This is a genomic window from Polaromonas sp. UC242_47, from assembly GCF_044452385.1.
In the GTDB taxonomy this organism is placed as follows: Bacteria; Pseudomonadota; Gammaproteobacteria; order Burkholderiales; family Burkholderiaceae_C; genus Polaromonas.
In genome coordinates this window covers 2,705,579-2,932,242 of the sequence record NZ_JBIOAO010000001.1, presented here as the reverse complement: position 1 = coordinate 2,932,242, position 226,664 = coordinate 2,705,579, and the positions used below count along the sequence as shown (strand labels likewise).

Here is a 226,664-nt window from a genome sequence, read left to right as displayed (position 1 = left end):
CGCGCCCGCGTTGTACCGCAAGCTCAGCTTTGACCCGCTGAAAGACTTTGAATACATCGGCCAGGTGGTCGATGTGCCCATGACCATGCTGGCCCGCAAGGACTTTCCGGCCGCCAACTTTGCCGAGCTGCAGGCCTACCTCAAGACAAACGGCAGCAAGGTGTCGCTGGCCAATGCCGGGCTAGGCGCGGTGTCGCACCTGTGCGGTTTGTTGTTCATGAGCCAGATGGGTGTGGAACTCAACACCATTCCCTACAAAGGCACAGGCCCGGCCATGAACGATCTGCTCGGTGGCCAGGTGGACTTGCTGTGTGACCAGACCACACAAACCGTGCCGCTGATCAAGGACGGTCGCGTCAAGGTCTACGGCGTGACCTCGCTGAACCGCCTGTCCGCCTTGCCCAATGTGCCCACCTTGAATGAACAAGGCCTCAAGGGTTTTGAAGTCAAGGTCTGGCACGGCATGTACGCCCCCAAAGGCACACCCGCCCCCGTGCTCGAAAAACTCAACGCCGCCTTGCGCACCGCCATGCAAGACCCCATGGTCAAGCAGCGCCTGGCCGAGCTGAGCTCTGACGTTCCGCCTATGGACAAAATCTCCGCCGCCGGCTTGAAGACGCACCTGGAAGCCGAGATCAACAAATGGGGCCCGGTCATCAAGAAGGCCGGTATTTACGCGGATTGAGGCTTTTCTTAAGCAAAAAAATCCTGTAGCCCTTTAATGACGGGCGCAAGCAGCTATTGATTTAATAGCGATCCGGGCTGCGAGAAAAACTGTCATGCCGGACTTGAGGAGCCTGCCCCGGACCTGATCCGGGGGCATCCATGTCACATGAACCACTCCCCGGGTAGGTGTGGCATGGATGGCGGGTCAAGCCCGCCATGACAAATGTGCGGGCGAGTCCCTCTAGCCGTGTCATCCCGGACTCGATCCGGGATCCATGCCGCATGAACCATTGACCATGCTGTGCGGGAGGCATCGCCTCAAAGCAGCGTGTCGTACAAATCCCGCCAGCCTGCATTGGATTTTTCAATCAATGCCACCTTCCAGGCTCGCGTCCAGTTCTTGAATTGTTTTTCCTTGTGGATGGCCGCCTCGACGGATGGCGTGGATTCGAACCACACCAGTTGATGCACGGCGTAGCGGCTGGTGAATCCCTCGACCAGTCCGTGTTTGTGCTCGTACACCCGACGTACCAGGTTGTTGGTGACGCCGACGTATAGCGTCCCGTTCTTCTTGCTGGCCAGGAGGTAGACAAAGTAGTCCATGGCGCATTGTTGCCGTTATCGCCGTCCCCGACTACTGAGTCTGTCATCCCGGACTCGATCCGGGATCCATAGCGCATGCATCACCCCCCCGGCATGCGTGACATGGATTGCGGGTCAAGCCCGCAATGACAAGTGTGCGGATAAGTCTCTCAAGCCGTGTCAGGTCGGCTGCGGCGTCTTGGGCGTGAAGTCGCAATACGGCGCCACCGCGCACTGCCAGCACATCGGTTTGCGCGCCACACACACATAACGCCCGTGCAGGATCAGCCAGTGGTGCGCGTCCACCAGGTACTCGGGCGGAATACGTTTGAGCAGTTTTTTCTCCACCTCCAGCGGGGTCTTGCCCGGCGCCAGCCCGGTGCGGTTGCCCATGCGAAAGATATGCGTGTCCACCGCCATGGTGGCTTCGCCAAAGGCCGAGTTCAGCACCACGTTGGCGGTCTTGCGGCCCACGCCGGGCAGGGCCTCCAGCGCCTCGCGGCTGCGCGGCACCTGGCCGCCATGCAGGTCCACCAGCATGCGGCAGGTCTGCAGCAGGTGTTTGGCCTTGCTGTGGTACAGGCCAATGGTCTTGATGTAGTTCTCCAGGCCGTCCAGGCCCAGGTCCAGAATCGCCTGCGGCGTGTTGGCCACCGGAAACAGCTTGCGTGTGGCCTTGTTCACACCCACATCGGTGGCCTGCGCCGACAGCAGCACGGCGGTCAGCAGTTCAAACACGCTGGTGTATTCCAGCTCGGTCACCGGCATCGGGTTGGCGGCTTTCAGGGTGGCAAAAAACGAGGCAATGTCGGCAGTTTTCATGCCGCCACTGTAACCACAATGGCGGGCCGGCTTCAAAGCCGCCAACAGGCGCTCTGGCTGGCTTAGACTTGGGGATCGTTTGTCTTTTGTAGCTAACCAACGTACTCCACCCATGCAAGCTCCATCCCTGCCTTTTGCCGACCGCCTCAACAACGTAGAAACCTCCGCCATCCGCGAGCTGTTCAAGCTGCTGGGCAAGCCCGGCATCATCAGTTTTGCCGGCGGTTTTCCGGACAGCGCCATGTTCGACGTGGACGGCATCCAGGCCGCCGTCAACCAGGCGCTGAAGGACGAGCCGGGCATGGCGCTGCAATACGGCGCCACCGAAGGTTACAACCCGCTGCGCGAACAACTCGCCGCCTTCATGGGCACCAAGGGTGTGGACGTGGCGCCCGAAGGCCTGATCGTCACCACCGGCAGCCAGCAGGCGCTGGACCTGCTGGGCAAAACCATGATTGGCCCCGGCGACAAGGTGATTGTCGAAGGCCCGACCTTCCTGGCCACCATCCAGTGTTTCCGCCTCTACGGCGCCGAAGTCATCAGCGCGCCCATCGACGCCAACGGCGTCAAGACCGACGAGCTGGAACAACTGATGGCCGAGCACAAACCCAAGTTTGTGTATTTGATCCCCACCTTCGGCAACCCCAGCGGCGCGACCTTAAGCCTGGAGCGCCGCAAAAAAGTGCTGGAACTGGCCGTCAAGTACAACACCCTGATCGTTGAAGACGACCCTTACGGCGACCTGTACTTCGACGCGCCACCGCCGCCGTCCATCCTGTCACTGAGCAAAGACGTGCCCGGCAGCCGCGAGCTGATCGCCCACTGCGGCAGCATGAGCAAGGTGCTCAGCCCCGGCCTGCGTGTGGGCTGGATGATTGGCCCCGCCGAACTGCTGGCCAAAGCCACCATGTGCAAACAGTTCAGCGACGCCCACACCAGCACCTTCGCCCAGGCCACCGCCGCGCAATACCTCAAAGCCGGCCGTATGCCCGCCACTCTGGCCCGCGTGCGCAAGGTCTACGGCGAGCGCGCGCTGGCCATGGGCGCCGCGCTCAAACGCGAGCTGGGTGACGCGGTGGAATTCACCCAACCGCAAGGCGGCCTGTTCTTCTGGGCCCGGCTCACGGGTGCGGGCGGCAAGACCCAAGACGCCGGCGAGTTCGCGAAGAAGGCGATTGAGCAGGGTGTGGCCTTTGTGCCCGGCGCGCCGTTTTTATGCGAGCCAGCCGGATGTGGCGACGTTCAGGCTTAGTTTTGCGACGGCGGATGTGACCAAGATTGAAGAGGGCGTGGGGCGGTTGGGGAAAGCCCTGTGACGCGTTTTGCATGGATGGTTTGGACCCTGTCTGCTCTGTCTTTGCAGGTCTTCGCTCAACCTACGGAACCGTCCAATAGCCCCTCGCGCCGCGCTTCGGAAATAGCCGCGGTGATGGCAGTCCTAACAGAAAATGCCTTGGCAATTTTCAGTTACCCGGAGTTATTTGAATCCTGTACCCAGACGTCGTCACCGGCTAAGTTACTAAGTGGTACTAAGGATATTAATAGCGTCCGTCTTGCTGTGCTGGAGCATATAAGTAGTCTGCGCTTGGCCACAGACAGCGATGCCAACACATGGTTTCATCAGTGCATAGGGAGGATGATGAAAACGGCAGGTCCGCGCAGCCGGTACTACACCCTTGAAGAACTTCAACGACCGGGCAAGACCCATGCTTATGGCCTGGGTCTGATTTTGGCAAGACTGGACGAGGCGTGGGTCGTGCGTGAGGCGATTGCCGGCTTGCCTGCTGCTGTGGCAGGTGTTGAGACGGGGGATGTACTGTTGAGTCTAGACGGGGTTCAGTTGACGGGGCTTTCATTTGCTCAGTTGGAAGATGCTGTTGGCGATTCGAAGAACATGGTTGTCCAGCTGATTTGGCGATCTCGGCGTGAAAATCGGATGGAAACTCGCATAGTTCAGAGGACACCATCTTCAATTGATAGCAAGGTTGTGGTTGAGCGAATGCCAGATCATGTCTATATGCGGATAGCGCGTTTTGAAAAGAATACGAAATGGCTGTTTCTTGAAGCTCTGCGAGGTAGCCAGATTGATCCGCGTGTGACGAAGGTTCTGGACTTGCGAGGTAATCCCGGAGGATTACTGCAGACAGCACATTGGTTGGCTGCTGTAATGGGACAGAACGAGAAACGGGGGAGATGGTTGCCGGTAAAGTACCGTACTGGCTCGATGTTCCAAGACGCCTCGCTGGAAGATCACTTGGATCGTTACGAATATGCGATCAGGCGAGTGGCCGAACCAAGTGCGGCCGAAATTCGAGCCTGGTCTGAGGCGCCTCGTTGGTTCGTGCTTATTGACGGCCAGACCACCAGTGGCGCCGCATGGTTAGCGGGCACATTGAAGGAACTAAACGGAGCGTTGCTGGTAGGCAATACCTCCGATAGCGGCAATGCGAGTGTGTACACCATCCGACCGATGGGGCCCGGCAAGGACCTTGCTGCAATACGGTATGAAAGTGGGAAGTTGATGCTGCCCTCTGGTAAATTTTTGACGGTCGATAGCCTGTCGCCTGATGTGCCTGTTGGTCCTGGCCTGGATTTTATAAAGCCCTATCCCCAAAGTGGGGCTGAATGGAGGCGAGACCCCATGTATGGCGAGGTTCAGAAGAAGTTGAAGTGGTGATGCTGGCGAGTTTGAGAAGAAGTCCTCGTGGCACTCACCCCGTCCGAATCACCGAAATAAACTCCGTCCCGCTCTCCGGCAGCCAGACCTCGCCAGGCCGGCCCAGGATCTGGCGGATGCTGGCGGCGGGGCGCGGCAGGGGGATTGCCTCGAACTTCTCGCTGCGCGGGTCGAAGCGCAGCATGGCGTTGTGGCTCCATTCCGAGGCCCAGACCATGTCTTTGTCGTCCACGTAGACGGCGTACACGTGCGGCTCGGTCCCCGGCGCTTTCCAGGTGCGCCAGCTGTTGGCACCCGTGCCCAGCGCCGGGTCATGGACCGAGAGGTTGCCGCTGTTCCATTCGGACACCCAGATGCGGCCGCGACTGTCAGACCAGACGCGACGCGCGCCCTGGCGCGGGGTGGGCGGCTCGACGATGCGCGAGTTGCCGGTTTGGCGGTCGATCTGCGCGATGAAGGAGCCGGCCAGCGAGCACCACCAGATCTCGCCTTTGGGCGTGGCGCAGATGCCGTAGGGCCCGCGTCCGCGCGGTGACTCTTTCACGCTGACCACGCCGCTGCGCACGGCCACCTTGCCGACGTAGCCGTTTTGCCCGGTAAACCACAGGTCGCCGTCGCCATCAAAAGCGCAGGTGTTGAGGTTGGCATTGGGCGTGCCGGCGGGCAGGGGAAAAAGCTTGACCTCGCGCGCCGGCCAGCTCACGCGCACGATGGCGTTTTGCCCGCCGTCGGTCAACCAGGCCGCGCCGTCGGGCCCGGCAATGACGCCGTGCGGTGACGAGCCGCTGCCTAAGGCAATCAGTTCCGACTTGCCCGTGCGCGGGTCAAACCAGCCCAGGTGGCCGCTGCGCTGCGCCGAGAACCACACGCCGCCATCGGGCGCGGGCGCCAGGTCGTGAATGCCCGTGGGGCGCGGCGTGTTGAGTGGCCAGGATTGCAGGCGAGTGCTTGGCGCCTGTGTGCGTCCGGTGCGGGAGAATAAAAGGACGGCGGGCAGCGCCACCAGAGCGCTGCGCCGACTGAGGTGAAACGGATGGGCCTGCATGGCAATACCTCCTGCGCGTTCGATGTTGGCTGGCAGTGTCCAGCCATTCTGGCGGCAAGGCGTGGCGCCATGCAAGCGCGCACGCGCTTGCCGCTTTGCGACAAGGGGAAATGACGCGACACCATCATCAAGGCGGATTCGCGCTGTATCGATACACAGCCCGTGGCGGCAAGAATGAGGCGACAGGCGACCTTGACACGCGTCGGCGTGACGAGCACATTCGGGCATTCGTCCAGCGTATCGGGATGGATGGCCTACGAGGAGATAACGATGGAAATCGTTGACGCTTCTAGCTCACTGCGCGCTAAGCTTGCGGGCGCCTCGGTGACGATCTGCCTGCTGGTCTGCGGGTGCGCGACCCCTGTGCCGGCGGATTTCTGCAAACCGCTTGCGCCCGAATCGGTCATGCCACAGCATGCCATTGAGGTCGAGAAAGGCGCGTCGCTGGTCTACGAGAAGCACAAACTTGCGCAGGAAACAATCGGATACGCCATCTTCAGCAACGACGCTTATGACAAGGACAAAACGTTCATGGCACGCCCGGACGGCTGGCAGGAGTTTTGCGCGAAGGCCAGGGACGACGGCAGATGTCCAGCCATCACCAAAGGTGAAGGCTTTCAAGCCAAGGTCTACGTCAAGCGTTCGTCCGACGGCGATCAGCTGCCATCAGAAGTTGTCCTGGCGTACCGAGGCACCACCAGCTTGAACGACTGGTTTTTCGGCAACCTCTTCAAAGGCCAATACGAGCGCGTCAACAACTTCGTACTCGAAACGCTGACGGCGCTGGACGAGCGCTACCCGGGTCTGGTCGCGAAAATTGAAGCCGGGCAGGTGCCCCTTGTCGCGACCGGTCATTCGCTTGGCGGTGGGCTTGCTGAACACACGGCGTATTGCTTCACCGGTCTCGACGTACACGCGGTTTCGTTCGACACCTCACCTCGAAACTTCAAACGCAGTTGCGAGCCGGAGCCAAAACACGGCGTCGACTACAAGCCCGCGTTCAAAAGGTTTGCCAGCCAACCGGACGAAGCGAATCTGGACGATATCCAGAGAAATAAAATCCACCGCATTCATCAGTCGCGAGAAGTCTTGAGTCCGCTTCGGTTCTTCTTCTCCGACAAAGATTACGCCGATACCCGCTACCACTTTCTCCACGGAAAGCCGACCAGCCGGCATAGCATGACGGCGATTGCCATGGGCCTTACCAAGTTGGCCTCGTGCCCGATGGCGCTTGAGCCCAACAAGACCAGCCCCCCGGACGGGGCGGCGAGAACGAGGTATGAGGCGATTTGCCCGGGGGCGGTGAGTCCGTGTTTTGACACTCAAGCGCTGAGGACCGAGTTCATGAAGGCCATGGATAAGTAGGCCGTCGAGCAGCTCGCACCATTCCCGACGGCCCGGTAGCCTGCGGTGCACCTTTCAGGCCCCCGTCATGGCTTGCCATCCCCTCCAACCTTTACCCTGCAAGGAGAACGCATGAAGTACCCCGGACGCATCATCAAGCTTGGCGAACAGGACGCCGGCATTGTCAAGGCCCTGAAGACACAGCTGAACCGCATGCTGGCGGTGCAGCGGATCGCGGAACTCAAGCTCAATGTCGACGACCCGAACTTTGGGCCCAAGATGAAGCAGGCCGTGCAGCTCTTCCAGGTGCGCCACGTCGACGCCGAAGGCCGGCCGCTGAAGCCCGACGGCGAGGTCGGCTCCATCACCTGGGCCAGCCTGTTCGGGCCCGAGACCGTGACGTCCAGCGACACGGCGGCGGATTCGTTTCTGGCCAGCGTGCTGAAGATCGCGGCCGGCGAAGAGGCCAAGCAGGTGCGCGAGCAGCCGAAAAATTCGAACCGCGGGCCCGACGTCGAAAAATACCTGCGCCGCACCGGCCTCGGCCCTGGCTTCGCCTGGTGCTGCGCCTTCCTTTACTGGTGCTTCGACGAGGCCGCCATCGCCGCACATCGTGCCAACCCGATGTTCAAGACCGCCGGTTGCCTGGACCACTGGAGCAACGCGCAGTCCAAGGGCGCGCGCCGCCTCCTCAAGAGCCAGGCCATCGCCGATCCCTCGCAGGTCCAGCCCGGCATGATCTTCATCATGGACTTCGGCGGCGGCGCCGGCCACACCGGCCTGGTGGAAGCGGTGGCGGGCGGCCTGATGACCACGATCGAAGGCAATACCGACGCCAGCAAGACGCGCGAAGGCGGTGGTGTGTACCGCCTGCACCGCAAGATTGTCGAGGTCAACAAGGGTTTCATTGACTATGCCGGGCTCTGACAGGCCCGACCGCGCCGAGATGGTGTCGATTGCCGTCTTGACGCAGATGAGTACCGGGTAATTCCTATCGGGCGCTCATTTCCAGGCAAACGCCGGCTGCTCGAAATGCGCCACGCGGGTGGGCCGGCCCGCTATGCAGACCTCGCGAAACTGGTAGAGGATGGCCGCCGTCGGCGCCGCAATCCAGTGGTCGCCGACGGGCATGCGCAGCACGGGGTGCGCGCCGTGTCCTTCGTGCGCCAGCATGGGCGCGTCGGCGCGCAGGAACTCGACAATGGGGATGCGGTGAATGCTGGCCACTTCGGCCGGATTGGGTCGGATGTGCTGCGCCGCCCCGGCCCAGACGACAACCGGGGTGATGACAAAACCAGAACGGGTGACGAAATCATCGAGCCGGCCCAGGATGGCGCTGGCATCGAGTTCCAGGTGCACCTCTTCGGCCAGCTCGCGCAGGGCGGCGCGCTCCGCCGTTTCGCCGGCATCGAGGCGCCCGCCGGGCAGCGCCCACTGCCCCGCATGCTTGCGCAGCTGGCCGGAGCGCCGCGTCAGGATCAGGGCCGCCTGCGTGCTCCACGCCGCATGCGGCGGGAAACCCGGCAGCCCGGCGCCATGGCCTTCGTCGGTAATGACCACGGCCACCGCCGCATGTTGCTGCTCGCTGTGTTGTTCAGGTGAGGCCGCCTGCACGGTGAAGGCGTGCAGCTTCTCCTGGATCAGCGTTCTGAGCTGTTGGTCGCGCTGCATGATGCGGGCTGTGCCTGTCACCATTTATTGCGCAGTTCCCGCAGCTTGGTGAACACCGTCCTGGCATCGGGCTGGTCCGGCAGGTCGGGAAAGCTTTCGCGCAGCCTGGCGATGAGGCTGGGGCTGTTCAGGCGCATAAAGGTGTTGATGAGTTTTTCGTCCTTGAGCGTGGTGACGGCCGACTGCGCGGGGTCATGGTCGGCCACGCTGGGCAACAGGGCTTGCGCGGCGGCGTTGTCGGGCTCGCGCGCCAGGGTGAAGCGCAGGTTGTTCTCGATGTAATCGTGGCCGGGGTAGACCCGGGTGTTGTCGGGCAGCCGGGCCAGTTGCTCCGCGAAGGTGGCATACAGCGCGCCCACGTCACCGCCGTTGTGCACATTGCCGGCGCCCGCATTGAACAGCGTGTCGCCCGAAAACAGCGCCGGCTGGTCGGTGTGCGAGCGCAGGCAGATGTGGCACATGGTGTGGCCTGGCGTGTCCAGGCATTCCAGCTCGACGGTCTTGCCGACCTTGATCACATCGCCGGCCTGCACACCCCGGTCCACGCCCGCAATGCGTCCGCCGGCCTTGTGGTGGGCGATCAGCCTGGCGCCGGTGGCCGCAATCACGGCCGCGTTGCCGCCGGTGTGGTCGTGGTGCTCGTGGGTATTGAGGACCTGGGTGATCTGCCAGCCCTTGACCTTGGCGGTGGCCAGTGTCTTTTCGTGGTCCAGCGGGTCAATCGCCAGCGCTTCGCCGGTTTCGGGGCAGGCGATCAGGTAATTGAAGTTGCGGTAGGCGTTAGCGGTCCAGATGCGTTCGACGATCATCGCGTGCTCCAAGGGCTTGCTGAGGGTGAGCGGGTCATTTTAGGCCGCATGCCTGCGATCGATGGCCTGCTGAGGAGGTCGCTCAACGGCCTGAATTCAGATCGTCCGGCGCTGCTTTTGTTCGCGGTACGGCTCGATCAGGTGGATCGTTGCCGCCACCCCGGTCATGTTCGGGTTCAGCTTGAGCGCAGGGTTGCCGCCGCCAGCGTGGCCGGTACCTGCACGGTGGCATCCCAGCCTATGCAGGCATCGATGACGCTCCGGCCATAACGTGTTCTGCTGGCTATAAAAATAATAGCTGCTTGCGCCCATTCCACCTGGGCTGCAGCCAGATTCCATCTAAAAATCAGCCTAAACCCCAGTTCTGCCAGCCTGAGTTCGGTGCGGCTGCTTGCCCGCCGGCTTCGCCTGGAATGGGCAGGCACCTCAGTCCACCGATGTTCAAAGGCGGGCGTGACCCGCCAATCCTTCGCTTCCACACATGACATGGACGTGCAAGCCACAATGGCAGACATGCACAAGATGTTCAGGCTTTTTGCGGGGCTGATGTTGGCGGGCATGCTGGCGGCCTGTGACCGGCCGCCCGATGATTCGCAGGCGGAGGCGATCCAGCTGCAACTGACGGGAACGTGGCTGCGGGACTATGAAGAAAACGGAACCCGGGTGCGCCGTGTGCTGGTGCTGGCGCCGGATGGTTCCTTCAGCGAAATGTCCAAAGCCACAGACCATGACGCGCTCACGGCCGAACACAGCCACGTGGGTGAATGGCACTTTGACGGCACCAACCTCAAGCGGCGCTACACCAGCATCGATGGCCGCAAGCCCTCCGCGCCGGCCTTTCCGTACACGGCCTTCGAGATCAGGTTCGAGTCGCGCAACGAGTTCATAGGCATCGACAACGTTCGAAAACGCGAGGTGCGTTACCAGCGTGTGGCGGATGGCACCTTGCCTTAGGTTGAGCGCCTGTATGCGCGGCTGGGCTGGCAGCGTGTGGGGGTGATTCCGGCTTATGCGCTGCTGCCGAAGGGCGGGCCGTGCGACACCACTTACTTTGACAAGGTGCTGGTGGCTGAGCGTCGGTGGGCGTCACGCGGATGTGTGGTGCAGCGACGCTATCAAAAACAGAGCTGCTAGCGCCGTTGCGGATAAACCGTCTCGCCGCGCGCCAGCATCTGCGCAAACTGGGCAATTCGCCGGGCGCGTGTTTCTGGCTTCTTCGCCGTCTGCACCCGAAACAACACGGCATACCGGTTCTGCGCGCTCACAGTGGCAAAGAATTTTTCCGCGCCGGGCAGGGCATCCAGTGCGGCCTGCAGGTCGGGTGGTATTTCTGCTCGGCTGGCGGGATCGTAGGCGGCGTCCCAACGCCCATCCTTGCGTGCGCGTTCAATTTCCGCCAGGCCGGAGGGCTGCATGTGCCCGCTCTGGATGTAGGCCAGCGCTTTTTCGCGGTTGATCTTTGACCAGATGCTCTTGGCACCGCGCGGGCTCCAGCGCTGAAGGTAGTAATGTTCGCTTTCGCCCTTTCTCTGGCTGTCGATCCAGCCAAAACAAAGTGCCACCTCTAGCGCTTCAGCGTGCGACAGGGTTGATTTCGGCGCGCCTTTTTTTGCATGGCGCAGCCAGATACCCGCAGAGTCGGCATGATGCGCGGCCAGCCACTGCGCCCACTCGGCCTGCAGCGCAAACTGCAGGGTTGTTTTATTTTTGTTGTTGTTTGTGGACGCGGCTGGCGCAGGCATTGAACTCTCTACCTGGCTAGTTGATCGGCAACTGTGCGATCACCTGGAGCCGACTGATGACAGGGGTTCCGTATTTTTCCCAGTTCTCGTTCCAGCTGGTTTCAGGACTTTCGAAGGTAAAGATGTGCATGCTGTCGGTCACGTTGTTCGCGAGAATGAACTTGTGAATGATGACGGGCTTGAGGCCGGGCGGTGCGTCGCGGTAACGCAAGACCGTGCGTTCATAGTCGCCGCTGGGCTTCTGATCGAAGATAGAAAAGTCTTCCCTTTTGTGGGAGTCCAGGATGGGTTTGAGATAAAGAAGAACGGCTTTTTTTGCCTCAATACCCCTCAATCGCTGGGTAGCGCTGATGACCTGTACGGTCAGCCCCATTTCAAACGGCTGGCTTTCGGAAAAGGGTTCCGGGCTTGTGGCGTAAGTGGCGATGGGGAAGGTGCCTGGGGCGGGTTTTCCTTCCCGCTCGTGCCAGCCGGCAGGCTTCAAAAACACGGTGTTCTTGTAGAGTTGCCAGCTGAAGCCGGTTGGAGGTGCCGGCAATTCCGAACTGATGGCTGCTCGCACCTGCTCCGGCGTGGGCGGAGCGCCTGGAACGGTTTGAGCGACGGCTGGCTTGGCTGCCGCCAGAATTGCCACAGCGCACCATGCGTACATCGACTGACGGATCATGCCTGCTCCCCTGTTTTTTGGGGATTATTGCAGAGAGTTTGCAGGCGCGCCATGGCGTACGGCGCTGGAAAAAATCATGTTTGAGGCTTCCGTCTTGAAGCGGCCTCGAACAAACTTGGCTCTGGGGCGACAGATCTGTGATGTGTTCACTCGACGCGATCCGGGAGCCAGGCTGCATGGCCACCGGCGCGGGTGTCGTGCCTTGACTGCTATTAAAAACAGAGCTGTTTGCGCCCGTCCTTCCTGGGCTGGAGGCCGATTTCTTCAATAATTCTGCCGCAGGGCCAGTTTCATGCCGCCGTGAAGTTCAAGGCTAGACCGTTCATGCAATAACGCAGACCCGTGGGTTTGGGGCCGTCGTCAAACACATGGCCCAGGTGGCCGCCGCAGCGGCGGCACAACACTTCGGTGCGTTTCATGAACAGGGTGGTGTCGCTTTCTTCCACCACGGCATTGGCCAGCGGTTGCCAGAAGCTGGGCCAGCCTGTGCCGCTTTCAAACTTGGTGGCCGATGAGAACAAGGGCAGGGCACAACCCCGCGCAGGAAAATACGCCAGCGCGTTTTTCCTTGTTGAGTGGGCTGGTGTACGGGGGCTCCGTGCCGGCCTTGCGCAAGATGCGGTACTGGTCGGGCCGCAGCAGTTTTTGCCATTCGGCCTCGGTGTGGCTCACCTCGTAGCTACGTGCGGCGTGTACCGGGCCACTCGCCAGCAGCACGCGCGCACCGGCCAGCGCGGCCGACACAGCGCCCAGGTTTTGCAGGATGTTTCTTCGATTCAGCATGGTGCCTCCTTGGAGAAAACCATTGTTACGCGGGTGCTGGCCGGTGCGGCCGGGGCATTTTTGACAGTGATGCTGCCAGCAGGGCTAATCGTGTCTGGCCGGTTGGGGTGGCCATCCGCAAGCCGGCCTCACGCCGCGGGTGGGAAGACTGGGGCCGACATGTCACACGCTGCGCCACAAGGGAACGATCAGCGCGGTCCTGCTGCAGAAGCCGTCTGGTCGTCGCCATGCGCCGCAAGCGGTCGCGGCAGCGCGCCGGCTTCAAGTCCTTCCATTCGCCGGGGACTTATCCATGCTATTGGAAGCATGGCTGCTCGATAAGGACTGTCATGGGCTGGAGGCCAATTTGATGCAGCAAGACCCGGCTGGGTGCCGCAGGCTCAGCACGGAGTCCGCCTTGCTGGGAAAATAGCGGTTTTAGCCCGACGCCAAAGCCCCATGCCCCTGCCTGCACCCCAAGCCCGAACCCACTTGCACACACGCGCCGTTGTCTACCGCGGCTACCGGCGCGAAGACGGCCTGTGGGACCTGGAGGCCGAGATGACCGACACCAAGACCTACGCGCTGGAGCGCAGCGAGAAAGGGGCCATGCCACCGGGCACACCCATCCACGGCATGGCGATACGCGCGACGGTGGACGACAACATGACGATCCGCGAAATTGTCAGTTCGAGTGATCACACGCCGTTTTCCGAATGCGCGCAGGGCACGGACCCGATGCAGCAAATGGTGGGCGCCACCATGGGGCCGGGCTGGCGTCAGGCCATCGAGCGGGCGCTGGGCGGCACACGTGGCTGCACCCATCTGCGCGAGTTGCTGTTCAACATGGCGACGGCGGCCTACCAGACCATTCCCGTTTACCGCGACCATTTGCGCCGGCAGGCGGGCATCCCCGAGTCTGAAAACGCCGGGCCACCTTACCACCTGGGCAAATGTATTGCCTGGGATTTTGACGGCCCGCTGGTGGCGCGCAAACACCCCAAGTTTGTGGGTTGGCAACCCTTGAAGCGGCAGAAAGATTTGTCAAAGCCAGCGGTTTCCGACGCTGATGGCGGCACCGGTTCGACTTAGCTGCGTGTGGCGCGGCAGGCTTGTTGCTTGCCGCCGCCGTCCTACAGGCCCCGCATGCGCTGCGTTTTACACTGGCGTTTGATGAAAAATATCCTTATCCGCGCCCAACCTTTTGTTACCGAAGCCCTGCAACGCCTGCGTCACCCGACGCGGCGCGGCGTGGCCTTGTCGCTGGCGGCCATTCCGGTCTTGCTGCTGCTCTACACGCTGATCCTGATTCCCTTCACGCCCAGCATCCGGGACATCCAGAAATCCAAATCGCAGCAGCCGGCCTCGGTCTTGTCGGCCGATGGCAAGGAACTGGCCTTGTTCAAACGCGCCAACCGTGACTGGGTCAAGCTGGCCGACATTTCGCCGAACGTGGTGAACGCCCTGATCTCGACCGAAGACCACCGGTTTTACGACCACCACGGTATTGATTTCACACGCACGGCCTCGGCCGTGCTGCACACTTTTGGCGGCGACACCCAGGGCGGCTCGACCATCACGCAGCAACTGGCGCGCAACCTCTACCCCGAAGAGGTGGGCCGCGCGCGCAGCCTGACGCGCAAGATCAAGGAAGCCATCACGGCGCTGAAGATCGAAGCCGTCTACAGCAAGCCGGAAATCCTGGAGACCTACCTGAACACGGTGCCGTTTTTGTACAACGCCTACGGCATTGAAATGGCAGCGCGTACTTATTTCGACAAGTCGGCCGATACGCTGGACGTGCTGGAAAGCGCCACGCTGATCGGCATGCTCAAGGGCACCAGTTATTACAACCCGGTGCTGAACCCCGAACGAGCCAAACAGCGCCGCAACACCGTGCTGGGCCAGATGGTCAAACACGAAAAGCTGGCCGACCGAAAGCTGGAGGCGCTGAAGAAAAAACCGCTGAAGATTGATTTCGAGCGGCAGACCGAACCCCTGGGCGCCGCGCCGCATTTGACCCAGTATCTGCGCCGCTGGCTGATCGATTGGGCCGACCGCCACGACTACAACATTTACGCCGACGGGCTGGTGGTGCGCACCACCATCGACTCGCGCCTGCAAAAGCTCGCCAACGAGGCCGTGGCGCGCCAGGCCGACCGGCTGCAGGGTGTGGCCAACAGCGAATGGGGTCCGCGTGCCTGGGCGGCAAAAAAAGACCTGGTGCGGACCCTGGTGCGTGAGACCCCCGAGTACAAGGCCGCGCGCGACGCCGGCCTGAACGACGAGCAAGCGGTCAAACAACTGCTGGCCGACAACAGCTTCATGCAGGCGCTGCGCCTGGACAAAATCCGTTTGCAAGCCGGCTTTTTGGCGATGGACCCCAGCACCGGCCAGGTGAAGGCCTGGGTTGGCAGCCGCGACTATGCCAAGGACCCGTTTGACCATGTGCAGCAGGCGCGCCGCCAACCCGGCTCGACCTTCAAGCCTTTTGTCTATGGCGCAGCCTTTGAGCAGGGCGCGCGCCCGACCGACACCTTCATGGACGAGGCGGTGGAAATACCGCTGGGCGGCGGCGCGGTCTGGCGGCCCAGCGATGGCGGCGCCCCCAGTGGCGCGCCCATGACCTTGCGCGAAGGGTTGATGTATTCCAAAAACACCATCACCGCCCAGGTCATGCAAAGTGTGGGCCCGGCCAAGGTGGCCAGCCTGGCCCAGGCCGCCGGTGTGCGGCAAAGCAAGCTGGAGCAGGTGCCGTCACTCGCGCTGGGCACCAGCCCGGTGACCCTGAAAGAAATGGTGGCCGGCTACAGCACCATTGCCAACAACGGCAATTACATCGAACCCATCGTTGTCACGCGTGTGGAAGACCGCCACGGCAAGGTGCTGGAAACCTTTCATGCCAAGGCACCCGAACAGGCCATGTCGCTGGCCACCGCACAAACGCTGGTGGACGTGATGCGCGGCGTGATCGACCAGGGCACAGGTGTGGGCATTCGCAGCCGTTATGGCATCCAGGCCGACGTGGCCGGCAAGACCGGCACGACGCAGGACAACACCGACGGCTGGTTCATCCTGATGCACCCGCAACTGGTGGCCGGTGCCTGGGTGGGTTTCAACGACAACCGTGTGACCTTGAGTGACTACTGGGGCCAGGGCGCGCACAGTGCCTTGCCGATTGTCGGCGACTTTTTTGCACAATCGCTGCGCACGCGGGTGCTGGACCAGCGTGTGCGTTTTGCCGTGCCGCAAGACGCGAGCGCGCCGGATCCTATGAGCCGGGTCAACGACTGGTTCAATGCCTTGTTCCCCTCAGGCACGGTGCCGGCCGGGAAAAACGCCGAGCCCGGTGTGGGCCTGCCCCCCGAGCCGACCACCCAGCCCATGCCCGTGATGCCGGCGGACGGGGGCTTGCCGCCTGTGGTTCCGCCGTCCATGGTTCCACCCGGTGTGGTGCTTCCGCCTGCGCTGCCGCCAGTCGTGCAGGCCCCTGAGCGCAGCGGCGGCGGTATCCCGATCTTGCGGGAGTCCAGCGTGTCCGACAGCGTCAACCGGTAAAAAGCAAGCTGCCGCAGATCGCTTGCGGCGGCCATGCCTACAATCGACCGGCGCGCGCAGCAGGCCGGGTCGTTCTGCCCGGAACGACTGGCTGGCGGCGTCTTCGATTAGCCCCAACCCCCACTTCCCATGACCACCGGCACTGCCACTCTTTCCGCGGCCACACGCCGCTCGATTCTTCTGCTGTCGTTTGCCACCTTCTCCAGCATGGCGGTGCAGCGGGTGTGTGACGCCATGTTGCCCGAGTTGTCCCGCGCTTTTTCCGTGAGCCTGGCGCAGGCCGCGCAAGTGGTGTCTGTGTTTGCCGTGGTTTACGGCCTGGCGCAGTTGGTGTACGGCCCGCTGGGTGACCGGCTGAGCAAGTTCGGCCTCGTGACTTGCGGCACCTTGGTGTGTTGTGTGGGTTGCTTCGTGTCGGTGTTTGCCGGCAGCCTGGAGCTGCTGGTCTGGGCCCGCGTGATGGTCGCGCTGGGGGCGGCGGCCGTGATTCCGCTGGCGATGGCCTGGGTGGGCGACACCGTCGCCTACGAGCTGCGCCAGGAGACCCTGGCCCGCGTCGGCCTGGGCACCACCATGGGCCTGGTGAGCGGCCAACTGGTCGGCGGTTTTGTGACCGACGCTTTTGGCTGGCGCTGGGCTTTTGCCTTCTTGACCTTGCTGTTCGGCGTGGTGGCTTGCCTCTTGTATGCCGACTGGCGCCGCCAGCAGGCCGCGCCCGTGGTGGCGTCTCCCAACGAACCAGAGGTGCGTGTGGGTTTTGTGGCGCAGGCGCTGAGCATTTTGACCGGCCGCTGGTCACGTGTTGTGTTGTTCGTGGCGTTTGTCGAGGGCGCGGCGGGTTTCGGCGCGCTGGCGATCTGGGCCTCGCATCTGCACGGGAAGCTGGGCCTGTCGCTCACGGCGGCCGGCGCGATTGTGGCGCTGTTCGGCCTGGGCGGCATGTTGTACATGACGGTGGCACGCCGTTTGATCCGCCGGCTCGGCGAACGCGGCCTGGCCAGCCTGGGCGGTGGTTTGGCCGGGCTGGCCGCGATGGTGCTGGGCCTCACGCCCTGGTGGGAACTGGCCTTGCCTATGAGCTTGCTGGCGGGTTTTGGATTTTTCATGTTTCACAACACCTTGCAGGCCAACGCCACCCAAATGGCGCCCACCGCACGCGGCACCGGGGTGTCGCTGTTTTCGGCCTGGCTGTTCCTGGGCCAGTCGGTCGGTGTGTTGCTGGCCGCCAGCCTGAGTGCGCTGGTCGGCTCCGGCGCCGTGATTGCGCTGGGCGGCGGCGTGCTGGTGGCCCTGGGGACATTGTTTGCACGTGCCTTGCGCCGGCGCGACGAGTGGATGCAGCCCGCGTGAGTGCTGAGCCGCGCTCCCAGGTGCCGGGCTAAACTGCCGGGGCACCCCACCTTATGACCCAACCCGCCATCCTTTTGAAACATCCTTCGGGGGTGTACGTGTGTGTCAAGCAGGGTTTTTCGTGGCCGGCCTTTGTTTTGGGTTCCTTGTGGGCCATCGTCAGGCACATGTGGCGCCTGGCGGCCGTGCTGATCGTTGTCGATGTGTTGTTGTGGTTTGTCGGGGGTTATGCCTTGCAGAAGGCCAATCCGGCTTTGCTGTTTTTCTTTCTGATCGCCAACATCGTTTACGCGGTGGTTCGCGGCCGCTATGGCAACCGCTGGTTGTTGGCCGCCTTGTACCCGGGCGGGTTTGTGTCCGCAGTCGCGCAGAGCGAGCCGGCTTTCAGCGCCAATCCGTGATTCAATCAAGCGTTCAGCCCTTCAACGCATTGCGTAATTGACACCATGGCCACAGCTCAGGGCATCACCACCGCCGACTACAAACTTTTTCCGTCGCCGCGCAACCGGCACCGGATGCTTTTCCCGCACCAGGTGTTTGTGCCTTATCCCTACATGCTGATCGACATGGAGAGCTACGGCTTCAAGGGCAAATACAGCCTGTTCGCCGCCTGCCGGCTGAGCGACGGCAAGATGGGGCAGGTGGTCTCGCTGGAGCTGCCCGAGGACGAAGTGCGCTTCAAGGCCAGGTTTGTGCCGGACTGAGCGATTGGCCTGCCTGCGTGAGAAATCATGAGCAAAATTGGCCTCCAGCCCAGGTGGGGCGGGCGCAAGCAGCTATAAATTTGGTAGCGATGGACGCGCTGCCGCGTCTTACCTCTTTCTGTCCGACCCATGGCTACCGCGTCACGCAAGACCGCTAAAAAAAGCCCGCCGACAGCGGCCGCGGCCAAAAAAGCCGCCGCCAAGCCACGCGCCCCACGCATACCGCGCAGCCACCATTACCACGTCTATGTGATCGAGCTCTCGGACGAGGTCTGGAACATTGGCCGCTTTCGCCGCGCCAACCCCGACTACCAACTCGGCCAACCCTTTGTGTATGTGGGCATGACGGGGCTGGACCCCGATGTGCGTTTTGACAAACACAAGGCCGGCATCCAGTCCAATGTCTACGTGCTCAAGTACGGCGTCCGCCTGCTGCCCGGGCTGTACACCATGTACAACCCCATGCCATACGAAGGCGCGCGCGACATGGAGGTGGAGCTGGGCATTGCGCTGCGCGAGCTGGGATATGGGGTGTGGCAGGCTTAGACCAGCCGCTGTCACACCGGTTGCACGGGCGCACACCGCCGCCCCGTAAACTTGGTACCACAACCCCCAGGAGACATTCCCATGCTGACCCTTTGCGGCTCCCCGATTTCCAACTATTACAACAAGGTCAAACTCGCGCTGCTGGAGAAAGGCGTGCCTTTCACCGAGGAATACGCGGCCACACACAGCAGCGACGAGGCCGTCCTCGGCGCCTCGCCGCTGGGCAAAATTCCGTTTGTCCGTACGGCGCAGGGCGGGCTGTGTGAAAGCCAGGCCATCCTGGATTACATCGAGGCCACCTGGCCGCAGCCGGCCTTGTTGCCGGCCGATGCCTTTGCCGCGGCCAAGGTGCGCGAGCTGACGACGTTCATCGACTGGCACCTGGAGATCGTGGCGCGCCAGTTGTACGGCGCGACTTTTTTCGGTGCGGCGCCGCTCAGCGAAGGCAATCTGGCCCGTATCCGCCAACAGCTTGAAAACAACATCGCCGGCTTCAAACGCCTGGCGAAGTTTTCGCCTTATGTGGCGGGTGATACCTTTACCCAGGCCGACTGCGCGGCTTTTGCCAGCCTGCCGCTGGTGGGCATGGCCAGCAAGGCCGCGTTTGGCGAGGATCTGCTGCTGGCCGGCGGTGTGGATTACAAGGCCTACATCAAGCTGGTGTCCGAACGGCCGTCCGCGCAAAAAGTGGTGGCCGACCGCAAGGCGGCGCAGGTCAAGGCCTAAGCTTCATGACCTTGGCGCAACTGATGGAGGCGGCCGTGGTGACGGCCTACCGCGTGGGCGGGCACCTGTTGCTGCACTGGGCCGATGACCCGGCGCTGCTGGCCATCGTGTTTTGCTGACTATCAAAACAATAGCTGCTTGCGTCCGTCCCATCAGGGCTAGAGCCGTGTTTGATGCCTAAATGCCGGTAGCGCTGCTCAGCCCCGCAAATTCTGGTTGAAAAAATCCACGGTGCGTTGCCAGGCCAGTTTGGCGGCGGCCGCGTCATAACGGGGCGTGGTGTCGTTGTTGAAGCCGTGTTGGGTGCCCGGGTATTGGTGCGCTGTGAAACGCGCCGAGGCGGCCTTGAGCGCGGCTTCGTAGGTGGGCCAGGCGGCGTTGATACGTTCATCCACCGCCGCAAAATGAATCAGCAGTGGGGCCTTGACCTTGACCGCGTCTTCGGCCTTGGGCAGGTTGCCGTAAAACGGCACGGCAGCGCCCAGGTCGCCCAGTCGGGTGGCGAGCAATTGCGAGATGCCGCCGCCATAACAAAAACCGACCGCGCCGTATTCGCCGCTGCAGTCGGGGCGGTTTTTCAGCAGCCCGGCAGCGGCCACAAAGTCTTCAAAGGTTTTGGACTGGTCCAGTTTGGGAAACAGCTCGCGCGCCTTGTCTTCGTTGCCGGGGTAACCGCCCAGTGGCGTCAGGGCGTCGGGCGCGAAGGCGATGAAGTTGTCCAGTGCCAGCCGCCGCGCGATGTCCTCGATGTGCGGGTTCAGTCCGCGGTTTTCATGAATCACCAGCACGCCGGGCAGCTTGCCGGTGGCGTGGGCCGGTTTGGCCAGGTAGCCTTTCATCGTTCCGTAACCTTTTGGCGAGGCGAATTCCAGCATCTCGGTCTTGAGGCGCGGGTCGTCCTTGGGCACTTGCTGCGCCGCGGCGAAGTTGGGGCTGAGCGCGGTGAGCAACATGCTGGCGGTGACACCGCCCACGGCAAACTTTTGGGCACGCTCCAGAAAGCCGCGCCTGTCGAGACCGCCATGCACATAGGCGTCAAACAGAATCAGCAGTTCCTGGTCAAAGTCCTGGGCCGTTTGACGTGGCATGGGGGCGCTCCTTTGAAAAAATGCAGCATACAGGCGCTGGTCTGCCTTGGCAAAGCTGGGCGACGGACGGGCAAACCCCTGGCGCAAGCGTGTTGCAGGCCACGCGTTATCTGATTTTTTTAGCATCAGACGCTATAAAAACAGGAGCTGCTTGCGCCCGCGTTGATTGGGTGGGAGGCTTTTTCTTTATAAGAAGTATCAAGAGCCGGGTTTACCCGATGCAGTCGTCGTGCCGATTTGACGCTATAAGCTTTGGCACAAAGGCAACAAGCCTTGATTAAAAAATGGGAGGAGTTGTATGAACGATTCAGTGTCGTCTGGTCTGGGGATGCCGCTTGCCGCTGGTGCGCAGGAACTGGAACATGCGCAGCAGCCGTATCACTTGCGTATCAAGTTCACGGGATCCGGCAGCGAATATTTCCGCATCTGGATCGTGAACCTCTTGCTGATGCTGCTGACCCTGGGCATTTATTACCCCTGGGCCAAGGTGCGGCGCCTGCGTTATTTCTACGGCAATACCTTGGTCGATGATGCGCCGCTGGACTTTCATGGCAATCCCCTGAGGATGCTCAAGGGTTATCTGTTGGTTGCGCTGCTGTTGGGGCTTTATTCCGTGGCGGGCCATTTTTCGGCCATGGCCGGGTTGCTGGCTTTTGTGATCGTGATGGCGATCTGGCCCGCCTTGCTGAAATCGTCCATGCAGTTTCGGCTGGCCAACACCAGTTGGCGCGGCTTGCGTTTTGGCTTCAAGGGTTCACTGGCCGATGCTTACCAGGCGATGTTGCCCATGTTTGTTCCCAGCCTGCTGATTCTGGGTGCGTTGGCGGGTGTTGCCGACCCCGAGAAGCCACCCCCTTGGTATGGGCCGACCTTCTTGGCGCTGGTGTTGTTGAGCCTGGCCGTCACGCCCTGGCTGCTCTGGAAGCTCAAGGCCTTCCAGCACAAGCACTACGCGCTGGCTTCCCTGCAAACCAGCTTCCAGGCGACGGTGGGTTCTTTTTACGCGGTGTTTTTCAAAACCCTGGGTGTGCTGCTGCTGGCCGTGCTGCTGAGCTCGGGTCTGGGGATGGCCTTTCTTTTCGCCCTCAAGAGCAACGGCCAGCTGGCGGGACTGGCTGGCAGGGCCGTCACGGCTGTTGTGGCGGTGCTGGCCATGTTGGGCGGCGTGTTGGCCATGCTGGTGGTGGCCAAACCCTATGTGATCTCGCGCATGCAAAACCTGGTGTGGACACGCACCGGCAATGCCTCCTTGCGCTTTTTGAGCGAGTTGCGTTTCAAGCGGCTGCTCTGGCTCACGCTCAAAAACTGGTTGCTGGTGATCCTGACGCTGGGCCTGTACTGGCCTTTTGCGGCCGTGGCCATAGCCCGTCTGCGGCTGGAAGCGGTGACCGTCAAAACCCGGATCAGCCCGGACACCCTGGTCCAGCAGATTCAAGGGGTGGAGGGTGAAGCGGCAGGGGATGCGGCGGGCGACCTGTTCGGGCTGGACATCGGGCTGTAAGCGCATGCTGGATTCCCAGGTGCCCCAACTGTTGGCCGATTATTTTGACGGCAGAAGCGCCCGCGCCCACCCGGTCACCTTGCAGCTGGATGGCGATATGTTGCGCCTGAGCGGCGAAGGTGTTGAGCGCACGGTGGCGCTTTCCGACGTGTCGTGGCCGGAGCGCACCCGCCATGGCATGCGGCTGGCCCACTTCAAGGGCGGTGGTTCCGTGCAGTGTGCCGACACCGCGGCCTGGGACGACTGGAGCCGCAGCCTGGGCCGCCGCGACTCGCTGGTGGTGCGTATGCAGCAAAGCTGGCGCTGGGTAGGGGCCAGTGTGCTGGCGCTGGTCGTGCTGGCGGTGGTGCTGCAGCAATGGGGCTTGCCGCTGGTGGCCCGCGTGGTGGTGGCGTTCACCCCTTTGAGCGTGGAAGTGTCGCTGGGCGAAACCACGCTGGCGGCGCTGGATCAACACCTGATGCGGCCCAGCCAACTGCCCATCGCCGAGCAGGCGCGGCTGCGGGCGGCGCTGGCGAAAGCCGTCAGTACCTTGCCGGCGGACAGTGTGCCGGCCTGGCAACTGCAGTTTCGCAAAAGCCGTATTGGGCCGAATGCGCTGGCGCTGCCGGGAGGCACGCTGATCATGACCGACGAGCTGGTCGAACTGGTGGGGCGCGACGAACAGGTGATCACGGCGGTGCTGGCGCACGAGATGGGCCATGTGCGTCAGCGCCACGGCCTGCGCATGTTGGTGCAAGTCACCCTGTTGGGCGTGTTGAGCAGCGTGGTGCTGGGCGACTTCAGCACGGTGCTGGCCAGCGCGCCGGTGTTTCTGGGGCAGGCCGGTTATTCACGCGACGCCGAACGCGAGGCGGATGCCGAAGCCGTGCGTATTCTGCGGGCGGCGGCGATCTCCCCGGACGTGATGGTGACCTTGTTTGACAAACTGGACGAAAAAAGGCGCCAGACAGAGGCGAAAATAGCCGGTGGCGAAGACAAGGGGTCTGAGCCCGGTTCGTGGCTGGGGATTGCGTTTGCCTCCCATCCGCCGGATGCGGATCGTGTGCGTTATTTCAAGGAAGCAGCCAGACCATGATGAAAAACAGAGCCACAGGCGGCCTGGTTTACTCCACCGATGCCGGCCGGATGTGCCCCACCTGCCGCCGGGCGCTGACGGCCTGTATCTGCCGCCAGGCCAAGGCGGCGCCGGCGTCTGACGGCATCGTGCGGGTTTCGCGTGAAACCAAGGGCCGGGGCGGCAAAAGTGTGACCGTCGTCAAGGGGCTGGCGCTGCAGGAGCCGGCGCTGGTCCAGCTCGGCAAACAGCTCAAAACCGCTTGCGGCTCAGGCGGCACGGTGAAAGACGGTGTGATCGAGGTGCAGGGTGACCATGCCGTGCTGGTGATGGATTTTCTGCAAAAGCAGGGCTGGACCGTCAAACGGGCCGGCGGCTAAGCCGATGAAACCCGAAGACCTGCAACTGCTGGTGACGCGTGAGATGCCTTTTGGCAAACACAAGGGCACGCTGATCGCCGATCTGCCCGGCAATTACCTGGCCTGGTTTGCGCGCGAAGGCTTTCCCAAAGGGGAGACCGGCCGCCTGCTGGCGCTGATGCTGGAAATCGACCACAACGGGTTGGCGCCGCTGCTGGAACCGTTGCGCAAGCGCTGACAGGCCAGGTTTTTTTACAGGCTGTTGCCTGAATTTCGACTTGGGGCGGGGTCCGGCGGGCTAGGATCAGTTGCCGGGGCGCGATGGGCGCGCCAGCCGGCCTTGAACCTAGCCATTGTCCGGAGGCCTTATGCCGCAACTGATTGCATCGGTCGAGGGAGTCGAAGTCAAACATGTCTTCCTGCGCAAGGACCGAACCACCCTGGGCCGGCGGCCGTACAACGACATCGTGCTCAACAACCCGGTGGTCAGCGGCGAACACTGCGTGTTTGAGCTGCGGGGCCTGGCGGACGTGTATGTGGAAGACCTGGTCAGCACCAACGGCACTTACGTCAACGGCAAGATGATCAAGTACCGGCAACAGCTGCATGACCACGACATGCTGACGATAGGCAATTTTCGCATCCAGTACCTCGCCGCCTCGGAAGACAGCAGTTACCACGCCACCGACGGGATGAAGCTGGAAACGCCCCGCGCCGCTGGCGGCGTGCTGCACGCCAGCTTCAAGGTCTTGTCGGGTTCCTCGGCCGGGCTGGAGGTGCCCGTGGTCAAGGCCGTCACCACTTTCGGCAAACCCGCGGTCAGTGTTGTGGCGATTTCGCACCGGCGTGATGGTTATTACGTGGGCCACATGACGGGGGACATCCGGCCTATGCTCAACGGCAAACCTGTCAGTGCCGAGGCCGTGCCTCTGGCCCACAACGACGTGCTGGAACTGGCCGGAACCAGCATGCAGTTTTTGCTGGCTTGACACCAGGCATGTGCCTGCTTTTGGCCGCTCATTGGTGTGTTGGGCGCAGAAGGCTTTTTTGTAAGCGCTGGTTAAACGCGTTTTAAAAAGCGTGGATCACGCTTCACACGAACAACTGTTTGACAAGCCGTATCTCCCGGTATCTTTTGGTAACGCAGTCGCGGGCTGTTTTGGGGCTGCCGTGGCCTTTGTGATTTATGCTGCTGCAGGCCAAACCGTCTGGCCCCGACACAAGGAGGAGTACCGTGAATTCCATGACATGGCTGATGTTGGCGCTTGGCGTCGTGTTGGGCGTCGCCCTGGGCGTGTTGCTGCACTGGGCCTGGATGCGCCGTCATGCGACCCAAAAGCTGCGTTTGCCGGTGCGCTGGCTCATGAGCGCCAGGGGCCTGGTCACCAGCGAAGAGCAGGAGGTGTGGCAATGGCTGCGCCAGGCTTTTCCCGACCATGTGGTGATGGTCAAGGTGCCGGTGACCCGTTTCACCATTCCCAGCACCGACAACCGGTCCGAGAAAAAGGACCAGCATTTGCACGACTTGCTCAATGGTGTTTATTGCACCTTTGCCGTGAGCAGCCTGAACGGCAAGGTGGTGGGCTGTGTGGACCTGCCGGGTAAACGCGGCCTGAGCAAGGCCCAGCGCGAGATGAAGGAAAGCCTGTTGCAGGAATGCGGCATTGGCTACACCACGGTGCGCACCAGCAGCCTGCCGTCCAGGCTGGCGATGCGCGCGGCTTTTCTGGGCGAGGTTCCGCCCCTCGTCGAGCCGGAAGCCGAGGAGACCCGTGGCGGCGACAGCAGTTTTCATGCGGCGCTGGACGAGTTCACCAAGGAAAAAGTCCGCGCCGCCAAGGACGCGGCCCTGCAGGAGATCAAGGACCAGCAGACCGAGTCCGATGCGCGCAAGAAAAACCGCAAGATCGGTTTCAACCCGGACGGCACCGGGGCTTTCGCGCCACCAGGCAAAACCGACCGTTTTGCCCTGCAGTGGGAAGACTCCTTCACCATGCCCGTCGAGAGCCGGCCCGCGCGGCTGTCCTGAACCCGCTGCGCTGAACGCCTGGTCCTACAGGGACTCGGGTGCGCGGCGGCCGGCCGTGGCGATGAAATCCCTCAGGCCGCAGGCCATTGTCTTTCTAGACTGAAGCTTCCTTCAAAGCCTGGGAGCTTGAGCATGATGACCTTGAAAAATTTTCGGCCGCACGGACCGCTGACCGGTCTGGGGCTGTCCCTGTTGCTGGCGGCTACGGCGGCCATGGCACAAGTGCCGATCACGGCGAGCGGTAGCACCGGCATCGACAATTCCGGCGATGCCCGCAAGGAACGCGCCGCCTGTCTGCAGGGCCGGAGCCAGGAGGACCAGGCCACCTGCCTGCGGGAAGTCAACAATGCCGCTGCGGCAAAACGCCAGGGCAAGCTGGACAACAGCGGTTCGCAATTCGAGGTGAATGCCCGCCAGCGCTGCGAGGTGTTGAGCGGCGATGAGCGCGCGGCCTGTGAAGTGCGCGTGATGGGTTACGGCAATAGCAGCGGCAGCGTGGCCGGCGGCGGCGTGATCCGCGAGGTCGAGACCGTGGTGGTGCCGCCAGGCGCGACCTCCGTGCGTATAGCACCCCAGACCAGCGCCCCCGTGCTGATACTGCCGGTCCCTGAAAAATAAGCCTGGCGCTGTCGGACAGCGCCGACAGCATCTTGGCGACTCTGCCTATGGTCGCGCCGTGCGCGGGCAAGCCATGATGGATCACCATTTGCAACTTCCGGCGCCCGCCATGAAACCGCATCCACGGCCAGTATCCTCTCCCGTCCGGAACCGGTCTGTGGCCCAGGGTGCGCGTCGCCTGCTGATGGCGGTGATCGCCTACTGTTCGGTCCTCTCCATCAGTGTGGCCGCCGCGGCCACACTGGCCAGCGCGGACCTGACCCTGGAAGCGCTGCTTTCCATGTTTTAGAAGTTCAAGCCAGATGACCCTCACCACACGTCCCAGCCAGCCGGAAGATTTGCCGCCTCTGCAGCCCGGCGGAAAACCCATGCCCAGCCCGGCAGAACTGCCGGTCGAGCCCGACCTGGGCCCGGTGCCGCCCATGGCGCATCCCGAAGACCCCGGCGTGGCGCGCCCCGCATTGTGATTCGCCATGATCCCGCTTGATTTGTTTGATGCCCAAAAAGCGCTGGCCGACTATGACGCAGCGCGTGCCGACTACATGAAGTTCCTGAGCATGAGTCCGCCCGACGACAAAGCCGTGAACGCCGCCATGGTGGCCATGGACGAAGCCCACATCCGCTTCAAGCGAGCCATGGGCGACCACGATGCGCCCACCCATCTGCGGCCCTTGTGACAACCCTGCCATGAGGTAGGTGCTTTCCCACACAGCGATGTTGTGGCCGCCTATGGCCCGGGCCAGACGGCCTGCCCAGAATGGTTGGAGGACAGGCCATTTGCGGGTCGGACTATGGGACCAACCGGGGGATGAAATGCAGGCACAAGTGATCACGTCTTACATGCCGCCCACGGTGGCCCTGGCTGACTACGATCTTTTGCGAGCCACTTACGACTTGCTGCTGCATTCTCCGGTGCCGAATCCGGCCGCCCTGGACGCGGCCTTCGAGGCGCTGGATGCGGCGCATGCGCGGCTGAAGGTCGCCCACCTGCAGCAGCGGGCGCAGTGGTTGCTGTTGTTGAATTGAGCCCGGGTGCGGCCGGTTTGCTGCCCGGGGTTTAGCGAATGGTTCCCGTCAAAGATTGGACAGCTCGTGGCACTCATCACCTACCTCGTCGAAGGCAACCAGAAAATTCTGGACACCCTGATCGAGACGCTGGAAGAAATCGCGCTGGTGAAAGTGATAGGCCATGCCGCGACCGAGGCGGAGGCAACACGCTGGTTAACCTTGCATGATGGCCATTGGCAACTGGCCGTGGTTGACATGTTTCTCGAGGAGGGCAGCGGCCTGGGTGTGCTGGCCGGTTGCCGGCAGCGCGAGCCTTATCAAAAGGTGGTGGTGCTGACCAATGACGCGACACCCGATATTCGCCGGCGCAGCCTGGCGCTGGGTGCCGATGCGGTGTTCGACAAGTCCCGCGAACTCGATGAGTTTTTTGCCTATTGCCTCACCGAAATCGCCCGGGATCTGCCCCTGCCGGAAGCCTGAGCCGGTTGTTTTTCCTGCAATTCAGAAGAAAACAGGCCCCCAGCCCAGGAAGGACGGGCGCAAGCAGCTATCAAAACAAGAGCGACTGGGACGTGACCCCAGCCGGGGCTCAGTCCAGCTTGACACCGGCCTTCTTCACCAGCGCACCCATGCGCGCCACTTCGCTGCGAAAGTACTGCGCCGCCACGTCGGGGGAGCTGCCTTGCAACAGATAGCCTTGAGCCAGCAAGGCGTCGCGCACCTCGGGTGTGGCCAGCGCGGTTTTGAAGCCGGCATTGAGGCGGTTGACCTCGGACACTGCCAGGCCGGCCGGGCCGATCACGCCAAACCAGCCGTCCAGCGCATAGTGGGGCAGCCCTTGTTCGGCGATGGTGGGCACCTCGGGCAGCAGGGGTGAGCGGACCGGTGTGGACACGCCCAGCGCACGCAAGGCGCCCGACTTGATGTGGGGCGCGGCCACGCTGATGGCGATGAAGCCCATCTGCACCTGGCCACCGATGATGTCCGTCAACATCTGGCCGGTGGCGCGGTAAGGCACGTGTTTGATGTCGACCTGCGCTTCACTGACCAGCATCTCGCCGGCCAGGTGGATGATGGTGCCGTTGCCCGAGGACGCGTAGTTCAGCGTCCCCGGTTTGGCCTTGGCCAGGGCCACCAGTTCCCTGATGTTTTTGGCCGGCAGCGAGGGATGGGCGACCAGCACAAAAGGCAGGGCGCCGACCACCATGATGGGCGTGATGTCGTTGATCGAGTCGAAGGGGATGGTTTTGTAGACGTTGGGGTTGACCACGTGGTTGTTCGACACAATCGCGATGGTCGAACCGTCTTTGGGCGCCTTGACAAGTTGCGCCGTGCCGGTGATGCCGCCGGCGCCCGGCAGGTTTTCGATCACGACCGGCTGGCCCAAGGCTTTGCTCAGGCCGTTGCTCATGGCGCGGGCGGCGGCATCCACGCCGGAGCCGGGGCCTATCGGCAAAATCATCTTGAGCGCCTTGTCCGGTGCCTGGGCGTAAGCGCCGGGCAGGGCCAGCGCGAGGCTGGCGAAGGCGGCGAGCGTGACGAGTTGCCGGCGCTGAAGGGGGATGGGGTTCATGATGGTCTCCTTTTTTGTGTGTCAGTGATCTTGTGTGGCTTCAGGCCTGCACGGCCAGCGCTTCCAGCACCTCGGCTGTATGTTCACCGATACCGGCCAGTGGCTGGCGCACACCCAACCTGCGGCCGGCCATCAGCAGCGGCAACAACACCACGTCGGTGCTGCCGCCGTCTTCGGTTTGCATGGGTGTGATGCCGCCGCTGGCCCGCAGGTGGGTATCGTCCAGCAACTGCTCGGGCCGCATGATGGGCGCATAAGGCAGGCCGGCGGCTTCGAGTTTGGCGCTCAATTCGTCAGCCCGGTGGTGCTTCAGAATGTCGCCCAGGGTGCGTAGCAGGGCCGGGCGCAGGGCGACCCGCTGGGCGTTGGTGCGCAAGGATTCGTCGGCGGCCAGGGCCGGCTGGTCCAGGATGCCGCACAAGTTCAGCCAATGTTTGTCGCTGACAGCGGCGATGAACAACTGCTCACCTTCGGCCAGGGTGAAAACGTCGTACACGCTCCAGGCCGAGACGCGCGACGGCATGGGCGGCGGCGGCTCGCCGGTCATCGAATACTGCTGCATGTGCTGCGCGTTGAGGAACACGCAGTTTTCAAACAGCGCGCTTTGTATTTCCTGGCCTTGGCCGGTGGCACGCCGTTCAATGATGGCCGCCAACACGCCGATGGCGCCGAACATGCCGCCCATGATGTCGTTCACGCTGGTGCCGGCGCGCAAGGGTCGGCCTTCGGGGCCGGTCATGTAGGCCAGGCCGCCCATCATCTGCACCACCTCGTCAAGCGCCGTGCGGTGTTCGTAAGGCCCGGGCAAAAAACCTTTGTGCGAGACATAAATCAGGTGCGGAAACTGTTTTGCAAGGCTCGCATGGTCCAGACCCAGGGTCGCCATGCGGCCGGGGCGAAAGTTTTCGATCATGATGTCGGCACCGGCGATTAACGCCAGCGCGCTGGCATGGCCTTCCGGCGTATCAACATCCAGCACCACGCTTTTTTTGTTGCGGTTGAAACTGCGGAAAAAGCCTATGCCCAAGCCCGGCAGCTTGCGTGTGCGGTCGCCGCCTGGCGGCTCGATCTTGATGACCTCGGCGCCCAGGTCGGCCAGGATCATGCCGCAAGTCGGGCCCATGACCATGTGGGTGAACTCGACCACGCGGATGCCGGCCAAGGGAAGAGGAGGGGTGTGGGTCATGCGGCAGCAGTTAGTTCAGCCGGCGCGTTCGCGGCCAGCAGGGTTGTGGGAAGGCCGGCGCGCCACAAGCTGCCGTGCAGGGTTTCACCGTCCAGCCAGGCGGCGACACGCGCGCGCAAGGCCAGCAGGCGGGGAAGGTTGATGCCGGTGGGCAGGCCCATGCTGGCCAGCATGTAAGCAAGGTCTTCGGTCGCCACGTTGCCGCTGGCACCGGGCGCATGCGGGCAGCCGCCTATGCCGGCCAGCGAGGCGTCAAAACGGGTGATGCCGGCCTGCAGCGCCGCATACACATTGGCCAGGGCCAGTCCGCGTGTGTCGTGGAAATGCCCGCACCACAAGCGCTCGCCCGCGATCTGGCGCGCCTGCGTGAACAAGGCCTGCACCGCGGCCGGGTCGGCATAACCCACGGTGTCGGCCAGGCTGACCCGGTCCGCGCCCGCATCCAGTGCGGCCTGCAGCAGGCGCAAGACCTCGGCCGGCGCAACATGGCCTTGCAAGGTACAACCAAACGCCGTGCCCACGCCGCCTTCGACCAGCGCGCGTGAACCGCTGGCATCACGCGCCGCACAAATACGTGCCAGCTCGTTCACCATGGCGTCGGGTTCCTTGCGCACATTGACCCGGCTGTGCGCGGCACTGGCCGACATCGGTACCAGCAGCAGGTCGGCGCCGCTGGCCAAGGCGGCGCGTGCGCCCTGGAGGTTGGGCACCAGCACCGACACCCGGAGGCCGGGCAGGGTTTTGGCAAAAGCCACGAGTTCGGCCGTGTCCGCGAGTTGCGGCAGCAGCCGGGCCGGCACAAAAGAGCCAACCTCGATTTCGCGCAGGCCGCAGTCGTAAGCCTGCTGTAGCCATTCGATTTTTTGCGCCGTGGGCAAGACGCGCGCGATGCTTTGCAGGCCGTCGCGCAAACCGACCTCGCGGATAACGATAGCGGGGCGTGGGGTGGGAAGGGTCATGGGTTCAGTGCTGGGATCGGTCATGTGAGGTGAAGTTTAGGAGTTCCATAAACATTCACAAAATCAATATCGTCAGCATTAACGTTCCAAAATGGAATGTCATAATCAAGCCGTTTTCCAACTCCAAAGGCAGCTTGTGCGTGACCTGGACCTGACTTCCCTGCGGCTGTTTGTCGCGGTCTGCGAGACCGGCAACATCGCCCGTGCCGGCGAGCAGGAACACATCGTGGCCTCGGCCATCAGCAAGCGCCTGGCCCAGCTCGAAAACACGGTGGGTGCGGCTTTGCTGGTGCGCGGTCGGCGCGGCGTGTTGCCGACGCCGGCGGGGCTGGCGCTGCTGGAACATGCGCGGGCCATGCAAGCCAGCGTGGGCCGCATCGAGCGCGACCTGGCGGCTTATGCCTCGGGCATCAAGGGCCATGTGCGCATCCTGGCCTCGGCCTCGTCGATTGCCGAGTCGCTGCCCGAAGACGTGGCGCTGTTTCTGCAGGACCCGGCGCACCGGGACATCCAGGTGGACATGGAGGAGCGTGTCAGCGCCGAGGTGGTGCGCGGCCTGAAAGATGGCAGCGCCTCGGTCGGTGTGTGTTGGGACGTCGCCGATTTTGAAGACCTGGCGTCACGCCCCTACCGCAGCGACCACCTGGCCGTGGTCACCCATCCGGGCCATGCACTGGCGACGCGCAAGACATTACGCTTCGAGCAAACCTTGGGTGATGACCATGTGGGCCTGCCGCCGTCCAGCGCGGTGCAGATCATGCTGCAGCGCGCGGCGGCCAGGGCCGGCAAGCCGCTGGCTTACCGCGCGGTGGTTTCCACCTTTGATGCCGCCATGCGTGTGGTGCGCGCCAACCTGGCCATCTGCGTGGTGCCGCGCGAGGTCGCCGAACCTTATGCCCAGGTGCTGGGGCTCACGGTGATTCCGCTGACCGATGCCTGGGCCAAACGGCGTTTTGCGATTTGTTTTCGTGACTACGCCAGCCTGTCGCCGGCGGCCCGCCTGCTGACCGATCATCTGGTGGCGCAAGCGCGGTAGTCAGGCTTAAAAACGATGCCTGGCCCAGATAGAGCGGGCGCGGTCAGCTATCAAAAGAAGAGCGAATCAGCTCATGACCGTATAGCTGTTCAGGGATGCAGCAAGATGGTCACCAGCAAGGAGGCATCACTGTGGGCTTCCAGCGCATGTGGTTCATGGGCCGGCAAGGCCATCAATTCGCCAGCCGCCAGCGCCTGTTGACGCCGCGGGGTGTTGACCCGCACCTGGCCCTCCAGGCAATGGATGGTGATCTCTCCGGACACATGGTGCTCGGGCACGGTTTGGCCGGCGGCCAGCACCAGGCGCATCAGTTGCAGCTTGTCGGTCTTGAGCAGGCTGTGGGTTTTGACTTCGTGCAACTGCCCGTCCAGGGGACGCAGATTGATGACATCGAGCGGCTGGGCGTGAACGAGGGCCATGATGTTTCTCCGTGGGGGTGATTTTTCCTACAGTAACCAGCCTGGCCCGGCTTGTCTAGACGTTTGTCGGCAGAGGGTCATCGATTTGTCGCCATGATCAGCGACACTCTTCGTGAGGACAAGCCACACATGACACCATCTTTTGCCAGCCGTCGCCACCTTCTCCAGCTGGCCGCCGCCAGTGCCGCGACCTTGTGGCTGCCACGCAGCGCCTGGTCCCAGTCGCGCCTGGGCAGGAACCCCTTCACGCTGGGCGTGGCCAGCGGTTCGCCGACCCACGACTCGGTGGTCTTGTGGACACGGCTGATGCGCAAGGACGACCCGGCGCCGGTCACGGTGCGCTGGGAAGTGGCGCACGACGAACAGTTTTCCCGCGTGGTGCAGCACGGGCAGGCACAGGCGCTGGCCGGCTTGGCCCATGCCGTGCATGTGGAGGTGCCGGGGCTGGAGGCTGACCGCTGGTATTTTTACCGCTTTCTCGCTGGGGACGCCGTGAGTGCCACCGGGCGCACCCGCACCTTTCCCGCGCCGGATGCGGTGGTGGCAAAACTGCGCCTGGCGTATGCCTCCTGCCAGCGCTGGGAGCACGGTTATTACAGCGCCTACCGGCACATGCGCGAGGAGAACCTGGACCTGGTGATGTTCCTGGGCGACTACATCTATGAATACCCCGGTGCCAGCAACGCCGTGCGTGCGCCCACCGGCGGCTGGGTGCTGACGCTGGACGACTACCGCCAGCGTTATGCGCTGCACAAGGGCGATGCCGATTTGCAGGCCATGCACGCGGCCTGCCCGTGGCTGGTGAGCTGGGATGACCACGAGGTGCAAAACGATTACGCGGGCCTGAGCGAAGGCAACAGCGGCGTGCCGGTGCCGGACTTTGCGGCCAGACGCACCGCCGCCTACCAGGCGTTTTATGAACACATGCCGGTGCGTTTGTCGGTGCTGACACCCGCCTTGGCGGGGCTGGCCAGCGGCGCCGAGATGCGTATCTATCAGCGCCAGCCTTATGGACGCCTGGCTTCGCTGTACATGCTGGATGGCCGGCAGTACAAAGATAGGCAGGTCTGCAGCCGCGACGGCAAAAAAGGCTCCAGCACGCTGAACCCGGCGAGTTGTCCGTCATGGCATGATCCGGCGCGCAGCTTGCTGGGCCACCAGCAGGAACAGTGGCTGGACGCCGAACTCGCCAAGGCTGCGAGCAAGGAAAGCGGCTGGAACGTGTTGGGCCAGCAGTCCTTGTTCGGGCAACGCGATTTTCACAAGGGGCCGGGACAGGTGTTATGGAACGATGGCTGGGATGGTTATGCGGCGGCGCGTACACGCCTGACCGGCGCCTTGCGCCAACACGCGGTCGCCAACCCGGTGCTGCTGGGCGGCGACGTGCATGAAAACTGGGTAGGCCACGTCAAGGCCAACTATGCGGATGCCGCCAGCGCTACGCTTGGTGTGGAGTTTTGCGGCACCAGCATCACCTCGCGCTCGGCCGGCAACGCCAAAATTCCGACACTGCTGGCCGAAAATCCGCACTTCGTGTTTGCCGACTCGGAACGCAAGGGTTACGGCGTGGTGGAGTTCACGCCGCGCCAGTTGAGCACCACTTTGCGTGTGGTGAGCGACGTGACCCAGGCCGACAGCTGCATTGAAACGCTGGCGGCCTTTGTGGTGCAGGCTGGCCGGCCGGTGATCGAGAAGGCTTAGAGCGTCAACAGGCTCTTAGACCAGTTCGGCTTCCTCGATGTTGTCGGCCAGGAAGCCACCGCTCTGGTGTGCCCACAGCCGCGCGTACAAACCGCCGTTGGCCAGCAGGCTGCGGTGGTCGCCTTCTTCCACAATGCGGCCCTGGTCCAGCACGATCAGCCGGTCCATGGCGGCGATGGTCGAGAGGCGGTGGGCGATCGCAATCACGGTTTTGCCCTGCATCAAGGTGTTGAGGCTGCTCTGGATCGCCACTTCCACTTCGGAATCGAGCGCGCTGGTGGCTTCGTCGAGCAGCAGGATAGGTGCGTCCTTGAGCATCACACGCGCAATCGCGATACGCTGACGCTGCCCGCCGGAAAGCTTGACGCCGCGTTCGCCCACATGGGCGTCGTAACCCTTGCGGCCATGCGGATCGCTCAGGTGGGCGATAAATCCGTCGGCCTCGGCGCGACGCGCGGCGATGTGAATGTCTTCTTCGGTGGCGTTAGGCCGGCTGTAGGCGATGTTGTCGCGCACCGAGCGGTGCAGCAGCGAGGTGTCCTGGGTCACCATGCCGATGTGGCTGCGCAGGCTGTCCTGGGTCACCTCCCGGATGTCCTGTCCGTCGATCAGGATGCGGCCGGCATCCAGGTCGTGAAAGCGCAGCAGCAGGTTGACCAGCGTGGATTTTCCGGCGCCGGAGCGGCCGATCAGGCCAATCTTTTCACCGGGCTTGACGGTGAGATTCAGTTTGTTGATGACCGGTGCCGTGTCTTTGGCGTAGCTGAAACTCGCCTGCTCGAAACGGATCTCGCCGCGCGGCACGTCCAGCACGCTGGCATTGGGCTTGTCGACGATGGTGCGCGCACGGGTCAGGGTGTTGATGCCGTCCTGCACCGTGCCCACACTTTCAAACAGGCTGGTGGTTTCCCACATGATCCAGTGCGACATGCCTTGCAGGCGCAGCGCCATGGCGGTGGCTGCCGCCACGGCACCGGCGCCGACGGCGCCGCGCGACCACAGCCACAAGGAAGTGCCGGCCATGCCGATGATGAGCGCCATGCTGAGCGCATGGTTGACGATCTCGAACAGGCTGACCAGGCGCATCTGGCTGTGGCCGGTTTTCATGAAGTCCAGCATGGCGGCGCGTGCAAAACCGGCTTCGCGCTGGGTGTGGGAGAACAGCTTGACGGTGGTGATGTTGGTGTAGGCGTCTGTGATGCGGCCTGTCATCAGCGAACGTGCATCGGCCTGCTGCTTGCCGATGTGGCCCAGCCGCGGCACAAAATAAACCAGCGTCATCATGTACAGCACCAGCCAGATCAAGAAGGGCAGCACCAGCTTGAGGTCGAAGGAGCCGGCCAGCACCGTCATGGTGACCACGTAAGCGCCCATGGTCACCAGCACGTCGGCCATCACAAACAAGGTGTCGCGCACGGCCAGCGCGGTTTGCATGACCTTGGTGGTCAGGCGCCCGGCAAACTCGTCCTGGTAAAAAGACAGGCTCTGGCCCAGCATCAGCCGGTGAAAGTTCCAGCGCAGTCGCATGGGAAAGTTGATCGCCAGGGTCTGGTGTTTGACGATGGTCTGCAGCGCGACCACCAGCACGCTGGCCAGCACAACCACCAGCAGCCAGGTCAGCACGCTGCCGTGTGCCGCCCACAGTTGTGTCGGCGGGGTGGTGGCCAACCAGTCCACGATGCGGCCCAGGATGGCAAACAGCAGCGCGTCGAAAGTCGCCATGGCCGCCGACAGCAGGGCCAGCAACACGATGTAGCCGCGCGCGCCCTGCGACGCCGCCCAGATGAAGGCGACAAAGCCTTTGGGCGGCAACACCGGTTCGGCATCGGGGTAGGGATGCAGCAGCTTTTCGAAACGCTTGAGTAAAAACATGCTCAGCGGATGACTTCCAGCAGACGGTCCAGGCCGCCAGCATTGATGGCCACCATGGCCTGCTCGCGCACCTTGGGTTTGGCGTGGTAGGCCACGGACAGGCCTGCGACGCCCATCATGGGCAGGTCGTTGGCGCCGTCACCCACGGCAATCGTCTGGTCGGGGCGTATGCCCAGCTTCTCGCAGGTCTCCAGCAGCATCTTGCGTTTTTCCGCGCCGTCGCAAATGTCACCCCAGGGCTGGTCCACCAGTCGCCCGGTCAACAAGCCAGCTTCGACGTCCAGCACGTTGGCGCGGGTGTAGTCGATGCCTAATTCGTCACGGATGCGGTCTGCGAAAAAGGTAAAACCACCGCTGACCAGCAACACCTTCATGCCGGCCTTCTTGCAGGCATGCACCAGTCGGCCGCGCCGGGGTTGAGCCGCAGGCGCTGGTGGTAGACCTCGTCCATGCTGGCCACGCTGACACCTTTGAGCAGGGCGACGCGGCGACGCAGGCTTTCCTTGAAGTCGGTGATTTCGCCGCGCATGGTGGCTTCGGTGATGGCCGCCACCTCGGCCTTGCGGCCCGCCGCATCGGCGACTTCATCGATACATTCGATGTTGATGAGGGTCGAGTCCATGTCGAAGGCGATCAGCTTGAAGTTGCTGAGGCTGCGTTGAGGGAGGGCGGCGTTGACAACCAGGCCGGGAGAGATTTCAGCGGGGATCATGCGGGCGTGGTTTCCTTGGTGGTGGGTTTTCCGAGCGAGCGCAGAACGTCGCGCACCATTTGCGCGCGTTCCTTCGGCTCCTTGAGTTCGCGTTCGATACGCAGCTTGTCGTTGCCGGCCAGCTTGATGTGTTTGTTCTTCTGGATCAGATGCATGATGGCCATGGTCTCAATGGGCGGGTCTTTCTTGAAGGTGATGTTGATCACGTTCGGGGCCGCATCCACCTTGACCACGCCATAAGGCTTGGCGATCACCCGCAGGCGATGTACGTCGATCAGGGTTTGCGCCTGGGCCGGCAGCTTGCCGAAACGGTCGACAATTTCTTCGAGCAGGTCGTCGATCTGTTCGGTCTTTTTGGCGGTGGCCAGCTTCTTGTAAAAGGACAGGCGCAGGTGCACATCGCCGCAATAGTCGCTGGGCAACAGGGCCGGCGCGTGCAGGTTGATTTCGGTGCTGACATTGAGCGGCGCCAGCAGGTCGGGCTCGCGGCCGGCTTTCAGCGAGGCCACGGCTTCGTTGAGCATCTCGTTGTAGAGCTGGAAGCCGATCTCCATCATGTTGCCGCTCTGGTTTTCACCCAGCACCTCACCGGTGCCGCGTATCTCCAGGTCGTGCATGGCCAGGTAAAAGCCCGAGCCAAGTTCTTCCATCTGCTGGATCGCTTCCAGGCGCTGGCTGGCCTGTTTGGTCAGGCCCTCGATGTCTGGCACCATCAGGTAGGCATAAGCCTGGTGGTGGCTGCGACCGACCCGGCCGCGCAACTGGTGCAACTGCGCCAGACCGAACTTGTCGGCGCGGCTCATCACGATGGTGTTGGCCGTCGGCACGTCGATACCGGTTTCTATGATGGTGGAGCACAACAGCAGGTTGTAGCGCTGGGCGATGAAGTCTTTCATGACTTTTTCCAGCTCGCGCTCGGGCATCTGGCCGTGGGCCACCGCAATACGCGCTTCGGGCAGCAAGGCTTCGAGTTTTTCACGCCGGTTCTGGATGGTCTCGACCTCGTTGTGCAGGAAATAAACCTGGCCGCCGCGTTTGAGTTCGCGCAACACCGCTTCGCGGATCACGCCATTGTTCTCGCTGCGCACAAAGGTCTTGATCGCCAGGCGCCGCTGCGGCGCGGTGGCAATCACGCTCAGGTCGCGCAGGCCTTCCAGCGCCATGCCCAGGGTGCGCGGAATCGGCGTGGCGGTCAGGGTCAACACATCGACCTCGGCGCGCATGGCTTTCATGGCCTCCTTGTGGCGCACGCCGAAACGATGTTCCTCGTCGATGATCAACAGGCCCAGGCGCTGGAACTTCACGTCCTGGCTCAGCAGCTTGTGCGTGCCGACGACGATGTCCACGCTGCCGTCGGCGATGCCCTTGATGGCGGCGCTGATTTCCTTGCCGGAGCGGAAGCGGCTCATTTCGGCGACCTTGACCGGCCACTTGGCAAAACGGTCCACCAGGGTCTGGTAATGCTGCTCGGCCAGCAAGGTGGTGGGCGCCAGCAGCGCCACCTGTTTGCCGCCTGTGATGGCGATGAAGGCGGCGCGCAGCGCCACCTCGGTCTTGCCGAAGCCCACATCGCCGCAGACCAGCCGGTCCATGGGCCGCGGGCTGATCATGTCCTGGATCACGGCATGGATGGCGGCGCGCTGGTCGGCGGTTTCCTCAAAGCCGAAGTCGTTGGCAAAGGTTTCGTAGTCGTCGGGTGAATAACGGAAGGCATGGCCTTCACGCGCGGCGCGGCGCGCGTAGATGTTGAGCAACTCGGCGGCCGAGTCGCGCACCTGTTCGGCGGCTTTGCGTTTGGCTTTTTCCCATTGGCCGCTGCCCAGGCGGTGCAGCGGCGCCTCGTCGGCGCTGACGCCGGTGTAACGGCTGATTTGCTGCAACTGGCTGACCGGCACGTACAAGGTGGCCTCGTCGGCATACTGCAGGTGCAAAAACTCGGTTGTGCCCTGGCCCAGGTCCATGTTGATCAGGCCCTTGTAGCGGCCTATGCCATGGGCGCTGTGCACCACCGGGTCGCCGACATTGAGCTCGGAAAGGTCCTTGATCAGCGCCTCGACATCGCTGACCTGTTCTTGCTTCTTGTTGCGTCGGCGCGTGACCGCACCGGCTGCAAACAGCTCGGTTTCGGTGACGAAATCAATGTCGCCCGCCAGCCAACTGAAACCGGTGTTGAGTGCCGCCGTGGCAATACCCAGCTTTTCGGGGCTGGTTTGGAAGTCTTCCAGCGAATCAAAGGCCGGGGGGCTCAGGCTGCTGGCGCGCAGAAAATCGAGCAGGCTTTCGCGCCGGCCGTCGCTTTCGGCCAGCAGCAAGACGCGTTGCTGGGTGTTGCGGATATGCGCCTTGAGCCGGGCCAGCGGGTCTTCGGCGCCGCGTACCACGGACATTTCACCGAGTTTCTGGAAATACGCGTTGTCGGCCACATCCTCGACCGCCGCGCGGATGGCCAGCTGCGCGTAGTCGTTGGCGCGTGCATAAAACTGCTCGCTGCTCAGGAACAGGGCCTCGGGCGGCAGCGCTGGCCGGTCCGGCGCATCCTTGACGAGGCGGTAGCGGTCTTTGGTGTCTTGCCAGAAACGCTGGAAGGCCGGCTCCAGGTCGCCGTGCAAGACCACCGTGGCTTGTGGGCCCAGGTAGTCGAACACCGTGGCGGTTTCTTCAAAAAACAGCGGCAGGTAATACTCGATGCCGGCCGTGGCCACGCCGTTGCCTATGTCCTTGTAGATGCGGCTTTTGGTCGGGTCGCCTTCCAGTAATTCACGCCAGCGGTTCCTGAACTTGGCGCGGGCATCGTCGTCCATCGGGAACTCGCGACCCGGCAACAGGCGTACTTCGGGCACCGGGTAGAGGCTGCGCTGGCTGTCCGGGTCGAAGGTGCGGATGCTGTCGATTTCGTCGTCGAACAGGTCCACGCGGTAAGGCACGGGTGAACCCATGGGGAAGAGGTCGATCAGGCCGCCGCGCACCGCGTATTCACCGGGGCTGACGACTTGCGTGACATGGCTGTAACCGGCCAGGGTCAACTGGCTCTTGAGTTTGGCTTCGTCCAGCTTTTGTTTGACCTTGAACTCAAAGGTATAACCGGCCAGAAAGCTGGGCGGCGCCAGGCGGTAAAGCGCGGTCGTGGCAGGCACGATGACCACATCGGCGCCGGTGTCCTTGTCGCGCTGGCTGATGCGCCACAAGGTGGCCAGCCGCTCGCTGATCAAATCCTGGTGCGGTGAAAACGTGTCGTAAGGCAAGGTTTCCCAGTCGGGAAACAAGGCGCAGCGCAGGGCGGGCGCAAAAAACGCAATCTCGTCGATCAGCCGCTGCGCGGTGGTGGCGTCGGAGGTGACGATGGCGGTCAGCCGCCCGCCGGCCTTTTCCTTCAGCCCCAACTGCGCCAGCAAAAGGGCATCGGCCGAACCGGTGGGCTGGGGCAGCGTGTAGCGTTTGCCGGGAAGCAGTTTGGGTAAATCCATGAATGCAGTCGGAAAAAGTAACAGGGAACGGCGAAAAAACGGAAACACCCCAAACCGTGTGGAGTGGGGTGCGCGCAGCTCTGGCTAGCCTTTGTCAGTCTGATTTTAGAATCTATGATGAAGTCATGACGACAAACAGTCCCAAATCCCTGATTCCCCGCTTTTTTGCGCTGATCCCGTGTGCGGGTCAGGGCACGCGGGCCATCGCCGAGAGTGCTGCGCAACAGGCCGGTACCACCTTGCCCAAACAGTACCAGCCGATTGCCGGCATCCCCATGGTGCAGCATACCTTGCAGGCTTTTTCCCAGGTGCCGCGCATCGCCTCCTGCCTGGTGGTGATCGCGCCCGGAGACAATTTTTTCAGCCAGCAGCCCAGCACCGCGTATGAGGTAGCGGCCTGCGGCGGGGCCAGCCGCGCCGCGACCGTGCTCAATGGCCTGAGCCAGCTTGCTAGTACCGGCGCCGAGCCTGACGACTGGGTGCTGGTGCATGATGCGGCGCGTTGCCTGATCACGCCCGCCTTGATCGAACAGCTGATAGACGCTTGCTACTGCGATCCGGTAGGCGGCCTGTTGGCCCAGCCGGTGCCCGACACGCTCAAACAAGGCAAGGACGGCCGAGTGCTGGCCACCGTCGACCGTGTGGACAAATGGCTGGCACAAACGCCGCAGATGTTTCGCCTGGGCGCGCTGCGGCAAGCCCTGCAAATGGCCGTCACCTTGGGCGAAGCCGTCACCGACGAGGCCAGTGCCATGGATGCCGTCGGGCTCGCACCCAAGCTGGTGCGCGGCAGCGCACACAACTTCAAGGTCACTTACCCGGAGGATTTTTTGCTGGCCGAAGCCTTGATCCAATGCAGAAGCGCCCACACCACTGCCAACTCCCCAGTCGCGCCTACGAAAGCCTCACCTGATGAACCCCGCCATGCCCCCGTCTGAACTGCCACCTTTCCGCATCGGCGAGGGCTGGGACACGCACGCGCTGGTGCCGGGACGACCCCTCATCATCGGCGGCGTGACCATTCCACACAGCGTGGGTTTGCTTGGTCACTCGGACGCCGATGTGCTGATCCACGCCATCATCGACGCCTTGCTGGGTGCGGCGGGGCTGGGTGACATAGGCGGACATTTTCCGGACACCGATGCCCGCTTCAAAGGCGCCGATTCGGTGGTCCTGCTGCGCGAAACCGGCCGGCTGCTGGCCGAGCGCCAGCTGCACATAGGCAATATCGACAGCACCGTGGTGGCGCAGGCCCCCAAACTGGCCCCTCATATCCCGGGCATGCGTTTATGCATCGCCGAGGCCCTGGGGCTGGATGCCGGGCGTGTCAATATCAAAGCCAAAACGGCGGAAAAGCTGGGCCCCGTGGGGCAGGGCCTGAGCATTGAAGCGCGCGCCGTGGTGCTATTGTTTTAGGAGCTGCTTGCGTCCATGAAATAAGGGCTAGAAGCCGATTTAATGCGTAACGGGAACGCAGCGAGGGACTTGGAACTGACCCCTCCCCACCAGCCGGGGCCGCGGAACCGGCTTCGCCGGGCCGCAGGCGCAGCGGCCCCCTCGGGGGGCAGGGCGCTACACGCAGTGAGCAACCGTGGGGGCTAACCCCGCCTTAGTTTGATATGCGCCGCCAGCCCACCTGAACTGGTATTGGCCAAGGCAAACACGCCACCCATGCGCTGCATGGTTTTTTCAACAATCGCCAGCCCCAGGCCGGCGCCGGTGGCGGCGGTGCGGGCGGCATCACCGCGGAAAAATGGCTTGGTCAGGTTGTCCAGCGCGTGCGGCGCGACGCCGGTGCCGTGGTCGCGCACCTTGATCAGCACCCACTGGTCGCGTTCCTTGGCGATGATGTCGACCATGGCGATGCCGGTTTCCGGGGTCTTGCCGTAACGCCTGGCGTTTTCCAGCAGGTTGGCGATGACGCGGGACAACTCCACCTCGTCGGCCAGCACCACGATCTGGCCCGGCAGGTTCACGTGGACACGCATGTCGCTGTATTCCCCCACCGCATACACGGCCGCCTCGATGATGTTGTTGAGCGACAGCGGCATCAACTGCGGCGGGTCGGGTCTGGCGTAGTCGAGGAATTTGTCGATGATGGCGTCGAGTTGGGCGATGTCGGCGGCCATGTGGGCCCTGGCCTCGGGGTCGGCCACACTCATCTCGGTTTCCAGGCGCAGGCGCGCCAGCGGGGTACGCAGGTCGTGCGAAATACCGGCCAGCATGATGACCCGGTCTTCCTCGATCTTGGAGAGTTGTTCGGCCATGCGGTTAAAGCCGATGTTGACCTCGCGGATTTCGCTGGTGGCCACCTGTTCGTCCAGCAAACTGGCGTCAAAGTCGCCGTCGCGCATGCGGCTGGCGGCAAACGACAGCTGCTTGAGCGGGCGGTTGATCAGCCGTGCAATCAGCGCCGCGCCGACCAGCGACAAAATCGCCGCGGTGATCAGCCAGATCAGCCAGGTGCCGCCTTGCACCGGGCCCAGGCGCGAGGGGTCGGTCAGCAGCCAATAAGAGTCGCCGTCGATGGAAAATCCGACCCACAGGCCGGGCTTGCCGTTGACCGATTTGGCGACCACCGTGCCATCGCCCATGCGGGCCTCCAGCTCGTCGCCTATACGTTCGCCGAAGGGGTCGTTGACAAACAGCTCGAACTTGTCCCGCGGCTCGCGCGGCGAAATACGCACACCTTCTTCGTCAGCCAGGGTCTTGATCAGCCAGACCCGCGTGATGGAGTCCGAATATTTCAGCGCGGCGCGGCTCAGGTTGACCAGCGAGGCCAGTTGCTGGGCGCTTTGCACGGCGCGCGGCTCGACCTCCAGCGCCCGAAAGGTTTGCAGCCAGGCGATGATGCAACCGATCAGCAACAGGGCCAGAAAGAAAAAAGTGCGCCAGAACAGGTTCAGGCCGACGCGTGGACGCATTTCCAGCGGGGCAGGAGCCGTTTCCAGGGGGGCGGGGCTGGTTGCTTGCATGCAAAACCGGGTTGGGAGTCTGGCGGTGGAAAGGGCGGAGGCGAAGCTGGCGAGCCGGAACCCAGGGTGGGGCCGGCGGCAAGGTGATGGGCTGGATCAGTTGGTGCCGTCCGGCACAAACACATAACCAATACCCCAGACGGTCTGGATGTAGCGCGGCACCGCAGCATCGACCTCGATGAGTTTGCGCAGGCGCGAGACCTGCACGTCCAGGCTGCGGTCAAAGGGCTCGAACTCGCGGCCGCGTGCCAGCTGGGCCAGTTTTTCGCGTGACAGCGGCTGGCGCGGATGGCGCACCAGCGTCTTGAGCATGGCGAACTCGCCGGTGGTCAGCGGCAGTTCCTCGCCGTTTTTCTGCAAGGTGCGCAGCCCCATGTCGAAGGAGAAGGGGCCAAAGGTGACCACTTCCTGCTCGCTGGAGGGGGCGCCCGGCACTTCGGTCGCGGGGCGGCGGCGCAACACGGCATGGATACGTGCCAGCAACTCGCGCGGATTGAAGGGTTTGGACAGGTAGTCGTCGGCACCCACTTCCAGGCCGACGATGCGGTCCACGTCTTCGCCCTTGGCGGTCAGCATGATGATGGGTGTACGGTCGTTGGCGGCGCGCAGGCGGCGGCAGATGGACAAACCGTCTTCGCCGGGCATCATCAGGTCCAGAACGATCAGGTCCACGGCGTCGCGCATCATGATGCGATTCAGCGCCTTGCTGTCTTCCGCCAGGATGACCTCAAACCCTTCTTGCGTCAGGTAGCGGCGCAGCAAGTCGCGAATGCGCACGTCATCGTCAAGAATCAGAATCTTGTCGGCGCGGGGTGTGTTGCTAGCTTGTGTCATTGGTGCCATCGTAATTTGTAACAGAGCAATTTTGAGGGCCAAAAAAAGCAGATCCCCGTTTTTGGGGGCATTTTGACACACTGTTACAGATGTTTCGGCTGCAATCAAGCCAGACAAGCTACAGAGGCGGAGCGCAGCCTAAGCTTGCGTTGGCGGATGACGGCAACTAGCGGCAAATGCTGACAGCCTGGGCGGTCAAAAGCGGCTATCTTCGCGCCTTGTCGCCGGGCTTTAACCAAAAGCCTGTTTATTTATTCCATGGAAAGCCAGACTTGAAAAACACGAAAAATTTGATTGCAACTTGCGTCTTGCTGGCCTGCAGCACCGGCCTGTGGGCCCAGAATATTCAGCCACCGCTGCAAAACGTGGCGCAGTTGTCGGCCAATGGTTCGGTGGAGGTGCAGCAAGACCTGCTGAGCATCGCCATGAGCACCACGCGCGACGGCACGGATGCCGCCACGGTGCAAACCCAGTTGAAGCAGGCGCTGGATGTGGCGCTGAGCGAAGCCAAAAAAGCCGCGCAACCGGGCCAGATGGACGTGCGCACCGGCAACTTCAGCTTGTATCCGCGTTACAGCAAGGACGGCAAGATCAACGGCTGGCAGGGCCGGACCGAACTGGTGCTGGAAGGCAAGGATTTCCCGCGCATCACAGCCACGGCGGGCAAGATTCAGACCCTGACCATGGGCAGTGTCAGTTTTGCCTTGAGCCGCGAGCAGCGCGCCCGTGTCGAGGGCGAGGCGCAAGCCCAGGCGATTGAGCGTTTCAAGGCCAAGGCCTCGGAGATCGCCAAGGGTTTTGGGTTTTCCAGCTACACGCTGCGTGAAGTGTCCATCAACGCCAACGACCAGGGGCCTATGCGTCCGCGCATGATGGCCATGGAAGCCAAGGCCGCGATGTCGGACTCGGCCATTCCGGTGGAAGCCGGCCTGAGCACGGTGCTGGTCAACGTCTCAGGCTCGGTGCAGATGAAGTAGCCTCAGGCGGCCGATACCTGGCGGCTCCTGCGCGCGATGATGACGGCGCGCAGGTGGTCATAGCCCCAGTTGAAGACAAAGGTGTAGGGCAGGAAAAACAGCACGATGCCGATGTCCAGCACAAACGCTTCCCACAGTCCGATGTCCAGCCACCAGGCGGCCAGGGGCACCACGGCCAGGATCAGGCCGATCTCGAACAGCACCGAATGCACGGCGCGTGCGCCCAGCGTGCGTTTGAAGCCCAGGCGGCGCTGCGCCCGGTCAAACACGCTGTTGAACACCATGTTCCAGGTCATCGCGATCAGCGAAATCATCAGCGTCAGCAAACCCATGTGGGCCAGCGAATAATCCAGTAGCCAGGCGCCCAGGGGCGCACAAATGGCGATGGCCAGCACCTCGAAAACAAGGGCGTGGAAAAAACGTTCTTTGACTGATTTCTGGAGACTCATGGCTAACTCTGGATGGGTTGTTGGATGTAATGGCTCTATTTTTATCGATTATTTGGATAGGTTAAAATCAATAACCATCTAAAAAATAGATGGATGAGCCGTCAAATCATCTTATTTACTCCTCCATGCGCCATTCCCCGGAAGCCCTGACCGCCTTTGCCGAAGCCGCCACCCTGGGCTCGTTTTCGGCCGCGGCGCGCAAACTGGGCAAAAGCCAGTCCACCGTCAGCAGCGCCATCGCCAACCTGGAGATTGATCTGGGGCTGAACCTGTTTGACCGCAGCAGCCGCAAGCCGGCGCTGACCGAACATGGCCGGGTGTTGCTGGGCAAGGTGCAGGAGATCCTGGCCGCCAGCGACCGGCTGGACCTGACCGCCAGCCAGCTGGGCGGCGGGCTGGAGGCCAAACTCAGTGTGGTCTGGTCGGACACCTACCAGTCCGACCGTTTTGAAGACATGTTGCTGGCCTTCGAGCAGCGTTTTCCCGACCTCGAATTTGAATGCCTGATCGCCGAACACGGCGACCTGGTCTCGCTGGTGCAAACCGGCCGCGCCCACATCGGCGTGGTGGGGGCGCAAGGCATGTACCCGCCCGACATCGGTTCGGCCACGATTGCCGAGCAGTCGGAGATCACGCTGTTTGTGGCCAGCACCCACGCCCTGGCCGGCATGAAAGACGTCACACCCGACGTGTTGGCGAATTTTCGCGAGCTGCGGCTGGACACCTACCTGGGCCGCGCCGACCAGGTCATGCCCGCCGCACGACGCTCCTGGTCGGCGCCCAGCTACCTGATGTTGCTGGAAATGGCGGTGCTGGGTTTTGGCTGGGCCGCGATCCCGCGCTGGATGGTCACACGTTTTGCGCAGGGCACCCTGCATGAGCTGGATGCACGCGGCTGGCCACAACGTGTGCCGGTGGATGCCGTCTGGTCGCGGCAGCGCCCACTGGGCCGCGCCGGCACCTGGTTGCTGCAGGAGATGCTGGCAGCACCTGTTTAGCCCGGTTCTTAAGAAAAATACGGCCCTGGCCCAGATGGGGCGGGCGCAAGCAGCTATTGGTTTTATAGCGACTCCAGACGAACCATCCCCCGGTGGCGTTTTTTCCTCATCCCTGTTCTGGTTGGATCAATAACCTGGACAGGCCGATTCTTCCCCGACCTGGTCACAATCCAAGCCATGACTTCTTCACTTGTTCGTTCTTTGCCCGGCACCACCCCGCTGGTGCTCGATTCTCCCCACAGCGGCAGCGCTTACCCCGAGGACTTTGCCTTTGATTGCGCGCTGCCAACGTTGCGCCGTGCCGAAGACAGCCACGTCGAAAAACTTTACGACTTTGCCCCCGCGCTGGGTGCCGGCTGGGTCGAGGCGATTTTCCCCAGCAGCTACATCGATGCCAACCGCGACACCGCCGAGATCGATGTCAGCCTGTTTGACGAAGCCTGGCCCGAACCCGTGGCCACCGATGCCAAGGTGATGAGCAAGGTGCGTTTCGGCAAAGGCCTGATCTGGCGTCTGGCCGAGGGTGACGAGCCGATTTACCAGCGCAAGCTCAGCGTGGCCGAAGTGCAGGCGCGTATCGCCAGCTGCTGGGTGCCTTACCACGACGCAGTAGCCAATGCCATCGACACGGCGCACGCGTGCCACGGCTACAGCATTCACCTCAACTGCCACGCCATGCCGGCGACAGCACTCAGCCAGGGCAGCGAGTTTCCGGGCGAGGCCCATGCCGACTTTGTGGTCGGCACGCGCGACGGTTCCACCGCCAGCGAGCCGCTGGCCCAACTGCTGTGTACGCACCTGACCAGCCTGGGTTACCGCGTGGTCTACCACCCCAACAAAGGGGTGGAACTGGTGCGCCGTTACGGCGAGCCGGCCGAGCAGCGCCACAGCATCCAGCTTGAAGTCAACCGCAAGCTTTACATGAACGAAGAGACGCTGGCGATGAACGACGGTTTTGCACCGCTGAAAACCCATCTGCAATCCCTGGTGCAGTTGCTGCTGCAAACCGATCCGCGCACCTTGTAAGCGGCTGGACGGTGGACGGCACGTGTCTGGCGACATGGAAAGTGAAAATCGCGACAACGATATGACCTTGTTTGACGCAGGTCATGAAAAAATCCCGCGTGGCATAGTCTGTCGTGGAGGGGGCTCAAGGTGTCTGTCGCTGATCGGTTGAGAAGATGGGCAAAGAAAATCAAGCGCGATGGCGTGACGCTCTGGTTTGCCGTCCAGGACCCTTTCGTTCCTTGGTACGCCAAGGCCTTGGGCATTTTCGTCGTGGCATACGCCCTCAGTCCCATCGACCTGATACCGGACTTCATTCCCGTGCTGGGCTATCTTGACGATGTGATCCTGCTGCCCGGCTTGATCTGGCTGACGATCAGGATGATCCCGGCGCCTGTTCTCGCAGACTGCCGTGATCGCGCTGACCAATGGATGAAGACCCAAGGCAACAAGCCGAGCAGTCGCGCCGGCGCTGCTTTCATCGTGGCCATCTGGATCGGCGCCACTTTTGCACTTTGGCACTGGGTCATCGGGCCGTGGCTTGGCGCATGAACGTCAACGACCGACAGTTCATGTGGTTGAAAATTTTGAGAAGGAAGCTTGAATGGAGCAAGTCGATTGCGTCGTCATAGGCGCGGGCGTGGTCGGCCTGGCGGTGGCGCGTGCGCTGGCGTTGCAGGGCCGCGAGGTGATCGTGCTCGAAGCCGCCCATGCCATAGGCACGGGCACCAGTTCGCGCAACAGCGAAGTGATTCATGCCGGTATTTATTACCCGCAAGGCTCGCTCAAAGCCCGTCTGTGTGTAGAAGGCAAGCAGCAGCTCTACGCCTACTGCGCCGAACGCGGCATAGGCCATCAGCGCTGCGGCAAACTGCTGGTCGCGACCAGTCCCGCGCAGGCTGCGCAACTGCCCGCCATCCAGGCCCAGGCCGCTGCCAATGGCGTGAACGACCTGGTGCTACTCACACGCGAGGAGGCGCAGGCCATGGAGCCGTCACTGGCCTGTGTGGCGGCACTGCATTCGCCCAGCACAGGCATTGTGGACAGCCACGCGCTGATGCTGGCGCTGCAAGGTGATCTGGAACATGCCGGCGGGTTTGTCGCCTTTAATTCGCCTCTAGCCCGCGCTGAATGTTCGCAAGCAGCGATCACTTTGGTAGCGGATGACGGCACGGTGCTGGTCGCCCGCAGCGTGGTGAATGCCGCCGGCCTGCAGGCGCCGGCGCTGGCGCAGTATTTCCAGGGGCTGGATGCGCAGTTTGTGCCGACGCCTTATTACGCCAAGGGCAATTACTTCACCCTGTCCGGTCGCTCGCCCTTCAGCCGCCTGATCTACCCGGTGCCCGAACCCGACAGCCACCTGGCCGGACTGGGTGTGCACCTGACCCTGGATCTGGGTGGCCAGGCCAAGTTTGGCCCCGACGTGCAGTGGGTGGACTCGCCCGATGACCTGCAGGTGGACCCGGCGCGCGGCGATGCGTTTTACGCCGAAGTCCGCAAATACTGGCCAGCGCTGCCCGACGGCGCGCTGATCGCCGGTTATGCCGGCATTCGCCCCAAAATCCAGCCGCCAGGCGCACCCGCCAAAGATTTTGTGATCCAGGGGCCGGACCAGCACGGCGTGCCTGGGCTGGTCAATCTGTTCGGCATCGAGTCGCCCGGGCTGACCAGTTCACTGGCGATTGGCGAGTGTGTGCGCACCCTGCTTGACCAGGCGTAACGGTTACCGCCGCAGCTGTTGCATGACCTCGGGGTTGACGAGGCCGGTAGACCGGCCGGCGGCGAAGTGATTGATATGCTCAAACGCCAAGCCAAAGTAACGCTCGTAGTTGTCGGTTTCGACATAACCAAGATGCGGCGTGCAAAGCGCATTGGGAAGTTGCAGCAGCGGGTGGGCTGCGCCAAGCACGGGCTCGTTTTCATACACATCGACCGCGGCAAACCCAGGCCGGCCAAGACGGAGCGCCTGCGCCAATGCGCCCGGTGCGATCAATTCGGCCCGGCTGGTATTGACCAGCAATGCGCTGGACTTCATGCGGGCGAGATCCGTTTCACCCACGATGCCCTGGGTGTCGGCATTCAGGCGCACATGCAGGCTGATCACATCGCTGTCTGAAAAGAAGGCGTCGCGTGAAGGCGCGAGTTCAAAACCATCCGCCTGGGCTTGGGCGCTTGACCCGGCACGCCCCCAGACCCAGACCCGCATGCCGAAGGCCCTGCCATAGGCTGCAACCTGTTGCCCGATGCGGCCGTAGCTCCAGATGCCCAGGCGCTGGCCCTGTAGCTGCTGCCCGATCGAGCCTTGCCAAAGTCCGCCGCGCAGCCGGTTCGCTTCTGCGACGAGATTGCGACGACTTGCCATGATCAGTGCCCAGGTCATCTCTGCGGTGGCCGATCCGGTGCCGCTGCCTTCGGCGACCGCAATGCCGCGCTGCGTACATGCAGCCAGGTCCACGTGCCCGGCGAGTTTTCCGGTCTGGCTGATCATCTGGAGATGTGGCAATTGATCCAGCAATTCAGCCGTGATGATGGTGCGTTCACGCGTCAGGACAATGGCTTGCGTATCGGCGAACCGCGCCGCCAGCGTGTTGATGTCCTTGACCGTGTCGTTGAACACGGTCACGTCGTGATCCGCCAGCGCAGCAAAGCACTTGAGATGGCGGACACAGTCCTGATAGTCGTCCGGGATGGTTATGCGCATGGGTAGGTGGTGTTTGAGGTTGCTACTCAAGTTTGATCTTCAACTGCTCGATCGTACGTTTCCATTGCGCCAAGTCTTCCTTGATCAATGTGGCGAACTCATTCGGCGGCATCCCCCCCGGTTCGATGCCTTGCGCAAGGAAAATCTCGCGGACTTCCTGGCTGTCGAGCGCCCGCTTGGTCTCGGTGTACAGCCTTTGAATGATGGCCGGGGGGGTGCCTGCCCGTGCCAGCAGTCCGTACCATGCCCGGATGTTGAAGCTGGGGTAGCCTTGCTCGGCAATACTGGGTGTATCTGGCAGCACCGAAATGCGCTTGGCCGGGGCGATGGCCAGCGCCCGCAGCTTGCCGGCCTTGATCTGCGAAAGGGCGGAGCTCATGTCCAGAAACATGAACTGGATCTGGCCGCCTAGCAAATCTTGCACGGCAGGACTGGCTCCGCGGTAGGGAACATGCGTCACGTTTATGCCGGCGATTTGAGCAAACATGGCGCCCGCCAGGTGGGCGGAGGTTCCATTGCCACGCCCGCCAGGTGGGCGGAGGTTCCATTGCCAGAGGAGCCGTAGGCCAGCGTGCCGGGCCGGTCTTTTGCCATGGCGACCAGATCCGCAAGTTTTTTGGCCGGAAAGTCCGGTCGAACCACCAGTGCATGTGGGATGAACCCAACCACCGTGATCGCGTCGAAATCCCGCGCCATGTCATAGGGGTAATTGGGCATGAGTGCCGGGTTGGTGACGGAGAGGATGGACGGAAACACCAGCGTATAGCCATCCGCCGGGGCTCTGGCCACCTCACCCAGTGCGATGACACCCCCGCCACCGGATTTGTTGTCAATGATGACCGGTTGACCCAGACCCTGTGACATGGTTTTGCCGATAGCGCGGGCCATCAAATCAGTGGGTCCACCCGGTGCAAATGGCACAACGATGCGCAGTGGCTTGGTCGGAAAAGACTGTGCCTGCGCACTGCCCGGAAAAAATGTGGCCAGGCTTGCCAATGCCGGACTGGCCAGCGCGGCTGCCAGTGGCTGCATGAATTCGCGCCGGCTCTGGTGGGGAAATTTCATTCTTGTCTCCTGGTTGTGATGATTCGGTAACACGATGGTTATTCAGCAAACTACGCTGCGTCCAGCCAGCCGAGCAGCATGCGGTTGATCTCATCGGCCTGTTCGTACTGCACCCAGTGACCCGCACCTTGCACGATGTGTGCTTGGCGCCTGGGATAGCCTGCCGTCAGGGTCTGTGCCACAACGCCGGGCTCTGCCGTCACGTCGTGTTCACCCCAGGCGAGCAGCAGCTCGCTGCCCTGTTGATCGAGCGCTGCGCTCAAGCCACCTGCCTGGGAGATGTTTTTGCTGCGAAATAGCGCACGCCGACACGAATCGGTGTGCACGCGCATGGCCAGTGCGTCAATCTGTGCCGGATCGTGCACCATGTGCATGGCCAGGTTGTGACGCATGCAGGCCGCCAAAGCCGCCTCGTCTGCCGCTTTTTGCCAATTCATCAGTTTGCCGCGGGGGCGCCGCTGTCCAGCATGGCCCCCGGGCCCGAGCAGTGCCAATCGGCGGATCATCTGCCGTTGCGCGGCCATATGGGCCGCAACCAGGCCGCCAAAAGAAAACCCGACCAGGTCGATCAGGGTGTTGGCTCCGACCAGCGTATCAAGGCTGGCCAGCGTTGCGTCGAGCAGATTCTGCAGACCAGCGGAGCCGGCGTCATCCGAGTCACCGTAGCCGGGCAGGTCGGGCACCCAGACAGTAAAACGCTGGGCCAGCGTCTCGATGTTGCGCACCCAGTGCAGCCAGCTGCCGTGGCCACCGTGCACCAACACAAGCGGGGGGCCCTCGCCGAAACGGCGCCAGCAAATGTGGCGGCCTTCGAACTCCAGGCTGTGCCGTTGTGCCCGGGCCTCCAGGCGAGCGATCAAGGCGCGCGCCTGTTCGTCGCTTTCGACCGCCTGATTGGTCGGAATCAGCAAGTCAAGCGCCACCGCGGCCGACCTCATCTCAGGCGCCCAGCACGACGACACCGTCGGCTGCCTGCACACCCTGGCCTTGCGGAAAAACGAACAGCGGATTGATCTCGGCCTCAATCAGGCGGCCACCCATCTGCGCCGCCATCTGCGAGAAGGCCACGATCGCCGAGACCAATGCCTCCACATCGGCCTTGGGGCGACCGCGGAATCCGTCGAGCAGAGGCCAGGTCTTCAGTTCCTGGGCGAGCGCCAATGCCTCGTCGCGGCTCAACCCGCCCTGTGCCGGCAGCAGCCGCATGGCCGTGTCCTTGAAAAGCTCGGCCGTGATGCCGCCCATGCCGAGCAGGATGGCGGTCCCCAGCGGGTCCCGGTGCAGGCCGAGAATCAGTTCGGTGCCACCCAATGCCATTTCCTGGACCAGGAATCGCTTGGGCGTGACGCCAGCCCTGACCTCGACTTCGGTCGCCATCGCCATCAAGCGTGCGCCCACCTGATCCGGACTGATGTTGACGGCCACGCCGCCGATATCGCTTTTATGGGTGATTTCTGCGGAAAGAATTTTCAGCACCACGCGGGTGCCGAGTGCGCTTGCGGCATGCTCGGCTTCCTCAGGTGTCGAGACGGCTGTTTCGCGTACGCCCGGCACGCCGAAGCGCGCGAACAGGGCCTTGGCCTGGGCTTCGTCCAGTGAGCCTGCAGGCAAGTCGTCTATCGAGACCTGCACAGGGGCAACACCCGTTGCGACAGGCGCTTTCCAGCGGGCGACCTGCAACATGCCGTCGAGGGCAACGGTGCAGCTCTCGGGCGCAGTGAATGCCGGCACGCCACGCTGGTTCAAAAGGGCCGTCACGTCCGGCGCATGGGGACTCACGAAGGCTAGGACCGGCTTGTCGCTGGTGTGCAGGCAATCCTGGATGGCGTCGGCCATCAGCTCCGGCATCGCCAGACTGGAGGAGCCGACGATGATGATGAGCGCGTCATAGCTGGGACTGTCGAGCAAGGCCTGGATGGCACCGCGCAACAAGGCCGGCTGCAGACCGGCGAGCGTGACGTCGATCGGATTCCGGTCCAGTGCGGCGTGGTCGCCGGTTTGCAATGCACGCAGCCGGGCAGCGGTGACCACGTCGGGCGCCGACGTCTCGAAGCCCGAGACACCCAGGCTGTCGGAGACCAGCGTGCCCGCGCCTCCGGTGGAGGTCAGAATGGCCACGCGTTTTCCTGCCAGTACGCGCTCCGTTGACAGGGCCGCCGGGATGTCCAGCAGGTCGCTGAAGTTCTGGGCCCGTATCACGCCGACCTGTTTGAACAGTGCGTCGTACATGCGGTCTGCACCAGCGAGCGCGCCGGTATGCGAGACGGCCGCCTGGGCGCCGGCCTCGGACCGGCCAATCTTGTAGACCACGACCGGCTTGCCTGCGCGTGCTGCCTTCAGCGCGGCCGCGCGGAATTTGTCGGGGTTGCGCACGCTTTCGACATACAGCGCAATGACTTTGGTGGCTTCATCGTCGGCGAGGTAATCGACGAAGTCGGCCAGTTCGAGATCCACCTCGTTGCTGGTTGAAATCAACTTGGACAAGCCGATGCCGCGTGCCGCGGCACGCGAGAGCAGGGCGCCCAGGATGCCGCCGCTTTGCGACACCACACCGATGCAGCCCACCGGAAAATGCTCCATCGCCAGGGCGCCGCTGGCCGACAGCGGGATGTTGTCGCTTAGGTTGACCAGGCCGATGGTATTCGGTCCGAGCAGACGCATGCTGCCGGCTGCCTCCATCAATTGCTGCTGCCGGCGCGCGCCTTCCTCGCCCGTTTCGGTGTAGCCGCTGGCCAGCACGATGGCCGCAGCCGTCCCGCGCCGGGCCAGCTCGCCCACCGCCAGATGCGCGCGCTCAGCGCCGAGCAGCACGATGGCGACATCGGGCACCTCGGGCAAGGAGGCAATGTCCGGATAGCAACGCAGGCCGTCGATGCTCTCAACGCGCGGATTGACCGGGTAGATGGCGCCGCTGAAGCCATGCTTGCGCAGGTAGGCCACCGGACGACCAGCGGTTTTGTTCAGGTCCGCAGACGCGCCGATGACGGCCACGCTGCGCGGCTTGAGGAGACGGGAGATGGCATCCATGTCGCTTAGTCCTGGCTGGGGCGCTGCGGCGTGTTCTTGTCGCCGCTCTTGTTCAGAAATGCCATCACGGCGTCACGGTGTTCGCTGCTCGTGTAGCAGATGCCCTGGGCCTGGCTGCCCTGGGCGAACACCTGGTTCGCCGACAGCTCGAACGTCTGGTTCAGGATGGTCTTGCCCAGGGCCAGCGCGGTCGCGGAACCCTGGCTTAGCTCGGTGGCCCAGGCCTGCGCGTCGGCCAGCAGGGTTTCGGCGCTGCTCATCCGGTCGGCGATACCGAGGCGAAGCGCCTCATCGGCGTTGACCTTGCGACCGCTGAAAATCAGTTCCTTTGCCTTGGCGAGACCGACGCGGCGAGGCAGAAAGTACATGCCGCCGCCGTCCGGAATCAGGCCGCGGTTGATGTAGGACCAGGTGAAGCTGGCAGCTTCGCTGGCGATGATGAAGTCGCAGCTCAGGGCCGTGTCCGCACCCAGGCCCGAGGCGGCACCGTTGACCGCAGCGATGGTTGGTTTGGGCATGGTGTGCAACAGCGACACGGTGTGGTGCACACGCTGCTGGCGGCTCCAGCCGTTGAAGCCCACCTCGCCGATCGGCGCCTGCATGCGCCGCTCCATGCCGGCAACGTCACCGCCTGCGGAAAAGCCCTTGCCGTTGCCGGTGAGCACGAGTGCGCGGATCGATTTGTCGTTGGCGACGTGTTCGAGCGCGACGATGAACTCGGTGCGCATGTCGTCGCTCATGGCATTGCGCTTTTCCGGGCGATTGAAGCAGAGGGTGGCAATCCCGGATTGAACCTGCAGATCGATCAAATGGGTGTTCATGTCAAAAATCCTTGCAATGTTGGTGGCCTCAGTCGACCGTGATGTTGTTTTCCTTGACCACTTTGCGCCAGCGGGCTTCTTCGGCGCGGACATAGCGGTCCAGTTCGGCGGGCGTGCCGGCGCTGATGACGAGGCCTTCATCCTCGACCCGCTTGCGGAAGGTGTCCATCTGCACCGCTTTCCTGGCCGCGGTGTTCAGGGCTGCGATCACCTCATGGGGTGTGCCGGCAGGCGCATACAGGCCATACCAGCTGTCGGCGGCGTAGCCGGGTACGTTGCTCTCGGCGATGGTGGGTACGTTGGCGAGTGCCGGCGAGCGTTCGACTGTCGTGACCGCAAGAGCGCGCAGTTTGCCGCCATCCAGGAAGCTGCCAACGGCGGCAGCCGTGGCGAACATCATGTCCACCTGCCCGCCGAGCAGGTCGGTGAGTGCCGGGCCGGCGCCGCGGTAGGGCACATGGGTCAGATCGACCCTGGCGAGGTTCTTGAAGAGTTCACCCGCCAGGTGCGCCGATGTGCCATTGCCCTGGGACGCAAATGTCAGCGTCTTCGGCTTGGCCTTCGCGGCGGCGATGATGTCCTTGACGGATTTGTACGGACTGTCTGACCTGACAACCAGCACGTTGGGTGAACGGCCGATAAGCATGATGGGGGCAAACGCCTTGTCCGTCGCGTAGGGGAGTTTGGGCTGGAGGCTCGGATTCAAGGCATGCGCAAACGTGGCAATCACGATGGTGTAGCCGTCGGGGGGACTCTTGGCGACCAGGTCACTGCCGATGATGGTGCCTGCACCCGGCTTGTTTTCGATAATCACCGTCTGGCCGAGCTCCTGCGACATGCCGGCGCCCAGCGTGCGGGCGATCAGATCCGTCCCGCCTCCGGGTGCGAACGGCACAATGATGCGCACCGGTTTATCCGGATAGACGGCTTGGGCCAGGGACGGTGCAAGGCAGCTGGCCGCGGCAAAAATGGCCAGGACGGCCTTCAGCTTGTTGATGGTCGACGTGAGGTGCTTCTGCATGGAATGTCTCCCGGTTTGCAGTGAGTTTCAGGTGTGGCTTGTGATTAACAGGCGTCCTGTTGGCTGGCGTTCTTTCCGAGGCCAGTTTAGGCAGTAAACTCGCGGAGCGCACCCCATCCAATTCCATCTGATGGAATTGATATCAAGGCGCGGTAATACCGATGAAGAGTTCACCCGAGACGCCGCAGCGACATGCGCGGCTGGAGCAGCCGGCCCAGAACCGTTCGCTGGAGCGTGGCGTCGAGATTCTGCGGGCCTTCCGTCCGGGAACCGATTTGCTGGGCAATGGGGAGTTGGCCGAGCGCACCGGTTTGTCTCGTGCAACGGTGAGCCGCCTGACCCAGACACTGGTCGGGACCGGATTGCTGGAGCACGACCATTTGCATCGCGCCTATCGCCTTGCCGCGCCCGTGCTGAGCCTGGCGCATGCAATGCGCTCGGGTTCGCCCGTACTGCAAGTGGCGGCGCCCATGATGCGCAGCGTTGCCGAAAAGCTCAAGGTCAACGTCGGTCTGGCGGTGGCCGATCGCGATGAGATGGTGTACCTGGAATCGGTTCGCTACAACCGAAAGGTGTCCTTGCGCAACGTCGTGGCGGGTCAGCGGGTTCCGATCGAATTGACGTCCTTGGGCCGAGCCTATCTGGCGGTGGTGTCGGATTCGCAGCGGCAGGTCCTGATGGCGCAATTCAAGGCGCGTCGCCTGTCGGGATGGCGGGAGCTGGAGCGCGAGATCACGGAAGCCATCGACAACGTTCGCCGGCAGGGCTACTGCGTCGCGTCATGGCAGCCGGAAGTGGTTGCCCTGGCAACACCCATCGTCATGGACGATCACCCTGTTTACATTCTCAACATGAGTGTGACAAGCCAGGCCCTGCAGCAAGTTGTCATCAGCGAACTGAGTTCGCCCTTGCTGGACCTTGGCCTGCAAATGCGTGAAATGATAAGCCGGCTTTAGTGCGGAGGCGTTTTTTTTTTGCTACCAATTAAATAGCTGCTTGCGCCCTTGTTGATTGGGCTAGCGGCTGTTTTTAACGGCCAATGCGGCCTGCTGCACGAGTTCCGGGCCTTTGTAGATAAGGCCGGTGTAGATCTGCACCACGTCGGCGCCGGCCTTGATTTTGGAGACCGCGTCCGCGCCGCTGAGCACGCCACCCACACCGATGATGGGGAAACTTTTGCCCAGTGCCGCGCGCAACTGGCCGATCACGCGGTTGCTGGCCGCCAGCACCGGTGCGCCGCTCAGGCCGCCGGCTTCTTCCGCGTGGGGCATGTCTTTGACGGCGTCGCGGTTCAAGGTGGTGTTGGTGGCGACCACACCGTCCATGGCGTGGCGCTTGAGTGTGGCGGCAATCACGTCGACCTGGGCTTCGTCGAGGTCGGGCGCGATTTTCACGAAGAGGGGCACGCGTTTGCCGTGTTGTGCGGCCAGGGTTTCGCGGCGCTCGGCGATACGACCCAGCAAGGCGTCCAGGGCCTCGTCGCTTTGCAGCGCGCGCAGGTTTTTGGTGTTGGGGCTGGAGATGTTGACCGTCACGTAGTCGGCATGCGGGTAGACACCGTCCAGGCAGATCAGGTAGTCGTCCACCGCGTTTTCAATCGGCGTGGCGGCGTTTTTGCCGATGTTCAGGCCCAGCAGCAGCGGGTTTTTGTTGTTTTTGCGGCGGAAGGTGGAGGTTTGCACATTGGCGATAAAGGCATCCAGCCCATCGTTGTTAAAGCCCAGGCGGTTGATCAGGGCCTGGGCCTGCGGCAGGCGGAACATGCGCGGCTTGGGGTTGCCCGGCTGCGCCTTGGGTGTGACGGTGCCGACTTCCACAAAGCCAAAACCCATGCCGGCCAGGCCGTCGATGCAGCGGGCGTTTTTGTCCAGCCCGGCGGCCAGGCCGACGCGATTCGGAAACTTCAGGCCGGCCAGCTCGATGGGGTCGTTCACGCGGTTGCTGCAATAGGCCAGTGCCAGCGGCGTGTGCTGGGTGCGCGCCAGCGAGGCCATGGTCAGTTCGTGGGCGGTTTCCGGGTCCAGGCCAAATAAAAATGGGCGGGCGAGAGCGTAAGGGAGCAGGGACATTGGATAATTTGCTTTGTTCTGTGCGACAAGCCCATTGTCGCAAAACCCCACCCACTGACCGCAACCCGAGCCTTTTGCCATGACCCAAGACGAACTCAAAACACTGGTGGGCCAAGCGGCCCTGCATTATGTCGAGCCCGGCACCATCGTCGGCGTCGGCACCGGCTCCACCGTCAATAAATTTATCGATGCGCTGGCCAGCATCAAACACACGATTGCCGGCGCCGTGTCCAGTTCGGTGGCATCGACCGAGCGGCTGAAAGCGTTAGGCATCCAGGTGTTTGAAGCCGGCGAGGTCGATGAGCTCGCCGTTTACATCGACGGCGCTGACGAGATCGACCACGCCGGTTACATGATCAAGGGTGGCGGCGCGGCGCTGACGCGCGAAAAAATCGTGGCCGCCCAGTCGCGCAAGTTTGTCTGTATTGCCGACGAATCCAAGCTGGTGCAGGTGCTGGGCCAGTTTCCGCTGCCCGTGGAAATCATTCCCATGGCCACACAACGCATAGCCCGCGAGTTTGCGGCGCTGGGCGGCACGGCCACCGTGCGCCTGAAAGACGGGCATCCGCTGCTGACCGACAACGGTCAACACATTCTGGATGTGACCGGCCTGAAGATCAGCGATCCGCTGGCCTTTGAGTCGCAGGTCAACCAGTGGCCAGGCGTGGTGACGGTGGGGGTGTTTGCGTTGCAAAAGGCCAGCGTTTGTTTGTTGGGGACGGCTGACGGGGTTAAGACGTTGACGTTTTAAGGCGCTGGCCGGTTCAGGCTTGCCTTGAATCGGTTGTTTGTTGTTTGCCCGTAGGCCGGGGTTGCCCGGCGGCAACTTACTTTTCTTTTGCGTCGCCAAAAGAAAAGTAAGCAAAAGAAAAGGCGACCCTGCTGTCTGCGACCCCTTCGCTGGCGCTCAGGGGCAACCTGCGGTGCTCGGTCCAGTCGGGGTCGAGCTCGAACTCGCCTTCGGCTCAGACAATCGCTCGCCCTGATCCGACTGGCCCTGCGCTCCTCGGCGCAGACAGAAGGGGTGGGTTCGGATTCGGGGATGGATTCCGGCATGCGCCGGAATGACAAGCGGGGACTGTCATTCATGCACGCGGACGCAGCACACAAGGCCAAATGAAGTCCCCCTCCATCGCCCAGCGGGGCGAGGGAGGGGTTAGGGGTGGGAGTGGGGAGTCCAACCTACTGCCCAAGGCAAACCACCAACGCAGCGTGATGCCGAACGATGGTCTCCGCCCGGGGCGGGGCAGCACGGGGAAGGCCTAGAAACGAATACCGGAAGGATTGTTCGCGCTGGGCGGTGGTGCGACGGGTGTTGTTGCTGGTTCGGCCGACCGTGCTGCGCTGTCATTGCGAGCGGCAGGCGCGGCCGCTGGGGCATTGACTGTCACCAGGGGGGTGGCTGCCGCCTGGCGGTAGCTGGCGGGCAGCACCGAGGATTTGGGGTAACCGGCGGCGTCGAGAAATTGCGTCCATTCCGCGTCCGAGAAACCCTTGAGTTGCTGGCTGCCAATGGTCAGGAACGGCAGCGAGCTGTCGCCGCTCATACGTTGCAGCGCCTGTGTGTCTTCAAAGGTCTTGACGGTTTTTTCTGCGAAGGGAATGCCGCGGGCGGTCAGCATGGACTTGGCCGAGGTGCAGGGGCCGCAGTTGTCGCCGGTGTACAGGGTCACCGGGTACTGGCCGGCGACCTTGCGCAACTCAAAAGGCAGGGACGCGCTGGCGCCCCCTTTGCTGCCATCAGCCGACCCTGAGGTGACTTTGGCATTGGTGGTGGCGGGCGGAGGCTGGTCGGAGAAGGTGACCTTGCCGTCGGGGCCGACGATGCGGTACACCGGCTGGGCCTGGGATGCAGAAGAGAAAAGGCCTGTAGCCAGCACCAGCAGGGCGCTGCCAGCTGCAAATTTGATAGCGGTCGATGTCATGCTTGCTCCAAGGTCGGGTCAGGCCATGCCCTGGTGGCGCAGCAACGCGTCGATGGTTGGTTCGCGGCCGCGGAAAGCCTTGAACGATTCCATCGCCGGGCGGCTACCGCCCGCTTCCAGAATGGCCTGGCGGTATTTTCTGCCAGTTTCGACCCTGACCGTGCTGGGTGCGGCGTCTACATCGGTGTTTTGGCCTGCCACTGTGGTGTTTTTCGCACTTTCCTCAAAGGCTGCATAAGCATCGGCCGACAGCACTTCCGCCCATTTGTAGCTGTAATAACCGGCCGCGTAACCGCCGGAAAAAATGTGGCTGAAGGTGTGTGCCGTGCGGCTGTAGGCTGGCGGCGTGATCAGGGCGTAGTCCTTGCGCACATGGTTGAGCAAGACCATCACGTCGTCGCCGGGCTGGTATTGCGTGTGCAGCAACATGTCGAACAGCGAAAACTCAATCTGGCGCAAGGTCTGCATGCCGCTCTGGAAGTTTTTGGCGGCCAGCATCTTGTCGAACAGTACGCGCGGCAGCGCAGCGCCCGTGTCCACGTGGGCCGTCATGTGTTTGAGCACTTCCCACTCCCAGCAGAAGTTTTCCATGAACTGGCTGGGCAGCTCGACCGCGTCCCACTCGACGCCGCTGATGCCGGAAACATCGCGCTCGTTGACCTGGGTCAGCATGTGATGCAAGCCGTGGCCGAACTCGTGGAACAAGGTGGTCACGTCGTCATGCGTCAGCAGCGCGGGCTTGCCACCCACACCATCGGCGAAATTGCAGACCAGGTGCGCCACGGGCGTTTGCAGCTTGCCGGTGTCGGGGCGCAACCAGCGCGCGCGCACGTCGTCCATCCAGGCGCCGCCGCGTTTGCCGGTGCGGGCCGGCTGGTCCAGGTAAAACTGGCCGACCAACTGGCCGTCGCGCTCGATGCGGTAAAACTCGACGCCGGGCTTCCACACTGGCGCGCTGTCAGGGCGGATCGCCACTTCAAACAGGGTCTCGACAATCTTGAACAGACCTGCCAGCACCTTGGGCGCGGTGAAATATTCTTTGACTTCCTGCTCGCTGAAGGCGTAACGCGCTTCCTTGAGTTTTTCGCCGATGTAGGCGAAATCCCAGGGCTGCGGATCGGCCAGGCCCAGTTGTTGGGCGGCAAATTCGCGCAGGTCGGCCACGTCCTTGACGCCATAAGGCTTGGCGCGCCGGCCCAGGTCGTGCAGGAAGCTGATGACTTGTTCGGGCGAGTCGGCCATCTTGGCCACCACCGACACCTCGCCGAAATTGCGATAACCCAGCAACTGAGCTTCTTCCAGGCGCAGCGCCAGGATTTCCTGCATCACGGCGCTGTTGTCAAACTTGCTGAATTCTGCGGGCGCCTGGTCGCTGGCGCGGGTGCTGTAGGCCTTGTACAAGGTCTCGCGCAGGGCGGAGCTGGCCGCAAACTGCATGACCGGCAGGTAGCTGGGCATTTTCAGCGTCAGCTTGTAACCGTCTTTGCCTTCGGCCTGGGCTTGCGCACGGGCGGTTTGAATCACATCGGCCGGCACGCCGGCCAGTTCGCTTTCGGTTGCGTAATAGGCGTAAGCATCGGTCGCGTCCAGCGCGTTTTCGCTGAACTTCTGGCTCAGTTCGGCCTGGCGCTCCTGGATGACTGCAAAACGCTCCTTGGCGGCGCCCACCAGCTCGGCACCCGACAGCACAAAGTTGCGCACGGCGTTTTTATGCGCCTGGCGTTGTTCGGCGTTCAAGCTGGCCGCGTCAATGGCCTTGTATTTGGCATACAGCCGCTCGTCGGCGCCCAGACGGGTCCAGAACTCGGTGACACGGGGCAGGGCGGCGTTGTAGGCGGCGCGCAGCTCGGGTGTGTCGGCCACGCTGTTGAGGTGGCTGACGGCCCCCCAGGCGCGGCTCAGGTTCTCGGTGGCAATGTCCAGCACCCCGGCGATGTCGGTCCAGCGCGCCGGAAATGCCGGCGCGGTGACCTGCGCCAGGGCTTTTTCGGCCTCTGCCAGCAAGACGTCGACCGCGGGGCCGACATGCTCGGGCTGGATGCGGTCAAACAGGGGAAGGTCGGAAAAGTCGAGCAGCGGGTTCTGTGAGGTCATGGCTGTTAGCTGTGGGCGGTGGCGCCAAATCTAAAGAGACAGGAGAAATGGAAAAACGAACGCCGGACAGGCCCGGCGTTTGCCCGGTGCGAACAGGGGCTTAGTCCTGCGACCGTTTCTTGAGACTTTGCAGCTTGGGCTTTTTGGCGCGTTTGACGGTGCCGCCCGGTGTCAGGCGCTGGTTGCCCAGTACGCGGAGGATTTTGACCTCGGGGCGCTGGCCGTAACGCGAGCTGTTTTTCAGCACTTTTACATCGCGCGGGGCGGCCATGCGGTCTTCGTTGATCTTTTTTTCCTTGGGGGGCATGGGCCGCCACATCACCAGCAACTTGCCGATGTGCTGGATGGGCGCGGCGTTCAGCTCGGTGGTCACGGTCTGGAAAATCGCCTCGCGGCCGGCGCGATCGTCGGACTGCACGCGGACTTTGATCAGTCCGTGGGCCTTCAGCGCGGCGTCGATTTCCTTCGTAACGGCAGCGGTCAAGCCGTCCGCGCCGATCATCACAACGGCGTCCAGATGGTGTGCATCGGCGCGGTGATCTTTGCGCTGGGCGGGGGTAAGTAGTATTTGAGCCATACCCTGATTATCGGTGAGAGGACAATACACGCATGAAAGTAAATATAAAAAGCAAAAAGGTCAATAGAGCGTGGTTAAACGACCACGTGAACGATACCTATGTGAAACTGGCAAAAAGAGAAGGTTATCGGGCGAGGGCGGCATACAAGCTCAAGGAGATTGACGATACCTTTGGCCTGATCAAACCCGGCCATTGCGTGGTGGACCTGGGCAGCGTGCCCGGCGCCTGGAGCCAATATGCCCGCCGCAAGCTCTCGCCTGCGGGCGCCGCGGCTGGCGCGCTGAACGGGCGTATCGTGGCACTGGACATCCTGCCCATGGAGCCGATCGAGGGCGTGGTTTTTATCCAGGGCGACTTTCGCGAGCCCGAGGTCTTGCAGCAACTGGAGCAGACCTTGAGCGCGGATCAGGGTTTTACCAAGGTGGATGTGGTGGTCTCCGACATGGCGCCCAATCTGTCGGGCATAGACTCGGCCGATGCGGCCCGCGTGGCGCATCTGGTGGAACTGGCCGTGGAATTTGCCGTGAGCCACCTCAAACCCGAGGGGGCGCTGGTGGCCAAGCTGTTTCACGGCGGCGCTTACAGCCCGCTGGTCAAGCTGTTCAAGGACACTTTCAAGGTGGTCAAACCGTTCAAGCCCAAGGCCTCGCGCCCCAACTCGTCGGAGACCTTTCTGGTCGGCATAGGCCTGAAAACCGCCGCGAAAACGCCCAATTCAGCGGCCTGAACCGGGAAAATTTACGCAATCCCGCTTTAAACCAAGGGATGTCCCCTGCCGTTATGGCGGTTCTCGCCCTTGAAACGCCTAAAATCAGGCGCATGTGCCTTTTGTTCCTCTATCGGAGTCATCCTTGAACAATCAGTGGTTTTCCAAAATTGCAATCTGGCTGGTGATCGCCATGGTGCTGTTCACCGTTTTCAAGCAATTTGATACACGCGCAGGCGCTGGTACCAATTACCTGGGTTATTCCGATTTCCTGGAAGAGGTGCGTGGCAAACGCATCAAGTCCGCGACCATCGCTGAAGGCCAGGGCGGCACCGAAATTGCTGCCGTCACCACCGATGACCGCAAAATCCGCACCACTGCGACCTATCTGGACCGCGGACTGGTCGGCGACCTGATCGCCAATGACGTGAAATTCGACGTCAAACCCCGTGAAGAAGGCTCCTTGCTCATGACCCTGCTGGTCAGCTGGGGCCCGATGCTGCTGCTGATTGGCGTGTGGGTTTATTTCATGCGGCAAATGCAGGGTGGCGGCAAGGGCGGCGCGTTCAGCTTCGGCAAGTCCAAGGCGCGCCTGCTTGACGAATCCACCAATCCTGTGACTTTTGCCGACGTGGCCGGTTGCGACGAGGCCAAGGAAGAGGTCAAGGAAGTAGTCGATTTCCTGAAAGACCCCAGCAAGTTCCAGAAACTGGGCGGCCGTATTCCACGTGGTCTGTTGCTGGTTGGCCCTCCCGGCACGGGTAAAACCCTGCTCGCCAAGAGCATTGCCGGTGAAGCCAAGGTGCCTTTCTTCTCGATTTCCGGTTCCGACTTCGTTGAAATGTTCGTCGGTGTGGGTGCTTCCCGCGTTCGCGACATGTTCGACAATGCCAAGAAAAACGCGCCCTGCATCATCTTCATCGATGAAATCGACGCGGTGGGCCGCCAGCGTGGCGCCGGCCTGGGCGGTGGCAACGATGAACGCGAACAAACCTTGAACCAGATGCTGGTCGAGATGGACGGTTTTGAAACCAATGTGGGCGTGATCGTGGTGGCTGCCACCAACCGTCCCGACATCCTGGACGCCGCCTTGCTGCGCCCCGGCCGTTTCGACCGCCAGGTGTATGTGACGCTGCCCGACATCCGTGGCCGCGAGCAGATTCTCAATGTGCACATGCGCAAGGTTCCCTTGGGCCAGGACGTCAGCCCGCTGGTGATCGCCCGCGGCACCCCTGGCATGTCCGGCGCCGATCTGGCCAACCTTTGCAACGAAGCCGCCCTGATGGCCGCGCGCCGCAGTGCACGCACCGTCGAGATGCAGGACTTCGAAAAAGCCAAGGACAAGATCCTGATGGGCCCCGAGCGCAAGAGCATGGTGATGCCCGAGGAAGAGCGCCGCAACACGGCCTACCACGAGTCCGGCCACGCCCTGATCGGCAAGATGTTGCCCAAGTGCGACCCGGTGCATAAAGTGACCATCATCCCGCGCGGCCGTGCCCTGGGTGTGACCATGAGCCTGCCGGCGCAAGACCGCTACAGCTACGACCGCGAATACATGCTGAGCCAGATCAGCATGTTGTTTGGTGGCCGTATTGCCGAAGAAGTCTTCATGCACCAGATGACGACCGGCGCCAGCAACGACTTTGAACGTGCCACGGCGCTGGCCAGGGACATGGTCACGCGTTATGGCATGAGCGAGGCACTGGGCCCCATGGTCTACGCCGAGAACGAAGGCGAAGTGTTCCTGGGCCGTTCGGTGACTAAAACCAACAATATGAGCGAGTCGACCCTGAAAAAGGTCGATGACGAAGTGCGCCGCATCATTGATCAGCAGTACGCCGAGGCGCGCAAGCTGATTGAGGACAACCAGGACAAGATCCACGCGATGGCCAAGGCCCTGCTGGAATGGGAAACCATCGACGGCGACCAGCTCGACGACATCGTAGCTGGCAAGGAGCCGCGTCCGCCCAAAGACTGGACGCCACGCAATCCCTCGGTGGGTGGCGGCGACCCCAGCGGGGGCACCCCGGCGGTCAGCACCGATCCGGCGCCCACAGCGGCCTGATAGCTTTTAAATACATCCAACAACCGGGGCCTGTCCCCGGTTTTTTTATAAATGGCCCTGCTTCAGGAGCATGGAATGATCTGGCAAACCTCCCGCTTTCAAATTGACCTGAGCCAAGCCCGTGTCATGGGCATCGTCAATGTCACGCCAGACTCGTTTTCAGACGGCGGCAAATATTTCTCTGAGGGCGGTGCCCAGCGGGCCGCGTTTGCCCACTGCGAGCAACTGATCAAGGACGGCGCCGACATGCTGGACATAGGCGGCGAGTCCACCCGTCCTGGCGCGCCACCGGTGCCGCTGGAAGAAGAACTGGCGCGTGTCTTGCCGGTTGTTCGCCATGCCGCCACCCTGGGCGTGCCGGTCTCGGTGGACACCTACAAGCCGCAAGTCATGGCCGCCGTGCTGGACCTGGGTGCCGACATCGTCAACGACATCTGGGCCTTGCGCCAACCGGGCGCTGCGGCCATCGTGGCCGCACACCCGACTTGTGGCGTTTGCCTGATGCATATGCACCGCGAGCCGCAGACCATGCAGGCCGCGCCCATGGAGGGCGATGTGGTGCCGCAGGTGTTGTTGTTCCTCGAGCAGGTCGCCAAAGACCTGCAGGCGCTGGGCGTGGCCGCCGGCCGCATCGTGCTGGACCCGGGCATCGGGTTTGGCAAAACCGTGGCGCAGAATTTTGCCTTGCTGGCGCGCCAGCGCGAACTGCTGGCGGCCGGTTATCCGCTGCTGGCCGGCTGGTCGCGCAAGTCATCGCTCGCAGCCGTCTGTAGCAGCTCTCTGGACAACGGCGCCCCGCTGGACATCGCGGACCGCATGGTGCCCAGCGTCACGGCGGCCGTGCTGGCGGTGGACAGAGGCGCAGGTATTGTGCGTGTGCACGATGTGCGGGAGACTGTGCAGGCCCTCAAGGTCTGGTCGGCCGCCTCGGGGACGCCATAAATCCGATGCTCGGGCGCATGGCGGTACGGAACGTAAGCGAACATCTGGTGTTTGGCGGTGCTCGGAATCCTCATGCACCGAAGTGCATTCCAGTTCCTGCGCGCCGGGCGCCTTGCCTTGCATCCCGAGAATCGAATTTCTGCTGCCCCCGGTTGTGATTTTTTCGAAAACCACACTCTAAAATCACTGTTATCAATAACAAGATACTCCAGGGACAAACAACTATGACCAGAAAATACTTTGGCACCGATGGCATTCGCGGCACGGTGGGGCAGGCGCCGATTACCCCCGACTTTGTGCTGCGCCTGGCCCATGCGGTCGGCCACGTTCTGAAAAAGACTGAAACCCGGCCCACGGTGCTGATCGGCAAAGACACACGTATTTCCGGCTACATGCTGGAAAGCGCACTCGAGTCGGGTTTTAATTCCGCCGGCGTGGACGTGGTGCTGCTGGGACCGCTGCCCACACCGGGTGTGGCCTACCTCACGCGGGCCCAGCGCGCCAGCCTGGGTGTGGTCATCAGCGCCAGCCACAACGCCTTTGCCGACAATGGCATCAAATTTTTCAGCGCCCAGGGCAGCAAGCTGGACGACGCCTGGGAGCTGGCGGTGGAAGCCGCGCTGGAGGAGGCGCCCGTGTGGGCGGATTCGGCCACGCTGGGCAAGACACGCCGGCTGGACGATGCGGCCGGGCGTTACATCGAATTTTGCAAAAGCACATTCGCCCATGACCTGACGCTCAAGGGCCTGAAAATCGTCGTCGATGGCGCCCATGGCGCGGCCTATCAGATTGCCCCCATGGTGTTTCATGAACTGGGCGCCGAAGTCATCGCCATCGGCTGCGCGCCCGACGGCCTGAACATCAACCACGAAGTCGGCGCCACCCATCCCGAAGCGCTGATAGCCGCGGTCAAGGCCCACCAGGCCGACTACGGTATTGCGCTGGACGGCGACGCCGACCGGCTGCAGATGGTGGACGCCGATGGCCGCCTTTTCAATGGCGACGAGGTCTTGTACCTGATGGTGGCCGAGCGGCTGGCACGCGGCGAAAAAGTGCTAGGCACCGTCGGCACGTTGATGACCAATATGGCGGTCGAAGTCGCGCTGAAAGCCAGGGGTGTCGAGTTTGTACGCGCCAAGGTCGGCGACCGTTATGTGCTTGAAGAATTGGAGAAAAAAGGCTGGCTGCTGGGCGGTGAAGGTTCGGGCCACCTGCTGGCGCTGGACAAACACAGCACCGGCGACGGCCTGATCAGCGCCTTGCAGGTCTTGCAGGCTTGTGTACGCAGCGGCAAACCCCTGGCCCAGTTGCTGGCCGAGGTGACGCTGTTTCCGCAGACGCTGATCAATGTACGCCTGAAGCCGGGGCAGGACTGGACCCGCAGCGCCTTGCTGGCATCGGAGACCCTGGCCGTGCAGGCTGAGTTGGGCGATAACGGTCGCGTGCTGATTCGTGCCAGCGGCACCGAGCCGCTGCTGCGGGTGATGGTGGAAGCGCGGAATGCGGGGCAGGCGCTGGCCTGTGCCGAGAGGCTGGTTGCTGCGGTCAAGGCTTCCTGAACATCCTCTCGTGTCATCCCGGGCTTGGTTCGGGATCCATGTTCGTTGCCTACTTCAGCTTCTTGTAATTTGTGATTGCCTTCCTAGTCGGGGTGAGCGTTTTCCATGTATGAAAGCCACTTGCTTCTGACCAAGGACGCGGTTCCGAGGGCCAACAGCAAATACTGCGGCCAGCCGTCCACCGCATAAATACCCGCCAACCCCAACACCAATCCCAGTAGCACTAATTTGTTGGGTGAATACCACCAGCGCTTCTTCTCACCGGGACGGGAGGTCTGTTCGTTTGAATGGGGCATGCTGGCAATAGTACATGGGTCAATTCGGAAGCGAAGGCCACCTCAAAAAAGGTGGGGGTGAGGAAGCGATGGGGGCGCGAAGTCGGGATGGATTCCGGCCTTTGCCGGAATGACAAGGCATTGGGTCTGTCATCCCGGGCTTGATCCGGGATCCATGTGGACTCACTACTCAGGTTGTTTTGTAGCGCGGTAGCTCGCCAACAAGCCGGGGGTTGCCCGGCGGCAACTTACTTTTCTTTTGCTTCGCCAAAAGAAAAGTAAGCAAAAGAAAAGGCGACCCCGCTGTCTGCGTCCCTTCGCTGCGCTACGGGCAACCTGCGGTGCTCGGTCCAGCCGGGGTCTCGCTCGAACTCGCCTTCGGCTCAGACAATCGCGAGCCCTGATCCGTCTGGCCCTGCGCTCCTCGGCGCAGACAGAAGGGGGTGGGAATGGAAACGGAAGCATGGGGGCATGAGGCTGTCATTCATGCACGCGCTTGCAGCACACGCAGCCAAATGAAGTCCCCCTCCATCGCCCAGCGGGGCGAGGGAGGGGTTAGGGGTGGGAGCGGGGAGTCAGGCCTACTGCCAGAGGCAAACCACCAGCGCAGCGTGATGCCAATTCTTTGTAAAAATTTAAGAGATATAGAGCCCTAGCCCAATAAATACGGGCGCAAGAAGCTATCAATAAAAGAGCGGCTGAAGCAGCCGGACTATTTCCCCACCTGCCAGCCCCCCCCAGCGACTGGATCAGCGCCACGGCCGTGGTTTGCCGGTCTGACAGGGCTTGCGCCAGTGCGCTGCGGGCGCTGAGTGCGGTGGTTTGCGCGCTGATGACCTCGGTGTAGCTGACCTGGCCGCTGCGGTAGCGGTTGAGCAGCTGCTGCTCCACCAGATCGGCGGCTTCCGACGCCTGGCGCCGCAGCTCCTGCTGGGCCAGCAGCACGCGGGTGGCGGACAACTGGTCTTCCACGTCCTGGAAGGCAGCCAGCACCGCTTGCCGGTAACGGGCCACTGCCTGGTCCCGGCCGGCTGCGGCCTCGTCGACCCGCGCACTGGTCGCACCGGCATCAAACACCAGTTGCGCGGCTGATAAACCCAGCGACCAGACGTTGCTGGCGGTCTTGAACAGGTCGGCGACGCGGCTGGCGCCGGAGCCGCCCGAGGCGCTCAGGCTGATGCTGGGGAAATAAGCACTTTTGGCAATGCCGATCTGTTCGTTGGCCGAGGCCACACGGCGCTCCGCGCCCGCGATGTCGGGACGGCGCTGCAACAAGGTGGAGGGCACACCCACGGGGATTTCCGGCACCACCGGCTTCCAGGCCGCAAGCGGCGGCAAGCTGAAGTTGCCGGGCGCTTGCCCGACCAGCACGGCAATCGCATGTTCGAGCTGGGCGCGCTGACGCTGCAAACCGACGGCGGTGGCCTGGCCATTGGCCAGCTGGGTTTGCGCCTGCAACACGTCGGTTTTGGCGGCAATGCCGGCGGTGTAGCGGTTTTGTGTGATCTCCAGCGCGCGTGTGTAACCTTCGTTGGTGCTTTGGATCAGGGCCTGCTGGATGTCGGTCTGGCGCAAGGACAGGTAGTTGGTCGCCAGTTCGCCCTGGGCCGACAGCGTGGCCGAGGCCAGGTCGGCCGCGCTGGCCTGCGCGCCTGCCGTGGCGCTGTCCACCGCCCGGCCCAGGCGGCCCCAGACATCGGGCTCCCAGCTGCCGCCTATGCTGAGCTGGTAATTGTTGCCGGTGCGGCCGGGCGCGCCCGTGAGGAGGTTGCCGCTGCTACGCGCGCGTGTGGCGCCGCCATTGAGCGCCACGGAGGGAAATAGCGAGGCGCGCTGCTCACGCACCAGCGCACGGGCCTGAGCATAGGCGCCCACGGCCACGGCCACGTTTTGGTTGGACACCTCGACGCGGGAAGCCAGCTCGTCCAGCATCGGGTCGCCAAACAGCGACCACCAGGGGCCGCGCTCCAGCGTATCGGCGGGGGCCGCGGGCACCCAGCCTTCGGCCTCCTTGAAGGCACTGACCTCGGGCGTGGCGGGCAACTTGTAGGTGGGGCCGACGGCGCAGCCGCTGATCAATAGGGCCAGCGCGGCCAGAGCCGGCAAGGCATAGGGAGGTCTTGCCGCAAAAGTGAAATGCATGGACTGGTTCATAGGTTTACCCGGTTTGCAGTTCATCGGGATGATGGCTTAACTGGCGTTCGTAGGGGCTGCGGCGGCGCAGCTTGTCCATCAACACATAAACGACGGGGGTGGTCAGCAGGGTCAACAACTGGCTGGCGATCAAGCCGCCGATGATGGCGATACCCAGCGGCCGGCGCAACTCGGCGCCTTCGCCAAAACCGATGGCCAGCGGCAAGGCGCCCAGAATGGCGGCCATGGTGGTCATCAGGATGGGTCTGAAGCGCAGCAGGCAGGCTTCACGCACGGCTTCCATCGCTGTCAGGCCGCGTGCCCGTTCGGCTTCAATCGCAAAGTCGATGATCAGGATGGCGTTTTTCTTGACGATGCCTATCAGCAGGAATACACCGATCAGGGCGATCAGTGAAAAATCCAGGTTGAAGGCCATCAAGGCCAGCACGGCCCCGACGCCGGCTGACGGCAAGGTCGACAACACGGTGATGGGATGGACCAGGCTTTCGTAAAGAATACCCAGCACGATGTAGATCACGATCAACGCGGCCAGGATCAGCACCGGTTGCTGGTTTTGCGAGTCCTGTGCGTTGCGCGCCGTGCCCTGAAAACTGCCGCGCACATTGTTGGGCATGCCAATCTCGGCTTCGGCCAGCTTGACGGCCGCCTGGGCCTGCTGCAGCACAAAACCATCGGCCAGGTTGTAGGACACCGTGGTGGCGAGTTCGGCGTCCTGGTGGCTGACGGAAGAGGGCTTGGGATTTTCGGCAAAACGCGCGATGGCCGACAGCGGCACCATGGTGCCCATCGAGGAACTCAGCGCCTGGCCGGTGGACTGGTCGCGCAGAGCGGGGTTCACGATGTTGGTCAGGGATGAGGAGGCGGCCACGGCAGTGGCCGGCTGACTGATCACCACACCGGTGCCGTTGGCCGGCACGTAAATGTTTTTGAGCGACTCGGGGCTGCGTATAAAACGCGGCGCCACCTCCATGATCACGTGGTACTGGTTCAGGTCGGCATAGATGGTGGCGACCTGGCGCTGGCCAAAACCGTTGTACAGGGCGTTGTCCACGTCCTTGGAGCTGATGCCCAGACGGGCCGCGCTGTTCTTGTCCACCGTGACCATGGTTTCGACGCCGTTGTCCTGCTGGTCGGTGTCCACGTCGGTTAGGGCCGCCTGCAGTTTCATCTGGTCGGCCAGGCGCGAGGCCCATTGGCGCAGGTCGGCCGCGTTGTCGCCTTTCAGGGTGTACTGGTAGGTGGAATTGCTCGATCGGCCACCGCCGCGCAAGTCTTGCACCGGGTTGAGAAAAAGCGTCACCCCCGTGACTTTCGCCAGTTGCGGGCGCAGCCGTGCAATCACGGCCAGGCCGGAATCGGTACGCTGGTTGGCCGGTTTCAGGTTGATAAACATGAAACCGCCACCGGCGCGGCTACCGCCGGTAAAACCCACCACCGTGTCCACCGCCGGGTCGACCCGGATGATGTCCACCAGTTGTTTGAGCTTGCCCTGCATGGCCTGGAAGGAGATGCTCTGGTCGGCGCGCATGCCGGCGTTGATTTGCCCGGTGTCCTGCTGCGGGAAAAAGCCTTTGGGCACTTTCACAAACAGGAAAACATTGAGCCCGATCACCGCCAGCAACACCAGCATGACCAGCAGCTTGCTGCCCAGCGCCCAGTCCAGGCTGACCTCATAAGCACGAAGCACGTGTTTGAACATGTTTTCAAACCAGCGCGGGATAAAGGCCAAACGTCCCGGCTGCTTGCCGGGCTCGGCGTCGGTGTCCTTTTTGTTTTTGAGCAGCCAGGCACACATCATGGGTGTGGTGGTCAGCGAAATCAGCAGCGAGATCAACACCGCCACCGACAGTGTGACGGCAAATTCGCGGAACAGCCGCCCGGTCTGCCCGGCCATGAACAGCAAGGGGATAAACACCGCCACCAGGGACAGGCTGATGGACAGCACGGTGAAGCCGACTTCGCGCGCGCCCAGCAGCGCGGCCTTGAAACGGTCCATGCCGGCCTCGATGTGGCGGCTGGTGTTTTCCAGCACCACGATGGCGTCGTCCACCACAAAACCGGTGGCCACTGTGAGCGCCATCAGGCTCAGGTTGTTCAGGCTGAAACCCAGCAGGTACATCACGCCAAAAGTGCCGAGCAAGGACACGATGGTGGCCACCGCCGGAATGATGGTGGCGCGCGCGCTGCGCAAAAAAGCGCTGACCACCAGCACCACCAGCACAATGGAAATCACCAGGGTGAGTTCAATTTCGTGCAGCGAGGCCCGGATCGAGTTGGTGCTGTCCGAGGCCACGGCGAGGCGCACGTCCTGCGGCAACTGGGCCTGTAGCTCGGGCAGCAGGGCACGCACGCCATCGACGGTGGTGATCACGTTGGCATCGGGCTGGCGCGTGACCAGCACGATAACGGCGGGCTCGCCGTTAAACAGGCCTAAGGTGTTGGTGTTTTCAACCCCATCGATCACCTCGGCGACGTCGCTGAGCCGGATCGCGGCGCCGTTGCGCCAGCCCACGACCAGGCCCAGGTAATCGGCCGCCTTGAGCCCACCCGTCGCCGTGTTGGCGCCGGAATAAATCTGAAAACGCTGGCCGTTGCCTTCAATCGCGCCCTTGGGCCGATTCGCATTCGACGCCTGCAAGGCGGCGCGCACGTCCTCCATGCTGACGCCATAGCTGTTCAGGGCAAAGGGGATCAGCTCCACACGTACCGCGGGCAAGGAGCCGCCGCCCAGCTCGACATCACCGACACCCGGCACCTGCGAGATCTTTTGCTGCAGCAGGTTGGACACCTCGTCATAAATCTGTCCCGGCGGCCGGGTTTTGGAGGTGAGCGCCAGGATGATGACGGGCGCGGAGGCCGGGTTGGCCTTGCGGTAGGTCGGGTTGTTGCGCAAGGTGGCGGGCAGGTCCACACGCGAGGCGTTGATGGCGGCCTGCACCTCGCGCGCGGCCGCATCAATCTTGCGGTTCAGGTCAAACTGCAGGCTGATGCGGGTCGAACCGCTGCTGCTGGTCGACGTCATTTCGTTCACGCCCGAGATCACACCCAAACGCCGCTCCAGCGGTGTGGCCACACTGCTGGCCATGGTGTCAGGGCTGGCGCCGGGGATGGAGGCGCTGACCGAGATGACGGGGAAGTCGACCTGCGGCAGCGGGGAGACTGGCAGCACGAAGAAGGCGCCTATGCCAGCCAGCGCCAGGCCTATGGTCAGCAGGACGGTGGCGACGGGTCTTCTTACGAACGGTTCGGAGAGGTTCATTGATTGCCCCTCTGTGCTTGCCCGGCATTTTGTCGTGGTGTGTCAGCCTGTTGGCCGGGGGTAGCCCGGCAGCTACTCACTTTCTTTTGCTTCGCCAAAAGAAAGTAAGCAAAGAAAAGGCGACCCCACTGTCTGCGTCCCCTGCGCTGCGCTGCGGGGCAACCTGCGGTGCTCGGTCCAACCGGGGTCGAGCTCGAACTCGCTGCGCTCAGACAATCGCTCGCCCTGATCCGGCTGGACCTGCGCTCCTCGGCGCATACAGAAGGGGTGGGGTGCGGGTACCGAAGCCGGACTCCGACGAGGACGCGCAAAGCGCATCCTCGTCTCCCCGCATCCGTATTCTTCCCCCAAGCCCGTTTGGCTGGGCCGAGGAGCGTAGGCGAAAGCGGATCAGGGCTCGCGATTGTCTGAGCCGAAGGCGAGTTCGAGCGAGACCCCGCTTTTGCCGAGCACCGCAGGTTGCCCGTAGCGCAGCGAAGGGACCCAGACAGTCGGGTCGCCTTTCTTTTCCTTAGGTTTCTTTGGCGAAGCAAAGAAAAGTAAGTCGCCCGCCGGGGCGAGACCCGGCTTGTGGGAAGAGCACGCGCCGTGCACGCTTGCACAGGCTTAGCCCGCTGGGACGAGACCCGTCTTGAAGGCGCAAAATAAAAACCATGCAGAAGCGTCACGCCACAAGCTCCTGTTTCCGCCCAAAGCGCTGCCCCATCCGGTCAAACGCCAGATAAATCACCGGTGTCGTGAACAGCGTGAGCACCTGGCTCACAATCAGTCCGCCGAAGATCGACAGGCCCAGCGGTTGCCGCAGTTCGGCGCCTTCGCCCCAGCCCAGCATCAGCGGCACGGCCGCAAACAGGGCCGCCAGCGTGGTCATCAGGATGGGCCGGAAACGCAGCAAGGCGGCCTGGTGAATGGCTTCCTGGGCGGACTTGCCCTGGGTGCGTTCGGCATCGATGGCGAAGTCGATCATCATGATGGCGTTTTTCTTCACGATGCCGATCAGCAGGATGATGCCTATGATGCCTATCACCCCCAGGTCGGAGCCGCTCATCATCAGGGCCAGCAGCGCACCGACGCCGGCCGAGGGCAGGGTGGAGAGAATCGTCAGCGGGTGGATATAACTTTCATACAGCACACCCAGCACGATGTAGACACAGATCACCGCCGCCAGGATCAGCCAGAGCTGGTTGGACAGCGAGTTCTGGTAAGCGCCGGCCGCGCCCAGAAAGGTCAGGGTCACGCTGGCCGGTAGGGCGATGTCCTTGGCGGCGCGTTTGATCTCGTCCACCGCCTTGCCCAGCGACACGCCGGGCGCCGTGTCAAAGCCCAGGGTGGTGGCCGGGTACTGCGCCACGTGGGTGATTTGCAAGGGGGCGGGGCGCTCGGTGATGGTGGCCAGTGCCGAGAGCGGCGTGGTCGTGCCCGCGCCGGTTTTCAGCTGCAGGTTGCCCAGCGAGGCCGGCGTGGTCAGCTGATCGGGCATGGCTTCGAGAATCACGCGGTACTGGTCGGTCTCGGTAAAAATGGTCGAGACGATACGCTGGCCAAAAGCGCTGTACAGCGCATCGTCGATGGATGAGGTCGTGATGGCCAGCCGCGACGCGGTGTCGCGGTCCACGGTGATGTAGGCCGAAGCGCCGCTGGAGCCGGCATCCGAGGCCACATTGCGCAGGTCGGCGAGTTCATGCATGCGCTGCGCGAGTTTGTTGGCCCATAACACCACAGTGGCATTGTCCGCACCTTCGACCGAGACGCGGAACTGCGTCGGCCCGGTTTCAGCGTCAATCGTCAAGTCCTGGGTCGGCTGCAAATACAGCGTGAGGCCGGCGATTTTGCTGACACCTTCCTTGAGCCTGTCCATGGTGGCCTGCTGGGTCCCGATGCGATCACGTTTGAGGTTGATCAACATGCGGCCGGTGTGCAGCATGGTGTTGTTGGCCGCATCCACCCCGATGAAGGAGCTCAGCGTGTCCACGTCGGGGTCTTCCAGAATGGTTTTCGCGGCGGCTTGCTGCAACTCGGCCATGCGGGCATACGAGACCGACTGCGCCGCCTCAATGCGGGCCTGCAACTGGCCGGTGTCCTGCGTGGGAAACAGGCCTTTGGGGATCAGCACATACAGCAGCACGGTCAGCAGCAGGGTGGCCAGCGCCACCAGCAGGGTGGCGCCCTGGCGTTTGAGCACCCAGGTCAGCCAGCGGTCGTAATGCCGGATCACGTCGTCGAAAAAATGCTGCAGGCGGGCGCCTAATTTGCTGCCCTGGCCTTCAGGAATATGTTTGAGCCAGCGCGCCGACATCATGGGCACCAGGGTCAGCGACACCACGGCCGAGATCAGGATGGTGATGGCCAGCGTGACGGCGAATTCGCGGAACAGCCGGCCCACGATGTCGCCCATGAAGAGCAGGGGAATCAGCACGGCGATCAGCGAAATCGTCAGCGAAATGATGGTGAAGCCGATTTGTGTGGCGCCCTTGATGGCGGCCGCCATGGGTTCTTCGCCTTCCTCGATGTAACGCGAGATGTTTTCAATCATCACGATGGCATCGTCGACCACAAAACCGGTGGCAATCGTCAGCGCCATCAGGCTCAGGTTGTTCAGGCTGTAACCCAGCAGGTACATCGCACCGCAAGTGCCTATCAAGGAAATCGGTACGGCCAGGCTGGCGATCACGGTGGCACGCAGGCTGTGCAAAAACGCAAAAATCACCAGCACCACCAGCAACACGGCCAGCAGCAGTTCGATCTCGACATGCAACACCGAGGCGCGTATGCCGGTGGTGCGGTCGCTCAGCACGTCGACCTTGAGTGCTGTCGGCAAGCCGGCCTGCAGCTCAGGCAGGCGCGCCTTGATGGCATCGACGGTGGCAATCACGTTGGCGCCGGGCTGGCGTTGCACGTTCAGGATGATGGCGGGTTTCAGGCCGCTCCAGGCGCCGAGTTTGATGTTTTCAGCGCTGTTGACGACCTGGGCGACGTCGGACACACGCACGGCGGAGCCGTTGCGAAACGCAATGATCAGGTTGTTGTAGTCCGCGGCGGCCACCAGCTGGTCGTTGGAGTTGATGGTGTAGGCACGTGTCGGGCCGTCAATGCTGCCCTTGGCGGCATTGGCGTTGGCGGTGGAAATGGCGGTGCGCAGCGTATCCAGGCCCAGCCCATAAGAGGCCAGGGCGCGGGTGTCCGCCTGAATCCGCACGGCTGGCCGCTGGCCGCCGCTGAGTGACACCAGGCCGACACCATTGACCTGGCTGATCTTGAGCGCCAGCCGGGTGTTGACGATGTTCTGCACCTCCGTCAGCGGCAAGGTGTCCGAGGTGATGGCCAGGGTCAGCACCGGGGCGTCGGCCGGATTGACCTTGGCATACACCGGCGGCGCGGGCAGGTCGGCCGGCAGCAAGGAGCCGCCGGCGTTGATGGCCGCCTGGACTTCCTGTTCGGCCACGTCCAGCGTGATACCCAAGCCAAACTGCAGCGTGATGATGGAGACCCCGGCGGCGCTGGTCGAACTCAGGCGCGACAGCCCGGCCATCTGGCCAAACTGGCGCTCCAGTGGCGCGGTCACGGTTTGTGCCATGACTTCGGGGCTGCCGCCCGGGTACAGGGTCTGGACCTGGATCGTCGGGTAGTCCACCTGCGGCAGGGCCGACAGCGGCAGAAACTTGAAGCCCACCAGGCCGGCCAGCACGATGGCCACCATCGACAGCGAGGTGGCCACCGGCCGCAGGATAAAGGGACGTGAGGGGCTCATGCGGGAAAATCCTGGCGGCCGCTCATGGCGCCGACCCGCCCTGGCGGCGTTTCTCCATCATGTCGCGCCAGCGCGCCTGGGCCGCCGGGTCGCCGCGGTCCAGCTGTTCAAAAAAGCGTTGCCGACGCTCCAGTGCCACCGGGTCGTCCTTGACCTGGTCCAGCATGCGCCGCCGCTGCTCGGCGGTCGGGCCATCGACCGGGGGCGCCGGCGTGCTGGTGGTGCTGGCCGGTGCGGGTTTGTCTGTGGCCGAGGCCGCCGCAACCGGCGCGGAAGCGGGGCCTGTCGACGCCGGCGCGGAAGCAGCCGCGGCCGGTGCGCCGGCGCCTTTCCCGGCTGGTCGCTGGCGTCTGATGCCACCCGGCGGGTCGCCCGGCAGCACCACAGATGCGCCATCCTTGAGCCGGTCCGCACCTTCGGTGATGACGCGTTCGCCTTCGTTCAGGCCGCTGCTGATGATCACTTTTTCCACCGTGGCCTGTCCGCGCTGCACGGTGCGCAGGCTGACGGTGCGATCGGCGGTGTTGACCACATACACGTAGTCGCCATTGCTGCCGTGGCGCAGGGCGGTGACCGGCACCACCACGGCATTTTCAATGGTCTTGACCTGCAGCCGCACGTTGACAAACTGGCTGGGAAACAGCAATTGCTGGTTGTTGGTAAATCGCGCCTTGGCCTTGACGGTGCCGGTGGTGGTGTCCACCTGGTTGTCCAGCGAGGCAAACACGCCGGTGTCCAGGGTGGTCGATCGGGTGCGGTCCAGCGCGATGGCTTTCATGGCGGCGCTGCCGCTGGCGTTTTGCTGCAGTGTGCCGGCCTGGTCCTGAGGCACGGCAAACACCACGTCGATCGGGCTGAGCTGGGTGATCACCGCAATGCCGTTGGTCGTGCTGGGGCTCACCACGTTGCCCACGTCCACGGTGCGCAGGCCGATACGGCCGCTGACCGGTGCCACCACCTTGGTGTAGGCCAGGTTCAGTTTGGCCGTGCCTTCGGCGGCCTTGTCCATCACCACCGTGGCTTCGAGTTGTTTGACCAGCGCCGCCTGGGTGTCGACATCCTGGCGCGCAATCGAGTCCTGGGCCAGCAGGGTTTTGAATCTCTGAAGGGTCACGCGGGCGCTGTCGAGTTGTGCTTCGTCGCGCTGGCGCTGGCCGGTGGCCTGCAACAAGGCCATTTCAAACATGCGCGGGTCTATGGTGGCCAGCAGATCACCGGCACGCACCATCTGGCCTTCCTTGAACAGGACTTTTTCCATCACGCCGGACACCTGCAAGCTCACCCTGACGGTCGCCAGCGGGGTGACGGTGCCCAGGGAGTCCAGGAAAATCGGGATGTTGGCGCGTTCGGCCGTGGCCACACCCACCGTGGTGGCCGGCGCGCTGCGCCTGCCGTTGGTCCCCGCGGCGGCACTGTCCGGGGCGGGGTTGGCCAGGCGCCAGGCCAGCCAGCCGGTGCCGGCCAGAATCAGCAGCGCCACCACACTGCCAATGATGGAGGCGCGGCGGCTTAAACGCTTGCGGGGGCTTGTAGCGGGGCCGGTGTGCGGTGTGTCGACGTTCTGGTCCATCCGTTGTCCTTGTTGCCCGCCGCGGCAACAGGGTGCCGCGGCATTTTTTTGTTTGATTGGGAGCGCTTTTCAGCAGGGTTGGCGGGACAACGCTGTCCAGCTTGTCCATTGCCCGGCCTGCTTGGCCTACGCAGAATAATTATCACTGCAAGGCCGGGTGACGATTTTGCGCGTTGGACAAGAGCGGGTAAATGTCAGGTAAAGAAAAAAAGGCGGCCAACTGGGGCGTCAGCGGGACGCACGAAGGCCGATGTTGCTATGTTGTTGATAGCTGTTTGCGTCCGTTCCGCCTGGGCCAGAGGCCAATTTGATGCATAAGCCCCGTCTGAAACCTCTGGCGCACCCACCCCATCCCTAAAATCAGGCCATTGCTTTTCATGGAAAGAACACGGCGTGACTGAACCTCTCTTGACCGACCTGCACATCTGCCAGGCCGACTACCACCACGCTGTACATGCCGAGGCGCTGGTTTTGCTGCTGGACGCGTACGCGCAAGACCCCGCCGGCGGCGACCAGCCGCTCAGCGACTTTGCCAAAAACAACCTGGTGAAAGAACTCGCCGCCCGCCCGCAAGCCTTCAGCGTGTTGGCCTTTGACGGTGCGCAGCCGGTGGGCCTGGTCAATTGCATAGAAGGTTTTTCAACCTTTGCCTGCCGACCGCTGGTTAACGTGCATGACGTGGCGGTACTGTCCAGTCACCGCGGCCGGCGTGTCGGCGAGCAGATGCTGGACCTGGTCGAACACATCGCACGCAGCCGCGGCGCCTGCAAGCTGACGCTGGAAGTGTTGCAGGGCAATGCCAGTGCGATGCGGCTGTATGAACGCGTGGGTTTTGCGGCTTACCAGTTGAACCCGGCCCTGGGCCAGGCGCAGTTTCTGCAGAAGTGGCTGGCCTGACACTAGGGCGCTGATTTATCTCCGGGCAAACGGTTTCTTTCCATCGCTTGCTGGCGCCGGTCAGGGTCGACTGTGTGCCGTCCGTCGTGCCACAACGACACTTCGGCATGCCGGTTCAGGAAGGGCTGGGCGCGAGTACCGATCTGACCTACATTGAGCCGATGAATTCGACTCTTTCTTCTTGTCTGCGCTGCGCGATGCTGGCCTTGCTGGTTGGGGCACTGGCCGTGCCCGGCATGGCCCGAGCGGCTGACGAGGCCGGGCAGGACACGCAGAAGATCTCGTACAAGTTCACCACCGGGCTGTACCGGCAGACCGGCGGCGGCCTGCCGCCGGGCCAGGGGCTGGACGTCAATTTGCGTGCGAGTTCGGATTTCGGTAATGCCTGGGTCGGCCGGTTCCGCTCGCCGGCGCTGGATGTGTCGCAAACACGCGCCGGCTGGGACCGCACGTTCCGGCTCGGGCCGGTGCGCTTCATACCTTCGATACAGCTTGCTTCCGGTGGGTTCTGGGGTGGCAGCGCTTCGTTAGAGGCGGGCAGCACCTGGTTCGCCGGACTTGGCCTGGGCCGAACCAACCTGCGCAACTACGTGAATCTCAATTTCGACCCCAACGACGCCTGGATGCTTTCTGGCGGCTACCGTTGGAGCGACAGCCACTCGCTGGCGCTGCAGATGGTGCGCGACAACCGGCTCAACCCCGACCAGCAACATGTGCACCTGGTGTACCGCATGCCCATGGCCAACGACCAGCGCCTGACGTTGGACCTGCTGTCCAAGAGGGGCCTGGTGGAGGGTGTGCCTATTCACCGCATGGGTTTGTCGGTCAGTTATGACTGGCCGACCTATTTTGTTCACCTGGCCTGGGACCCCAAGGTCAACTTCACGCCGCAAGACATGTTGCGGCTGTCGGCGGGCATGCGCTTTTAGCCGCTGCTCAGCCGCTCAGGTCAGCGATGGCGCAGTTTCTGCAGAAGTGGCTGGACTAATGGACGATTACTTCGGCTGAAAAGCGATCAAGCCCATGCCCGCCAGACTAACGGCCACCCCGGCCACATCCCAGGCGCTGGGGCGCACACCGTCCACCGCCCAGAGCCAGGACAGGGCCACGGCGATATACACCCCGCCGTAGGCGGCATACACGCGGCCGGCCGCCGCATCGTGCAGGGTCAACAACCAGGCAAACAGCGCCAGGCTCAGGCCCGCCGGCAGCAGCAGCCAGGCAGAAGCCCCTTTGCTGAGCCAGAGGTAGGGCAGGTAACAACCCACAATTTCAGCGAGCGCGGTGGCAAGGTAAAGCAGCAGTGTTTTCACGGGAAGCCTTGAAGGGATGGCGCCCAGTTTACTTTTCGGCGCGGGACGAATCACGCAACAACAACAGCGCGGCAAAACCCAGCCCGCCCAGCGCCGCTGAAAACCACAAGGCGCCGGCACCAAAACGGTCTATCGCCAGGCCAAACAGATAGGGCGAGCTGGCCTGGGCAAAGCGCGCCGGCACCATCAGCAGGCCCTGGCGCGCGCCATAGTCCTTCACGCCAAACAGCGCCAGCGGCAAGGTGCCCTTGGCAATCGTCAACACGCCGTTGCCGGCCCCATGCAACACGGTGAAGACCGCGCCCGCCGGCACACCGATGAATAAAAAAGCCATGGCCCCCAGCGTGTGCATGGCGCCGGCCAGCCGGGCCGAAACCAGCGGGTGGATGTTGCGCAGCAGCCCGTATTCCAGCAGCCGTCCGGCCACCTGCGCCGGACCGACCAGTCCGGCAAACACCAGCGCGGTCGCCAGCGGCACATCGTTGGCCTGTAACAGCCGCGGCAGGTGTGCGGCCATGGCCGTGCTGATGAACCAGGTCACGGCAAACACCAAAGCCAGCAGCACGGCCGTGCGGGTGGTGCCGGTGTCGCGCCGGTCCACCGCCGCTGTGGGTGTTGGCTGCGTGATGGGTTTGACGGGCGTTGGTGCGGGCGCGACCACAGGTGTGGCAGGCAGGCGCCAGTTCAGCGGCAACCCGACCAGCAGGTGCAGGCCGGCCCACACCAGGCAGGCCGTGCGCCAACCCCATTCGAGCTCCAGCCAGGCCGACAGCGGCCAGCCCACGGTACTGGCGAAACCGGCCAACAAGGTGATGCCGGTGATGGCGCCGCGCGCGTCCCTGCCGTAGAGGTGGACCAGCGCCGCGAAGGCGGCTTCGTACAAGCCCGCCGCCATGGCCACGCCCAGGATCATCCAGGCCACAAACAGCCCGAGCTGGCCTTGCGCCGCCGCCATGACGACCAGGCCCAGCGCAAACACCAGGCTGTTCGCGGCCAGCACCGGCCGGCCGCCATAACGGTCTATGGTTTTGCCGGCAAGCGGCCCCAGCAAGGCCGATACCACCAGCGCCACCGAGAAGCCGAGAAAGATGGTGGGTGTACTGACACCCAGATCACGCGCCATGGAGGTCGCCAGCATGGCCGGCAGGTAGTAGCTGGAAGCCCAGGCCAGGGTCTGGGCCAGGCCCAGGCTGGTGATGGTCAGTGCGCGGCTGTGTGTCATGAAGGCAGGGTCAAGCCGGCAGCGGGGCAGGCGGTCAAAGTGTTGTGTGTTCGCTGACGCTGGTGTGGTCGCCTAAAGCGCGGCTGAGCAACACGCCGACCCACGCGCCGGCGGCCTCGGCGATCATAAAGCCCGGTGCGCTGGCGGGCGCAATGCCGGCAAAGCTGTCCGACAACATACGCCCCAGCACGGCGGCCGGGTTGGCAAACGAGGTGCTGGCGGTGAACCAGTAGGCCGCGCCTATGTAGCAGGCGACCAGCGCGGAAGCTTTATTTGGCGGTGCACGCAGCACCACTAGGATCAGCCCGGCCGTGGCCACGGCCTCCGCCAGCCACTGGCCCCAGCCGCCGCGCAGTTTGCTGCTGAACTGAAGCACGTTCATGTCAAACATGGCGTGTGCCAGCCAGGCGCCTGCAACGGCCCCCAGCAATTGAGCTGCTATGAAAAATAGAGCTGCTTGCGCCCGTCCCGTCTGGGCTGGAAGCCCTTTTGACCACATAACCAGAGTCACCAGCGGATTAAAGTGGGCACCACTGACCGGGCCCAGCACCTCGATCAGCACGTAAAGCGCAAACACCGTGGCCAGGGTATTGGCCAGCAGTGCCAGCGCCAGGTTGCCGCCAGCCAGCCGCTCGGCCATGATGCCGGAGCCAATGACGGCGCAGAGCAGGGCGGCGGTGCCGACGAACTCCGCCAGGAGTTGGTGTTTTAAGTTTGGCGTGAGGGCTTGGGACGGGACGGATTGCGCCGTTTGGGATGCGGACTGGTTCATGACTGGGTCAGCGGGGACAGGTTTTGCACTCGGTCCAAAGGCTTGAGCGCGGCTTCAAACAGGATGCTGCAAGCCGAATGACGAGCGCTTGAAAAAGTGAGGTACATAGGCTGGCGGCGCATTTGTTTTACTCAGCAACACGCCAAGGTTGTATCGGCTTGATTCGCTCCTGCGAGCGGAAGGGCCGGCGCAACCCGGTTGTCGGCCAAGGTCGGATCGGGCCTGTTCCACAACTGCCCGGCAAGAGGCAGGCTGCGCAAACCCATGAAGCCCAGCATCACAATAAGTCCCATGGCGACGACCCCGAGTGTTTCCCGCACAAGCCTGGTTGTCTGATTCACAGCGGCGGGCGAGGACGAGCGCGCGTCTAACTCCTTGGCGGGTGCCGGGCCGCAGCAAGCTGGGGCTGCGCCCATTCTTGTCTGGCTGAACACGGGAATGTTGTCCAGCGTATGGAACTGCTCCCAAGCCAGGCCTTGCGGATCTGTGAGCCAGTACTTGTTGCTGCGGGCATAACAGCAGGTGGTTTCGCCTTCATCTTGTCGCGCGATGCGAGCGTGAGCGCTCTGTCGCTTCAGTACGAGCAGTTCATCGGCCGAATCAACCTGGATGCCCAAATGGTCCACGCCCAACCGATTACCACGGGTGGAAATCGCGAAGTTGACTGGCGGGTCTTCAAGCATCCATTTGGCGTAGTCAGCTTCGGTTCGGGCCGGTTGCTGATTGAACAAGGCCGAGTAAAAGGTCACATTTTTGGCCAGGTCTTCGACATGCATGTGGACGTGAAAGCGTTTCATCGCGGCTCCTTGTTGTGAATGTGAAAGACGTGCGTTGGCCTAGCAGCTGGTACAGGCGTCCGGGGTGGTGACCACGCAGGCTTCGCCCTGGCAGCAGTGCTCGGTCAGGTAGGCGAGCAAGGCATTCATCTGCTCAAAGTTGGCGCGGTAAATCAGGTTGCGGCCGCGTTGCTCGCTGCTGGCCAGGCCTGAATAGGTCAACTCCTTCAAATGAAAGGAGAGCGCGCTGGGCGCCACCTCGAGCTGTTCGGCGATGGCTCCCGGCGTCAGCCCGTCCGGCCCCGCCACCACCAGCGCACGGAAAGTACGCAGACGCTGCGCTTGCGCCAGCGCGGCCAGGGCCTTGAGGGCCGATGCTTCGTCTAGGCCGGGAAGAGTTTTTGATTTCATAATTCAAATATAATTGAATTATCGAATCAAAACAACCCTTTCCTGTTTGACTGACAGGCGGGGCCTACACAAGGAGTACAGCCACATGTCCAAGATCACGATTTATCACAACCCCCGTTGCGGCACCTCGCGCAACACGCTGGCCCTGATCCGCAACAGCGGCGCCGAGCCCGAGGTCATCGAATACCTGCTGACGCCGCCGACCCGGGAAACACTGCAGGCGCTGATCGCCCAGATGGGTATCCCGGTGCGCGAGCTGATGCGCAGCAAGGAAAAGCTCTACCCGGAGCTGCAGCTGGACCAGCCCGCGCTCAGCGACGACGCCTTGCTGGACGCCATGCTGGCCCATCCGATTCTGATCAACCGGCCGATTGTCGTGACGCCACTGGGCACGCGCTTGTGCCGTCCTTCCGAGTTGGTGCTGGACATTCTGCCCAGTCCGCAGCAGGGTGCTTTCACCAAGGAAGACGGCGAGCAGGTGATCAACGACAAGGGCGAACGTGTTGCTGGGCGCTGATCTTCCTAGTCTTGATTCGGCGCTGTTGGTGCCACCGTCGGCCAGCGCCCTTCAGGCCGACCGGCCCTCGGCACATGCGCCGCGCATCTTGTTGTTGTACGGCTCGGTGCGTGAGCGCTCCTACAGCCGCTTGCTCAGCGAAGAGGCCGCGCGTCTGCTGCGGGCCATGGGCGCCGAGACCCGTACTTTTGACCCGAGCGGCCTGCCGCAGCCCGACGACGCGCCCGACAGCCATCCCAAGGTGCAGGAGTTGCGGCAACTGGCGCAGTGGGCCGAAGGCATGGTCTGGACCTCGCCCGAGCGCCACGGGTCCATGACCGGCATCATGAAGTCGCAAATCGACTGGATCCCGCTGGCCGACGGCGCCGTGCGGCCGACCCAGGGCAAAACGCTGGCGCTGATGCAGGTCAGCGGCGGCTCGCAGTCTTTCAATGCCCTCAACCAGCTGCGCGTGTTGGGCCGCTGGATGCGCATGTTGACCATTCCCAACCAGTCGTCCGTTGCCAAAGCCTTTCTGGAGTTCGACGAGGCCGGGCGCATGAAGGCCTCAAGTTATTACGACCGCGTGGTGGACGTGATGGAAGAGCTGCTCAAGTTCACCTTGCTGACGCGGGACGTGTCGCCTTATCTGGTGGACAGGTACAGCGAGCGCAAGGAGAGTGCGCAGGCCTTGTCCCAACGGGTGAACCAGCGGTCCATCTGAGTTTTATCAGAAAAATAAGGCTCTAGCCCTTTGATGGTGGTCGCAATTAGCTATTGAATTTGTAGCATTTCGGGCGATGTCTGCGCCTATGCCGACTGAGGGCGCTTCCCTGCGCGGCCATGAAGCAGATCGTGATGCGTCTTGCGCGCGAGCAAGCGTATCTCGCTAATGGATGACGCCAGCCACGTCTGTCACCAGTTTTAAGGACGAGGCATTTATTTTTTGACCGGCTAGACTGGCCCATGCCGATCATCACCGTTACCAACGTCACCGGACCCACCTATGCGCTTGAGGCCACGGTTCCGCCCGCCGTCTCACCAACGATTTTCCGCAACCACATACGCTGGAATGTCGTGAACCCTGTGAATGGCTACATCGTTCAGCATATCCAGCGCAATGAAAAGTACTGGGTTCAGCGCCACCATCCGCGGCACCAGACCTACCAGGCGGTGTCGGTGGACGAGTACTGGGAGTGCTGGCGCGTCACGGTCGCTGCCGGCATCACGACGGTTGCCCCGATCCGGGATCTCATCAACGACAAATTCACCGTGCTCAAGGTCATGGATGCGCCCGGTGCGGACGGGGTCATGGGCCACTTTCCGGACAAGGCCGGCACGCGGGGGCGCTGGAAGCTGCGCGGCCTGGTCTATTTTGTGGCCGACCCGGGCCTTGCCATTGCCGACTGGCCGCAAGGCGGCGCACCCAGTGCGGGGATTCTTCACAGCCGGGTACGCCCGCCCATTCAGGGAAACGGCTTCGCTCGGAATCGCCAGGGCCGCCTGGGCACCGTGTTGCTGCGCCGGGAGTTTGCGGGCAACTGGGACTGGACCGCCGAAAACCCGCCAGGCCCGCCCGGCCCGGTCAACCCGATGGATGGGGCGGGTGCCCCGCCCGTTGTGACGTACAGGCCTCCAGTTGTCAGTGCCAGGAATTTCCCGACATTTGCAGGTTTTCGGAGTCGCAATATCCGGACTGACCGGGAGGCCGCGGGTGGATGGCTGCCCATCGCACGTCGGCCGCCGCACGGCTAGGCTTGCCCTTTGACGGGGAATCAGGCCTTCAGCCCTTTTGTGATGGTCATGGATAGCTATTGAATTTATAGCGAGCAGGCGCTTGCGACAGCATTGGCCTGGCCTCATCTGCAAAAAGAACTGCAGCGCATGAAGCCAGCAGGCTTATTCCGCCGTCTCGCCGGAATCCTTGATGACCTGGGTCCAGCGCTCCATTTCTGCTTGAACAAATGCCTTGTGGCCGGCTGGGGCGAGTCTCGCGTCCGTGACAATCCGCAAGCCGAGGGCTTCCTGGCGTTTGATCAGGTCTGGGTCCTTCAAGGCCGCTTTGAGTGCCGCATTCAAGCGCGCCAACACCTCGGGCGGCGTGCCACGTGGCGCGTAAAGCCCGTGCCACACCGTCACATTGAAGCCCGGCAGGCCCGCCTCGGCCAGTGTCGGTGTCTGGGCCAGCGCCGGCAAGGCAAGGCGGTCCGTGCTGCTGACGCCATACACCTTGACCTTTTTGCCTTCGATCTGCGGCACGGCGTTGGTCGCCTGTTCACACATCAGGTCCACCTGAGCGCCTATCAGGTCCGTCATGGCCGGGGCGGTCCCCTTGTAGGGCACCGTGGTCATTTTGGACTTCAGCGCGTTTTGCAGCATCAGCCCGCAAAGGTGGGAGGCCGAGCCTACGCCGGCATTGGCGAGGTTCACACGCCCATCAGCATCTGCAATCCACTTCCGCAGCTCACTCAGATTGCTGGCGGTCAGCGTCGTTCTGCCTATCAGCACGGACGGCGCTTCGTTGATCAGGCCCAGATACTCGAAGTCGCTCAGCGTGTTGTAGGGCAATTTTTTATAAAGGGCCGGCGCGGTGGCCAGACCAATGTGGTGAACCAGCAGCGTGTAGCCGTCGGGCTTGGCACGTGCGACGCGGGCTGCGCCAATGGTTCCGCCGGCGCCCGCGGTGTTGTCGACAATGACGGTTTGGCCCAGCGGTTTACGCAGGGCTTCCGCGAGATCGCGGGCGATTTTGTCGCTGGGGCCACCTGCCGCGAAGGGCACGACCAGGGTCACCGGTTTGTCGGGAAACTGGGCCCAGGCCGCATGGGTCCATGCGGCCAGGCCGGCCCCTGCGATCAGCAGATGTCGCTTGAGATTTTTCATGTTTTTGTCTCCTGTGTAGTTGTCGGAAGAATCAGGCCGAGAGCGCGCGCATCTGGGCGTAGAGGTCGGCTTTGCCTTCAAAACCTATGCCTGGCAGTTCTGGCAAGGTGACGTGGCCGTCGATGACCTTCACACCATCGGGGAAGCCGCCGTAAGGCTGAAACAGGTCGGGATAACTCTCGTTGCCACCGAGGCCCAGGCCGGCGGCGATGTTGAGGGACATCTGATGCCCGCCGTGCGGGATGCAGCGCGATGGCGACCAGCCAAATTGTTTGAGGACCTCCAGGGTGCGCAGATATTCGACCAGGCCGTAGGAAAGCGCGCAGTCGAACTGCAGCCAGTCGCGGTCGGGGCGCATGCCGCCATGACGCAGCAGGTTGCGTGCGTCCTGATGCGAGAACAGGTTCTCGCCGGTCGCCATAGGTCCGGGATAATATTCAGAGATCGCGGCCTGCAGCGAATAGTCGAGCGGGTCGCCGATCTCCTCGTACCAGAACAGCGGGTACTCGCGCAGCATCTTGGCATAAGCGATGCCGGTCTCCAGGTCGAAGCGGCCGTTCGCGTCCACCGCGAGTTGTGCTTCGGAGCCGATCTCTTTCAGCACCGCTTCGATGCGGCCTTTGTCCTCGGCGAGCGAGGCACCGCCGATTTTCATTTTCACGACGTTGTAGCCGCGATCCAGGTAGCTGCGCATTTCCGCGCAAAGTGCACTGTTGTCCTTACCGGGGTAGTAATAACCGCCGGCCGCATAAACGAAAACGCGCGGATTCGCCTCTCTGTCGTTGCGTTCGGCCAGCATGCGGAACAGCGGCTTGCCTTCGATCTTGGCGACCGCGTCCCAGATCGCCATGTCGATGGTGCCGACAGCGACGGAACGTTCGCCATGCCCACCCGGTTTTTCGTTGCTCATGACCGAGGCCCACACCTTGGCGGGATCGATGTTGGCGCCTGTTTCGTTGAGCAAACTCTCGGGTGCCGCCTGGAGGATGCGGTCGCGAAAGCGCTCACGGATCAGCCCTCCCTGTCCGTAACGGCCGTTGGAGTTGAAGCCGTAACCGACGATCGGTTTGCCGTCCCGAATCACGTCCGTGATCACGGCCACCAGGCTCAATGTCATCTTGCTGAAGTCGATGTAGGCGTTGCGGATGGGCGAACTGATGGGGACTGTTTTTTCTCTGATCTCGACGATTTTCATGTTTGCTTCCGTGAAGGGATGGACTCGGATCGTTATGATCGCCAAGACCGCTGCATTTGACCAATGCTGTTTTTTTTCTCTTCAATGCTTTCAAGGCACTGGGCATGAACGTCTCCTGGCTCGAAGATTTTTTGGTGCTGGCGACGACTGGCAATTTTTCCCGCGCCGCAGATGAGCGCCACATGACCCAACCGGCTTTCGGCCGTCGGGTGCGGGCGCTGGAGGAGTGGATAGGCACCGAGCTTTTTGACCGAAGTTCACAGCCCGTTCGCCTGACAGAGGCGGGGCAGTGGTTCCACGGCGTGGCGCATGATTTGCTGGCCCAGGTGGCCCGTGTACCGGGCGAGGCCCGGGCCGTGGCCGAGGCCAGTTCGAATTCGCTTCGTTTTGCGGCCACACATGCCTTGTCGTTTACCTTCATGCCGGGCTGGTTGCGCAGTTTCGAGGCGCACACCATGGCCGGCACCATCCAGCTGGAGTCCGATGTGTTGCTGCGCTGCGAGGCCTTGCTGGAGCAAAGCAAGGTGCAGTTTGTGGTGTGCCATGCGCATCCCCAAGCGGTCGGCCGGCTGCAGTCGGATGGTTATCCCTCGGTGAAGATAGGCGCGGATGTTCTCGTGCCAGTCACCGCCGTGGATTCCGCTGGCCATCCGGTGCACACGCTTCAGGCCGGCAAGGCGGCGGTCCCGCTTCTGAGTTACAGCGCCGAGTCGGGTCTTGGGCGCCTTTTGCGCGAAACACGGCTTGACGCCTTGGAGAACGTGTCAACACAGACCGTGTTCACCGCCCATCTGGCATCGGTGCTCAGGACCATGGTGCTGGACGGACGCGGCGTGGCCTGGTTGCCGCAGACCCTCATTCAGGACGACCTGGCCAGTCACCGTGTTGTCCAGGCAGGCGTGGGAGACTTGTGCATAGAACTCGAAATCAGGCTTTTCCGATCGCGCAATGCGATGGGGCGTGCAGCAGAGGCCTTGTGGGACGCCGTCGTGGGGGCTGGCGCCGCTGCCGCGTGATGGTGAGCCTAAGACCGAGGTTCAAGCAGTCAGCGGGCTGAGAGGGGCTTGCGCGCAGGTTTGGCCGCGTCCTTCCAGTGCCGCTCCCAGAGGGCATCGCCGCGTTCGAGGGCGGCGCCCATTTCTTTCTTGCGGCGCTGCGCCACCGCCGTGATCAGCGCATTGCAAACCGACAGCGCCGCCGTGTACGAATCGAAGGGTGACGCGCTGGAGGTGCGCACCAGCAGCAGGTGATTCGCCGAGGCGGCCGTGGCTGCGGTCGGCCCGTCGGTGATCACGACCACCTTCGCCCCCTTGTCGCGGAAATACTTGGCCGCACGTGTGATGGCCAGCGAGTGGCGCCTGAAGGTGGGGGTGAGCAACACGTCGTTTTCATCTATCCAGAGCAACTGGTCTTCGAGCTGCAGCGGGCTGGACGAGGTCATGAGCCGCACATCGGGCAGGCACAGGTTCAGGTGCAGCGCCAGGTGGCTGGCCATAGCGGCGCCGTGTCTTTGCCCGAGCACATGCACGCGCACCTTGCGCTGCGTGAGCAGCCGTACCGCGCCTTCGAAGGCCGCCACGTCCAGCGACGCGAAGGTGGCACTGAGGTTGTGCTGGTCGTGCAGCAGCGCGTTGGCCAGGCAGGAGCGGATGGAGCTGTCGTCGTTGATCACGGCGTCCGCGCGTGTGGCGGGCGAGGCCAGCAGGGCGGTCACCTCCAGGCGGGCTTCCATTTGCGCCTCGGCGTAACTGTTGTAGCCCAGCTTGGCGAGCAAGCGCACCACGGTGGACGCGCTGGTCTCCACTTGTTTGGCAAGGCTGGTGGCAGAGGCGAGCAGGCCCTGAGGGTGGTGTGCCTGTAGTTCCTCAATCAGGCGTTGCTCGCTCTTGGTGAGCTTCTTGCCGTAAGTCGAGATGCGTTGGTTCAGGTTCATGGTGGCAAGGCCTTCTGCACGCGGCGTCTGGTACAGCTCATTTATGACAGAAATATTGCATACATAATAATTTTTGCAATAATCCATGCATTATGCCGATCCGGCTTTGCAAGCTCTCTACGCACAAGGACCATCTCATGAGCCCCACCAACGCAGTTCCTACCCTCCGGCGACGTGAAATTCTCGGCGCCGGATTGACGGCCTTGTTGCCCTTGGGCGCGCATGCCCAGGCTTACCCTTCGCGGCCGATCACGCTGGTTGTGCCGTTTCCGGCCGGCGGCTCGGTGGACCTGATCGCGCGGCTCTATGCCGAACCGCTGTCCAAGGCGTTGGGTACGCCAGTGGTTATCGACAACCGCGGTGGCGCCGGAGGATCGATTGCCAGCGCGCAAGTCGCACGCGCCAAGCCGGACGGCTACACCCTGGTTGTGTCCTCGCAGAGTTCGCACCTGGCCAACCCGCTGACACAAGCCAACCCGGGCTACGATCCGATCAAGGATTTCCTCTCCATCAGCCAACTTTCCCGCTCCATCAACGTCTTGCTGGTGAACCCGGCGGTGCCCGCGAAAACCTTCAAGGAGTTTGTCGCGCTGGTGAAGGCGCGCCCCGGCGAACTCAACTTCTGCAGCGCGGGGCCAGGCAGCATGGGCCAGCTCAATGTCGAGTTGATGAAGTCGCTGCTGCAGCTCAATGCCACGCACGTGCCTTACCGTGGCGGTGGTCCGCTGGTCACCGCCTTGATCGCGAACGAGGTGCAGTTCGGCCTCGACAACCTCGCACCCTTCCTGCCGCACGTCCAGTCCGGCAAGCTGCGCGCGTTGGCCGTGGCTGCGCCTACCCGCGTTGCCGCGCTGCCCGATGTGCCGACCTTCGCGGAGCTGGGTTATCCGGTGCTCAACACCACCTCATGGATCGGCCTGGCCGCACCCGCCAAAACGCCGCCCGAGGTGATCGCCGCCCTGCACAAGGCGGTGCGTTCGGTGGCCGAGCAGCCGGTCATGGTGGAGGGGCTGCTGTCGCGCGGCTCACTGCCGCCCGAGGCGCAGTCGCCCGCTCAGTTCACTGCCATGATGGCGGAGCGGCTGGTGGTCTACGGCGAAATGGTCAAACGCGCCGGCATACGCGGCGAGTGAGTGAAGACATGACCCCAACATCGTTCGCCCCCGACACCGCGCCGCTCGAGGTGTTGCCACGTGACATCTCGGCTTACCGGCAAGGCAACACTGGCATAGCCTACGTGCACCGCTTCGAATCGGGTCGACCCGGGCCGCATGTGCTGGTCAATGCACTGACACATGGCAACGAGATTTGCGGCATGGTGGCGGCCACCCACCTGCTGGATACCGGTTTGCGCCCAAAGATAGGCACGTTGACCGTGAGTTTTGCGCATGTGGAGGCCTACAACGCCTTTGACATCAACCGGCCTTACGAGAACCGCCAGCTGGTGCACAACCTGAACCGCATCTGGTCGAAAGAAATGCTGGACGGTCCTGAGCAAAGCCCCGAGCTGCGCCGCGCGCGCGAGTTGCGGCCGGTGCTGGACGCCGCCGACTACGTGCTGGACATTCATTCCACGCGTGCGCCGGTACAGCCTTTCTGGGTCTATCCCGAGTTCGATCGCAATGGCCGCCTGGCGCAGGCGGTCGGCAACCCGCTGGTGCACCTGGTCATGCCCGTAGGCTGTGCACCCGGCACGGGTGTCAACGGCTACGGCCGCCACGGCGAGGCGGGCGATGAGGGTGGCGCGCTGGTGGTGGAGTGCGGCCAACATTTCAGCCAGTCGGCTGCCGACCTGGCCACAGACGTGTCGCTGCGTTTTCTGGCGCACCTGGGGCTCATCGATCCAGCGCCAGATGCCGTGGCGCCCGAAGCCGCGCGCCGCTTCCGGCTGCTGGAGGTCCACATGGTGACATCCGAGAGTTTCGCGTTCACAAGGCCCGTGATCGGCTTCGAGACCTTCAACAAGGGCGAACTGATTGCGGTCGACGCGGGCAAAGAAATCCGCTCACCCTGCGACAACTGCACGATTTTCATGCCTACCCGTGAACCGGTGGTCGGGCGAGAAGGCGTGTACCTGACCGTGCAAATCTGAGCCACTGCAATCCGAGTTCGACACAGGCCCGGCGTGTTGCCTAGGCTAAGGCCAGGCGGGTGCACTGCTTCCAGGTGGCATAGAGGGGTGCACCCACTTGGCAGGCGTGCGCGCTAGTTGCGCACTGTGGCGCACTGCGCACAACGCACCAAATCCGGAGGGGGAGACTTCAAGATAGGGGGCCATAGGGGGTCTTACCGCGGCCAAGCCGCCGGGCACACGCCCGAGATTGCGGAGCCATTGCCCTGTTTGCGCCAACGATACCTGCACATGCCAACTGCCGCCTTCACGTTGCTGGCGCCACAGCGCCGCCGCAGCACCAAACGCAATCAGATAGCCCGTCGCCTCATCCAGAATCTGCATGGGTAGAGGTCGTGGAAGGCCATCTCCGGTCGCCTGTCCTTCGGCATGGTTGAAACCCATGGCCGTTTGCACCAGTGAGTCAAAACCACGCCGGTCCGCCCACGGGCCTTGTGTGCCATAAGCTGAGAGCGAAACATAGACGATGCCTGGGCGCAATCGCGCCATGTCTTCGATGCCGTAGCCCAGGGCCTTTAGTCCTCCGGGTCGATAACCTTGCACAAAGACATGCGTATCGCCAAGTAGCCGCTCTAAAGCTGCGCGGCCCTGGGCCGTGCGCAAGTCCGCATGGGCGGATAGTTTTCCGCGGCTGGTGTCCGCGATGGCATCAATGTTGGGCAAGTTCGGTGAGTTGATCAGCATCACATCGGCGCCATAAGCCGCCAGTGCGCGACCACCGACAGGTCCAGCAAGAATGCGCGTCAAGTCGAGAACGCGCACGCCGCTCAGTGGCAACGCGTCATCGCGCAGCGGCGGCAACGTGAGAGGTGCTGCATCCTGGGGGGCGCCGATGCGCTCGATGGTAAAAAGCGGTTGGGTGCGCAAGGCCAGTCCCTGCGGGGTGGCATCCCACGCATCAAAACTGCGCAAAGCGGTCACCACCAGATGTTGTTTCGCTGCGGCTTCCTCAAAGTCGCGCGCACGCCAGCTAAGCAAGGCCTTTTCGGCGTCTTGGCGTTGTGCGGTCGCCGGATTCAGTCCCAGCAAAAGCAGGGCGCCCTCGCGATGGTGCGCAAAGTTGGTGTGGATCCGAACATAGCCATCGGCGCAGCGGTACAGGCCAGAAAATGCGTCCCAGGCTTCCGGCGTCTGGCCGTCAAGGCTGAACCAGCCTGTGCACTCGATGGCCGCATGAGCCATCTCGACAGCCACGCGCTGACGGGCGGAGCCACGCTGGTGGCCGACCTCACACGCGGCCAGAGCCGCCGCGGCAATGGTGCTTTGTGCCGCAGCGCCCACGCGAAAGGAGGAGGGGAACACGGGGTCTGCGCCAGAAAGCGCAGCGAAAGCCAGGGCTTCGGGCGGCAATTGGGCGGCTCGCCACAAGTCCTCTAGGATGTTGTGTGGAGTCATGCGGCTAGCTTATCAAAATCTGTTTTGCCTTCAACCATGACGAGGCGCTTGCCGACAGCGGGCGCCTGCGTCAGGCCGGAAGCACGCAGACTTTCGGCCATCGTTCCTTGAACCGTTTCACCGACATTCGCTGGCGGTAGGTTTCAACACTTGCACGGAGCGGATTGTGTCGCACCTGGAGATTGAATAAATCGTCGAGTCCGTGCGGTGCCACGACGCTTATCGAGTCGTCAGGGTTCAGCATGACCCCCACACAAGTCGCGTACTCCGGCCAGGTTGCAACACCTTCTTCCAGCGACTGGAGTGGCTTGACGACCTGGCCCAGATGCGTCGCTAACCATTGATGCACCAAAGCCTGATTGGTGACCTCCCAGCGAATCTCCGGCAGACACAGGGCAAGCGTTCTTTCAAGAGCCCTGTCGTTCTTGATGTTCACCGCCGATGCGTCGAAGTACACCACGTCCATGTCCTCAAGTGGCGAGGGTTCCTCAAACGCATGCAGGGTGTCCCACACCAGGGTCCGGACGGCCCCGGCGCCTATGCACCATGCATCGAGCTTGAGTTCGCGGACCGCCGACAGTGCGTCCATCAAGCGGACCGATTCACGCACCATCGCAACGAGACGTTGGCTGAGTTCGGGCTGGGTTTCACGCATGCAGGTGGTTGAAATGGAATGTGTCGTTGACGGATCACTGTAGGGCGGCCGCAGCCCGCAGACCGTCAATGTTCGGTGCCCGCATATATCCACATCGACTCAGTGTGGCCCGCTCGCTCGAAGCCGAGTTGCTTGTAGAACTCCACCGCACGCCCGTCGGCGGTCAGCATCAGTTGATGAAAGCTCCCGTACTTCTTCAGGAAGGTTTGCATCATTTTTCTTCCAATGCCATGTCCGTGAAGGCGAGGGAGGACCAGCATGTGGGGAAAGTAGACGACGAGGTGCCCATCGGAAATGGCGGTGCCCAGCCCGACAAGCTCTCCCGAGACACGCGCCGTGACGAGGGCATGCGAACCTCTCAAGGCCGCCAGAAGCTGAGCGGGCTTTTCAGCGGATGACCACGCATTGGCTCGATAAAGCTTCAGCACCTCTTCTTCACCGATCGTGTCATTCAGGGTAATGTCTACATCCACAGTTGTCTCCTTTGCGCGCAGCCCTCGAGTTTGTCGCGGGCGATGAATTTGAAATCAATCATATCGTCAGCAGTTCCAACTGCTTGCGCAGCCAACTTGTCGGCATCGTTCGTGATCCCCAAACAGGGATATACGATTTTCTTAGGCCATTTAGGTCGCCAGCCCAATAATGGCGGGCGCAAGAAGCTATCTATTTAGTAGCGAGAGAATGCCCGCAACCGGCTGTCATCAAACTGCCATGAAACCGACATGAACACGTCACCCCCGGCTTTCAGAATCACGCCATCAATCAAAAACACGATGGAGAGTGATTCATGGGTCAAGGGTTCGGCAAGGCTTACGAGCCGGAAAACGGCGTCAACACGGCGCCCAATCCGTCTATTCACGAGATAGACGGCGAGCGCCGCCATGTGCTGCGCTGTACGACGGCCGCGGTGGCCTTGCTGATGGGCTCACACACCTTGAGCGCCAGCGCAGCCAGCGCCGCCAAAGGCCGGCCACTGGGTTTCAGCAGCGTGCCGGTGTCTGTTGCCGATACGCTGGTGGTCCCGCCTGAATACGAGGCCCAGGTCTTGTACCGCTGGGGCGATGCCACCGGGATTGCCGGCGCGGCGACACCGGCCTTCAGCGCCGATGCGTCGAACAACTGGCAGGAGCAAGTGCTGCAGGCCGGCATGCACCACGACGGCATGGAATATTTCCCGCTCGACAAGAACCCGCGCCACGGCCTGCTGGCCATCAACCACGAATACACCGACGACGGGCTGCTGCACAGCGACGGCATGAAAACCTGGACGCCGGAAAAAGTCCACAAGTCGCAAGCCGCCCACGGCGTCAGCGTGGTGGAAGTGGTGGAACGCGGCGGTGTCTGGCGGGTGATGCCCAACTCGCGTTATGCGCGTCGTATCACGGCTGCCACACCGATGGCGTTCAGCGGCCCGGCGGCCGGCCATGCCTTGCTGAAAACGGCGGCTGACCCGAGTGGCATGCGGCCTCTGGGTACCCTGAACAATTGCGCGGCCGGCCAGACGCCCTGGGGCACGTTTTTGACCTGCGAGGAAAACTGGAACGGTTATTTCTCGGCGCAGGCCAAACCGGATCCGGACGAGTTGCGGTACGGCATGCGGCCTCAGGGTTTTGGTTACCGCTGGCATGAGTTTGATACGCGTTTCGACGCCGTGAAAACACCTAACGAGCCGCACCGTTTTGGCTGGGTGGTGGAGATTGATCCGCAGGACCCGACGCAGACCCCGATCAAACGCACGGCATTGGGGCGCCTAAAACACGAAGGCGCTACCAGCACCTTGACGCGTGACGGCCGCGCCGTGGTCTACATGGGCGACGACGAGCGTTTTGAATACATCTACAAGTTTGTCAGCCGTGACAAGGTCAAGCCCGGCGGCTACCGCGCCAACAAGGACTTGCTGGACCACGGCACCTTGTACGTGGCGCGTTTTGACCCACAGGGTTACGGCCGCTGGTTGCCGCTGGTGCATGGCGAAGAGGGCCTCACCGCCGCCAATGGCTTTGCCGGCCAGGCCGAGGTGCTGGTCAAGTGCCGCCAGGCAGCTGATGCCGTAGGCGCCACCAAGATGGACAGACCCGAGTGGGTGGCGGTGCATCCCAACACCGGCGAGGTGTTTGTGACCCTGACCAACAACAGTGCACGTGGCCAGAACGGCACCGGCCCGGACGCGGCCAATCCGCGTAACGACAACATCATGGGCCACATCATTCGCTGGCGCGAAGGCAAGGGTCAGGGCGTTGCAGGCGGCACACCCGATGGTGACGCCAGTGCGACCGAGTTCCGCTGGATGCACTTTGCGCTGGCCGGCGACCCCAACGCCGGCAAGGCCGAGTACCGCGGCACCATCAAGGGTGACATGTACTGGCAGCCCGGACGGCTTGCAGTTCGACGCCAGCGGCCTGCTCTGGATACAGACCGACGTGTCAACCTCGGTCATGCACAAGGGCGCCTATGCCAGCATGGGCAACAACATGATGTTGTGCGCCGACCCAAGCACCGGCGAGACCAAACGTTTCCTGACCGGGCCGGCCGGTTGCGAAATCACCGGCGTGACCTTCACACCGGACCGCCGCGCGGTGTTTATCAACATCCAGCACCCCGGAGAAACCGCCAGCGAACGCAGTGACCCGGCCCAGCCGAAAGCGGTGAGCCAGTGGCCCGACGGCCCGGCCGGCGGCCGGCCGCGTTCGGCCACCGTGGTCATCCGGCGCAAGGATGGCGGTGCGGTCGGCACCTAGTTTTTTTGAATGTTTAGCCCCTGTCCAGGGGCTTTTTTACAGCTTTTTCTGAATCTGGTTTTGTGAGAAGACAACAAGGAGTCACCATGAAAGAACTGCCCAATCCAACCTTTGCATTGTCGCCAGTCGCAATGCCACGGGGGGTCACTTCATCAAAGCGGTCATGCTGTCGGTCCAGCCGCTGTTCAAGGGTCTGTCCTGGGGAAAATCCAGGTCAGCTGGGCCAGGCACCAGGACGAGGTCCGGCAGGCGCAACGCCTGAGGTACCAGGTCTTCGCCACCGAAATGGGGGCCACGCTGCCCAACACGGTACCGGGTCATGACATCGACCTGTTTGATGACTATTGCGAACACCTCTTGGTGCGTGACGAAGCCAGCCAGGAGGTTATAGGCACTTACCGCGTGTTGACGCCGACCCAGGCGAAACGCGCCGGCAGCACCTACAGCGACACCGAGTTCGACCTGACGCGTCTGCGCTTTTTGCGTCCGCGCATGGTGGAGCTGGGCCGCAGCTGTGTCCATGCCGATCATCGCCACGGCGGTGTGATCCTGGCCTTGTGGGGCGCGCTGGCCGAGTTCATGACGCGTAACCAGCTCGACACCATGATTGGCTGCGCCAGCATCCCGATGCAACACACGGGTGCGTCCAGCGGCCAGGCGGCGGCCAGCATCTGGCGCCAGGTCCGGCAAACCCATCTGGCGCCGATTGACTTCCACGTGACGCCGCGCCTGCCGTTGCCGGTCGAGCAGCTCGATGACTCGCTGGACGTGGAGCCGCCGGCGCTGATCAAGGGTTACCTGCGCCTGGGCGCCAAGGTGCTGGGCGCGCCGGCCTGGGACCCGGATTTCAACTCCGCCGACCTGCCCATGATGATGCGTATTGCCGATTTGCCGTCGCGTTATCGCAAACACTTCGCGGGCAAGGGGGACTGATGCGTAGCTTTTTTGACAAACTCGGCCCGCTGAACCAGGGCTTCACGCCGGACGATGGCGATGAGGACGAAGACCTGGCGCTACGCAAGCGTTACCGCAGCATTTTTATCTCCGACCTGCACCTGGGCACACCGGGCTGCCAGGCCGCCGCGCTGCTGGACTTTCTGAAAGCCCATCCCAGCGATTACCTGTATCTGGTCGGCGACATCGTGGACGGCTGGCAGTTGCGGCGCAAATGGTACTGGCCGCAGTCGCACAACGATGTGGTGCAAAAGCTGCTGAGGCGCGCCCGCAAAGGCTGCCGCATTGTGTATGTGCCGGGCAACCATGATGAGTTTGCGCGTGAATTTATAGGCCACCAGTTCGGCGGCATCGAAGTGCTTGAAGACGCGGTGCACACCACGGCCGATGGCCGCAATTTGTGGGTGGTGCATGGCGACTATTTCGATGCGGTGGTGCAATGCGCCAAGTGGCTGGCTTATGTGGGTGACAACCTCTATGAGTTCACGCTCAAACTCAACCGTTACCTAAACAGCCTGCGCGCGCGCATGGGCCTGCCTTACTGGTCCTTGTCCGCCTACCTCAAGCAAAAAGTCAAAAGCGCGCTGAACTACGTGACGGATTTTGAAATCGCTGTCGCCAGCGAAGCCCGCCGCCGCGGCCACCAGGGCGTGGTCTGCGGCCACATCCACCGTGCCGAGATGCGTGACATCAACGGTACTTTGTATTGCAACGACGGCGACTGGGTCGAAAGCCGCACCGCGCTGGTCGAACACTTCGACGGCACGCTGGAGCTGCTGCACTGGGCGCCCACCCACGAAACCCAGGGCCGCGGCCATGTCGCCAGCACGGTGACCGCATGAAGCTCGCACTGATCACAGACGCCTGGCAGCCGCAGGTCAACGGCGTGGTGACCACCCTGGTGGAGCTGGTGCGTGAGCTGGAGCAACTCGGCCACCAGGTCGAAGTGATTCACCCCGGCCTGTTCAAGACCCGGCCTTGCCCGGGTTATGCCGGCATAGACCTGGCGATTCGCCCCAAGGTTTTGCTGGCCGAAAAGCTGGACAGCCTGCAGCCCGACGCGATTCATGTGGCCACCGAAGGCCCGCTGGGCTGGGCCGCCCGCAGCTACTGCCGCCGGCGGGGTTTGCGTTTCACCACCGCGTTCCACACCAAGTTTCCGGAAATCCTGAACGCCGCCTTGAAAATCCCGCTCTCCTGGGGTTACGCCTTGTTTCGTCACTTTCACAAAGCCTCGTCGGGCGTGATGGTGCCTACCCACGGGGTGTTAAGCATGTTGCAGCAGCGGGGTTTTCGCCATCTGTGCAGTTGGACACATGGCGTGGACACGCGGCTGTTTGCGTATGAGCCAGAGCCGGGACTTTACCCGCCAGCCGGGCCCCTGGTTCGACCGGTGTCTCTGTTTGTGGGCCGGGTGTCGTATGAAAAAAACATTGAAGCTTTTTTGCAGCTGGAGCTGCCGGGCAGCAAGGTGGTTTGTGGTGTCGGGCCGCTGGAAACCTCGTTGAAAGCGCGTTACCCGCAGGTGCACTGGCTCGGGGTCTTGCCCCGGGACGAGTTGGCCCGGGTCTACGCGGCGGCCGATGTGTTTGTTTTTCCCAGCCGATCCGAAACCTTTGGCCTGGTGATGCTGGAAGCCATGGCCAGTGGCACGCCGGTCGCGGCTTTTCCAGTGGACGGCCCGCTGGAGGTGCTGGGCACGCCCGATGGCCGTGTCCACGGCGGGGTCATGCATGCCGATTTGAAGCAGGCCTTCGAAGGCGCCCTGGCGGTTCCGCGACATGAGGCGCGCGCCCGTGCGCTGGATTTCAGCTGGGCGCATGCGGCGCGACTGTTTGAGGGCTATCTGGTGCCCAGCCAGCCGCAACGGGATGACAAACCTGTGACGGTGGAGGCCCTTTGAGCAAAAGGGCCTTGTCGCACAATTGTCATATTGTTGTCATCTAAGGACGCAACACTAGCAACAAGTCAATTGGATTACAAAAAGATCACAGGTCCGCATGTCCCCATCTTCCGCGCCTCCATCGCCTGTTGTTCCCGCTACCGTCCAGTTTCTGGACCGCGACCACAGCATTCTTGCCTTCAACGAGCGGGTGCTGGACTGGGCTAAGCGGGCGGACGTGCCGCTGCTGGAGCGTTTGCGCTTTTTGTGTATTGTTTCCTCCAATCTGGACGAGTTTTTTGAGGTCCGTGCCGCGCTGCATTTGACGGCGGCCCAGGCCAAGGAGCAAAAAGGCCTGTACACCACGGCAACTTTCCGGGCGCTGGCGGCCGCCGCCCACGACATGGTGGCGCGCCAATATGCCTTGTACAACGACGAGTTGATGCCGCTGTTTGAGCAGCAGGGCATCAAATTGGTGTCGCACGGGGACCGCAACGCGACGCAAAGGCAGTGGGTCCAGGCCTACTTCGAGCGTGAGGTCAGGCCGCTCTTGATTCCGGTCGGGCTGGATCCGTCGCACCCGTTTCCGCAGGTGGCCAACAAGTCGCTCAACTTTATTGTCCGCCTGGGTGGGAGTGATGCTTTTGGCCGCGAAAACGACATCGCCATCGTCAAGGTGCCGCGCGTCTTGCCGCGGCTGATACGCATGCCGGACAAGGTCTCCGGGAAGTTCACCTGTTTTGTGTCCCTGTCCAGCGTGATCCGCGCCCATCTGAGCGAGCTGTTTCCCGGGCGTGAGGTCGGGCAGTTCTCGCAGTTTCGCGTGACGCGGCATTCCGATCTGGCCGTCGACGAAGACGATGTCAAAAACCTGCGCACGGCCTTGCGCCTGGGCCTGGAGCAGCGGCATTACGGACAGGCGGTGCGGCTGGAGGTGTCGGCCGGCTGCTCGAAATATTTGTCCGATTTTTTGCTGGGCCAGTTCAACCTGCCGGAAGCGTCGCTCTACCGTGTGCATGGTCCGGTCAACCTGGTGCGCCTGACGCAACTGGTGGACTTGATCAACGACCCGCGTCTGCTGTTTCCTGCCCACAAGGCTTGTTATCCGACACAACTGGTGCCCGGCGAGTCGTTTTTTGAACGCCTCAAGCGTGGCGACGTGTCCATTCACCAGCCGTTTGAGAGTTTTGACGGTGTGCTCGACTTCCTGCGGGAAGCGGTGAACGACCCGCAGGTGCTGGCCATCAAGCAAACCATTTACCGCACCGGCACCGATTCCGAACTAATGGTCTTGCTGCGTGAAGCGGTGCGGCGCGGCAAGGAAGTCATGGTGGTGCTGGAGTTGAAAGCCCGCTTTGACGAGGAAGCCAATATCAACTGGGCCGAGATGCTGGAGTCCATCGGTGCGCAGGTGGTGTACGGCGTGGTGGGCCTCAAGACCCACGCCAAAATGCTGGTGGTGACGCGGCGTGAAGGCCAGCACCTCAAGCGTTATGCCCACCTGTCTACCGGCAACTACAACCCCAAGACGGCCCGCTTGTACACCGACATCAGCTACCTCAGCGCCGACCCGGCCTTGACCGCCGACATCGACAATGTGTTTGTGCACCTGGCCAGCCAGAGCAAACTGCCCAAGTTGAATCGCCTGTGGCTGGCGCCGTTTCAGCTGCAGAAAAAGCTGATCGAAAAAATCGATGCCTTAGGCGAGGCGGCCGCGCTTGGCAAGGAGTCCCGCATCGTCGCCAAAATGAATGCGCTGACCGACGAAGACCTGATGCTGGCCCTGGTCAAGGCCGGGCAGCGCGGTGTGAAGATTGACCTGGTGGTGCGCGGCGCCTGCATGTTGCCGGCCCAGGTGCCGGGGGTGACCGACAACATCCGGGTGCGCTCCATCATCGGCCGTTTTCTGGAACACTCGCGCGTTTTTTACTTCCGCTGCGAGGACGAAGAAACGCTGTATTTGTCCAGCGCCGACTGGATGAACCGCAACATGCTCAGGCGGGTCGAGCTGGCCTGGTCGGTGACCGATCCGCAGATTCGCCAGCGCATCATCGACGAGTGCCTGGTGGCCTACCTGCATGACGACCTGGATGCCTGGGACCTGCAGCCCGACGGCACTTACCTGCGTGTTCATGCCTTGATACCAGGCGAGCCACACGGCGCCCAGGCTGCGCTGATGGCGCGTTATTCGAACGGCAACGCCGGGACGGAGCGTTCGTGATGGACCTGATCCTGTGGCGTCACGCAGAGGCTGAAGACTGGCCGCCGGGTGAGGATCTTGGCCGCAGCGATCTGGAACGCTCCCTGACGCCACGCGGCGAAAAGCAGGCGGCCCGCATGGCCGGCTGGCTGGACCGGCAACTGCCGGAGCGTGCCCGTATCCTGGTGAGCCCGGCGCGCCGCTGTGAACAAACCGCGCTGGCGCTGGGGCGCAAATACAAAATCCGCGCGGAACTCGGCCCCGATGCACCGCCGGCGCAATTGCTGGAGCTGGTGCAATGGCCGCTCAACAAGCTGCCCATCCTGGTCATTGGTCACCAGCCCACGCTGGGACAGACGATTGCCCAGTTGCTGGGCTTGAAAGACAGCGATTGCCCGGTGAAAAAGGGCGCGCTCTGGTGGCTGCGTCACCGGGAACGCGAAGATGGTACGCAGACCGTGGTGGTGACGGTACAGTCGCCTGAACTCCTCTGAATCGCCGCAAGCTGGGTGAGTTGGGGTCCTGCTACCCAGCCCCCGGGTGGTGCTCACATCGCTCTGGCCCACCAAGGCCTTGACCGTTCGAATGTCGACGCCCGACTGGAACAGGTGGGCGCAAAACATGGTGGCGCAGCGTGTGAAACGATACATTTTTTACCGAGTCTGTCAGCCAAAGTGCCTGCTTCAGGCTCCGCTGCAAGCGCTTTTCAAACAAGTCTGCACCCCCCGGCGTATTTTGGCCTGCATGAATTTACAGAATCTTGCGCGGGACCCCAATAGACAAGCCAACAGCAGGGTGTTTTAGTGTCCAAGTGAAACCGAGGTCACCGATAGATGCCGCAGGTTTTTCGGCGACCCTGGCCTCAGGCCTGACGTCGAAGCCGCAATGAGGCTAGTTTGCTTGTCATCTGGCGCACCTGTGCCGAAGGAGAGAATCAAGTGAATCCAAACACCACGCTGCCCCTCAGTCAACGTATTGTTCAGGTCTGCCTGTTTCTGGTGGCGGCCATCGCCATCTCCGGTGGCGCGCTGCAGATGTACCTGGGCCAACCCGACACCACGCCGCGGCTGGACAACGTCCACCGATTCATGGCGGGTGTCTACTTCTCCACCGGCGTCATCAACTTTTGGGCTGCGGTGACTATTCGCCGTCAGGGAACCCTTGTTTTCCTGCTCGCATTGGGTGTGTTGCTTGCCGGCATTGGACGGCTCGTGTCCATCGGTCAGGTGGGCCTGCCGGAACCTGCGGCTGTCTGGCTCGGCTACCTCATTCCTGAGTTGTTGTTGCCCGTGATCATCACCGTTGCCCAGCTCGCCACCCGTCGCCATGTATTGCAAGCTGCCCATTCGGCCTGAGCCTCCAGTCCAGCGGACGCTGCGCAGTAAAGCCGCGTTATGAAGCTTGAGGGCTCGCTCAGCTTCCAGGTCATTCCTCTTTGCCCACGCACCCCAAGGAGCTTTTGATGAAACTTTTGTCCTCAAGTCTGTTTTTTGTTGCCGCAACCCTTGCCGGCTGTGCCTCCAACCAGGTCGCTCAGACCAATGTGCAAGGCGCACGCACAGAGAACTGCAAGGCAACGTCCGATGCGGAAATTGCGTCACTGTTCGATCGCTGGAATCAGTCCTTGCAAACCGGGGACCCGCACAAGGTGGTCGCCAACTACGCGGAGCGGTCCATCCTCTTGCCCACGGTTTCAAACAAGCCGCGTCTCACACCAGAGGAAAAAAGAGGATTACTTCAAGTCCTTTCTGGAAAGCCGCCCCTCGGGCAAGATTGACTTGCGAACCATTGAGCTTGGGTGCAACACCGCGGTGGATGCGGGTCTTTATACATTCACGTTTGCCAAGAGCGGGACAAGGGTCAGCGGACGCTACACCTACACCTATCGCTGGACTGGTTCGGCGTGGCTCATCACAAGCCACCATTCCTCAGTCATGCCTGAGAAGTCGTAGCGCCGGAGCCGTCTCGCGGTGTGGCCCTAAACCGTTGACGGCCGGCCAGTCTTGATGGCCGGGACCTCGGCCAGCGCCACCAGAAACGCGACATCATTCATGGCCGCCAGAGCCTTGATGCCGGCCCGGAGCAACTCGCTTTTCTTGACCGGACGGGCCAGCGCTGTCCCACGCTGCTTGAGTTCGTCCAGCACCCCATATTCGGTCTTGGGAATGGTGAAGCTGTCGCGCACCAGCTTGGGCTTTTTGGCTTTGACGGGTTTTGCCGGCTTGGGTGCGGGGGCCGGTTTGGCGGCTGGTTTTTGGCCGCAAGCGGCTTGGGGGCCGGGCGGGTGACCGCTTGCTTGCGTCCAATTTTCCTGGAAGCTGTGCCTGCTTTTTTCAGCGGTGTCGCGGTTTTTTTTGCAGTTGCCATGAGTCTTGCCTTTGGGTGTAAACGGTTTATACAGTTTATGCCTTTGAGGACAGACCCGTCAAATCACGCGTGCCGCGTGCGCCGCGTTTTTTCTAAATCCCGACCAGTTGCAGTGCCCAGGGTGTTTTCTGCCAGGCCAGCACTTCTTCACGCAGCAGGTAGGCCGATTGCGGGTAGGTGCCGGCCCAGCCGGTGCGGGACTTCAAGACAAAACGCTGGCGGTCGAGGCCGCCTTCAAGCTGCAGGCCCTTGGTGTCGGGGTCACGGCGCGCATGGCAGAGGATCACGGCCAGCCGCAGGCACAGCAGTTGTTGCACAAACACTTCGTCGTTGAAGTCGGCTTCCAGCTTGCGCAGCTTGCCGCGGTGGCCCAGCACCAGCAGGCCCAGGCGGTGCAGCTCGGGCAGGGCAAAGCCCGGCGCGTCGGCATTGTCCAGGATGTAAGCGCCATGTTTGTGATAGTCGCTGTGTGAAATATGGCTACCAATTTCATGCAATTGGGCGGCCCAGTCGAGCTTGCGCTGAAAACGCGCCAGCTCGGCTGGCGGCAAGTTGCTGCCGGCCTGCTGGAACAGGGTTCTGGCGATTTTGCTCACGCGTTGCGCCTGCGCGGCATCCACGTCGAATTTTCGGGCCAGGCGCTGCACCGTGGTGGAGCGCAGGTCGGTCGTGTCCTGTTCTCGGTCCAGCAGGTCGTACAACACGCCGTGGCGCAAAGCCCCCTGGGCCACCTGCATGTGTTCGATGGCCAGGAGTTCAAACGTGGCCCGCAAGACGCTGACACCGCCGCCTATCACGGCGCGTCTGTCTTCCTTCATGCCGTCCAGCTTGAGGCGGTCTGCACTTTGGGCTTTGAGCAGGCGGTCCAGCAACCAGTCCAGTCCATCGCGTGTGACCAGGCCCGGCGGCCAGCCCGCGGCGCTCAGCACCTCGCTGACGGCGCCCACGGTGCCCGACGAGCCATAAGCCATGTCCCAGCGGCTGGGGCGGTACAGGCTGACGGCTTCGTCCAGCACCGCTTTGGCGGCGACCTCGGCGGCCTCGAAAGCCGACGCGCTGAACTGACCGTTGGGAAAATATTTCATGGACCAGGCCACGCTGCCAACCTGGTAAGACTCCATGGTCAGCGCATCCAGGCCTTTGCCCAGAATCATTTCGGTGGAGCGCCCGCCTATGTCGATGACCAGGCGTTGTTCGTCGGACTGCGGCAACATGTGGGCCACACCCTGGTAAATCAGGCGGGCTTCTTCGCGGCCGGAAATCACGTCGATGGGAAACCCCAGCACCTGGTGGGCGGGGATCAAAAACTCGTCGCGGTTGCGGGCTTCGCGCAGCGTCTGGGTGGCGACCGCGCGGATCTCGCGCTTTTTAAAGCCGGCCAGGCGTTCCCCGAAACGCGCCAGGCAGTCCCAGCCGCGCTGCATGGCCTCCGGCGTGAGATTGCCGTCGCCGTCCAGGCCGTTGCCCTGGCGCACGGTTTCCTTGAGGTATTCGGTGCGGAGTATCCGTCCGTGGTCGAGGCGGCCTATTTCGAGGCGAAAGCTGTTGGACCCGAGGTCCACCGCAGCGAGGCGGGTTCCGTTTTGCATGTGCGAGTGTCTGTGTGGGGGCCCAGCATAGCACTCGCGTGGCACCCGCATTCTGGCTTTACCCGATCAAGCGGCCGTCCACTGTCAGCATGCTTTGCGTGACGTAGGTGCTGCTTCGGCGTTGCGGGTTGAACTGGACCCGGAAACCACCCACATCGAGGTTGTTGCGGCGCTGAAAAGCCGCCAGCACGTTTTGCCGCGTCAAGACGCCGTCGATGTCGGCCAGCACGTCGTGGGTGTAGCGGGCGGCGATGTAACCCGCCAGGCTCAGGGAGGTGGGCGGCTCGTCAAACAGACGGGCCAGGGTTTCGCGGTAAGCCCGCACCACCGGCAGGCTGGCGTTGACCATGGGCACCGGCTGGGTGGCGATGACCGGCGTGTTGCGGGCGGCACCCATTTGCTGCATGGTCTGCAGGTTGACGTCGGCCAAGGCCACGATGTAACGCTGGCGCGCCTGTTTTTCCAGCCCCTGCGTGAATTCGGCCAGTTCCGGTGTGCCGCCTATAAACAGCAACACGGCCGGCGTGCGGGGCGTCAATTGTTGTCCCAGGGCCCGGAGGTTGTCGGCGCCGCGAAACGCCTGCAGGCTGAGTTTCATGCCGCTGGCAATACGCTCGACCTCGCCGTGATACGCCGTGTACGCCTGGGGCGAGGCATAAACTGCGCCCAGCTCCTGCAAACCCATCACCGACAGCGTTTTCAGGGCATGGGCAATTTCGCTCCTGGCGCGCCGCAAAAATCGGAAAGGTCTGCTGATCGACGTCCAGGCTGGCGTTTTGCAGCCAGGGCGCCGCATGGGCCAGGCCCAGGCCGTCCTGCTTGAGTTGCGCCACAACCTGGCTGGCCATCTGGTCGCCCACGCTGCCGGACAACACCACACAGGCGCTGTTGTCCCGGATGCGGGCGAGGGCGTTGCGCAGGCTGGCCGCTGTGCCGTCGGTTTCCAGCGCCAGATGCTGGACCTGGCGGCCGCGTATGCCGCCGCGTGAGTTGATGTCCTGCCAGGCCGCGCGCGAACCGATCAGGAAGTCTTTGGACACGTCTTGTTGCGCCAGCGAATAGTCCACCACCTGGGCCACGACCAGGCTGCGTGCTGTGTTGGCGGCCTTGCCGGGCTGGGCCCAGGCGGGCAGGGCTGCGCCGGCGGCCAGCCCTGCTGCGCCTTGCAAGGCCTGGCGGCGGCTGATGGTGGGGGTCTGAAAAGGCATGGGGATTCTCCCGTGGCAGCGCCACGACGATGTTGTTTGCTATGAATGTGATAGCTGGCTGTGCCCGTTGTATATGGGCTGTAGCCTTAAAAGGCTTAAGACTCTTGCAACAGGGCCGGCACAAACGCCGGCCCGTCGCGCTTTACTTCTTTTTCGGCGGCAACATCACGCGGTCCACGCTGTGGATCACGCCGTTGGTGGCGGCCAGGTCGGCGGTTTGCACCATGGCTTCTTCCACTGTCACGAATTCGCCGGCTTTGCCCAGTGCCAGGCTGGCGCCGTTCAGGGTTTTGACGGCGCTGGTTTTGACATCGGCGGCCACCAGTTTGACGGGCAGCATGTGGTAAGTCAGCACCTCTTTGAGCAGCACCGGGTCTTTGGCCAGCGCATCCATGGTTTTTTGCGGCACGGCCTTGAAGGCCTCGTTGGTAGGCGCAAACACGGTGAACGGACCGCTGCCCTGGAGGCTAGGGGCCAGGCCGGCTTTCACGACCAGGCCGTTGAAGGTGCTCAGCGAGGGCGTGGCCGTCAGGGTGTCGGCGACCGACACGGGCGCGGGAACCGAGGCACAGGCGGACACAAGGGCGGCGACAGCCGCGACAAACAATACACGACGTTGAAACATGAGGGTGACTCCTAGTTAAGAAACAGCCCGAGAATAGGGAGTCTTCGTGACAAAACCGTGACGCTCGCAACCCCTGGCGCGCCGGCCGGCGCGTTCAAATGGGGTGGAGACGCAGGAAAATCGGCACTGTCATACCGTTGTCACACAAGCTTCCTACAGTTCTTACATCTTTCATTAACTCAAGAGGTGTACGAATGAAGCTGATTTTCAAAGCAACGATGGCTGGTGTGGTGGCCTTGACGGCCCTGTCTTTCAGCGTGGCGGCCAGCGCCCAGGATGTGACCGGCGCCGGCGCTTCCTTTCCTGCACCGATTTACGCCAAGTGGGCCGATGCCTACAACAAGGCCACTGGTGCGCGCATCAACTACCAATCAGTCGGCTCCGGCGCCGGCATTCGCCAGATTCGCGGCAAGACCGTTGATTTCGGCGCTTCCGATGCGCCGCTGACCGACGCCGAACTGGCCAAGGACGGCTTGTTGCAGTTTCCCACCGTGATCGGTGGCGTCGTGCCCGTGGTCAACATCAAGGGCATCGCTGCCGGCCAGATCAAATTGACCGGCGCCGTGCTGGGCGATATCTACCTGGGCAAGATCACCAAGTGGAATGACGCAGCCGTGACCGCCCTGAACCCGGGTGTGCCGCTGCCGGATGCCGCGATTGCCGTGGTGCGCCGCGCCGATGGTTCCGGCACCAGCTTCATCTTCACCAACTACCTGTCCAAGGTGAACCCCGAGTGGAAAGCCAAGGTCGGCGAAGGCACGGCCGTGAACTGGCCGACCGGTGCCGGTGGCAAGGGCAACGAGGGCGTCTCGGCTTTTGTGCAGCGCCTGCCCAACTCCATCGGTTATGTGGAGTACGCGTATGCCAAGCAAAACAAGCAGGCCCACGTGACCATGCGCAATGCCGCGGGCACCTATGTCCAGCCCAGCGACGGCGCCTTCAAGGCCGCCGCCGCCGGTGCGGACTGGAACAAGTCCTTCTACCAGATCCTGACCGAACAGCCCGCCAAGGATGCTTGGCCCATCACCGGTGCTAGCTTCATCATGATGCATGCCAAGCAGGACAAGCCCGGCCAAGCCACACAGACGCTGAAGTTCTTCGACTGGGCATACAGCAGCGGCGACAAGATGGCCGACGAGCTCGACTACGTGCCTATGCCTGATTCGGTCAAGGCCGTGATCCGCCAGTCCTGGAGCAAGATCACCGACGGCACCGGCAAAGCGGTCGCCACCAAGTAAACCCACCCTGTGCAGGCGAAGCGGCTGATGCCGTTTCGCCTTTTTTTTCGACGTCCAGGAGACTACCGTGGCAGCTACACTTCCTGCAAGTTCATACAGCAGCAGAGAGACAACCATGTCCGTCCCGCCAACCCCGACCCAGCGTCGCTCCAGCCGCACGGCTGACCTGGTTTTTGAGTGGGCAGCCCGGCTCGCGGCCATCACCACCTTGCTGCTTCTGGCGGCCATCATCCTGTCGCTGATCCTGGGCGCCTGGCCGGCGATCAAGGAATACGGCCTGAGCTTTCTCTGGACCTCCGAATGGGACCCGGTCCAGAACAAATACGGCGGCCTGGTGATGATTTACGGCACCTTGATGACCTCGCTGGTGGCGCTGGTGATCGCGGTGCCCGTCAGTTTTGGTATCGCCCTGTTTTTGACCGAACTTTCGCCGCGCTGGCTCAAACGACCCTTAGGTGTGGCCATCGAGTTGTTGGCGGCGGTGCCGTCCATTGTTTACGGCATGTGGGGTCTGCTGGTGTTTGGCCCCATCCTTGCCCAGTATGTGCAGGCACCTTTGCAAGCCGCGTTTGGCGATGTGCCTTACCTGGGCACACTGTTTTCCGGCCCGCCTGTGGGTATCGGCATCCTGGCGGCCGGCATCATCCTGGCCATCATGATCATTCCTTTCATCGCCTCGGTGATGCGCGATGTGTTTGAAGTGACCCCGCCCATGCTCAAGGAGTCGGCCTATGCGCTGGGCGCCACGACCTGGGAAGTGGTGTTCAAGGTGGTGTTGCCTTATACCAAGGCCGGCGTGATAGGCGGCATCATGCTGGGCCTGGGCCGGGCGCTGGGTGAAACCATGGCCGTGACCTTTGTGATCGGCAACTTCAACCAGCTGGATTCCTTGTCGCTGTTCCAGGCGGCCAACAGCATCACCTCGGCCCTGGCCAACGAGTTTGCCGAAGCCACCGAAGGCCTGCACCAGGCGGCGCTGATTTACCTCGGCCTGGTGCTGTTTTTCATCACCTTTGTGGTGCTGGCGCTGTCCAAACTGCTGCTGTCGCGTCTGCAAAAAGGCGAAGGAGTCCGTACATGAGCACCACCCCGCTCAACGCCGTGCAACAGGCCCGGCTGGCGAAATTCCGCAGGCGCAAGACCCTGAATGTGGTCGCCATCACCTTGTCGATGGGCGCCATGGCTTTTGGCCTGTTCTGGCTGGCCTGGATTCTGTTTGAAACCTTTCGCCTGGGCCTGGGCGGGCTGAACCTGGCCTTGTTCACCGAGATGACACCGCCACCGAATGCCGAAACCGGCGGGCTGGCCAACGCCATTTTTGGTTCCCTCACCATGGTCTTGATGGCGACCTTGCTGGGCACACCCATCGGTGTGCTGGCCGGTATTTACCTGGCCGAATACGGCGCGCATACCCGCCTGGGCAAACTGACCAGTTTCATCAACGACATCTTGTTGTCGGCCCCGTCCATCGTGGTGGGCCTGTTTGTGTACGCGCTGGTGGTGGCTCAGGTCAAAAGTTTTTCCGGTTGGGCCGGCATCGTCGCGCTGGCGTTGCTGATCATTCCGGTCGTGATCCGCACCACCGACAACATGCTCAGGCTGGTGCCCAACGCCTTGCGCGAAGCCGCTTATGCCCTGGGCAGTCCCAAATGGAAAGTGGTCATGGGCATCACTTTGCGGGCGGCCCAGGCGGGTGTGGTGACCGGGGTGTTGCTGGCGGTGGCACGGGTGGCCGGAGAAACCGCGCCGCTGCTGTTCACAGCGCTGTCCAACCAGTTCTGGACCAGCGACCTGAGTCAGCCCATGGCCAGCCTGCCGGTGACCATTTTCAAATTTGCGATGAGCCCCTTCGAGAACTGGCAAAAACTGGCCTGGGCCGGTGTGTTGCTGATCACGCTGAGCGTGCTGGCCTTGAACATCCTGGCTCGCCTGATGTTCAGAAACAAAAACTGAGGAAAACCCAAGATGCACACATCCACCGTGGCACGTAACGAGTCGATCAAGATGTCGGTTCGCAATCTGAATTTTTATTACGGCAAGTTTCACGCGATCAAGAATGTCAGTCTGGACATTCCGGAGAAAAAGGTCACGGCTTTCATCGGCCCGTCGGGCTGCGGCAAGTCCACCTTGCTGCGCACCTTCAACCGCATGTACGAGCTTTATCCCGACCAGCGCGCCGAAGGCCAGGTCATGATGGGCGGCGAAAACATGATCACGTCCAAGGAAGATGTGTCGCTGATACGCGCACGTATCGGCATGGTCTTCCAGAAACCCACGCCGTTCCCGATGTCGATTTATGACAACATTGCTTATGGCGTGAAGTTGTTTGAAAGCCTGAGCGCCAGCGACATGGACGAACGTGTGGAATGGGCACTGGGCAAGGCGGCCTTGTGGAACGAGGTTAAGGACAAGCTCAACCAGAATGGCGCCAGCCTGTCCGGCGGCCAGCAGCAACGCCTGTGTATTGCGCGCGGCATTGCGATCAAGCCCGAAGTGCTGCTGCTTGACGAGCCCTGTTCGGCGCTGGACCCCTTGTCGACCGCCAAGATTGAAGAGCTGATTGCCGAGCTGAAGAAGGACTACACCGTGGTCATCGTGACGCACAACATGCAGCAGGCCGCCCGCTGCAGCGATTACACCGCCTATATGTACCTGGGTGACCTGATCGAGTTCGGCGCCACCGAGGAGCTTTTCTTCAAGCCCAAGCGCAAGGAAACCGAAGACTACATCACCGGCCGTTTCGGCTGATCGGGAGCACAACATGCCAGACAAACATTTATCCACCCAGTTCGACAGCGAACTCAATGCCGTGTCCTCACGCGTGATGGAGCTGGGCGGCCTGGTCGAGTCCCAGATTCGCCTGGCGATTCATGCGCTGTCGCAGTTCAGCGCGGAAACCGCCAACCAGGTGATCGAGACCGAAGCCCGGGTCAACGCCATGGAAATCGACATTGACCGCGAATTGTCGTCCATCATTGCGCGCCGCCAGCCGACCGCACGTGACCTGCGCCTGCTGATCGCGATTTCGAAAACCACGGCCAACCTGGAACGTGCCGGCGACGAGGCTGAAAAAATTGCCCGCATGGTCAAGTCCATCATCGAAAGCGGCGCCTCCCGCACCTTGCCTTCGTCCGAGCTGAAAGTCGCGGCCGAACTGGCGTCGGGTCTGCTGCGCAAGGCGCTGGATGCGTTTGCCCGGCTGGACACGGCGGTGGCGGTCTCCATCCTGAAAGAGGACGACCTGATCGACCAGGAGTTCGATGGTTTTGTGCGCAAGCTCATCACCTACATGATGGAAGACCCGCGCACCATTTCCCCCAGCCTGGATTTGCTGTTTGTGGCGAAGGCGATTGAGCGGGTTGGTGACCACGCGAAAAACATCGCCGAATTCATCATCTACATCGTCAAGGGGGCCGATGTCCGGCATAGCCCGATGGACCAGATCGAGTCAGCAGTCAAGTGATGCCCCCACGCTTGTCACTTCGTGTACTACGCTGCCCCCCGGGGGGGCGCTGCGCCTGCGGCCCGGCAAAGCCGGTTCCGCGGCCCCGGTTGGTGAAGAGGGCGCTCCCGTATTCCGTTCGTCCTGAGCCTGTCGAGGGATGGGGTGGCCCGGTGAGAAACCCAATGAGCTTGACGGACCTATGAAACATCAGCCACGTATATTGATCGTCGAAGACGAACCCGCGATCGCCGAACTGATTGCCATCAACCTGACGCATGGCGGTTTTTTACCGGTGATTGCCGGCGACAGTGTTGCCGCGCAGCGTGAGCTGGATGCGGTGTTGCCCGATGCCATCTTGCTCGACTGGATGTTGCCCGGGCAAAGCGGTCTGGCCCTGGCGCGCCATTTGCGCAAGGACGCGCGCACCAAGGCCATCCCGATTTTGATGTTGACGGCCAGGGGCGACGAGCCGGACAAGGTGGCCGGCCTGGACGCCGGTGCCGACGACTACATCACCAAGCCGTTTTCCACGCAGGAGTTGCTGGCCCGCATTCGTGCGGTGTTGCGCCGACGCGCGCCGGAATCGGTTAACGACAGCGTGGCCGTTGGTGAGTTGCTGCTCGATGCCGGCACCCACCGCATCTCCTACCAGGGCCAGGAGCTCAAGCTGGGGCCGACCGAGTTCAAGCTTTTGCACTACCTGATGAAACATGCCGAGCGCGTGCACAGCCGTAGCACCTTGCTCGACAAGGTCTGGGGTGACCATGTGTTCATCGAGGAACGCACGGTTGATGTCCACGTCAAACGCCTGCGCGAGGCGCTGGGTGCGGCCGGCGTCATGGTGGAAACGGTACGCGGTGCGGGTTACCGCTTGACCGCGCAAGCCCCCGCTTTGTCAGCGTCACGGGCATGATCAATCGCTGGATGATTTTTGTCGCCTGCCTGTTGCTGGGCGCGGGCGGGGGCTGGTGGCTGGCCGGTAAAGACGGTTTGACGACCGGGCTCTTGCTGGCCGCTGCAATTTGGTTGCTGCAGGACAGCCTGAAGATGGCGCGTCTGCTGACGTGGTTGCGCCGCGAGCAAAGTGCCGATCAGCCCGGTGTGCCGGCCGGTGAAGCACCTAGCCTGGGCGGCGTCTGGGGCGAGTTGGCGGACCGGGTCCGGCGCCTGTTGAGAAACCGCGATCGCCAGTATCAGGACAGCCAGGCCCGCCTGAATGAATTTTTGTCGGCGATGCAGGCCTCACCGAACGGCGTGGTGTTGCTGGACGCGGAAGGCCGCATCGAATGGTGCAACCAGACGGCGGCCCAGCATTTTGGCTTTGATGCCAAACGTGACGTGATGCAGCACATTGCCAACCTGGTGCGTGATCCCGCGTTTACGGCCTACCTGTCCTCCGGCGATTTTTCAGCCGATGTGGTGATTCCCGGCGGTTCGTCGACACCGGCGCGGCCCGTCAAGCTGTCGGTGCACCTGCATGCCTACGGCAACGAGCGCAAACTGCTGCTGTCGCGCGACATCACGGCGCTGGAGCTGGCCGAAGCCATGCGCCGCGACTTTGTGGCCAATGTGTCGCATGAAATCCGCACACCGCTGACCGTGTTGTCGGGTTTTATCGAAACCTTGCAAACCCTGCCGCTGCAGGAGCCCGAACGCACGCGTTACCTGGGTCTGATGGCGCAGCAGTCGCTGCGTATGCAAACACTGGTCAACGACTTGCTCACCTTGTCCCGCCTCGAAGGCAGCCCGCTGCCGGATACCAGCGGCTGGGTCAGCACCGCCGCCTTGATGGTGCAATGTGAGCAGGAGGCACGCGCGTTGTCGGCCCTGTTGACCGCCGACGGTCATCGGCTGGTGTTTGAGGCTGGACCGCCTTGCGAACTGGCGGGCTCGCACAACGAATTGCTCAGCGCGATGTCCAACCTGGTGACCAATGCCGTGCGTTACACGCCGCAAGGCGGCCAGGTCATGGTCAGCTGGACGCTGCTGGACGACGGACGCGGTCGGTTTCAGGTGCAGGACAGCGGACCCGGCATTGCCGCGGAACATATCCCGCGCCTGACCGAACGGTTTTACCGCATCGATCGCAGCCGCTCGCGCGAGACCGGTGGCACCGGGCTGGGCCTGGCGATTGTCAAACATGTGGCCCAGCGCCATGGAGCCGAACTGCAGATTGAAAGCCAGCCGGGTCACGGCTCGCGGTTTGCGATTATTTTTCCGCTGACGCGGGTGCGGCCGAGTCAGACCTAGGCGCTGTCGTCAAGCTGCGCCTGACCGCGTGCCAGAGCAGTCCTGCAAAACACAGGGCGACCGCGCCCAGGGCCACGGTGCTGACGGCCCAGAAACTGCTGGCCGACTGGGTGGCCGGCCAGGCGCCCCATCCCTCATAGGCCAGCGTATAACCCCCGAGCAGACCCACGCCCCAGAGCAGCACGCTGTAGAGCAGCAGCGGCGTCAGGGTGATGCGGTAGCAACGCAGCAAAAAGGCGCACAGGGCCTGAATGGCATCGGCCAGATGGTAGGCCGCCACCCACAGCAGCAGGCCCGAACCCAGGGCCACGATGGCCGGGTTGCGCGAGTAAAGGCTGGCGATGACTTCATTTGCTATAAAAAGAGTAGCTGAAAGCGCAAGTGCAATAAGGGCTGTCAGCCTGAAACCTATCCAGACCACATGCCGGGCCTGGTCCGGGCGGCCGGCACCTATCCAGAACGACACCCGGGCGCTGCAGGCCAGGGCCGTGGACAGCGGCACCATGTACATCACGGCCGTGACACTGGCCGCGATCTGGTGGCTGGCCGTGGCCACCGTGCCCAGTCGGGCGATGAACAGCGCCATCAAGGTAAACGAGGTGACCTCGACCAGGTAGGCCATGCCACCCGGAACACCCAGGCGAGCGAAGGCACCGATCTGGCGCCAGTCGGGCGCTTCCATGGCGGCCCACAGTTGATAGGGCCGGTACAAGCCCTGGGTGCGCAGCATGATCACGGCCACCAGCAGCAAGCCGTAGTTGACCACCAGGGTGGCCCAAGCGCAGCCGACCACACCCATGGGTGCCACGCCGGCGCCGCCGGCCACCAGCCAGACCGACAGGGGCAGCTTGAGGAGCAAGGCCCCCAGTTGCAGCCAGGTCACCAGCAGGGGCCGGCCTAAGGACTGGTTGAAGGTGCTGTACACGCGAAACAGCAGCGAGGGCATCAGGGCCACGGCCAGCACTGCCAGGTAAGCCTGCACCTCGCCCCGCATGGCCTCGGGGACCTCTGCCCAGCGCAGCAGCGGACCGGGGAACAGCAAAGCAGCCATGCCGGCCAGCGTGAGAAAAATGCACAGGTACAGGCTTTGTCTCAGCGATGGCCCCAGGGCCGCCGGCTGGCGCGCACCGTGGAGTTCGGCCCAGATGGGTAGCAAGGCCTGCACGATGCCGATCAGGCCAACATAAACGCTGACGTAGATCGCCGAGCCCACGGACAGCGCTGCCAGGGCCTGGTCACTGTAGCGGCCGGCAATGACGGTGTCAGCGACGCCAAAAGCCATGACGGCCAGTTGGCCCACCAACACCGTGCCGGCGTGCCTGAGAATGACTTTGAGTTCGCTCACGGCCGACGGCGAGCCGGCGCAGCTGTTGATGTGGCCGCCTGGTCGGGCGTGGCCACGCTGACGCGTTTGTACAGCGCGACGTTTTCGCTTTTGTCGGTGGGCCGGCGCAAGGTGGCCAGGTAAGCCCATTCGGGCATGTCGACGACCTTGCTCACCGTGTCTTGCGAATCGACATCCACCACCAGGTAGGGGCAGCTCGCTTTGGGGCCGGCCAGGCGCAATTGGAGGTTGCCATGGTATTGAAAGGCCGCCATCTGGCCGCTGTTCAGGCCATACACCTCGACGCAGGCCTGCGGGTCGACCCGGGCCGCGAGCTGACGCGACAGTGGCGCGTAGCTGCGGGCGTAGTCCAGCAACGGCAGCCACAGGGTCATCAGCAGCAGCCAGCACAAGGTCGCACCGCCGGCTGGCAGTACCATGGATTTCCAGACCGCCGTGCGCTGGCGGCCGGCGCGCCATTTGACCAGCCAGGCCCAGGCCAGGGTGGCCCCTGCCGCCGCCAGAAAGGCCAGCCAGGAAAAGCTCGGTTCAAAGCCCGGTGCCAGCTTGGCGACGTTGGCCGCCGGTTGTTTGGGCATGCCGGTCTGCATGGCGATCCAGATCACCCAGATGATGCTGGCGCAGCCGGTGAAAAAGAGCAGGGTGAACCAGTCGATCAGCGAAGCGACACTGCGTTTGAGTGTGGGCAGGGCAAAGGCGGCGAGGGCCGCCAGCGGCGGCAGGCTCAGCAGCAGGCTGCGGTCGGAGGCGGTGGTGGTCAGGGTGGCGGCGATGGCCACGATGGCAAACCACAGTGGCAAAGCCACATGCCGGCTGGTCAGTTGCCGGCGCCAGCGCCACAAGGTCCAGGCCGCCAGCGGCCAAGTAGGCCAGGTGAACCAGATCAGCAAACGCCCCAGGCTGCGCCATTCCTTGAGGTCGGCGGGCGTACTCAAGCCAGCCATGTCGATACGCCAGCGCCACAGATCCAGCCCATAAGACAGGAAGGCGACGGCCAGGGTCAAGGTTCCGGCCAGCAGTGCCCAACGCCAGGCCTGGGCGGGCTTGTCTTCAGGCAGGACATCTTTCCTGCTGTTGAGGGCGATCAGGGTGCTGCCGGCGCCCAGCAGAACAGCCACGGTGGGGGCACCGCTCAAGGCCAGCCCGGCCAGTCCGATCGTCAGGCCCAGGGCGGGGCCAATGATTTGGGAGGCGCTGCGGTAGGCACTGGCCGCCATGGCATAAAACACCAGTGTCGTGAAGCCGAGTTGGGCCAGCGCCGGCGTGGTTTCATGCGAGAGCTGGGCCAGGCCCAGGCTGGCAATCAGAGCCAGCAAGCCGGCGTCAGCAATGGCCCTGGCGTAGTCGATGGGGCCGGCTTCGCCGCCAAAGGCAAACGCCACAGGCTGGGCCTGCGGGCTGCGGGCCAGGTAATAAATCGCGTACCAGGTGGCCAGCAGGGTCATGGCCAGCAACAGGCCAAAGGGAATCCGTGCGGCAAAAGCGGAGTCGAAAAAAGGCAGGAGCTTGATCGCCAATGCGCCCAGCCAATACGGCGCCAGCGCTTCAAATTCGCCAGCTTGCCCCAACAACTGGGGGTGCAGCCAGCTGGCGTTGCCGACAGCCAGCTCGCGCATGGTGCCGAAGGCCGCGATGTCGGCGGTTTTCCAGGGGCCACGGCCCAGGAAGCCGGGCAGCACATAGGCCACACAAAACAGCAGCAGGGCAAGCCGGGGCAGGCGGCGCACCGCAGACTGGGCAATGATGGCTGGCGAAGGTTTGTTCACAAGCTGGAAATCTCAGTTGGACGCGCCCGAGTGGGCTGTCATGGGGTGGGCTGGCAAGGCGAGACGACGCAGCGGGCTGATGCCCGCAAGGAGGAGCAACGCCGCCAGTGCGCGCCAGGGCGGCGCAATCGGGTGCGTAGCGCTGTTACCCAAAAGGTAAATTCGTGCGTGACCGAATAAGCGTGCGTTCATGAGGTCTTGCCAGCGGCTAATAAGCGGTTAACTGGGGTTTCAAGCTTGAGTTGCTCGGGGTCAAACAAGGAATGCCCGATTTTCGGGCAAAAAAAAGCAGCCTGACATTCAGGCTGCTTTTTCTGTGAGCTGGACGAAGGTCGCAGCTTATTCGGCGGCAGGCGTTTCGGCAGCAGCGGTCTTGGCGGTAGTTTTGCCAAAACGGTTGCGGAACTTCTCAACGCGACCACCCATGTTGTCCACGGATTTTTGTGTGCCGGTGTAGAAGGGGTGCGATTCGCTGGACGTATCGAGCTTGTACAGGGGCAACTCGCGACCGTCTTCCATTTTCACCATTTCTTTGGTGTTGGCGCAGGAGCGTGTCACAAACTTGAAGTTGTTGGACATATCCAGGAAACAAACTTCGCGGTAGTTGGGGTGAATGCCGTCTTTCATGATCTTTTCCTTGTTCGTTATGGCAGCCACCCAAACCAGTTCCGGGCACTTTCCATGAAGCCCACTATTATGACACGAAATAGTGAGATTTCGCCAGCAGGGGCCGCGGAACCGGCTTAGCCGGGCCGCAGGCGCAGCGCCCCCTCGGGGGGCAGAGAGCTACACGCAGTGAGCGAACGTGGGGGCTCTATCTAGCCGCCGCGACGCATCATGTCGAAGAACTCGTGGTTGTTCTTGGTGGCTTTCATGTTTTTCAGCATCAGCTCCATGGACTCGATTTCGTCCATGTTGTACATGAATTGGCGCAAAATCCGCGATTTTTGCAGGATTTCCGGGGCCAGCAGCAGCTCTTCCTTGCGGGTGCCGCTGCGGTTCAAATGAATCGCCGGGAACACGCGTTTTTCGTACAAGCGGCGGTCCAGGTGGATTTCGCAGTTGCCGGTGCCTTTGAATTCTTCAAAAATCACCTCGTCCATGCGGCTGCCGGTATCAACCAGCGCGGTGCCTATGATGGTCAGGCTGCCGCCTTCTTCAATCTTGCGCGCGGCGCCGAAGAAACGTTTGGGGCGCTGCAGGGCGTTGGCATCGACACCGCCGGTCAACACTTTGCCGGATGAAGGCAGCACATTGTTGTAGGCGCGGGCCAGGCGGGTGATGGAGTCCAGCAAAATGACCACGTCTTTGCCGAGTTCGACCAGACGTTTGGCGCGTTCGATCACCATTTCTGCAACATGCACGTGGCGGGCGGCGGGCTCGTCAAAAGTGGACGAAATCACTTCACCGCGCACGCTGCGCTGCATTTCGGTCACTTCTTCAGGACGCTCATCGACCAGCAGCACCATCATGACCACTTCGGGGTAGTTGGCGGTGATGGCGTGGGCGATGTGTTGCATCATCACGGTCTTGCCGGACTTGGGCGGCGCCACCAGCAGGGCACGTTGGCCTTTGCCGATGGGGGCGATGATGTCAATGATTCGGCTGGTCAGGTTTTCTTCACCCTTGATGTCGCGCTCTAACTTGAACTGCTCGCGCGGGAACAGCGGCGTCAAGTTCTCGAACATCACCTTGTGCTTGTTGGCTTCAGGCGCGCCGTCGTTGACCTTGTCCAGCTTGTTCAGTGCAAAGTAGCGCTCGCCGTCTTTCGGGGTGCGCACTTCGCCTTCGATCATGTCGCCGGTGTGCAGGTTGAAGCGGCGGATCTGGCTCGGGCTGATGTAGATGTCGTCCGTGCTGGCCGTGTAGCTGGAGTCCGGCGCACGCAAAAAGCCGAAGCCGTCGGGCAGCACTTCGAGCACGCCGTCAGCAACGATGGTTTCCCCGGTTTTGGAACGTTTCTTGATGATGGCAAACATCAATTCCTGTTTGCGCATGCGGCCAGGATTTTCGATCTCAAGGGCTTCGGCCTGCTTGAGGACTTCAGACACGTGCAGCGCCTTGAGTTCGTTTAAATGCATGGGGAAACCTTGCGTGAAGTGAACTCCTCGCGGAGTCATTTAAAAAACGGGGGAGGTTTGAAAGGAAAGCTAGAAGGGCTTCACAAACCGGGAACTCGAACCAACCGGCAGCAGCCAGTCAGCGAACAAGGGCATTATGACAGGAAAATGAGAGGCTTCATCAGGGCGTTGGAGGCCTGGTCACAGGCGCGGCCGATTTGCCCCGGATGGGAGGGCGCGCGAAAGAAGCTGCGTGGGGACAGCTTCTTTCGCGACGCCGGACATGGCTCAGGCCAGTTGCTGGTCGATGAAGGCGGTCAACTGGGCCTTGCTCATGGCGCCGACCTTGGTGGCGGCCAGCTGGCCATCCTTGAACAACATCAGGGTCGGGATGCCGCGAATGCCGAACTTGGCGGGGATGTCGCGGTTTTCATCGACATTCATCTTGGCGATTTGCAGTTTGCCTTCATAACCTGTGGCAACTTCGTCAAGAATGGGGGCAATCATTTTGCAAGGGCCGCACCATTCGGCCCAGTAGTCCACCAGCACAGGTTTGGAAGCTTGCAGCACATCGGCTTCAAAGGTGGCATCGGTGGTATGTTTGATCAGGTCGCTGGCCATGGCATGTCCTTTGGGGAAGGGTTCAGGAAATTTCTAGGTAATAGAAGCTAAAGTTGCAGGCATTGTGGCAGAAACCAAGTCCCCCCGCCGTTCCCCAAACCCCAAATCCTCCCTATGAGCGTGATAGTCAAACCCATGGCCGCAGTGCCAGGCCCCAGCGAGCCCAACTGGCAACAAGTGATGGCACAACTGGCCGCCTTGCTGCAGGAACGTGGTGTCCATCCGGCGCGCGCCGTGGTGCTGCTGCCTTATGTACAACTGATTCACGAGGCCAAAAGCGCCTGGGCCAGTGCGGCCGGCGGCACCCACTTTGTGCCGCGTTTCGAGTCGACCATGAACTGGGCCACCAGCCTGGGCGGCTTCGAGCCGTCCGACGGCGACTGGCGCGGGGACGTGGCGCGCGACGTGTTGACCGCCGCCTCGCTGTTGACGCGGGCCGGCCTGGGCGCGCACAAGGAGGCCTTCGCGGCCCGGCTGGTCGAAGCGGCCGCATCGCTGGCCAAGCTGGCCGCGGCCGTGCCGCCCGAACAGCGCCTGGCCTGGGGTGCGCAGATGAGTGCCTCGCTGGGCACCGGCATGGACTCGTCGCTGCTGCAACTCGAAGCCGCGCTGGGCCAGATCGCGCTGACCTGGGTGACCCACTCCAGCTATCCCTCGGATGTGCTGTTTTCGGAACAGGCGAGTGGGCCGGTGGACTTGCTGGTGGTGCTGGAAGGTTTTCAGGCCGAGCCGGTGACCGAGGCGCTGAAAACCCATTTCGGCGAGCGCGCCGTGGCCATTCCCCTGAACCTGCCCGGCGCGCCGCATGTGCCGGCCTTACATGCCGCACCCGACTTTGAAGCCGAGGCGCAACGCGCCGCCGCCTGCGTGATGGCGCATTTGGCACAGGGCCGCAGCCCGGTCGCGCTGATTGCGCAAGACCGTGAACAAACCCGCCGCGTGCGTGCCATGCTGGCGGAGCGCGGCATTGCCCTGCGTGACGAAACCGGCTGGAAACTCTCCACCACCCGCGCAGCCGCCACCTTGATGGGTTTGCTGCGCGCCTTGACTTGGAACGCCAGCACCGATGCCGTGCTGGACTGGCTGAAAAACGCCCCGGCCTTCGAGGCGAGCACCGTCATGGCCGCCGAGAAAGAACTGCGCCGCGCCGGTGTGCGTGAATGGCGCGGCATCTACGCCTCGCTGCTGGCCAGCAGCGCCCTCATGCTCCGTTGGCAAGAATTGCGCGAGCCCTTGCAGCGCGCAAGGCCGTTGGCGGTCTGGTTGCGTGATTTGCGCGCGGCCCTACAACAGGCCGGGCAGTGGGAGGTCCTGGTGCTGGACGTGGCCGGCCAAGCCGTGATGGATGCCTTGCGCCTGCACGAAGGCGCTGAAACCGAGTTTGACGACGCCGAAGGGCGCATGAGCCTGGCCGAGTTCAGCACCTGGGTCAACCAGGCGCTGGAAGCGGCCAAATACATGCCGGTGCACCCAGGCCAGGCGCAGGTCGTGATTCTGCCGCTGAGCCAGTTGCTGGGTCGCAGCCTGCAAGCCGTGGTGCTGCCCGGCTGCGACGAGGTACACCTGCCGGTCTCGCCCGAACCTGTCGGCCAGTGGACCCCGGCCCAGCGCGAGTTGTTAAGCCTGCCTTCGCGCGAGGCCGAAACCGCCGCCCAACGCGCGGCCTGGCAACACGCTTTGCGGTTTCCGCATCTGGACGTGCTCTGGCGCGAAAGCCAAAACGGCGAACGTTTGATGCCCAGCGGTTTTGTGCAGGAAATTGTGTTGCAACACGCCCCCGCGCTGGCGCCCGATCCGCGTGTGTTGCGGCCACTGGACATCCGTCCCACGCCGCGCCCCATGCCAACCGGCGCGGCGCTGCCGGTCCAGCGCCTGTCGGCCAGCGCGTACGAAGACTTGCGGCGTTGCCCGTATCGCTTTTTTGCCCTGCGCCAATTGAAGGTGCAAGAGGCCGACGAGCTGGACACTGAACTCGGCAAGCGTGATTTCGGCAACTGGCTGCACAGCTTGCTCAAGATCTTCCATGAGGCACTAAAAGCCGAACCCACCCCCGATCTACAAGCGCGGGTAGCTATGATTAATAGAGCGGCGGATGAAGCCGCCAAGGCGCTGGGTCTGAGCGACAGCGAGTTTTTACCCTTTGCCGCGAGCTGGCCGCGGGTGCGCGAAGGCTATCTGGACTGGCTGACCGGGCACGAGGCCGAGGGCGCGGTGTTTGAGGCGGCCGAGGTGTCCTGCGAGGTGCCGCTGGGTGACCTGACCCTGATCGGCAACCTGGACCGCATAGACCGCCTCGCCGATGGCAGCCGAATGGTGATCGACTACAAAACCGAAAACCGCGCCACCACCGCAGAACGTCTGAAACAGCCGCAGGAAGACACCCAGCTGGCTTTTTACGCCGGGCTGCTGAACGACGACACCTTGGCTGCGGCTTACGTGAACCTCGGCGAAAAAGAAGCCACACGCACCTACGAACAACCCGACATCGTGGCGCTGCGCGACGAGTTGCTGGAAAGCATTCTGAGCGACATGGCGCGTATCGCCGATGGCACGCCGCTGCCGGCGCTGGGTGAAGGCAAGGCCTGCGACTACTGTGCAGCACGCGGCCTGTGCCGCAAAGACTTCTGGAATAACTGATGCCCCCACGTTCGTTCACTTCGTGTAACTCTCTGCCCCCCGAGGGGGCTGCTGCGCCTGCGGCCCGGCTAAGCCGGTTCCGCGGCCCCTGCTGGTTGGGGATATTTGCGTTCGCTCGAGGGTTTGGGCGATGACTGCTGCTTACGAACACAACGGCAAAACCGTTTCCGCCCCGGCCTTTTATGCCATCGCCTGCGACCCGCGCCGCAGTGTGGCGGTGGAGGCTTGCGCTGGCGCCGGCAAAACCTGGATGCTGGTGTCGCGCATCGTGCGTGCGTTGCTGGACGGCGCGCAGCCACATGAAATTCTGGCGATCACCTTCACCAAACGTGCGGCCGGCGAGATGCGTGAGCGGCTCTACGACTGGCTGGAGCAGTTTGCCCATGCCGACGACGCCACGCTGGCGCGAGAACTCGCGATGCGCGGTTTTTCGTATGAAAAAGGCCCGCAGCCCCCGGCGGACGGGCGCGAACAGCTATCAAATTTATACCAGGGCATTCTCACGACCGGCCGCGCGGTGCAGATCCGTACCTTTCACAGCTGGTTTGCTGCCTTGTTGCGCAGCGCGCCGATTGCACTCTTGCAGCAGCAAGGGCTGCCGCTGAATTACGAGTTGCTGGAAGACGATGCGCCGGCCAAGGCCCTGGTCTGGCGGCGCTTTTATGCCGCGCTGGTGGCGCAGCCGGAGCTGAAGGCCGACTTCGAAGCCGTGGTGTTGACCTATGGACGTTTCCAGGCCGACAAGGCCTTGCAGGCCGCGCTGGACAAACGCACCGAGTTCGCCCTGGCCGATGCCGCCGGCGTGGTCGATGCCTCGGTTCAGCATTTCACGCTGCAGTTCACCGAGTTCGGCGGGCTGGATGAGCCTGAAGAATTGCTGACCACCAACCGCTTCCACCGGCAAACCCTGCGCGACGCCGCCGTGGCCCTGGGCCGCGCCAGCGCGCCAACGTTTTCTGCCAAAGGTGTGGAGCTGGAGCAGGCGCTGACGGCCGGCAACCTGCAGGGCGTATTTGCCGCGCTGCTGACCGACAAAGGCACGCCGCGCAAATTCGGCGACAAGGTTGTCGGCATCGAGCAGGTGCGTATCGCGCAAGACCTGGTCTTGCGTGTGTTGGCCGCGCGCCAGCAGCACGACGCCTGGCTCTACCAGCAACGTCTGGCGCGGCTGACACGCCTCTTGATCGCCGAGTTCACCGCGCTCAAACACGAACGCGGCTGGGTCGACATGAACGACATCGAACGTGCCGCGCTGGCGCTGCTGGGCGACGAGGTCTTGTCGGGCTGGGTGCAGGAGCGGCTGGACGCACGGATCCGGCATTTGCTGATCGATGAGTTCCAGGACACCAACCCCTTGCAGTGGCAGGCGCTGTGGTCCTGGCTCAGCGCGTATGGCGGCGCCGGCAGCCGGCCCAGCGTGTTTATCGTAGGTGACCCCAAGCAGAGTATTTACCGCTTCCGGCGCGCCGAGCCGCAGGTGTTCAAGGCTGCGCAGGCTTTTGTGGCCGACCCCGACGGCCTGAACGGCGAGCTGCTCAGTTGCGACCACACGCGGCGCAACGCGCAGCGGGTGATTGCCACCGTCAACGAGGTCATGGGCGCTGCCCGTGACAACGACGGGTACGATGGCTTCAGGGACCACACCACCGAGTCGCCGGAACCCGGATCGGCCGGCCGCCTGCCGCCGATTCCGCGCGCCAAAGAGGTCGAGGCCGAAGAGGCGGGCCAGGCCTGGCGCGACAGCCTGAGCACACCGCGCGAAACTCCTGAAGAAACCTTGCGCACCCTGGAAGCGCGCCAGGCCGCCGCCTGGATCTCGGCCCAGGTGGCCGGCGGCCTGCAACCGTCCGACATCATGGTCTTGTCGCGCAAACGCGCCGGTTTGCTGCCGCTGCAGGAGGAGTTGCGCGCCTTGCACATCCCGGCGCTGGTCGGCGAAAAAACCGCGCTGATTGATTGCTGCGAGGTGCTGGACATCGTCGCGCTGCTGGATGTGCTGGTCTCGCCGCAACATGACTTGTCGCTGGCGCGCGCCTTGCGTTCGCCGTTGTTCGGCCTGGACGACGACGCGCTGGTGCAGATCGCGCTGCAGCGCAGCGTACTGGGTGGCTCCTGGTTCGGCACGCTGCAAAAATCAGAGCAACTTGCGCCCGCGCTACAAGGGCTGGCGCCCGTTTTGATGAGGTACAAAGGCTGGCTGGACCGCCTGCCGCCGCACGACGCCTTGCAGGCCATTTACCACCACGGCGACGTGCTCGCGCGTTTTGCCGCTGCCGCGCCGGCCGCACAGCGCGCCAGTGTGCTGGCCAATTTGCGTGCGCTGCTGGCGGTGGCGCTGCAGCTTGACGGCGGGCGTTACGCCACGCCTTATGCTTTTGTGCGCGCCCTCAAGGCCGGCGGCCTGCAGGCGCCCGCCACGGTCAGCAGCGAGGCCGTGCGCCTGCTGACCATTCACGGCGCCAAGGGCCTGGAGGCCGAAGCCGTCTTGCTGCTGGACACCGACACGCTGGAGCGCAACGCCGACAGCATGGGCGTGCTGGTGGATTGGCCCGGCGAAGCCGTGGCGCCGCACAAGTTTGTGTTTCTGGTCAGCGAAAGCCGGCCGCCGGCCTGCGCACTGGAAGCCCTGGCCGCCGAGCAGACCGCACGCCGGCGCGAAGAACTCAACGCCTTGTATGTGGCGTTGACCCGCGCCAGGTGCACCTTGATGATGTCGTCCATCACACCGCACCGTGAAACCACCCACAGCTGGTGGCAGCGCCTGGTCGGCTTGGTGGACGAGGTGCCGGCACCGCCGCCGCAGGAACTGGCGGGCGACTTGGCCCAGGCGCTGGATCATTTGCCGGAATTACCTGTCGCCCCGGTGCTGCCAGTGCAAGCCGCGACGGACACCAAAGCGGACGACGACACGCTGAGCGCCCGCCTGGGCAAAGCCATGCACCGGCTGCTGGAGTGGGGCGGCAGTTCGGAGGCGCGGGTGCGTGCGGTGATGCGCGAGTTTCGCCTGAGCCCGGCCCAGGGCCAGACTGCGGCGGAGCGGGCGCAACGCATTCTGAGCGGCGCGGGCGCCTGGGCCTGGGATGGGGAGGTCATCGCCTGGCAGGGCAACGAGGTCGAGCTGTTTTATGAAGGCGAGACCTGGCGGCTGGACCGGCTGGTGCAGCGCAAGGACGCCGGCCACGAAGGCCACTGGTGGGTGCTGGATTACAAGTCGAACGCCGCGCCGCAAGAGCTGCCGGAACTGGTGGGCAAGATGCAAACTTACCGCGCGGCGGTGCAGGCGCTGTACGCCGGGCAAACCGTGAAAGCGGCGTTTTTGACGCCACAGGGCGCGGTGCTGGAAGTGCCCTGAGGGCAGGCTGCACGCTTGTCGACTTGGGCATAGACTGGACCAAGGGCCGGCCCCGCCAGGCAGCCCATCTTTCCAACCCGAAAGGACGCCCCATGTTCAAACGCGCCTTGTTCGCGGTCGCCTTGCTGGCGGCCGCCACCCTGACCATGGCCCAGACGGCGCCGCCGCAGGCGCCGGTTCGTTTGCGCGGCACCATCGAAAAAGTCGAGCCCGGCAGCATCACCGTCAGGGAGCGCAGCGGCGAAGTCATCACCCTGGTCCGGCCGGCCGACATGGCGGTGTCTGAAGTCTTGCCGCTGACACTGGCCGACATCCAACCCGGCAGTTTTATCGGGACCGCGGCCATGCCGCAGGCCGACGGCACCCAACTGGCGCTGGAGGTGCTGGTGTTTCCCGAGTCGGCGCGCGGCAGCGGCGAAGGCCATTACCCCTGGGACCTGCAGCCGCAAAGCACCATGACCAATGCCACGGTGGCCGAACTGACGGCGGCGCCGGCCAGCGTGCCGGGCGGCAAGAAGCTGCTCTTGCGTTACAAGGGCGGTGAACAAACCATCATCGTGCCGCCGAACGCGCCGGTGGTGACCTTCAAGCCCGGCAAGGACGATGAACAGGCGTTGGTCGTGCCAGGCGCCAAAGTGCTGGTCAGCGCGCAACTCAAGGACGGCAAGCCGACCGCCTTGCGCATGACGGTGGGCCGCAACGGATTCGCGCCGCCTATGTAGGTGGGAGCTAGCTGCGATAATCGTGGGGTAGCGCACCCAGAGCGCCGGCTGCCATCCTTAAGCCTTTTAATGCTGTAGCCAAGGACTGACGAGCGCAAGCAGCTATTAAAAACAGAGCAAGCTGGCCTGCTCGCCAAAGCCTCTGCTGCTGCCATTCTCTTTTTTCACCTCAAGTTGCCATTTTGTGCAGACGGAAACCCCCTTGAACGACGCCACCTCTTCTGTCTCCCCGTTTCGTATCGCCGTGATAGGCGGCGGCCCCGCCGGCCTGATGGCCGCCGAGGTGCTGTCCGGCGCCGGCGCCGCTGTGCAGGTCGAGGTTTTTGATGCCATGCCCTCGGTGGGACGCAAGTTTTTGCTGGCCGGCAAGGGTGGTCTGAACCTCACCCACTCCGAGGCGCCTGAACCTTTTCTGAGTCGTTATGGCGAACGCAGTGCAGAGCTGCAGCCGCTGCTGGCCGCCTTTGGCCCCAGCGACTTGCGTGCCTGGGCCGAAGCCCTGGGTGTCGAAACCTTTATCGGCAGCTCGGGCCGCGTGTTTCCCAAAGACATGAAGGCCGCGCCGCTGCTGCGCGCCTGGCTGCAGCGCCTGCGTCTGGCCGGCGTGAAGTTCTCCATGCGCCACCGCTGGCTGGGCTGGGCCGAAGACGGCGCGCTGACCTTTGCCGGCCCTGTGGGCGAGGTGAAAACGCAGGCCGACGCCGTGGTGCTGGCACTGGGTGGCGGCAGCTGGGCACGACTGGGTTCGGACGGCGCCTGGGTGCCGTTGCTGGCACAACGCGGTGTGGCGATTGCGCCGCTGCGGCCGTCCAACTGCGGTTTTGACGTGGCGGCCTTGCCGCGCGAAGCGGCGAGTGGCGAAACCCGGCGCGAGTTTTTGAAAGAAATCACCGGCCAAAGCCCGGCCCCGCAGGCCGGCTGGACCGAACATTTCTCCAGCCGCTTCGCCGGCCAGCCCTTCAAGTCGGTCGCCATCCAGTTCACCGATTCGCAAGGCCGCAGCTTTCACCGCAAGGGCGAGTTTGTCGCCACTGCCACCGGCGTCGAAGGCAGCCTGGTGTATGCGGTGTCCAGCCTGCTGCGCGACGAAATCGCCGCACACGGCAGCGCCACGTTTCACCTGGACTTGCTGCCCGACAAAACACCCGAACAGGTGCTGGTCGAGGTGCGCCATCCGCGCGGCTCGCGCTCGCTGTCCAGCCACCTGAAAAGCCGCTTGAGCATTGACGGCATCAAGGCCGCCATGTTGCACGAGCTGCTGGGCAAGGACGCCATGAACAGCCCGGTGCAACTGGCCCACGCCCTCAAGGCCTTGCCGGTGCGCGTGATCGCCGCCAGGCCCATAGATGAAGCCATCAGCACGGCCGGCGGCGTGATGTTTGAAGCCATGGATAAACAACTGCAACTCAGCACGCTCAAGGACGCGGCGCAGCCGGTGTTTTGCGCCGGTGAAATGCTGGACTGGGAAGCGCCCACAGGCGGCTACCTGCTGAGCGCCTGTTTTGCCAGCGGCCGTGTGGCCGGGCAGGGCGCTTTAAGCCATTTTGGCCTCTAGCCCAATCAGGTTGGGTGCAAGCAGCTACTGATTTGGTAGCGTTTGATTGTTTTTATTGGCTGGCGCTTCAAGCCAGCCTGTACCGAAAGAGATGAATTGCCATGATCGTGCGTTTCCACATTGATCCAATTGAACAAGACCAGTACGAATACCGTGTCACCTACGAAGGCGAAGAGCTGTTTGGCGACGTCGGCCTGGACAGCATAGAAGCCTGCATCGTTGCCGCGACCGAAGGCCTGGGCCAGGACCCCGTGGGCGCCGAGATCGCCTACCGCGGCATCATCAGCGGCACCTACCCGCTGGCCACCCTGGCGCTGGCGTCGGCTCAGATTGCGCAGCATGCGCTGAATACGACGACGGCGATTGAAGAGGTCAGCTCTTAAGCTTACGCAGCTTTTCAACAGATGACGGATTGCCCGTGAATCGACAAGAACGGATGACCGGATGCTGAAAGTAATTGCGCAAGACTTCATAAAAGCCGATTGCGTTGACAAGGTTGTGCCGCTTTATAAAGAGCTGGTTGAAAAGACAAAGCAGGAAGCGCTTTGCATTTCTTACGACCTATTCATCGATCAAGAAAATCCAGGCCATTTCATTTTTATAGAGGAGTGGCCTGATCGAGCGGCGCTGGATACACATTGTCAAACGGAACACTTTCAAAGGCTGGTTCCAATGATCAACAAGTATCAGGAGAAAGACGGTACTTTCTTGTTGATGGACTCATTCGATGCGCTGTGCTCCGAATGATGGCGTTACGCTCAGTCAGTGGATTTCACGTCATTCGTGCAGGTCCGTTTTGGCGTAGAGGCGGTCATCGGAACAGCGCGACTGAAATACTCATCAATGAGCTCGCTACACGACCAAACTCGCTTGTGGCGGGGTTATCTTCATGAGGTCGGTTTGTACTGCTGGGAGGGGCAGGCCACCTGCGTCGAAAATCTTTACAGCCAGATGCTGCACTGCCTCGTCATATCCAAAAGAAGGCTGATTTATAAGCATTTTTCAGGATCAGCATGAATATTGCTTAGTCACTATTGGTATCGCCATTTGGTTTGGCGGCCATTGTGAGGAGCTGAAAATGAAATCACTAAATGCGATTGTCGCGAGCATTTTGACCATGTTCACGCTCGCAACAGCCCAGGCCAATGTGATCACCGGGAGCTTATGGCATGTTCCGGAAGCAGCCACGTTTAGCGCCGTACCAGCCAACGTGCCTGGCACCACACCCGATGTCACTTTCGACGTCAACTCGCCGCTGAACTTTTCCGGCACCAGCGTCACCGTCGGAACCTGGCTCGGCAGCAGCTCCGCCTTCAACATCATCGAGAACACCGCTGGCACCTTGGCCTCCTTGATGGACAATGGGGTCGTCGGCACCATCCTGCGCTTCACTGGTTTTGTGACCGTGACGAATGGCCAGACGTTCAATGTGGCTCACGATGACGGCTTGACTCTGATCATTGGTGGCGTGAACTTGGGGTTTAACCCAGGACCGACCGCTCCGGTGACAACCCCTGCGACCTATACCGGGCCATCTGGAAACTTCGCATTCGAGTTGGTCTATGCCGAATGTTGTGGTGGCCCCGCTGTCTTGAGCGTGGATCTGCCTTTCAGCAACACGCCCCGTAGCCTGCCGGAAACCCCTACGCTGGCTTTGCTCGGCTTGGGCCTGGTCGGGTGCTGGTACGTCTCGCGCCGCCGCACCGTCGGTGACAAATCGGCTCACTACCCCAAGTCCACTTTGACAACATGACTGGCTGAGGTGCCGTGAAGAAATATATCCTCAGAGCGCAAGAAGTGACGATCTGACTTCGAGCGTGCGGTGCGGTGTTTCCTCAGCTCTTTTCTGGCGTTTGCCAATTCGGCCAAGAGGGGGCAGACCTAAAGCCATCGTCTTCGCGGAGGACTGCCGCATAGACCCGCTAGGCCAACTCTGCGGACATTTCGGGGGTGACTACCAGAAGCGGTAGGGGGCAGTTCGCGGCGCTTGGCCTCGATTGCGGCCATCCACTCGGCTCTCGCTTTAGGGTGGCCTTGAGAACTGCCTGGGGGCGCTCGCTAGTGCCCAGCGCAATGTTCTTGTGAAAGCACCCAAAAGCTTCTTTGAGATCGTTTGGGATGACGATTCGGACATACCAGCGGGAGCCCCGCAGGTTTAATCCTTCGACCTGAGCCATGTCTTTTCCTTCATAAATTTAATGAAGTGACACACTCAAGTGCAACAAAACCGATGCGGAGAGCCGCTCTAGGCTTGAAACCCGCATGAATACTCGGTTTTATTAGTATAAGGTGACGAGCCTTGACGCCGCCAAATCAAGATCAAAAATCAATTAAATCAATGACTTACGAGGCTGCAGAAGAGGGCGGGTTCTACAGCCTGGTTGCACAGCCGTTGCTAAATTTAGCATAATTATTGCCCCCCATTTCGGTAGACGTACGGCATCTCTACCGGACGCCACCTCAAGACGAGTAAAGCGCCTTTAGCGTGTCTCTGCCATCAAGGCAACAAGCCGCGCCCTTTGATGCTCACTCTCTACGGGGTCAGGCGGGAGCCCTACAGTAGTCCCGGCGGGCACGCTTTCAGTGGCCTTACTAGGCACCAATCCGATAACAAGCAAGACCAGTATGGTGATCGGGGCTACCAACACCAGGAGGGCAAGCCACCCGCTCCAGCCGCAGTCGTGTCTTGTGGGGTAGTCGTGAGTGAATCCTGTGCAGCCTGTATTCCTCTCGCCTCTAGAACAGTCACGGTTCCAGGCTGTTTTAATTTCTATACCTGATGCATGATCCGCCTCACTGTCAATTCGGCAGTGTCATTTATCGGACCTTTCATGCTCATCTCTACCTCAGCCGTCACCCTCGACTACACCTCTTTGACCAGCTTCCTGGTTAAAGGGAAATCCTTTGAGGTGTTCGTGGAGCGCCCTGAAGGACAGCCGTTCTGGTGGTTCTCGACGCGACGTGATTCGGGCTCTCTGGAGATGTGGGGATTCGGTGCTCAAATCATTTTCTGCCGTCCATATTCGGCTCCCTTGAAAACAGTCTGATGGCCTTGTGACACTTTTTGCAGACCTCTTCCGAGGGGGCGATTCGCCAAAAATCCGCTGACTTGCAAAGCTCGATAAAGCGTGTAGCCTGCGGCCTTTTAACGGATACGTAAGGTCACTATGGATGCGAAGGAACGGAAGCGAATCGGGCGCTTGATTCAAATTCTGGAACTTTTCAAGGAACGGAATTCCACGATTCCATTACAGCAGGTCATTACGTTCTTGCGTGTGGCTCGTACACCTGGCATCGGGGTCACAGAGGTGGCCCACGCATCACAGACGCACATTGCATCTGCATCGCGCCATGTCCAGGCGCTTAGGGGGCAGCGAGGCGCGACGCCGCCACTGGTTGCCGCAGCCTATGGCAAGGATGAACGCACCAAGCCGTTACTCCTCACGGAAGATGGCCGCCATCTGCTCAGCGCCGTCCTTGCCACGTCAGACGAGGCTCCTATCGCCGTTGGCCCGGTCAGTGTTGTGAAGGGTGCGCCAGTACAACGCCGTCTCAGCAATGACTCGCACTGCGTTACGCCTAATCGCATCGCTTGGGACCCATTTGGACCCATTTAGGAGTGGCAATGCGGGAAGCCTTTGGATGCGCTGAGGGGACGCGGAAGGGATTGCCGGGGCGGATGGATAGTCGAGGGTTAACGCTAAAACTAGACGTTAATATTCCCGTGCGCTTCGCTGACTCCTTTGCTACCGTGAGGTGCAGGATTACTAAGGAATTGAGATGCGGTTTAGAAAATCTATCAAGCTTGCCCCTGGCATACGGATGAACCTTAGCGGGAGCGGCGCGAGTTGGACGCTTGGACCCCGAGGCGCATCAATTGGGATCGGGAAACGCGGAACTTTCCTCAATGCTGGAGTACCCGGGAGTGGGTTTTCATTTCGGCAGTCGTTAAGTGCAGGCTCTACCAACGCTGTTGCGCGACCTCAGATCGCTTCTCCGCAAAAGGTTAGCCTCACCGTTGAGGTGGCTGATGACGGGGTTATTACGTTCAAGGATGCTTCAGGTAACTCTGTTTCAGAGGAACTGATTGACGCCGCAAAAAAACAAAAGGGCGATGCAATTCGTATTCTCATTCAGCAAGCGTGCGACAAGATTAACGACCAAGTTGATGCTGTCAGCAAGCTCCATTTGTTTACTCCAGACCCACGAACACCGCCGCATTTTCAACCGCAATCATTTCCTGATCCAAAGCCGCAACCGCCGAATCCTCGCCAGTTGGGTTTCTTTGCAAAACTCTTCAAGTCGAATGTTGCGAGAGTTGAGGCGGAGTATCGCAAAGCGATGGACGCTTATGAGGCGGGAGAACGTGCGTGGAACAAGGCTAGAGGGGATTTTGAAAGCTTAGAGGACGAACGCAGGCAATCGTTTTTCAAGGTTCAAAGGGGTGACCAGCACGCCGTAGAGACTTTTCTCGGGGAGGTCTTGCTGGACATTAGTTGGCCTAGAGAGACCCTCATTTCCTACGAGGTAGGTGAGGATGGCAGGACCTTGCGGTTTGATGTGGACCTTCCAGAGGTACAGGACATGCCGCAGAAGACGGCCACAGTGCCTCAAAGGGGCTACAAGCTTTCCGTCAAGGAACTCGGTCCCGTGCAATTGCAAAAGTTGTACGCGCAGCATATTCATTCAATAGGGTTTCGCCTCTTGGGTGAAGCCTTTGCAATGATTCCTACCGTCCAGGAGGTCTTGCTTTCTGGGTATTCCCAGCGTGTTAGTCCTGCAACGGGTCAGGTACAAGATGACTACTTGTTTTCGGTCAATGTTTCGCGTTCAGCTTGGGAGCGCATCGACTTTGCGCGGCTGGGAGACATTGACGTAGCGGAGGCGCTGGGCCAGTTCAACCTTGTGAGGTCGATGACGAAATCGGGCCTTTTTAAACCAATCCGCCCTCTCACGGAGTAGGCGGGGTCAGCCCGCAAGGCCCTCAGGAAACGCCTCTTAGTGTTTCGTTTTCCAATGGAGAGAGGTAGTTGCGATGACTCGCCTGACGTTCGTCATAACGTCCCCCGCTGGCCGTCTTTCCGGTGCCACACGGAACGGCCACGCCAGAACCTTCTGGACTTGTGGAGGGGGTGTTGAAGGTCTTACGGGAGCCGGGGCAGGGCGAGTAGGGGGTGGCTGTACGATGTCCTCTTGATTCGTCTTCTTGTGAGTTGGAATCGTACTGGACAACTGTATGGATGTACAGTATCATTTTGTCATGGACGACATGACCCCATCCCAATGGATTGCCGCGTGTGCCGAGAGGTTGCATGAGAGGTGGCAGACGGTGGCGCCTGCGCAACTTGAGGAGGTCGCCATGGACATTTGGCGTGATGCACAGTTGCGCTCAATGGCTCCCTCGGATGCTGCTGCATTGTGGTTGCGGCCCATAACTCCCAATAGTGGCGCTTAGCTATGGGCGTTCGCAAAGTGGATCAACAATTGAGGCCGTAACCAGGGAGACGCCAAGTGCGTATTCCGATTTCTCCCGCGTAGCTGTTCAAGCCGATGTGTACATCGCAAGCTGCAGCGTTGACGATCTAGCGCATGCGTCGCCATACAACGGCTAAGGTCGTGGAGGTTTATTGGTGCTGCTCAATCAATCCAACAAGCCTCTCAAATTGTCTAGTGGTAACACCAACCTTTGGAGTGTCATCATAAAAGGACTCAGTGTTTTCTTTATAGAACCCAGTGCGCACAAGCCGAGCTATGAACGGGTCAAACTCTTTTTCCTCCAAGCCTAGCGACGTAATTGCATCGGACCTAAACGATTTCCAGTACGAGGTGATCTGAGCATGTTCCGTCTCCCATATCGAAGTTCGCGATGCCACCTCATGTCTTCGCAGCATCTGAAGGGCCATTATTTCCCGAAGGCTCATTTCGTCCAGGACATCTAAAAGTTCTTCGTATTGATCAAAGTCAATTTCGGATGATTGAATTGCTCCGCGAAGCATACTGGCCAATAACTCAATCTTCTCTTTTTTGCGCGTCTGTTGCGCAGCCTTCAAGGTTTTGAAGTAGCAATGGAGGAAGTCATTCGATTGAATTAGTTCCTCAGTAAGTGCGATAGTGCCCGCGCCGAGTCCATCGAAAAAAGCCTCTGTCCGTTCTCCAACGATTTGATTGCCGCGCTCCAGGAGCAATTCATGCAGCGCGGCACCACCAGGTGCAAAGCTTAGCAACGCCTTTGCTGCTAGGTTTTTCTCGTACAAAACGGCGGCTTTGCCCACTAGGTTGTTCGGTGAAGCCATGTTTGCCCTTTTCATCAATATTTTGTCGAAAAAATGCGAGACCCCCCTCGATCAAACTGGCGTGGAAGTCCCCCCCTAGCCCCCCCATCACGGTGCGCCTACGAGACCGTAAGGGTGCTGTGCGGTGATGGTCACCACACGTCATCGTCGAGTTCGCAGTCGTAGCGCCAACTCATGTGCTTGCAGAGTCCTTCCAGTCCGGGAAACATTGTCTGAGCATTGACCCCTAGCTTATCGAGTTGCTTCAATATTGCATGCCGATGAGCGGTGGGGACAACAAAGCGCATAAGCTTTTCGCTGTAATCGCTCTGTTTTTCAAGAGGGATGAAGGCATGGCGTTGCTGGGCTGGCTTGCTAAATCTGTGCGCTGTAAACCAACCTGACTGTGCAGCTACGCGAGTGTTGTTCAGAGGGGGGCGCAACACCCGCGTGCGCGTAATCTCGAACGGGTTCGGACTGTCTTCGTTTGAGAGTATCCAGTCCGTCTCAACCTCAAACACGTATACAAAAACACTCTTGACGCTGGGCGCCGGGCGATCAGCCAGTGCCATCCACAAGCCGACAAGAGGATTAGTACTCCAGTCAAGCAACCGTGTAGCCGCACCATGGTGCTGGGCGATACAGAGGAGCGCCCAGTCGTCAAGTTGTTTGTCCAAAAGCATATGCCCATGCAACCGAAGTTCAGATAGGACGCGTTTCTCAGCCTCTGTCGAGTCGTAAGTCCTATATTCCCTAGCTACTTTGGGCAGTAGAGGTGCATCCACGTTTTGACCGCGATAGAGATAAAGCTTACCGGATTTCTGATTTGCTACGTGATCGACCAGTTCTGAAAGAGCTTTCAGCGGCACACTTTCCAATTTCCATTCATCTTTCATATGGGGTGCCTTTGCGCTTGAGCGGCAGTCTGGCGGTTCGCTACCTCAGTAGGTACGATTTCTTTCCATAGCATTCGGTATCCTTGCGGCGCAATCTAATGAGCACCATCCGGCTATCGTAGCGACAAAGCGCCAGCATCCGCCTGAAGTACACCTCAATTGGATGGCCAAGAGTGAGCCACTTTGTCAATCACGCCTCTCGCCATCGCGGGACTCCCAGTTACCCTTGCGGGATTCTGGTGTGTGCTTTAGCAGCAGGTAGAGAAGGTACACCGTGACGACACCCCCAAGGAAGCCGAACAGTCCCCTGCCAAGCACGGGAAAGAACTGGGCAACGAGCCAGTAAATAGAGATCACTGCGACGATCTGGAGCGGCTTCATGGTGAACTTTCCAACAAGGACACATGCCATTCCATTACGAGGGCGCAAGCGGGACACCTTGCGGGGACGCTTGGGTCTACCAGGTACGTCACTTGGTGCTTATCGCGTGATGGCGTAGCGGTGTAGGTCTCTTGAGCTACCTCCACCAACCCCACAACGTGACAGCGGGGGCACGTAGCAGCGTTCAGGGCTGCTGTTTGATCGAAGCCTTCAATGAGCATAAGGAGGAAGCCCCAGCAGCACCACCACCGGGCACCGTTAGGTCATAGTAATGGAGGAGTCGCCGCTTGCTGCTTCACCAGCCTGCTTAAAGTTGACCGCGATGCGCTTGTGGCCTTGCACACCTGAGACCACGTTGCGCCCTGTGCTAGTAGCGCGAGGATGTTTGTATTGCGCTCCACATTCTCGGGCCTGCCGCGATAGACCTTGTCCTTGCCTGTCTTCAGCTTCGCCTTAGCGATCCCCTGTGCGGTGCGCCTGCGCCTGTCGTCGTAGTCCTTACGGGCGATAGCCGCCAGCATGTCCAGCATCATTCCGTTGAGGGCCTCCAGGAGCCGCTGGGTCATCTCATCACCTTGGTCGATCAACTGCCAAGAGGTCGGGAGGTCCAGGGCCACCACACGCACCCGCTTGGCGGCAATCGTGGCCTTCAGGCTCTGCCAGTCTTCAGCATTGAGGCGAGAGAGCCGGTCCACTTGCTCGATTAGGAGCACGTCACCCGGTTGGCTGTCATCGAGGAGTCGGAAAAGCTCGGGCCGCTTGAGGCTAGCGCCTGACTCGTTCTCTATATAGCGGGCTGCGATCTTCATGCCGCGCTCCATGGCGAAAGTCTGGAGGTCTTCCAGAGCACGCGTGGCGTCTTGGCCCTCGGTAGAGGCGCGGAGATAAGCACGAAGGAACATGTAAACCCATCAGTTCGTTTTGGATGGTTCGTATATTGTCAGTTCGATTTGGATTGGTCAAGCGTATTTATCGAACCAGATATTGAGACGCTTTCGCCGGTAGCGTTAAGGCGTACTCAAATCGAACCACCGAGAACGTGCCTCTTGGTTTGTCGCTAAGGATGTGCGCGAATCACATTGGACTTGTTTGCTACCCCTTCTGGGGATAGCTACCGCAAGCAGCACATCATCAGCGGGTCCGGCTTAAACCTGCGCGTGATTGACCGGGACGGTTCGCCGTGGTTCGTTGCTGTTGATGTGTGTCGGGCGCTGCAAATGCCGGTGCAGAACGGTAGCGTGTGGCCGTGGCTCACCGGCCTTGAGGCGGATGAACTCTTTACAACCAAGAAAAGGGAGTTGACATTCCCTACTCTCTTCACCGGCACTAGGTCTCAGGTAACGCTAGTTTCCGAATCAGGCCTCTACTAACTCATCCTGAAGTCCCGCAAGCCGGAAGCAAAAGCCTTCAAGAAATGGGTGACCTCCGAAGTCCTCCCTACGATCCGCAGGACGGGCGGCTACATGACCCCTTCGGTGGCCGTCCTGGCTAAAGAGGACCCCCAGGCATTCCTGGCCCGCGCCCTCCTGATCGCAGGGGAGACCATCAACAACCTCAAGATGCAGGCGATGGGGTTGGAGACGGCGGGCGTGGCGGGTTCTACGGTCCTGCTGCGGGAATGGCTGAAGGAGGGTATCAACTCAATTGAGACCCTTGGGAGGCGGGCGGCTACATGGCCCCCTCGGTGGCCGTTCTGGCCGTGAAGGACCCGGCTGTGTGCATTACCCCCTGCACTAGGAGACCTACAGGTCCCCGTGAGATTCCGGGGCAGCGGACTTTTTGTGTCACAAGCTGCCTCTGATCCTTGGAATGCCGTCTTTTTGCTATTACTTCAATAGCAAACTATGACCACAGCATAAAGCCAGTCTGGCGATTGTCGAGCCAAAATTATCGACGATCAACCCCCGCATTAGGAGGAGGAAGCCTCAATGTATCCATCGGGACGGCGATTAAGGCCCCCATCAGGAGAGCCCCAGGACTCAAGTCCATACCCGCACTCTGGCAACCCCAGAAGACGGCCACCTTTGCGCTACTTCAGCGGCGGAATTCGAATACCCCCTGCATAAGGAAAGCCTACAGGTCACCTCGGGCTAACCGGCTCCCAATCCTTCAACCTTCATCACTACAAAGTCTCAATGACCAACCATGAATCGCGTGTAATTCGCGCCGTTACCTTCTCGCCTGTGGCTTTCGCTCACCTCAAGGCCTGTCAGCACTTGTTTCAACTCCAAGCCAACGAGTCAGAGCCTGGCCGTACTGTCACGAACAGCGAAACCCTAGGCCGTATCCTCCACGCCCATGCACGCCTCGGCCTTGCCGCTGCTTCGCAGGGTATGCAGGTTCAAGAACTGTGTTCCGCGCTTGCCTTTGGGGACCTTGTGGTCACCTCTCCAACACCTGAGGGCCTGTGATGTCACAACCATTCAACAGCATCCGGTGCATCTTCAGTACTGACCCGATCCGGCCTCTGCGGGCTTTCAGCGATGCGGCGGGGGACTTCTGGTTTATCGCCATGGATGCCTGCGCCTTGATGGGCATTCCCTCCATACCAAAGGCTACGGCGAAGCTAGACGCCAGCGAGAAAGTCCAGGTGGGCACAGACAACGCCTACGGCCTGCACCCCCACACCCTGGCAGTCAACGAGGCGGGCCTTTACGAACTCATCGCGGGTGCCCAGAGCCCCGTTGCGAAGGCGTTCCGGAAGCACCTGACCGACCACATCACACCCATGCTCCGGGCCATCCCGACGCAATCCAGGAAGACCCAATGACCCGCCTACAAATCAGTGACCAGTTCGGTAACGAACGCCTGCGCACCCAAGCGCAACCCCTAGCATCCACCATGGTGTCCCAAGCGGCCCCTCCACATCTCGCGGAAGACAAGTGGCGCGGCCTGGGGCAAGCCTTCGCGGGCGCTGAGATGCTTGTGGAGAACAATCGCGCCCTGCATGAAACCCAGGACCGCGAACGGGCCAACAAGTACGCCAACTCCATGACCGTGGACGAGTTGGGCAAACGCATCAAAGCGGGCGACATGCTTGCGTCTGAGTCCCCGGTGTTCGCTGCCACGGTGCAGCACATCTGGGGCCAGAACTCGCAAGCCGCCATCGAGCGTGATGTGATGTCCAAGGTGTCCACGGGGGAGATGAAATTCAGTAAGCCCGAGGAAATCGACACGTACCTCACGGAGAACCGTAACACCGTCCTCGCGGGGCAAAGTCAGTACGCAAGTGCAGGCTTCGACAAGGGCTATGCCAACCTGCGCACCAAGCTCCGGGACAACGTGGCGCGGACGAATGACAAGGTGATCGTGGAGCAGGCCGTCAACGCAGCCACCGACAGCCTGGGCAACAAGCTCCTTGAGGTGACCGGGGGTGAATTCAAAGGCACCCCGCAGGAAGCCTCCACAGCCCTCCTGGCCCATTACGATGTCCTGCGGCGCACCAAGGTCATGCCGGATGCTGCCGCCAAAAGTGCCCTCACCGAGGTCATCACTCGCGCTGCATCGTCCGGCAAGACAGACCTCCTGGCCTCCCTGCTGAATGCCGAACTGCCGGACGTGGGCACCGTGCGGAGCTTCCTCGGGGAAACCAAAGCGGCGACCTTGACGGCCCAGGCGGGGTCTCAGTTTGACCAGGGTCAGCGCCAGCGGGTGGATGATGAAATCCTCCCCTTCATGCAGGCATCCGACACCGGCTCATTGAACGTGGACAAGTTCATGGCATGGGCTCAGTCGGATGTGAATAAGAAGTACACCAGTGCCGCCACCATCCACGCCATCACGCGGGCCAACATGGCAAGCCTGGCGCACCAGCACAGGGACCTTGAGAAGGCTCAGATACAAGGCGCGGTCCTAGCGTCTGAGCATGAGGCCCGTAAGCGTGTGGACGCAGCGATGACCAATGGCACCCTCTGGACCGTGCAGGGCACCCAGAACCCACAAGTGCTGACCACCTCAGGCGATACGAAGGACTTCAGCGTCAAGAAGTACGCGGAGGATTCGCTGACCAAGCGGACAGCCGGGATGCCCTTCGAGCAACAGGTGTCAGCCTGGGCTATGAATGGCCTAGCGAATCCTGATTGGGAAAACCAGATGAAGGCGGGTCTGTTGAACCTCAGCAGCATCGGCCTGGACTCCAAAGGGAAACCTACAGGTGAACTGAACGAGGCCGGGACGAAGGCCATTGAGTTATTCAAGCAGCTTGACGGCACAAACCCGGACTATGCCAAGCAGGTCGCCGGTGACACGGCTTACAAGCGGTTCTCTGATATTGCGTTCCTCACGCATCTTGGAAGGGCGCCAGCGGATGCCGCAAGCATTGCTTCTAACGTGGCCTCGGGGGCTATCGCGGGGAGCCCAGGCGACAAGCTGGACAAGCAGGTGGCCTCGGAGATTGGCAAGCTGACAGGCACCCCGTGGATGGACTGGCTGGCGAACACGGGGGACCGCATGAGCGACTTCGTGGTGAACAACAACCCCGCAACATATGCTCGGGCTCTTACAAGTGGTGTGCTAGGGGTAGTCCCCGGCATGGAGGACGCTGCGGCATGGGTCGAGCCCACCAGGGCCGACACGGTAATGCGCAACACCACGCCAAACACATCCCAGGTGCATGGTCTGGTGAAGCGATATGCCACGCTGCTGGCCCATAGCGGTCAAGTGGGTGACGCCACGGAGGCCCTCAGGGTCGCGGTGGACTACATCCGTAGGCCAGAGGTCTCCACCCAAGTCAATGGAACGCTCTACCTGCGCTCTGAGCTACCCGCTGCACCCAATGCCAGCAGGACGCAAGGCGAATGGCTTGAGCGGTTCATCGATGCCGTTCCCAAGGCTCGGGCGAAGGACCTGAAGTTCCCCGGGGAGTCCGTGCGGCTGGAGTATGACGAGCGAGCGCATATCTACCGGGCTTTTGTCACTGGCATCCCTCTCACGGATGCACAGGGCGGAATCATGGCCTGGCAGAAAGGCGAAATCCAGCAGTGGTATTCGACCCAGGCGCATATTGATTTGATCGAAGGTGCCGCTAAAGGCGCTGCCATTCAGGCCGCAGCCCAGGCGGACGCCAAGGTCCCACGCAACAACCGCATCCAGGGGCTCGCGCCCGGTGTTTACAACAAGGCCGCCGCGCCACTCGCACCCCGCTAACGCGGCAATTTCAATAACAGTAATGACTAACGGCGGGGGCTAAGAACCTCTGCCCATATTTCCATGGACAACAACCAAACGACATCCGCCCCTGAGGCACCCGGTGAGATTCTCATCAACCGTACCATCACGTTCCGCAACAGCACCTTCGGGGGCCTGAAGGCATTCATTCGGGCACACCATAGGAGGACAGGTTTTTTGCTTACCAACGCCGCTGCGGTGGACTTGATCCTGAGGGCCTACCTGTCACGGCATCTGCACCCGGACGCCGTGGCGGAAATGACAAGAGGGTCGTGCGCCGAGTCGGTGAAGCAGTTGCGGGAGCTTCCTCACGAAGACTTCGGGGATAGCCCTGCGGATGGGCTGTCAGGGCCTGCACGGACACCCAAGATTATTCTGAAGGCTACCCCACGGGATGCCCCGAAAGGCGTTGCGGGCCGCATTATTCAGGTGGAAGTGCGCAAGGATCAGCAGTGGCTTCCTTCGGTAAGCGAGGGCCTGGCGTGAGGTGTACCCGACCTCCCTTTATGTCCCCCTCTGCTACGTGCCCGACCGGCTACTCAGCGGATGGCCTGAAGGGATGGGCAGCACAGGTACTCGGAGCGAGGCGATGCTCCACTAAATACCTGGCTGCTCTGGCGATCATTTTCGGCAATATGGCCCGTGCTGACTTGCAGGGGGCCACGCTCCTACTCACGACCATCGCGCCTTACGCGACCCGGCAAACGATGCGGACCATCCTGGAGCAACTCAGCGCGGCAGGATTGGTGAAGCGGTGGCGCAACCGTAAGCAAGCGGTCTACGCCTACCAAGGCGTGACAGGCTTGGGCAGCGAGGAGGATGCAGCTACGCGGTACAACCGCATACAGCGTCATGCCGAGGAAGCTGACGCCATGCGGTATAGCCGTGATATTGGCATCCAACCGGCTGACTGCCCATACTGAGGCAGGCGTTAACAACCGCTCAAACCCGCTTAACAACCGCCTTATAAGGAGACACCAAAAGGGGAGCAAAGAAGGAGCCTACGATGGGGGAAATACTGTGGTCAGTCCCGCCACGGTCTCCACTGCTGACCGGCTGCTGAGGCCCTTCAACTCACCTCGGTGGGCTACAGCAGACTCCAGCAGGCACCCGGTGAGAAGGAAGACCACTGAGTCCCCCCCACCGTGGTCGCCCAATAGCGATGTCCCTGAAGGGGCTATAGTTGGCCGTCGGCCCGTCCCTATCTGTATTTGTGGTCTTCAGTCTTATGGATTGGCCGCTGCTACAAAGACTGCGTAACCCCCTGACAGACACCCGAGGATGAACAGACCGAAGCATGAATAAGCGATAGCTGTTGATAACCTACTGGGGCCACGTGAACGCTTCTCGTCTTCAGCTATAACAAACTCCCATTGCAGTTCATCTTTAAAGAATCGGTTGGCGTCCCCACGGTAACAGCGATAAAGCCTCGCGAAGCGGTGGTAGGCACAAGCAAGGCCGACTCCGGTAAATATGACCCCTGCGACGAACGCAAACAGTGCCAGTTTTGCGGGAAATATGTTCAACGCCTTACCGAATGCGCCTAGAAAACTCAGCGTAGCAATTGCGCCACCTGAGTTAGTGAGGAGGAGGAATTTGTACGCTTTATCGCCCCAATCCTTCTCGAGGCCATGTAGCTGACTCCAACGGCGGTCCACGTGGGCAATGATGCGACCTTTCCTGTCTTGGTCTACTTCTGAAAAAAGTGTCATGTGGTCTCCTTCCCAAGCATTACAACATTTGATTATTTGAATCTCAACCGGCTCCTTAGGAGACGAGTTGGCTATTTGATAGGATTCATTGATGATTTACTAACAACGCAGGTGTAGGCAATGATGTGGCAAGCGAAGCTGATATTGAAGGCCGGGGAAATCTTGGTCAACGAAAAATACCGAGAGGCTGGCAGCCTTGGTAACAAGGAGATCACTACTTGCGATGTGCAGAATACCTCTGGCGAAATTGTCGGGACGGTTCGGTACTCTGACGTTACGTCTATCAAAGCTCCGTTCAGGCATAGCTTTCACCTTCTACAACTTGATGCGAACGGTAAATCACTTATTGATGAGCGTGGTGACTTTTAGGTGATCAGGCCCCAGCTCGCAATACTTTGGATGGCAGGACTGGTGCCACTGTGGACCCTCGCGGCGACCCTCCAGGGCACCGTAGTAGGCATCTCAGACGGCGACACCATCACGGTTCTTGACGCCTCCAAGACCTCCCACAAGATTCGCCTTTCGGGTATCGATGCGCCCGAGAAGAAGCAAGCCTTCGGGAACATCTCTAAGCAATCGCTTTCGGATATGGTCTATGAACGCACGGTCACCGTGGAGTACACCAAGGAGGACCGTTACGGGCGGAAGCTCGGTAAGGTTCTAGTCAATGGCGTGGATGCAAACCTAGTCCAGGTCCGTATGGGGCTTGCTTGGCATTACAAGAAGTACCAGAAGGAGCAGCCTCCGGAGGATCGCTTGGAGTACACCAGGGCAGAGGCCAAGGCCAAAGAGGCGGGGAGGGGGCTTTGGAGAGATGGGCAAGCGGTGCCCCCTTGGGATTGGCGCAAGCTAGGGAGCTTTTGACGAGTATTAATTTTTTTCGGACACAATGCTCGATAAACAAATATGTACAGTGTCCAAAAAAGGAGGCAGTGTGAAGCTTGCAATCGTGGCGGGGGTGACCGCTTATCAACACTTGCTGCCGCTGAATGCGTGCACCAAGGATGCTGAGGCTTTCAGGGTACTTCTGGACGAGACGAAATCGTATGCAGAGGTTTGCTTCCTACCGCCTGACATCACCGGGCTAGCTGCAAAAAAAATGATTTCTGAGTTCGTTCAGAAATACAAGTCGCAGACGGTCGACGAACTGCTCTTTTATTTTTCTGGTCACGGCACGCGCTTCGAGGATGATTTCTTCTTTGCCTTTGCCGACTTTAAAAGTGATCGTAAAGAAGGCACTGGCTTGCGGAACACGGAGCTTGATGGGTTAATCAGAAATCTTTCTCCTGAATTAACAATCAAGATAGTGGATGCGTGTAACTCTGGCTCAACCTACATTAAGGCGGATGACATAGACATTGCGCCCGTTCTTGAGAAGTCAGCTAAGGACAACCTGCTGAAAAAGCTTTACTTTTTACATTCTTCAGATGCGGAGGAGGCGTCTTGGGCTGGTCCGGAATTTAGCCACTTCACGTATGCACTGCTAGAGTCGCTGACCAAGCAAATCGGTCCCGTCCGATATAGAGACATCATGGCAGATGTGGCAGATGAGATGCATCGTATTAGTGGACCTCGTCCCACCTTTGTGGTTCAGGCAGACAACACGGAAGTGTTCGTAGACATGGATACGCACCTGTCAGACACCTTGAAGCAGGCCCTCGGGCTCAAACCTGCAAACAGTGGCGCTTCTTCTAAGGACCCGGAAGAAGATACACAGTCTTCGCCTTCTGTTGAGCAAAGCCCGCAGGAAATGCCGATTGCCAAGTTGGCCGCTTTGAAAGCACACGACACCTTTTGTTCGGAAGAAGAGGCAAAGCTCAATCTCTCAAAGCTTAATGCTCTAGTTGATGAGACGCGTTGGCCAACGGATATCAAGGATGCGTTCAAAATCGAATTTCGTGAAGTGGCTACCAATAGTTTGCCAAATCGTGTCTCGATTGGCCGGTGGATCACTGGTCTCAAAGAAGATTCCGTCTTTGCAACTCCTACTTATGACACCGAAAAGTACACAACGGAAGAGTACCGAGAAGTGCCTAAGAAACCAGGTTCTTCGTCATGGAGTTTAGCCCTGTCATCGGTGACAAGTCTCGAACGAATGTTGGGCAAAGACAAGGAGTACAAGCTCGAGAAGGTGGAGAGGCAGCGCCAAGTGTTGTCAGGTTTTCAATACACGGTTGACCCAGTATTTGTACCTCGCCAAATCTACTTTGACCCTCGGCTACCATCTTTGGAAAGATATGCCGTCACCATAATTCTCTTATTTTCTCGGCGCAATTTAAATTGTCTTTATGCCATTGAGCACCTTAGGCTGCAAGGCTGGGATGAAACTATTTCGCCAGAAGCCAAGAATTGGAAACAGATTACAGTACCGCTTAAGGACGTTGAGAAAATTAATGCGATGATTTTGGCGCTCATCGCGGAGGTGTCAGAGTTTATAAGCACTGATGCTCGGAGTCGGTTGGCTGCATAGATCAAATTGTGGTGAGGTGTTTCAATTGTGCGGCGATTTGAGCGGTGTACGGTGTACAGTTTTCGATAGCTGCGCAGTTAGCTGGGGTGCTTTTGCAGTTCTAGGTATTGGAATCGAATAGCTTCCACAGCGTTTCTCATCTCTTCCCGTGTCCAGTGGTCATAGGTGAGCGTCCCGATGCTCCCAGGCGTTTTATGTCCCGTGATCTTGTCTTGGGTACTTTCACTGAATCCCGCACGGCGCATCAGTGGGCGCACCGTGTGGCGAAAGTAATGGAAGCTAGCCCCGCCCGCGCCCGCCATACCTAAAGACTCGCGGTAGTCTTTAAACCAACGGCCAAAATAATCGCTGGCTTTGTCTTTCCGAAGCGGAAGGGTGGGCCACAGCGATTCGCTACCTGTTTTCCTAACGTCCTCGACGTAATCCAAAAAGCCAAGGCGCAAAAGTTCACTATGTATTGGGACCTGCCGCACCCCAGCATCGCTCTTGATGCTTTGGTTCTCTCCCTCCTCGCGAAGAGAAAGAACATGGATGCCCTCGATACATTCCACATCCACGCTGTGTAACTGGCAAAGTTCACCCAAGCGGGACCCCGTATAGAGCCCCAAAAGGGGAATCCAATACGCGGCCTTACTGCCTGCATTTCGTGCCTCTGGAAGGACACAGGACGTATACAGCGGAGAGGTGAAGAGTGTTGTTAGCTCCGCTTCTGTCCACGGTCGGCGCTTATTCGTGGTGACTGCCTTGATGTCGAGGCCCCGCCATGGCTGCTTGGGTATCCATTCAAGGGTCTCCGCTGCATACTTCAGCAGGGACTTGATGGCGGTGAGGCGGTCTCTCGCAGTCTTTGGGGTCTTGGAGGTTTCCCTCAGCCAGATTCGGTAGGTGTCTCCCATGTCTCTGGTTATGTTCCCGATGGGTAAGGACGGGTGCTTGCTCTCGAATTGAGCTAACGCCCGCCCGTATGCGGCGATGGAGTCCGCGGAGCGGGGTGAGTCGCCCGATAGCTGCCACCTCTCATACACCTTGCGTATGGTTTTTGCGGCCTGCTCTGAGGCCACCGGGAGTGCCACTACAGGCGTTTCTACGACTTCTCCAGCGTCCCTAAGGGTCAACTCGCGGTGAGCTGTTCTGTAGGCCTTGAGGGCCGTTAACAATGCCTCCCGTACCCCTGGCGTCTTCGCATCAAGGGCTACGCCCAACTTGCTGGCCTCCGCTTGGACCAGCGGAAGCACCGCGCTCAGGTTTCGGCTTGCAAGGGCTGTGGCTGCATTGCCCTCCAGGTAAGCATTCAAACCTGCCAGTTCCTCCGCTTCCTCCGCTGTCAGGCCCGTAAGGTCATCCTCACGTTCTACAGGAGGTTCCCATTGAGGAATGAGGAGACTATTGCGACTTCTGCGGGTCCACTCTTTGCGGAGGTGAACCATCTCAGCCAGCAATGGAAGGTCGGCACGTAGGCGGTCATCTTCGGACAGCACATGGGCTCGGACTCTCTCAGCCAAATAACCTGCCAGGTTGGGCGTTATCGCGTCTAGCAGGGTTGGATTGAGTTGCAGCCTCTTCGTCTCGAAGTCAGCCATCCATTCAGCCCGCTTGATGGTCGCCAAGAAGGTCGCCTCACGGCGGTCGCTGGTGCCCAGAGCGATATTGATGCGCCGCTTGCCAAAAGCAGCATGAAGGTCTGGTGGGATGACGATGAGAACGTACCACCGGGAGCCGCGTTGGCTCATGCCGATAACCTTGCTTGCCATGTCTTTCTCCGAGGTCATGGCTGTGCAAGGTTCTACAGGTAAGTTCTACAGTCTAGGGCTCGTAACCCGGTGAAAAGGCCCAAGTATTTGAATACAAAGGCTTTTCTTTGAATAAGGTGACGAGCCTTGACCCCGGCACTGGCTCCACAGTTAGGGCTGCTTGGTTCCCCATCTGACCCGGTTGGCCGCTTTACCATGCGGGAAGGCCCGTCACTGACTATTGTAAGGGCAGGGCGGCGGACTTAAAGACCGTGGACCCAAAAAACCCTCAAGGCAGCGCTTTAGAATCCCCTCATGTCCTATCTCGTGCTCGCCCGCAAATACCGCCCCAGAAACTTCTCTGAAATGGTCGGGCAGTCGCATGTGGTGCAAGCGCTGGGCAATGCGCTGAGCACGCAGCGACTGCACCATGCCTACCTGTTCACCGGGACGCGCGGTGTCGGCAAGACCACTATTTCGCGGATTCTGGCCAAGTCGCTCAACTGCCTGGGCACGGACGGGCAGGGCGGCATCACGGCCACGCCTTGTGGTGTGTGCCAGGCCTGCACCGACATCGACAGCGGTCGGTTTGTCGATTACACCGAGCTCGACGCGGCCTCGAACCGCGGCGTCGACGAGATCGCGCAATTGCTGGAGCAGGCGGTTTACAAGCCGGTGGTGGGGCGCTTCAAGGTCTTCATGATCGATGAGGTGCACATGCTGACGAACACGGCCTTCAACGCCATGCTCAAGACGCTGGAGGAACCCCCCGAATACCTGAAGTTTGTGCTGGCCACAACCGATCCGCAAAAAGTGCCGGCCACCGTGTTGTCGCGTTGCCTGCAGTTCAACCTGCGGCCCATGGCGCCCGAAACCATTCTGGAACATCTGACCCAGGTGTTGCAGGCGGAGACCGTGGCGTCCGAGCCGCAGGCCTTGCGCCTGCTGGCGCGCGCGGCGCGTGGCTCCATGCGTGATGCCTTGTCGCTGACCGATCAGGCGATCGCCTTTGGCTCCGGCCAGTTGCAGGAAGCCAGCGTGCGCCAGATGCTGGGCAGCGTGGATCGCAGTTATGTGTTCCAGCTGCTGGACGCGCTGGCGCGCGGCGACGGCAAAAGTGTGGTCGAAACCTCCGAGGTCTTGCGCCTCAATGGGCTGAGCGCCGCCTCCACCCTGGAAGAAATGGCCACCGTGTTGCAACGCATGGCGGTGCTGCAGGCGGTGCCCGGCATAGGTGCGGGTGACGACGAGTCCGACCCCGAGGTGGCCGCCACGGCGCGCCTGGCGCAGACCCTGCCGGCCGATGAAACCCAATTGCTCTACAGCCTGTGTCTGCATGGTCGCGCTGAACTGGGCCTGGCGCCTGACGACTACGCGGCGCTGACCATGGTGCTGCTGCGCCTGCTGGCCTTCAAGCCCGCAGGGGCTTCCACATCAACGGCACCGGGGAGCGCCGTCGAGCTCCCGAAAAAAGCCACAGCCTGACCGGGCGCCGGCCCCGGTCGTACAAGCCACCGCACCAGCGCCTGCGCCGAAACCGATGCCTGCACCCGCACCGGTGCCCGCGCCAGCCCTCGCACCGGTCCAGCCGGTGGCTGCTGCCCCTGCGGTGCCCGAAAAATTTGAAGAAAACATGCCTCCAGCCCAGGAGGATCAAGCGCCGTCAGCTATTAATTTTGTAGCGGATGAGGATTCGATGCCGCCGCCCTGGGATATGGACGAGGAAATGGCGGGGGCCATGGCTGCACCTGCCCCGGCACCTGTTCGCGTGTCCGAACCCGCGCCTGCCGTGGCCACGTTTGAAGCCAGTCCGCTGGGTGACGACTGGACCGCGCTGGTCAACCGCATGGTCGCCGACGACGTGATTGCGGCGCTGACGCGTGAACTGGCGCTGCAATCCGAGCTGCGTTCACAGCTGGACGGCGTCTGGACCCTGCGCGTCGAGCGCGAGTCGCTGAACCATACGGCTTCGCGCGAAAAGCTGCAGCTTGCCCTGCAAGCCGCTGTGCCTGACAGCGCGCTGCGCAAGCTGGAAGTCGAGCTTGGCCCGGTGGGCGATACACCGGCCAGGCGCAACGCGGCCGCGCAGCTGGCGCGGCAACGCGAGGCCGAAGCCATCATTTACAACGACCCCTTTGTGCAAGACATGATGCGCGACTGGGGCGCCAAAATTGTGCCGGGCAGCATCAAGCCGGTGAAGCCCGCCGCCCCCAAACCGATATGATCGAAGCCCTGTGGGCTCGCTGATTTAGCCATTTAGATTCAAAGGAAAAAACATGTTCAACAAAGGACAACTCGCCGGCCTCATGAAACAGGCTCAGGCCATGCAGGACAACCTGAAAAAAGCACAGGACGAACTGGCTTTTGTCGAGGTGACGGCCGAATCCGGCGCCGGTCTGGTCAAGGTCACCATGACCTGCAAACACGATGTCAAACGGGTCGAGATCGACCCCAGCCTGCTGGGCGAAGACAAAGACATGCTGGAAGACCTGGTGGCCGCCGCCTTCAACGCCGCCGTGCGCAAGGCCGAAGAGCTGAGCCAGGAAAAAATGGGCAAACTCACGGCGGGTATGCCCGGTCTGCCAGGCGGCATGAAATTCCCCTTCTGACGGCTACTGCGCGGGTCCATGGCCGCGTTGCGGGGCCCGTTCAGGCCATCCTCATGCACCTGAAGTGCATTCCGGTGACCTGACACCCGCGCCTGGCCCTGAACCCGCTCGCTACGCCGTTATGCGCCACACCTTTTTGCTCTCTCTCATTCATGGCTGACTCCAACGCCCTCGAAGGCCTGACCCAGGCGCTGCGGCGCCTGCCTGGCGTGGGCGCCAAGTCGGCCGCGCGCATGGCGTTTCATCTGTTGCAGCACGACACGCAGGGTGCCCTGCAGATCGCGCGTGCGCTGGAACATGCAGTGCAGAGCGTCAAACATTGCGCCTTGTGCAATACCTTGACCGAGCTGGACGTGTGTATCACCTGCGCCAACCCCGAGCGCGACCGCAGCAAACTGTGTGTGGTCGAGACCCCGGCCGACCAGGCCGCGCTGGAGCGCACGCGGGCTTACCGCGGCCTGTATTTTGTGTTGATGGGCAAACTCAGCCCGCTGGACGGCATAGGTCCGCACGACATCGGCTTGAAAAAACTGTTCGACCGCGTGGTGCCCGAAGATGCGCAGGGTGAGCCGGCGGGGGCCGATGCCCGTGAGGTGCAGGAAGTGATTCTGGCGACCAACTTCACGGCCGAAGGCGAGGCCACCGCGCATGTGATCACGCAGGCCCTGAAAAGCCGCGGCGTGCAGGTGACGCGGCTGGCGCGCGGCGTGCCGGTGGGCAGCGAGCTGGAGTACGTCGACCTGGGCACGATTGCCCACGCGCTGGTGGACCGCCGCTAAGGTACTGCTCGTTGCGTCACGAATGCTATTCTTTTCATAGCTGACAGCGCTCGTCCTTCAAAGACTACAAGCCAGAAAGGCACTTGATCCATGAACTATGCGCATTTCACCGTGGCCTACTGGTGTCTGCTGGTCGCCGCCTTGTTGCCGATTGGCTGTGCGGCCCTGGCCAAGTGGGGCATGTTCAGCGTTTCTCCGCGCCAGGGGGGTTATGACAACCACAACCCGCGCGCCTGGCTGGCCAGGCAAACCGACTGGCGTGCGCGTGCCAACAGCGCACAAGCCAACACCTTTGAAGCGTTGCCGTTTTTCTTTGCCGCGGTGATCATTGCGCACCAGTTGCAGGCGGTTCAGGTGCGGCTCGACGTCTTTGCGTTTGTGTTTGTGGTGCTGCGTATTGCCTACGTCATCATGTACGTGGCCGACATGGCCAAAAGCCGCAGCGCGCTCTGGGCCCTGGCCTTGCTGGTCAACATCGGCATCCTGTTTCTCGGCTACCGGTAACGTCTGGTAACCAGGGGCTCTCTGCCTGAATCCCGCAGCGCGCGGCGCGCGAGTTAGGCCCAGAGTCCTTAACGTTCCGTACAAACCCGCACGGGATGATACTGATGCGGTTTTTTTGGGCGCTGTTTATGCTTCCTCCAAGCCATGAATGGCACAGAGAGAACCCGCATGAACACTCCTTTTTCCCTTACCCGCAGAAGTTTCGCCGGCGTTGCCGCCGCGGGGGCAGCCAGCCTGGCCTTCCCGGCCTTGCGCGCCCAGGGCAAGCTTGAGAAATCAAAAATCGCACTCGCCGTGGGCGGCAAGGCGGCGTTTTATTACCTGCCGCTGACCATCACCGAGCAGCTCGGTTACTTCAAGGCCGAAGGCCTGGAGGTGGAGATCAGTGACTTTGCCGGCGGCGCACGCGCGCTGCAGGCGGCGGTGGGCGGCTCGGCCGATGTGGTTTTCGGGCGCCTACGAACACACCATCAACCTGCAGTCCAAAAACCAGTTTTTCCAGGCCTTTGTGTTGCAGGGCAGGGCGCCGCAGATCGCTTTTGGTGTGTCCACCAAAAACATGCCCAACTACAAGTCGGTGGCCGACCTGAAGGGCAAAAAAATCGGTGTCTCCGCGCCTGGTTCTTCCACCAACATGATGGCCAATCTGGTGCTGTCGCGCGCCGGGCTCAAGGCCAGTGATGTCAGTTTCATCGGTGTCGGCACCGCCGCCGGTGCGCTGGCGGCCCTGCGCTCGGGCCAGATCGATGCCATGAGCAACACCGACCCGGTGATGACCATGCTGGAGCAAAAAGGCGATGTGAAAATCATCTCGGACACCCGCACACTCAAGGGCACGATCGATGTGTTTGGTGGTCCGATGCCGGCGGCCTGCCTGTATGCGCCGCTGGATTTCATCCAGAAACATCCCAACACCTGCCAGGCGTTGACCAATGCCATCGTGCATGGCCTGAAATGGCTGCAAACCGCTGGCCCCAGCGACATCATCAAGACCGTGCCCGAAAACTATTTGCTCGGCGACCGTGCCTTGTACCTCGCCTCCTTCAACAAGGTGCGCGAGGCGATTGCGGTGGACGGCCTGATCCCCGAAGATGGCGCGCGGACGGCGCTCAAGGCGCTGGCCAGTTTCGATGCCAGCATCAAGGCCGACAAGATCGACCTGAGCAAGACCTACACCAACGAATTCGCCCGACGCGCGAAGGACAAGTTCAAAGCCTGATCCCGGGCCGCGCAAGCGGCTTGTTTTTTATATGCCCGACCTGGTTCGCGGCCACCCTTCATTTATGCCGCAAGCCTCCCAGGATCACGCCGCCGAATACGCGATTGAACTGCTCAACATCACCTGCACCTTTAAAGCGCGGGAGGATGCGGGGCAGGGTTACACCGCCGTCGGGGACACCACGCTGCGTATACGCGCTGGCGAGTTTGTCTCGGTGGTCGGCCCGACCGGTTGTGGCAAGTCCACCCTGCTCAACATCGGGGCCGGTTTGCTGGCGCCGTCTTCCGGCTCGGTCAAGGTTTTTGGCGAGCCTCTGGCCGGCATCAACACCCGCGCCGGCTACATGTTCCAGACCGAAGCGCTGATGCCCTGGCGCAGCGCCATCGACAACGTGATGGTCGGCCTGCAATACCGCGGCGTGCCCGATACCGACGCCAGGCGGCAGGCGCAGGCCTGGTTGGACCGGGTGGGCCTGAGCGACTTCGGTGACCGTTACCCGCATCAGCTCTCCGGCGGCATGCGCAAACGCACGGCGCTGGCGCAGGTGCTGGCACTGGACCCGGACATCATCCTGATGGACGAGCCCTTTCGGCACTGGATATCCAGACCCGGCAACTGATGGAAAACGAGGTGCTGGACCTCTGGGCCGCGAAGAAAAAAGCGGTTATTTTTATCACCCATGACCTGGACGAAGCGATTGCCATGAGCGACCGCGTGGTGGTTTTGTCGGCCGGGCCGGCCACCTGCCCGATGGGCGAGTTCGAGATCGACCTGCCACGCCCGCGCAACGTTGCCGAGGTGCGCACCCAGCCGCGTTTTATCGAGTTACATACCCAGATCTGGGATGTGTTGCGCGACGAAGTGCTCAAGGGTTATGCGCAACAACTCAAAAAGGCCTGAACCTATGCGCCCCCACGTTCGCTCGCTGCGCGTAGCTCTCTGCCCCCCTAGGGGGCGCTGCGCCTGCGGCCCGGCAAAGCCGGTTCCGCGGCCCTGGCTTGACGGCTCGGGGCCGCTTGCTTGGCGTGCGGTCCTCCAGTTCAAGCGCACGGAAGTTTGATATGTGGGGATTTTTCAAACCTTCCGACCGCAACCTGCGCTACTGGCAGGTCGGCTTGTTGCTGGCTTTCCTGAGCCTGTGGCAGCTCGCCTCGCGTGATCCGCAACTGGCTTTTTTCCTGGGTGAGCCGGTCCAGGTCGCGGGGCGTGTCTGGTCCTGGTTCATGCCATTCGGCTTTGGTCCCAGCCGGCTGTTTGCCGACGGCCTGCCGGGCAACGCCGACATTTATCTGCACCTGGGCACCACCTTGCTGGAGACGGTGCTGGCGTTTGGCCTGGGCACCATGCTGGGCCTGGCCTGCGGTTTGTGGCTGGCGCTGGCACCTATGGCCAGCGCCATCATGGACCCTTACATCAAGGCCGCCAACTCGATGCCGCGTGTGATCCTGGCGCCGATTTTTGCGATGTGGTTCGGCCTGGGCATCTGGAGCAAGGTGGCGCTGGCGGTGACGCTGGTGTTTTTCATCGTTTTTTTCAATGTCTACCAGGGCGTCAAAGAAGTGAGTCCGGTGGTGTTGGCCAATGCCCGCATGCTGGGCGCCAACCAGCGCCAGCTGTTGCGCACCGTGTACCTGCCCAGCGCGACCAGCTGGGTGTTTTCCAGCCTGCACACCTCGGTCGGCCTGGCCTTTGTGGGCGCGGTGGTCGGCGAGTATCTGGGCTCGGCCCGCGGCGTGGGGTATCTGATTTTGCAGGCCGAAGGCACGTTTGATGTGAACACGGTGTTTGCCGGCATCGTGGTGCTGACGGCGTTTGCGCTGGTGCTGGATGGCATTGTGGGCCGGCTGGAAAAACGCCTGATGAAATGGCAGCCGCGCACCGGTGAAACTGAAAAATTATGAAACCAGCAGAGAGTTTGGACAAGGCGGTCCCCCGCGTTGCGCTGATACACGCCACGGCGCTGGCCGTGGAACCGATCCGGGCCGCCTTCGGGCGGCATTGGCCGCAGGCGCGCTGCATGAACCTGCTGGACGACAGCCTGTCTGTAGACCTGGCCGAAGCGGGCCACTTGACGCCCGTGATGGTGCAGCGTTTTGTGGACCTGGCCGCTTATGCCAGCCGGACCGGCTGCCGCGCCATCCTGTTCACCTGCTCGGCCTTCGGGCCGGCCATCGAGGCGGCCGGGGCCGCCGTGGGCCTGCCCACGCTCAAACCCAATGAGGCGATGTTTGAAGAGGCACTGGCACGCAGCCCGGTGCAGAACGCGAAGCTGGGGCTGATCGCCACCTTTGAGGCCTCGATTCCTTCCATGTCGGCGGAGCTGCTGGACATGGCCAGGCAGCGCGGGCGCCAGATCGACCTGCAGACCCGCTTTGTGCCCGATGCCATGCAGGATTTGGCCCAGGGTCGGGCCGAAGCGCACCACCGCAGGATCGCCGTGGCCGCACAAAGCCTGCACGACTGCGATGTCGTCATGCTGGCGCAGTTTTCGATGGCCGCCGCCCAGCCTCTGGCGCAAGCCGGCCTGTCCTGCCCCGTGTTGAGTAGCCCCGATTGCGCCGTACTCGCCCTCCAGAAAAGAATGCAACATGCTTGAGAACCGTATTTCCTTGGCGCAGCTGCAGCAATTCATCACCACCGCCATGGGCAGGCTGGGCTTGCCGGCGTCCGACGCCGCCATCGTGGGCCGTTTGATGGCCGAGGCCGAGTTGCAGGGCTCGGACGGCCATGGCGTGATCCGCCTGCTGCCTTATGCGCGCCGCATCCGTGCCGGCGGGCTGAATGTGCGACCCAAGATCAAGGTGGTGCAGGAGCGGCCCGGCATGGCCTTGCTGGACGGCGACAACGGCATGGGCCACCTGGTGATGCAACGTGCCGCCGAGATGGCGATTGAGAAGGCGCGCCACTGCGGCATTGCCTGGGTGGGGTCGCAATTCAGCAACCATGCCGGCCCGGCGTCGCTGTACGCACGTATGCCCATGGCGCAGGACATGATTGGGCTGTATTTTGCGGTTGGCAACGCCAACCACCTGCCGCCTTGGGGCGGGCTGGACATGTTGCTGTCGACCAACCCGATCGCCGTGGCCGTGCCGGCTGGCGAGGAGCCGCCTGTGGTGCTGGACATGGCGACCACGGTGGCGGCCTACGGCAAGGTCAAGGCCAAGGCGCAACGCGGCGAAATGATGCCGCTGGGCTGGATGATTGACCGCCTGGGCCAGCCCCTGCTGGATCCCAAACGCGCCGAGGAAGGTTTTCTGATGCCGATTGGCGGCTACAAGGGTTACGGTCTGTCCCTCATTGTGGGTTTGCTGGCCGGCACGCTGAATGGCGCGGCCATGGGCAAACAGGTCATCGATTTCAACCACGACGACACCACCGTCACCAACACCGGCCAGGCCATCATGGCGATCGACCTGAGTGCTTTTGGTGATGTGGCCGGCTTCAAGGCGCGGGTGGATCAACTGGTGCGCGAGCTGCGCGGCAGCGAACGCATGCCGGATGTTGAGCGTATCTGGTTGCCGGGTGAACAAAGCCACGAAAAACGCCAGACGAACGAACGGGACGGCATGGCCTTGCCGGCCGTTCTGCTCAAGCAACTGGATGCCTTCGCCCTGGAAATGGGCATACCGACCTTGCAAGCCACCTGATCCCTTCACTGGAGACAAGCACCATGACACCCTCGTTCAAGCGTCGCCATCTCGGTCTGTTGTTGATGGGGGTGTTGGGCAGCAGCCTGGCCTGGGCCCAGACCGCGCCGGGTGCTTACCCCAGCAAACCGATTCGCATGATTGTGCCGCTGGCGGCGGGCAGTGCCGTGGACAACGCGGCGCGTATCGTGGCCCAGAAGATGGGACAGAACATGGGGCAAGCGATCGTGATCGAGAACCAGCCCGGCGCCGCAGGCTTGATCGGTGCGGGCAACGTGGCCAAGGCCGCGCCGGATGGCTACACCCTGGGTGGTTTCAACGACAGCATCATGACCATGCTGCCCAACCTGCAGCCCAAGATGCCCTGGGATATTCTGAAAGACTTCGAGCCGGTGTCTCTGGTCGCCACGGTGGAGTGGGGCCTGGTGGTGGGCGCCGACGCGCCCCAGCGCAGCGCGGCCGACCTGATCAGCAGCGCACGCGCGGCGCCCGGAAAAATCAATTACGGTTCGGGCGGCAACGGCAGCCCGCAACACATCGCCATGGCCTTGTTTGCTTCGCAGTCCGGTGTGAACATGACCCATGTGCCTTACAAGGGCGCGACCCAGGCCGCCATGGGCGTAGCGGGCAACGAGGTCCAGGCCGCCTTCCAGGGCATTGCGACCGTCAACTCCCTGGTGCGCGCCGGCAAGCTGCGTCTGGTGGGGGTGACCACGCCGCGCCGCATGCCCCAGTTTGCGGACGTGCCGACGGTGTCCGAGTCCGGCTTGCCCGGTTTTGAATTCAACTCCTGGTTTGCGCTGATGGCGCCGGCCGGCACACCCAAAGCGATTGTTCAGACCTTGCATGCCGAAGTGGCCAAGGCCCTGGCCGACCCGGAGGTGCGGGAAAAACTCATCGCGCAAGGCCTGAGCCCGCGCGGGACTTCGCCCGATGAGTTGGGCAAGGCCATGCGCGCCCAACTCGCGCGTTATGGCGCGCTGATCAAGCAGGCCGGTATCACGGCAGAGTGAATGCAGGGGACAAACACCATGACGCAACCTCCCAACGCCGCCCTTCGCTTGTATTCCGGTCCGCTGAGCATGTTCGGCGCCAAGGTGCAGATCGCTGCGCTGGAGAAGGGGCTGGACGTGGCGCTGGTCATGGTGCCTTTCGAGATGCAGCGCCTGTACCAGCCCAAACACCCGGAGGTGCTTCGCATCAACCCCAAGCAGCAGGTGCCGGTGCTGGTTCACGGCGACCTTGAACTGTTCGACTCGACGCAGATTTTTGAGTACCTGGAAGAGTTGCAGCCTGAGCCGCCGCTGTGGCCGGCCGGCCTGGCCGCCAAAGCCCGCGCACGCCTGCTGGAGCATCAATCCGACGAGGTATATTTCCCGCCCATCGTCCGCCTGATGGGCTTGCAGGACAAACCGCAAGACCCGGTAGCGATCGCCGCGCGTGAGGCCTCGGCCGCGTATTACCAGGCCATGGAGATGCTGCTGGTGGGGCGTGATTACCTGGCCGGCCCGTATTCGTTTGCCGACATTGCGTTTTATATGGCGCAGCTGTTTGGCGAACGTATGGGGGCGGTAATGGGAGACGACACACCGCGCCTGCTGGCCTGGCGCGAGCGGCTCTCGCAGCGGCCAGCCGTGCGGCAGGTGGCGGGTGCGATGGCGCAATACCTGTTGTCGCAGGGGCGGCCGCTACCGGCTTTTCTGGCGGCGTTGGTGCCGGCCGGTTGAGTAGGGCGTGTGCAGGTGTATCGGCATGTCGTCCTGCAAACACCGGCCCGGCTTGCCGTTAAATTAAATAACCATCCCCTGTCCCAATGGCGCCAGCGCACTGCGGGGCTTTTTGACCACTTCAAGGAATACTCATGTCTCTGACTGCCCACATTGGCCCCGTTGCGGCCCTGATCGCCGGCATCCTGATTTTGCTCATGCCCAAGCTGCTCAATTTCATTGTGGCGATTTACCTCATCCTCGTCGGCGTGATTGGCCTGTTTGGAACGGGCTGGTTGCGGGTGTAAGCCGCGTAGCGAAGGGCGAGGGCCCCGCGCAGCGGGATCGACCAGCGTAGCGGCTGGCGAGCCGAGGGCCTAGATGGCCCGCAGGCGAGACGCGTAGCGGCTCAACCACGATCCGCCAGCGCCAGCAGCGTCTGCTGCTGGCCAGTCGTGCGCGTGGTGATCAGGCCCAGCAAAGCGCTGCGATCCAGCAGGTTGAGGCCGTGGTACTTCGCAAATTTGCGCGCATTGTCGGTGTAGCCGGAGGACGTGGCATAGGTGCCGCGCTGGAGTTGCCGCGCCTGCATCACCTCCAGCAGAGGGTGGATTTCCTTGACGCCCAGCAACTGGTTCGGCCATTGTTTGCATTGCGCCACTGCCACCGGGCTGTCCTTGCCCTGTTGCGCGTGGCGTGAGTAGAGCCACAATGTCACGCCGCCAGCCGCGCCATGGGACTGGCAGCGGGTTTCAAAACCGGCCTGGGCCAACAAGGTTTCACACACCGCGTCAAACTGCGGCGCCGACAAGGTGTCGAACATGTCTGGCCCCCAAAGCGGGGCTGGTGTGGCCTTGTTGTCTGTGGGGTGAAACATCAGCGCAGTGGCTCAGGGCTGGGTGCTCAGTCGCTATTGTTTTAATAGCTGCTTGCGCTTATGGGCTAAGGGCTGGAGCCTTGTTTTTATCGTCATTCGGGCTGACTAGCGTTTTTTACTCTTGACCACGGCTTTGCCCGGATTGCGCTTGACGGCTTTGATATGGCCATGCGCGGGGGCGGATGTTTTCCTGGCGCCGCCCATCTTGACCGGTAAAAACACCACCACCGGGTGGCCCATTTTGAAGGCGGCGTTGGCGCCGACCTTGTTCCAGTCGGCCACACTGGCCGCGCTCAGGCCATAACGGTGGGCGATGCTGGCCACGGTTTCGCCCTTGCGCGCCTTCACGGTGCTGCGGCGTGTGACGATTTCCGGGGCGAAGGCCATCTGGGCGTTGTCGGCCACGTTGCTGGTCACGTCGTTGTTGGTTGCGGCCGTGCGTGGCACCAGCAGGGTAGAACCGGCCTTGATCAGCATGCGCGGCGGAATGCTGTTGATGCCGCGCAAGTCGGCCTCACTCATGCCGACACGCCGGGCGGCATCACCGACGCTGAGGGTGGTGGGTGCGGTCCAGGCTGTCCAGCTGGCGTATTGGCCCTGGGTGTAAGCCTCGAAGTTGCGCTGAAATATCTTGGCGTTGTCCCAGGGCAGCAGGATGTGGGGTGTGCCGGCGGCGATGATCACCGGCCGGTGCGCCGAGGGGTTGAGCGCCTTGAAGTTGCTGATTTCCACATCGGCCAGCCGGGCGGCCAGCGCCACATCGATGTCGCGCGTGATCTGCACCTGCTGGAAGTAGGGGTGGTTTTCAATCAGCGGCAGCTCGGCCCGGAAGTTCTGCGGGTTGGCCACGATGTTTTTGACCGCCTGCAACTTGGGCACATACAGCCGCGTTTCATCGGGCATGCGCAAATCGTTGTAGCTGGTGCCCAGACCCAGTTTCTGGTTCTTGGCGATGGCGCGGCCCACGCTGCCTTCGCCCCAGTTGTAGGCGGCCAGCGCCAGGTGCCAGTCGCCGAACATGCCATAGAGTTTTTGCAGGTAGTCCAGCGCGGCACGGGTCGAGGCCAACACGTCGCGGCGGTCGTCGCGAAAGGCGTTTTGCTTGAGGTCGAAATATTTGCCGGTGGCCGGCATGAACTGCCACATGCCGGCCGCCTTGGCGCTGGAGACGGCTTGTGGGTTGAAGGCGCTTTCGATGTAAGGCAGCAGCGCCAGCTCGGTCGGCATGTTGCGCCGCTCCAGCTCCTCGACGATGTGGAACAGGTATTTGCTGGAGCGTTCGGTCATGCGCTGCATGTAGTCCGGCCGGGTGGCGTACCACTGCTCGCGGTCGCTGACCAGTTCGTTCTCGAGGTTGGGCATGGCAAAGCCGCGGCGTATGCGCTCCCACAAATCGGCCGGTGCCTGCAACTGGGCCACCGTGCCGGAATGGGCCTGTGCCGGGTCAATCGGCGACAGCGGACCGTTCGGGTACAGCGGTTTGGCCGCAGGCGTGGCGGCCGGGGCCGTGCCCAGCATCGGGTCGCCGGGCATGCCGGGTGCGCTGCCGGTACTGGCGCAACCGGCGAGCACGGCCAGGCCCAGGCCCAGTAACAGGGTTTTCAGCGTTCGCGTGTGGCGGGAAAGAGAGGTCGAGAAGAAGGGGGAAGGGTTGGCAAAAGCGGGCTGTGGGCTTGTCATTTGAATTGGTTCTTCCACTGCCTGATGGCGGCAAATACGGTGTTGTCGTCATGGGCCGCCGGATCAAAATGCTGGGCGGCGGCCATGACCGTGGCTTGTCGGGTACGCAAAAAGGGGTTGATCAACAACTCCTGCGCCACAGTGGTAGGCAAGGTCGGTTGACCCCGGTCCCGCAAGCTGGCGCAGCGTGCATGGTAACCAATCAGCTCGATGTTGTCAGGTTCTACTGCCAGCGCAAAACGCAGGTTGCTCAGGGTGTACTCGTGGGTACAGCAGACGCGGGTGTTGCCGGGCAGGGCTGCCAGCCGGTCCAGCGACGCCAGCATTTGCGCCGGTGTGCCTTCAAACAGGCGTCCGCAGCCGCCGGAAAACAAGGTGTCGCCGCAAAACAGCAGAGGCTGGCCATCCAGGGCGAGGCCATCCGGCGCCTGGCCGCCCCAAGCCGGATGAGCCCCCTCGGGGGGCAGCGCATCACGCGAAGCGGAAAGCGTGGGGGCAAGATAGTACGCAATATGTCCGGCGGTATGTCCCGGCACGTCAATGACCTGGAAATCCAGGTCCAGCGCCCGCACCGAGTCACCGTCCTGGAGCCGCTGGAAAGGTTGGGGAATGGACTCGCGGGCCGGGCCTACCACCTTGGCGCCAGTGGCCTCGCGCAACGCATCGACACCGCCGGTGTGGTCGGCATGGTGGTGCGTGACTAGAATCGACTCTAATTTCAGCCCGTTCGCTTCCAATACGCATAACACGGGCTGGGCATCGCCCGGATCGACAACCAGGGCGCGCCGGCCGTCGTGCAACAGCCAGAGGTAATTGTCGTTAAACGCGGGGATGGGAATCAAGGTCATGCGGCGGTCTCTATGGGGTCACAAATTATAGGTTTCACGGATTGGTTCAGAACCCCGCCCGGCGAGTATTTGCTGGCGTGGGAGCGTGAGCGATTCGACCTCGCGGTGGCGGACATGTTTGGTTACCATGCGCTGCAACTGGGCCTGCCTGAACTGGACGCCTTGCGCAGCAACCGCATGCCGCACCAGTGGCTGGCGTTGCAGGGCGCCGACATCGGCCTTAGCGACGAGCGTCCTCCTGTTGCGGGCCATCTTGCGACCCCGGCCGCAGCTTCCCCGCGCGTGGCGCTGCTGACCGACCCGGCTGCCTTGCCTTTTCCCGAAAACAGCCTGGACCTGGTGCTCTTGCCACACACGCTGGAACTCAGCAGCGACCCGCATGCCACCCTGCGCGAGGTTGCGCGGGTGCTGGTGCCCGAAGGCCGGGTGGTGATCAGCGGCCTGAACCCCGCCAGCCTGTGGGGCCTGCGCCAGCGGCGTGCACATTTTTACCGGCGCCTTGGGTATGGCGAGCTGTTTTTGCCGGAAGCCGGCGAATTTATTGGTTACTGGCGGCTGCGCGACTGGTTGCGCCTGCTGGATTTTGAGGTGGAGTCCGGCCAGTTCGGTTGTTACCGGCCGGCCGTCAGCAGCCCGGTCTCGCTGGAGCGTTTTGCCTGGATGGACAAGCCGGGTGAGCGCTGGTGGCCGATTTTCGGTGCCTTGTATTTTCTGGTGGCGGTCAAACGTGTGCGCGGCATGCGCCTGCTGGAGCCGAACTGGAAGACGAAAAAAGCCACGGCCAATGCGCCTGCGGCCGTGGCCAACCAACTGCGCCGCCCGGACTCTTTTTGATGATTTTCTTTTTTCCGATAACTGCAACCATGGACTTTCGTAACGCATGACCGAACTTTCGCAAACCGCAGCACAACATGTGGTGATTTATACCGACGGCGCCTGCAAGGGCAACCCTGGACCGGGTGGCTGGGGTGCCTTGATGACCACCGGCGACAGCGTCAAGGAGTTGTTCGGCGGCGAACTGGACACCACCAACAACCGCATGGAGATGACGGCCGTGATCGAAGCCCTGGCCGCGCTGAAACGCCCCTGCCAGGTGACCTTGTATGTCGACAGCCAATACGTGCTCAAGGGCATGACCGAATGGATCAAGGGCTGGAAGGCCAGGGGCTGGCGCACGGCGTCCAAGGAGCCTGTCAAAAACGTCGATCTCTGGCAAAAACTCGATGCCCTGGTCAGCGGCAGCGGCCACAAGATCGACTGGCGCTGGGTGCGCGGCCATGACGGCGACCCCGGCAACGAACGCGCCGATATCCTGGCCAACAAAGGTGTGGCCGTGGCTTTGTCCAAACGCTGAGCCGCTTCTGCAGGCAGGATCAAGGCGCGGTGGTGCGCCTGGGCCGCGATGTTGCAAAAACTACACGCTAAGCATACGTAGCATCAGGCCCGCCACAGCCGGGTTGGCGTTTGGTAAACGCCTTGTAAAGCTGGCGCGCAAGTCCTTTGACGGCAAGCCCAAAAGCTGCGCAAGCCACGGTGTCCTGCTACATTGGAATGTTTGTATCTTTTCCATTACAAGTTTCTCCTCCCCATGGCATCAAAAGCAATTTACACGGTGGTCGCGGTAGCAGGTATCGCGGCTGCATCAGGCGCGGCCTGGTGGTACCAGAAGCCCAAGACCCCGGTCGGGGCAGCGGACGTTTCGTCGTCATCCGCGGGACCGGCCAAAACGGCCGGCGGCGATGCCGCTAACGGCAAACCGGTGACGGTGGAAGCTGCCCGGGTGGAGTTGACCCGCTTGGTGGACGACGCCCAGGCCGTGGGCAGCTTGCGTTCGCGCCGGGGCGTGGTCTTGCGCCCCGAGGTCAGTGGCCGCATCACCCAGCTTAATTTCACCGATGGCCAGCGGGTGCACAAAGGGCAGGTGCTGGTGCAGTTCGATGACCAGTTGCAACTGGCGCAAGTCCAGCAAAGCCAGGCCGAGTTGTCGATTGCCCGGGCCAACCAGAAACGCAATGAGGAACTGGTGGCGCAAAACTTCGTCAGCCAGCGCTCCCTGGATGAAAGTGCCGCCAACCTGCAGGTGGCCGAAGCCAAGCTGTCGCTGGCCAAGGCCACGGCGGCCCGCCTGAAAATTGTCGCCCCGTTTGACGGCATTGCCGGTATTCGCCTGGTCAACGTCGGGGACTACCTGAAAGACGGTTCCGACATCGTCAACATCGAGGACATCGAAGCCATTTACGTCGATTTCAGGCTGCCCGAACGTTTTCACAGCAAGGTCAAACGCGACCAGACCGCCGTGCTCGACATCGATGCGCTGCCGGGCCGCAGCTACACCGCGCAAATCCAGGCGATCGATCCGCTGATCGACGCCAATGGGCGTTCGGTCGGTATCCGCGCTTGTATCGACAACCGCCAGTTGCAGTTGCGCCCCGGCATGTTTGCCCGCGTCAACACGGTGTTTGGCGTGCGTGAGAACGCCCGCGTGATTCCTGAAGAAGCCATTGTTCCGCAGGGCGGCAAGCAGTTTGTCATCAAGTTGCTGGAGGGCCCGAACGGGCAGACCCGCAAGACCCAACGCGTCGAAGTCAAGGTTGGCCTGCGCAGCCCCGGCAAGGTGGAAATCCTCCAGGGCCTGGAGGCCGGCGACCTCATTGTTGCGACCGGCCAGCAGCGTGTGCAACGCGACGGCACCCTGGTCACGGTGGTGGACCTGTCCAGTACACGGCCGGCCAGCCCAGCCAAAGCCGCCGGCAACGGATCGGCCAATGCGGCAGCTCCAGCCGCGCCCGCCTTGTCCGGCGCCAATCCCTGCGGTGTCGTGATCTCCCAGGCCCCCGCCGTGGACAAGCCGGGGCGCGGCGCCGGTACGCCCGAACGCAGCCCGGCCGCGACTACAGCACGCAATCCCGCCTGAGTTTCCAGCTGATTCACGTCACAGGTTTTTATGCAACTCGCTGAAGTTTCCATACGCCGCCCGGTATTTGCCACCGTGCTGTCACTGCTGATCCTGCTGATCGGTGCGGTGAGTTTTGACCGCCTGGCGGTTCGCGAATACCCGAAGATCGACGAGCCGGTTGTCACCGTCAGCGTGCGTTATGCAGGCGCGTCGGCCGAGGTGATCGAGTCGCAGGTGACCAAACCGCTGGAAGACTCCATTGCCGGCATTGACGGTGTGGATGTCATCACCTCCATCAGCCGCGCCGACCAGGCGCAGATCAGCGTGCGTTTCCGCCTCGAAAAAGACGCCGACTCCGCCGCCGCCGAGGTGCGCGACCGCACCTCACGCGTGCGCAACCGACTGCCTCAGGCGATTGAAGAACCGGTGATTGCCAAGGTCGAGGCCGATGCCTTCCCGGTCATCCAGCTGGCGTTTTCCAGCGAATCAATGACGCCGCTGCAGATCACCGATCTGGTCAACCGCATTGTCAAACCACGCCTGCAAACCGTGACCGGCGTGGCCGATGTGCGGATTTACGGCGAACGCAAATACGCCATGCGGGTTTGGCTGGACACCGACAAGCTGGCGTCCTACCGGCTCACCACGCAGGACGTGGAAGACGCGATTCGCCGCAGCAACCTGGAACTGCCGGCCGGACGCATTGAATCGCAGCAGCGTGAATTCAGCGTGACCTCGCAGACCGACCTGATCCGGCCAGCCCAGTTTGGCGAGATCGTGGTCAAAACCGTCAACGGTTTTTCTGTCAAGGTGCGTGATGTGGCCCGGGTCGAGGAAGGGGCGGCGGACGAACGCACCTCGGTCCGGCTCAATGGCCGCTCGGCCGTGGCGGTTGGCGTGATTCGCCAGGCGACGGCCAACCCGCTGGACCTGTCCAAAGGTGTGCAGGAAGCCATTCCCAAGCTGAAAGCCGATCTGCCGCAAGACATGCTGGTGGACATCGCCAACGACAACTCGGTTTTCATCGACCGCTCGGTCAAAAACGTCTATCGCACCATCATTGAAGCCATTGTGCTGGTGGCGCTGGTGATTTTTGTGTTTTTGCGCACCATGCGCGCCTCCATCATTCCCATCGTCACCATTCCCGTGAGCCTGATCGGCACGTTTGCCCTGATGGCGTTGGCCGGTTTCACCATCAACACGCTAACCCTGTTGGCGCTGGTGCTGGCGATTGGCCTGGTGGTGGACGATGCCATCGTGATGCTGGAAAACGTGTTTCGCCACATTGAAGAAGGCATGGATCCGTTTTCTGCCGGCATCAAGGGCGCGCGTGAGATCGGTTTTGCCATCATCACCATGACCGCCACCCTGGTGGCGGTGTACGCGCCGCTGGCTTTCACGCCGGGGCGCACTGGCCGTTTGTTTGTGGAGTTTGCGCTGGCGCTGGCCGGCGCGGTGGTGGTCTCGGGTTTTGTGGCGCTGACACTCACGCCCATGCTCTGCACCCAACTGCTCAAGCACAACCCCAACCCCAACCGTTTTGACCGCTTCATGGAGCGCTTTTTGACCGCTGTCTCCGACCGTTACGGCGCCGTGTTGCGCTGGGTGGTCACCACGCGTTTCCAGCCGCCGGCTGGCGAGCGCAGCCTGGGTCAGCGGGTGCGGGGGCTTTTTCTTCAGGCGCGATGGATTGTGGTCGGCGTGATGCTGCTCAGCGCCATCGCGATTGCACTGGTGTTTCCGACCATGAAACAGGAGTTGTCGCCGATGGAAGACCGCGGCGTGATTCTGGCCAACGTCAATGCGCCTGATGGTGCGACCATGGACTACACCAACCGTTATGCGCAGGCGCTGGAAAAAATGGGCCAGCCCTTTCCGGAGTTTGACCGGATTTTTGCCAACGTCGGCAACCCGACCGTGGCGCAGGCCAGCGTGGTTTACCGCACCGTGGACTGGGATGAACGCAAACGCTCCACCATCGAGATGGCGCGCGAGTTGCAGCCCAAGTTCAATGCCTTGCCGGGTGTGAGTGTTTTCACCATCACGCCGCCGTCGCTGGGCCAGGGTTTTCGCGACCGGCCGCTCAACTTCGTGATCCAGACCTCGGACAGCTACCAGAACCTGAACACCGTGGTGCGTCAGATGCTGGACGAAATCGCCAAAAATCCCGGCATTGTGTCGCCCGACGTGGACTTGCGCCTGAACAAACCCGAGCTGCGCATCGAGGTCGAACGCGACAAGGCGGCCGACCTGGGCGTCAGTGTCGAAGTCGTGGCCAAGGCCATCGAAACCTTGCTGGGCGGGCGCAACGTGACGCGTTACAAACGCGACGCCGAGCAATACGACGTGATTGTGCAAACCCAGGCCAATGGCCGCACGACGCCGGAAGACATCGAGCGCATCTATGTACGCGGCCGCAACGACACGGTGATTCCGCTGTCGGCCCTGGTCAAGGTGCATGAAAGTGTCTCGCCGCGCGAGCTGAACCACTTTGGCCAGCGCCGCTCGGTCTCCATCACGGCCAGCCTGTCCGCCGACTACTCCCTGGGTGAGGCGCTGAAGTTCATGGACCAGACGGCGAGCAAGGTGCTCAAGACCGGCTATAGCACCGACCTGAACGGCACTTCGCGCGAGTTCAAAAATTCGCAAGGCGCGCTGGCGATTGTGTTTGTGCTGGCGCTGGTGTTTATTTTCCTGGTGCTGTCGGCGCAGTTTGAGAGTTTTATCGACCCGCTGGTGATCATGTTGTCGGTGCCGCTGTCCATGATTGGCGCGCTACTGGCGCTCAAGTGGTCGGGCGGCTCGCTGAATGTGTATTCGCAGATTGGCCTGATCACGCTGGTGGGGCTGATCACCAAACACGGCATCCTGATCGTCGAGTTCACCAACCAGTTGCGCGGGCAGGGCATGGAGATGATCGATGCGCTGGTGAAGGCCTCGTCCCAACGTCTGCGTCCCATCATGATGACCACCGGCGCCATGGTGCTGGGCGCCTTGCCGCTGGCCCTGTCGCACGGCGCGGGCGCCGAAAGCCGGCAGCAAATCGGCTGGGTGATTGTGGGCGGCATGTCGCTGGGCACCTTGCTCACGGTGTTTGTGGTGCCAACCATGTATTCGCTGTTTGCCCGCAACAAAATCCCGGGTGCGAACAAGGCCGAGGCCAAGGAGGCGCCGGACGCACACCACGGCGAGCCGGAGTTGATCTCCAAGTAAAGGTCGCCCGGGCCCTTGGGTGCAGGGGCTGGGGAAAAGCGCTGATGCCGCTCGTTTGGGGGGTATCAGTTCCTTGAACGGTACCGCGGGCGTAGCTGCTTAAATAATAAGCATGACCCGCCAGCCCAACAGGGGCGTGGGTTTTCGGACTTGTCCCATGTCTTGTCCACAGCTCAGCCCACAGGGCGTGGGCATAAGTCCGGCGCGCTGCCGGACTGTCGAGGACCTAAGAGCCTGTTTACGATCTCGATGGGGCCGCGCAGGTGTCTTTTCGGGATGGGCTGCAAGGCGCGGTGCGCCGCCAATAGCTGGCTATTGGCAAGCGCCGCAACGCCGCAGAGCGCCCGAAAAGACACCTGCCCTTCGGGTTGGGGCGAAATCGGGCGATTTGCCCACCAAACCTTTTGCATGGGCACCAGCCCATGCTGCGAGGTGTTGGCGAGCAACTCATCCCGATTACGTCCCAACGCGACCCCATGGAGATCGTAAACAGGCTCTTAGCGCACGCGCTCGCTTTCGACCGTCATGTCGAGCACATACACGTATTTCGAAGCATCGGCCGGAACCTGGTTGCGGGTGTAACGCTTGAGGCGTAACACGTTGCGCACACCGGGCTGGTGGGTGTAGCCCTCGATCTCGCCGTAAAAGTTCTCCCACGGACCGGTGTTTTGCTTGAGGCCTTGCGCGTTGTAGCTGAGGGTGCGCACTTTCAGGCACTGGTAGTTGGGCATGAGCGGATGGGCGCAGGGCACACGTTCGGGCGCGACTTCCAGAAAGACCTGTTCACCCGCAGCGCCATAACGTGTTTCCGCGGTGGGTGTGCCGTCCAGCAGCCAACGCGCGCCGTCGCTAAAGCCCAGCGTCAACTGCAGGTTGGTCGCATTTCCGGCCGGGGTTTGCAGCGACCAGCGCCGGATCTCGGGCAGGCGTTGGGTTACACGCGTTTCCAGCGCCATGAGGCCAGCGTCCGGGCAGGCCATCAGGGTGCCCATCGCGTGGCCCACCGTCATCTGCTGGCCATCGAGGGTGTATGAGGCTGATATGGCATTACACAGTCCGCGGACCTGCATGCGCCCTTTGTTGAAGTCGAGCTGCACCTTGCCCCACCCGGTTTGCGCCACACCTTGTGCGTCCAGGGCCTGGCGCAACTGCCAGTGGTAGGCGGACAGCGTTTCAGCCTGGGGGGCTTGCTCGGCCTGTGGTGACAGGTTGCTGCAGGCGGCCAGCCCCTGAACCACAAACAAGGGGAGCAGCCATTTCCATGCAAATTTCATTTCAGTTCTCCAGAGAAAGAACCGGCAGTTTGCCTCGATGCACCCTGCTTGCCGCCGGCGCAGCAACGCGATCGGCTAAATGACGCCGTCGAACATCATCACTTCGACGTCTTCGCCGACGGCGACATGGCCCTGGCCGTGGTGCAACACGATCAGGCCATTGGCCTCGGCCATGGAGCTGAGCACACCCGAGCCCTGGTTGCCGGTGGTCTGGACTTGCAGCGAGCCGTCGGCCGCCGTGCTGACGGTGCCGCGCTGGTACTCGGTGCGGCCCGGTTTTTTACGTATGGCTTCCAGGCTGCGGGCCTTGAGCAGCGGCGGCGCGGCGGCCGTGCAGCCCATCATCTGCAGCAGCGCCGGCCGAACAAAAGCCAGAAAGGTCACCATCACCGCTACAGGATTCCCCGGCAAACCGAAGAGGATAGCCCCGTTCGGGTTGCTATGGGTTTGGTAGCTGCTTGCGACCGTGGTTACTGGGCTGGAGGCCGATTTTGCTTGAGGAATCCGGCCCACGGCCATGGGGCGGCCGGGGCGCATGGCGACGCGCCAGAAGGCCACGTCGCCCAGCTTTTTCATCATGCCCTTGGTGAAATCAGCCTCACCCACACTGACCCCGCCCGAGGTGATGATGGCGTCGGCCTGGGCGGCGGCGCTGGTGAATGCGGCCTCCAGCAAGGCCGGGTCGTCGCGCACCACGCCGAGGTCTATCACCTCGCAACCCAGGCGTTTGAGCATGCCGAACACCGTGTAGCGGTTGCTGTCGTAGACCGCGCCTTCACGCGGCGCCTCGCCCAGCGACAGGATTTCATCACCGGTGGAAAAGTAGGCGACCCGCAGCGGCCGCCACACGCTCACGGCTTTCAGACCCAAAGAGGCCACCAGCCCAAGACGGGCGGGCGTGAGCAGCTCACCTTTTAGGAGCGCCGGCAGGCCGTTTTTCAAATCTTCGCCGCGCAGCCGGCGGTTGTCGCCAGCGCTCAGCAATTTCGCGGGAATCGTGATGTGCTCGCCCTGTACGCTGACAAACTCCTGCGGCACCACGGTGTCCAGGCCCGGCGGCATGATGGCGCCGGTCATGATCTTGAGACACTCGCCGGCGCCCACCGTGCCTTGCCAGGCTTTGCCGGCGAGTGCGGTGCCGACCACCTTCAGGGTCAGCGCGGCTCCGGCGGCCAGCGATGCGCCGTCGAAGGCGTAACCGTCCATGGCCGAGTTGTCGTGGGGCGGCACATCAAAAGGCGAGACCACATCGGCTGCCAGCACGCGGCCCAAGGCGTCAAACAGCGGCAGCTCCAGGCGGTCCTGCACCGGCGCCACCAGCAGCGATAAAAAGCGCGACACATCGGCCGCGGACAAGGCCTGCGGGTCGTAACCCTGCAGTTCGGCGGCGATTTCGGCAATACTTTTCACGGCCTGAGGGCTTCCAGGCGGTGCAACTCGGCCAGCGTGTTGGCGTTGAAAAACGCGCGGCTGTCGTCGCCCGGCAGGTTGAAGGGCACCAGCACGGTTTTGTGCTGCGCGGTCCACGCATCGATCTTGCGCCCGCCGCCAGCGGTGAAGGCCGCGAGGCTTTCCAGCATGTGGGTGTGCATCAGGCAAAACACCGGCTGCGCGCGTAACTGGCCGTCCTCCTCGGGAGCGGCCACCACGGCAAAGTCGGCCTTTTCGCGTACCAGGGCTTGCGCCAGCCGGGTCACCAGCGTTTCGCTGAACAGCGGCGTGTCGCAGGGCACGGTTAGCAGGTAAGGGGTTTCGCAACGCTCCAGTCCGGTGATAAAACCGGCCAGAGGCCCGGAAAATTCGCCCAGGCCGGCCGCGTCGGGCCAGACCGGTACACCAAAGGACTCATAAGCCGCCAGGTTGCGGTTGGCGTTGATCATCACCTCGCCAACCTGGGGCTGCAGCCGCAGCAAGGTGTGCAGGGCCAGCGGCACGCCGTTGAAGTTCTGCAGGCCTTTGTCGACGCCACCCATGCGCGAGCCACGCCCGCCTGCGAGGATCACGCCGGTGATTTCTGCGCCGTCTATGGTGTCTATCATGTTGGGTTTTTTCGGCCTAGCCGCCTATGTAACTCATCTCTACACGCTTTGCACCGTCAGCGCCGGGGACACTGCTGTCCGGCGGCAAGGCCGCACGCAACTCTGAATAACGGTCACCACGGCCCTGCCAGATGTGGGCGACGGCGCTGGAAATTTGCTCGTCCGAATAGTCACCGTTGCGCAGCAAGGCACGCAAGTCGTGGCCCTGGCTGGCGAACAGGCATAAAAACAGTTTGCCTTCGGTCGACAGCCGGGCCCGGTTGCAGTCGCCACAAAAAGCCTTGGTCACACTGCTGATGACGCCAACCTCGCCGCCGCCATCGCTGTAACGCCAGCGTTCGGCGGTTTCGCCGGGGTAGTTGGCATCGATGGCCTGCAGCGGAAATTCGGCCTGCAGGCGTTTTATCACCTCGGCAGAAGGCAAGACCTCGTCCATGCGCCAGCCGTTGGTGGCGCCCACGTCCATGTATTCAATAAACCGCAGCACCACGCCCGAGTTGCGGAAGTGCCTGGCCATGGGAAGAATCTCGGCGTCGTTGGTACCGCGTTTGACCACCATGTTGACCTTGATAGGCGCCAGGCCGACCTTGTGCGCCACCTCTATGCCCTTGAGCACGTCGGCGACCGGGAAGTCCACATCGTTCATGCGCCGGAACACCGCGTCGTCCAGCCCGTCCAGGCTGACCGTGACACGTTGCAGGCCAGCGTCTTTCAGGGCCTGCGCTTTTTTGGCCAGCAGCGAGGCATTGGTGGTCAGCGTGATGTCCAGCGCTTTGCCGGACGGCGTCTGCAGCTTGGCCAGCATCTCGATCAGCACCTCCAGGTGCTTGCGCAACAAGGGCTCGCCGCCAGTCAGCCGGATTTTTTCGACGCCGTGGGCGACGAAAATTTTCGCCAGCCGCGTGATCTCTTCAAAACTCAGCAGCGAGCTTTGCGGCAAAAAAGCGTAGTCCTTGTTAAAGACCTCGCTGGGCATGCAATAACTGCAGCGGAAATTGCAGCGGTCGGTCACGCTGATACGCAGGTCGTGCAAAGGCCTGGCCAGGGTGTCGCGCAGCAGCCCGCTGGGCGCGGACAACTGCACCGGAATGTGCGGCACACGTGCCGCGTAGCGGATGTCCGCCAGGGGAATAATTTTGTCAGCCATGGATTTACCTTGCATGGAATTTACTCCATTGGCGAAAACCTCTGGCACGGCAGGGCGCTGGGTGGTTCCCGGGGGCGTCACCAGCGCGGCTCGAGGGGCTTGATCAGGTAGCATGGCTGTTCCGTTTTTTGCGCCATGTCCATCCCCTTTTTTAGCAGGGCCTCCATGCGATTTTTCAAACGAAGCCTGGCCGTTTTGGCTGTTTTACTCCTGCTCGCCGCAGGTGTGCTGGCCTGGTTGCTGCAGCAACATCCGGCACTGGCCCCTTATGCGCCGCTGGCGTGGAAACAAAGCCCGCCGCCGCCCTCGGCCCTGAAGGTGAGCTTTCTGGGCGTGGCCACCGTGTTGCTGGACGACGGGGAGACCGCCATTTTGACCGACGGGTTTTTCTCGCGGCCCGACAAGCTCCAGACCTTTCTGGGCAAAGTGGAACCGGATCTTGACGGCATCAGACGTGGGATGCAGCGCGCCGGTATCCCCGACCGTATCGGCAAGCTGGCGGCCGTGATCCCTGTGCATTCGCATTACGACCACGCCATGGACGCGCCCGAGGTGGCCAAACGCACCGGTGCATTGCTGCTGGGCTCGGAGTCGACCGCCAATGTGGGGCGTGGCTGGGGTTTGCCGGAGAAGCAGATTCGTGTCGCCAAACTGGGCGAACCCATGACGTTTGGTCGCTTCACCGTGACCTTGTTTCCCAGCCGCCATGCGCCAACCGGCTTCACCGGCGGCCAGATCGAAGAGCCGCTGAAGCCGCCAGTGCGCGCCAGCGACTACAAGGAAGGGCAAAGTTACGCGGTGCTGGTGCAGCACGACGGTAAATCCCTGCTGATTAATGGCAGTGCCGGCTTTGAGCCGGGTGCGCTCAAAGGCGTGCAGGCCGATGTGGTGCTGCTGGGCATAGGCGCGCTCGGGCCACGCGGTGACAACTACCGCGACGCCTACTGGCGCGAGGTGGTGAGTACGGTGAAGGCGAAACGGGTCATTCCCATCCACTGGGACGACTTCTGGCTGCCCTCGGATCAGCCCATGAAACCCATGCCACCGCCGCTAGACCAGTTTGAGCGGTCCATGGACTTTTTGCGCGAACGCGGCGCGAAAGAGGGCGTGGACGTCCGTTTGCCACTGGAGTGGCAGGCCATGGACGTCTGGCGGGGGCTCTAGCTCCTCGCTCCGAGTCTCGCCCTTCGCTTCGCGTCTTAAACGCAGCGCCCGCCGTCGACCTCGATACACACACCGTTGATAAACGCGGCTTCGTCGCTGGCCAGGTACAGCGCTGCGTTGGCGACGTCCAGCGCGGTCGAAAAACGGCCCAGCGGAATGCTGGCCAGAAACTTGGCGCGGCGTGCTTCGCCTTCGGGGCCGGTGACCGTCCCGCCGGCAAACTGGGTGGACAGTGCGGTGTCGGGGTTGAACACCGGGTTGATGCAGTTGACGCGGATGTTGTCCGGTCCCAGTTCGGCCGCCAGCGATTTCGAGGTGGTGATCACCGCGCCCTTGGAGCCGTTGTACCAGCTCAGACCGGGCCGCGGGCGCACGCCGGCGGTGGAGGCGATGTTGATGAAGCTGCCGCCGCCATTGGCGCGGAACACCGGCGTGGCGTGAATGGTCGCGAGGTAAATGCTTTTGACGTTGATGGCATAACACTTGTCGAAATCGGCTTCGCTGGTGTCGAGCGCGGGCTGGTTCAGATGTGTCCAGCCGGCGTTGTTGACCATCACATTGAGCTTGCCGTAACGCTGCACGGCCGCGGCCACCAGCGCCTTGACTTCGGCGGTTTTTGTCACGTCGGCCGCGAAGAAAGACGCGGTGCCGCCGGCCTGGACAATTTCGGCCACGACTTTTTCGCCGAGTGCGGCGTTGATGTCGTTGACGATAACTTTGGCGCCTTCCGCCGCCAGCCGTTTGGCAATACCTTCGCCGATGCCGCCGCCGGAGCCGGTGACGATGATGGATTTGTCCTGGAGGCGCATGGATGGTTTCCTTGGTTGCTATAAATTTTGTAGCTTCTGGCGCCCGTTCTTAAAGGGCTGAAGCCTTGTTTTTCTTGAAATTTTCAGAGCTGACGATGGTTTAGCCGTGGCGCACCGCCACGGTCTTCAAAGTCGTGAAGCCATACAGCGCCTCAAACCCTTTTTCGCGCCCGTAACCTGAAGATTTCACGCCGCCAAACGGCAGCTCCACGCCGCCGCCGGCGCCGTAGTTGTTGATGAAGACCTGGCCGCTTTTGACACGTTTGGCCATGCGTAGCTGGCGGCTGCCGTCGCGCGTCCAGACGCCGGCCACCAGGCCGAACTGGGTCGCGTTGGCGAGTTCGACGGCGTGATCTTCGTTGCTGAAACTCATGGCGCAGAGCACCGGGCCAAACACTTCTTCCTGTGCCAGGCGGTGCATCACTGGCACGTCGCGCAGCAGGGTGGGCGCCTGGTAAAAACCGGTGTCGGGCGCTTCGTCGACGATCTGGCCTTGCGCGACCATGGGGATGTTGGCGACTTGGGCGTCGCTTAAAAAGTCCCAGACGCGTTGCTGCTGGCTTTGGCGGATCAGCGGGCCCACGTCCAGGTCCATGGTGGCGGGGCCGACGCGCAACTGGGTGAAGGCCTGGCCCAGGCGTTCCAGCAAAGGTTCGTAAATGTGCTGGTCCACCAGCAGGCGCGAGCCGGCCGAGCAGGTCTGGCCAGCGTTTTGAACGATGGCGTTGATGATGGCCGGGATCGCGGCGTCGATGTCGGCGTCGGCAAAAACGATTTGCGGGCTTTTGCCGCCCAGCTCCAGCGTGACCGGGCAGTGGCGTTCGGCGGCTACTTGTTGAATCAGCGTGCCTACCGTCGGGCTGCCGGTGAAGCTGATGTGGTGGATGCCTTTGTGACGGGCCAGGGCGTCGCCAACTTCATGGCCGTAACCGGTGACGATGTTGATGGCGCCGGCCGGAAAACCGACCTCGGCCGCCAGTTGCGCCACGCGGATCAGCGACAGGCAGGCGTCTTCGGCCGGTTTGACGACACAGACGTTGCCGGCGGCCAGTGCGCCGCCCACGCTGCGGCCGAAAATCTGCATCGGGTAGTTCCACGGGATGATGTGGCCGGTCACGCCATGGGGTTCACGCCAGGTGAAGACGCTGTAGCCGTCCAGGTAGGGCAGGGTTTCGCCATGCAACTTGTCGCAGGCGCCGGCGTAAAACTCGAAATAACGCACCAGCGCGGCGGCGTCGGCCTTGGCCTGTTTGGTCGGTTTGCCGCAGTCGCGCTGCTCGATCATGGCCAGTTCGTCGGCATGTTCGGCCACCTTGTGCGACAGGCGCATCAGCAGCCGGCCGCGTTCGGCGGCGCTGAGTTTGCACCAGACCGTGTCCAGGCAATCGTGCGCGGCCTGCACGGCCTGGTCGATGTCCTGGGCGTTGCTGCGCTGGAGCTCGTCGAAGGGCTGGCCGTCGGACGGGTCGATGACGGGAATGGTTTTCCCGGACGAGGAGCGGACCGATGCGTTGGCGATGTAATTGAGTTGCATGCCTGTGATTTTGCTTCAAACCGCGGCCATGCCCGGGCTTCGATATTTATGGGTGAAATAGGCCTCCAGCCCAGAAGGGGCGGTCGTAATCAGCTATGGAATCAGTAGCGAATCAGGGTTTCCCCGGGCGTGCCAGGCGTATCACCAACAGGCTGGCCAGCGCGGCCAGCGCCAGCAACACCGTCAGGCAGCCCGCCACATCGGCCAGAGGCGCGCCCATCTGGTTGAGCCGCAACGAGGCCTGAATCCCTGCCGTGCTGGGGAATAACCAGCGCAGCGCCTGCAGGGGCTCGGGCAGGGCTTCCACCGGCCAGGAAAAGCCCGACAAAAACGCCAGGGGCAGGGCGGTGAATAACAAGACCTGCAAGGCCCGCTCGCGGTTGCGGAAGCACAAACCCAGCAGCGCACCCACTGCGCAGATGGCGGGCACATAAATCGCCAGCAGGGCCAGCGCGCCTAACGGGTTGCCGCCGCGCGGGAAGTCTTGCACCCAAAAAATCCAGCCGAAGTAAAACAGGCCGCTGAGCCAGCCCACCGTGCTGAAGGCCAGCAGGCGACCGCTCCAGACGCCGATGCCGGCGCGATGTTTGCCGGCTTCGACCCAGGTGCCGACACACATGGCCACGCCCATGAGCAGGGTCTGCTGCAGGATCAGCAAGGCCACGGCCGGCACCACGTAGCTGCCATAACCTTCGGTGGGGTTGAACAGCGCCACCATCTGCAGATTGACCGGGCTGCGGCTGGCCATGGCTTGCGGTGCGCTTTGACCGCCGGCCTGCAGTTTGCGGATTTCAATGCCGGCCGACACCGTGCCTATGGCTTCGGCAAAACCGTAAAGCACGGCCTTGTTGAGCAGGGCGTAAGCACCATTGGCTTCCACCGCAACCGTGGCCGGGGCGCCGCGCAACACATTGCGTTTGAGGTCGGGCGGAATCACGGCATAACCTTCGATCTCGCCGCGCCACAAGGCTTGCTGGGCCTGGCCCTCGTCGTTGGTGACCAGGCGCACATCAATGCGCGGGTCGGCCTGGGCAAAACGTGTGATCTGGCGCGACAGGCTGGTACGGTCGTGGTCCACCACGGCGACCGGCACTCGCGTGACGGCCTGTGTCATGTAAGGCCAGGGGTAGAAAAAACCATAAAGCACCGGCGCCCCGACCAGGATCAGCAAGATGCCGGTATCACCCAGGATGCCGCGCAGGGTGGCACCCCAGGCCCGCAGCAACTCACCGCCCAGGCGGCGCATCAGCGTTTGCCCCACAGATGCGGATGGCGGCAGGCTTGTTGCAGCAGCGGCACACTCACGGCCAGCAACCCAGCGCCGGCCAGCAGCATGAGCACGACGGTGGGCAGGCTGTAACGTAGCGGCGCGCCCATTTGCAACTGCTCCATCTGCAGCCGGATGTAATGGGTGTAGGGCAAAACCTCGGCCCAGGCACGCGCCAACACCGGCATGGCCACCAGCGGAAAACCGACACCGCTGAAAGCAAAGGCCGGCGCCGTGATGAAGCCGGTGGCGGAGAGTGCCACACGCAAGGAGCGTGTGATGGCCGCAGCAGCCACACCCATGGCCATGGACAGCGCCAGCATCAGCAGTTCCGCCAGCCAGACCCAGGCCAGCGAGCCCGCCGGGTACCAGCCGCGGCCCCAGGTCAGCCACAACAAGGCGGCGCTGGCCACCAGCGACAAGCCCAGCCAGGCGGGCAGTAGTTTGCCCAGCAGGGCGCCACTGGCCTGCGGCCAGCGCGGCAACACGCCCAGCCAGCGCCACAGGGAGCCATCACGCAGCTCGCGGCCCACGGTCCAGGCCCCCGCCGTCATGGCCAGGATGTGCAGCAGCGCGGGGATCAATGCCGCTGCCAGGAATTGTTCGTAGTTGAGCGAGGTGTTGAACAAGGTCAACATGCCGGTGCGTATCGGTTCCATGGACACCCGCACCGCTTGTGCCGGCTCGCCGCGTTTGTTGCGTGCGGCCATCTCCACCCCGGCCGACAAGGTGGCGACCACGGTGCGAACATCGCGCTGGATCAGGCCGGAATGGGTGCCCAGTTGCGCGTTGTGCAACAAGGTGACCTGCGCCGCACGGCCCATTTTGATGCTACGGGCAAAACCGGGCGGGATGCTGACCATCGCATACACCTCGGCGCTGCGCAAGGCCTGCTCGGCCTGGGCGCTGTTGTTGTAACGGCCAGAGAGCTGCAACCCGGGTGTGGCGTCCAGAAAACGGGCGAGCTGGCGCGACAAGGCCGAATGGTCCTCGTCCATCACACCTATCGGTAAGCGATTGGGCAGGCCCGCCGAGAAGATCCACCACAACAAGGCCACCGCCAGCAGCGGCACCCAGGAGACCATGGCCAGATCCCAGGGACTGCGGCGCAGCCAGGCGAGCTCGCGGCGCGCACTGGTCATGAGCGCTTGTGCAAAGCCCATGTTTTTTATGTCCAGGTGCGGCAGTGTTACTGGACCAGCACACTCATGCCGGGTCGCGCGCCGTCAATCGGCGCGACGGGTCTGGCCCGGATTTCAAAGGTGCGTGCATCAAAACCCTGGCCGGCGCGGGTGGCGCGCCAAGTGGCGAAGTCGGGCAACACGGCGCTGTAAAACACCTTGAAACGCACCGTCTTGTTGCCCAGCGCCGGCAACTGCGCATCAAACTCGGCGCTCATCGCAAAACGCTGCAAACGGTCTTCGCGCACATTGAGCACCACCCACTGGTCTTTCAGGTCCACCACCGAGACCACGGCCACACCTTGCGGCGACAACTCGCCGACCTTGGCCAGCACCTTGGCCACTTCACCGGCGACCGGGCTTTTGAGTTCGGTTTCCGCCTTGGCGGCTTCCACCTCGGCGACGACGCCGGCCACCTGGCGCGCCTGGGCGTTGGCGGCGGCCTTGTCTTCCGGTCGGGCGCCGGTGCGTGCCATGTCGTACTGGGCCTTGGCCGTCAGGGCCTGGTCGCGCGAGGCCTTGAAGTTGGCTTCGGCTTCGTCGCGTTTTTGCGCGGCCACGAGGCCATCCCGGGCCAGGCCGTTGACGCGTTTGAACGAGATCTGCGCCAGGTCGGCTGCCGCCTGGGCACGCTGCCATTGCAGTCTGGCCATTTCCACTTCCTGCGGACGGGCGCCGTTGTGCGCCTTGTCGGCCACGGCCTGGGCGGCCTGTTGCGCGGCGGTGGCTTGCGCCAGCTTGGCCGCAACTTCAGGGCTGTCGGTGCGTATCAGCAGGGTCCCCACGCTGACCGGATCGCCTTCCTTGACCAGCACCTGGGAGATACGTGCCGTGACCTTGGGCGCGATGTCGGTTTCGCGTGCTTCCATCTGCCCCTGAAAGACTTCGGGCGGCGGTTGGGAGGCGCGCCACAGGCCCAGGCCCAAGAGCCCCAGCACCACGATGGCCGCTGCGGCTTTGAATACTAATGGTCGATTCATGGTCAATACACTTTCACGTCGGCGCGGCGGATGTAGCTGCTGAATTCATCGGACAGGCCGCAGCTCTCGAGCAGGCTGGCCAGCGCCATCACATACTCGTAAGCCACTTGTGCGCGTTCGGTTTCGACCTTGGCCTGGTTGACCTCGGCGTCTATCAGTTCCAGCGCGGTGCCCGTGCCTTCACGCAAGGCCGCGGTGCGCAGGCGCAAGACCTCATGGGCCAGGGTCACACCGGGCTCGGTGGCCAGGAACTGCCGGCGCGCCTGCTCCAGCGCGCGCCAGTTTTTTTCAACCAGCAGGGTGATGTCGCTACGTGCCTGCAGGCCGGTGCGTTCGGCTTGCTCGATCTGTTTGTTGGAAGAAGCGGCCAGCGCGTCGCGGTCCACCGCGTCAAACAAGGTCCAGCGCACACCGATGCCGCCTATCCAGTCGGCGTTGCCGGCTTTCAGTTCGCGTTGCCCGAAAGCAAACACCTGGGGTTTGCGCAGCGCCTCCTGGCCATGGTGCAACTGCTCGGCCTGCATCTTTTTGGCGTTGACCTTGGCCAGGCCCGGATGGCGCTGCAAAGCCTGGTCCAGGAAATGCGGCAAAGGTTCAACGGCTTGTGTCAGGACAAACAGCGGCGTGTCGGGCTTGACCGGGGTGTTGGATTTGACGGTGCGGGCCAAGGCGATCGCCGTCATTTCGGCATCGTCCTGCGCCTTGAGGGCATTGCGTTTGGCCTCTTCATACGCGGCCTGCGCCTGCAGGCGCTCGATGCGCGAGATCACGCCGGCCGCCAGCATTTTGGCGGTGGCCGCATCATGCTGGCGAATATCGTCTAGCGCCACCTGCCGCAAGGCCGCGGCCTTGGCCGCCAGTTGCGCACCGAAATAACGCTGCACCAGCTGGGTGGCGAGTTCGTGGCCGGTCTTGTCGGCATCGGCGCGGGCCTCGTTGCCCTGTGCCGTCACGACGCCGCGCACCGCATCGCTGGCTCCGCCCGCATAAATCGGCCAGACCGCCGAGATGGAGCGGGTGGTGCCGGTGTCATGCCGGTTGAAGGTGTAGTTGGCCGGGAACTGCGGCACCGGCAGCGGGATGGGCAGGTTCTGCAAGGGGATCGGCAGGCGCTGGCTGGCTTGGGCGAGCTGCTGGTTGATGGGGTCGAGGCTGACGTTCAGGTTGGCGTTGTAGGCATAAGCCACGGCCGACAGGCTGACCACCGGCCCGCCCAGGCCCTTGAGGCCGCGTTCCTGCAAGTCCTTGCTGTCTATCGCGGCCTGCGCGGCCGCCATCTGGTCGGAGCCGGTCTTGACGCGGTCCCAGGCGGTTTCGAAACTCATGGCTTGCAGCTGAACCTGGGGCGAGGCCGCTTGCGGAGCCCGCACTTGGGCCTGGACACCGGCACAGCCTGCAAGGCAAAACGCCGCGGCCAGCAAGGGGGAGGGTGAGGTCATGGGGCCTTGCCTGGATTCAATAAAAGGGTGCTGCCTGGCGCGGTATCAAAAAGCCGCGCGCGGACACACGAACATACCATGGCCGATGGCCGAAAACCCGGCAAGGTTGCGCGCCGGTGCGTTCGCCGACGTGCAGGTAGATAAAGCGATCGGCCAACTCGTGCAGCGCTGAATTTGCTTCTTCGGCAGCATATTTTTGTGAGGACGCGGCCCCATCGCATCCCAGCCCTTTATCCACGGGCGATGATTGTTATCGAAATGATGGCAATTTAGGTGGCTTGGCCTGGACGGCTCACGACTGTGTAAAGCGGCGCGTTGTCGGCCAGCCAGCGTCCGGATAGCTCATTGGCCTGCTGGTTAGGGTGAAAGTCACGGCGCAGGTAGGCGCGCCAGGGCCGGAAGGTCTGGCGGACCAGGCCGCGTTGGCCGAACAAAAAGCTGGCGGCGCTTGTCCAGGTGGTCCATCGCCACAAGCTGCCGTCGCGGCGCAGGTTGTTGACGGTCTGGCGCAGGGTGTCGCTGAGGAAAACGAAGGTGATGCGACGGAACCATTTGATGCGCCACGCATGGCTGCCGTCCAGCGCGGCATACACATCAAAGGCGGTGGCCTTGTGTTCGGATTCTTCGGCGCAATGCCACAACCACATGGTTTTCAGGCGCGGCTCGCAGGGCTCCAGCAACTCGGGGTTGCGCAGCAGCCACTCGGCAAAAATCGCGGTGAAATGTTCGTTGGCCGCGGTCACGGCCAGCGCGTGACGCGGGTTGGTGCCGGCCAGCAACTGCATATTGCGCTCCGCACGCGGCGCCCAGTCGTTGACCAGGCCTTGGGTTTCCAGGTGCTGGTTGAACAGGCTGTGAATCCGGCGGTGTGTGGCTTCCTGGCCGATAAAACCCTGGACTTCAGCTTGAAAGGGGGCTTGTTGTTCCGTGGGCAAGGCCTTGAGTCCGTTGCGCACCGCGTCGATGAAAAACTGCTCACCCACCGGGAAACTCATGGACAAGGAGTTGAAGAAGGCCGTGCGAAAAGCGTCGCCGGCGCACCAGTGGCGCGGCAAGGGCGTTTCGAGGTCTATCAGCAGGCGGCGTACAACAAGTTCACTCATGGGCTTCTTCCAAAAACAGCGTGGTACCGGCGGGTACCAATCAGGATGACTATAGGATTGCGCTGTGGTACTGTCAAGTACCAAAAAATCATGCGCTGTTGAAACATGCCTTCTGACCCGATGACCTCCCAAGAACCTGCCACGGCCCACCGCTCGCGCCTGATTGAGGGTATGGCGCATAGCGTGGCCGCCAAAAGTTATGCCGACACCACGGTGGCCGACATCGTGCGCGAAGCAGGCGTGTCCAAGCGCACGTTTTACGAATGTTTTGCCACCAAGCAGGACTGTCTGATCGCGCTGTATGTGGCGGCCAGCCACGGCGCACTGAAGGTGTTGAAAGACGCCATCGACCCCAGCCGCGACTGGAAAACCCAGGTCGAACACGCCATGAACGCCTACCTGGCCTGCCTGGCCAGCAACCCGGCCTTGCTGCGTACGCTGTTCATTGAAATCCTCAGCCTGGGGCCCGAGGGCTTGCAGGTGCGCCGCCGCATGAACCAGGAACTGGCCGACTTTGTGGTCCAGGTGGTCAATGCTGGCCACCCGCACACCGCACAAGACAGCGCAGAAACGGCCACCCTGGCGATGGCCGTGGTCGGCGGTATCAACGAGCTGGTGTTGCAGGCGATTGAAAACAACCGCACGGCAGACCTGGCGGATCTGGCGCAGCCTTCGAGTGCCTTGGTGCGCGCCGTGCTGGCCGCGCCGCGTTGACCGCAGCCTCGCGGCCATAAAAAAAGCCCGGCGTACCGGGCTTTTAGGCGATGAGGAGCCCGCGCTTATTTGCTGGCAGGCGCCGGTGCTGGCATGACAGGCGTGGTCACAATGACCTCGACGGCCGCTGCTGGCGTAACAACCACAGCCGGTACCAACACAGGGATGACCGGCGCCGCATTGGCGTTGCCGCCGTGGAACTTCATCATCAGCGGCACGATCAGCAGGGCCACGATGTTGATGATCTTGATCAGCGGGTTAATGGCCGGGCCGGCCGTGTCCTTGTAGGGGTCGCCCACGGTGTCGCCGGTGACCGCTGCCTTGTGGGTTTCGGAGCCCTTGCCGCCGTGGTGGCCGTCTTCAATGTATTTCTTGGCGTTGTCCCAGGCGCCGCCGCCGGTACACATGGAAATCGCCACAAACAGGCCGGTCACGATGGTGCCCATCAACATGCCGCCCAAGGCCGCCGGACCGAGCAGCAGGCCGACCAGAATCGGCACCACCACGGGCAGCAGCGACGGAATCATCATTTCCTTGATGGCCGCGGTGGTCAACATGTCGACGGCGCGGCCGTATTCGGGCTTGGCCGTGCCTTCCATGATGCCCTTGATCTCGCGGAACTGGCGCCGCACTTCCACCACCACCGCACCGGCGGCACGGCCCACGGCTTCCATGGCCATGGCGCCGAACAGGTAGGGAACCAGGCCGCCTATGAACAGGCCGATGATGACCATCGGGTCGGAGAGATCAAAGCTGATGGCCTTTCCGTAGGCTTCGAGTTTGTGGGTGTAGTCGGCAAACAGCACCAGCGCGGCCAGACCGGCTGAACCGATGGCATAACCCTTGGTCACGGCCTTGGTGGTGTTGCCCACCGCGTCCAGCGGGTCGGTGATGGCCCGCACGCTGGCAGGCATGTCGGCCATTTCGGCAATGCCGCCGGCGTTGTCGGTGATGGGACCGTAGGCGTCGAGCGCGACCACGATACCGGCCATGCTCAGCATGGAGGTGGCGGCAATCGCAATGCCGTACAGGCCGGCCAGGTGGTAGGCCGTCCAGATGGCGATGCAGACACAAATCACCGGCCAGGCGGTGGAGCGCATGGACACCCCCAGACCGGCAATGATGTTGGTGCCGTGGCCGGTGGTCGAGGCTTGGGCAATGTGCTGCACCGGTTTGTACTGGGTGCCGGTGTAGTACTCGGTGATCCAGACCAGCGCGCCGGTCAGCACCAGGCCCACGGCACAGGCGCCGAACAGGGCCATCTGGCTGCCGACGGCCTTGATGGCGTTGTCGGGCATCAGCCAGGTGGTGACAAAGTAAAACGCAATCAGCGACAGGCCGCCGGCCACCGCCAGGCCTTTGTACAGCGCCGGCATCACATTGGTCATGCCGGGCGAGGCCTTCACAAAAAAGCAGCCGATGATGGACGCGATGATGGACACCGCGCCCAGGGCCAGCGGGTAAACCACGGCGCTGGTGCCCGCGCCGGTGACCAGCAGGGCGCCCAGCACCATGGTGGCGATCAGGGTCACGGCATAGGTTTCAAACAGGTCGGCGGCCATGCCGGCGCAGTCGCCCACGTTGTCGCCGACGTTGTCGGCAATCACCGCCGGGTTGCGCGGGTCGTCTTCCGGAATACCGGCTTCGACCTTGCCCACCAGGTCGGCGCCCACGTCCGCACCTTTGGTGAAAATGCCACCACCGAGCCGGGCGAAGATGGAGATCAGCGAGGCGCCGAAGGCAAAACCGATCAGCGGGTTCAGCAGGTTGGCCAGCTTCACATCCGGTGTGTAGTTGCCGTTGCCGACCAGAAACCAGTAAAAGGTGGTGACACCCAGCAGGCCCAGGCCCACCACCAGCATGCCGGTGATGGCGCCGCCGCGAAAGGCGACGTCGAGCGCGGGGCCAATGCCCTTGGTGGCTGCCTGCGCGGTGCGCACATTGGCGCGCACCGAGACGTTCATGCCGATGAAGCCGCAGGCGCCCGAGAGCAGCGCGCCAACGACAAAACCGATGGCGCTGGGCACGTCCAAAAAGAGGCCGATCAAAATGGCCAGCACGACGCCAGCGATGGCGATGGTTTTGTATTGGCGCGCCAGATAGGCTGCCGCGCCGGTTTGAATCGCGGCTGCAATTTCCTGCATGCGCGGATTGCCGGCGTCCTGGGAAAGAATCCAACTGCGGGCCCAGATGCCGTAAGCCACGGCGACCAGTCCGCAGACGAGCGCAAGAATAAGCGCTGAGTTGCCTGTCATAGAAATCTCCTACGTTGTTTTTCGCTTGGAGGGGGTGCCACGCTAGCGGTGCCCCCGCTGCGTTGCTTCCTCGTTGCTCACGTAGAGACGATTGGCCAACCTTTGAAATTTAACGCCAAAATGTGACAACTTGACGAGGCGTCAGCCCTGAATCAGTAAAATGAGGGTAAATACCGACCGGCTCTTTGCCTCTTTTTATCAATCCAACCCAAAGCCACCATGTCTCTCGATAAAGTTTCCCCCGGCAACAACGTGCCCGACTCTTTCAACGTGATTATCGAAATCCCGATGAATGCCGACCCCGTGAAGTACGAAGTGGACAAGGAATCCGGCGCGATTTTTGTGGACCGCTTCATGAGCACGTCCATGCATTACCCGACCAACTACGGTTATGTGCCCAAGACCATCAGCGGTGACGGCGACCCGGTGGACGTGCTGGTGATCACACCTGTGCCCCTGATCCCCGGTGTGGTGGTGACCTGCCGCGCGATTGGCATCCTGAAGATGACCGACGAAGCCGGCGAAGACGGCAAAGTGCTGGCCGTGCCCATCGACAAGAAATGTTCGCTCTACACCCAGTGGCAAAAACCGGAAGACATGAACCCGCTGCGCCTGAAAACCATCTCGCATTTCTTCGAGCACTACAAAGACCTGGAAGAAGGCAAGTGGGTCAAGGTCAATGGCTGGGAAGGTCCAGAGGCCGCCCACAAGGAAATCATGGACGGCATTGCCAACTACAAGAAGTAAAACCTCCAACGCTTGATTTTTTAAGCGTTTTAGGCCTCTAGCCCTTATGGATTGGGCGCAAGAAGCTATCAAAAAAAGAAGCGTCTGAAGCTTGCGCTGCAGACGCTTTTGCATGTGGGGCGTTCTGGCCTTAAGCCGCGCGGGCCGGGTCCGGGTAAATCAGCCCGTGCAAAAACGTGCCCTTGCGTTCAAACGGCCGCCACTGGCCTTCGGCTTGCGCCAGCCGGTCCGCCACGGCCCACCAGGCGCTGGGGTTCAGCCCCAGGCCGATGTGGCTGGCAATCACCTCGATGTTTTCGGTGTGCGGGTTGTCCGGCGACGGCTGCTGGATGCTGCCTTGCCAGGCCACGATGCCGTCGCTGCGCGAATACAGGCTGCTGGTCGGCACCGGCGGCGCGCTCGGCAGGTCGTAGTTTTCCGCCTCGCTCTCGACCTTGCGGCCGCTGGCCAGCTCGTAAATGCGCCAGGCGTTGGTGGAGCGGTGCGAGCCGGCAAACGGCGTGCCCAGGGTGATCACGCTGCGTACCATGTGTGGCAATTCTTTGGCGAGTTCGCGCGCATACACGCCGCCCAGGCTCCAGCCGATCAGGCTGACCTTGCGCCCGCTGTCCTTGAAGGCGCGTGTGACCTGCGCCCTGGCAGCGTCCAGCACGCCGGCGCGCGGGCCGAAGTTAAAGCCCTGTTCCCAGCCGCTGGTCTGGTAACCCAGGGAGTCGAGGTAGCGGCGCAGCGGCATGGTCGAGCCGTCGTTGGCCGAGAGGCCGGGAAACACCACCACGCTGTGGCCGTCACCACGCGGCGCCCGGGACAGTACCGGCCAGGTGGGCAACAAGGCGCCGGCTTCCCAGAAGGCGCGCAACTCCAGGGCCAGCAGCCAGACATTAGGCGGCGGGCCGTCGTGCCGGTCCTGTTTTTGGTTTTGTTTTGGTTTTGACTGCGGGGGAGCGGGTGGTGCCATGGTTGGAAACATTGGATGTTTTTTTGTCTTTGTTCTGGGTAGAAGCAAGTTTGGGGCGGCTGGCGCGTTTGACAGAGGGAGACTTCCCTAAAGTCGTCCTGGAAACGACAGATTTTTTAGGGGCCTTGACCGGGGCGGCCTGGGCCGGGGCCTCTGGCCCCAGCAGGCTTTGTGCTTGCCGGAACGCCTCTTCAATCGCCAGCGCCAGCTCCTGCGCCTGTGGCAAGGCGTCTTTGCCGGCGATGATGCCGAAATCCACGTGGCCGGCATAGGTCTGGATGGTGATGTTCAGCGCCAGCCCGTGGATCACGATGGACAGCGGGTGAAAGGTCAGGATTTTGGCGCCGGCCAGGTACAAGGGCACGGGCGGCCCGGGCACGTTGGAAATCGCCAGGTTGGCGACCATGGGCAGGCGGCTGGCCAGCCCGGTTTTGCCGTACACATTGAGTGCCGCCTTGGCCGCGCCGCCGACCAGCCAGGGCGCGAGCAGGGAAGGATAGTCGGTCGGCAGCAAGCCCTTGAGGCTTTGCATCGAGGCCTTGACCTTGGCCGTCGAGGCCATGATGGCGTTCAGGCGTTTGAGCGGATGGGCCAGGTGGCTGCCCAGCTCCACCAGGCTCATGCTGACCTGGTTGCCGAGTTCGGTCGCATCGCTGGCGCCGGCTTCACGCAAGGACACCGGCATGGCCGCGACCAGGGACTTGGTCGGCACGCCGCCGTGCCCGGCCAGGTAGCTGCGCAGCGCGGTGGAACAAATCCACAAGGCCACGTCGTTGAAACTGCCGCCCACGGCCTTGCCCATGGCCTTGCATTCGGCCAGCGGCACGGTGGCCGCCACAAACACCCGGCCCTGCGTCACGGCGGTGTTGAACGGGCTTTTGGGCGCCAGCTTCATGGGCATCTTGGCGCGGCCATTGCCCGAATCCTGCAGCGACTGTTTGGCCAGCGTGCTGCCCAGGGTGCCGGCCGCCGCCGGCAGCGACTTGGCCAGCTTGGCGACCTGCGCCAGCGAGTTGGAAAACACCGAACCAATCATCTTGCCCACCTTCAGGTCGGCCGCGGTTTTGCCACGCCGCGCCGGGTCGGGCAGTGGCACCTCGCGTGGCACCGGACCCATGTCGAGGATGGCGTTGGCCAGCATCACGCCGCCTTTGCCGTCCAGCGCCGCATGGTGAATTTTTGAGAAAAAGCCGCCGACGCGTTCGCCCGAAGGCAGCTTGATCGCGTCAAACACATAAAACTCCCAGAGCGGGTAAGCGCGGTCTATCAACTCGCTGTGCAAGGTGGCGACCATGGTGTGCGCCTGCGCCAGGCTCATGGGTTTCTGGGCCGAGCAAGGCACACGCCGCACATGAAAGTCGAGGTCCACCGAGTCGGCTTCGACCCACAGCGGGTGGCCCAGGTCAAAAGGCATGAAGACCAGCTTGCGGCTGAACACCGGCGCCAGGTGCATGCGGCTGGCGATGTGGTTCTTGACGGCCTTGTGAAAACTGCCCTTGAACCCCGGCGGCAACGCACACAGGTTGAGCGAACCCACATGCATGGGCATCTCGGGGGTTTCGAGGTAAAGAAAGGTCGCGTCCAGGCCGGTGAGGGATTTCATGGCGATGTCTCCATCTGTTGGAGACACATTAACCGAGCGAGGCGGGCTGTGGCACTAGGGTTTGCCGTACGCGGTCACGGTTCGCGTCAAAACGGGGGATGGATTTTGGAGGGATAAGCCCCTATAGTGGTTTGCTGCTGGGCCAGGCGTCGCCAGCATGTTCTGTTCGGGTGGGTAGATGGCAAGCCGAAAAAGCAGGAGAACAACATGCATGCCCAGGACCCTTTGGACCTCATCATCGTGGGTGGCGGTATTGGCGGCGTGATCAGCCTTTATTACGCCAAAAAGGCGGGGCTGAAGGTCTTGCTGATCGAAAAGCAGCCTGGCGTGGGCGGGCTGTGGGCCCAACTACCGGCCTGGCAGGACATCCAGATCAATCCCGTCGACTGGGCGTTGGGCGATATTCCGATCAGCGGGCCGCTGCAGGCCAGTATTGCCCGCCATATTCAGGCCTGGGTCGATAAATTTGATCTGGCGTCCTCGATGCTGCTGGACACGGCGGTGACCACAGCCAAGGAAAGCCCGGAAGGCTGGACGGTGACCACAGCGCATCAACGCTACTTTTCGAGGTTTCTCATCGCCGCCACAGGCGGACACAATCGCGCGTTCACGCCCAGGACCGAACGAATCAACGCCTCGATTCAGGAATACCACTCCTCCGCACTGGACGATCCCCAGGTGCTCACCGGCAAAGACGTGCTCGTGGTGGGTGGTGGTGCGTCTGCCTATGACCTGCTGGATCTTTGCTTTGAACACCAGGCACGCCGCGTGGTCTGGCTTTATCGCAGCTTGAAGTGGATGCTTCCGACACGCAAACCCAAACATATCGCCGGCGACATTCGTGGGCTGGCCAAACAACAAATGTCGGGTGTTTCCATCGCGCAGATGAATCGGGACATCAATCTTGATTTGCAGGGGCGTTACGAAAAATTTGGCCTGCAGGACATCCTTCCCGCCGGCGAATTTGACATCACCCGGGATCAGCTGATTCCCGGCCGCCGCGCCATGATTGAAAACTTCAGCAAGATTGAAAGGCACCAGGGCGAAATAGCGCAGATCGCTGATCGGACGGTTCAAATATCTTCGGGTGAGCGGATCGATGTCGACCTGATTCTGTGGGGCACCGGTTATGCGATGGACCTCCGCTATTTTGAGTCCCCCGCCTTGGCGGCGATCACCCGGGTTGACGAATTGGCGGCGCGTTGTGGCTGCCTGTTTCGATCACTGGACGCGGCCAAGCTGTTTTTCCTGGCTGTGGGACTCGAGGCCACGGGTTCCGCGCCCTGGGCCTATGCCCACGCCGCCAGAACCATCATGTCGCATATCCAGGGCAAGGCGCAGCTTGATGAGGTGCCCGTGCAGGGAAAAATCAACCACTTCGAGTCGGCCAAATTCCTGGCCCCGCGTGACCCCGAAAATTACCCAGCAGCTACCTGGTTCGCCGCCTACAAAGACATGGCCTTGACCCATCCCGCAGAAGAGCCGATGCCTATCCCCTGAGCGCGTGGCGGGCGATCGCCAGCTCGCTAAGGGCTGGGCGCTTCCGCATCACCCAGCATGCCTTGGGCATCTTCATTCAAGCCAGCCACGGGTGTCGCCTTGGCCAGCGCCAGCCACACGCCAAAAGGCAGTTCCTGCCGCGCATGCCGCGGTGCGGCGCGGGCAACAATCAGGCGTTTGGGGTCTGCCACCATCACGCCACATTCCGCCGGCACTTCGTCGGCCTCGGCAATACACCGGCCTTTGGCATCGCAGCCCAGCACGTACCAGCACTCACCGCCCAGGTCCAGGTAGGCCGCGCGTTTTTCGGGACGGCGCAGGTCGCCCAGAAAATCAGAGCGATGCACCTTGATCTCGTGCACGATGGGATCCACATAAGCTGCCACCGAGGTGTTGCGGATGGAAAACACATCGGGCCGCGCGATACACCAGCGCGCCGGGCCGCCTTCGGTGGCGGGCGGCAGTTGCGCCCGCAGGCCCAAACCCCGCCAGGTGATGCGGCCGGCACGCAGCATCTCGCCGGCCACACGTTCAACCAGTGCTTCATGGGCCGACAGCGCAGAGCGGTTGCGCACCAAGGTGGCGGCCAGGTAAGACAGGCCGGCATCGGTGACACGCAGGGTTTCGTGACCGCTGGGGCCTGAGACACGCTGCAGCATGCCCCAGGCCAGCAGTTCGATTTCGACCAGATCCTGGCTGGGCCAGCCGGCCGAGCGGTAAATTTCGCGCAGCCGACGGGCATGGGTGCGGCCCAGCGGCCCGGGTGGCGTGCCGGCTGGGTTGTCGCTGGGCGGGGGGGCATCGAGATTTGGCATCAAGAAGAGCTTAAAACAAGCCGGATTTTAAGGAAAATAGGCCTTCAGCCCAATGAAAACAGGCACAAGATGCTATTAATACAATAGCAATCACTTGACAGTTCTTGGCGCATGCGGCCTGCTTGCGTCGTCTCAGCGCTTGATATGGCCGGCAGAATTGAAAAAGCCGGGTTGAACCCGGCTTTTTTATCTGAAAATCAGGCGATCAGAACGCGTATTTCAAGCTGACAGAGTAAGCGTTGGCGCGAATGGAGCCACCGAAACCATCACCGACTTTGCCGAAATCTTCGTATTCGAGGCGCACGGCGAGTGCAGGGGTGATGTTGTAGGCGGCACCGATGCCAGCCATGAGCGAGCTTTTGCTGCCGGAGTCAGACACGCCTTGAACGGAGATTTTGCCACGGTTGTTGGAAACACCGAGCTTGCCGAGAAGAGAGAAACCGCCAGCCAGCGGCAAGGTGCCCGTACCGGCAATGCTGTACTGCGAAAGCTTGATGGAGCCAGCCACAATTTGGGTTCCCGCAACGTTACGTGCAACCACGTCCCGATTGCCCAAGTCCGCGTACTGAGCCTCAACACCCCAGTTAGGGGTGATTTGGTAGCCGCCGTACAGCTTGTACATCCCTTTGCTGTTGTCGCCGCCAGTCAGCCGTGTGCCGGCCGGGATGCCTGCGCCGGTGATGGGGCCGTCAATACCCGTGGCTTTTGAAGAGCCGGCACCGATACCTGCATACCACTGAGCCGAAGCCGGCATGGCCACGAATGCGGCAGCAATTGCGGCAGCCAGGAAAACTTTTTTCATCGAAATTCTTTCAAGAGTAAATGAAACATTTGGAAACAGGCCCAGAGGATACGGGTATGGATTCCGTCAGGCAATGTTCCTGGCGACAGCGGGACAACTATTCGCCAATTTGCAACGTTTGACGAACACACCTCCTTCAATTGGAGGAGGCTTTAAACGGGTTGCGCCGTTCCAGCTCTTCCATGTAGCCGTCTATCCCCGCACCCTCACGTTCCAGAAATCGCTCGACGGCATCGGCAAAAGCCGGGTGCGCCAGCCAGTGGGCGCTGGTGGTTTTGACGGGCAGCAGGGCGCGGGCCATTTTGTGTTCGCCCTGGGCGCCGCCTTCAAAACGCTGGTAGCCATGCTGGATGCACCATTGCAGCGGCTGGTAATAACAGGCTTCAAAGTGCAGGCAGTCGACCCGTTCCAGCGCGCCCCAATAACGGCCGTAGGCGACTTTGGTGGGAAATTGGCCACCAGTCCTTGTTCCACCTTCGCTGACAGCTATCAAACTCGTAGCGATGGGTGCGCCTTCACGCTCCGCCACAAACAGCAGCCAGTTCTCCGGCATGTCGTCCTGCATGTGCTGGAAGAAGTCGCGGCTCAGGTAGGGCGCATTGCCGTGTTCGTAATAGGTACGTTCATAACAGCGGTAGAAAAAGTCCCAGTGTTCCGCCGAAATGTTTGTGCCCAGCGACCAACGGAAGCTGACGCCGGCTTCGCTGACCTTGCGCCGTTCCTGGCGGATTTTTTTGCGTTTTTCCTGGCTCAGCGACATCAGGAAGTCGTCGAAGTTGCGGTAGCCGGAAGGCGGACCAGTCCAGTGGAACTGTATGTTGTGACGCAGCATCAAACCCGCCTCCTCACACGCGGTCACATCCTGATCGCTGGCAAATAGCAAATGCAGCGAAGACAATTTTTCGTCGCTGCACCAGGCCACCAGGGCCTTGACCAGCAAGGTACGGGTTTCGGCGTCGCGCGCCAGCAGGCGGGCGCCGGGCACGGGTGTGAAGGGCGGGGCGACCAGCGCCTTGGGGTAATAAGGCAGGCCGTGCTGGTGGTAGGCGTTGGCCCAGGCGTGGTCGAAGACGTATTCGCCGTAGGAGTGGTCTTTCAGGTACAGCGCGCAGGCGGCGACCATCTCGGTGCCTTGCGATAAGGTGACAAAACGCGCGGTCCAGCCGGTTTGGGGCGTGGCGCTGCCGCTTTCAAACATGGCGCTCAGGTACTCGTGGCGCATGAAGGGGTTGAGCCCGCCGGCCGGGTCTTGCGCGGCCAGCAGGGTATTCCAAGCGCTGGCATCGACCTGGCGCGGCGAATCCAGTACACGGATGACATAATCGTTTGCGTTGTTGTTCACGTGTTTTTCAGGGTTCAAATCCACTCATGTCACTCAAAATCTGTGTTGCCCAATTGAACTACTGCGTCGGCGACATGCCGGGCAACGCGCAAAAAATCATAGACGCCGCCCGCACGGCTTATGCCGACGGCGTGCGTTTGCTGCTGACACCCGAGCTGGCGATTTGCGGCTACGCGGCCGAAGACCTGTTTCTGCGCCGCTCGTTTATTCAAGCCTGTGATGATGCCGTGAATCGGGTGGCCAGTGAGCTGGCCGGGTTAAAAGGTTTGACCGTGGTGGTGGGCACGCCCACCCACGGCGACAACGGCAAGGGGCTGCGCACCAAAAGTGTGGAAGTGCAGCAGCGGCACAACGCGGCCAAGGTGGTGCGTGAAGGCCGTGTGCTGGAAACCTATGCCAAACGCGAGCTGCCCAATTACCAGGTGTTTGACGAGCGGCGTTATTTCGCGCCGGGTCAGGGCACCTGTGTGTTCCAGGCCGGCGAGGGCGAAGACAGCATCAGCGTCGGGCTGCTGATCTGCGAAGACGCCTGGTTTGAAGAGCCGGCGCGCCTTAGCAAGGAGGCCGGCGCCGAACTGCTGGCCGTCATCAACGCCTCGCCTTTCCACGTCGGCAAGGGCGGCGAGCGTGAGCTGATGATGCGTGAACGGGTGTTGACCACCGGCCTGCCCATGGTTTACGCCCATCTGGTCGGCGGCCAGGATGAAATTGTTTTTGAAGGCCACTCGTTTGCCTTGCAGGCCGACGGTGCCTTGGCCGGCCGGGCTGAAAGTTTCAAGGAAAATCTGTTTATGGTCCAGGCACAACGGGCGCAAGCAGCTATTAAATTGGTAGCGGCTGTGGTGCCGGAGCGCAGCGCCGAGGCCGATTTGTGGGATGCGCTGGTGCTGGGCGTGCGCGACTATCTGGGCAAAAACGGTTTTCCCGGTGCGATTCTGGGTTTGTCGGGCGGCATCGATTCGGCCCTGGTGCTGGCGATTGCGGTTGATGCGCTGGGCGCCGACAAGGTGCGAACGGTGATGATGCCGTCGCCTTACACCGCCGATATTTCCTGGATAGACGCACGCGAAATGGCCGAACGCATGAAAGTGCGTTACGACGAGTTGTCCATCGTGCCGGAGTTTGAGGCCTTCAAGGCCTCGCTGGCCGGCGAGTTCCAGGGCCTGAAGGAAGACACGACCGAAGAAAACATCCAGGCGCGGATACGCGGCGTGTTTTTGATGGCGCTGTCCAACAAGTTTGGTTCCATCGTGCTGACCACCGGTAACAAGAGTGAAATGGCCACCGGTTATTGCACCTTGTACGGCGATATGGCGGGCGGTTTTGCGGTGATCAAGGACTTGCTGAAAACCACGGTGTTCAAGCTGGCACGCTGGCGCAATGACAACGACCCCTACGGCACGGGCCGCAACCCGATTCCGGAGCGCATCATCACGCGCCCGCCCAGCGCCGAACTGCGCGCCGACCAGACCGACCAGGACAGCCTGCCGCCTTACGAGGTGCTGGACGCGATTTTGCAGCGTTACATGGAAAACGACGAAAGCATAGAGAGCATTTTGGCTGCCGGTTTTGACGCGGCCGTGGTCGAGCGTGTGACCCGCCTGATCAAGATCAACGAATACAAGCGCCGCCAGGCTCCGATAGGCATACGGGTGACCCATCGCAGCTTTGGCAAGGATTGGCGCTATCCTGTGACCAGCAAGTTCAGAGCCTGACCCGATTAACTGAGAGACAATCCGACCATGAAACAAATTACCGCCGTCCTCAAACCGTTCAAGCTCGAAGAAGTCCGTGAAGCCCTGGCCGAATGCGGCGTGACCGGCCTGACGGTCACCGAAGTCAAGGGTTTTGGCCGCCAGAAAGGCCATACCGAGCTCTACCGCGGCGCCGAATACGTGGTCGACTTTCTGCCCAAGGTCAAGGTGGAAGTGGTGGTGAAAACCGAAGACGTGGACCGCTGCGTGGAAGCCATTGTGCGCGCCGCCCGCACCGGCAAGATCGGTGATGGCAAGATTTTCATCACCAGCGTCGAACGTGTGGTGCGTATCCGGACCGGGGAAGAGGACGAATCGGCTGTTTAAAGGCCCCCACGGTCGCTCACTTCGTGTAGCTTCCTGCCCCCCTCTGGGGGGCCGCTGCGCCTGCGGCCCGGCTAAGCCGGTTCCGCGGCCCCTGGACAGGCGCTGAACCGTTTTAGCGCTTTAAATCTGGTCCAGCCGCAGCCCCTCGGGCGCCATGCCCGCCGCCTGCACCAGTTGTTGCAGCAAGGCGGTCGGCTCGCTGGCCACACAGATCAATTCCATCTGCCAGTCGCTCATGAAGCCGCTTTTGACCGACGAATTCAAAAACGTCAGCAGTTCAGTGTAATAACCGCCCAGATTGAGCAGGCCCACCGGTTTGGCGTGGTAACCCAGTTGGCGCCAGGTCCAGACCTCGAAAAATTCTTCCAGTGTGCCTATGCCGCCTGGCAGCGACAAAAACGCGTCGGCGTGTTCGGCCATGAGGCGTTTGCGCTCATGCATGGTGTCCACGATATGTAACTCGGTGCAGCCGGTGTGGGCCCATTCCTTTTCGACCAGCGCCTTGGGGATCACGCCGATCACGCGGCCGCCCGCCGCCAGCGTGGCGTCGGCCACGATGCCCATAAGGCCATTGTGGCCGCCGCCATACACCAGCTGGCCGCCGTGCTCACCTATCCACTGGCCGACCTGGCGTGCGGCTTCAGCAAAAACGGGGTCCACGCCTGGGCGTGAGCCGCAATAAACGCAGAGGGAAAAAGCGGGCTTCATGTCGTGAAAAACCTTTGAAACAGGGCCGTGGCCCAAATCCCGGCACACAGCAGCAGGCTGAGTAAAACGGCCGCGCTGCCCATGTCCTTGGCGCGTTTGGACAGGTCGTGCCATTCGGGGCCTATGCGGTCAATCGCGGTTTCTATGCCGGTGTTAAGCAGCTCGATGATCATCACCAGGACCACCGCGCCGGCCAGCAATACGGTTTCCACCCAGTTGCTGCCCAGCCAGACCGATGCCGGCAACAAGACCAGGCTGGCCAGTGCTTCCTGGCGAAAGGCGGTCTCGTGCCAGCCCGCGCGCAAGCCCGCCAGCGAGTAGCCGAGCGCATGCCAGACGCGGTTCAGGCCCTTGCGGTCTTTTTGGGGGTTGACGGGGGCAGTGCTGGGTGCGGGAACCGCTGGGTGACTCTGAAGTGCGGAGGGTGAAGTTTGTTCGGGCATGGGCCGATTGTCGTGCGACTTTGTGGCAGTTGGATGCGCAGGTTTCATGGCCAGCCGGTGTTCTCAAGCCGCTTTGGCGGGTGTGCCCAGGGGCAGGCTGGAAACCAGCCGCGTGCCGGCCAGCGCGTCGTGCCAGAACTGACGGTCCGGGTGAAAGCGCGACAAAATTGCCCAGATCGCCACCCAGCCGATGATTAACACCGCGGCTTCCTGGCCTGGCACGCTAAAGATCCAACTGATCGCGAGAGGCGGCAAAAACCACAGCCAGCTCAACGCATACCGCAGCAGCGCCCTTTTTTGGCTGATGGCCGCGCCTTGGCTATCCACCACGCGGATATTCCAGGTTTTCATTGCCAGGGTCTGGCCTTTGGCCCAGAACCAGACGAAATAAATGCCAAAAACAATGAAAAGAAACGCCTGCAGGGCATGGCGATTGTCCAGCGCGTTACGCGTCTGGCTCAGTGTGCCAAACAGGTAACCGGCGATAAAAACCACGCCGAACATCAGCAAGCCTTCGTAAAGCCAGCAGGCCATGCGCCTGCGCAAGGACGGGGTGGGGGCGCGATCAGCGGAGTGGACTATCAATTTTGTAGCGTTCTAATGAGGTGGGATAAGGGCTACAGTGCAAATTGATCAGCATCCGGCCGGCACCCCGGGCAGATGGCAGGCCGATGAAGGCTAGTGCGGCTGAGCCGGCGTGACAAGCGGCGCCGCGGCCGCGGCCGGCGCGGCGCCCGGTGTGCCACCAGGCGGACTGTCAATTGACTGCGAGACCGCAATTTTAGGCGCTGCCGGGGCCTTGGGTTTGTCCGTAGGCGACGGCACGGTGGCGAGCTTCTGCCGCGCGACCGGTTTCACGGCTGGCGCAGCGCCCAGAGGTTTGGCTGGGGCCTTGGCGGCGAGTTTGTGTTTCTCGTCGTCACTGAGCGACTGGTAGGCTTCCCATTTGGCCTTTTTCTCTTCGGGCGTCAGCTCTTTCGAGAGTTCTTTGGTTTTTGCAAAATTCAGCCTGGCCTGGGTGCGCTGCTGCGAGCTCAAGGCCCCCCATTCCTGCATGCGACTCTGCATTTTGGCCTGCTCGTCGGCGGGCAGGGCTGGATAGCTTTTGGCCATCTGCAGCCACTTGCGTTTATGGGTCTGGCTTAGCGAGGCCCAGGTGGGTGCCAACGGCTTGAGAATGTCGCGTTGTGCCGGGCTTAATTCGGCCCAGCCAGGACCGGCGGAGGCCTGGGCCACGACGGTTTTGGCCGGTGGTGCTGAGGGGGCTGCCGCTTTGGGGGCTGTCGGCTGGGCGTTCGCCCCGATCGAGACCGCCAGCGCAAGGAGTAGCACCCAGGACGGCGCCAACAGGCCGAGCGGGCGTTTGTCGGAGAGGCAGGTCGATCGCACGGTCATCGGCTCAGTTTTTCTTTGCTGTGGCGGGGTAAGGCTGGTTTAAAGCGTGGTTTTGAGAAATTGCACAAAACCGGGATCGAAATAGGCGTCCGGCGGCAGGTCATCGGTCAGCAGGGCGGAGTCGACTTCGGCCAGTTCCCGGACTCTGCTGTCCGACTGCATGGAGTTGATGATCAGCAGGCCGGCCACCAGGGCGATCAGGGGCAGTACCGAACCAATCCGGCGCCAGAAACCAAAGCTTTCATCTGAACCCCAAGTGAGGGTCGATCCCGCACTGCTGGCGGCGGTCGCCGGTGCGGTCTGGACTTTGGCGATTTTGCGTGCGGCCACGGCTTGGGCGCGGGCGGCGCGCAGGCGCTCCGAAATGTCGTAAGGCAGGTCGGCCGCGCCCGCAGACAGGTAGGAGGCGGTTTTCAGGCCGTAGCGGTCTTGCAGGATGTCAGTGCGGTTTTGTTGCGAGTTATTCATAGTTTTATTCCTCTGGCGGTCAAAGCCTTGCTGAGCGCATGGACAGCTCTCGAACAATGCGTTTTCACGCTGCCTTCGGAGCAACCCATGGCCGCAGCGGTTTCAGCCACGTCCATTTCCTCCCAGTAACGCATGAGAAAGGCTTCTCGTTGACGGCCGGGCAATTCCTTGATCTCTGCTTCAATTTCTTTCAGGATTTGAGTCCGTTCCGTCGCGTCCTGGGCGCTCTCCGTTCCTTCAGAGCTGGTTGAGGCCTCTAAAGTTTCCAGCAAGTCGAAATCTCCGTCGTCCCCGGCGGATTCGAAGTCGCTCATGTTGGAGAACAGCGCGTTGCGGGTCTTGCGGCGGCGAAACCAGTCCAGCGTGGTGTTGGACAGGATGCGCTGGAACAGCATGGGCAGTTCGGCCGCAGGCTTGTCGCCATAGTGCTGGGCCAGCTTCATCATGCTGTCCTGAACGATGTCGAGCGCTGCTTCGTCGTCCCGCACGTGGTAGACGCTGCGCTTGAAGGCGCGTTTTTCAACGCTTTTCAGGAAATCGGAAAGTTCTTGTTCGGTTGCCAACGGTTTGAGTTCCGGTTTGTCCCAGCACGGTCATTGCTTTGCATTTTTGCCAGGCGCCTTGCTGGCGTCCCAGGCCCGACAGGCCCTGCTACCGGAGATGGTCACAAGCTGGAAAATTATCGCATCTAGCGCCGTTTCTGCTGGATTTTTTTAGAACTTTTGAATATTGAGGGCGGGCGGGTGTCTTATAATGTTCACTGCAATTCAAACAGCAAACGGGTCATGGCTCGGCGGATTATGTATTCGCTCATGGTTTTGGCCTCAAGTCTCAACACCGCTTCACAAGAGTGGGTGAAGAGGCACCCAAGGTATTTCGTTAGAGAAATTCACAAAGGTTCATCATGGAAATCACAAAGGCCGAAATCACTTCGGCAGCAGCGGCAGCCTCTGCCAATTCCAATCCGCAAGAACTCCGGGGCGCCGAAATCCTCGTCAAAGCCTTGCAGGCCGAAGGTGTCAAGCACATCTGGGGTTACCCAGGCGGCGCCGTTCTGCACATCTACGACGCTTTTTACAAGCAAGATTCGATTCAGCACATCCTGGTGCGCCACGAGCAGGCTGCCGTGCACGCAGCAGACGGTTATGCCCGCGCCACGGGCGATGTCGGCGTGGCCCTGGTCACTTCCGGCCCCGGCGTGACCAACGCGATCACCGGTATTGCCACGGCCTACATGGACAGCATCCCGATGGTCATCATCACCGGGCAGGTGCCGGTTGCGGCCATCGGCCTCGATGCCTTCCAGGAGTGCGATACCGTGGGCATCACCCGCCCCATCGTCAAGCACAACTTCCTGGTCAAGGATGTGCGCGACATGGCAGAGACCCTGAAAAAAGCGTTTCACATCGCCCGTACCGGACGTCCCGGCCCGGTCGTGGTCGACATTCCCAAGGACGTGTCGTTCAACAAAACGCTGTACACCGGTTACCCGCAGACGGTTGAAATGCGCTCTTACAACCCCGTGCGCAAAGGCCACGGCGGACAGATTCGCAAGGCGCTGCAGTTGTTGATGGCGGCCAAGCGGCCTTATATCTACACCGGCGGCGGTGTGTTGCTCAGCAATGCCTCGCAAGAGTTGCGCACGCTGGTGGACATGCTGGGTTACCCCTGCACCAACACGCTGATGGGCCTGGGCGCCTACCCGGCCAGCGATAAAAAATTCCTCGGCATGCTGGGCATGCACGGCACGATGGAAGCCAACAATGCGATGCAGCACTGCGACGTGTTGCTGGCCGTCGGCGCCCGTTTTGACGACCGTGTGATCGGTAACCCGAAACACTTTGCGCAAAACGAACGCAAGATCATCCACATCGACATCGACCCATCCAGCATTTCCAAACGTGTCAAGGTCGACATTCCCATCGTCGGCGACGTCAAGGACGTGTTGCTCGAACTGATCGCCATGATCAAGGAGTCCGGCCTCAAGCCTGACGCCAATGCCCTGGGCGGCTGGTGGGACACCATTGAAGGCTGGCGCAAGCGCGACTGCATGAAATACAGCCTGGGCACGGGCGACGTGATCAAACCGCAATACGTGGTTGAGACGCTCTGGAACATGACCAAAGACGCCGATACCTACATCACGTCCGACGTCGGTCAGCACCAGATGTGGGCGGCACAGTATTACAAGTTTGACGAGCCGCGCCGCTGGATCAATTCGGGCGGCCTGGGCACCATGGGTGTGGGTATTCCTTATGCCATGGGTATCAAGCTGGCCAAACCCGAGAGCGAGGTTTTCTGCATCACCGGTGAAGGCTCGGTGCAGATGAATATCCAGGAGTTGTCCACCTGCCTGCAGTACAACACGCCGATCAAGATCTGTTCATTGAACAACCGTTACCTGGGCATGGTGCGCCAATGGCAGGAAATCGACTACGAAGGCCGCTATAGCAGCAGCTATATGGACGCTTTGCCCAATTTCGTGAAGCTGGCCGAAGCCTATGGCCATGTCGGCATGTTGATTGAAAAGCCACAGGATGTGGAGCCCGCGCTGCGTGAGGCGCGCAAACTGAAAGATCGCACGGTGTTCATGGACTTCCGTACCGATCCGACCGAAAACGTGTTCCCCATGGTCAAGGCCGGCAAGGGCATCACTGAAATGCTGCTCGGGTCTGAGGACCTCTGAGCCGCGCTTTCCCATTCAATTTCACCGTCACCTGACGAATCTATTGTCTGCCGAGCCTGCGCATTACCGTGCGCAGGGGAGGGCAGCGAAAAGAGGAATCTTTTTATGAAACATATCATTGCAGTTTTGCTGGAAAACGAGCCAGGCGCTCTTTCCCGCGTGGTGGGCCTGTTCTCGGCACGTGGTTACAACATCGAGAGCCTGACCGTTGCGCCTACCGAAGATGCGAGCCTGTCGCGCATGACCATCCAGACCACCGGTTCCGACGACGTGATCGAGCAGATCACCAAACATCTGAACCGGCTGATCGAGGTCGTCAAGGTGGTGGACCTGACCGAAGGCTCGTACACCGAACGTGAGCTGATGATGGTCAAGGTTCGCGCCGTCGGCAAGGAGCGCGAGGAAATGAAACGCATGGCTGATATATTTCGCGGTCGGATCATCGATGTGACTGAAAAGAGCTACACGATCGAGTTGACCGGCGATCAGTCCAAAAACGACGCGTTTCTGGAAGCGATTGACCGCAGTGCGATTCTGGAAACAGTGCGCACCGGTGCCAGCGGCATAGGCCGTGGTGAGAGAATTCTCAGAGTTTGATGTCAGCTGTCCGTGCGCGCGTTTCGACAGGCTCAACGCGAACGGATTTTGGAGTGGCGATATGCGGTTACCGTTCGCCCTGAGCCTGTCGAGGGGCATTTTCGCCAATACTTATTCCGAAAGAGAAAAATGAAAGTTTTTTACGACAAAGACTGCGACCTGAGCCTGATCAAGGGCAAAACCGTCGCCATCATCGGTTACGGCAGCCAGGGTCATGCCCACGCGCAAAACTTGAACGACAGCGGCGTCAAGGTCGTGGTCGGTCTGCGTAAAGGCGGCGCTTCGTGGCCCAAGGTTGAGAAAGCCGGCCTCAAGGTGGCTGAAGTGGCTGATGCCGTCAAGGCGGCTGACGTGGTGATGATTCTGTTGCCCGACGAGCAAATCGGCGCGGTTTACAAGAACGATGTGGCTCCCAACATCAAGCAGGGCGCCTCGCTGGTGTTTGCTCACGGCTTCAACGTGCATTACGGTGCCGTGATTCCGCGCGCTGACCTCGATGTCTGGATGGTGGCTCCAAAAGCCCCCGGCCATACGGTCCGCAACACCTACACCCAGGGTGGCGGCGTGCCCCATCTGGTTGCCGTGCACCAGGACAAGAGCGGCAAGGCCCGTGACCTGGCCCTGAGCTATGCCATGGCCAACGGTGGCGGCAAGGCCGGCATCATCGAAACCAACTTCCGCGAAGAAACCGAAACCGACCTGTTCGGCGAGCAGGCTGTTCTGTGCGGTGGTACGGTCGAGTTGATCAAGGCTGGTTTCGAGACGCTGGTGGAAGCCGGTTACGCGCCTGAAATGGCGTACTTCGAGTGCCTGCATGAGCTCAAGCTGATTGTTGACCTGATTTATGAAGGCGGCATCGCCAACATGAACTACTCGATCTCGAACAACGCTGAATACGGCGAATACGTGACCGGCCCGAACATCGTGACCTCGGCCACGAAAGAAGCCATGCGCAAGTGCCTGAAGGACATCCAGACCGGCGAATACGCAAAGAGCTTCCTGCTGGAAAACCATGCCGGTGCGCCGACACTGATCAGCCGCCGTCGCCTGAATGCCGAGCACCAGATCGAAGTCGTGGGCGAAAAGCTCCGCGCCATGATGCCCTGGATCGCCAAGAACAAGCTGGTTGACCAAACCCGCAACTGATGAGTCGGCCGGGTCCCACAAGGCCCGGCTTAGCTCAGCTGTCAAGCCGCGCAAAACACTTGCGCGGCTTTTTCGTTTGCGGCGCTTTCGTTTGGTATCCTCTCTTTATGAATCAATCACTATCTGCGCGCCATGATCTCCAGGCGAACGCGGCTGTTCGGCATGCCTTTTGCGCGTGCCAGGCAGCAATCGGGGGAAACTTTTATGCATGACGGCGAGAACTCAGAGGTAGACGTGGATGACGCCGCGCCGCGCAAGCGGCGCAAGGGTATTTACATCCTGCCCAACCTGTTCACGCTGGCGGCGCTGTTCGGCGGTTTTTACGCCATCGTGATGGCCATGAACGGGCGTTTTGACCAGGCGGCCATTGGTGTGTTTTGTGCCATGGTGCTGGACAGCCTGGATGGCCGTGTGGCGCGTATGACCAATACCCAAAGCGCCTTCGGCGAGCAGATGGACTCCTTGTCCGACATGGTCTCGTTTGGTGCGGCGCCGGCATTGATTGCCTATGTGTGGGCCTTGACCAGCCTGGGTCGCTGGGGTTGGGTCGCGGCATTTGTGTACTGTGCCTGTGCCGCGCTCAGGCTGGCCCGCTTCAACGTCAACACGGCGGTTGTCGACAAACGTTTCTTTCAGGGATTGCCTTCGCCGGCCGCGGCGGCGCTGGTGGCGGGGTTTATCTGGCTGATGGCGGAAGCGGGTGTGCAGGGTGAGGACGTGCGCTGGTACATGTTTGCCTTGACTCTGTATTCGGGTTTGACCATGGTGACCAACGTGCCTTTTTACAGCTTCAAGGACCTGAGCATCAAGCGCAGCGTTCCGTTTGTTGTGATCGTGCTGATTGCCCTGGGTATCGCGGTGATCAACATCGACCCGCCGACGGTGATCTTCGGCCTGTTCATCATTTACGGCTTTTCCGGTTATGCCTTGTATGCGTGGCGCAAAGCCAAAGGTTTGCAGACCAGCGTGATCTCGACTTCAACTGACGAACCTGACGAACGCGGACTTCACTAGCCAAAGATCGGTTTCTGGCGCCATTTTCCTGGCGCTGCGAGCCCGGAAAATTTTGTGATACATTGCCAGACATGAAACGAATTTCGCTAGCACTACTGCTATCTGCCAACGGGCGGAGACGGTAGCGCGCACGCGTACACCCAATTCAACGGCCCGTTTGCACCAGCAACGGGCCGTTTTTCTTTGGGTTGCTGGGTTTGAACTTTCACAATCGACGAGATCCACATGTTGAAACAACCTGCCAGCAAGTACCCCGCTTTCAAACCGATTGGTCTGCGTGACCGCACCTGGCCCGATGCCGTGCTGACCCAGGCTCCTATCTGGCTGAGTACGGACCTGCGGGATGGCAATCAGGCCTTGATCGAGCCCATGGACCTCGCGCGCAAACACCGCATGTTCCAGACGCTGGTGAAAATCGGGTTCAAGGAAATCGAGGTGGGTTTTCCCTCGGCCTCCCAGGTGGAGTTTGACTTTGTGCGCCAACTGATCGAAGGCAATCTGATCCCCGACGATGTGCACATCCAGGTGCTCACACATGCCCGCGAACCCCTGATTGAACGTACCTTCGAATCACTCAAGGGCGCGCGCAAGGCCATCATGCACATGGTGAATCCGGTTGCGCCCATCATGCGGCGGGTGGTCCTGGGCTTGAGCGAAGACGGCATCGTCGAGCTGGTGCAGCGCAACGCCAGGCTGTTTAGCGCGCTTGCGGCAACGCAGCCTGAAACCGAGTGGACCTTCGAATATTCGCCCGAAATGTTTTCAGACACCGAACTGGCCTTCTCCAAACGCGTGGTGGATGCGGTCACGGAGGTGTGGGCGGCCAGTCCTGCGAACAAGTGCATCATCAATTTGCCGACAACCGTCGAGCATTCCACGCCGAATATCTTCGCGGACATGATCGAGTGGATGCATCGCCATATCGAGCGGCGCGACGGGGTGATTCTCTCCGTGCATCCCCACAATGACCGCGGCACCGGGACGGCTGCCGCCGAGCTGGCCTTGATGGCTGGCGCCGACCGTGTCGAAGGCTGTTTGTTCGGCAATGGCGAGCGCACCGGCAACCTCGACCTGGTCAATGTCGCGCTCAACCTTTACACCCAGGGCGTTGATCCCGAGCTTGATTTTTCAGACATTGACGATATCCGACGCACGGTGGAGCACTGCAACCAGTTGCCGGTGCATCCGCGTCACCCTTATGCGGGTGACCTGGTCTACACCTCGTTTTCCGGCTCGCACCAGGATGCGATCAAGAAGGCCTTTGCCGCACGCAAGGACGGCGATGTCTGGGACATGCCTTATTTGCCCATAGACCCCAAGGACCTGGGGCGCAGCTACGAAGCCGTGATCCGGGTCAACAGCCAGTCGGGCAAGGGCGGGATTTCCTACCTGCTTGAAAGTGAATACGGACTGGAGCTGCCGCGCCGCCTGCAAATTGAATTCAGCCAGGTGGTTCAGGGTGTGATGGACGCGACCGGCAAGGAACTGACGGCCCAGGACTTGTGGACCTTGTTTGACCGTGAATACGGCGTTCAGAGTGTGGTGGCACCCCGGCATCAGGTCGTGGAAGAGGTGGGTAGCCAGATGGTGCAAATGCGTGCCGACGTGATTCTTCAGGGGCAGTCGTTTACTCTGGACGGGCAGGGCGCCGGTCCCATCGATGCCTTCGTCAAGGGCTTGAACGAGGCCACGGGCCACAGCATTCGTGTGCTCGACTACCACGAACATGCGGTGGGCTCGGGCGCGGATGCCCAGGCGGTGGCCTATCTGGAGTTGCGTGTGAATGAACACCAGACGCTGTTCGGCGTGGGCCGGGATGCGAATATTGTTTCGGCCTCGCTGAAAGCGGTCATTTCCGGCCTGCAGCGCGCAAAAATTACAATGTCACCCAGGCAAATTAGCGGCACAGCCGCCTGAGCGGCAAAAGATCAACAGGAGAACCCCATGACTGACAAACTGATTATTTTTGACACCACCTTGCGCGACGGCGAGCAGTCGCCCGGTGCTTCCATGACTCGTGATGAAAAATTGCGTATTGCGCGCCAGCTGGAGCGTCTGAAGGTGGATGTGATCGAAGCCGGTTTTGCAGCCAGCTCGAACGGGGACTTTGAAGCGGTGCAGGCGATTGCCAACACCATCCGGGAGTCCACCATCTGCTCGCTTTCGCGGGCCAATGACCGGGATATTTCCCGTGCCGCCGAAGCCCTCAAAGGGGCGGCCAATGCCCGCATTCATACCTTTATCGCGACCAGTGCGCTGCACATGGAGAAAAAGCTGCGCATGAGCCCGGAGCAGGTGCTGGAGCAGGCCAAACTGTCGGTGCGTTTTGCCCGCAATCTCGTGGCCGACGTCGAGTTCAGCCCGGAAGACGGCTACCGCAGCGACGTTGACTTTTTGTGCCGGGTGATCGAGGCCGTGATCGCCGAAGGCGCGACCACCATCAACGTGCCCGACACCGTGGGTTATGCCGTTCCCGAGTTGTACGGCAACTTCATCAAGACCTTGCGTGAACGGGTGCCCAACAGCGACAAGGCCATCTGGTCTGTGCATTGCCACAACGACCTCGGCATGGCGGTGGCCAACTCGCTGGCCGGCGTGAAAATCGGCGGTGCGCGCCAGGTCGAGTGCACGATCAACGGCCTGGGCGAGCGCGCCGGCAACTGCTCGCTGGAAGAAATCGTCATGGCCGTGAAAACGCGCAAGGACTATTTCGGCCTGGACATGAACATCGACCCGCTGCACATCGTTGCGGCCAGCCGCATGGTCAGCCAGACCACCGGGTTTGTGGTGCAGCCGAACAAGGCCGTGGTTGGCGCCAATGCTTTTGCCCATGCGTCCGGCATCCACCAGGATGGCATGCTGAAGGCCCGCGAAACCTATGAAATCATGCGTGCCGAAGACGTGGGCTGGAGCTCCAACAAGATGGTGCTGGGCAAGCTCAGTGGCCGCAATGCGTTCAAGCAGCGCCTGCAAGACCTTGGCATCCAGATGGACAGCGAAGCCGATACCAATGCCGCCTTTGCGCGTTTCAAGGAACTGGCCGACGGCAAGAGCGAAATTTTCGACGAAGACATCCTGGCCTTGGTTAGCGAGGAAAGCCATACCCACGAAAAGGAGCAATACGGTTTCGTCTCCTTGTCGCAGCACAGCGAAACCGGCGAACGCCCGCAGGCCACGATCGTGTTCACCGTGGACGGCAAAGAGGTGCGCGGCCAATCCGACGGCAATGGCCCGGTGGATGCCTCCCTCAAAGCCATCGAAACCCATGTCAAAAGTGGTGCCGAGATGGTGCTTTATTCCGTGAATGCGATCAGTGGCTCCACCGAGAGCCAGGGTGAAGTCACGGTGCGGCTGCAAAACAGCGGCCGGGTGGTCAACGGCGTGGGCGCCGACCCGGATATCGTGGTCGCGTCGGCCAAGGCTTATTTGAGTGCGCTGAGCAAGTTACAAAATAAAGCGGACCGGGTGGCGGCTCAGGGCTGAAGATGGCTTTCGTCAAAAAATCCTTTTAAATTCAACAGTTTAGGGATTTTTTGGCGGCCAAAAGAGCGAAATTAGGCCGAAAGACGCGCAACTTCATTGTTGCGTTTAGGAAAGTTACGCAAACGATTGATATTGCGTGACTTTTTCTATTTGGATACACTCCAGCAACGCACTAATCGCAACTGGAGGCGACCCCCATGTTCAACACGCTGACTCTGATTTTCAAACGAAGTTTACAAGTCGTTGGATTTCTTACGTTTTCGGCTGCGTTGAGCTTGAGTTCGCCTGGGGCGGAGGCCGCACCAGCCAAGCGCCAGGTGGTCAAAAAGCCCCACGCCGCCAAAACGGTATCGAAAAAAGTGGTCTCCAGCCGCAAGAGCGCTCGTTTTGTGGCCAAGTCCCCGCGCAAGTCGGCGATCGTCGCCATCGTGCCGGCCAAGCCCTCGTTTGGGCAAATCGCCGGTTTGCACAGTGCGCAGGACCCGCTTGACTTGAAGTCCAGCGTGGCGCTGGTGATTGACCAGGACACGCAGGAAGTGCTGTTCAGCAAAAACGACCATGCGGTGCTGCCGATTGCTTCATTGACCAAGTTGATGACGGGCGTGATTATCAGCAATGCGCACCTGCCCATGGATGAAACCATCACCATCACGCAGGACGATGTGGACACGGAAAAAGGTAGCAGCTCACGCCTGCGCGTAGGCACCAGCCTGACACGTGGCGAGTTGCTGCACCTGGCGCTGATGTCCAGCGAAAACCGCGCGGCACACGCGTTAGGCCGCACCTATCCGGGTGGCCTGCCCACCTTTGTCGGCCTGATGAATGCCAAAGCCAAAATGCTGGGCATGAAAGACACGCGCTACGTCGAACCCACGGGTTTGTCCAGCCAGAACCAGTCCAGCGCGCAAGATCTGGCGACGCTGGTAAACACAGCACATGCCGATCCGGTGTTGCGCGAATTGTCCACCTCGACCGGCTACCAGGTGGCGGTGGGTCGGCACACGCTGCAGTACAACAACACCAACCGCCTGGTTAAAAACCCGGACTGGGACATTGGCCTGCAAAAAACCGGCTACATCTCCGAAGCCGGCCAGTGCCTGGTCATGCAGACCAAGATTGCCGGCCGCAAGTTGATCATGGTGTTTCTGGATTCGGCCGGCAAGTTGAGCCGCCTGGGTGACGCAGAACGTGTGCGTCGTTGGGTTGAGTCACAACCCATCAGTGCAACGCCCAAGGTCAGCGCTGTAGCCCGGCCGGCCAACGGTTGAAGATTGCCTGCGAGAGCAGCCTCTCGTCACTATCAGTCGCTATTTTATTGATAGCTGCTTACGTACAAGCAGCAAGGGCTAGAGCCCGTTTTTACTTATAGTTTCCGGATTTGTAGCCGAGCGCAGCCGAAATTTCGTGCGCGGTGGCTTCCAGCTTGGGCAGCCAGCTTTCATCCAGCCGGTCGGCCGGCGCTGAAATCGACAGGCCTGCGACCAACTTGCTCTGATCGTCGTAGATGCCGGCGGCCATGCAGCGCACACCCAGTTCCAGCTCTTCGTTGTCACGGGCAATGCCGTATTGGCGCGCTTTCGAGAGTTCGCGCTCCAGCACCGCCAACTGGGTGATGCTGTTGCGGGTATGGCCCGGCAGGCCGGTGCGCGTGGCATAGGCGCGCAGGCGTTGGGGATCATCAAAAGCCAGGAATAGCTTGCCCACCGAGGTCAGGTGCAAGGGCGCGCGTCCGCCAATCGCCCGCACCACCTGCATGCCGGAACGTTCGCTGTACGCGCGTTCTACGTAAATGATTTCGTCGCCCTGGCGCATGCTCAGGTTGACGGGTTGTTGGGTCAGCTTGTGCAACTCGCGCATGGGGATCAGCGCGGCATCACGCACACTCAGGCGTGCTTTCACCAGATTGCCGAGCTCCAGCAGGCGCATGCCCAACCGGTAACTGCCGGCCACGGGTCTATCCACAAAACGACCGGTGGCCAGGTCATTGAGGATGCGGTGTGCGGTGGATGGATGCAGGCCGGATTTTTCGCTGATCTCCTTGAGCGACACCGCTTCTTCGCGGGTTGCCAGGATTTCCAGCAGGGAAAACATGCGTTCGATCACCTGTACCGTTGGTTTGGCGGGTGGGCTGAGGGGATCGAGCTTTCTCATAGGCAGTTTGTACGCAAATTTTACCCTGTGAAATCGGGCTTGGCGATGGATTACTTTATGTTCGGCTGTTTCTGTGCGCCTGCGCTTAGACGGGAGCCACGACCCAATGCCCATCAAGCAGCACCTCGTTCGGCGCAAAGCGGGCCTTGTAATTCATCTTCGGGCTTTCGGCGATCCAGTAACCCAGGTAGACATAAGGCAGGTCCAGCCGCTTGGCTTGTTCAATTTGCCAGAGCACGCTGTAGTTGCCATAACTGGCCTGCGCATCGGGTTCGTAAAAGGTGTACACCGCTGACACGCCGTCCTCCAGCACATCGAGGATGGAGACCATTTTCAGCGTGCCAGCTTCACCGTTGGGCAAGGTCTCACGGAACTCCACCAGGCGCGAATTGACGCGGCTTTGCAGCAGGAACTGCGTGTACTGGTCGATGCTGTCATGGTCCATGCCGCCGCCCGCGTGGCGGCCGTTCTGGTAACGCAGGTAGAGCTGGTAATGCTCGGGCATGAAACACAGCTTGAGCACGCGGGCCTGCAGCGACTGGTGGCGCTTCCAGGCGCGGCGCTGGCTGCGGTCCGGCTGGAAGGTGTGGACCGGAACCCGCAAAGGCACACAGGCCTGGCAACCATCGCAATAGGGGCGGTAAGTGAACATGCCGCTGCGGCGAAAACCGTTGGTCACCAGCTCCGAATACGCCGCGTTGTGGATCAGGTGGCTGGGGGTGGCGACCTGCGAGCGTGCCTGCCTGCCAGGCAGGTAACTGCAAGGATAAGGTGCCGTTGCATAAAACTGCAGCGTCTGGAGGGGCAGGTCTTTGAGGTGCGTCACGTCGTCAGCTCGTTCTGGCCATCAAAATCTGCTTCCAGTATAGAGGGTCGAATTGCCAATGTGGCGGTGTTCCCCTCGCGGCTTTGGCGACGTGGGCGACAAAATCGGTGCGCGGCATTTCTGCTGCGCCCAGCGAGGCCAGGTGCCGTGTATTTTGCTGGCAGTCAATCATGACAATGCCTTGAGCCTTGCAAAACGCCACCAGCGCCGCCAAGGCAATCTTGGACGCGTCGGTCTGGTGCGCAAACATCGACTCGCCAAACACCATGCCGCCCAGGTTCACGCAATAAAGCCCGCCCACAAGTTTTTCATCGATCCATGTTTCAACGCTGTGTGCATGGCCGGCGTGATGCAGGGCAATGTAGGCGCGCACCATGTCGGGCAGGATCCAGGTGCCCGGCTGGCCGGCACGCGGCGTACTGGCGCAGGCCTGAATCACATCGGCAAACGCGGTGTCAAAACGAACCTCATGGCCGGACGTGTTTGCAAAATGCAGCAGGCTTTTGCGCAAGGATCTGTGGAGTTTGAAATCCTGCGTGCGCAGCACCATGCGCGGGTCCGGGCTCCACCACAAAATAGGCTGGTCCGCGCTGAACCACGGAAAAATGCCAAGCGCATAGGCCTGCAGCAAGCTAGTGACATCCAGCGTCCGGCCCGCCGCCAGCAAGCCCGGTGCGGGGTCATGTTCGGCCCATGCGCTGTCCACTGGCGGAAAGGCTTCATCGGCAGCAAGCCAGGGCAGGGGACGGGGTGACTTGCGCATCAATAAAAAAGAATGTGAAAAATAAAATGCCTGCGGCCAGTGCGAGGATGATTTTGGCCGTCAGGCTATGCGAGAATTCGCACTCGCTGCAAATGGTACTACCTCACACAGCGATTCATCCGCTTCACTTTTTGTGAACAGAAGATGAAGGCCAACGAAGAAGAGCCAAAATTTATGGCTATAATCTAAGGCTGTATTCCTCAATAGCTCAGTTGGTAGAGCGCCGGACTGTTAATCCGTAGGTCCCTGGTTCGAGCCCAGGTTGAGGAGCCAAGAATTCAAGCACCTGATGCGCAAGCATCAGGTGCTTTTTTCATTGGCGACGTCGGTATTGCCGCTAGCATTGGCACCATGACAAACCAGGCTTTTGAATTTAAATACCCCCGTGTTCTGAGCATTGCCGGCTCCGACAGCGGCGGCGGCGCAGGCATACAGGCGGACCTCAAGACTTTTTCTGCGCTGGGCTGCTATGGCATGACGGCGATCACGGCGCTGACGGCGCAGAACACCTTGGGTGTGCGCGCCATCCATGGTGTGCCGCCGCAAATGCTGCTGGACCAGATAGATGCTGTCGTTGAAGACATCGGTGTCGATGCCGTCAAGATCGGCATGTTGCATTCACCTGACATCGTGCACGCCGTGGCCGAAGCGATTGATCGGCATGCGCTGAAACTTGTAGTGCTGGACCCGGTGATGGTGGCTACCAGCGGTGCCGTGCTGATCGACAATCCGGCGATTGCTGCCTTGGTGCGCGAGTTGTTTGGCCGTGCGGCCTTGGTCACGCCCAATCTGGACGAAGCGGCCTTGTTGGTGGGTCGGCCGCTGGATAGCGAACAGGCGATGGAAACCGCGGCACGCGAACTGCTGGCCCAAGGTGCACGCGCGGTCTTGCTCAAGGGCGGGCATTTGCCGGGTGATGTTGTTAGTGATTTGCTGATCACGCAGGGCGGTGCGCCGCACTGGATGCGCGCGCCGCGTATTCACAGTGCCAACACCCATGGCACAGGTTGCACGCTGTCTTCTGCGATTGCGGCCCATCTGGCTTTGGGCCTGTCCTTGACCGAGGCCGTGGAGGCCGCGCGGGTCTATGTGCGTGGCGCGCTTGAGGCCGGGGCCGCCGTGCGTACCGGCGCGGGCAGCGGGCCGTTAAACCACAGCCACGCGCCGCAGGCTATGCGGCTTATTCCGCTGGACGCTTAGACGCTTGCTCAGGCCGTCGCGCTGACTCTGGCGGGTGTGTCGCTGGTCAATCGCGCCAGCACAAATGTCATAAGCAGCGTCGGCAGGGCGGCGCCCCAGCTGGGCGCGAGTTGCGCGCAGGCGTGGTAACAGACGATGCCTGTGAACCAGATCAGTACCGCGCTGTAGTTCACCTGCCGTTCCGTGACCAGTGAGGGCACATCTGAACGACCGGCCAGCCGTGCCAGGATCACGCCGTACAGCGGGATAAAGACCGAGCTGAGCATCAGCAAAAACGGCTCCAGGCTGTGCATGGGCAAAACCATGGCCAAGGCGGTGCAGACTATCGCCATGGTGATGCCCCAACGGCGCACACTCCAGCGGGGTTTCAGGCTGTGGCCTGCGACCGAGCCTGAGTACAGGTCACCGTAGGCGTTGTCCACCTCGTCAATCAGGATCAGGCCCAGCGCAATCAGGCCGCCTTGCGCGAGCAGCAGTGCGGCCACAAGGTCAGTGCTGGGCGTGGTGATGGCGACCAGCACACCGAGTGCGTAACACCAGATATTGGCCACGGCGTAACCCAGCCAGGTGCCGCGCAGCGCGCTTTTGCCATCACGCCCGTGACGCGCAAAGTCGGCCACCAGCGGCAGCCACGAGACCGGCATGGCAATCACCAGGTCCAGCGCGGCCAGCGTGCTCATGCCGCCTGCGCCGGGGCGGTTCCACAGGGTGGCCAGGCCTTGCGCATTGGCTTTGACGAAAAACTGCCAGGTGAGCCAGAGCAGCGAGGCGATCACCAGCGGCAAACCGTAACGGCCTATGAATTTGCGCACCAGCTTGACCATGGAGCCCGACAGCAGGGCGATCAGCACGCCACCCCACAGCAAGGTCGCGAGCAGCGGCCAGATGGCGCTGGTGAAGCTGCCGGACTGGCGCGCAATGGCCAGGGTGCCGTCGCGCATCACGACCAGCTCAAAAGTCGTCCAGCCGACGAGCTGCACGATGTTGAGCAAGACCGGCAGGCGCGCAAAGCTGCTGCCGTAGGTGGCGTGCATCAGGCCGGCGCTGGACAGGCCGCTGTCGCAGCCTATCTTCGCCGTCCAGGCCAGCAGCCCGGCGCCCAGGACGGAGCCGACAACAATGACCATGGCCGCCTGTTGGGCACCCAGTGCTGGCACCAGGTAAGCGCCAATTTGCATGACCAGCAGGCCGACGCCCAGGCTGAGCCAGAGTGCGGCGTGGTCGCGAAAGCCAAACGAGCGGTCGCTGGCGGCTTGCGGTGTGAGCGCCGTGTTGGTGTTGCCGTAAGAGGCGGAATTAGCGGGAGTCGTAGCCATCAACATTCCAATCGTTAATGGCAGGTCGGCTTGTTGGAAGCCCAGGGTCGGGCGCCTGAAACATGCTTCCCTGCGCGAGGATTACCTCAATCAGGTTCAAAGGGACTTTCTCAGTCGTGTCGCTTTTTTCAAAACAGCACAACACCCCTAGCGAATGTGCCTTGACAGGCACGAGGCGGATTATAGGAACAGGCCGCTCATTGGCCTACCCCGGGAACGGTCAGTTGTTGCTTTTTAGTCGATCTTGACGTTGGCGGTTTTGACAATGGTGCGGTACTTGCCAATTTCCGAACGGATCAGAGCACCAAACTCCGCGGGGCTGTTGCCCGCAGGCTGAAGCCCCATGGACAGGAGTTTCTCCTTGATGTCCGGCTGGGAAAGCATACGCAGCAGTTCGGCATTGAGCTTGTCGACGACGGCTTTGGGCGTGTTGCGTGGCGCGACGATGCCATACCAGGTGCCGTCCTCAAAACCGGGCAGTCCGGCCTCCGCCAGGGTGGGCACTTCCGGCAGGGCCGCCACACGTTGTGTCGACGAGACGCCGAGGGCGCGCAGCTTGCCGCTTTTCACAAAAGGCACCAGCGTGACCAGGTTGTCGAACTGCGCATCAACCACACCGCCCAGCAGGTCGGTGGTGGCGGGCGCGCTACCCTTGTACGGAATGTGACCCACGTCCACCCCGGCCGCCAGGCCAAAACTCACACCGCCCAGATGCTGGGCCGTGCCGGTGCCGCCGTTGCCTATGGTGATGCGGCCAGGCGAACGTTTGGCCAAGTCAATGAATTCGCGGGCGTTCTGCGCCGGGACCTTGGGATGGACAACCAGCAGCAAGGGCGCCTTGACCAACAGTGCCACCGGCTGGAAGTCGGTGGCCGAGTCGTAATTGAGCTTGGGATAAAGCGACGGGTTCACCGCCATGAAACCGGCCGCGGCCAGGGTCAGCGTGTAGCCATCGGCAGGTGCCTTGGCGCCGGCTTCGGCGCCTATGTTGCCGCCTGCACCGGGCCGGTTCTCCACGATGGCGGGCTGGCCCCAGGCCGTGGCCAGGTGTTGCGCCACCATGCGGCCCAGCGTGTCGGAAGCGCCGCCTGGCGGGAAGGGCACGATCACTCGCATTCCCTTGCTCGGAAAATCGGTTTGCGCCACTGCGGGCACCATCAGGCTGGCCGCGCAGGCCAGTGTCACACCTAACAAACGAGAGAAGGAAGAAAGCGTCATCGTGGGTCTCCTGAACAAGAGGTTGGTGAGCCGTGTCAATCGAGCTTGGCGCCGGAATCCTTGACGACTTTGGCCCAGTGGCTTATTTCGCGGCGGATGAACGAACCGAATTCAGCGGAAGAACTCGGCATGGGGGTGACGCCCATGCCCGCAAGTTGCGTCTGGAAGGCCGGGTCCTTGAGCGCGCGGTTCATTTCTGCGTTGAGGCGGGCGACGATGTCTGTCGGTGTTCCCTTGGGCGCCAGAAAACCAAACCAGACCGTCATGTCAAAGCCCGGCACACTTTCGGAGACGGCGGGGATGTCCTGCGCAGCGGCTGAACGCTTGAGGCTGGAGACGCCCAAAGCGCGCACGCGTCCACCCTGGACCTGCGGCAACACGGCTGGCATCTGGTCAAACAACATGTTGACCTGGCCGCCAATCAAGTCCTGCATGGCGGGGCCGCCGCCCTTGTAGGGCACGTGGACGATGTCCACGCCAGCCGCGGATTTCAGCATTTCGGCGGCCAGGTGGCTGGAGGTGCCGTTGCCGTTGGAGGCGTAATTGAGTTTGCCGGGATGGGCCTTGGCGTAGGCGATCAGTTCCTTCACGTTGTTGGCCGGCACGGCCGGATGCACCACCAGCAGGTTGGGCACGCCGGCATACAAACCGATGGGGGCGAGGTCCTTGATCGGATCGAAGGGCATCTTCGCGTACAGGGCGGGGTTGATGGCCAGGCCGATAGGCCCCATGAGGATGGTGTAGCCATCGGGCTCCGCTTTGGCCACCATGTCCATGCCCACATTGCCGCCCGCGCCCGGACGATTGTCGACGATGACGGGCTGGCCCATCTGCTGGCCCATGCGTTCGGCCAGCATGCGCGCCAGGATGGAGGTCGTGCCGCCGGCTGCGAAAGGCACAACCAGTTTGACCGGCTTATTGGGATAACCGGTTTGTGCGGCAGCCAGGCCGGAGGCCAACACCAGGCTGGCGCCGCAGAGCCCAAGCGCCAGCCGGCGCGACATGGAAGAAGTGAACATGAAAGCCTCCTATCGTTGTATTTGAAAAAGGTCGGGTGGCGCTTCAGGCCACGGTGTAGCGGTCGACGAAGTCCTGGCGAATCGTGATGCCCAGACCGGGCCGGTCGGGAATTTCAACCAGACCGTCCTTGACTTCGAATTGCTCTTCGGCCAGGTCTTGTAGCAGCGGGTTGGCACCCACGGAATACTCCAGCAACCAGCCAGCCGGTGACGCGGCGGCCACATGCATGCCGGCGGCAAAGGCCAGGGCCCCTGTCCACAGATGCGGTGCCAGCTTGAGGTTCCAGGCCGAAGCGATGGCGCCTATACGCATGGCTTCGGAAATCCCGCCGCAGATCGCCAGGTCGGGCTGGAAGACATCGGCCGCACGCAGTTCCGCCAGGTCACGGAAGTCAAAACGGTTGAACTCGCTTTCGCCGGCCGCGATCGGGATGGCCGTGGCGGCACGTACCTCGGCCATGCCGCGTTTGTCGTCGGCCGTCACCGGCTCCTCGAACCACAAGAGGTTGCAGTCTTCCACCAGGCGGCAGAAACGTTTGGCTTCCGCCACGGTGTAAGTGCCATGGGCGTCGCAGGCCAGGCCGATGTCCGGGCCCAAGGCTTTGCGCGCGGCGATGACACGGCGTGCCGAATTGATCGGGTCGCCGTCGATCACGCCGACACGCATCTTCACGGCCTTGAAGCCGCCGCGTGCCACATAACCCAGCAGTTGTTCGCCAATGTGTTCGGCATCGGCCCAGCCGCCCGAGGCGTAGGCCGGCATACGCTCGGCCTTGCGGCCACCGAGCAGGCGCCACACTGGAGCGTTGAGGTGTTTGCCCAGCAAGTCCCAGAGGGCGAGGTCGATGCCGCTGATGGCCGAGATCGAAACACCGCGTCGGCCCATGATGGGGAACACGTGGCCATGCGCCAGTGCGTAGTGGCCGCGGCAGCCGTTGTACATCAGCTCCCAGAGGCGGTTGATGTCGCGCGGGTCTTCGCCGATCAGTGCGGGGCCGAACTTTTGGTTGATCAGCGCCACCAGGCCGTGGCTGTTGGCCTCGCTGCCAACCTCTTCCTTGGCTTCGCCCCAGCCAACCAGGCCACAGTCGGTTTCGATACGAACCAGCACGGAGTCGAAGGAGGCGACGCGGCCGAAATCGGAAACATGTTGTTTTTCGTAAGGGATGGGGACGTGTAGCCAGCGGGCGTTGATGCTTTTGATTTTCATGATTGGGGCAGGTTGGACCAGCGCGCGAGGATGGCCTCTTGCGCTTCGGGGTTGACGAAATGGTGGGGCAGGCGGCCGTCTTGCATCTCCAGCAACTGGCTGGCGACACCTTCACTCATGCGGCGCATGCTTTCCTGGGTGATGCCGGCCAAGTGCGGGGACAGCAGCACATGGGGCAGACCCAGCAGCGGGGACGAGGCGGGCAAGGGCTGGGTGCTGAACACATCGAGCGCGGCACCGGCCAGCGCACCGCTGCGCAAGGCCGCCACGAGTGCGGCGTCATCGACAACCGGGCCGCGTGCGACGTTGATCAGGCGTGCGCCTGGCTTCATGCTGGCCAGTTCGGCGGCGCCTATCAGCCCGCGTGTGCTGTCGCTCAGCGGGCAGGCCAGCACCAGGTAGTCGGCCTGAGGCAGGGCTTGCGTCAGGGTAACGTAATGCAGCAGTTCGGTGTCTGGCGCCGGACTGCGCCGTATGCCCAGCACACGCATGCCGAAGCCCAGGGCGCAGATGCGGGCGAGTGCCTGACCAATCGCACCCATGCCCACAATCGCGACCGTTTTGCCCTGCAGGTCGCTGGCACCGTCGGCCAGTTGACGGGCTGCGGCCCAGGAGGTGGTACGCAGTGTGGTGTTGATCAGTGTCAGGTGGCGCGCCAGGTTGAGCATTTGCGCCACGGCGTATTCGGCCACGCTGCGGGCATTGACGGCCGGCACGTTGGCAACGGCCACGCCGTGGCGGCTGGCGGCATGGACCGGGATCATGTCCAGTCCGGCCCCGTGCCGCACCACACCACGCAGCCTTGGTGCGTTTGCAAAAAGATCGTCGGGCAGCGGCGAGCGCACCACGATGAAACTGGCATCCGACGCGGCGCGTTGAAGCGTTGCCGCATCCGTTGCGCTGGCAAGGTGCAGGTCGAAGTGCACGGCCAGTTGGCGGGCAACTTCGGGGTGGATGGGATTGGTGAGCAGGACGCGGGGCAGGGGCACGGCAGGTAACGCAGTCGTGAAAAAAAGAGAGAAAGGGACGGGGAAGGAAAGAGCGTCAGGCCGTCGTCGGCGGACTGGCCTTGTCGGCCGGGCCGACATGCAACATCCAGTAGCGCTCCACATTGCCCAGGTGATCGCCCAACACGGCGAGTGCCCGCGACGAATCACCAGCCTCGACCGCATCCCGCAAGGCCGTGTGTTGTTGGATGGAGCGCAGGCCGTTGGCCGGATCGCTGAAATACTGGGCGCGCCGCGCTTTGGAGGCCAGCCAGAAGGAGTTGGCTGCGCGCTGGATCAGCTTGTTGCCGCTGGCTGCGCACAAAGCCATGTGAAACAGCGCGTCCTGATCGCTGATGGATTGGCCGGCTGCGTGGCGTTCTCTGGAGATTGTCAGCACCGCGTCGATTCGGGCCAGGTCGGCGTCGGTGCGGCGGCTGCAGGCCAGGCCCACCGACTGGACTTCCAGCATGGAGCGGAATTCGTTCAGGTCTTTCACGTCTGCGGCCGACACCGGCATGCCGAGGTCGGATTCCAGCACCAGCATGTCGACCGAAGCTTCTGTGGCGATGTCGCGCAGGTAAATGCCGGACTGCGGTTTGCGCTGGATCACACGCATGGCTTCCAGCGCCGACAGCGCTTCCCGCAGGATGCCGCGGCTGATTTTGAAACGTTCGGCCAGTTCGCGCTCCGAGGGAATGCGGTCACCCGCGGCATAACCCCGCTCACGGATGAAGGGCAGGATGCGGGAGAGGACTTGGGTGCTGTCTAGGGCTGTGGTCATAATTGGTTTAACCAAATTGGTTGAACCAGATTGTTGCCAACTCTGCTTTTCAGGAAAACCCGGGATTACCCTTGGAATGAAAAAAGCCCACTCAAAAGCGGGCTGGGTGGCACAGAGGTTTTTTCAATCGAATACCGGTGACGCCAGATTCGGGCGAATGCACTTTTGGCGCGGGTGCCAGTGCAGCTGAAGTCAGGGTGCTACTTAATTGATAGCTCTCTGCGCTCATCCTGACTGGGCTACAGGCCTTTTTTGCTTATAAAAATCACAATTTCTGGCCTCAAGGGGTGCTTTTTCGGCCTTTTTAGGCATGAAATCATGCTCTAGCCCAATCAGGATAAGCGCAGTCAGCTATTAAAAATGTAGCGAAGGCATGACGTCGGAATGGGGTAGCGAACAAACACACGCAGGGTTCAGGCAGGCCCCATGGACAATCAGCGCCATGCGTGTTTGTTCCCCTGTACCTGCCTGCCATTTCCGGCACGAGCCAAGGCGTGTCCCCTCGTGAGTGCCGTGCCGCTTGTTGCCGCCCGTTTTCGTCCACGCCTGACCTTGCAGACGCTGACACGCGGCGATGGTTTGTTGGGCATGAAACCCAACGGGCCGTTCGGACCGCGCGGCGAGCAGGTCACGGTGGTGCTGGTGGACTGGACCTATGCCATGGACGGCGGTCTGCACTGGGAATGCCCGGCGCCGGTGACGGTGCTCAACAGCCGCGCCGCACCTGTGCAAAGTCTGGTCGACAGCCGGGGCCGCGTCGTAACTTTGCAGCGTGACATCTACGCCGAAGCCGAGGCCATGGATGGCTTGTGGACGCTGGGCCTGCATCCGGTGCCGCCGGACGCCCTGCAGTGGCGAAGCGATGAAGCGGCGGCGGGCCATGGCGTCTTTTGGTCGCTGCTGCAGGAGGAATCTTTTGCGGATTTCTGGGCGGATCAGTTGCCCGCTCTGCAGGCTGAGGGTTGGGCCGTCGTGGTACGGCCCGGTTTTGCCCATGAAAGCGTGCCGGTGGACGCCTGGCGCCTGCTGATCAGCCCCGACACCGGCGAAGTGCTGGGCAAGGAGGTGGCCGCGCCCATGCACGGCCGACCACCCGTGGTGCAGGCCCTGGGCCTGGCGCCGCGCGAAGGCTCCTGGCTGCTCACCTTGGGTGTGGAGGTTGACGGCCAGACGCTGGACCTCGCACCCATGATGGCCGACCTGTTGCGCCGCGACAGCCGCTGGCTGAATGCCCGGCAGGTGAGGGACATCGACGATAAATCGGTGATTACCTTGCGCGCGCCGGGCGGCAAACGGATCGCCGTTCCGGCTGCCCTGCTCAAGACCATTGTGGGCAGCATGCTGGATTTGCTGACCGATCCCCGGCGTGCCGAAGGCCCCTTGCGCCTGTCGGCGTGGGACGCCTGGCGGCTGGACATGCTGGACGCGGGTGTGGCCCGTGCGGGTCTGGAGAGTGCCTGGCAGTTCAGGGGCGACGCCGGTTTGCGTGAGCTGGCGCTGCGGCTGCAGGGACGCGGCGGGCCGCAGGTCGTGGACGCGCCGGCAGGCCTGGGCGTGACGCTGCGGCCCTACCAGTTGCAGGGCCTGGCCTGGTTGCAATACCTGCGTACCCACCAGCTGGGCGGCATTCTGGCCGACGACATGGGCCTGGGTAAAACAGCGCAGGCGCTGGCGCACCTGCTGACCGAAAAACAGGCGGGCCGGATGACGCTGCCGTCTCTGGTGGTCGTGCCTACCTCATTGGTGTTCAACTGGCAGGCCGAGGCCAGACGTATGGCGCCGGGTTTGCGCCTGCTGGTGTTGCAGGGGCCGGATCGTGCAGAAGTATTTCAGGCCATGCCTGAGCATGACGTCGTGCTGACCACCTACCCGCTGCTCTGGCGTGATGTCGATGTGCTGGCGCGCCAGCCGTTTCATTTGCTCATCCTGGACGAGGCGCAATGGGTCAAGAATGCAGCCGGGCGTAGCGCCCGCGCGCTTCGCCGCCTGCAAGCGCATCATCGCCTGTGCCTGACGGGCACACCGCTGGAAAACCACCTGGGTGAACTCTGGGCGCAGTTCGATTTTTTGATGCCCGGCTTTCTGGGCGATGCGCGCAGTTTTGCGCGCTTGTGGCGCAAGCCGATTGAAACAAATGGCGAAACGCTGAAGGCCCAGTTGCTGGCGCAGCGTGTGCGTCCTTTTATCCTGCGTCGGCGCAAGGAAGACGTGGCCACGGAGTTGCCGCCCTTGACTGAAGTGATCAAGCGGGTGCAATTGCAGGGCCATCAGCGCGAGCTGTATGAAAGTGTGCGTGTGGCGGCCGACGAGCAGGTGCGCCGTGTCTTGAAACGCAACAGTTTTGCCGGTGCCCAGATCACCATCCTGGACGCGCTGCTCAAGCTGCGCCAGGTGTGCTGTGACCCCTACCTGCTGCGGGGCGTGAAACCTTCGCGCGCCATGGGTCGGGCCAAGCTGGAGCTGCTGGGCGGCATGCTCCCCGAGTTGCTTGCCGAGGGCCGGCGCGTGCTGGTGTTTTCGCAGTTCACCGGCATGCTGGCAATGATCGAAACCGAGCTGCAGGCGCTGCAGCTTCCCTGGCTGTCACTGACGGGTGACACGCCGCCGAAAAAGCGCGGCGAGGTGGTGCGCCGCTTCCAGGACAAGACCGTGCCCATCCTGCTGGTCAGCCTGAAAGCCGGTGGCGTCGGCCTTAACCTGACGGCGGCGGACACGGTGATTCATGTGGACCCCTGGTGGAACCCGGCCGTGGAGGAACAGGCCACGGCTCGCGCCCACCGTATCGGGCAGGACCAGCCGGTGTTTGTCTACAAGCTGGTGGTGGAGGGCAGCATTGAAGAACGCATGCTGGAGCTGCAGGCCCGCAAGGCTGCCTTAGCCGAAGGTGTGCTGGGCAGCGACAGTGCCACGGTCCTTAAATTCAACCCGGAAGACCTGCAGGCCTTGCTGGCGCCGCTGGAGGTGGCCGCTTCAAGCCCACCGGGTTAAGCAGGGCTTGTGTTGCCGGCTTATGTGCCGGCCACACCCAACAACTGGTGCAGGCGCGGGCTGGTGGTGGTGTACTGCAACATGATTTTTTTGTCCGGGAAGACCAGCGCTGCCGCGCCAAAAGCGGCCAGTGTGCTTTCATGGAAGCCGCTGAGGATCAGTTTTTTCTTGCCCGGGTAGGTGTTGATGTCACCGACGGCGAAGATGCCCGGGATGCTGGTTGAAAACTGCTCGGTATCCACCAGCAACTGCTTGCGCTCCATGTCCAGGCCCCAGTGCGCCACCGGCCCGAGCTTGGGCGACAGGCCGAGCAAGACCAGCAGCGCATCCAGCGGCAGCGGGTGTGTCTGGCCGTCCACGTCCGTCACCTGGGCGGCAACCAACTTGCCGTCCTTCTCGTCGTAACCCGTGACCTGGCCAACCTCGAAGTGCATCTTGCCCGCATCACACAGCGCCTTGACTTTGGCGATGGCTTCGGGCGCGGCCTGGAAGACGTCGCGGCGATGCAGCAGCGTCACGCTTTCGGTGTTGCCTTCGGTCGCGAACCGGCATGCCCAGTCCAGCGCCGCGTCGTCACCGCCCACGATGAGCAGCTTCTTGCCGGCAAAGTGGTCGGGATGGTCAACGCGGTAAAACAGCTGGCTGTCATTAAATTTGTCCAGGCCGTCTATCTTCAGCAGCTTGGGCTGGAAGGCGCCCACACCTGCCGCCACGATGATGGTTTTGGTCAGGAACTGGCTGCCTTTGGAGGTCTCCACAAAAAACCGGCCGTCGGCACGCTGCTCCAGCACACGGACTTCCTGGCCCAGGTGAAACGCGGGGGGCGAAGGGTTCAATCTGCTTGAGCAGGTTGGCGACCAGTTCACGGCCCGTGTAACGCAGCACACCGGGAATGTCGTAAATTGGTTTGTCGGGGTACAGCTCCATACACTGGCCACCGGGGTGGGGCAGGGAGTCCACGACTTGGGCCTTGATCTCCAGCAGCCCGAGCTGGAAAACCTGGAACAGGCCGACTGGCCCCGCGCCTATAACAAGCGCATCAGTTTGAATCATGTCACAGCCCGGTTGCATATGCGAAGTGGACCGTCCCTGCCAGCGGACGTCGCGGAACTGGCTATGCCAGGCCGCAGGCGTCGCCCCCTGCAAGGGGGGAAGGTGCTACACGAAGTGAGCATCCGACGGGGGTGTTACCTTACCAGCTCTGACAGCTTGCCTGTCTTGTCTTTCCACTCTTCGGCATCGGGCAAGGCATCCTTGCGCTTGGTGATGCTTTTCCAGCCCGCCGCCTGGCTCAATTCAACATTGAGCTTGATAAACGCGATTTGATCGGCCGGCACATCTTCCTCGGCATAAATCGCGTTGACCGGACATTCGGGAATACAGACGGCGCAGTCAATACATTCGTCCGGATCGATCACCAGCATGTTCGGGCCTTCGCGGAAGCAATCCACGGGGCAGACATCCACACAGTCGGTGTATTTGCAGCGGATGCACGATTCGGAGACGATGTGAGTCATGTTGTTCTAAGCTAATCGGTGGAAACCCTTGATTTTAAGAGGTTTCGCAGGTTGGGGTTAAACAGGGATGGCCTGTTTCAAAAATGGCTTTAAAAGGGGGCGGCTGGCCGTCACTGGATCAGCGCGGCGGCAGAGGTCTTGTGCGAGGCCGTGTCCACCAGCACCAGCGAGCCCAGGATGCGTGAACGCGCATAGGGCAGGGTGGCCAGCGCTTCCTGCAAACTCAGCTCCACATGGCCAATCGCATTGGGCGGCAGTTCGCTGGCGTCTTCCTCGGCGAGGGTGTTGACATCCAGCTTGTGGACGATGCGTTTGACCTTGGCCTTGACCCAGCGGTGGCCTTGCAGCGCCCAGTAGACGCGCCCCGCAACCAGCGGTTCGTCGTCCATCCAGGCGATGGTGGCCGACAGTTCACGCGAGGGGGTAAAGCTGCCCTCGGCCAGCAGCCAGTCGCCGCGCGAGACGTCGACTTCGCGGTCCAGCACAATACCCGCGCTGTGGCCGGCCAGAATGGACTTGGGCTGGCGGGTATGGTCCAGCACCTGGGCCACCACGGCGGTTTGCCCGCTGGGCAACACGGTCACGGTCTGGCCTGGCTGTACACCGCCAGTGGCGACACGGCCCCAGAACACGCGGCGGCCTTGTGAGGTGTCGGCCGACGATGAAAATTTTTCCACCCACTGCACCGGGAAGGCAAACGCCTCGGTGGTTTCCGCGGGGGTGGCCGGCAGGTGCTCCAGCAGTTCAAGCAACGACAAACCTTCATAACCGCACCAACCCGGTTTGGCATCGACCACGTTGTAACCCTTGAGCGCCGACACCGGCACCGTGGCCTTGACCGGGATTTTTGCGGCCTGGGCGAAAGCCTGGAGCGCCGCACTGATGTTGTTGAAGGCCAGCGTGGCGTCTTCCACGGCGTCCAGCTTGTTCACGGCGAAGACGATGGAGGGAACCCGCAGCAGGTTGACCAGCAACGAATGGCGGCGGGTCTGCGGCAGCAGTTCCATGGCCGGGTTGTTCCAGTCCAGCTTGGTGGCATCGACCAGCACCACGGCCGCATCGGCGCTGGAGGCGGCCGTGACCATGTTGCGGGTGTATTGCTCATGGCCGGGCGCATCCCCAATGATGAACTTGCGGCTTTCGGTATTGAAATAACGGTAGGCCACATCGATGGTGATGCCTTGTTCGCGTTCAGCCGAGAGGCCGTCGGTCAGCAAGGCCAGGTCGGTCTCGCCGCCGCGTTGCACGCCGGCCAGGTGGTCTTGCAGCACCGCACGGCTGTCCACCAGCAGGCGGCCGATCAAGGTGCTTTTGCCGTCGTCGACCGAGCCGCAGGTGATGAACTTGAGCGCAGACTTTAAGTCATTTTGGCCTGCAGCCCCCGCTGCTTGTGCGCTACCAGCTATCGAATCAATAGCGTTTGTCGTGCTCATCAGAAGTACCCGTCTTTCTTGCGTTTTTCCATGGAGGCATCGGATGTTTTGTCGTCCATGCGTGTGGCGCCGCGTTCGCTCACGTCGGCGGCCAGTGTTTCGATCACGATTTCGGCCGCCGTGGCGGCCGGGCTGTCCACCGGACAGGTGCAGGTGATGTCGCCCACGGTACGGAAGCGCACGGTTTTTTCAATCACCTGTTCACCCTCGCGTGCCGGTGTGAGTTCGGTCACGGGCACCAGCAGGCCCTTGCGCTCCACCACCTTGCGCTGGTGTGCGTAGTAGAGCGAAGGCAGGGCGATCTGCTCGCGTTCGATGTATTGCCAGACGTCGAGTTCGGTCCAGTTGCTGATCGGGAACACGCGAAAGTGTTCGCCGGGCTGCAGCCGGGTGTTGAACAGGGTCCAGAGTTCGGGCCGCTGGGCCTTGGGCTGCCACTGGCCGAAGCTGTCGCGGTGCGAAAAAATGCGCTCCTTGGCGCGGGCTTTTTCCTCGTCGCGGCGTGCGCCGCCTATCAGCGCATCAAAACGAAACTCTTCAATCGCCTCCAGCAAGGTCACTGACTGGTGCACATTGCGCGACTCGCCGGGATGCGCCAGCCGCACGGTGCCGCGTTTCATGGAGTCTTCGACATTGCGCACAATCAGCTCGGCGCCCAATTCCTTGGCGCGCAGGTCGCGGAAATCGGTCACTTCGTGGAAGTTGTGGCCGGTGTCTATCATCAAGAGCGGATAAGGAATACGGCCCACGCCAAAGGCTTTTTCGGCGCATTTGAGCATGACCAGCGAGTCCTTGCCGCCCGAAAACAGCAGGGTCGGGCGCTCGAAGGCAGCCGCCACTTCACGCAGGATGAAAATCGTTTCCTCCTCGAGCGCGTCGAGGTGGGCGTTGGACAGCCGCGCGATGGAGATAGCCGGGTCGGCTGGCAGCAGGTGGGATGGTGTGCGGGCGTTCATAGGTCAGCGTGGTGGAGCATGGGGAGGCATGGAGAAGGGGCCGTCAGTGCGCAAGGTGCAAGCCGCATTCGCGGTTGTCTTCGCCCTTGGTCGGGTCTACATAGTCGAAGTTGTTGGGCAGGCCGTTGATTTCACAGTACTGGTAAAGGTCCTTGGACGACCAGTGCAGGAGCGGCGCGACCTTGATCAGGCCATCGGGATTGACGCTGACCGGGTCCATATGGGCGCGGACCGCGGTGTCGGTGGCACGCAAGGCCGTGAACCAGACCTGGGGCGCGGTTTCACGCAGGGCGCGGGCAAATGGCTCGAGTTTCACTTCTTCAGTGAAGGCCGCATGGCGTGGATCGTCCAGCGCCGGGGTCGGGCCTTCCACGGCCTCGCGATGCGCACGGGAGCGGCGCGGCAGGTAAATATGCAGGTCCAGCGTGAGCAGCCTGGTCACTTCGTCGGCGAAGCGATAGGTGGCCTCGGTGTTGTAGCCGTTGTCCATCCAGACCACGGGAACGCGGGGATTGGCGCGCGTCACCATGTGCAGTATCACCGCCTCAAAGGGGCGGAAATTGGTGGTGACGATGGCGGGTCGGCCCAGTCCCACGGCCCAGCCCACCAGGCCCTGCGCGTTGTGGCCGAGTTCTGCGTTGATCTTTGCAAGGTCGAGGTTCATGGTGTTCAGGCGGTCGCCGCCTCCTTGAAGTGGGGTTGCACGTCTACCGCATCGCCCTGGTATTTGCCGACGCCGTAGCCGGGGTAGCTGCTCAGCACACGTTGGGCAACGGCCAGGTCCTGGTCGGCACGCAGCACGGCGGTATCAAAACCGCTGCGCTCCATCTGGGCCAACTGGTCCACCAGCACGTCGCCGGTGGCGCGGATTTCACCCTGGAACTCGCGGCGGCGGCGCAGCAGAAAAGCCTGGCTGAAGGCGCGGCCGTCGGTGAATTTTGGGAAAAACAGGTCGATGCGCCGGATGCCGTCCAGCGGGGCTTGGAACGGGTCCGCGTCGTTGGCCAGCACCAGAACGCCGGGGTCTTCGGTTGGCGTGGTCGCGTCGGTAAAAGGCAGTAATTTCATGGGTTTTCCTCAGACGGCTTCGGCGGCGGCGGCAGTGGCAGGAGTGGGAAAGCGTGCGCCCTTGGCTGCATCCTTGAAAGGGTCTATGCCGATGCGGCGCAGTGTCGCAATAAAGGTTTCGCCGGCCTGGCGCTCGCTGCGGTAGGTGTCCAGCACGGCTTCGATAACCTCGGGCACTTCGGCGGCCGAGAACGAGGGGCCCACCACCTTGCCGGGCACGGGCGCAC

Annotated in this window: 207 protein-coding genes, 1 tRNA gene, 1 other RNA gene, 12 pseudogenes and 1 riboswitch (2 of these 222 running past the window's edge); of the genes and pseudogenes, 113 read left to right on the top strand and 108 right to left on the bottom strand. The window is 61.9% G+C overall.

Features of this window, described 5'->3' with window-relative positions; all coding sequences use genetic code 11:
- A protein-coding gene (locus tag ACHMXK_RS14280) for a tripartite tricarboxylate transporter substrate binding protein BugD (RefSeq protein WP_397441214.1) crosses the window boundary here: on the top strand, positions 1-685 show its 3' portion. Its footprint begins 305 nt before the window's first position; the window shows 685 of its 990 coding nt (coding positions 306-990); the start codon falls outside the window, past its left edge; the stop codon is at positions 683-685.
- Between the two features lie 299 nt (positions 686-984).
- On the opposite strand, the gene ACHMXK_RS14275 is transcribed toward ACHMXK_RS14280, so the two are convergent.
- Together ACHMXK_RS14275 and nth are read right to left on the bottom strand one after the other, a co-directional pair.
- A complete protein-coding gene (locus ACHMXK_RS14275) occupies positions 985-1,269 on the bottom strand; it encodes a GIY-YIG nuclease family protein (protein WP_397441213.1) in 285 nt (94 codons plus the stop codon).
- A gap of 159 nt (positions 1,270-1,428) precedes the next feature.
- Entirely contained in the window at positions 1,429-2,070 is a 642-nt protein-coding gene (gene nth / locus ACHMXK_RS14270; RefSeq protein ID WP_397441212.1) for an endonuclease III, read from the bottom strand.
- A 127-nt stretch (positions 2,071-2,197) separates the two neighbouring features.
- Here nth and ACHMXK_RS14265 point away from each other — a divergent pair.
- Together ACHMXK_RS14265 and ACHMXK_RS14260 are read left to right on the top strand one after the other, a co-directional pair.
- A pseudogene (locus ACHMXK_RS14265) lies at positions 2,198-3,386 on the top strand (PLP-dependent aminotransferase family protein).
- A complete protein-coding gene (locus ACHMXK_RS14260; protein ID WP_397441211.1) occupies positions 3,383-4,747 on the top strand; it encodes a S41 family peptidase in 1,365 nt (454 codons plus the stop codon). Before ACHMXK_RS14265 ends, ACHMXK_RS14260 begins: the two are co-directional and overlap by 4 nt.
- Before the next feature lie 34 nt (positions 4,748-4,781).
- Here the strand turns inward: ACHMXK_RS14260 and ACHMXK_RS14255 are convergent, their stop codons facing one another.
- On the bottom strand, positions 4,782-5,792 hold the full coding sequence (locus ACHMXK_RS14255; protein WP_397441210.1) for a lyase: 1,011 nt from the start codon (positions 5,790-5,792) through the stop codon (positions 4,782-4,784).
- Positions 5,793-6,062: 270 nt separating this feature from the next.
- Between ACHMXK_RS14255 and ACHMXK_RS14250 the strand changes: the two genes are divergently transcribed.
- Together ACHMXK_RS14250 and ACHMXK_RS14245 are read left to right on the top strand one after the other, a co-directional pair.
- Positions 6,063-7,157 (top strand): hypothetical protein, encoded by a 1,095-nt coding sequence (locus ACHMXK_RS14250; protein ID WP_397441209.1) that lies wholly within the window; start codon positions 6,063-6,065, stop codon positions 7,155-7,157.
- A gap of 111 nt (positions 7,158-7,268) precedes the next feature.
- Positions 7,269-8,063 carry a CHAP domain-containing protein gene (locus ACHMXK_RS14245; protein WP_397441208.1) on the top strand — a complete coding sequence of 265 codons (795 nt, stop codon included), beginning with the start codon at positions 7,269-7,271 and terminating at the stop codon, positions 8,061-8,063.
- A 75-nt stretch (positions 8,064-8,138) separates the two neighbouring features.
- On the opposite strand, the gene ACHMXK_RS14240 is transcribed toward ACHMXK_RS14245, so the two are convergent.
- The 3 genes from ACHMXK_RS14240 to ACHMXK_RS14230 form a co-directional block, all read right to left on the bottom strand.
- Positions 8,139-8,807, bottom strand: coding sequence for an NUDIX hydrolase (locus ACHMXK_RS14240; RefSeq protein WP_397441207.1), 669 nt, complete (start codon positions 8,805-8,807; stop codon positions 8,139-8,141).
- Positions 8,808-8,824: 17 nt separating this feature from the next.
- The gene (locus tag ACHMXK_RS14235; RefSeq protein ID WP_397441206.1) at positions 8,825-9,616 is read right to left on the bottom strand and encodes a hydroxyacylglutathione hydrolase; all 792 of its coding nucleotides are present in this window, start codon (positions 9,614-9,616) and stop codon (positions 8,825-8,827) included.
- A gap of 96 nt (positions 9,617-9,712) precedes the next feature.
- Entirely contained in the window at positions 9,713-9,928 is a 216-nt protein-coding gene (locus ACHMXK_RS14230; protein WP_397441205.1) for a hypothetical protein, read from the bottom strand.
- 180 nt (positions 9,929-10,108) lie between these two features.
- On the opposite strand from ACHMXK_RS14230, the gene ACHMXK_RS14225 reads away from it, so the two are divergent.
- On the top strand, positions 10,109-10,570 hold the full coding sequence (locus ACHMXK_RS14225) for a hypothetical protein (RefSeq protein ID WP_397441204.1): 462 nt from the start codon (positions 10,109-10,111) through the stop codon (positions 10,568-10,570).
- A gap of 176 nt (positions 10,571-10,746) precedes the next feature.
- Here the strand turns inward: ACHMXK_RS14225 and ACHMXK_RS14220 are convergent, their stop codons facing one another.
- The 3 genes and pseudogenes from ACHMXK_RS14220 to msrB all read right to left on the bottom strand — a co-directional run bounded on the left by ACHMXK_RS14220 (position 10,747) and on the right by msrB (position 12,808).
- Positions 10,747-11,358 (bottom strand): YdeI family protein, encoded by a 612-nt coding sequence (locus tag ACHMXK_RS14220; RefSeq protein ID WP_397441203.1) that lies wholly within the window; start codon positions 11,356-11,358, stop codon positions 10,747-10,749.
- A 16-nt stretch (positions 11,359-11,374) separates the two neighbouring features.
- Positions 11,375-12,025, bottom strand: coding sequence for a hypothetical protein (locus ACHMXK_RS14215; RefSeq protein ID WP_397441202.1), 651 nt, complete (start codon positions 12,023-12,025; stop codon positions 11,375-11,377).
- A gap of 290 nt (positions 12,026-12,315) precedes the next feature.
- Positions 12,316-12,808 (bottom strand): annotated as a pseudogene (gene msrB, locus ACHMXK_RS14210) (peptide-methionine (R)-S-oxide reductase MsrB).
- A gap of 438 nt (positions 12,809-13,246) precedes the next feature.
- Here msrB and ACHMXK_RS14205 point away from each other — a divergent pair.
- The 7 genes from ACHMXK_RS14205 (at position 13,247) to ACHMXK_RS14175 (ending at position 19,671) form a co-directional block, all read left to right on the top strand.
- Positions 13,247-13,879: a DUF2889 domain-containing protein gene (locus tag ACHMXK_RS14205; protein ID WP_397441201.1), complete on the top strand. Its 633-nt coding sequence runs from the start codon at positions 13,247-13,249 to the stop codon at positions 13,877-13,879.
- Positions 13,880-13,960: 81 nt separating this feature from the next.
- Positions 13,961-16,345, top strand: a complete 2,385-nt coding sequence (locus ACHMXK_RS14200) for a penicillin-binding protein 1A (RefSeq protein ID WP_397441200.1) — start codon at positions 13,961-13,963, stop codon at positions 16,343-16,345.
- 129 nt (positions 16,346-16,474) lie between these two features.
- Positions 16,475-17,695, top strand: coding sequence for an MFS transporter (locus tag ACHMXK_RS14195; protein WP_397441199.1), 1,221 nt, complete (start codon positions 16,475-16,477; stop codon positions 17,693-17,695).
- Between the two features lie 74 nt (positions 17,696-17,769).
- Positions 17,770-18,096, top strand: a complete 327-nt coding sequence (locus ACHMXK_RS14190) for a hypothetical protein (protein WP_397441198.1) — start codon at positions 17,770-17,772, stop codon at positions 18,094-18,096.
- A 45-nt stretch (positions 18,097-18,141) separates the two neighbouring features.
- Positions 18,142-18,399, top strand: coding sequence for a hypothetical protein (locus tag ACHMXK_RS14185; RefSeq protein WP_397441197.1), 258 nt, complete (start codon positions 18,142-18,144; stop codon positions 18,397-18,399).
- A gap of 219 nt (positions 18,400-18,618) precedes the next feature.
- Positions 18,619-18,945 carry a hypothetical protein gene (locus tag ACHMXK_RS14180; protein ID WP_397442528.1) on the top strand — a complete coding sequence of 109 codons (327 nt, stop codon included), beginning with the start codon at positions 18,619-18,621 and terminating at the stop codon, positions 18,943-18,945.
- An 81-nt stretch (positions 18,946-19,026) separates the two neighbouring features.
- Entirely contained in the window at positions 19,027-19,671 is a 645-nt protein-coding gene (locus tag ACHMXK_RS14175; RefSeq protein WP_397441196.1) for a glutathione S-transferase, read from the top strand.
- 197 nt (positions 19,672-19,868) lie between these two features.
- On the opposite strand, the gene ACHMXK_RS14170 is transcribed toward ACHMXK_RS14175, so the two are convergent.
- Positions 19,869-20,759 carry a dienelactone hydrolase family protein gene (locus ACHMXK_RS14170; RefSeq protein WP_397441195.1) on the bottom strand — a complete coding sequence of 297 codons (891 nt, stop codon included), beginning with the start codon at positions 20,757-20,759 and terminating at the stop codon, positions 19,869-19,871.
- A gap of 298 nt (positions 20,760-21,057) precedes the next feature.
- On the opposite strand from ACHMXK_RS14170, the gene ACHMXK_RS14165 reads away from it, so the two are divergent.
- From ACHMXK_RS14165 to ACHMXK_RS14110, 12 genes are all read left to right on the top strand, one after another.
- A complete protein-coding gene (locus tag ACHMXK_RS14165; protein WP_397441194.1) occupies positions 21,058-22,260 on the top strand; it encodes a YjgN family protein in 1,203 nt (400 codons plus the stop codon).
- Positions 22,261-22,279: 19 nt separating this feature from the next.
- Positions 22,280-23,338 (top strand): M48 family metallopeptidase, encoded by a 1,059-nt coding sequence (locus tag ACHMXK_RS14160; protein WP_397441193.1) that lies wholly within the window; start codon positions 22,280-22,282, stop codon positions 23,336-23,338.
- Positions 23,338-23,697, top strand: coding sequence for a translation initiation factor Sui1 (locus ACHMXK_RS14155; RefSeq protein WP_397442527.1), 360 nt, complete (start codon positions 23,338-23,340; stop codon positions 23,695-23,697). Before ACHMXK_RS14160 ends, ACHMXK_RS14155 begins: the two co-directional genes overlap by 1 nt.
- Positions 23,698-23,701: 4 nt before the next feature.
- The gene (locus ACHMXK_RS14150) at positions 23,702-23,914 is read left to right on the top strand and encodes a DUF3820 family protein (RefSeq protein ID WP_397441192.1); all 213 of its coding nucleotides are present in this window, start codon (positions 23,702-23,704) and stop codon (positions 23,912-23,914) included.
- A 130-nt stretch (positions 23,915-24,044) separates the two neighbouring features.
- Positions 24,045-24,665: an FHA domain-containing protein gene (locus tag ACHMXK_RS14145; protein ID WP_397441191.1), complete on the top strand. Its 621-nt coding sequence runs from the start codon at positions 24,045-24,047 to the stop codon at positions 24,663-24,665.
- A 254-nt stretch (positions 24,666-24,919) separates the two neighbouring features.
- A complete protein-coding gene (locus tag ACHMXK_RS14140; protein WP_397442526.1) occupies positions 24,920-25,705 on the top strand; it encodes a DUF2726 domain-containing protein in 786 nt (261 codons plus the stop codon).
- A gap of 132 nt (positions 25,706-25,837) precedes the next feature.
- Positions 25,838-26,323 carry a hypothetical protein gene (locus ACHMXK_RS14135; protein ID WP_397441190.1) on the top strand — a complete coding sequence of 162 codons (486 nt, stop codon included), beginning with the start codon at positions 25,838-25,840 and terminating at the stop codon, positions 26,321-26,323.
- Positions 26,324-26,480: 157 nt separating this feature from the next.
- Entirely contained in the window at positions 26,481-26,612 is a 132-nt protein-coding gene (locus ACHMXK_RS14130) for a hypothetical protein (protein WP_397441189.1), read from the top strand.
- A gap of 13 nt (positions 26,613-26,625) precedes the next feature.
- Positions 26,626-26,790, top strand: a complete 165-nt coding sequence (locus tag ACHMXK_RS14125) for a hypothetical protein (RefSeq protein WP_397441188.1) — start codon at positions 26,626-26,628, stop codon at positions 26,788-26,790.
- A 6-nt stretch (positions 26,791-26,796) separates the two neighbouring features.
- Positions 26,797-27,000: a hypothetical protein gene (locus ACHMXK_RS14120; RefSeq protein ID WP_318409486.1), complete on the top strand. Its 204-nt coding sequence runs from the start codon at positions 26,797-26,799 to the stop codon at positions 26,998-27,000.
- Positions 27,001-27,148: 148 nt separating this feature from the next.
- Positions 27,149-27,349, top strand: a complete 201-nt coding sequence (locus ACHMXK_RS14115; RefSeq protein ID WP_397441187.1) for a hypothetical protein — start codon at positions 27,149-27,151, stop codon at positions 27,347-27,349.
- Positions 27,350-27,415: 66 nt separating this feature from the next.
- Entirely contained in the window at positions 27,416-27,811 is a 396-nt protein-coding gene (locus tag ACHMXK_RS14110) for a response regulator (protein ID WP_397441186.1), read from the top strand.
- A gap of 109 nt (positions 27,812-27,920) precedes the next feature.
- On the opposite strand, the gene ACHMXK_RS14105 is transcribed toward ACHMXK_RS14110, so the two are convergent.
- Genes ACHMXK_RS14105 through ACHMXK_RS14095 form a run of 3 tightly spaced genes read right to left on the bottom strand, consistent with a single transcriptional unit; the run spans position 27,921 to position 31,049 of the window.
- On the bottom strand, positions 27,921-28,904 hold the full coding sequence (locus ACHMXK_RS14105) for a tripartite tricarboxylate transporter substrate binding protein (RefSeq protein WP_397441185.1): 984 nt from the start codon (positions 28,902-28,904) through the stop codon (positions 27,921-27,923).
- A 40-nt stretch (positions 28,905-28,944) separates the two neighbouring features.
- Complete coding sequence (locus ACHMXK_RS14100) at positions 28,945-30,090, bottom strand: CaiB/BaiF CoA transferase family protein (RefSeq protein ID WP_397441184.1); 1,146 nt, start codon at positions 30,088-30,090, stop codon at positions 28,945-28,947.
- The gene (locus ACHMXK_RS14095; protein ID WP_397441183.1) at positions 30,087-31,049 is read right to left on the bottom strand and encodes a hydroxymethylglutaryl-CoA lyase; all 963 of its coding nucleotides are present in this window, start codon (positions 31,047-31,049) and stop codon (positions 30,087-30,089) included. Before ACHMXK_RS14095 ends, ACHMXK_RS14100 begins: the two co-directional genes overlap by 4 nt.
- A gap of 136 nt (positions 31,050-31,185) precedes the next feature.
- On the opposite strand from ACHMXK_RS14095, the gene ACHMXK_RS14090 reads away from it, so the two are divergent.
- A complete protein-coding gene (locus ACHMXK_RS14090) occupies positions 31,186-32,085 on the top strand; it encodes a LysR family transcriptional regulator (RefSeq protein ID WP_397441182.1) in 900 nt (299 codons plus the stop codon).
- An 89-nt stretch (positions 32,086-32,174) separates the two neighbouring features.
- On the opposite strand, the gene ACHMXK_RS14085 is transcribed toward ACHMXK_RS14090, so the two are convergent.
- Positions 32,175-32,504, bottom strand: a complete 330-nt coding sequence (locus tag ACHMXK_RS14085; protein WP_397441181.1) for a cupin domain-containing protein — start codon at positions 32,502-32,504, stop codon at positions 32,175-32,177.
- A gap of 129 nt (positions 32,505-32,633) precedes the next feature.
- Between ACHMXK_RS14085 and ACHMXK_RS14080 the strand changes: the two genes are divergently transcribed.
- The gene (locus ACHMXK_RS14080; RefSeq protein WP_397441180.1) at positions 32,634-34,205 is read left to right on the top strand and encodes an alkaline phosphatase D family protein; all 1,572 of its coding nucleotides are present in this window, start codon (positions 32,634-32,636) and stop codon (positions 34,203-34,205) included.
- Positions 34,206-34,220: 15 nt separating this feature from the next.
- Here ACHMXK_RS14080 and ACHMXK_RS14075 read toward each other — a convergent pair whose 3' ends face one another.
- The 5 genes and pseudogenes from ACHMXK_RS14075 to mfd form a co-directional block, all read right to left on the bottom strand.
- Positions 34,221-36,077, bottom strand: a complete 1,857-nt coding sequence (locus ACHMXK_RS14075) for an ABC transporter ATP-binding protein (RefSeq protein WP_397441179.1) — start codon at positions 36,075-36,077, stop codon at positions 34,221-34,223.
- Positions 36,078-36,079: 2 nt separating this feature from the next.
- Positions 36,080-36,247 carry an HAD hydrolase family protein gene (locus ACHMXK_RS14070; protein WP_397442525.1) on the bottom strand — a complete coding sequence of 56 codons (168 nt, stop codon included), beginning with the start codon at positions 36,245-36,247 and terminating at the stop codon, positions 36,080-36,082.
- Positions 36,239-36,550, bottom strand: a pseudogene (locus tag ACHMXK_RS14065) (haloacid dehalogenase-like hydrolase); the annotation flags it as partial. The gene ACHMXK_RS14070 and the pseudogene ACHMXK_RS14065, both read right to left, overlap by 9 nt.
- Complete coding sequence (locus ACHMXK_RS14060; protein ID WP_397441178.1) at positions 36,448-36,789, bottom strand: hypothetical protein; 342 nt, start codon at positions 36,787-36,789, stop codon at positions 36,448-36,450. The gene ACHMXK_RS14060 and the pseudogene ACHMXK_RS14065, both read right to left, overlap by 103 nt.
- Positions 36,786-40,253, bottom strand: coding sequence for a transcription-repair coupling factor (gene mfd, locus ACHMXK_RS14055; RefSeq protein WP_397441177.1), 3,468 nt, complete (start codon positions 40,251-40,253; stop codon positions 36,786-36,788). Before mfd ends, ACHMXK_RS14060 begins: the two co-directional genes overlap by 4 nt.
- Positions 40,254-40,378: 125 nt before the next feature.
- Between mfd and ispD the strand changes: the two genes are divergently transcribed.
- A complete protein-coding gene (ispD, locus tag ACHMXK_RS14050; protein WP_397441176.1) occupies positions 40,379-41,191 on the top strand; it encodes a 2-C-methyl-D-erythritol 4-phosphate cytidylyltransferase in 813 nt (270 codons plus the stop codon).
- Positions 41,178-41,669: a 2-C-methyl-D-erythritol 2,4-cyclodiphosphate synthase gene (ispF, locus tag ACHMXK_RS14045; protein WP_397441175.1), complete on the top strand. Its 492-nt coding sequence runs from the start codon at positions 41,178-41,180 to the stop codon at positions 41,667-41,669. The genes ispD and ispF overlap by 14 nt, the downstream gene beginning before the upstream one ends.
- 182 nt (positions 41,670-41,851) lie before the next feature.
- Here ispF and ACHMXK_RS14040 read toward each other — a convergent pair whose 3' ends face one another.
- Both ACHMXK_RS14040 and ompR read right to left on the bottom strand, forming a co-directional pair.
- Positions 41,852-43,228 (bottom strand): ATP-binding protein, encoded by a 1,377-nt coding sequence (locus ACHMXK_RS14040; protein WP_397441174.1) that lies wholly within the window; start codon positions 43,226-43,228, stop codon positions 41,852-41,854.
- Between the two features lie 96 nt (positions 43,229-43,324).
- Positions 43,325-44,062 (bottom strand): two-component system response regulator OmpR, encoded by a 738-nt coding sequence (gene ompR, locus ACHMXK_RS14035; RefSeq protein WP_318409501.1) that lies wholly within the window; start codon positions 44,060-44,062, stop codon positions 43,325-43,327.
- A 272-nt stretch (positions 44,063-44,334) separates the two neighbouring features.
- Between ompR and ACHMXK_RS14030 the strand changes: the two genes are divergently transcribed.
- The gene (locus tag ACHMXK_RS14030) at positions 44,335-45,039 is read left to right on the top strand and encodes an SIMPL domain-containing protein (protein WP_397441173.1); all 705 of its coding nucleotides are present in this window, start codon (positions 44,335-44,337) and stop codon (positions 45,037-45,039) included.
- A gap of 2 nt (positions 45,040-45,041) precedes the next feature.
- Here ACHMXK_RS14030 and ACHMXK_RS14025 read toward each other — a convergent pair whose 3' ends face one another.
- Positions 45,042-45,488 carry a multidrug/biocide efflux PACE transporter gene (locus ACHMXK_RS14025; RefSeq protein WP_397441172.1) on the bottom strand — a complete coding sequence of 149 codons (447 nt, stop codon included), beginning with the start codon at positions 45,486-45,488 and terminating at the stop codon, positions 45,042-45,044.
- Between the two features lie 125 nt (positions 45,489-45,613).
- Between ACHMXK_RS14025 and ACHMXK_RS14020 the strand changes: the two genes are divergently transcribed.
- The 4 genes from ACHMXK_RS14020 (at position 45,614) to ACHMXK_RS14005 (ending at position 49,211) form a co-directional block, all read left to right on the top strand.
- Positions 45,614-46,486, top strand: a complete 873-nt coding sequence (locus tag ACHMXK_RS14020) for a LysR family transcriptional regulator (RefSeq protein WP_397441171.1) — start codon at positions 45,614-45,616, stop codon at positions 46,484-46,486.
- Positions 46,487-46,663: 177 nt separating this feature from the next.
- Positions 46,664-47,512, top strand: a complete 849-nt coding sequence (locus ACHMXK_RS14015) for an N-formylglutamate amidohydrolase (RefSeq protein WP_397441170.1) — start codon at positions 46,664-46,666, stop codon at positions 47,510-47,512.
- 129 nt (positions 47,513-47,641) lie between these two features.
- Positions 47,642-48,043 carry a YkvA family protein gene (locus ACHMXK_RS14010; protein ID WP_397441169.1) on the top strand — a complete coding sequence of 134 codons (402 nt, stop codon included), beginning with the start codon at positions 47,642-47,644 and terminating at the stop codon, positions 48,041-48,043.
- Positions 48,044-48,095: 52 nt separating this feature from the next.
- Complete coding sequence (locus ACHMXK_RS14005) at positions 48,096-49,211, top strand: NAD(P)/FAD-dependent oxidoreductase (RefSeq protein ID WP_397441168.1); 1,116 nt, start codon at positions 48,096-48,098, stop codon at positions 49,209-49,211.
- Positions 49,212-49,214: 3 nt separating this feature from the next.
- On the opposite strand, the gene ACHMXK_RS14000 is transcribed toward ACHMXK_RS14005, so the two are convergent.
- From ACHMXK_RS14000 to ACHMXK_RS13970, 7 genes are read right to left on the bottom strand one after another with little or no spacing between them, the layout of a single operon-like run.
- The gene (locus ACHMXK_RS14000; protein ID WP_397441167.1) at positions 49,215-50,192 is read right to left on the bottom strand and encodes a D-2-hydroxyacid dehydrogenase family protein; all 978 of its coding nucleotides are present in this window, start codon (positions 50,190-50,192) and stop codon (positions 49,215-49,217) included.
- Between the two features lie 22 nt (positions 50,193-50,214).
- Positions 50,215-50,679 carry a Bug family tripartite tricarboxylate transporter substrate binding protein gene (locus ACHMXK_RS13995; protein ID WP_397441166.1) on the bottom strand — a complete coding sequence of 155 codons (465 nt, stop codon included), beginning with the start codon at positions 50,677-50,679 and terminating at the stop codon, positions 50,215-50,217.
- Positions 50,655-51,257 (bottom strand): Bug family tripartite tricarboxylate transporter substrate binding protein, encoded by a 603-nt coding sequence (locus tag ACHMXK_RS13990; RefSeq protein ID WP_397441165.1) that lies wholly within the window; start codon positions 51,255-51,257, stop codon positions 50,655-50,657. Before ACHMXK_RS13990 ends, ACHMXK_RS13995 begins: the two co-directional genes overlap by 25 nt.
- Positions 51,258-51,307: 50 nt before the next feature.
- Positions 51,308-52,168, bottom strand: a complete 861-nt coding sequence (locus ACHMXK_RS13985) for an alpha/beta fold hydrolase (protein WP_397441163.1) — start codon at positions 52,166-52,168, stop codon at positions 51,308-51,310.
- 28 nt (positions 52,169-52,196) lie between these two features.
- Positions 52,197-54,284 (bottom strand): acetate--CoA ligase family protein, encoded by a 2,088-nt coding sequence (locus ACHMXK_RS13980; protein ID WP_397441162.1) that lies wholly within the window; start codon positions 54,282-54,284, stop codon positions 52,197-52,199.
- A 5-nt stretch (positions 54,285-54,289) separates the two neighbouring features.
- Positions 54,290-55,105, bottom strand: coding sequence for an enoyl-CoA hydratase/isomerase family protein (locus ACHMXK_RS13975; RefSeq protein WP_397441161.1), 816 nt, complete (start codon positions 55,103-55,105; stop codon positions 54,290-54,292).
- Between the two features lie 28 nt (positions 55,106-55,133).
- Complete coding sequence (locus ACHMXK_RS13970; protein ID WP_397441160.1) at positions 55,134-56,126, bottom strand: tripartite tricarboxylate transporter substrate binding protein; 993 nt, start codon at positions 56,124-56,126, stop codon at positions 55,134-55,136.
- Between the two features lie 161 nt (positions 56,127-56,287).
- Between ACHMXK_RS13970 and ACHMXK_RS13965 the strand changes: the two genes are divergently transcribed.
- A complete protein-coding gene (locus ACHMXK_RS13965) occupies positions 56,288-57,082 on the top strand; it encodes an IclR family transcriptional regulator (RefSeq protein WP_397441159.1) in 795 nt (264 codons plus the stop codon).
- A gap of 60 nt (positions 57,083-57,142) precedes the next feature.
- Here ACHMXK_RS13965 and ACHMXK_RS13960 read toward each other — a convergent pair whose 3' ends face one another.
- Entirely contained in the window at positions 57,143-58,195 is a 1,053-nt protein-coding gene (locus ACHMXK_RS13960) for a quinone-dependent dihydroorotate dehydrogenase (RefSeq protein ID WP_397441158.1), read from the bottom strand.
- A gap of 79 nt (positions 58,196-58,274) precedes the next feature.
- Here ACHMXK_RS13960 and rpiA point away from each other — a divergent pair, with 79 nt between their 5' ends.
- Positions 58,275-58,946 carry a ribose-5-phosphate isomerase RpiA gene (rpiA, locus tag ACHMXK_RS13955; protein ID WP_397441157.1) on the top strand — a complete coding sequence of 224 codons (672 nt, stop codon included), beginning with the start codon at positions 58,275-58,277 and terminating at the stop codon, positions 58,944-58,946.
- A 511-nt stretch (positions 58,947-59,457) separates the two neighbouring features.
- Here the strand turns inward: rpiA and ACHMXK_RS13950 are convergent.
- The 3 genes from ACHMXK_RS13950 to ACHMXK_RS13940 all read right to left on the bottom strand — a co-directional run bounded on the left by ACHMXK_RS13950 (position 59,458) and on the right by ACHMXK_RS13940 (position 62,791).
- Positions 59,458-60,120: a glutaredoxin family protein gene (locus ACHMXK_RS13950; protein ID WP_397441156.1), complete on the bottom strand. Its 663-nt coding sequence runs from the start codon at positions 60,118-60,120 to the stop codon at positions 59,458-59,460.
- 18 nt (positions 60,121-60,138) lie between these two features.
- Positions 60,139-62,214, bottom strand: a complete 2,076-nt coding sequence (locus tag ACHMXK_RS13945) for a M3 family metallopeptidase (protein WP_397441155.1) — start codon at positions 62,212-62,214, stop codon at positions 60,139-60,141.
- Positions 62,215-62,314: 100 nt separating this feature from the next.
- A complete protein-coding gene (locus tag ACHMXK_RS13940) occupies positions 62,315-62,791 on the bottom strand; it encodes a YhbY family RNA-binding protein (protein ID WP_397441154.1) in 477 nt (158 codons plus the stop codon).
- Between the two features lie 32 nt (positions 62,792-62,823).
- Between ACHMXK_RS13940 and ACHMXK_RS13935 the strand changes: the two genes are divergently transcribed.
- The 4 genes from ACHMXK_RS13935 to glmM all read left to right on the top strand — a co-directional run bounded on the left by ACHMXK_RS13935 (position 62,824) and on the right by glmM (position 68,064).
- Positions 62,824-63,519, top strand: a complete 696-nt coding sequence (locus ACHMXK_RS13935) for an RlmE family RNA methyltransferase (RefSeq protein WP_397441153.1) — start codon at positions 62,824-62,826, stop codon at positions 63,517-63,519.
- Positions 63,520-63,643: 124 nt separating this feature from the next.
- Positions 63,644-65,563: an ATP-dependent zinc metalloprotease FtsH gene (ftsH, locus tag ACHMXK_RS13930; protein ID WP_397441152.1), complete on the top strand. Its 1,920-nt coding sequence runs from the start codon at positions 63,644-63,646 to the stop codon at positions 65,561-65,563.
- Between the two features lie 75 nt (positions 65,564-65,638).
- Positions 65,639-66,505, top strand: coding sequence for a dihydropteroate synthase (gene folP, locus ACHMXK_RS13925; protein WP_397441151.1), 867 nt, complete (start codon positions 65,639-65,641; stop codon positions 66,503-66,505).
- A 224-nt stretch (positions 66,506-66,729) separates the two neighbouring features.
- On the top strand, positions 66,730-68,064 hold the full coding sequence (glmM, locus tag ACHMXK_RS13920) for a phosphoglucosamine mutase (RefSeq protein ID WP_397441150.1): 1,335 nt from the start codon (positions 66,730-66,732) through the stop codon (positions 68,062-68,064).
- An 830-nt stretch (positions 68,065-68,894) separates the two neighbouring features.
- On the opposite strand, the gene ACHMXK_RS13915 is transcribed toward glmM, so the two are convergent.
- From ACHMXK_RS13915 to ACHMXK_RS13900, 4 genes are all read right to left on the bottom strand, one after another.
- Positions 68,895-70,481, bottom strand: coding sequence for an efflux transporter outer membrane subunit (locus tag ACHMXK_RS13915; protein WP_397441149.1), 1,587 nt, complete (start codon positions 70,479-70,481; stop codon positions 68,895-68,897).
- 16 nt (positions 70,482-70,497) lie between these two features.
- Positions 70,498-73,752, bottom strand: coding sequence for an efflux RND transporter permease subunit (locus ACHMXK_RS13910; RefSeq protein WP_397441148.1), 3,255 nt, complete (start codon positions 73,750-73,752; stop codon positions 70,498-70,500).
- 664 nt (positions 73,753-74,416) lie between these two features.
- Positions 74,417-77,500: an efflux RND transporter permease subunit gene (locus tag ACHMXK_RS13905; RefSeq protein ID WP_397441147.1), complete on the bottom strand. Its 3,084-nt coding sequence runs from the start codon at positions 77,498-77,500 to the stop codon at positions 74,417-74,419.
- Positions 77,501-77,522: 22 nt separating this feature from the next.
- Positions 77,523-79,070: an efflux RND transporter periplasmic adaptor subunit gene (locus ACHMXK_RS13900; protein WP_397441146.1), complete on the bottom strand. Its 1,548-nt coding sequence runs from the start codon at positions 79,068-79,070 to the stop codon at positions 77,523-77,525.
- A 393-nt stretch (positions 79,071-79,463) separates the two neighbouring features.
- On the opposite strand from ACHMXK_RS13900, the gene ACHMXK_RS13895 reads away from it, so the two are divergent.
- Together ACHMXK_RS13895 and ACHMXK_RS13890 are read left to right on the top strand one after the other, a co-directional pair.
- A complete protein-coding gene (locus tag ACHMXK_RS13895) occupies positions 79,464-79,967 on the top strand; it encodes a GNAT family N-acetyltransferase (protein ID WP_397441145.1) in 504 nt (167 codons plus the stop codon).
- 107 nt (positions 79,968-80,074) lie between these two features.
- Positions 80,075-80,896, top strand: coding sequence for a hypothetical protein (locus ACHMXK_RS13890; protein WP_397441144.1), 822 nt, complete (start codon positions 80,075-80,077; stop codon positions 80,894-80,896).
- A gap of 66 nt (positions 80,897-80,962) precedes the next feature.
- Here the strand turns inward: ACHMXK_RS13890 and ACHMXK_RS13885 are convergent, their stop codons facing one another.
- The 5 genes and pseudogenes from ACHMXK_RS13885 to ACHMXK_RS13865 all read right to left on the bottom strand — a co-directional run bounded on the left by ACHMXK_RS13885 (position 80,963) and on the right by ACHMXK_RS13865 (position 84,461).
- Positions 80,963-81,280: a YnfA family protein gene (locus tag ACHMXK_RS13885; protein ID WP_318409527.1), complete on the bottom strand. Its 318-nt coding sequence runs from the start codon at positions 81,278-81,280 to the stop codon at positions 80,963-80,965.
- Between the two features lie 28 nt (positions 81,281-81,308).
- Complete coding sequence (locus tag ACHMXK_RS13880) at positions 81,309-82,502, bottom strand: MFS transporter (RefSeq protein WP_397441143.1); 1,194 nt, start codon at positions 82,500-82,502, stop codon at positions 81,309-81,311.
- 34 nt (positions 82,503-82,536) lie between these two features.
- On the bottom strand, positions 82,537-83,274 hold the full coding sequence (locus ACHMXK_RS13875; protein WP_397441142.1) for an aquaporin: 738 nt from the start codon (positions 83,272-83,274) through the stop codon (positions 82,537-82,539).
- 374 nt (positions 83,275-83,648) lie between these two features.
- Positions 83,649-84,071: pseudogene (locus ACHMXK_RS13870) on the bottom strand (ArsI/CadI family heavy metal resistance metalloenzyme); the annotation flags it as partial.
- Positions 84,072-84,110: 39 nt separating this feature from the next.
- The gene (locus ACHMXK_RS13865) at positions 84,111-84,461 is read right to left on the bottom strand and encodes an ArsR/SmtB family transcription factor (protein WP_397441141.1); all 351 of its coding nucleotides are present in this window, start codon (positions 84,459-84,461) and stop codon (positions 84,111-84,113) included.
- Positions 84,462-84,546: 85 nt separating this feature from the next.
- On the opposite strand from ACHMXK_RS13865, the gene arsC reads away from it, so the two are divergent.
- From arsC to ACHMXK_RS13850, 3 genes are all read left to right on the top strand, one after another.
- Positions 84,547-84,978, top strand: coding sequence for an arsenate reductase (glutaredoxin) (gene arsC, locus ACHMXK_RS13860; protein ID WP_397441140.1), 432 nt, complete (start codon positions 84,547-84,549; stop codon positions 84,976-84,978).
- On the top strand, positions 84,965-85,681 hold the full coding sequence (arsH, locus tag ACHMXK_RS13855) for an arsenical resistance protein ArsH (RefSeq protein ID WP_397442524.1): 717 nt from the start codon (positions 84,965-84,967) through the stop codon (positions 85,679-85,681). Before arsC ends, arsH begins: the two co-directional genes overlap by 14 nt.
- 242 nt (positions 85,682-85,923) lie before the next feature.
- Positions 85,924-86,712 (top strand): hypothetical protein, encoded by a 789-nt coding sequence (locus tag ACHMXK_RS13850; protein WP_397441139.1) that lies wholly within the window; start codon positions 85,924-85,926, stop codon positions 86,710-86,712.
- Between the two features lie 144 nt (positions 86,713-86,856).
- On the opposite strand, the gene ACHMXK_RS13845 is transcribed toward ACHMXK_RS13850, so the two are convergent.
- Positions 86,857-87,840: a tripartite tricarboxylate transporter substrate-binding protein gene (locus tag ACHMXK_RS13845; protein WP_397441138.1), complete on the bottom strand. Its 984-nt coding sequence runs from the start codon at positions 87,838-87,840 to the stop codon at positions 86,857-86,859.
- 31 nt (positions 87,841-87,871) lie between these two features.
- Entirely contained in the window at positions 87,872-89,035 is a 1,164-nt protein-coding gene (locus tag ACHMXK_RS13840; RefSeq protein ID WP_397441137.1) for a mandelate racemase/muconate lactonizing enzyme family protein, read from the bottom strand.
- A gap of 104 nt (positions 89,036-89,139) precedes the next feature.
- Between ACHMXK_RS13840 and ACHMXK_RS13835 the strand changes: the two genes are divergently transcribed.
- The gene (locus ACHMXK_RS13835; protein WP_397441136.1) at positions 89,140-90,051 is read left to right on the top strand and encodes a LysR family transcriptional regulator; all 912 of its coding nucleotides are present in this window, start codon (positions 89,140-89,142) and stop codon (positions 90,049-90,051) included.
- A 29-nt stretch (positions 90,052-90,080) separates the two neighbouring features.
- On the opposite strand, the gene ACHMXK_RS13830 is transcribed toward ACHMXK_RS13835, so the two are convergent.
- Positions 90,081-90,968, bottom strand: coding sequence for a MurR/RpiR family transcriptional regulator (locus tag ACHMXK_RS13830; protein WP_397441135.1), 888 nt, complete (start codon positions 90,966-90,968; stop codon positions 90,081-90,083).
- A gap of 137 nt (positions 90,969-91,105) precedes the next feature.
- On the opposite strand from ACHMXK_RS13830, the gene ACHMXK_RS13825 reads away from it, so the two are divergent.
- Positions 91,106-92,101, top strand: coding sequence for a Bug family tripartite tricarboxylate transporter substrate binding protein (locus ACHMXK_RS13825; RefSeq protein ID WP_397441134.1), 996 nt, complete (start codon positions 91,106-91,108; stop codon positions 92,099-92,101).
- Between the two features lie 8 nt (positions 92,102-92,109).
- On the top strand, positions 92,110-93,060 hold the full coding sequence (locus tag ACHMXK_RS13820; protein WP_397441133.1) for a succinylglutamate desuccinylase/aspartoacylase family protein: 951 nt from the start codon (positions 92,110-92,112) through the stop codon (positions 93,058-93,060).
- A 45-nt stretch (positions 93,061-93,105) separates the two neighbouring features.
- Here the strand turns inward: ACHMXK_RS13820 and ACHMXK_RS13815 are convergent, their stop codons facing one another.
- The 3 genes from ACHMXK_RS13815 to ACHMXK_RS13805 form a co-directional block, all read right to left on the bottom strand.
- Positions 93,106-94,494, bottom strand: a complete 1,389-nt coding sequence (locus tag ACHMXK_RS13815) for a CoA transferase (protein WP_397441132.1) — start codon at positions 94,492-94,494, stop codon at positions 93,106-93,108.
- Between the two features lie 70 nt (positions 94,495-94,564).
- Positions 94,565-95,149: a nucleotidyltransferase family protein gene (locus ACHMXK_RS13810; protein WP_397441131.1), complete on the bottom strand. Its 585-nt coding sequence runs from the start codon at positions 95,147-95,149 to the stop codon at positions 94,565-94,567.
- Between the two features lie 65 nt (positions 95,150-95,214).
- The gene (locus ACHMXK_RS13805; RefSeq protein ID WP_397441130.1) at positions 95,215-95,622 is read right to left on the bottom strand and encodes a GNAT family N-acetyltransferase; all 408 of its coding nucleotides are present in this window, start codon (positions 95,620-95,622) and stop codon (positions 95,215-95,217) included.
- Between the two features lie 314 nt (positions 95,623-95,936).
- On the opposite strand from ACHMXK_RS13805, the pseudogene ACHMXK_RS13800 reads away from it, so the two are divergent.
- From ACHMXK_RS13800 to ACHMXK_RS13755, 10 genes and pseudogenes are all read left to right on the top strand, one after another.
- A pseudogene (locus ACHMXK_RS13800) lies at positions 95,937-97,475 on the top strand (PhoX family protein); the annotation flags it as partial.
- A pseudogene (locus ACHMXK_RS13795) lies at positions 97,405-97,692 on the top strand (alkaline phosphatase PhoX); the annotation flags it as partial. The pseudogenes ACHMXK_RS13800 and ACHMXK_RS13795, both read left to right, overlap by 71 nt.
- Before the next feature lie 33 nt (positions 97,693-97,725).
- Positions 97,726-97,887 (top strand): hypothetical protein, encoded by a 162-nt coding sequence (locus tag ACHMXK_RS13790; RefSeq protein ID WP_397442582.1) that lies wholly within the window; start codon positions 97,726-97,728, stop codon positions 97,885-97,887.
- A gap of 86 nt (positions 97,888-97,973) precedes the next feature.
- Positions 97,974-98,820 (top strand): annotated as a pseudogene (locus tag ACHMXK_RS13785) (GNAT family N-acetyltransferase).
- Positions 98,820-99,683, top strand: coding sequence for a UDP-2,3-diacylglucosamine diphosphatase (locus tag ACHMXK_RS13780; protein WP_397441129.1), 864 nt, complete (start codon positions 98,820-98,822; stop codon positions 99,681-99,683). Before ACHMXK_RS13785 ends, ACHMXK_RS13780 begins: the two are co-directional and overlap by 1 nt.
- Positions 99,680-100,744 (top strand): glycosyltransferase family 4 protein, encoded by a 1,065-nt coding sequence (locus tag ACHMXK_RS13775; protein ID WP_397441128.1) that lies wholly within the window; start codon positions 99,680-99,682, stop codon positions 100,742-100,744. Before ACHMXK_RS13780 ends, ACHMXK_RS13775 begins: the two co-directional genes overlap by 4 nt.
- Before the next feature lie 97 nt (positions 100,745-100,841).
- Positions 100,842-102,944 (top strand): polyphosphate kinase 1, encoded by a 2,103-nt coding sequence (ppk1, locus tag ACHMXK_RS13770; protein WP_397441127.1) that lies wholly within the window; start codon positions 100,842-100,844, stop codon positions 102,942-102,944.
- A complete protein-coding gene (locus ACHMXK_RS13765; protein ID WP_397441126.1) occupies positions 102,944-103,417 on the top strand; it encodes a SixA phosphatase family protein in 474 nt (157 codons plus the stop codon). The genes ppk1 and ACHMXK_RS13765 overlap by 1 nt, the downstream gene beginning before the upstream one ends.
- Positions 103,418-103,861: 444 nt before the next feature.
- On the top strand, positions 103,862-104,278 hold the full coding sequence (locus ACHMXK_RS13760) for a DUF4345 family protein (RefSeq protein WP_397441125.1): 417 nt from the start codon (positions 103,862-103,864) through the stop codon (positions 104,276-104,278).
- Positions 104,279-104,385: 107 nt separating this feature from the next.
- Positions 104,386-104,875: pseudogene (locus ACHMXK_RS13755) on the top strand (SgcJ/EcaC family oxidoreductase).
- 26 nt (positions 104,876-104,901) lie between these two features.
- On the opposite strand, the gene ACHMXK_RS13750 reads toward ACHMXK_RS13755, so the two are convergent.
- From ACHMXK_RS13750 to ACHMXK_RS13740, 3 genes are all read right to left on the bottom strand, one after another.
- A complete protein-coding gene (locus ACHMXK_RS13750; protein WP_397441124.1) occupies positions 104,902-105,108 on the bottom strand; it encodes a hypothetical protein in 207 nt (68 codons plus the stop codon).
- Between the two features lie 274 nt (positions 105,109-105,382).
- A complete protein-coding gene (gene ppx, locus ACHMXK_RS13745; RefSeq protein ID WP_397441123.1) occupies positions 105,383-106,879 on the bottom strand; it encodes an exopolyphosphatase in 1,497 nt (498 codons plus the stop codon).
- 58 nt (positions 106,880-106,937) lie between these two features.
- Positions 106,938-107,615 carry a hypothetical protein gene (locus ACHMXK_RS13740; RefSeq protein ID WP_397441122.1) on the bottom strand — a complete coding sequence of 226 codons (678 nt, stop codon included), beginning with the start codon at positions 107,613-107,615 and terminating at the stop codon, positions 106,938-106,940.
- A gap of 40 nt (positions 107,616-107,655) precedes the next feature.
- Here ACHMXK_RS13740 and ACHMXK_RS13735 point away from each other — a divergent pair, with 40 nt between their 5' ends.
- Positions 107,656-107,868 carry a hypothetical protein gene (locus ACHMXK_RS13735; RefSeq protein WP_397441121.1) on the top strand — a complete coding sequence of 71 codons (213 nt, stop codon included), beginning with the start codon at positions 107,656-107,658 and terminating at the stop codon, positions 107,866-107,868.
- 361 nt (positions 107,869-108,229) lie between these two features.
- Here the strand turns inward: ACHMXK_RS13735 and ACHMXK_RS13730 are convergent, their stop codons facing one another.
- Entirely contained in the window at positions 108,230-108,712 is a 483-nt protein-coding gene (locus ACHMXK_RS13730) for a fasciclin domain-containing protein (RefSeq protein ID WP_397441120.1), read from the bottom strand.
- A gap of 194 nt (positions 108,713-108,906) precedes the next feature.
- Here ACHMXK_RS13730 and pstS point away from each other — a divergent pair, with 194 nt between their 5' ends.
- The 7 genes from pstS (at position 108,907) to phoR (ending at position 115,645) form a co-directional block, all read left to right on the top strand.
- Positions 108,907-109,950, top strand: coding sequence for a phosphate ABC transporter substrate-binding protein PstS (gene pstS, locus ACHMXK_RS13725; RefSeq protein ID WP_397441119.1), 1,044 nt, complete (start codon positions 108,907-108,909; stop codon positions 109,948-109,950).
- Between the two features lie 115 nt (positions 109,951-110,065).
- Positions 110,066-111,031 carry a phosphate ABC transporter permease PstC gene (pstC, locus tag ACHMXK_RS13720; protein WP_397441118.1) on the top strand — a complete coding sequence of 322 codons (966 nt, stop codon included), beginning with the start codon at positions 110,066-110,068 and terminating at the stop codon, positions 111,029-111,031.
- Positions 111,028-111,903, top strand: a complete 876-nt coding sequence (gene pstA, locus ACHMXK_RS13715) for a phosphate ABC transporter permease PstA (protein ID WP_397441117.1) — start codon at positions 111,028-111,030, stop codon at positions 111,901-111,903. The genes pstC and pstA overlap by 4 nt, the downstream gene beginning before the upstream one ends.
- A 12-nt stretch (positions 111,904-111,915) precedes the next feature.
- Positions 111,916-112,698 (top strand): phosphate ABC transporter ATP-binding protein PstB, encoded by a 783-nt coding sequence (gene pstB, locus ACHMXK_RS13710; protein ID WP_397441116.1) that lies wholly within the window; start codon positions 111,916-111,918, stop codon positions 112,696-112,698.
- A 13-nt stretch (positions 112,699-112,711) separates the two neighbouring features.
- Positions 112,712-113,413 carry a phosphate signaling complex protein PhoU gene (phoU, locus tag ACHMXK_RS13705; protein WP_397441115.1) on the top strand — a complete coding sequence of 234 codons (702 nt, stop codon included), beginning with the start codon at positions 112,712-112,714 and terminating at the stop codon, positions 113,411-113,413.
- A 181-nt stretch (positions 113,414-113,594) separates the two neighbouring features.
- A complete protein-coding gene (gene phoB, locus ACHMXK_RS13700; RefSeq protein ID WP_397441114.1) occupies positions 113,595-114,308 on the top strand; it encodes a phosphate regulon transcriptional regulator PhoB in 714 nt (237 codons plus the stop codon).
- Entirely contained in the window at positions 114,305-115,645 is a 1,341-nt protein-coding gene (phoR, locus tag ACHMXK_RS13695; RefSeq protein ID WP_397441113.1) for a phosphate regulon sensor histidine kinase PhoR, read from the top strand. Before phoB ends, phoR begins: the two co-directional genes overlap by 4 nt.
- Here the strand turns inward: phoR and ACHMXK_RS13690 are convergent.
- The 5 genes from ACHMXK_RS13690 to trxA all read right to left on the bottom strand — a co-directional run bounded on the left by ACHMXK_RS13690 (position 115,605) and on the right by trxA (position 121,437).
- Positions 115,605-116,990: an MATE family efflux transporter gene (locus ACHMXK_RS13690; protein WP_397441112.1), complete on the bottom strand. Its 1,386-nt coding sequence runs from the start codon at positions 116,988-116,990 to the stop codon at positions 115,605-115,607. The two genes, phoR and ACHMXK_RS13690, sit on opposite strands and share 41 nt — an antisense overlap.
- Entirely contained in the window at positions 116,987-118,756 is a 1,770-nt protein-coding gene (locus ACHMXK_RS13685; protein ID WP_397441111.1) for a hypothetical protein, read from the bottom strand. Before ACHMXK_RS13685 ends, ACHMXK_RS13690 begins: the two co-directional genes overlap by 4 nt.
- 339 nt (positions 118,757-119,095) lie before the next feature.
- Entirely contained in the window at positions 119,096-119,383 is a 288-nt protein-coding gene (locus tag ACHMXK_RS13680; RefSeq protein WP_397441110.1) for a type B 50S ribosomal protein L31, read from the bottom strand.
- 191 nt (positions 119,384-119,574) lie between these two features.
- On the bottom strand, positions 119,575-120,837 hold the full coding sequence (rho, locus tag ACHMXK_RS13675) for a transcription termination factor Rho (RefSeq protein WP_397441109.1): 1,263 nt from the start codon (positions 120,835-120,837) through the stop codon (positions 119,575-119,577).
- A 267-nt stretch (positions 120,838-121,104) separates the two neighbouring features.
- Positions 121,105-121,437 (bottom strand): thioredoxin TrxA, encoded by a 333-nt coding sequence (trxA, locus tag ACHMXK_RS13670; protein ID WP_318409573.1) that lies wholly within the window; start codon positions 121,435-121,437, stop codon positions 121,105-121,107.
- A gap of 114 nt (positions 121,438-121,551) precedes the next feature.
- Here trxA and ACHMXK_RS13665 point away from each other — a divergent pair, with 114 nt between their 5' ends.
- The 7 genes from ACHMXK_RS13665 to ACHMXK_RS13635 all read left to right on the top strand — a co-directional run bounded on the left by ACHMXK_RS13665 (position 121,552) and on the right by ACHMXK_RS13635 (position 131,456).
- A complete protein-coding gene (locus tag ACHMXK_RS13665) occupies positions 121,552-124,074 on the top strand; it encodes a PD-(D/E)XK nuclease family protein (protein WP_397441108.1) in 2,523 nt (840 codons plus the stop codon).
- Between the two features lie 130 nt (positions 124,075-124,204).
- A complete protein-coding gene (locus ACHMXK_RS13660; protein ID WP_397441107.1) occupies positions 124,205-127,426 on the top strand; it encodes a UvrD-helicase domain-containing protein in 3,222 nt (1,073 codons plus the stop codon).
- Positions 127,427-127,518: 92 nt separating this feature from the next.
- Entirely contained in the window at positions 127,519-128,148 is a 630-nt protein-coding gene (locus tag ACHMXK_RS13655) for a hypothetical protein (protein WP_397441106.1), read from the top strand.
- Between the two features lie 202 nt (positions 128,149-128,350).
- Positions 128,351-129,703 carry a TIGR03862 family flavoprotein gene (locus ACHMXK_RS13650; protein ID WP_397441105.1) on the top strand — a complete coding sequence of 451 codons (1,353 nt, stop codon included), beginning with the start codon at positions 128,351-128,353 and terminating at the stop codon, positions 129,701-129,703.
- A 101-nt stretch (positions 129,704-129,804) separates the two neighbouring features.
- On the top strand, positions 129,805-130,086 hold the full coding sequence (locus tag ACHMXK_RS13645) for a hypothetical protein (RefSeq protein ID WP_397441104.1): 282 nt from the start codon (positions 129,805-129,807) through the stop codon (positions 130,084-130,086).
- Between the two features lie 61 nt (positions 130,087-130,147).
- Positions 130,148-130,450, top strand: coding sequence for a putative quinol monooxygenase (locus ACHMXK_RS13640; protein WP_397441103.1), 303 nt, complete (start codon positions 130,148-130,150; stop codon positions 130,448-130,450).
- A 331-nt stretch (positions 130,451-130,781) separates the two neighbouring features.
- Entirely contained in the window at positions 130,782-131,456 is a 675-nt protein-coding gene (locus ACHMXK_RS13635) for a hypothetical protein (RefSeq protein WP_397441102.1), read from the top strand.
- 169 nt (positions 131,457-131,625) lie between these two features.
- On the opposite strand, the gene ACHMXK_RS13630 is transcribed toward ACHMXK_RS13635, so the two are convergent.
- On the bottom strand, positions 131,626-131,880 hold the full coding sequence (locus ACHMXK_RS13630; protein WP_397441101.1) for a DUF6538 domain-containing protein: 255 nt from the start codon (positions 131,878-131,880) through the stop codon (positions 131,626-131,628).
- A gap of 654 nt (positions 131,881-132,534) precedes the next feature.
- On the opposite strand from ACHMXK_RS13630, the gene ACHMXK_RS13625 reads away from it, so the two are divergent.
- Together ACHMXK_RS13625 and ACHMXK_RS13620 are read left to right on the top strand one after the other, a co-directional pair.
- Positions 132,535-132,750, top strand: a complete 216-nt coding sequence (locus tag ACHMXK_RS13625; RefSeq protein ID WP_397441100.1) for a hypothetical protein — start codon at positions 132,535-132,537, stop codon at positions 132,748-132,750.
- A 733-nt stretch (positions 132,751-133,483) separates the two neighbouring features.
- Complete coding sequence (locus ACHMXK_RS13620) at positions 133,484-134,665, top strand: DUF4236 domain-containing protein (protein ID WP_397441099.1); 1,182 nt, start codon at positions 133,484-133,486, stop codon at positions 134,663-134,665.
- Between the two features lie 662 nt (positions 134,666-135,327).
- On the opposite strand, the gene ACHMXK_RS13615 is transcribed toward ACHMXK_RS13620, so the two are convergent.
- From ACHMXK_RS13615 to ACHMXK_RS13600, 4 genes are all read right to left on the bottom strand, one after another.
- The gene (locus tag ACHMXK_RS13615) at positions 135,328-135,996 is read right to left on the bottom strand and encodes a hypothetical protein (RefSeq protein WP_397441098.1); all 669 of its coding nucleotides are present in this window, start codon (positions 135,994-135,996) and stop codon (positions 135,328-135,330) included.
- 131 nt (positions 135,997-136,127) lie between these two features.
- Entirely contained in the window at positions 136,128-136,871 is a 744-nt protein-coding gene (locus ACHMXK_RS13610) for an FRG domain-containing protein (protein WP_397441097.1), read from the bottom strand.
- A gap of 186 nt (positions 136,872-137,057) precedes the next feature.
- Positions 137,058-137,252 (bottom strand): hypothetical protein, encoded by a 195-nt coding sequence (locus ACHMXK_RS13605; protein WP_397441096.1) that lies wholly within the window; start codon positions 137,250-137,252, stop codon positions 137,058-137,060.
- 263 nt (positions 137,253-137,515) lie between these two features.
- Positions 137,516-138,154, bottom strand: coding sequence for a recombinase family protein (locus ACHMXK_RS13600; protein ID WP_397441095.1), 639 nt, complete (start codon positions 138,152-138,154; stop codon positions 137,516-137,518).
- A 516-nt stretch (positions 138,155-138,670) separates the two neighbouring features.
- Here ACHMXK_RS13600 and ACHMXK_RS13595 point away from each other — a divergent pair.
- The 4 genes from ACHMXK_RS13595 (at position 138,671) to ACHMXK_RS13580 (ending at position 142,904) form a co-directional block, all read left to right on the top strand.
- On the top strand, positions 138,671-138,955 hold the full coding sequence (locus ACHMXK_RS13595; RefSeq protein WP_397441094.1) for a hypothetical protein: 285 nt from the start codon (positions 138,671-138,673) through the stop codon (positions 138,953-138,955).
- 707 nt (positions 138,956-139,662) lie between these two features.
- Entirely contained in the window at positions 139,663-140,022 is a 360-nt protein-coding gene (locus tag ACHMXK_RS13590) for a Bro-N domain-containing protein (protein ID WP_397441093.1), read from the top strand.
- Positions 140,019-142,397: a hypothetical protein gene (locus tag ACHMXK_RS13585; RefSeq protein ID WP_397441092.1), complete on the top strand. Its 2,379-nt coding sequence runs from the start codon at positions 140,019-140,021 to the stop codon at positions 142,395-142,397. The genes ACHMXK_RS13590 and ACHMXK_RS13585 overlap by 4 nt, the downstream gene beginning before the upstream one ends.
- Before the next feature lie 63 nt (positions 142,398-142,460).
- Positions 142,461-142,904 (top strand): hypothetical protein, encoded by a 444-nt coding sequence (locus ACHMXK_RS13580; RefSeq protein ID WP_397441091.1) that lies wholly within the window; start codon positions 142,461-142,463, stop codon positions 142,902-142,904.
- 740 nt (positions 142,905-143,644) lie between these two features.
- Here the strand turns inward: ACHMXK_RS13580 and ACHMXK_RS13575 are convergent.
- Entirely contained in the window at positions 143,645-144,130 is a 486-nt protein-coding gene (locus ACHMXK_RS13575) for a hypothetical protein (RefSeq protein ID WP_397441090.1), read from the bottom strand.
- 399 nt (positions 144,131-144,529) lie between these two features.
- Between ACHMXK_RS13575 and ACHMXK_RS13570 the strand changes: the two genes are divergently transcribed.
- A complete protein-coding gene (locus ACHMXK_RS13570) occupies positions 144,530-144,994 on the top strand; it encodes a thermonuclease family protein (protein ID WP_397441089.1) in 465 nt (154 codons plus the stop codon).
- Positions 144,995-145,064: 70 nt separating this feature from the next.
- Positions 145,065-146,600, top strand: coding sequence for a caspase family protein (locus ACHMXK_RS13565; protein ID WP_397441088.1), 1,536 nt, complete (start codon positions 145,065-145,067; stop codon positions 146,598-146,600).
- Between the two features lie 77 nt (positions 146,601-146,677).
- On the opposite strand, the gene ACHMXK_RS13560 is transcribed toward ACHMXK_RS13565, so the two are convergent.
- Together ACHMXK_RS13560 and ffs are read right to left on the bottom strand one after the other, a co-directional pair.
- Positions 146,678-148,351: a DUF6538 domain-containing protein gene (locus tag ACHMXK_RS13560; protein WP_397441087.1), complete on the bottom strand. Its 1,674-nt coding sequence runs from the start codon at positions 148,349-148,351 to the stop codon at positions 146,678-146,680.
- 115 nt (positions 148,352-148,466) lie between these two features.
- Positions 148,467-148,563, bottom strand: an RNA gene (gene ffs, locus ACHMXK_RS13555) — signal recognition particle sRNA small type.
- An 82-nt stretch (positions 148,564-148,645) separates the two neighbouring features.
- Here ffs and dnaX point away from each other — a divergent pair.
- From dnaX to ACHMXK_RS13495, 12 genes and pseudogenes are all read left to right on the top strand, one after another.
- Positions 148,646-150,554 (top strand): annotated as a pseudogene (dnaX, locus tag ACHMXK_RS13550) (DNA polymerase III subunit gamma/tau).
- A 52-nt stretch (positions 150,555-150,606) separates the two neighbouring features.
- Positions 150,607-150,939: a YbaB/EbfC family nucleoid-associated protein gene (locus ACHMXK_RS13545; protein WP_397441086.1), complete on the top strand. Its 333-nt coding sequence runs from the start codon at positions 150,607-150,609 to the stop codon at positions 150,937-150,939.
- A gap of 152 nt (positions 150,940-151,091) precedes the next feature.
- The gene (gene recR / locus ACHMXK_RS13540; RefSeq protein ID WP_397441085.1) at positions 151,092-151,718 is read left to right on the top strand and encodes a recombination mediator RecR; all 627 of its coding nucleotides are present in this window, start codon (positions 151,092-151,094) and stop codon (positions 151,716-151,718) included.
- A gap of 90 nt (positions 151,719-151,808) precedes the next feature.
- Positions 151,809-152,222: an MAPEG family protein gene (locus tag ACHMXK_RS13535; RefSeq protein ID WP_397441084.1), complete on the top strand. Its 414-nt coding sequence runs from the start codon at positions 151,809-151,811 to the stop codon at positions 152,220-152,222.
- Positions 152,223-152,390: 168 nt separating this feature from the next.
- A pseudogene (locus ACHMXK_RS13530) lies at positions 152,391-153,441 on the top strand (ABC transporter substrate-binding protein).
- A gap of 64 nt (positions 153,442-153,505) precedes the next feature.
- Positions 153,506-154,341 (top strand): annotated as a pseudogene (locus tag ACHMXK_RS13525) (ABC transporter ATP-binding protein).
- 161 nt (positions 154,342-154,502) lie between these two features.
- Complete coding sequence (locus ACHMXK_RS13520; RefSeq protein ID WP_397441083.1) at positions 154,503-155,342, top strand: ABC transporter permease; 840 nt, start codon at positions 154,503-154,505, stop codon at positions 155,340-155,342.
- Positions 155,339-156,037 (top strand): aspartate/glutamate racemase family protein, encoded by a 699-nt coding sequence (locus tag ACHMXK_RS13515; protein WP_397441082.1) that lies wholly within the window; start codon positions 155,339-155,341, stop codon positions 156,035-156,037. Before ACHMXK_RS13520 ends, ACHMXK_RS13515 begins: the two co-directional genes overlap by 4 nt.
- Positions 156,030-157,088, top strand: a complete 1,059-nt coding sequence (locus ACHMXK_RS13510; protein WP_397441081.1) for an Ldh family oxidoreductase — start codon at positions 156,030-156,032, stop codon at positions 157,086-157,088. The genes ACHMXK_RS13515 and ACHMXK_RS13510 overlap by 8 nt, the downstream gene beginning before the upstream one ends.
- A 23-nt stretch (positions 157,089-157,111) precedes the next feature.
- On the top strand, positions 157,112-158,101 hold the full coding sequence (locus tag ACHMXK_RS13505; protein ID WP_397441080.1) for a Bug family tripartite tricarboxylate transporter substrate binding protein: 990 nt from the start codon (positions 157,112-157,114) through the stop codon (positions 158,099-158,101).
- An 18-nt stretch (positions 158,102-158,119) separates the two neighbouring features.
- Positions 158,120-158,815: a glutathione S-transferase family protein gene (locus tag ACHMXK_RS13500; protein ID WP_397441079.1), complete on the top strand. Its 696-nt coding sequence runs from the start codon at positions 158,120-158,122 to the stop codon at positions 158,813-158,815.
- A gap of 134 nt (positions 158,816-158,949) precedes the next feature.
- Complete coding sequence (locus ACHMXK_RS13495) at positions 158,950-159,102, top strand: DUF3096 domain-containing protein (protein WP_397441078.1); 153 nt, start codon at positions 158,950-158,952, stop codon at positions 159,100-159,102.
- Positions 159,103-159,203: 101 nt separating this feature from the next.
- On the opposite strand, the gene ACHMXK_RS13490 is transcribed toward ACHMXK_RS13495, so the two are convergent.
- The 3 genes from ACHMXK_RS13490 to gloB all read right to left on the bottom strand — a co-directional run bounded on the left by ACHMXK_RS13490 (position 159,204) and on the right by gloB (position 162,199).
- Entirely contained in the window at positions 159,204-159,671 is a 468-nt protein-coding gene (locus ACHMXK_RS13490; protein ID WP_397441077.1) for a restriction endonuclease, read from the bottom strand.
- Between the two features lie 105 nt (positions 159,672-159,776).
- Positions 159,777-161,204: a transglycosylase SLT domain-containing protein gene (locus tag ACHMXK_RS13485; protein WP_397442523.1), complete on the bottom strand. Its 1,428-nt coding sequence runs from the start codon at positions 161,202-161,204 to the stop codon at positions 159,777-159,779.
- A gap of 143 nt (positions 161,205-161,347) precedes the next feature.
- Positions 161,348-162,199 (bottom strand): hydroxyacylglutathione hydrolase, encoded by an 852-nt coding sequence (gene gloB / locus ACHMXK_RS13480; protein WP_397441076.1) that lies wholly within the window; start codon positions 162,197-162,199, stop codon positions 161,348-161,350.
- Positions 162,200-162,211: 12 nt separating this feature from the next.
- Here gloB and ACHMXK_RS13475 point away from each other — a divergent pair, with 12 nt between their 5' ends.
- From ACHMXK_RS13475 to ACHMXK_RS13460, 4 genes are all read left to right on the top strand, one after another.
- Positions 162,212-163,033 carry a class I SAM-dependent methyltransferase gene (locus ACHMXK_RS13475; RefSeq protein WP_397441075.1) on the top strand — a complete coding sequence of 274 codons (822 nt, stop codon included), beginning with the start codon at positions 162,212-162,214 and terminating at the stop codon, positions 163,031-163,033.
- A 46-nt stretch (positions 163,034-163,079) separates the two neighbouring features.
- The gene (gene rnhA / locus ACHMXK_RS13470) at positions 163,080-163,553 is read left to right on the top strand and encodes a ribonuclease HI (RefSeq protein WP_397441074.1); all 474 of its coding nucleotides are present in this window, start codon (positions 163,080-163,082) and stop codon (positions 163,551-163,553) included.
- A gap of 234 nt (positions 163,554-163,787) precedes the next feature.
- Complete coding sequence (locus tag ACHMXK_RS13465; RefSeq protein ID WP_397441073.1) at positions 163,788-165,113, top strand: efflux RND transporter periplasmic adaptor subunit; 1,326 nt, start codon at positions 163,788-163,790, stop codon at positions 165,111-165,113.
- 30 nt (positions 165,114-165,143) lie between these two features.
- Positions 165,144-168,308 (top strand): efflux RND transporter permease subunit, encoded by a 3,165-nt coding sequence (locus ACHMXK_RS13460; protein ID WP_397441072.1) that lies wholly within the window; start codon positions 165,144-165,146, stop codon positions 168,306-168,308.
- Between the two features lie 497 nt (positions 168,309-168,805).
- Here the strand turns inward: ACHMXK_RS13460 and ACHMXK_RS13455 are convergent, their stop codons facing one another.
- The 4 genes from ACHMXK_RS13455 to moaA form a co-directional block, all read right to left on the bottom strand.
- Complete coding sequence (locus ACHMXK_RS13455) at positions 168,806-169,582, bottom strand: DUF4377 domain-containing protein (RefSeq protein WP_397441071.1); 777 nt, start codon at positions 169,580-169,582, stop codon at positions 168,806-168,808.
- Positions 169,583-169,657: 75 nt separating this feature from the next.
- The gene (gene glp / locus ACHMXK_RS13450; RefSeq protein WP_397441070.1) at positions 169,658-170,992 is read right to left on the bottom strand and encodes a gephyrin-like molybdotransferase Glp; all 1,335 of its coding nucleotides are present in this window, start codon (positions 170,990-170,992) and stop codon (positions 169,658-169,660) included.
- Complete coding sequence (gene mobA, locus ACHMXK_RS13445; protein ID WP_397441069.1) at positions 170,989-171,621, bottom strand: molybdenum cofactor guanylyltransferase MobA; 633 nt, start codon at positions 171,619-171,621, stop codon at positions 170,989-170,991. Before mobA ends, glp begins: the two co-directional genes overlap by 4 nt.
- A gap of 16 nt (positions 171,622-171,637) precedes the next feature.
- The gene (moaA, locus tag ACHMXK_RS13440) at positions 171,638-172,768 is read right to left on the bottom strand and encodes a GTP 3',8-cyclase MoaA (protein WP_397441068.1); all 1,131 of its coding nucleotides are present in this window, start codon (positions 172,766-172,768) and stop codon (positions 171,638-171,640) included.
- A gap of 195 nt (positions 172,769-172,963) precedes the next feature.
- On the opposite strand from moaA, the gene ACHMXK_RS13435 reads away from it, so the two are divergent.
- Positions 172,964-173,932 (top strand): MBL fold metallo-hydrolase, encoded by a 969-nt coding sequence (locus ACHMXK_RS13435; protein ID WP_397441067.1) that lies wholly within the window; start codon positions 172,964-172,966, stop codon positions 173,930-173,932.
- 35 nt (positions 173,933-173,967) lie between these two features.
- Here ACHMXK_RS13435 and ACHMXK_RS13430 read toward each other — a convergent pair whose 3' ends face one another.
- The 8 genes from ACHMXK_RS13430 to ACHMXK_RS13395 all read right to left on the bottom strand — a co-directional run bounded on the left by ACHMXK_RS13430 (position 173,968) and on the right by ACHMXK_RS13395 (position 182,245).
- Positions 173,968-174,741: an SDR family oxidoreductase gene (locus tag ACHMXK_RS13430; RefSeq protein WP_397441066.1), complete on the bottom strand. Its 774-nt coding sequence runs from the start codon at positions 174,739-174,741 to the stop codon at positions 173,968-173,970.
- A 100-nt stretch (positions 174,742-174,841) separates the two neighbouring features.
- Entirely contained in the window at positions 174,842-176,275 is a 1,434-nt protein-coding gene (locus ACHMXK_RS13425) for an aldehyde dehydrogenase family protein (RefSeq protein ID WP_397441065.1), read from the bottom strand.
- 112 nt (positions 176,276-176,387) lie between these two features.
- On the bottom strand, positions 176,388-177,521 hold the full coding sequence (locus ACHMXK_RS13420) for an ABC transporter permease (protein WP_397441064.1): 1,134 nt from the start codon (positions 177,519-177,521) through the stop codon (positions 176,388-176,390).
- Positions 177,521-178,705, bottom strand: a complete 1,185-nt coding sequence (locus ACHMXK_RS13415; RefSeq protein ID WP_397441063.1) for an ABC transporter permease — start codon at positions 178,703-178,705, stop codon at positions 177,521-177,523. Before ACHMXK_RS13415 ends, ACHMXK_RS13420 begins: the two co-directional genes overlap by 1 nt.
- A gap of 26 nt (positions 178,706-178,731) precedes the next feature.
- Positions 178,732-179,703, bottom strand: a complete 972-nt coding sequence (locus tag ACHMXK_RS13410) for an HlyD family secretion protein (protein ID WP_397441062.1) — start codon at positions 179,701-179,703, stop codon at positions 178,732-178,734.
- 2 nt (positions 179,704-179,705) lie between these two features.
- On the bottom strand, positions 179,706-181,142 hold the full coding sequence (locus tag ACHMXK_RS13405; RefSeq protein ID WP_397441061.1) for a TolC family protein: 1,437 nt from the start codon (positions 181,140-181,142) through the stop codon (positions 179,706-179,708).
- Between the two features lie 16 nt (positions 181,143-181,158).
- Entirely contained in the window at positions 181,159-181,380 is a 222-nt protein-coding gene (locus tag ACHMXK_RS13400) for a hypothetical protein (protein WP_397441060.1), read from the bottom strand.
- 31 nt (positions 181,381-181,411) lie between these two features.
- A complete protein-coding gene (locus ACHMXK_RS13395) occupies positions 181,412-182,245 on the bottom strand; it encodes a metal-dependent hydrolase (protein WP_397441059.1) in 834 nt (277 codons plus the stop codon).
- 120 nt (positions 182,246-182,365) lie between these two features.
- Here ACHMXK_RS13395 and ACHMXK_RS13390 point away from each other — a divergent pair, with 120 nt between their 5' ends.
- Positions 182,366-182,959, top strand: a complete 594-nt coding sequence (locus ACHMXK_RS13390; protein ID WP_397441058.1) for a TetR/AcrR family transcriptional regulator — start codon at positions 182,366-182,368, stop codon at positions 182,957-182,959.
- Between the two features lie 65 nt (positions 182,960-183,024).
- On the opposite strand, the gene ACHMXK_RS13385 is transcribed toward ACHMXK_RS13390, so the two are convergent.
- Positions 183,025-185,214 carry a sodium-translocating pyrophosphatase gene (locus tag ACHMXK_RS13385; RefSeq protein ID WP_397441057.1) on the bottom strand — a complete coding sequence of 730 codons (2,190 nt, stop codon included), beginning with the start codon at positions 185,212-185,214 and terminating at the stop codon, positions 183,025-183,027.
- Positions 185,215-185,433: 219 nt separating this feature from the next.
- On the opposite strand from ACHMXK_RS13385, the gene ppa reads away from it, so the two are divergent.
- Positions 185,434-185,961, top strand: a complete 528-nt coding sequence (ppa, locus tag ACHMXK_RS13380) for an inorganic diphosphatase (RefSeq protein WP_318409605.1) — start codon at positions 185,434-185,436, stop codon at positions 185,959-185,961.
- A gap of 130 nt (positions 185,962-186,091) precedes the next feature.
- Here the strand turns inward: ppa and ACHMXK_RS13375 are convergent, their stop codons facing one another.
- Complete coding sequence (locus tag ACHMXK_RS13375) at positions 186,092-186,919, bottom strand: alpha/beta hydrolase (protein WP_397441056.1); 828 nt, start codon at positions 186,917-186,919, stop codon at positions 186,092-186,094.
- Positions 186,843-188,522, bottom strand: a complete 1,680-nt coding sequence (locus tag ACHMXK_RS13370; protein WP_397441055.1) for a wax ester/triacylglycerol synthase family O-acyltransferase — start codon at positions 188,520-188,522, stop codon at positions 186,843-186,845. The genes ACHMXK_RS13375 and ACHMXK_RS13370 overlap by 77 nt, the downstream gene beginning before the upstream one ends.
- Positions 188,523-188,729: 207 nt before the next feature.
- On the opposite strand from ACHMXK_RS13370, the gene ACHMXK_RS13365 reads away from it, so the two are divergent.
- Positions 188,730-190,022 (top strand): NAD(P)-binding domain-containing protein, encoded by a 1,293-nt coding sequence (locus ACHMXK_RS13365; RefSeq protein WP_397441054.1) that lies wholly within the window; start codon positions 188,730-188,732, stop codon positions 190,020-190,022.
- Positions 190,023-190,048: 26 nt separating this feature from the next.
- Here the strand turns inward: ACHMXK_RS13365 and ACHMXK_RS13360 are convergent, their stop codons facing one another.
- The 3 genes from ACHMXK_RS13360 to ACHMXK_RS13350 all read right to left on the bottom strand — a co-directional run bounded on the left by ACHMXK_RS13360 (position 190,049) and on the right by ACHMXK_RS13350 (position 192,981).
- Positions 190,049-190,837 (bottom strand): hypothetical protein, encoded by a 789-nt coding sequence (locus ACHMXK_RS13360; RefSeq protein ID WP_397441053.1) that lies wholly within the window; start codon positions 190,835-190,837, stop codon positions 190,049-190,051.
- A 205-nt stretch (positions 190,838-191,042) separates the two neighbouring features.
- Positions 191,043-191,639: an outer membrane beta-barrel protein gene (locus ACHMXK_RS13355; RefSeq protein ID WP_397441052.1), complete on the bottom strand. Its 597-nt coding sequence runs from the start codon at positions 191,637-191,639 to the stop codon at positions 191,043-191,045.
- 136 nt (positions 191,640-191,775) lie between these two features.
- Positions 191,776-192,981: a GNAT family N-acetyltransferase gene (locus ACHMXK_RS13350; RefSeq protein WP_397441051.1), complete on the bottom strand. Its 1,206-nt coding sequence runs from the start codon at positions 192,979-192,981 to the stop codon at positions 191,776-191,778.
- A gap of 26 nt (positions 192,982-193,007) precedes the next feature.
- Between ACHMXK_RS13350 and ACHMXK_RS13345 the strand changes: the two genes are divergently transcribed.
- Positions 193,008-194,696, top strand: a complete 1,689-nt coding sequence (locus tag ACHMXK_RS13345) for an NAD+ synthase (RefSeq protein ID WP_397441050.1) — start codon at positions 193,008-193,010, stop codon at positions 194,694-194,696.
- 27 nt (positions 194,697-194,723) lie between these two features.
- On the top strand, positions 194,724-195,062 hold the full coding sequence (locus ACHMXK_RS13340) for a P-II family nitrogen regulator (protein WP_372827226.1): 339 nt from the start codon (positions 194,724-194,726) through the stop codon (positions 195,060-195,062).
- Positions 195,063-195,182: 120 nt separating this feature from the next.
- On the opposite strand, the gene ACHMXK_RS13335 is transcribed toward ACHMXK_RS13340, so the two are convergent.
- The 6 genes from ACHMXK_RS13335 to ACHMXK_RS13310 all read right to left on the bottom strand — a co-directional run bounded on the left by ACHMXK_RS13335 (position 195,183) and on the right by ACHMXK_RS13310 (position 198,639).
- Positions 195,183-195,770, bottom strand: coding sequence for a TIGR00730 family Rossman fold protein (locus ACHMXK_RS13335; protein ID WP_397441049.1), 588 nt, complete (start codon positions 195,768-195,770; stop codon positions 195,183-195,185).
- Positions 195,767-196,213 (bottom strand): diacylglycerol kinase, encoded by a 447-nt coding sequence (locus ACHMXK_RS13330; RefSeq protein WP_397441048.1) that lies wholly within the window; start codon positions 196,211-196,213, stop codon positions 195,767-195,769. Before ACHMXK_RS13330 ends, ACHMXK_RS13335 begins: the two co-directional genes overlap by 4 nt.
- 63 nt (positions 196,214-196,276) lie before the next feature.
- On the bottom strand, positions 196,277-196,795 hold the full coding sequence (locus ACHMXK_RS13325) for an RDD family protein (RefSeq protein WP_397442522.1): 519 nt from the start codon (positions 196,793-196,795) through the stop codon (positions 196,277-196,279).
- A gap of 96 nt (positions 196,796-196,891) precedes the next feature.
- The gene (locus ACHMXK_RS13320; RefSeq protein WP_397441047.1) at positions 196,892-197,608 is read right to left on the bottom strand and encodes a DUF3106 domain-containing protein; all 717 of its coding nucleotides are present in this window, start codon (positions 197,606-197,608) and stop codon (positions 196,892-196,894) included.
- 39 nt (positions 197,609-197,647) lie between these two features.
- Positions 197,648-198,076, bottom strand: a complete 429-nt coding sequence (locus ACHMXK_RS13315; RefSeq protein ID WP_397441046.1) for a DUF3619 family protein — start codon at positions 198,074-198,076, stop codon at positions 197,648-197,650.
- A complete protein-coding gene (locus ACHMXK_RS13310) occupies positions 198,073-198,639 on the bottom strand; it encodes an RNA polymerase sigma factor (protein ID WP_397441045.1) in 567 nt (188 codons plus the stop codon). The genes ACHMXK_RS13315 and ACHMXK_RS13310 overlap by 4 nt, the downstream gene beginning before the upstream one ends.
- Positions 198,640-198,980: 341 nt before the next feature.
- Between ACHMXK_RS13310 and ACHMXK_RS13305 the strand changes: the two genes are divergently transcribed.
- The 7 genes from ACHMXK_RS13305 to pbpG all read left to right on the top strand — a co-directional run bounded on the left by ACHMXK_RS13305 (position 198,981) and on the right by pbpG (position 208,270).
- A complete protein-coding gene (locus tag ACHMXK_RS13305; protein WP_397441044.1) occupies positions 198,981-200,762 on the top strand; it encodes an acetolactate synthase 3 catalytic subunit in 1,782 nt (593 codons plus the stop codon).
- A 105-nt stretch (positions 200,763-200,867) separates the two neighbouring features.
- Positions 200,868-201,359, top strand: coding sequence for an acetolactate synthase small subunit (gene ilvN / locus ACHMXK_RS13300; RefSeq protein WP_397441043.1), 492 nt, complete (start codon positions 200,868-200,870; stop codon positions 201,357-201,359).
- Positions 201,360-201,488: 129 nt separating this feature from the next.
- A complete protein-coding gene (gene ilvC, locus ACHMXK_RS13295) occupies positions 201,489-202,505 on the top strand; it encodes a ketol-acid reductoisomerase (protein ID WP_397441042.1) in 1,017 nt (338 codons plus the stop codon).
- Between the two features lie 204 nt (positions 202,506-202,709).
- Entirely contained in the window at positions 202,710-203,519 is an 810-nt protein-coding gene (gene pssA / locus ACHMXK_RS13290) for a CDP-diacylglycerol--serine O-phosphatidyltransferase (RefSeq protein WP_397442521.1), read from the top strand.
- A 225-nt stretch (positions 203,520-203,744) separates the two neighbouring features.
- Positions 203,745-205,436 carry a 2-isopropylmalate synthase gene (gene leuA, locus ACHMXK_RS13285; protein WP_397441041.1) on the top strand — a complete coding sequence of 564 codons (1,692 nt, stop codon included), beginning with the start codon at positions 203,745-203,747 and terminating at the stop codon, positions 205,434-205,436.
- A gap of 27 nt (positions 205,437-205,463) precedes the next feature.
- Positions 205,464-207,002: a 2-isopropylmalate synthase gene (locus tag ACHMXK_RS13280; protein ID WP_397441040.1), complete on the top strand. Its 1,539-nt coding sequence runs from the start codon at positions 205,464-205,466 to the stop codon at positions 207,000-207,002.
- Positions 207,003-207,199: 197 nt separating this feature from the next.
- Complete coding sequence (gene pbpG, locus ACHMXK_RS13275) at positions 207,200-208,270, top strand: D-alanyl-D-alanine endopeptidase (RefSeq protein WP_397441039.1); 1,071 nt, start codon at positions 207,200-207,202, stop codon at positions 208,268-208,270.
- Positions 208,271-208,361: 91 nt separating this feature from the next.
- On the opposite strand, the gene ACHMXK_RS13270 is transcribed toward pbpG, so the two are convergent.
- The 3 genes from ACHMXK_RS13270 to aat all read right to left on the bottom strand — a co-directional run bounded on the left by ACHMXK_RS13270 (position 208,362) and on the right by aat (position 210,742).
- Positions 208,362-209,153 carry an IclR family transcriptional regulator gene (locus ACHMXK_RS13270; RefSeq protein WP_397441038.1) on the bottom strand — a complete coding sequence of 264 codons (792 nt, stop codon included), beginning with the start codon at positions 209,151-209,153 and terminating at the stop codon, positions 208,362-208,364.
- 85 nt (positions 209,154-209,238) lie between these two features.
- The gene (locus tag ACHMXK_RS13265; RefSeq protein WP_397441037.1) at positions 209,239-209,979 is read right to left on the bottom strand and encodes an arginyltransferase; all 741 of its coding nucleotides are present in this window, start codon (positions 209,977-209,979) and stop codon (positions 209,239-209,241) included.
- A 4-nt stretch (positions 209,980-209,983) separates the two neighbouring features.
- Positions 209,984-210,742, bottom strand: a complete 759-nt coding sequence (gene aat, locus ACHMXK_RS13260; protein ID WP_397441036.1) for a leucyl/phenylalanyl-tRNA--protein transferase — start codon at positions 210,740-210,742, stop codon at positions 209,984-209,986.
- 197 nt (positions 210,743-210,939) lie between these two features.
- On the opposite strand from aat, the gene ACHMXK_RS13255 reads away from it, so the two are divergent.
- Both ACHMXK_RS13255 and thiD read left to right on the top strand, forming a co-directional pair.
- Positions 210,940-211,015, top strand: a tRNA-Asn gene (locus tag ACHMXK_RS13255).
- Between the two features lie 78 nt (positions 211,016-211,093).
- Positions 211,094-211,942, top strand: coding sequence for a bifunctional hydroxymethylpyrimidine kinase/phosphomethylpyrimidine kinase (thiD, locus tag ACHMXK_RS13250; protein WP_397441035.1), 849 nt, complete (start codon positions 211,094-211,096; stop codon positions 211,940-211,942).
- An 8-nt stretch (positions 211,943-211,950) separates the two neighbouring features.
- Here thiD and ACHMXK_RS13245 read toward each other — a convergent pair whose 3' ends face one another.
- The 6 genes from ACHMXK_RS13245 to ACHMXK_RS13220 all read right to left on the bottom strand — a co-directional run bounded on the left by ACHMXK_RS13245 (position 211,951) and on the right by ACHMXK_RS13220 (position 218,475).
- The gene (locus tag ACHMXK_RS13245) at positions 211,951-213,258 is read right to left on the bottom strand and encodes a purine-cytosine permease family protein (protein ID WP_397441033.1); all 1,308 of its coding nucleotides are present in this window, start codon (positions 213,256-213,258) and stop codon (positions 211,951-211,953) included.
- A 50-nt stretch (positions 213,259-213,308) separates the two neighbouring features.
- Positions 213,309-213,417, bottom strand: a riboswitch (TPP riboswitch).
- A gap of 75 nt (positions 213,418-213,492) precedes the next feature.
- Entirely contained in the window at positions 213,493-214,476 is a 984-nt protein-coding gene (locus tag ACHMXK_RS13240; RefSeq protein ID WP_397441031.1) for a Bug family tripartite tricarboxylate transporter substrate binding protein, read from the bottom strand.
- A gap of 35 nt (positions 214,477-214,511) precedes the next feature.
- A complete protein-coding gene (locus tag ACHMXK_RS13235) occupies positions 214,512-215,495 on the bottom strand; it encodes a Bug family tripartite tricarboxylate transporter substrate binding protein (RefSeq protein WP_397441029.1) in 984 nt (327 codons plus the stop codon).
- Positions 215,496-215,538: 43 nt separating this feature from the next.
- Positions 215,539-216,705: a mandelate racemase/muconate lactonizing enzyme family protein gene (locus ACHMXK_RS13230; protein WP_397441027.1), complete on the bottom strand. Its 1,167-nt coding sequence runs from the start codon at positions 216,703-216,705 to the stop codon at positions 215,539-215,541.
- Positions 216,702-217,694, bottom strand: coding sequence for an NAD(P)-dependent oxidoreductase (locus ACHMXK_RS13225; RefSeq protein ID WP_397441025.1), 993 nt, complete (start codon positions 217,692-217,694; stop codon positions 216,702-216,704). The genes ACHMXK_RS13230 and ACHMXK_RS13225 overlap by 4 nt, the downstream gene beginning before the upstream one ends.
- 55 nt (positions 217,695-217,749) lie before the next feature.
- Entirely contained in the window at positions 217,750-218,475 is a 726-nt protein-coding gene (locus ACHMXK_RS13220) for a FadR/GntR family transcriptional regulator (protein WP_397441023.1), read from the bottom strand.
- A gap of 426 nt (positions 218,476-218,901) precedes the next feature.
- On the opposite strand from ACHMXK_RS13220, the gene ACHMXK_RS13215 reads away from it, so the two are divergent.
- Positions 218,902-221,463, top strand: a complete 2,562-nt coding sequence (locus ACHMXK_RS13215) for a DEAD/DEAH box helicase (RefSeq protein ID WP_397441021.1) — start codon at positions 218,902-218,904, stop codon at positions 221,461-221,463.
- Between the two features lie 20 nt (positions 221,464-221,483).
- On the opposite strand, the pseudogene ACHMXK_RS13210 reads toward ACHMXK_RS13215, so the two are convergent.
- From ACHMXK_RS13210 to ACHMXK_RS13180, 7 genes and pseudogenes are all read right to left on the bottom strand, one after another.
- Positions 221,484-222,534, bottom strand: a pseudogene (locus ACHMXK_RS13210) (NAD(P)/FAD-dependent oxidoreductase).
- A 116-nt stretch (positions 222,535-222,650) separates the two neighbouring features.
- The gene (gene fdxA / locus ACHMXK_RS13205; protein ID WP_397441019.1) at positions 222,651-222,980 is read right to left on the bottom strand and encodes a ferredoxin FdxA; all 330 of its coding nucleotides are present in this window, start codon (positions 222,978-222,980) and stop codon (positions 222,651-222,653) included.
- 110 nt (positions 222,981-223,090) lie between these two features.
- Positions 223,091-224,413 (bottom strand): sulfate adenylyltransferase subunit 1, encoded by a 1,323-nt coding sequence (locus ACHMXK_RS13200; protein WP_397441017.1) that lies wholly within the window; start codon positions 224,411-224,413, stop codon positions 223,091-223,093.
- Positions 224,413-225,369, bottom strand: a complete 957-nt coding sequence (gene cysD, locus ACHMXK_RS13195) for a sulfate adenylyltransferase subunit CysD (RefSeq protein WP_397441015.1) — start codon at positions 225,367-225,369, stop codon at positions 224,413-224,415. The genes ACHMXK_RS13200 and cysD overlap by 1 nt, the downstream gene beginning before the upstream one ends.
- Positions 225,370-225,412: 43 nt before the next feature.
- Entirely contained in the window at positions 225,413-226,033 is a 621-nt protein-coding gene (locus tag ACHMXK_RS13190) for a phosphoadenosine phosphosulfate reductase family protein (RefSeq protein WP_397441013.1), read from the bottom strand.
- Positions 226,034-226,038: 5 nt separating this feature from the next.
- The gene (locus ACHMXK_RS13185; protein WP_397441011.1) at positions 226,039-226,437 is read right to left on the bottom strand and encodes a DUF934 domain-containing protein; all 399 of its coding nucleotides are present in this window, start codon (positions 226,435-226,437) and stop codon (positions 226,039-226,041) included.
- A 9-nt stretch (positions 226,438-226,446) separates the two neighbouring features.
- Positions 226,447-226,664: the 3' portion of a nitrite/sulfite reductase gene (locus ACHMXK_RS13180; protein ID WP_397441009.1), read on the bottom strand. 1,609 nt of this gene lie beyond the right edge of the window; 218 of the gene's 1,827 nt are visible here — the last part of the coding sequence; the start codon falls outside the window, past its right edge — the gene reads right to left on this strand; it ends in the stop codon at positions 226,447-226,449.

Bases quoted from the DNA above. Each gene is read 5' to 3' on its own strand.
- ACHMXK_RS13605 (WP_397441096.1), bottom strand. From the start codon at position 137,252: ATGAAGCCGCTCCAGATCGTCGCAGTGATCTCTATTTACTGGCTCGTT.
- ACHMXK_RS13510 (WP_397441081.1), top strand. From the start codon at position 156,030: ATGCTTGAGAACCGTATTTCCTTGGCGCAGCTGCAGCAATTCATCACC.
- ACHMXK_RS13730 (WP_397441120.1), bottom strand. From the start codon at position 108,712: ATGTTTCAACGTCGTGTATTGTTTGTCGCGGCTGTCGCCGCCCTTGTG.
- ACHMXK_RS13980 (WP_397441162.1), bottom strand. From the start codon at position 54,284: ATGGATGCCATCTCCCGTCTCCTCAAGCCGCGCAGCGTGGCCGTCATC.
- ACHMXK_RS13395 (WP_397441059.1), bottom strand. From the start codon at position 182,245: ATGAGTGAACTTGTTGTACGCCGCCTGCTGATAGACCTCGAAACGCCC.
- pbpG (WP_397441039.1), top strand. From the start codon at position 207,200: ATGTTCAACACGCTGACTCTGATTTTCAAACGAAGTTTACAAGTCGTT.
- ACHMXK_RS14255 (WP_397441210.1), bottom strand. From the start codon at position 5,792: ATGCAGGCCCATCCGTTTCACCTCAGTCGGCGCAGCGCTCTGGTGGCG.
- ACHMXK_RS13960 (WP_397441158.1), bottom strand. From the start codon at position 58,195: ATGTCCCTGCTCCCTTACGCTCTCGCCCGCCCATTTTTATTTGGCCTG.
- ACHMXK_RS13405 (WP_397441061.1), bottom strand. From the start codon at position 181,142: ATGACCTCACCCTCCCCCTTGCTGGCCGCGGCGTTTTGCCTTGCAGGC.
- ACHMXK_RS13355 (WP_397441052.1), bottom strand. From the start codon at position 191,639: ATGAAAAAAGTTTTCCTGGCTGCCGCAATTGCTGCCGCATTCGTGGCC.
- ACHMXK_RS13935 (WP_397441153.1), top strand. From the start codon at position 62,824: ATGAAAGTAAATATAAAAAGCAAAAAGGTCAATAGAGCGTGGTTAAAC.
- ACHMXK_RS13610 (WP_397441097.1), bottom strand. From the start codon at position 136,871: ATGAAAGATGAATGGAAATTGGAAAGTGTGCCGCTGAAAGCTCTTTCA.
- ilvN (WP_397441043.1), top strand. From the start codon at position 200,868: ATGAAACATATCATTGCAGTTTTGCTGGAAAACGAGCCAGGCGCTCTT.
- ACHMXK_RS14120 (WP_318409486.1), top strand. From the start codon at position 26,797: ATGATCCCGCTTGATTTGTTTGATGCCCAAAAAGCGCTGGCCGACTAT.
- ACHMXK_RS13665 (WP_397441108.1), top strand. From the start codon at position 121,552: ATGAGCGTGATAGTCAAACCCATGGCCGCAGTGCCAGGCCCCAGCGAG.
- ACHMXK_RS14140 (WP_397442526.1), top strand. From the start codon at position 24,920: ATGACATGGCTGATGTTGGCGCTTGGCGTCGTGTTGGGCGTCGCCCTG.
- ACHMXK_RS13200 (WP_397441017.1), bottom strand. From the start codon at position 224,413: ATGAGCACGACAAACGCTATTGATTCGATAGCTGGTAGCGCACAAGCA.
- ACHMXK_RS14000 (WP_397441167.1), bottom strand. From the start codon at position 50,192: ATGCGCATAACCATCCCGGACGACTATCAGGACTGTGTCCGCCATCTC.
- ispF (WP_397441175.1), top strand. From the start codon at position 41,178: ATGCCCCCGTCTGAACTGCCACCTTTCCGCATCGGCGAGGGCTGGGAC.
- aat (WP_397441036.1), bottom strand. From the start codon at position 210,742: ATGCGCAAGTCACCCCGTCCCCTGCCCTGGCTTGCTGCCGATGAAGCC.
- ACHMXK_RS13520 (WP_397441083.1), top strand. From the start codon at position 154,503: ATGTGGGGATTTTTCAAACCTTCCGACCGCAACCTGCGCTACTGGCAG.
- ACHMXK_RS13910 (WP_397441148.1), bottom strand. From the start codon at position 73,752: ATGAACCTCTCCGAACCGTTCGTAAGAAGACCCGTCGCCACCGTCCTG.
- ACHMXK_RS13500 (WP_397441079.1), top strand. From the start codon at position 158,120: ATGACGCAACCTCCCAACGCCGCCCTTCGCTTGTATTCCGGTCCGCTG.
- ACHMXK_RS13340 (WP_372827226.1), top strand. From the start codon at position 194,724: ATGAAACAAATTACCGCCGTCCTCAAACCGTTCAAGCTCGAAGAAGTC.
- ACHMXK_RS13190 (WP_397441013.1), bottom strand. From the start codon at position 226,033: ATGAACCTCGACCTTGCAAAGATCAACGCAGAACTCGGCCACAACGCG.
- ACHMXK_RS13905 (WP_397441147.1), bottom strand. From the start codon at position 77,500: ATGAGCCCCTCACGTCCCTTTATCCTGCGGCCGGTGGCCACCTCGCTG.
- pssA (WP_397442521.1), top strand. From the start codon at position 202,710: ATGCATGACGGCGAGAACTCAGAGGTAGACGTGGATGACGCCGCGCCG.
- ACHMXK_RS13465 (WP_397441073.1), top strand. From the start codon at position 163,788: ATGGCATCAAAAGCAATTTACACGGTGGTCGCGGTAGCAGGTATCGCG.
- ACHMXK_RS13580 (WP_397441091.1), top strand. From the start codon at position 142,461: ATGGACAACAACCAAACGACATCCGCCCCTGAGGCACCCGGTGAGATT.
- moaA (WP_397441068.1), bottom strand. From the start codon at position 172,768: ATGGCTGACAAAATTATTCCCCTGGCGGACATCCGCTACGCGGCACGT.
- ACHMXK_RS14075 (WP_397441179.1), bottom strand. From the start codon at position 36,077: ATGTTTTTACTCAAGCGTTTCGAAAAGCTGCTGCATCCCTACCCCGAT.
- ACHMXK_RS13385 (WP_397441057.1), bottom strand. From the start codon at position 185,214: ATGACAGGCAACTCAGCGCTTATTCTTGCGCTCGTCTGCGGACTGGTC.
- ACHMXK_RS14105 (WP_397441185.1), bottom strand. From the start codon at position 28,904: ATGAACCCCATCCCCCTTCAGCGCCGGCAACTCGTCACGCTCGCCGCC.
- pstS (WP_397441119.1), top strand. From the start codon at position 108,907: ATGAAGCTGATTTTCAAAGCAACGATGGCTGGTGTGGTGGCCTTGACG.
- ppa (WP_318409605.1), top strand. From the start codon at position 185,434: ATGTCTCTCGATAAAGTTTCCCCCGGCAACAACGTGCCCGACTCTTTC.
- ACHMXK_RS14100 (WP_397441184.1), bottom strand. From the start codon at position 30,090: ATGACCCACACCCCTCCTCTTCCCTTGGCCGGCATCCGCGTGGTCGAG.
- ACHMXK_RS13270 (WP_397441038.1), bottom strand. From the start codon at position 209,153: ATGAGAAAGCTCGATCCCCTCAGCCCACCCGCCAAACCAACGGTACAG.
- ACHMXK_RS13245 (WP_397441033.1), bottom strand. From the start codon at position 213,258: ATGGCTACGACTCCCGCTAATTCCGCCTCTTACGGCAACACCAACACG.
- ACHMXK_RS13220 (WP_397441023.1), bottom strand. From the start codon at position 218,475: ATGACCACAGCCCTAGACAGCACCCAAGTCCTCTCCCGCATCCTGCCC.
- ACHMXK_RS14185 (WP_397441197.1), top strand. From the start codon at position 18,142: ATGGCCACAGCTCAGGGCATCACCACCGCCGACTACAAACTTTTTCCG.
- ACHMXK_RS13490 (WP_397441077.1), bottom strand. From the start codon at position 159,671: ATGTTTCACCCCACAGACAACAAGGCCACACCAGCCCCGCTTTGGGGG.
- ACHMXK_RS13590 (WP_397441093.1), top strand. From the start codon at position 139,663: ATGTCACAACCATTCAACAGCATCCGGTGCATCTTCAGTACTGACCCG.
- ACHMXK_RS14060 (WP_397441178.1), bottom strand. From the start codon at position 36,789: ATGATCCCCGCTGAAATCTCTCCCGGCCTGGTTGTCAACGCCGCCCTC.
- ACHMXK_RS13880 (WP_397441143.1), bottom strand. From the start codon at position 82,502: ATGACACACAGCCGCGCACTGACCATCACCAGCCTGGGCCTGGCCCAG.
- ACHMXK_RS13865 (WP_397441141.1), bottom strand. From the start codon at position 84,461: ATGAAATCAAAAACTCTTCCCGGCCTAGACGAAGCATCGGCCCTCAAG.
- thiD (WP_397441035.1), top strand. From the start codon at position 211,094: ATGACAAACCAGGCTTTTGAATTTAAATACCCCCGTGTTCTGAGCATT.
- ppx (WP_397441123.1), bottom strand. From the start codon at position 106,879: ATGCAAAACGGAACCCGCCTCGCTGCGGTGGACCTCGGGTCCAACAGC.
- pstB (WP_397441116.1), top strand. From the start codon at position 111,916: ATGCACACATCCACCGTGGCACGTAACGAGTCGATCAAGATGTCGGTT.
- ACHMXK_RS13545 (WP_397441086.1), top strand. From the start codon at position 150,607: ATGTTCAACAAAGGACAACTCGCCGGCCTCATGAAACAGGCTCAGGCC.
- ACHMXK_RS14135 (WP_397441190.1), top strand. From the start codon at position 25,838: ATGATGACCTTGAAAAATTTTCGGCCGCACGGACCGCTGACCGGTCTG.
- ACHMXK_RS13570 (WP_397441089.1), top strand. From the start codon at position 144,530: ATGGCAGGACTGGTGCCACTGTGGACCCTCGCGGCGACCCTCCAGGGC.
- gloB (WP_397441076.1), bottom strand. From the start codon at position 162,199: ATGACCTTGATTCCCATCCCCGCGTTTAACGACAATTACCTCTGGCTG.
- ACHMXK_RS13660 (WP_397441107.1), top strand. From the start codon at position 124,205: ATGACTGCTGCTTACGAACACAACGGCAAAACCGTTTCCGCCCCGGCC.
- ACHMXK_RS13645 (WP_397441104.1), top strand. From the start codon at position 129,805: ATGATCGTGCGTTTCCACATTGATCCAATTGAACAAGACCAGTACGAA.
- ACHMXK_RS14040 (WP_397441174.1), bottom strand. From the start codon at position 43,228: ATGCAAGCAACCAGCCCCGCCCCCCTGGAAACGGCTCCTGCCCCGCTG.
- ACHMXK_RS13835 (WP_397441136.1), top strand. From the start codon at position 89,140: ATGAACGTCTCCTGGCTCGAAGATTTTTTGGTGCTGGCGACGACTGGC.
- rho (WP_397441109.1), bottom strand. From the start codon at position 120,837: ATGCATTTAAACGAACTCAAGGCGCTGCACGTGTCTGAAGTCCTCAAG.
- ACHMXK_RS14085 (WP_397441181.1), bottom strand. From the start codon at position 32,504: ATGGCCCTCGTTCACGCCCAGCCGCTCGATGTCATCAATCTGCGTCCC.
- phoB (WP_397441114.1), top strand. From the start codon at position 113,595: ATGAAACATCAGCCACGTATATTGATCGTCGAAGACGAACCCGCGATC.
- ACHMXK_RS13970 (WP_397441160.1), bottom strand. From the start codon at position 56,126: ATGCAGAAGCACCTCACGTCGACCATCAACAAGCTGAAGGCCGTCCTG.
- cysD (WP_397441015.1), bottom strand. From the start codon at position 225,369: ATGAACGCCCGCACACCATCCCACCTGCTGCCAGCCGACCCGGCTATC.
- folP (WP_397441151.1), top strand. From the start codon at position 65,639: ATGATCTGGCAAACCTCCCGCTTTCAAATTGACCTGAGCCAAGCCCGT.
- ACHMXK_RS13625 (WP_397441100.1), top strand. From the start codon at position 132,535: ATGCTCATCTCTACCTCAGCCGTCACCCTCGACTACACCTCTTTGACC.
- ACHMXK_RS14205 (WP_397441201.1), top strand. From the start codon at position 13,247: ATGCCCCTGCCTGCACCCCAAGCCCGAACCCACTTGCACACACGCGCC.
- ACHMXK_RS13655 (WP_397441106.1), top strand. From the start codon at position 127,519: ATGTTCAAACGCGCCTTGTTCGCGGTCGCCTTGCTGGCGGCCGCCACC.
- ACHMXK_RS13840 (WP_397441137.1), bottom strand. From the start codon at position 89,035: ATGAAAATCGTCGAGATCAGAGAAAAAACAGTCCCCATCAGTTCGCCC.
- ACHMXK_RS13680 (WP_397441110.1), bottom strand. From the start codon at position 119,383: ATGAAAGACGGCATTCACCCCAACTACCGCGAAGTTTGTTTCCTGGAT.
- ACHMXK_RS14165 (WP_397441194.1), top strand. From the start codon at position 21,058: ATGAACGATTCAGTGTCGTCTGGTCTGGGGATGCCGCTTGCCGCTGGT.
- ACHMXK_RS13600 (WP_397441095.1), bottom strand. From the start codon at position 138,154: ATGTTCCTTCGTGCTTATCTCCGCGCCTCTACCGAGGGCCAAGACGCC.
- rpiA (WP_397441157.1), top strand. From the start codon at position 58,275: ATGACCCAAGACGAACTCAAAACACTGGTGGGCCAAGCGGCCCTGCAT.
- recR (WP_397441085.1), top strand. From the start codon at position 151,092: ATGGCTGACTCCAACGCCCTCGAAGGCCTGACCCAGGCGCTGCGGCGC.
- ACHMXK_RS13330 (WP_397441048.1), bottom strand. From the start codon at position 196,213: ATGCCCGAACAAACTTCACCCTCCGCACTTCAGAGTCACCCAGCGGTT.
- ACHMXK_RS13430 (WP_397441066.1), bottom strand. From the start codon at position 174,741: ATGCGCCTCCAGGACAAATCCATCATCGTCACCGGCTCCGGCGGCGGC.
- ACHMXK_RS13575 (WP_397441090.1), bottom strand. From the start codon at position 144,130: ATGACACTTTTTTCAGAAGTAGACCAAGACAGGAAAGGTCGCATCATT.
- ACHMXK_RS13485 (WP_397442523.1), bottom strand. From the start codon at position 161,204: ATGCCCGGCGACCCGATGCTGGGCACGGCCCCGGCCGCCACGCCTGCG.
- ispD (WP_397441176.1), top strand. From the start codon at position 40,379: ATGACGACAAACAGTCCCAAATCCCTGATTCCCCGCTTTTTTGCGCTG.
- ACHMXK_RS14080 (WP_397441180.1), top strand. From the start codon at position 32,634: ATGACACCATCTTTTGCCAGCCGTCGCCACCTTCTCCAGCTGGCCGCC.
- ACHMXK_RS13505 (WP_397441080.1), top strand. From the start codon at position 157,112: ATGACACCCTCGTTCAAGCGTCGCCATCTCGGTCTGTTGTTGATGGGG.
- ACHMXK_RS14230 (WP_397441205.1), bottom strand. From the start codon at position 9,928: ATGGGCGCAAGCAGCTATTATTTTTATAGCCAGCAGAACACGTTATGG.
- ACHMXK_RS13965 (WP_397441159.1), top strand. From the start codon at position 56,288: ATGAAGAGTTCACCCGAGACGCCGCAGCGACATGCGCGGCTGGAGCAG.
- ACHMXK_RS13815 (WP_397441132.1), bottom strand. From the start codon at position 94,494: ATGACTCCACACAACATCCTAGAGGACTTGTGGCGAGCCGCCCAATTG.
- ACHMXK_RS13640 (WP_397441103.1), top strand. From the start codon at position 130,148: ATGCTGAAAGTAATTGCGCAAGACTTCATAAAAGCCGATTGCGTTGAC.
- ACHMXK_RS14025 (WP_397441172.1), bottom strand. From the start codon at position 45,488: ATGAGTCTCCAGAAATCAGTCAAAGAACGTTTTTTCCACGCCCTTGTT.
- ACHMXK_RS13455 (WP_397441071.1), bottom strand. From the start codon at position 169,582: ATGAAATTTGCATGGAAATGGCTGCTCCCCTTGTTTGTGGTTCAGGGG.
- ACHMXK_RS13780 (WP_397441129.1), top strand. From the start codon at position 98,820: ATGCGTAGCTTTTTTGACAAACTCGGCCCGCTGAACCAGGGCTTCACG.
- ACHMXK_RS13495 (WP_397441078.1), top strand. From the start codon at position 158,950: ATGTCTCTGACTGCCCACATTGGCCCCGTTGCGGCCCTGATCGCCGGC.
- ACHMXK_RS13535 (WP_397441084.1), top strand. From the start codon at position 151,809: ATGAACTATGCGCATTTCACCGTGGCCTACTGGTGTCTGCTGGTCGCC.
- ACHMXK_RS13820 (WP_397441133.1), top strand. From the start codon at position 92,110: ATGACCCCAACATCGTTCGCCCCCGACACCGCGCCGCTCGAGGTGTTG.
- ompR (WP_318409501.1), bottom strand. From the start codon at position 44,062: ATGACACAAGCTAGCAACACACCCCGCGCCGACAAGATTCTGATTCTT.
- ACHMXK_RS13460 (WP_397441072.1), top strand. From the start codon at position 165,144: ATGCAACTCGCTGAAGTTTCCATACGCCGCCCGGTATTTGCCACCGTG.
- ACHMXK_RS13900 (WP_397441146.1), bottom strand. From the start codon at position 79,070: ATGGACCAGAACGTCGACACACCGCACACCGGCCCCGCTACAAGCCCC.
- ACHMXK_RS13370 (WP_397441055.1), bottom strand. From the start codon at position 188,522: ATGAAATCCCTCACCGGCCTGGACGCGACCTTTCTTTACCTCGAAACC.
- ACHMXK_RS13825 (WP_397441134.1), top strand. From the start codon at position 91,106: ATGAGCCCCACCAACGCAGTTCCTACCCTCCGGCGACGTGAAATTCTC.
- ppk1 (WP_397441127.1), top strand. From the start codon at position 100,842: ATGTCCCCATCTTCCGCGCCTCCATCGCCTGTTGTTCCCGCTACCGTC.
- ACHMXK_RS13215 (WP_397441021.1), top strand. From the start codon at position 218,902: ATGGACAATCAGCGCCATGCGTGTTTGTTCCCCTGTACCTGCCTGCCA.
- fdxA (WP_397441019.1), bottom strand. From the start codon at position 222,980: ATGACTCACATCGTCTCCGAATCGTGCATCCGCTGCAAATACACCGAC.
- ACHMXK_RS14170 (WP_397441195.1), bottom strand. From the start codon at position 20,759: ATGCCACGTCAAACGGCCCAGGACTTTGACCAGGAACTGCTGATTCTG.
- ACHMXK_RS14245 (WP_397441208.1), top strand. From the start codon at position 7,269: ATGAAGTACCCCGGACGCATCATCAAGCTTGGCGAACAGGACGCCGGC.
- ACHMXK_RS14200 (WP_397441200.1), top strand. From the start codon at position 13,961: ATGAAAAATATCCTTATCCGCGCCCAACCTTTTGTTACCGAAGCCCTG.
- ACHMXK_RS13375 (WP_397441056.1), bottom strand. From the start codon at position 186,919: ATGGCACCACCCGCTCCCCCGCAGTCAAAACCAAAACAAAACCAAAAA.
- ACHMXK_RS13305 (WP_397441044.1), top strand. From the start codon at position 198,981: ATGGAAATCACAAAGGCCGAAATCACTTCGGCAGCAGCGGCAGCCTCT.
- ACHMXK_RS13345 (WP_397441050.1), top strand. From the start codon at position 193,008: ATGTCACTCAAAATCTGTGTTGCCCAATTGAACTACTGCGTCGGCGAC.
- mfd (WP_397441177.1), bottom strand. From the start codon at position 40,253: ATGGATTTACCCAAACTGCTTCCCGGCAAACGCTACACGCTGCCCCAG.
- ACHMXK_RS13940 (WP_397441154.1), bottom strand. From the start codon at position 62,791: ATGGCTCAAATACTACTTACCCCCGCCCAGCGCAAAGATCACCGCGCC.
- phoU (WP_397441115.1), top strand. From the start codon at position 112,712: ATGCCAGACAAACATTTATCCACCCAGTTCGACAGCGAACTCAATGCC.
- ACHMXK_RS13365 (WP_397441054.1), top strand. From the start codon at position 188,730: ATGCATGCCCAGGACCCTTTGGACCTCATCATCGTGGGTGGCGGTATT.
- ACHMXK_RS13620 (WP_397441099.1), top strand. From the start codon at position 133,484: ATGCGGTTTAGAAAATCTATCAAGCTTGCCCCTGGCATACGGATGAAC.
- ACHMXK_RS13975 (WP_397441161.1), bottom strand. From the start codon at position 55,105: ATGAACACCCATTTGATCGATCTGCAGGTTCAATCCGGGATTGCCACC.
- ACHMXK_RS13415 (WP_397441063.1), bottom strand. From the start codon at position 178,705: ATGGGCTTTGCACAAGCGCTCATGACCAGTGCGCGCCGCGAGCTCGCC.
- ACHMXK_RS14155 (WP_397442527.1), top strand. From the start codon at position 23,338: ATGAAAAACAGAGCCACAGGCGGCCTGGTTTACTCCACCGATGCCGGC.
- ACHMXK_RS13765 (WP_397441126.1), top strand. From the start codon at position 102,944: ATGGACCTGATCCTGTGGCGTCACGCAGAGGCTGAAGACTGGCCGCCG.
- ACHMXK_RS13185 (WP_397441011.1), bottom strand. From the start codon at position 226,437: ATGAAATTACTGCCTTTTACCGACGCGACCACGCCAACCGAAGACCCC.
- trxA (WP_318409573.1), bottom strand. From the start codon at position 121,437: ATGGCCAGCGACCTGATCAAACATACCACCGATGCCACCTTTGAAGCC.
- ACHMXK_RS14015 (WP_397441170.1), top strand. From the start codon at position 46,664: ATGACTTCTTCACTTGTTCGTTCTTTGCCCGGCACCACCCCGCTGGTG.
- ACHMXK_RS13420 (WP_397441064.1), bottom strand. From the start codon at position 177,521: ATGCGCCGCCTGGGCGGTGAGTTGCTGCGGGCCTGGGGTGCCACCCTG.
- nth (WP_397441212.1), bottom strand. From the start codon at position 2,070: ATGAAAACTGCCGACATTGCCTCGTTTTTTGCCACCCTGAAAGCCGCC.
- arsC (WP_397441140.1), top strand. From the start codon at position 84,547: ATGTCCAAGATCACGATTTATCACAACCCCCGTTGCGGCACCTCGCGC.
- ACHMXK_RS13280 (WP_397441040.1), top strand. From the start codon at position 205,464: ATGACTGACAAACTGATTATTTTTGACACCACCTTGCGCGACGGCGAG.
- ACHMXK_RS13410 (WP_397441062.1), bottom strand. From the start codon at position 179,703: ATGAATCGACCATTAGTATTCAAAGCCGCAGCGGCCATCGTGGTGCTG.
- ACHMXK_RS13230 (WP_397441027.1), bottom strand. From the start codon at position 216,705: ATGAAAATCAAAAGCATCAACGCCCGCTGGCTACACGTCCCCATCCCT.
- ACHMXK_RS14235 (WP_397441206.1), bottom strand. From the start codon at position 9,616: ATGATCGTCGAACGCATCTGGACCGCTAACGCCTACCGCAACTTCAAT.
- ACHMXK_RS13950 (WP_397441156.1), bottom strand. From the start codon at position 60,120: ATGACATCGACCGCTATCAAATTTGCAGCTGGCAGCGCCCTGCTGGTG.
- ACHMXK_RS13240 (WP_397441031.1), bottom strand. From the start codon at position 214,476: ATGACGCTTTCTTCCTTCTCTCGTTTGTTAGGTGTGACACTGGCCTGC.
- ACHMXK_RS13850 (WP_397441139.1), top strand. From the start codon at position 85,924: ATGCCGATCATCACCGTTACCAACGTCACCGGACCCACCTATGCGCTT.
- glmM (WP_397441150.1), top strand. From the start codon at position 66,730: ATGACCAGAAAATACTTTGGCACCGATGGCATTCGCGGCACGGTGGGG.
- ACHMXK_RS14005 (WP_397441168.1), top strand. From the start codon at position 48,096: ATGGAGCAAGTCGATTGCGTCGTCATAGGCGCGGGCGTGGTCGGCCTG.
- ACHMXK_RS13890 (WP_397441144.1), top strand. From the start codon at position 80,075: ATGCCGGTTCAGGAAGGGCTGGGCGCGAGTACCGATCTGACCTACATT.
- mobA (WP_397441069.1), bottom strand. From the start codon at position 171,621: ATGATAGACACCATAGACGGCGCAGAAATCACCGGCGTGATCCTCGCA.
- ACHMXK_RS14220 (WP_397441203.1), bottom strand. From the start codon at position 11,358: ATGCCTGCGCCAGCCGCGTCCACAAACAACAACAAAAATAAAACAACC.
- ACHMXK_RS13615 (WP_397441098.1), bottom strand. From the start codon at position 135,996: ATGGCTTCACCGAACAACCTAGTGGGCAAAGCCGCCGTTTTGTACGAG.
- ACHMXK_RS14240 (WP_397441207.1), bottom strand. From the start codon at position 8,807: ATGCAGCGCGACCAACAGCTCAGAACGCTGATCCAGGAGAAGCTGCAC.
- ACHMXK_RS13560 (WP_397441087.1), bottom strand. From the start codon at position 148,351: ATGGCAAGCAAGGTTATCGGCATGAGCCAACGCGGCTCCCGGTGGTAC.
- ACHMXK_RS14215 (WP_397441202.1), bottom strand. From the start codon at position 12,025: ATGATCCGTCAGTCGATGTACGCATGGTGCGCTGTGGCAATTCTGGCG.
- ACHMXK_RS13915 (WP_397441149.1), bottom strand. From the start codon at position 70,481: ATGCATTTCACTTTTGCGGCAAGACCTCCCTATGCCTTGCCGGCTCTG.
- ACHMXK_RS13635 (WP_397441102.1), top strand. From the start codon at position 130,782: ATGAAATCACTAAATGCGATTGTCGCGAGCATTTTGACCATGTTCACG.
- ACHMXK_RS14195 (WP_397441199.1), top strand. From the start codon at position 16,475: ATGACCACCGGCACTGCCACTCTTTCCGCGGCCACACGCCGCTCGATT.
- ACHMXK_RS13875 (WP_397441142.1), bottom strand. From the start codon at position 83,274: ATGAACCAGTCCGCATCCCAAACGGCGCAATCCGTCCCGTCCCAAGCC.
- ACHMXK_RS14175 (WP_397441196.1), top strand. From the start codon at position 19,027: ATGCTGACCCTTTGCGGCTCCCCGATTTCCAACTATTACAACAAGGTC.
- ACHMXK_RS13235 (WP_397441029.1), bottom strand. From the start codon at position 215,495: ATGTTCACTTCTTCCATGTCGCGCCGGCTGGCGCTTGGGCTCTGCGGC.
- ACHMXK_RS14250 (WP_397441209.1), top strand. From the start codon at position 6,063: ATGGAAATCGTTGACGCTTCTAGCTCACTGCGCGCTAAGCTTGCGGGC.
- ACHMXK_RS13830 (WP_397441135.1), bottom strand. From the start codon at position 90,968: ATGAACCTGAACCAACGCATCTCGACTTACGGCAAGAAGCTCACCAAG.
- ACHMXK_RS13315 (WP_397441046.1), bottom strand. From the start codon at position 198,076: ATGAATAACTCGCAACAAAACCGCACTGACATCCTGCAAGACCGCTAC.
- pstA (WP_397441117.1), top strand. From the start codon at position 111,028: ATGAGCACCACCCCGCTCAACGCCGTGCAACAGGCCCGGCTGGCGAAA.
- ACHMXK_RS13515 (WP_397441082.1), top strand. From the start codon at position 155,339: ATGAAACCAGCAGAGAGTTTGGACAAGGCGGTCCCCCGCGTTGCGCTG.
- ACHMXK_RS13990 (WP_397441165.1), bottom strand. From the start codon at position 51,257: ATGAAATTTCCCCACCAGAGCCGGCGCGAATTCATGCAGCCACTGGCA.
- rnhA (WP_397441074.1), top strand. From the start codon at position 163,080: ATGACCGAACTTTCGCAAACCGCAGCACAACATGTGGTGATTTATACC.
- ACHMXK_RS13845 (WP_397441138.1), bottom strand. From the start codon at position 87,840: ATGAAAAATCTCAAGCGACATCTGCTGATCGCAGGGGCCGGCCTGGCC.
- ACHMXK_RS14150 (WP_397441192.1), top strand. From the start codon at position 23,702: ATGAAACCCGAAGACCTGCAACTGCTGGTGACGCGTGAGATGCCTTTT.
- ACHMXK_RS14275 (WP_397441213.1), bottom strand. From the start codon at position 1,269: ATGGACTACTTTGTCTACCTCCTGGCCAGCAAGAAGAACGGGACGCTA.
- ACHMXK_RS13425 (WP_397441065.1), bottom strand. From the start codon at position 176,275: ATGCAACTCAATTACATCGCCAACGCATCGGTCCGCTCCTCGTCCGGG.
- ACHMXK_RS13995 (WP_397441166.1), bottom strand. From the start codon at position 50,679: ATGTTTGCTCAAATCGCCGGCATAAACGTGACGCATGTTCCCTACCGC.
- ACHMXK_RS13585 (WP_397441092.1), top strand. From the start codon at position 140,019: ATGACCCGCCTACAAATCAGTGACCAGTTCGGTAACGAACGCCTGCGC.
- ACHMXK_RS13390 (WP_397441058.1), top strand. From the start codon at position 182,366: ATGACCTCCCAAGAACCTGCCACGGCCCACCGCTCGCGCCTGATTGAG.
- leuA (WP_397441041.1), top strand. From the start codon at position 203,745: ATGTTGAAACAACCTGCCAGCAAGTACCCCGCTTTCAAACCGATTGGT.
- ACHMXK_RS13360 (WP_397441053.1), bottom strand. From the start codon at position 190,837: ATGCCAAATCTCGATGCCCCCCCGCCCAGCGACAACCCAGCCGGCACG.
- ACHMXK_RS14020 (WP_397441171.1), top strand. From the start codon at position 45,614: ATGCGCCATTCCCCGGAAGCCCTGACCGCCTTTGCCGAAGCCGCCACC.
- ACHMXK_RS13630 (WP_397441101.1), bottom strand. From the start codon at position 131,880: ATGGCTCAGGTCGAAGGATTAAACCTGCGGGGCTCCCGCTGGTATGTC.
- ACHMXK_RS13945 (WP_397441155.1), bottom strand. From the start codon at position 62,214: ATGACCTCACAGAACCCGCTGCTCGACTTTTCCGACCTTCCCCTGTTT.
- ACHMXK_RS13810 (WP_397441131.1), bottom strand. From the start codon at position 95,149: ATGCGTGAAACCCAGCCCGAACTCAGCCAACGTCTCGTTGCGATGGTG.
- ilvC (WP_397441042.1), top strand. From the start codon at position 201,489: ATGAAAGTTTTTTACGACAAAGACTGCGACCTGAGCCTGATCAAGGGC.
- ACHMXK_RS14125 (WP_397441188.1), top strand. From the start codon at position 26,626: ATGACCCTCACCACACGTCCCAGCCAGCCGGAAGATTTGCCGCCTCTG.
- ACHMXK_RS14095 (WP_397441183.1), bottom strand. From the start codon at position 31,049: ATGACCCTTCCCACCCCACGCCCCGCTATCGTTATCCGCGAGGTCGGT.
- ACHMXK_RS13335 (WP_397441049.1), bottom strand. From the start codon at position 195,770: ATGAAGCCCGCTTTTTCCCTCTGCGTTTATTGCGGCTCACGCCCAGGC.
- pstC (WP_397441118.1), top strand. From the start codon at position 110,066: ATGTCCGTCCCGCCAACCCCGACCCAGCGTCGCTCCAGCCGCACGGCT.
- ACHMXK_RS13320 (WP_397441047.1), bottom strand. From the start codon at position 197,608: ATGACCGTGCGATCGACCTGCCTCTCCGACAAACGCCCGCTCGGCCTG.
- ACHMXK_RS14145 (WP_397441191.1), top strand. From the start codon at position 24,045: ATGCCGCAACTGATTGCATCGGTCGAGGGAGTCGAAGTCAAACATGTC.
- ACHMXK_RS13775 (WP_397441128.1), top strand. From the start codon at position 99,680: ATGAAGCTCGCACTGATCACAGACGCCTGGCAGCCGCAGGTCAACGGC.
- ACHMXK_RS13475 (WP_397441075.1), top strand. From the start codon at position 162,212: ATGGGGTCACAAATTATAGGTTTCACGGATTGGTTCAGAACCCCGCCC.
- phoR (WP_397441113.1), top strand. From the start codon at position 114,305: ATGATCAATCGCTGGATGATTTTTGTCGCCTGCCTGTTGCTGGGCGCG.